Annotated in this window: 199 protein-coding genes (1 of these 199 cut by a window edge); 108 read left to right on the plus strand and 91 right to left on the minus strand. The window is 64.7% G+C overall.

Features of this window, described 5'->3' with window-relative positions; all coding sequences use genetic code 11:
• The first annotated feature begins 176 nt into the window (after positions 1–176).
• Positions 177–1,091 (plus strand): DMT family transporter, encoded by a 915-nt coding sequence (locus tag VJ673_RS06900; RefSeq protein ID WP_324125319.1) that lies wholly within the window; start codon positions 177–179, stop codon positions 1,089–1,091.
• Positions 1,092–1,161: 70 nt separating this feature from the next.
• Here the strand turns inward: VJ673_RS06900 and VJ673_RS06905 are convergent, their stop codons facing one another.
• The 15 genes from VJ673_RS06905 to paaG form a co-directional block, all read right to left on the minus strand.
• Complete coding sequence (locus VJ673_RS06905; RefSeq protein ID WP_414635637.1) at positions 1,162–1,971, minus strand: ABC transporter ATP-binding protein; 810 nt, start codon at positions 1,969–1,971, stop codon at positions 1,162–1,164.
• Positions 1,968–3,758 carry a branched-chain amino acid ABC transporter ATP-binding protein/permease gene (locus tag VJ673_RS06910; RefSeq protein ID WP_324125320.1) on the minus strand — a complete coding sequence of 597 codons (1,791 nt, stop codon included), beginning with the start codon at positions 3,756–3,758 and terminating at the stop codon, positions 1,968–1,970. The genes VJ673_RS06905 and VJ673_RS06910 overlap by 4 nt, the downstream gene beginning before the upstream one ends.
• Complete coding sequence (locus VJ673_RS06915; RefSeq protein WP_324125321.1) at positions 3,755–4,792, minus strand: branched-chain amino acid ABC transporter permease; 1,038 nt, start codon at positions 4,790–4,792, stop codon at positions 3,755–3,757. The genes VJ673_RS06910 and VJ673_RS06915 overlap by 4 nt, the downstream gene beginning before the upstream one ends.
• Positions 4,793–4,961: 169 nt before the next feature.
• Positions 4,962–6,110 (minus strand): ABC transporter substrate-binding protein, encoded by a 1,149-nt coding sequence (locus VJ673_RS06920; RefSeq protein ID WP_324125322.1) that lies wholly within the window; start codon positions 6,108–6,110, stop codon positions 4,962–4,964.
• Positions 6,111–6,223: 113 nt separating this feature from the next.
• The gene (gene pcaF / locus VJ673_RS06925) at positions 6,224–7,450 is read right to left on the minus strand and encodes a 3-oxoadipyl-CoA thiolase (RefSeq protein ID WP_324125323.1); all 1,227 of its coding nucleotides are present in this window, start codon (positions 7,448–7,450) and stop codon (positions 6,224–6,226) included.
• A gap of 60 nt (positions 7,451–7,510) precedes the next feature.
• Positions 7,511–8,182: a TetR/AcrR family transcriptional regulator gene (locus VJ673_RS06930; protein ID WP_324125324.1), complete on the minus strand. Its 672-nt coding sequence runs from the start codon at positions 8,180–8,182 to the stop codon at positions 7,511–7,513.
• A gap of 39 nt (positions 8,183–8,221) precedes the next feature.
• Complete coding sequence (gene paaE, locus VJ673_RS06935; protein WP_324125325.1) at positions 8,222–9,304, minus strand: 1,2-phenylacetyl-CoA epoxidase subunit PaaE; 1,083 nt, start codon at positions 9,302–9,304, stop codon at positions 8,222–8,224.
• A gap of 38 nt (positions 9,305–9,342) precedes the next feature.
• Entirely contained in the window at positions 9,343–9,834 is a 492-nt protein-coding gene (gene paaD, locus VJ673_RS06940) for a 1,2-phenylacetyl-CoA epoxidase subunit PaaD (RefSeq protein WP_324125326.1), read from the minus strand.
• Between the two features lie 8 nt (positions 9,835–9,842).
• Entirely contained in the window at positions 9,843–10,604 is a 762-nt protein-coding gene (paaC, locus tag VJ673_RS06945) for a 1,2-phenylacetyl-CoA epoxidase subunit PaaC (RefSeq protein WP_324125327.1), read from the minus strand.
• Positions 10,605–10,617: 13 nt separating this feature from the next.
• Complete coding sequence (gene paaB / locus VJ673_RS06950; RefSeq protein WP_324125328.1) at positions 10,618–10,905, minus strand: 1,2-phenylacetyl-CoA epoxidase subunit PaaB; 288 nt, start codon at positions 10,903–10,905, stop codon at positions 10,618–10,620.
• A 67-nt stretch (positions 10,906–10,972) separates the two neighbouring features.
• The gene (gene paaA / locus VJ673_RS06955) at positions 10,973–11,974 is read right to left on the minus strand and encodes a 1,2-phenylacetyl-CoA epoxidase subunit PaaA (RefSeq protein WP_324125329.1); all 1,002 of its coding nucleotides are present in this window, start codon (positions 11,972–11,974) and stop codon (positions 10,973–10,975) included.
• 22 nt (positions 11,975–11,996) lie between these two features.
• Complete coding sequence (gene paaK, locus VJ673_RS06960; RefSeq protein WP_324125330.1) at positions 11,997–13,316, minus strand: phenylacetate--CoA ligase PaaK; 1,320 nt, start codon at positions 13,314–13,316, stop codon at positions 11,997–11,999.
• 129 nt (positions 13,317–13,445) lie between these two features.
• Positions 13,446–13,910 (minus strand): hydroxyphenylacetyl-CoA thioesterase PaaI, encoded by a 465-nt coding sequence (paaI, locus tag VJ673_RS06965; RefSeq protein ID WP_324125331.1) that lies wholly within the window; start codon positions 13,908–13,910, stop codon positions 13,446–13,448.
• Positions 13,903–15,435 (minus strand): 3-hydroxyacyl-CoA dehydrogenase PaaH, encoded by a 1,533-nt coding sequence (paaH, locus tag VJ673_RS06970; RefSeq protein WP_324125332.1) that lies wholly within the window; start codon positions 15,433–15,435, stop codon positions 13,903–13,905. The genes paaI and paaH overlap by 8 nt, the downstream gene beginning before the upstream one ends.
• A 1-nt stretch (position 15,436) precedes the next feature.
• Complete coding sequence (paaG, locus tag VJ673_RS06975; RefSeq protein WP_324125333.1) at positions 15,437–16,270, minus strand: 2-(1,2-epoxy-1,2-dihydrophenyl)acetyl-CoA isomerase PaaG; 834 nt, start codon at positions 16,268–16,270, stop codon at positions 15,437–15,439.
• A 285-nt stretch (positions 16,271–16,555) separates the two neighbouring features.
• On the opposite strand from paaG, the gene paaN reads away from it, so the two are divergent.
• From paaN to paaY, 3 genes are all read left to right on the plus strand, one after another.
• Positions 16,556–18,244, plus strand: a complete 1,689-nt coding sequence (paaN, locus tag VJ673_RS06980) for a phenylacetic acid degradation protein PaaN (RefSeq protein ID WP_324125334.1) — start codon at positions 16,556–16,558, stop codon at positions 18,242–18,244.
• 75 nt (positions 18,245–18,319) lie between these two features.
• The gene (locus VJ673_RS06985; RefSeq protein WP_324125335.1) at positions 18,320–19,603 is read left to right on the plus strand and encodes a sensor domain-containing diguanylate cyclase; all 1,284 of its coding nucleotides are present in this window, start codon (positions 18,320–18,322) and stop codon (positions 19,601–19,603) included.
• A 40-nt stretch (positions 19,604–19,643) separates the two neighbouring features.
• Positions 19,644–20,252, plus strand: coding sequence for a phenylacetic acid degradation protein PaaY (paaY, locus tag VJ673_RS06990; RefSeq protein WP_324125336.1), 609 nt, complete (start codon positions 19,644–19,646; stop codon positions 20,250–20,252).
• A gap of 76 nt (positions 20,253–20,328) precedes the next feature.
• Here paaY and VJ673_RS06995 read toward each other — a convergent pair whose 3' ends face one another.
• On the minus strand, positions 20,329–20,769 hold the full coding sequence (locus tag VJ673_RS06995) for a hypothetical protein (RefSeq protein ID WP_324125337.1): 441 nt from the start codon (positions 20,767–20,769) through the stop codon (positions 20,329–20,331).
• A gap of 320 nt (positions 20,770–21,089) precedes the next feature.
• Between VJ673_RS06995 and VJ673_RS07000 the strand changes: the two genes are divergently transcribed.
• From VJ673_RS07000 to dmeF, 3 genes are read left to right on the plus strand one after another with little or no spacing between them, the layout of a single operon-like run.
• Positions 21,090–21,431 carry a cupin domain-containing protein gene (locus tag VJ673_RS07000; RefSeq protein WP_324125338.1) on the plus strand — a complete coding sequence of 114 codons (342 nt, stop codon included), beginning with the start codon at positions 21,090–21,092 and terminating at the stop codon, positions 21,429–21,431.
• Between the two features lie 10 nt (positions 21,432–21,441).
• On the plus strand, positions 21,442–21,711 hold the full coding sequence (locus tag VJ673_RS07005; protein WP_324125339.1) for a metal-sensing transcriptional repressor: 270 nt from the start codon (positions 21,442–21,444) through the stop codon (positions 21,709–21,711).
• A 20-nt stretch (positions 21,712–21,731) separates the two neighbouring features.
• Positions 21,732–22,697, plus strand: coding sequence for a CDF family Co(II)/Ni(II) efflux transporter DmeF (gene dmeF, locus VJ673_RS07010; RefSeq protein WP_324125340.1), 966 nt, complete (start codon positions 21,732–21,734; stop codon positions 22,695–22,697).
• 16 nt (positions 22,698–22,713) lie between these two features.
• Here the strand turns inward: dmeF and VJ673_RS07015 are convergent, their stop codons facing one another.
• From VJ673_RS07015 to VJ673_RS07025, 3 genes are all read right to left on the minus strand, one after another.
• Positions 22,714–23,130: a bacteriohemerythrin gene (locus tag VJ673_RS07015; protein ID WP_324125341.1), complete on the minus strand. Its 417-nt coding sequence runs from the start codon at positions 23,128–23,130 to the stop codon at positions 22,714–22,716.
• Between the two features lie 3 nt (positions 23,131–23,133).
• Complete coding sequence (locus VJ673_RS07020; protein WP_324125342.1) at positions 23,134–23,298, minus strand: hypothetical protein; 165 nt, start codon at positions 23,296–23,298, stop codon at positions 23,134–23,136.
• A 225-nt stretch (positions 23,299–23,523) separates the two neighbouring features.
• Positions 23,524–25,170 carry a sulfatase-like hydrolase/transferase gene (locus VJ673_RS07025; RefSeq protein WP_324125343.1) on the minus strand — a complete coding sequence of 549 codons (1,647 nt, stop codon included), beginning with the start codon at positions 25,168–25,170 and terminating at the stop codon, positions 23,524–23,526.
• A gap of 247 nt (positions 25,171–25,417) precedes the next feature.
• Between VJ673_RS07025 and VJ673_RS07030 the strand changes: the two genes are divergently transcribed.
• Positions 25,418–26,323: a flagellar brake protein gene (locus tag VJ673_RS07030; protein WP_324125344.1), complete on the plus strand. Its 906-nt coding sequence runs from the start codon at positions 25,418–25,420 to the stop codon at positions 26,321–26,323.
• A 30-nt stretch (positions 26,324–26,353) separates the two neighbouring features.
• Here the strand turns inward: VJ673_RS07030 and VJ673_RS07035 are convergent, their stop codons facing one another.
• Positions 26,354–27,529 carry a porin gene (locus tag VJ673_RS07035; RefSeq protein WP_324125345.1) on the minus strand — a complete coding sequence of 392 codons (1,176 nt, stop codon included), beginning with the start codon at positions 27,527–27,529 and terminating at the stop codon, positions 26,354–26,356.
• Positions 27,530–27,885: 356 nt separating this feature from the next.
• Here VJ673_RS07035 and VJ673_RS07040 point away from each other — a divergent pair, with 356 nt between their 5' ends.
• The gene (locus VJ673_RS07040) at positions 27,886–28,230 is read left to right on the plus strand and encodes an EF-hand domain-containing protein (protein ID WP_324125346.1); all 345 of its coding nucleotides are present in this window, start codon (positions 27,886–27,888) and stop codon (positions 28,228–28,230) included.
• 31 nt (positions 28,231–28,261) lie between these two features.
• On the opposite strand, the gene VJ673_RS07045 is transcribed toward VJ673_RS07040, so the two are convergent.
• Positions 28,262–28,726, minus strand: coding sequence for an Lrp/AsnC ligand binding domain-containing protein (locus VJ673_RS07045; protein WP_324125347.1), 465 nt, complete (start codon positions 28,724–28,726; stop codon positions 28,262–28,264).
• 132 nt (positions 28,727–28,858) lie between these two features.
• Between VJ673_RS07045 and VJ673_RS07050 the strand changes: the two genes are divergently transcribed.
• Positions 28,859–30,160 (plus strand): D-amino acid dehydrogenase, encoded by a 1,302-nt coding sequence (locus VJ673_RS07050; RefSeq protein ID WP_324125348.1) that lies wholly within the window; start codon positions 28,859–28,861, stop codon positions 30,158–30,160.
• Positions 30,157–31,218, plus strand: a complete 1,062-nt coding sequence (gene alr / locus VJ673_RS07055) for an alanine racemase (RefSeq protein WP_324125349.1) — start codon at positions 30,157–30,159, stop codon at positions 31,216–31,218. Before VJ673_RS07050 ends, alr begins: the two co-directional genes overlap by 4 nt.
• Here the strand turns inward: alr and VJ673_RS07060 are convergent.
• Entirely contained in the window at positions 31,187–34,828 is a 3,642-nt protein-coding gene (locus VJ673_RS07060; protein ID WP_324125350.1) for an EAL domain-containing protein, read from the minus strand. The genes alr and VJ673_RS07060 overlap by 32 nt on opposite strands.
• Positions 34,829–34,843: 15 nt before the next feature.
• Entirely contained in the window at positions 34,844–36,010 is a 1,167-nt protein-coding gene (locus VJ673_RS07065; protein WP_324125351.1) for an ABC transporter substrate-binding protein, read from the minus strand.
• A 246-nt stretch (positions 36,011–36,256) separates the two neighbouring features.
• Here VJ673_RS07065 and VJ673_RS07070 point away from each other — a divergent pair, with 246 nt between their 5' ends.
• Positions 36,257–36,637, plus strand: coding sequence for a DUF2249 domain-containing protein (locus tag VJ673_RS07070; RefSeq protein WP_324125352.1), 381 nt, complete (start codon positions 36,257–36,259; stop codon positions 36,635–36,637).
• Between the two features lie 43 nt (positions 36,638–36,680).
• On the opposite strand, the gene VJ673_RS07075 is transcribed toward VJ673_RS07070, so the two are convergent.
• The 3 genes from VJ673_RS07075 to VJ673_RS07085 are packed head-to-tail and all read right to left on the minus strand — an operon-like array spanning position 36,681 to position 40,581.
• Complete coding sequence (locus tag VJ673_RS07075) at positions 36,681–38,102, minus strand: B12-binding domain-containing radical SAM protein (protein ID WP_324125353.1); 1,422 nt, start codon at positions 38,100–38,102, stop codon at positions 36,681–36,683.
• Positions 38,099–39,304, minus strand: a complete 1,206-nt coding sequence (locus tag VJ673_RS07080) for a DegT/DnrJ/EryC1/StrS family aminotransferase (protein WP_324125354.1) — start codon at positions 39,302–39,304, stop codon at positions 38,099–38,101. The genes VJ673_RS07075 and VJ673_RS07080 overlap by 4 nt, the downstream gene beginning before the upstream one ends.
• The gene (locus tag VJ673_RS07085; protein ID WP_324125355.1) at positions 39,301–40,581 is read right to left on the minus strand and encodes a glycosyltransferase family 9 protein; all 1,281 of its coding nucleotides are present in this window, start codon (positions 40,579–40,581) and stop codon (positions 39,301–39,303) included. Before VJ673_RS07085 ends, VJ673_RS07080 begins: the two co-directional genes overlap by 4 nt.
• Before the next feature lie 285 nt (positions 40,582–40,866).
• On the opposite strand from VJ673_RS07085, the gene VJ673_RS07090 reads away from it, so the two are divergent.
• The 6 genes from VJ673_RS07090 to VJ673_RS07115 all read left to right on the plus strand — a co-directional run bounded on the left by VJ673_RS07090 (position 40,867) and on the right by VJ673_RS07115 (position 49,833).
• Complete coding sequence (locus VJ673_RS07090; RefSeq protein WP_324125356.1) at positions 40,867–42,300, plus strand: diguanylate cyclase; 1,434 nt, start codon at positions 40,867–40,869, stop codon at positions 42,298–42,300.
• Between the two features lie 221 nt (positions 42,301–42,521).
• Complete coding sequence (locus VJ673_RS07095) at positions 42,522–45,101, plus strand: cytochrome c3 family protein (protein WP_324125357.1); 2,580 nt, start codon at positions 42,522–42,524, stop codon at positions 45,099–45,101.
• Positions 45,102–45,169: 68 nt separating this feature from the next.
• A complete protein-coding gene (locus VJ673_RS07100; protein WP_324125358.1) occupies positions 45,170–46,468 on the plus strand; it encodes a glycosyltransferase family 87 protein in 1,299 nt (432 codons plus the stop codon).
• Positions 46,469–46,751: 283 nt separating this feature from the next.
• Complete coding sequence (locus VJ673_RS07105) at positions 46,752–47,900, plus strand: glycosyltransferase family 4 protein (RefSeq protein ID WP_324125359.1); 1,149 nt, start codon at positions 46,752–46,754, stop codon at positions 47,898–47,900.
• The gene (locus tag VJ673_RS07110) at positions 47,897–48,814 is read left to right on the plus strand and encodes an NAD-dependent epimerase/dehydratase family protein (protein ID WP_324125360.1); all 918 of its coding nucleotides are present in this window, start codon (positions 47,897–47,899) and stop codon (positions 48,812–48,814) included. Before VJ673_RS07105 ends, VJ673_RS07110 begins: the two co-directional genes overlap by 4 nt.
• Entirely contained in the window at positions 48,811–49,833 is a 1,023-nt protein-coding gene (locus tag VJ673_RS07115; RefSeq protein ID WP_324125361.1) for a glycosyltransferase family 2 protein, read from the plus strand. The genes VJ673_RS07110 and VJ673_RS07115 overlap by 4 nt, the downstream gene beginning before the upstream one ends.
• Before the next feature lie 65 nt (positions 49,834–49,898).
• Here VJ673_RS07115 and VJ673_RS07120 read toward each other — a convergent pair whose 3' ends face one another.
• The 6 genes from VJ673_RS07120 to VJ673_RS07145 all read right to left on the minus strand — a co-directional run bounded on the left by VJ673_RS07120 (position 49,899) and on the right by VJ673_RS07145 (position 56,253).
• Positions 49,899–50,819, minus strand: a complete 921-nt coding sequence (locus tag VJ673_RS07120) for a glycosyltransferase family 2 protein (RefSeq protein WP_324125362.1) — start codon at positions 50,817–50,819, stop codon at positions 49,899–49,901.
• The gene (locus VJ673_RS07125) at positions 50,816–52,027 is read right to left on the minus strand and encodes a hypothetical protein (RefSeq protein WP_324125363.1); all 1,212 of its coding nucleotides are present in this window, start codon (positions 52,025–52,027) and stop codon (positions 50,816–50,818) included. Before VJ673_RS07125 ends, VJ673_RS07120 begins: the two co-directional genes overlap by 4 nt.
• Entirely contained in the window at positions 52,020–53,510 is a 1,491-nt protein-coding gene (locus tag VJ673_RS07130) for a lipopolysaccharide biosynthesis protein (RefSeq protein WP_324125364.1), read from the minus strand. The genes VJ673_RS07125 and VJ673_RS07130 overlap by 8 nt, the downstream gene beginning before the upstream one ends.
• 88 nt (positions 53,511–53,598) lie before the next feature.
• Complete coding sequence (locus VJ673_RS07135; protein ID WP_324125365.1) at positions 53,599–54,267, minus strand: acetyltransferase; 669 nt, start codon at positions 54,265–54,267, stop codon at positions 53,599–53,601.
• A gap of 1 nt (position 54,268) precedes the next feature.
• Positions 54,269–55,381, minus strand: coding sequence for a DegT/DnrJ/EryC1/StrS family aminotransferase (locus tag VJ673_RS07140; RefSeq protein ID WP_324125366.1), 1,113 nt, complete (start codon positions 55,379–55,381; stop codon positions 54,269–54,271).
• Positions 55,378–56,253, minus strand: a complete 876-nt coding sequence (locus VJ673_RS07145; RefSeq protein WP_324125367.1) for a glycosyltransferase family 2 protein — start codon at positions 56,251–56,253, stop codon at positions 55,378–55,380. Before VJ673_RS07145 ends, VJ673_RS07140 begins: the two co-directional genes overlap by 4 nt.
• Before the next feature lie 227 nt (positions 56,254–56,480).
• On the opposite strand from VJ673_RS07145, the gene VJ673_RS07150 reads away from it, so the two are divergent.
• From VJ673_RS07150 to VJ673_RS07160, 3 genes are read left to right on the plus strand one after another with little or no spacing between them, the layout of a single operon-like run.
• A complete protein-coding gene (locus tag VJ673_RS07150; RefSeq protein ID WP_324125368.1) occupies positions 56,481–58,340 on the plus strand; it encodes a tetratricopeptide repeat protein in 1,860 nt (619 codons plus the stop codon).
• Positions 58,301–60,019 carry a tetratricopeptide repeat protein gene (locus VJ673_RS07155; protein WP_324125369.1) on the plus strand — a complete coding sequence of 573 codons (1,719 nt, stop codon included), beginning with the start codon at positions 58,301–58,303 and terminating at the stop codon, positions 60,017–60,019. Before VJ673_RS07150 ends, VJ673_RS07155 begins: the two co-directional genes overlap by 40 nt.
• 26 nt (positions 60,020–60,045) lie before the next feature.
• Positions 60,046–62,148 carry a tetratricopeptide repeat protein gene (locus VJ673_RS07160; protein WP_324125370.1) on the plus strand — a complete coding sequence of 701 codons (2,103 nt, stop codon included), beginning with the start codon at positions 60,046–60,048 and terminating at the stop codon, positions 62,146–62,148.
• A 45-nt stretch (positions 62,149–62,193) separates the two neighbouring features.
• Here VJ673_RS07160 and VJ673_RS07165 read toward each other — a convergent pair whose 3' ends face one another.
• Both VJ673_RS07165 and VJ673_RS07170 read right to left on the minus strand, forming a co-directional pair.
• Positions 62,194–63,186, minus strand: a complete 993-nt coding sequence (locus VJ673_RS07165; RefSeq protein ID WP_324125371.1) for a c-type cytochrome — start codon at positions 63,184–63,186, stop codon at positions 62,194–62,196.
• A 14-nt stretch (positions 63,187–63,200) separates the two neighbouring features.
• Positions 63,201–64,031 carry a c-type cytochrome gene (locus VJ673_RS07170; RefSeq protein ID WP_324125372.1) on the minus strand — a complete coding sequence of 277 codons (831 nt, stop codon included), beginning with the start codon at positions 64,029–64,031 and terminating at the stop codon, positions 63,201–63,203.
• Between the two features lie 175 nt (positions 64,032–64,206).
• On the opposite strand from VJ673_RS07170, the gene VJ673_RS07175 reads away from it, so the two are divergent.
• The 20 genes from VJ673_RS07175 to VJ673_RS07270 all read left to right on the plus strand — a co-directional run bounded on the left by VJ673_RS07175 (position 64,207) and on the right by VJ673_RS07270 (position 82,647).
• Positions 64,207–64,512 (plus strand): c-type cytochrome, encoded by a 306-nt coding sequence (locus VJ673_RS07175; RefSeq protein ID WP_324125373.1) that lies wholly within the window; start codon positions 64,207–64,209, stop codon positions 64,510–64,512.
• Positions 64,513–64,578: 66 nt separating this feature from the next.
• Positions 64,579–65,364: a cytochrome c3 family protein gene (locus VJ673_RS07180; protein WP_324125374.1), complete on the plus strand. Its 786-nt coding sequence runs from the start codon at positions 64,579–64,581 to the stop codon at positions 65,362–65,364.
• Positions 65,365–65,563: 199 nt separating this feature from the next.
• The gene (locus VJ673_RS07185) at positions 65,564–66,574 is read left to right on the plus strand and encodes a 6-bladed beta-propeller (RefSeq protein WP_324125375.1); all 1,011 of its coding nucleotides are present in this window, start codon (positions 65,564–65,566) and stop codon (positions 66,572–66,574) included.
• A 304-nt stretch (positions 66,575–66,878) separates the two neighbouring features.
• Positions 66,879–67,682: a cytochrome c3 family protein gene (locus VJ673_RS07190; protein WP_324125376.1), complete on the plus strand. Its 804-nt coding sequence runs from the start codon at positions 66,879–66,881 to the stop codon at positions 67,680–67,682.
• A gap of 187 nt (positions 67,683–67,869) precedes the next feature.
• On the plus strand, positions 67,870–68,928 hold the full coding sequence (locus VJ673_RS07195) for a peptidylprolyl isomerase (RefSeq protein WP_324125377.1): 1,059 nt from the start codon (positions 67,870–67,872) through the stop codon (positions 68,926–68,928).
• 167 nt (positions 68,929–69,095) lie between these two features.
• Positions 69,096–71,393 carry a TonB-dependent receptor gene (locus VJ673_RS07200; RefSeq protein ID WP_324125378.1) on the plus strand — a complete coding sequence of 766 codons (2,298 nt, stop codon included), beginning with the start codon at positions 69,096–69,098 and terminating at the stop codon, positions 71,391–71,393.
• Between the two features lie 118 nt (positions 71,394–71,511).
• Positions 71,512–72,177, plus strand: coding sequence for a c(7)-type cytochrome triheme domain-containing protein (locus tag VJ673_RS07205; RefSeq protein ID WP_324125379.1), 666 nt, complete (start codon positions 71,512–71,514; stop codon positions 72,175–72,177).
• Positions 72,174–72,572 (plus strand): c(7)-type cytochrome triheme domain-containing protein, encoded by a 399-nt coding sequence (locus tag VJ673_RS07210; RefSeq protein WP_324125381.1) that lies wholly within the window; start codon positions 72,174–72,176, stop codon positions 72,570–72,572. The genes VJ673_RS07205 and VJ673_RS07210 overlap by 4 nt, the downstream gene beginning before the upstream one ends.
• A gap of 262 nt (positions 72,573–72,834) precedes the next feature.
• Positions 72,835–73,521 (plus strand): NHL repeat-containing protein, encoded by a 687-nt coding sequence (locus VJ673_RS07215; protein ID WP_324125382.1) that lies wholly within the window; start codon positions 72,835–72,837, stop codon positions 73,519–73,521.
• Between the two features lie 170 nt (positions 73,522–73,691).
• Entirely contained in the window at positions 73,692–74,627 is a 936-nt protein-coding gene (locus VJ673_RS07220; RefSeq protein WP_324125383.1) for a 6-bladed beta-propeller, read from the plus strand.
• Positions 74,628–74,653: 26 nt separating this feature from the next.
• Positions 74,654–75,694, plus strand: coding sequence for a cytochrome c biogenesis ResB family protein (locus VJ673_RS07225; protein ID WP_324125384.1), 1,041 nt, complete (start codon positions 74,654–74,656; stop codon positions 75,692–75,694).
• Positions 75,695–75,699: 5 nt separating this feature from the next.
• Positions 75,700–76,512: a cytochrome c biogenesis protein CcsA gene (ccsA, locus tag VJ673_RS07230; protein WP_324125385.1), complete on the plus strand. Its 813-nt coding sequence runs from the start codon at positions 75,700–75,702 to the stop codon at positions 76,510–76,512.
• Positions 76,512–77,822: a hypothetical protein gene (locus tag VJ673_RS07235; RefSeq protein ID WP_324125386.1), complete on the plus strand. Its 1,311-nt coding sequence runs from the start codon at positions 76,512–76,514 to the stop codon at positions 77,820–77,822. The genes ccsA (VJ673_RS07230) and VJ673_RS07235 overlap by 1 nt, the downstream gene beginning before the upstream one ends.
• Entirely contained in the window at positions 77,819–78,391 is a 573-nt protein-coding gene (locus tag VJ673_RS07240; protein WP_324125387.1) for a tetratricopeptide repeat protein, read from the plus strand. The genes VJ673_RS07235 and VJ673_RS07240 overlap by 4 nt, the downstream gene beginning before the upstream one ends.
• Positions 78,392–78,771: 380 nt before the next feature.
• A complete protein-coding gene (locus VJ673_RS07245) occupies positions 78,772–79,194 on the plus strand; it encodes a c(7)-type cytochrome triheme domain-containing protein (protein ID WP_324125388.1) in 423 nt (140 codons plus the stop codon).
• The gene (locus tag VJ673_RS07250) at positions 79,191–79,859 is read left to right on the plus strand and encodes a c(7)-type cytochrome triheme domain-containing protein (protein WP_324125389.1); all 669 of its coding nucleotides are present in this window, start codon (positions 79,191–79,193) and stop codon (positions 79,857–79,859) included. The genes VJ673_RS07245 and VJ673_RS07250 overlap by 4 nt, the downstream gene beginning before the upstream one ends.
• A 36-nt stretch (positions 79,860–79,895) precedes the next feature.
• Positions 79,896–80,822, plus strand: a complete 927-nt coding sequence (locus VJ673_RS07255; RefSeq protein ID WP_324125390.1) for a hypothetical protein — start codon at positions 79,896–79,898, stop codon at positions 80,820–80,822.
• A gap of 280 nt (positions 80,823–81,102) precedes the next feature.
• Positions 81,103–81,882 (plus strand): cytochrome c biogenesis protein CcsA, encoded by a 780-nt coding sequence (gene ccsA, locus VJ673_RS07260; protein ID WP_324125391.1) that lies wholly within the window; start codon positions 81,103–81,105, stop codon positions 81,880–81,882.
• Positions 81,879–82,076, plus strand: a complete 198-nt coding sequence (gene ccmD / locus VJ673_RS07265; protein WP_324125392.1) for a heme exporter protein CcmD — start codon at positions 81,879–81,881, stop codon at positions 82,074–82,076. Before ccsA (VJ673_RS07260) ends, ccmD (VJ673_RS07265) begins: the two co-directional genes overlap by 4 nt.
• A 43-nt stretch (positions 82,077–82,119) precedes the next feature.
• Positions 82,120–82,647: a TlpA family protein disulfide reductase gene (locus VJ673_RS07270; protein WP_324125393.1), complete on the plus strand. Its 528-nt coding sequence runs from the start codon at positions 82,120–82,122 to the stop codon at positions 82,645–82,647.
• Positions 82,648–82,675: 28 nt separating this feature from the next.
• Here VJ673_RS07270 and VJ673_RS07275 read toward each other — a convergent pair whose 3' ends face one another.
• The 4 genes from VJ673_RS07275 to VJ673_RS07290 form a co-directional block, all read right to left on the minus strand.
• A complete protein-coding gene (locus tag VJ673_RS07275) occupies positions 82,676–84,094 on the minus strand; it encodes a multicopper oxidase family protein (protein WP_324125394.1) in 1,419 nt (472 codons plus the stop codon).
• A gap of 30 nt (positions 84,095–84,124) precedes the next feature.
• Complete coding sequence (locus tag VJ673_RS07280) at positions 84,125–84,901, minus strand: type IV pili methyl-accepting chemotaxis transducer N-terminal domain-containing protein (RefSeq protein WP_324125395.1); 777 nt, start codon at positions 84,899–84,901, stop codon at positions 84,125–84,127.
• Positions 84,902–84,915: 14 nt separating this feature from the next.
• Positions 84,916–85,791, minus strand: coding sequence for a hypothetical protein (locus tag VJ673_RS07285; RefSeq protein WP_324125396.1), 876 nt, complete (start codon positions 85,789–85,791; stop codon positions 84,916–84,918).
• 99 nt (positions 85,792–85,890) lie between these two features.
• Complete coding sequence (locus VJ673_RS07290) at positions 85,891–86,376, minus strand: tetratricopeptide repeat protein (RefSeq protein ID WP_324125397.1); 486 nt, start codon at positions 86,374–86,376, stop codon at positions 85,891–85,893.
• 277 nt (positions 86,377–86,653) lie between these two features.
• Between VJ673_RS07290 and VJ673_RS07295 the strand changes: the two genes are divergently transcribed.
• The 6 genes from VJ673_RS07295 (at position 86,654) to VJ673_RS07320 (ending at position 92,955) form a co-directional block, all read left to right on the plus strand.
• Positions 86,654–88,201, plus strand: coding sequence for a sensor histidine kinase (locus VJ673_RS07295; protein WP_324125398.1), 1,548 nt, complete (start codon positions 86,654–86,656; stop codon positions 88,199–88,201).
• A 31-nt stretch (positions 88,202–88,232) separates the two neighbouring features.
• Positions 88,233–89,678 (plus strand): sigma-54-dependent transcriptional regulator, encoded by a 1,446-nt coding sequence (locus VJ673_RS07300; protein WP_324125399.1) that lies wholly within the window; start codon positions 88,233–88,235, stop codon positions 89,676–89,678.
• A complete protein-coding gene (locus VJ673_RS07305) occupies positions 89,659–90,312 on the plus strand; it encodes a tetratricopeptide repeat protein (protein WP_324125401.1) in 654 nt (217 codons plus the stop codon). The genes VJ673_RS07300 and VJ673_RS07305 overlap by 20 nt, the downstream gene beginning before the upstream one ends.
• On the plus strand, positions 90,309–90,623 hold the full coding sequence (locus VJ673_RS07310) for a c-type cytochrome (protein WP_324125402.1): 315 nt from the start codon (positions 90,309–90,311) through the stop codon (positions 90,621–90,623). Before VJ673_RS07305 ends, VJ673_RS07310 begins: the two co-directional genes overlap by 4 nt.
• Positions 90,620–91,702 (plus strand): ligand-binding sensor domain-containing protein, encoded by a 1,083-nt coding sequence (locus VJ673_RS07315; RefSeq protein ID WP_324125403.1) that lies wholly within the window; start codon positions 90,620–90,622, stop codon positions 91,700–91,702. The genes VJ673_RS07310 and VJ673_RS07315 overlap by 4 nt, the downstream gene beginning before the upstream one ends.
• Before the next feature lie 68 nt (positions 91,703–91,770).
• Positions 91,771–92,955 carry a ligand-binding sensor domain-containing protein gene (locus VJ673_RS07320; RefSeq protein WP_324125404.1) on the plus strand — a complete coding sequence of 395 codons (1,185 nt, stop codon included), beginning with the start codon at positions 91,771–91,773 and terminating at the stop codon, positions 92,953–92,955.
• Positions 92,956–93,251: 296 nt separating this feature from the next.
• Here VJ673_RS07320 and ccmI read toward each other — a convergent pair whose 3' ends face one another.
• From ccmI to VJ673_RS07410, 18 genes are all read right to left on the minus strand, one after another.
• Complete coding sequence (gene ccmI, locus VJ673_RS07325) at positions 93,252–94,514, minus strand: c-type cytochrome biogenesis protein CcmI (RefSeq protein WP_324125405.1); 1,263 nt, start codon at positions 94,512–94,514, stop codon at positions 93,252–93,254.
• Positions 94,511–94,987, minus strand: a complete 477-nt coding sequence (locus VJ673_RS07330) for a cytochrome c-type biogenesis protein (RefSeq protein WP_414635639.1) — start codon at positions 94,985–94,987, stop codon at positions 94,511–94,513. Before VJ673_RS07330 ends, ccmI begins: the two co-directional genes overlap by 4 nt.
• 4 nt (positions 94,988–94,991) lie before the next feature.
• Entirely contained in the window at positions 94,992–95,588 is a 597-nt protein-coding gene (locus VJ673_RS07335) for a DsbE family thiol:disulfide interchange protein (RefSeq protein WP_324125407.1), read from the minus strand.
• Positions 95,589–95,596: 8 nt separating this feature from the next.
• Positions 95,597–97,570, minus strand: coding sequence for a heme lyase CcmF/NrfE family subunit (locus VJ673_RS07340; protein ID WP_324125408.1), 1,974 nt, complete (start codon positions 97,568–97,570; stop codon positions 95,597–95,599).
• Positions 97,567–98,013, minus strand: a complete 447-nt coding sequence (gene ccmE / locus VJ673_RS07345) for a cytochrome c maturation protein CcmE (protein WP_324125409.1) — start codon at positions 98,011–98,013, stop codon at positions 97,567–97,569. Before ccmE ends, VJ673_RS07340 begins: the two co-directional genes overlap by 4 nt.
• On the minus strand, positions 98,010–98,213 hold the full coding sequence (gene ccmD / locus VJ673_RS07350) for a heme exporter protein CcmD (RefSeq protein ID WP_324125410.1): 204 nt from the start codon (positions 98,211–98,213) through the stop codon (positions 98,010–98,012). Before ccmD (VJ673_RS07350) ends, ccmE begins: the two co-directional genes overlap by 4 nt.
• Entirely contained in the window at positions 98,213–98,977 is a 765-nt protein-coding gene (gene ccmC, locus VJ673_RS07355; protein WP_324125411.1) for a heme ABC transporter permease CcmC, read from the minus strand. Before ccmC ends, ccmD (VJ673_RS07350) begins: the two co-directional genes overlap by 1 nt.
• Positions 98,978–98,985: 8 nt before the next feature.
• Positions 98,986–99,663: a heme exporter protein CcmB gene (gene ccmB, locus VJ673_RS07360; protein WP_015433965.1), complete on the minus strand. Its 678-nt coding sequence runs from the start codon at positions 99,661–99,663 to the stop codon at positions 98,986–98,988.
• On the minus strand, positions 99,660–100,286 hold the full coding sequence (ccmA, locus tag VJ673_RS07365; RefSeq protein WP_324125412.1) for a cytochrome c biogenesis heme-transporting ATPase CcmA: 627 nt from the start codon (positions 100,284–100,286) through the stop codon (positions 99,660–99,662). The genes ccmB and ccmA overlap by 4 nt, the downstream gene beginning before the upstream one ends.
• 114 nt (positions 100,287–100,400) lie before the next feature.
• Positions 100,401–101,039: a NapC/NirT family cytochrome c gene (locus tag VJ673_RS07370; RefSeq protein ID WP_324125413.1), complete on the minus strand. Its 639-nt coding sequence runs from the start codon at positions 101,037–101,039 to the stop codon at positions 100,401–100,403.
• A gap of 31 nt (positions 101,040–101,070) precedes the next feature.
• Positions 101,071–101,523: a nitrate reductase cytochrome c-type subunit gene (locus VJ673_RS07375; protein ID WP_324125414.1), complete on the minus strand. Its 453-nt coding sequence runs from the start codon at positions 101,521–101,523 to the stop codon at positions 101,071–101,073.
• Positions 101,520–102,395, minus strand: a complete 876-nt coding sequence (gene napH / locus VJ673_RS07380) for a quinol dehydrogenase ferredoxin subunit NapH (RefSeq protein ID WP_324125415.1) — start codon at positions 102,393–102,395, stop codon at positions 101,520–101,522. The genes VJ673_RS07375 and napH overlap by 4 nt, the downstream gene beginning before the upstream one ends.
• Positions 102,392–103,255 (minus strand): ferredoxin-type protein NapG, encoded by an 864-nt coding sequence (gene napG, locus VJ673_RS07385; RefSeq protein ID WP_324125416.1) that lies wholly within the window; start codon positions 103,253–103,255, stop codon positions 102,392–102,394. Before napG ends, napH begins: the two co-directional genes overlap by 4 nt.
• A 54-nt stretch (positions 103,256–103,309) precedes the next feature.
• Positions 103,310–105,856, minus strand: a complete 2,547-nt coding sequence (gene napA / locus VJ673_RS07390) for a nitrate reductase catalytic subunit NapA (RefSeq protein WP_324125417.1) — start codon at positions 105,854–105,856, stop codon at positions 103,310–103,312.
• Between the two features lie 10 nt (positions 105,857–105,866).
• On the minus strand, positions 105,867–106,184 hold the full coding sequence (locus VJ673_RS07395; RefSeq protein ID WP_324125418.1) for a chaperone NapD: 318 nt from the start codon (positions 106,182–106,184) through the stop codon (positions 105,867–105,869).
• The gene (gene napF, locus VJ673_RS07400) at positions 106,181–106,690 is read right to left on the minus strand and encodes a ferredoxin-type protein NapF (RefSeq protein ID WP_324125419.1); all 510 of its coding nucleotides are present in this window, start codon (positions 106,688–106,690) and stop codon (positions 106,181–106,183) included. Before napF ends, VJ673_RS07395 begins: the two co-directional genes overlap by 4 nt.
• A gap of 129 nt (positions 106,691–106,819) precedes the next feature.
• Positions 106,820–107,473 (minus strand): two-component system response regulator NarL, encoded by a 654-nt coding sequence (gene narL, locus VJ673_RS07405; RefSeq protein ID WP_324125420.1) that lies wholly within the window; start codon positions 107,471–107,473, stop codon positions 106,820–106,822.
• Positions 107,470–109,416 carry a histidine kinase gene (locus tag VJ673_RS07410; protein WP_324125421.1) on the minus strand — a complete coding sequence of 649 codons (1,947 nt, stop codon included), beginning with the start codon at positions 109,414–109,416 and terminating at the stop codon, positions 107,470–107,472. The genes narL and VJ673_RS07410 overlap by 4 nt, the downstream gene beginning before the upstream one ends.
• A gap of 216 nt (positions 109,417–109,632) precedes the next feature.
• Between VJ673_RS07410 and VJ673_RS07415 the strand changes: the two genes are divergently transcribed.
• Complete coding sequence (locus VJ673_RS07415; RefSeq protein ID WP_324125422.1) at positions 109,633–110,316, plus strand: Crp/Fnr family transcriptional regulator; 684 nt, start codon at positions 109,633–109,635, stop codon at positions 110,314–110,316.
• Between the two features lie 3 nt (positions 110,317–110,319).
• Here VJ673_RS07415 and VJ673_RS07420 read toward each other — a convergent pair whose 3' ends face one another.
• The 3 genes from VJ673_RS07420 to VJ673_RS07430 form a co-directional block, all read right to left on the minus strand.
• Complete coding sequence (locus VJ673_RS07420) at positions 110,320–111,723, minus strand: exonuclease domain-containing protein (protein WP_324125423.1); 1,404 nt, start codon at positions 111,721–111,723, stop codon at positions 110,320–110,322.
• Between the two features lie 77 nt (positions 111,724–111,800).
• A complete protein-coding gene (locus VJ673_RS07425; protein WP_324125424.1) occupies positions 111,801–112,001 on the minus strand; it encodes a DUF3460 family protein in 201 nt (66 codons plus the stop codon).
• 81 nt (positions 112,002–112,082) lie between these two features.
• Entirely contained in the window at positions 112,083–112,682 is a 600-nt protein-coding gene (locus VJ673_RS07430; RefSeq protein ID WP_324125425.1) for a LysE family translocator, read from the minus strand.
• 147 nt (positions 112,683–112,829) lie between these two features.
• Between VJ673_RS07430 and VJ673_RS07435 the strand changes: the two genes are divergently transcribed.
• A complete protein-coding gene (locus VJ673_RS07435) occupies positions 112,830–114,263 on the plus strand; it encodes an aminotransferase-like domain-containing protein (RefSeq protein WP_324125426.1) in 1,434 nt (477 codons plus the stop codon).
• A 7-nt stretch (positions 114,264–114,270) separates the two neighbouring features.
• Here VJ673_RS07435 and VJ673_RS07440 read toward each other — a convergent pair whose 3' ends face one another.
• From VJ673_RS07440 to gmk, 4 genes are read right to left on the minus strand one after another with little or no spacing between them, the layout of a single operon-like run.
• Positions 114,271–115,374, minus strand: coding sequence for a CobW family GTP-binding protein (locus VJ673_RS07440; protein ID WP_324125427.1), 1,104 nt, complete (start codon positions 115,372–115,374; stop codon positions 114,271–114,273).
• A 4-nt stretch (positions 115,375–115,378) separates the two neighbouring features.
• Positions 115,379–117,580, minus strand: a complete 2,202-nt coding sequence (locus VJ673_RS07445) for a RelA/SpoT family protein (RefSeq protein WP_324125428.1) — start codon at positions 117,578–117,580, stop codon at positions 115,379–115,381.
• Between the two features lie 28 nt (positions 117,581–117,608).
• On the minus strand, positions 117,609–117,824 hold the full coding sequence (rpoZ, locus tag VJ673_RS07450; RefSeq protein ID WP_324125429.1) for a DNA-directed RNA polymerase subunit omega: 216 nt from the start codon (positions 117,822–117,824) through the stop codon (positions 117,609–117,611).
• Between the two features lie 3 nt (positions 117,825–117,827).
• Positions 117,828–118,442 (minus strand): guanylate kinase, encoded by a 615-nt coding sequence (gmk, locus tag VJ673_RS07455; protein WP_324125430.1) that lies wholly within the window; start codon positions 118,440–118,442, stop codon positions 117,828–117,830.
• A gap of 124 nt (positions 118,443–118,566) precedes the next feature.
• Here gmk and VJ673_RS07460 point away from each other — a divergent pair, with 124 nt between their 5' ends.
• The 7 genes from VJ673_RS07460 to VJ673_RS07490 all read left to right on the plus strand — a co-directional run bounded on the left by VJ673_RS07460 (position 118,567) and on the right by VJ673_RS07490 (position 126,525).
• Complete coding sequence (locus VJ673_RS07460; RefSeq protein ID WP_324125431.1) at positions 118,567–119,544, plus strand: DUF2157 domain-containing protein; 978 nt, start codon at positions 118,567–118,569, stop codon at positions 119,542–119,544.
• Positions 119,541–120,602, plus strand: a complete 1,062-nt coding sequence (locus tag VJ673_RS07465; protein WP_324125432.1) for a DUF4401 domain-containing protein — start codon at positions 119,541–119,543, stop codon at positions 120,600–120,602. The genes VJ673_RS07460 and VJ673_RS07465 overlap by 4 nt, the downstream gene beginning before the upstream one ends.
• Complete coding sequence (locus VJ673_RS07470) at positions 120,599–121,093, plus strand: GDYXXLXY domain-containing protein (RefSeq protein WP_324125433.1); 495 nt, start codon at positions 120,599–120,601, stop codon at positions 121,091–121,093. The genes VJ673_RS07465 and VJ673_RS07470 overlap by 4 nt, the downstream gene beginning before the upstream one ends.
• A gap of 62 nt (positions 121,094–121,155) precedes the next feature.
• Positions 121,156–122,214 carry an extracellular catalytic domain type 2 short-chain-length polyhydroxyalkanoate depolymerase gene (locus VJ673_RS07475; protein WP_324125434.1) on the plus strand — a complete coding sequence of 353 codons (1,059 nt, stop codon included), beginning with the start codon at positions 121,156–121,158 and terminating at the stop codon, positions 122,212–122,214.
• A 5-nt stretch (positions 122,215–122,219) separates the two neighbouring features.
• Positions 122,220–123,296 carry a DnaJ C-terminal domain-containing protein gene (locus VJ673_RS07480; protein ID WP_324125435.1) on the plus strand — a complete coding sequence of 359 codons (1,077 nt, stop codon included), beginning with the start codon at positions 122,220–122,222 and terminating at the stop codon, positions 123,294–123,296.
• 66 nt (positions 123,297–123,362) lie between these two features.
• Complete coding sequence (locus tag VJ673_RS07485; protein WP_324125436.1) at positions 123,363–124,022, plus strand: DsbA family oxidoreductase; 660 nt, start codon at positions 123,363–123,365, stop codon at positions 124,020–124,022.
• A 22-nt stretch (positions 124,023–124,044) separates the two neighbouring features.
• Positions 124,045–126,525, plus strand: a complete 2,481-nt coding sequence (locus VJ673_RS07490) for a putative bifunctional diguanylate cyclase/phosphodiesterase (protein ID WP_324125437.1) — start codon at positions 124,045–124,047, stop codon at positions 126,523–126,525.
• Between the two features lie 2 nt (positions 126,526–126,527).
• Here the strand turns inward: VJ673_RS07490 and ppk2 are convergent, their stop codons facing one another.
• Together ppk2 and VJ673_RS07500 are read right to left on the minus strand one after the other, a co-directional pair.
• Positions 126,528–127,724 (minus strand): polyphosphate kinase 2, encoded by a 1,197-nt coding sequence (gene ppk2 / locus VJ673_RS07495; protein ID WP_324125438.1) that lies wholly within the window; start codon positions 127,722–127,724, stop codon positions 126,528–126,530.
• A gap of 56 nt (positions 127,725–127,780) precedes the next feature.
• Positions 127,781–128,296: a c(7)-type cytochrome triheme domain-containing protein gene (locus VJ673_RS07500; protein ID WP_324125439.1), complete on the minus strand. Its 516-nt coding sequence runs from the start codon at positions 128,294–128,296 to the stop codon at positions 127,781–127,783.
• Positions 128,297–128,652: 356 nt separating this feature from the next.
• Between VJ673_RS07500 and VJ673_RS07505 the strand changes: the two genes are divergently transcribed.
• Positions 128,653–129,147: a CreA family protein gene (locus VJ673_RS07505; protein WP_324125440.1), complete on the plus strand. Its 495-nt coding sequence runs from the start codon at positions 128,653–128,655 to the stop codon at positions 129,145–129,147.
• A gap of 89 nt (positions 129,148–129,236) precedes the next feature.
• Here VJ673_RS07505 and VJ673_RS07510 read toward each other — a convergent pair whose 3' ends face one another.
• Complete coding sequence (locus tag VJ673_RS07510) at positions 129,237–129,965, minus strand: hypothetical protein (protein ID WP_324125441.1); 729 nt, start codon at positions 129,963–129,965, stop codon at positions 129,237–129,239.
• A 337-nt stretch (positions 129,966–130,302) separates the two neighbouring features.
• Here VJ673_RS07510 and VJ673_RS07515 point away from each other — a divergent pair, with 337 nt between their 5' ends.
• From VJ673_RS07515 to VJ673_RS07525, 3 genes are read left to right on the plus strand one after another with little or no spacing between them, the layout of a single operon-like run.
• Positions 130,303–130,851: a TlpA family protein disulfide reductase gene (locus VJ673_RS07515; protein ID WP_324125442.1), complete on the plus strand. Its 549-nt coding sequence runs from the start codon at positions 130,303–130,305 to the stop codon at positions 130,849–130,851.
• A 25-nt stretch (positions 130,852–130,876) separates the two neighbouring features.
• Positions 130,877–131,992 (plus strand): transglutaminase-like domain-containing protein, encoded by a 1,116-nt coding sequence (locus VJ673_RS07520; protein ID WP_324125443.1) that lies wholly within the window; start codon positions 130,877–130,879, stop codon positions 131,990–131,992.
• A 56-nt stretch (positions 131,993–132,048) separates the two neighbouring features.
• Entirely contained in the window at positions 132,049–132,927 is an 879-nt protein-coding gene (locus VJ673_RS07525; protein ID WP_324125444.1) for an alpha/beta fold hydrolase, read from the plus strand.
• A 27-nt stretch (positions 132,928–132,954) separates the two neighbouring features.
• Here VJ673_RS07525 and VJ673_RS07530 read toward each other — a convergent pair whose 3' ends face one another.
• From VJ673_RS07530 to VJ673_RS07540, 3 genes are all read right to left on the minus strand, one after another.
• Complete coding sequence (locus VJ673_RS07530) at positions 132,955–134,835, minus strand: MFS transporter (protein WP_324125445.1); 1,881 nt, start codon at positions 134,833–134,835, stop codon at positions 132,955–132,957.
• 61 nt (positions 134,836–134,896) lie between these two features.
• Positions 134,897–137,038 (minus strand): bifunctional acyl-ACP--phospholipid O-acyltransferase/long-chain-fatty-acid--ACP ligase, encoded by a 2,142-nt coding sequence (gene aas, locus VJ673_RS07535; RefSeq protein WP_324125446.1) that lies wholly within the window; start codon positions 137,036–137,038, stop codon positions 134,897–134,899.
• 35 nt (positions 137,039–137,073) lie between these two features.
• On the minus strand, positions 137,074–137,856 hold the full coding sequence (locus VJ673_RS07540; RefSeq protein ID WP_324125447.1) for a helix-turn-helix domain-containing protein: 783 nt from the start codon (positions 137,854–137,856) through the stop codon (positions 137,074–137,076).
• Between the two features lie 184 nt (positions 137,857–138,040).
• Between VJ673_RS07540 and VJ673_RS07545 the strand changes: the two genes are divergently transcribed.
• The 3 genes from VJ673_RS07545 to VJ673_RS07555 all read left to right on the plus strand — a co-directional run bounded on the left by VJ673_RS07545 (position 138,041) and on the right by VJ673_RS07555 (position 139,898).
• Positions 138,041–138,481: a YiaA/YiaB family inner membrane protein gene (locus VJ673_RS07545; RefSeq protein ID WP_324125448.1), complete on the plus strand. Its 441-nt coding sequence runs from the start codon at positions 138,041–138,043 to the stop codon at positions 138,479–138,481.
• Positions 138,482–138,642: 161 nt separating this feature from the next.
• Positions 138,643–139,080, plus strand: coding sequence for a hypothetical protein (locus tag VJ673_RS07550; protein ID WP_324125449.1), 438 nt, complete (start codon positions 138,643–138,645; stop codon positions 139,078–139,080).
• Complete coding sequence (locus VJ673_RS07555; protein WP_324125450.1) at positions 139,077–139,898, plus strand: DUF2145 domain-containing protein; 822 nt, start codon at positions 139,077–139,079, stop codon at positions 139,896–139,898. The genes VJ673_RS07550 and VJ673_RS07555 overlap by 4 nt, the downstream gene beginning before the upstream one ends.
• A 27-nt stretch (positions 139,899–139,925) precedes the next feature.
• Here VJ673_RS07555 and VJ673_RS07560 read toward each other — a convergent pair whose 3' ends face one another.
• The 3 genes from VJ673_RS07560 to VJ673_RS07570 all read right to left on the minus strand — a co-directional run bounded on the left by VJ673_RS07560 (position 139,926) and on the right by VJ673_RS07570 (position 142,422).
• Positions 139,926–140,918, minus strand: coding sequence for a PAS domain-containing protein (locus VJ673_RS07560; RefSeq protein WP_324125451.1), 993 nt, complete (start codon positions 140,916–140,918; stop codon positions 139,926–139,928).
• A gap of 188 nt (positions 140,919–141,106) precedes the next feature.
• On the minus strand, positions 141,107–141,970 hold the full coding sequence (locus VJ673_RS07565) for an SPFH domain-containing protein (RefSeq protein ID WP_324125452.1): 864 nt from the start codon (positions 141,968–141,970) through the stop codon (positions 141,107–141,109).
• An 8-nt stretch (positions 141,971–141,978) separates the two neighbouring features.
• Positions 141,979–142,422 carry an NfeD family protein gene (locus tag VJ673_RS07570; protein WP_324125453.1) on the minus strand — a complete coding sequence of 148 codons (444 nt, stop codon included), beginning with the start codon at positions 142,420–142,422 and terminating at the stop codon, positions 141,979–141,981.
• Between the two features lie 283 nt (positions 142,423–142,705).
• On the opposite strand from VJ673_RS07570, the gene VJ673_RS07575 reads away from it, so the two are divergent.
• A complete protein-coding gene (locus tag VJ673_RS07575) occupies positions 142,706–142,909 on the plus strand; it encodes a cold-shock protein (protein ID WP_015433923.1) in 204 nt (67 codons plus the stop codon).
• A 73-nt stretch (positions 142,910–142,982) separates the two neighbouring features.
• Here the strand turns inward: VJ673_RS07575 and VJ673_RS07580 are convergent, their stop codons facing one another.
• The 4 genes from VJ673_RS07580 to recC all read right to left on the minus strand — a co-directional run bounded on the left by VJ673_RS07580 (position 142,983) and on the right by recC (position 153,938).
• Positions 142,983–144,374 carry a sigma-54-dependent transcriptional regulator gene (locus VJ673_RS07580; RefSeq protein WP_324125454.1) on the minus strand — a complete coding sequence of 464 codons (1,392 nt, stop codon included), beginning with the start codon at positions 144,372–144,374 and terminating at the stop codon, positions 142,983–142,985.
• Positions 144,375–144,505: 131 nt separating this feature from the next.
• A complete protein-coding gene (gene recD / locus VJ673_RS07585) occupies positions 144,506–146,659 on the minus strand; it encodes an exodeoxyribonuclease V subunit alpha (RefSeq protein WP_324125455.1) in 2,154 nt (717 codons plus the stop codon).
• Entirely contained in the window at positions 146,656–150,387 is a 3,732-nt protein-coding gene (gene recB, locus VJ673_RS07590) for an exodeoxyribonuclease V subunit beta (protein WP_324125456.1), read from the minus strand. Before recB ends, recD begins: the two co-directional genes overlap by 4 nt.
• Complete coding sequence (recC, locus tag VJ673_RS07595) at positions 150,384–153,938, minus strand: exodeoxyribonuclease V subunit gamma (protein WP_324125583.1); 3,555 nt, start codon at positions 153,936–153,938, stop codon at positions 150,384–150,386. Before recC ends, recB begins: the two co-directional genes overlap by 4 nt.
• 198 nt (positions 153,939–154,136) lie before the next feature.
• Between recC and VJ673_RS07600 the strand changes: the two genes are divergently transcribed.
• From VJ673_RS07600 to VJ673_RS07615, 4 genes are all read left to right on the plus strand, one after another.
• Positions 154,137–155,066, plus strand: coding sequence for an SdiA-regulated domain-containing protein (locus tag VJ673_RS07600; RefSeq protein WP_324125457.1), 930 nt, complete (start codon positions 154,137–154,139; stop codon positions 155,064–155,066).
• 87 nt (positions 155,067–155,153) lie between these two features.
• Complete coding sequence (locus VJ673_RS07605) at positions 155,154–155,411, plus strand: hypothetical protein (protein ID WP_324125458.1); 258 nt, start codon at positions 155,154–155,156, stop codon at positions 155,409–155,411.
• Positions 155,390–156,628, plus strand: a complete 1,239-nt coding sequence (locus VJ673_RS07610; protein WP_324125459.1) for a calcium-binding protein — start codon at positions 155,390–155,392, stop codon at positions 156,626–156,628. Before VJ673_RS07605 ends, VJ673_RS07610 begins: the two co-directional genes overlap by 22 nt.
• Positions 156,629–156,801: 173 nt before the next feature.
• Positions 156,802–158,418 (plus strand): calcium-binding protein, encoded by a 1,617-nt coding sequence (locus tag VJ673_RS07615; protein WP_324125460.1) that lies wholly within the window; start codon positions 156,802–156,804, stop codon positions 158,416–158,418.
• A 6-nt stretch (positions 158,419–158,424) separates the two neighbouring features.
• Here VJ673_RS07615 and VJ673_RS07620 read toward each other — a convergent pair whose 3' ends face one another.
• From VJ673_RS07620 to VJ673_RS07640, 5 genes are read right to left on the minus strand one after another with little or no spacing between them, the layout of a single operon-like run.
• The gene (locus tag VJ673_RS07620; protein WP_324125461.1) at positions 158,425–160,398 is read right to left on the minus strand and encodes an ABC transporter ATP-binding protein; all 1,974 of its coding nucleotides are present in this window, start codon (positions 160,396–160,398) and stop codon (positions 158,425–158,427) included.
• Between the two features lie 12 nt (positions 160,399–160,410).
• A complete protein-coding gene (locus VJ673_RS07625) occupies positions 160,411–161,292 on the minus strand; it encodes an ABC transporter permease subunit (RefSeq protein ID WP_324125462.1) in 882 nt (293 codons plus the stop codon).
• Positions 161,289–162,221 (minus strand): ABC transporter permease, encoded by a 933-nt coding sequence (locus VJ673_RS07630; RefSeq protein ID WP_324125463.1) that lies wholly within the window; start codon positions 162,219–162,221, stop codon positions 161,289–161,291. Before VJ673_RS07630 ends, VJ673_RS07625 begins: the two co-directional genes overlap by 4 nt.
• Positions 162,218–163,321, minus strand: a complete 1,104-nt coding sequence (locus VJ673_RS07635) for an ABC transporter ATP-binding protein (RefSeq protein WP_324125464.1) — start codon at positions 163,319–163,321, stop codon at positions 162,218–162,220. The genes VJ673_RS07630 and VJ673_RS07635 overlap by 4 nt, the downstream gene beginning before the upstream one ends.
• 34 nt (positions 163,322–163,355) lie before the next feature.
• Positions 163,356–164,447, minus strand: a complete 1,092-nt coding sequence (locus tag VJ673_RS07640; RefSeq protein ID WP_324125465.1) for a polyamine ABC transporter substrate-binding protein — start codon at positions 164,445–164,447, stop codon at positions 163,356–163,358.
• Positions 164,448–164,724: 277 nt separating this feature from the next.
• Here VJ673_RS07640 and VJ673_RS07645 point away from each other — a divergent pair, with 277 nt between their 5' ends.
• The 28 genes from VJ673_RS07645 (at position 164,725) to VJ673_RS07780 (ending at position 204,803) form a co-directional block, all read left to right on the plus strand.
• A complete protein-coding gene (locus tag VJ673_RS07645) occupies positions 164,725–172,368 on the plus strand; it encodes an SDR family NAD(P)-dependent oxidoreductase (RefSeq protein ID WP_324125466.1) in 7,644 nt (2,547 codons plus the stop codon).
• A gap of 4 nt (positions 172,369–172,372) precedes the next feature.
• Positions 172,373–173,701: an aminotransferase class I/II-fold pyridoxal phosphate-dependent enzyme gene (locus tag VJ673_RS07650; protein ID WP_324125467.1), complete on the plus strand. Its 1,329-nt coding sequence runs from the start codon at positions 172,373–172,375 to the stop codon at positions 173,699–173,701.
• 24 nt (positions 173,702–173,725) lie between these two features.
• Positions 173,726–175,141, plus strand: a complete 1,416-nt coding sequence (locus VJ673_RS07655; RefSeq protein ID WP_324125468.1) for a mannose-1-phosphate guanylyltransferase/mannose-6-phosphate isomerase — start codon at positions 173,726–173,728, stop codon at positions 175,139–175,141.
• Positions 175,138–176,292: a KpsE/RkpR family capsule polysaccharide export protein gene (locus VJ673_RS07660; protein ID WP_324125469.1), complete on the plus strand. Its 1,155-nt coding sequence runs from the start codon at positions 175,138–175,140 to the stop codon at positions 176,290–176,292. The genes VJ673_RS07655 and VJ673_RS07660 overlap by 4 nt, the downstream gene beginning before the upstream one ends.
• A gap of 12 nt (positions 176,293–176,304) precedes the next feature.
• Positions 176,305–177,090, plus strand: coding sequence for an ABC transporter permease (locus VJ673_RS07665; protein ID WP_324125470.1), 786 nt, complete (start codon positions 176,305–176,307; stop codon positions 177,088–177,090).
• Positions 177,087–177,737: an ABC transporter ATP-binding protein gene (locus VJ673_RS07670; RefSeq protein WP_324125471.1), complete on the plus strand. Its 651-nt coding sequence runs from the start codon at positions 177,087–177,089 to the stop codon at positions 177,735–177,737. The genes VJ673_RS07665 and VJ673_RS07670 overlap by 4 nt, the downstream gene beginning before the upstream one ends.
• Before the next feature lie 16 nt (positions 177,738–177,753).
• Entirely contained in the window at positions 177,754–179,244 is a 1,491-nt protein-coding gene (locus VJ673_RS07675) for a glycosyltransferase family 4 protein (RefSeq protein WP_324125472.1), read from the plus strand.
• Positions 179,245–179,264: 20 nt separating this feature from the next.
• Positions 179,265–181,268: a hypothetical protein gene (locus VJ673_RS07680; RefSeq protein ID WP_324125473.1), complete on the plus strand. Its 2,004-nt coding sequence runs from the start codon at positions 179,265–179,267 to the stop codon at positions 181,266–181,268.
• Positions 181,269–181,293: 25 nt separating this feature from the next.
• Positions 181,294–183,123, plus strand: coding sequence for a coiled-coil domain-containing protein (locus tag VJ673_RS07685; RefSeq protein WP_324125475.1), 1,830 nt, complete (start codon positions 181,294–181,296; stop codon positions 183,121–183,123).
• Positions 183,124–183,129: 6 nt separating this feature from the next.
• Positions 183,130–184,077 carry a hypothetical protein gene (locus VJ673_RS07690; RefSeq protein WP_324125476.1) on the plus strand — a complete coding sequence of 316 codons (948 nt, stop codon included), beginning with the start codon at positions 183,130–183,132 and terminating at the stop codon, positions 184,075–184,077.
• Positions 184,078–184,187: 110 nt separating this feature from the next.
• The gene (locus VJ673_RS07695) at positions 184,188–184,859 is read left to right on the plus strand and encodes a 6-hydroxymethylpterin diphosphokinase MptE-like protein (protein WP_324125584.1); all 672 of its coding nucleotides are present in this window, start codon (positions 184,188–184,190) and stop codon (positions 184,857–184,859) included.
• The gene (locus VJ673_RS07700) at positions 184,840–185,616 is read left to right on the plus strand and encodes an MBL fold metallo-hydrolase (protein ID WP_324125477.1); all 777 of its coding nucleotides are present in this window, start codon (positions 184,840–184,842) and stop codon (positions 185,614–185,616) included. The genes VJ673_RS07695 and VJ673_RS07700 overlap by 20 nt, the downstream gene beginning before the upstream one ends.
• 8 nt (positions 185,617–185,624) lie before the next feature.
• Positions 185,625–186,572 (plus strand): glycosyltransferase family 2 protein, encoded by a 948-nt coding sequence (locus tag VJ673_RS07705; RefSeq protein WP_324125478.1) that lies wholly within the window; start codon positions 185,625–185,627, stop codon positions 186,570–186,572.
• Complete coding sequence (locus VJ673_RS07710; RefSeq protein ID WP_324125479.1) at positions 186,523–187,230, plus strand: acylneuraminate cytidylyltransferase family protein; 708 nt, start codon at positions 186,523–186,525, stop codon at positions 187,228–187,230. Before VJ673_RS07705 ends, VJ673_RS07710 begins: the two co-directional genes overlap by 50 nt.
• A complete protein-coding gene (locus VJ673_RS07715) occupies positions 187,227–188,165 on the plus strand; it encodes a phosphoglycerate dehydrogenase (protein WP_324125480.1) in 939 nt (312 codons plus the stop codon). The genes VJ673_RS07710 and VJ673_RS07715 overlap by 4 nt, the downstream gene beginning before the upstream one ends.
• Complete coding sequence (locus VJ673_RS07720) at positions 188,162–188,917, plus strand: SDR family NAD(P)-dependent oxidoreductase (RefSeq protein WP_324125481.1); 756 nt, start codon at positions 188,162–188,164, stop codon at positions 188,915–188,917. Before VJ673_RS07715 ends, VJ673_RS07720 begins: the two co-directional genes overlap by 4 nt.
• Positions 188,918–188,927: 10 nt before the next feature.
• The gene (locus VJ673_RS07725) at positions 188,928–190,673 is read left to right on the plus strand and encodes a hypothetical protein (protein WP_324125482.1); all 1,746 of its coding nucleotides are present in this window, start codon (positions 188,928–188,930) and stop codon (positions 190,671–190,673) included.
• Positions 190,674–190,711: 38 nt separating this feature from the next.
• On the plus strand, positions 190,712–191,377 hold the full coding sequence (locus VJ673_RS07730; protein WP_324125483.1) for a DUF1796 family putative cysteine peptidase: 666 nt from the start codon (positions 190,712–190,714) through the stop codon (positions 191,375–191,377).
• A 161-nt stretch (positions 191,378–191,538) separates the two neighbouring features.
• Positions 191,539–194,247, plus strand: a complete 2,709-nt coding sequence (locus tag VJ673_RS07735) for a glycosyltransferase (protein WP_324125484.1) — start codon at positions 191,539–191,541, stop codon at positions 194,245–194,247.
• A gap of 9 nt (positions 194,248–194,256) precedes the next feature.
• A complete protein-coding gene (gene gmd / locus VJ673_RS07740; RefSeq protein ID WP_324125485.1) occupies positions 194,257–195,375 on the plus strand; it encodes a GDP-mannose 4,6-dehydratase in 1,119 nt (372 codons plus the stop codon).
• A complete protein-coding gene (fcl, locus tag VJ673_RS07745; RefSeq protein WP_324125486.1) occupies positions 195,375–196,346 on the plus strand; it encodes a GDP-L-fucose synthase in 972 nt (323 codons plus the stop codon). Before gmd ends, fcl begins: the two co-directional genes overlap by 1 nt.
• Positions 196,310–197,692 (plus strand): glycosyltransferase family 2 protein, encoded by a 1,383-nt coding sequence (locus VJ673_RS07750; protein ID WP_324125487.1) that lies wholly within the window; start codon positions 196,310–196,312, stop codon positions 197,690–197,692. The genes fcl and VJ673_RS07750 overlap by 37 nt, the downstream gene beginning before the upstream one ends.
• A gap of 117 nt (positions 197,693–197,809) precedes the next feature.
• Entirely contained in the window at positions 197,810–199,006 is a 1,197-nt protein-coding gene (locus VJ673_RS07755) for a polysaccharide biosynthesis/export family protein (RefSeq protein ID WP_324125488.1), read from the plus strand.
• A 64-nt stretch (positions 199,007–199,070) separates the two neighbouring features.
• Positions 199,071–200,222, plus strand: a complete 1,152-nt coding sequence (locus VJ673_RS07760; RefSeq protein WP_324125489.1) for a glycosyltransferase family 4 protein — start codon at positions 199,071–199,073, stop codon at positions 200,220–200,222.
• The gene (locus VJ673_RS07765) at positions 200,206–201,261 is read left to right on the plus strand and encodes a capsular polysaccharide export protein, LipB/KpsS family (protein WP_324125490.1); all 1,056 of its coding nucleotides are present in this window, start codon (positions 200,206–200,208) and stop codon (positions 201,259–201,261) included. Before VJ673_RS07760 ends, VJ673_RS07765 begins: the two co-directional genes overlap by 17 nt.
• A gap of 3 nt (positions 201,262–201,264) precedes the next feature.
• Positions 201,265–202,488: a capsule polysaccharide biogenesis protein gene (locus tag VJ673_RS07770; RefSeq protein WP_324125491.1), complete on the plus strand. Its 1,224-nt coding sequence runs from the start codon at positions 201,265–201,267 to the stop codon at positions 202,486–202,488.
• Positions 202,485–203,252 (plus strand): SDR family NAD(P)-dependent oxidoreductase, encoded by a 768-nt coding sequence (locus tag VJ673_RS07775; protein ID WP_324125492.1) that lies wholly within the window; start codon positions 202,485–202,487, stop codon positions 203,250–203,252. The genes VJ673_RS07770 and VJ673_RS07775 overlap by 4 nt, the downstream gene beginning before the upstream one ends.
• A 6-nt stretch (positions 203,253–203,258) precedes the next feature.
• On the plus strand, positions 203,259–204,803 hold the full coding sequence (locus tag VJ673_RS07780) for an LTA synthase family protein (protein ID WP_324125493.1): 1,545 nt from the start codon (positions 203,259–203,261) through the stop codon (positions 204,801–204,803).
• Here VJ673_RS07780 and VJ673_RS07785 read toward each other — a convergent pair.
• Entirely contained in the window at positions 204,770–205,672 is a 903-nt protein-coding gene (locus VJ673_RS07785; protein WP_324125494.1) for a LysR family transcriptional regulator, read from the minus strand. The genes VJ673_RS07780 and VJ673_RS07785 overlap by 34 nt on opposite strands.
• A 132-nt stretch (positions 205,673–205,804) precedes the next feature.
• On the opposite strand from VJ673_RS07785, the gene VJ673_RS07790 reads away from it, so the two are divergent.
• Positions 205,805–206,692, plus strand: coding sequence for a Tim44 domain-containing protein (locus VJ673_RS07790; RefSeq protein ID WP_324125495.1), 888 nt, complete (start codon positions 205,805–205,807; stop codon positions 206,690–206,692).
• Between the two features lie 83 nt (positions 206,693–206,775).
• Here the strand turns inward: VJ673_RS07790 and VJ673_RS07795 are convergent, their stop codons facing one another.
• Positions 206,776–207,819 (minus strand): type I glyceraldehyde-3-phosphate dehydrogenase, encoded by a 1,044-nt coding sequence (locus tag VJ673_RS07795; RefSeq protein WP_324125496.1) that lies wholly within the window; start codon positions 207,817–207,819, stop codon positions 206,776–206,778.
• Between the two features lie 156 nt (positions 207,820–207,975).
• Between VJ673_RS07795 and VJ673_RS07800 the strand changes: the two genes are divergently transcribed.
• Positions 207,976–208,317 carry a hypothetical protein gene (locus VJ673_RS07800; protein ID WP_324125497.1) on the plus strand — a complete coding sequence of 114 codons (342 nt, stop codon included), beginning with the start codon at positions 207,976–207,978 and terminating at the stop codon, positions 208,315–208,317.
• 5 nt (positions 208,318–208,322) lie between these two features.
• Here VJ673_RS07800 and VJ673_RS07805 read toward each other — a convergent pair whose 3' ends face one another.
• Both VJ673_RS07805 and trmA read right to left on the minus strand, forming a co-directional pair.
• Positions 208,323–209,951 carry a methyl-accepting chemotaxis protein gene (locus VJ673_RS07805; RefSeq protein ID WP_324125498.1) on the minus strand — a complete coding sequence of 543 codons (1,629 nt, stop codon included), beginning with the start codon at positions 209,949–209,951 and terminating at the stop codon, positions 208,323–208,325.
• Between the two features lie 121 nt (positions 209,952–210,072).
• Positions 210,073–211,164 carry a tRNA (uridine(54)-C5)-methyltransferase TrmA gene (gene trmA / locus VJ673_RS07810; protein WP_324125499.1) on the minus strand — a complete coding sequence of 364 codons (1,092 nt, stop codon included), beginning with the start codon at positions 211,162–211,164 and terminating at the stop codon, positions 210,073–210,075.
• 175 nt (positions 211,165–211,339) lie between these two features.
• On the opposite strand from trmA, the gene VJ673_RS07815 reads away from it, so the two are divergent.
• The 3 genes from VJ673_RS07815 to VJ673_RS07825 all read left to right on the plus strand — a co-directional run bounded on the left by VJ673_RS07815 (position 211,340) and on the right by VJ673_RS07825 (position 214,498).
• Positions 211,340–211,756, plus strand: coding sequence for an oxidoreductase (locus VJ673_RS07815; protein WP_324125500.1), 417 nt, complete (start codon positions 211,340–211,342; stop codon positions 211,754–211,756).
• 121 nt (positions 211,757–211,877) lie between these two features.
• Complete coding sequence (locus VJ673_RS07820) at positions 211,878–213,347, plus strand: ATP-binding protein (RefSeq protein ID WP_324125501.1); 1,470 nt, start codon at positions 211,878–211,880, stop codon at positions 213,345–213,347.
• Complete coding sequence (locus VJ673_RS07825) at positions 213,344–214,498, plus strand: response regulator (protein ID WP_324125502.1); 1,155 nt, start codon at positions 213,344–213,346, stop codon at positions 214,496–214,498. The genes VJ673_RS07820 and VJ673_RS07825 overlap by 4 nt, the downstream gene beginning before the upstream one ends.
• A 20-nt stretch (positions 214,499–214,518) precedes the next feature.
• Here the strand turns inward: VJ673_RS07825 and VJ673_RS07830 are convergent, their stop codons facing one another.
• On the minus strand, positions 214,519–215,808 hold the full coding sequence (locus VJ673_RS07830; protein WP_324125503.1) for a cyclic di-GMP phosphodiesterase: 1,290 nt from the start codon (positions 215,806–215,808) through the stop codon (positions 214,519–214,521).
• Between the two features lie 416 nt (positions 215,809–216,224).
• Here VJ673_RS07830 and VJ673_RS07835 point away from each other — a divergent pair, with 416 nt between their 5' ends.
• The 5 genes from VJ673_RS07835 (at position 216,225) to VJ673_RS07855 (ending at position 221,606) form a co-directional block, all read left to right on the plus strand.
• On the plus strand, positions 216,225–217,865 hold the full coding sequence (locus VJ673_RS07835; RefSeq protein WP_324125504.1) for a hypothetical protein: 1,641 nt from the start codon (positions 216,225–216,227) through the stop codon (positions 217,863–217,865).
• An 81-nt stretch (positions 217,866–217,946) separates the two neighbouring features.
• Positions 217,947–219,608: a hypothetical protein gene (locus VJ673_RS07840; protein WP_324125505.1), complete on the plus strand. Its 1,662-nt coding sequence runs from the start codon at positions 217,947–217,949 to the stop codon at positions 219,606–219,608.
• Positions 219,609–219,673: 65 nt separating this feature from the next.
• Positions 219,674–220,066, plus strand: coding sequence for a hypothetical protein (locus VJ673_RS07845; RefSeq protein ID WP_324125506.1), 393 nt, complete (start codon positions 219,674–219,676; stop codon positions 220,064–220,066).
• Positions 220,067–220,076: 10 nt separating this feature from the next.
• The gene (locus tag VJ673_RS07850) at positions 220,077–220,781 is read left to right on the plus strand and encodes a C39 family peptidase (RefSeq protein ID WP_324125507.1); all 705 of its coding nucleotides are present in this window, start codon (positions 220,077–220,079) and stop codon (positions 220,779–220,781) included.
• Between the two features lie 12 nt (positions 220,782–220,793).
• The gene (locus VJ673_RS07855) at positions 220,794–221,606 is read left to right on the plus strand and encodes a hypothetical protein (RefSeq protein ID WP_324125508.1); all 813 of its coding nucleotides are present in this window, start codon (positions 220,794–220,796) and stop codon (positions 221,604–221,606) included.
• 13 nt (positions 221,607–221,619) lie between these two features.
• On the opposite strand, the gene VJ673_RS07860 is transcribed toward VJ673_RS07855, so the two are convergent.
• Positions 221,620–222,909, minus strand: coding sequence for an acetate kinase (locus VJ673_RS07860; RefSeq protein ID WP_324125509.1), 1,290 nt, complete (start codon positions 222,907–222,909; stop codon positions 221,620–221,622).
• Positions 222,906–224,249, minus strand: coding sequence for a sigma-54 dependent transcriptional regulator (locus tag VJ673_RS07865; protein ID WP_324125510.1), 1,344 nt, complete (start codon positions 224,247–224,249; stop codon positions 222,906–222,908). Before VJ673_RS07865 ends, VJ673_RS07860 begins: the two co-directional genes overlap by 4 nt.
• 618 nt (positions 224,250–224,867) lie before the next feature.
• On the opposite strand from VJ673_RS07865, the gene VJ673_RS07870 reads away from it, so the two are divergent.
• Both VJ673_RS07870 and VJ673_RS07875 read left to right on the plus strand, forming a co-directional pair.
• Positions 224,868–226,709, plus strand: a complete 1,842-nt coding sequence (locus tag VJ673_RS07870) for a sensor domain-containing diguanylate cyclase (RefSeq protein ID WP_324125511.1) — start codon at positions 224,868–224,870, stop codon at positions 226,707–226,709.
• Between the two features lie 139 nt (positions 226,710–226,848).
• A complete protein-coding gene (locus VJ673_RS07875) occupies positions 226,849–228,162 on the plus strand; it encodes a diguanylate cyclase domain-containing protein (RefSeq protein WP_324125512.1) in 1,314 nt (437 codons plus the stop codon).
• Positions 228,163–228,165: 3 nt separating this feature from the next.
• Here the strand turns inward: VJ673_RS07875 and VJ673_RS07880 are convergent, their stop codons facing one another.
• From VJ673_RS07880 to VJ673_RS07890, 3 genes are all read right to left on the minus strand, one after another.
• The gene (locus VJ673_RS07880; RefSeq protein ID WP_324125513.1) at positions 228,166–228,630 is read right to left on the minus strand and encodes a septal ring lytic transglycosylase RlpA family protein; all 465 of its coding nucleotides are present in this window, start codon (positions 228,628–228,630) and stop codon (positions 228,166–228,168) included.
• Positions 228,631–228,844: 214 nt separating this feature from the next.
• Positions 228,845–229,609 (minus strand): hypothetical protein, encoded by a 765-nt coding sequence (locus VJ673_RS07885; protein WP_324125514.1) that lies wholly within the window; start codon positions 229,607–229,609, stop codon positions 228,845–228,847.
• Positions 229,610–229,780: 171 nt separating this feature from the next.
• Positions 229,781–230,686 carry the 3' portion of an O-linked N-acetylglucosamine transferase, SPINDLY family protein gene (locus tag VJ673_RS07890; RefSeq protein ID WP_324125515.1) on the minus strand. 1,095 nt of this gene lie beyond the right edge of the window, so the window shows 906 of its 2,001 coding nt (coding positions 1,096–2,001); its start codon lies off the right edge, out of view; it ends in the stop codon at positions 229,781–229,783.

Genomic DNA, 230,686 nt, shown 5'->3' on the forward strand with positions numbered 1-230,686 from the left:
TGGAGCTTTTCCGCGGCGCGTGTGATGCCGCCTTCGCGGACGACGGTACGGAAGATCGTCAGGTCGTCGAGATCCATCATTCTCTCCAGAAGATGATTTCAATCTTAATTATTCATTTTACACGAACAAATTACCAGCCTATCGTGACAGCCTCCCCTCTCTTTCCGGAGCGAACCATGAGTTCGAGTCGTGACCAAACCATCGGCTACCTCGCCGCCGCGGGCACCGTGGCGATCTGGAGCGGCTTCATCCTGATCTCGCGCCTCGGCGGCAAGAGCGCACTGACGCCTTACGACGTGCTCGCGCTGCGCCTGGGCGTCGCCGCGGTCCTGCTGCTGCCCTTCGCCGGCAGCCTGCGCCAAGGCGCGTGGCGCAACGGTCGTCTGTGGGCGCTCGGTCTTATCGGCGGCCTCCTTTACGGGGTGCTGGTCTACGCGGGGTTCAAATTCGTGCCCGCCGCGCACGGCGCGATCCTGCTGCCGGGCATGCAGCCCTTCCTCGTCGCGGCCGTCGCCTGGCTGATCACGCGCCAGCGCATCCCGCGCGAACGGCTGATCGGCCTCCTCTTCATCGCGCTGGGCGTCGGCTTCGTCGCCCAGCCCTATATCCTCGGCGGCACGTGGACGGCGGCCATGCTCTTCGGCGATGCGCTGATCCTGGCCTCCGCCGCCGTCTGGGCGGTCTACAGCGTGCTCGCGAAGCGCTGGGGCTTCGACCCCTGGACGCTGACCCGCTTCGTCGCGATCAGCTCCGCGGCGCTCTACCTGCCGGTCTACGCACTGTGGCTGCCGAAGGCGCTCGACGCGGTGCCGATGTCGACGCTGGTCGTGCAAGGCCTCTACCAGGGCGTCGGCGCGACGATCATCGCGATGCTGCTCTTCCTGAAGGCGGTCAAGAACCTCGGCGCCGAACGGGTCGGCGCGCTGATCGCGCTGGTGCCGGTGATCGCCGGGGTCGCTGCGGCGCCGCTGCTCGGCGAGGCGCTGACGGGATGGCTGCTCGCGGGGCTCGCATGCGTGTCGCTGGGGGCGTTCGTGGCAGCAAGGCCGGCGCGGGTGACGGTCATGCAGGTGTGCGGCGCGGCGCGCTGAGCGCTGCTCCTGAAGACGCAAAGGGCCGACGGCAGTACGCCGCCGGCCCTTTCTCCGTCACGCGACGTAATCAGCGGGCGAGCTTGTCCTGGTGTTTGCCGCCGAGGCCGAGGTAGGCCTCGATCACGCGCGGGTCGTCGGCGAGCTGTTTCGCCGGGCCTTCCATCGCGATCTCGCCGGTCTCCAGCACGTAGGCGTAGTCCGCAACCTGCAGCGCGGCGCGCGCGTTCTGCTCGACGAGCAGGATCGACACGCCGCGCCGGCGCAGTTCGCTGATGATGCGGAAGATCTCGCGCACGATCAGCGGCGCGAGGCCGAGGCTGGGTTCGTCGAGCATCAGCAGCTTCGGCTTCGCCATCAGCGCGCGGCCGACCGCGAGCATCTGGCGCTCGCCACCCGAGAGCGTGCCCGCCATCTGCCCTTTCCGCTCCTGCAGGCGCGGGAAAAGCTGATAAACCTCCGCCATCGTCTGCGCGTGGTCGCGCTTGCCCATGCGGTAGCGCTGGAAGGCACCGAGCACGAGGTTGTCCTCGACGCTCATCTCGCTGAAGAGCTCGCGCTTTTCCGGCACGAGGTTCATGCCGCGCGCGACCATGCGCTCGACGCGCGGCACGAACTCGACTTCGCCGTCGAAAGTGACCTGGCCGCGCGACTCCAGCAGGCCCATGATCGCCGACAGCATCGTCGTCTTGCCTGCGCCGTTCGGCCCGATCACCGTGACGATCTGCCCCTCGCCGACGCGCAGGTTGGCGTTCGACAGCGCCTCGACCTTGCCGTAGGCGACGCACAGGTCGCGCACTTCGAGCACGGTCCGCACGGCGCCGGGGGCAGCCTCGACGACCGGCGCGATGGCCTGCATCTCTACGCTCATCCCGTTCATTCCACACCTCCGAGATACGCTTCCAGCACCGCCGGGTTCTGCTGCACTTCTTCGGGCAGGCCTTCGGCGATCTTCTGGCCGAACTCCATCACGACGATGCGATCGACGAGGCCCATCACGAAGTCCATGTCGTGTTCGACCAGCAAAATGCCCATTCCTTCGCCACGCAGCTTGCGCAGCAGTTCGCCGAGCGCCTGCTTCTCCTTGAAGCGTAGACCCGCCGCCGGTTCGTCGAGCAGCAAGAGACACGGGTCGGCCGCGAGGGCGCGGGCGATCTCGAGGATGCGCTGCTGGCCGAGCGCGAGGCTGCCGGCGGGCTCGAACATATGCTCGGCCAAGCCCACGCGCTCGATCTGGCGCGCGGCCTCGTTCAGCAGGCGCGCTTCCTCGGCGCGGTCCATGCGCCACGCGGCCGGGAACACGCCCTTGTCACCCCGCATGTGCGCGCCGATCGCGACGTTTTCGAGCACGGTCATCGCCGGCAGGAGCTTCACGTGCTGGAAGGTGCGGCTCATGCCCATGCGGGCGATCGCCCGCGAGCCGTGGCCCGCGACGGACTGACCAAGGAAGAGCACTTCGCCCGAGGTCGGGGTATCGACGCCCGAGATCTGGTTGAACATCGTGCTCTTGCCGGCGCCGTTGGGGCCGATCAGCGCGAGGATCTCCCCGGCCTTCACGGTGAGGCTCATGTTGTTGTTGGCGACGAGTCCGCCGAACTTGCGCGTGACCTCCTTCGCTTCGAGGATCACGTCGCCACGCGCGGGCTGGGCCTTGCGCGGCAGGGGCTCCGCGGCGGCATCGAGCTTGCGCCGCACCGCCCGCACCGGCACGAGGCGGGCGACGAGCGGCCACAGGCCTTCGCGCGCACGCTGCAGGATCACGACCATCATCAGGCCGAAGAAGATCACCTCGAAGTTGCCGCTCTGGCCGAGAAGCTTGGGTAGCCAGTCCTGCAGCCACTGCTTGGCGATCGTGATCACGCCCGCGCCGAGGAGCGCGCCCCACACTTGGCCCGCACCACCGACGACCGCCATGAAGAGGTACTCGATGCCGATGTGCAGCCCGAAGGGGGTCGGGTTCACGAAGCGCTGCATGTGCGCGTACAGCCAGCCGGACGCACAGGCGTGCAGCGCGGCGATGACGAAGATCACCATGCGCGAGCGCGAGGTGTTCACGCCCATCGCCTCGGCCATCACCATGCCACCCTTGAGCGCGCGGATCGCCCGGCCTTCGCGCGAGTCGAGCAGGTTCTGCGTGGTGAGCACCGCCGACAGCAGGAAGGCCCAGATCAGATAGAAAATCTGGCTGCCGTCGGTGAGCTCGTAGCCGAAGATCGAGATCGGCGGCACGCCGGTGAGGCCCGTGTGGCCGCCCAACGATTCGAGCGTGCCGAACAGGAAGTACAGGCTGATGCCCCACGCGATGGTGCCGAGCGGCAGGTAATGGCCCGACAGGCGCAGCGTCATCGAGCCGAGCACCAGCGCGACGGTCGCGGTGAACACGAGGCCCACGACGAGCGCGAGCCACGGCGAGCCGCCCGCCCAGGCGAGCCAGCCGGGGAGATCGGTCGCGGTCGTCAGCACGGCCGTGGTGTAAGCACCGAGGCCCACGAAGGCCGCCTGGCCAAAGCTCGTGAGCCCCCCGACGCCGGTGAGCAGCACGAGGCCGAGGGCGACCAGCGCGTAGAGGCCGATGTAGTTGAGCAGCGTGACGTAGAAAGGCGGCATCACGAGCGGCGCCGCCAGCAGCAGGACGAGGAAAATCGCCAGGATCGTGCGCGGTTTCATTCCTCTTCCTCCACGTGGTGACTGGTGAGCGAGCGCCACAAGAGCACCGGGATGATCAGCGTGAACACGATGACTTCCTTGTAGGCGCTGGCCCAGAAGGAGCTGAAGGCTTCGAGCAGGCCGACGAGCACGGCGCCGGCGGCAGCGATCGGGTAGCTCGCGAGCCCGCCGATAATCGCGGCGACGAAGCCCTTCAGGCCGATCAGGAAGCCGGTGTCGTAATAGACGGTCGTGATCGGTGCGATCAGCACGCCCGAGAGCGCGCCGATCAGCGCGGCGAGCAGGAAGGTGAGCCGCCCCGCGAGCGCCGGCGAGATGCCCATCAGGCGCGCGCCGTTACGGTTCATCGCGGTCGCGCGCAGCGCCTTGCCGTAGATCGTGCGGCCGAAGAACTGGTAGAGCGCGATGATCAGCACGATGGAGGCGACGATCACCCACAGCATCTGGCCGGTGATCATCATCGGGCCGACTTCGAAGCGCGCTTCCGAGAAGGCCGGCGTGCGCGAGCCTTCGGCGCCGAAGAAGAGCAACCCCAGGCCGACCATGCCGACGTGCACGGCCACCGATACGATCAGCAGGATCAGCACCGGCGCTGCGGCGATCGGCTGATAGATGAGGCGATACATCAGCGGCCCCATCGGCACGACCACCAGCAGCGCGAGCACCACCTGGGCCGCCATCGGCAGCGTTGCGAGCGGCAGCGCATACAGCAGCGCCGCGAGCACGCCGGGGTAACCGACGTTCCACGCGAGCACCGCTGCGACGCGCCCGCGCTGGCCGCTATGCAGCGCGTGACGCGCGTCGGCGATGGCCGCGAGCACACCGGCGCCGGCGAGCAGCCACAGCGTCGCCGGCACGGTGCCGGCCTGGATCATGACGAGGGTCAGCGCGCCATAGGCGACGAACTCCCCCTGCGGGATGAAGATCACCCGCGTGACGGCGAACACCAGCACCAGTGCGAGCGCGAGCAGCGCATAAATGGCACCGTTGGTGATCCCGTCCTGCGCGAGCAATAGCGCTATCTGGAAATCCATGGACGAACTCCGCTATCGCAACGGCCCGAAAGCCGCTGCGACATGACTGCATGCAATAGATGGAACCCCGCGCGGCGCGGGGCAAAGCCCCATGCCGTCGCGGTTCGGGCTCACGCCGGGCAACCCCGGCGGGCGGTGTGACGCGTCATCTGACCGCCCACTGAATGACTCATTTCACCAACTTCCAGGCGCCGTTCTGGATCTGCACCATCACGCGTGCGCGCTGGTCGAGGCCCAGGTGGTCCGTCGGCGTCATGCTGAAGATGCCATGCGCGCCCGGCACTTCCCTCAGGCCTTCGAGCGAGTCGCGCAGCGCGGCGCGGAATTCCTTCGTGCCCGGCTTGGCCTTCTTCAGCGCCGACGGGACGGCCGCCGCGAGCAGCACGCCGCTGTCCCAGCCGTGCGCACCGAAGGTCGACACGCTGCCCTTGCCGTGCGCCGCCTCGTACTTGTGGATGTACTCGAGGGCGCTCTTCTTGACCGGGTTGCTGTCCGGCAGTTGATCGGCGACGAGCACGGGGCCGGCCGGCAGGAAGGTGCCTTCACAGTCCTTGCCGCAGACGCGCAGGAAGTCGTTGTTCGCGACGCCGTGGGTCTGGTAGATCTTGCCGGTGAAACCGCGCTCCTTCAGCGCCTTCTCCGGCAGTGCGGCCGGCGTGCCCGAACCGGCGATCAGCACCGCGTCGGGCCTCGCCGCCATGACCTTGAGGACCTGGCCGGTGACCGAGGTGTCGGTGCGGGTGAAGCGCTCGTTGGCGACCACCTTGAGCTTGCGCGCCTCGGCGACCGACGAGAACTGCTCGTACCAGCCTTCGCCGTAGGCGTCGGAGAAGCCGATGAAGGCGACGTTCTTGACCCCGCTGTTGGTCATGTGCTCGACGATCGCGGTCGACATCTGCGCGTCGTTCTGCGGCGTCTTGAAGACCCAGCGCTTCTTGTCGTCGACGGGGTCGACGATGCGGGCGGAGGCGGCCATCGAGATCATCGGCGTCGCCGATTCGGCCGCGACGTCGATCATCGCCAGCGAGTTCGGCGTGATCGTCGAACCGAGGATGACGTCGACCTTGTCCTCGGAGATCAGCTTGCGGATGTTCTTCACCGCCGACGTGGTGTCGGAGGCGTCGTCGAGGACGATGTAGTTGATCTTCTCGCCGGCGATCGTCGTCGGCATCAGCGCGACAGTGTTCTTCTCCGGAATGCCCAACGAGGCAGCCGGCCCGGTCGCCGAGACGATCACGCCTACGTTGATCTCGGCGTGCGCTGCCGCGGCGCTGAAGGCGAGACCGATGGCGGCCATCAGGGAAGTGCGTAGCTTCATGTGTGTCTCCTCCTCTTTGTTTATATACGGCCGGACCCGAGGGAAGCCGCAGCCGCGCCTGCTGGATTATTGATTACGATACAAATAATTGCCAGTCCAACTGTTGATCTGTGTCATGTCTTCGTGAAGTTCGACACACGCTCGATCACCATCGCAATGCCTTGTCCGACGCCGATGCACATCGTGCACAGCGCGTAGCGCCCGCCGATCGCTTCGAGTTGACGCAGCGCAGTCAGCACGAGGCGTGCGCCGGAGGCCCCGAGCGGATGCCCGAGCGCGATCGCGCCGCCATTGGGGTTCACGTGGGCGGCGTCATCCGGCAAGCCGAGCATGCGCAGCACCGCCAGCGACTGCGCGGCGAAGGCTTCGTTGAGCTCGATCACGTCCATCTGGTCGAGCGTGAGGCCGAGCCGCGCGAGGAGCTTCTGCGACGCGGGCGCGGGGCCGATGCCCATGATGCGCGGCTCGACGCCTGCGGTGGCCATGCCGAGCACACGGCCGCGCGGCGTGAGGCCGTGGCGGGAGGCGGCGTCAGCCGAGGCAAGCAGCAGCGCAACGGCGCCGTCGTTGGTGCCGGACGCGTTGCCGGCAGTGACCGAGCCCTCGGCGCGCACAACGCCCTTCAGCTTTGCGAGCGCGTCGAGGGAGGTCGCACGCGGATGCTCGTCGGCGGTGACGCGCAGCGGCTCCCCTTTCTTCTGCGCGATCTCGACCGGCACGAGCTCGCCGGCGAAGAAGCCGCGTTCGGCCGCGGTCGCATAGCGCTGCTGGCTGCGGAGCGCGAAGGCGTCCTGGTCGGCGCGAGAGACTTCGAACTGCGCGGCGACGTTCTCGGCGGTCTCGGGCATCGAGTCGATGCCGTACTGCGCCTTCATCAGCGGATTGACGAAGCGCCAGCCGATCGTCGTGTCCTCGATCTTGGCGCTGCGCGAGAAGGCGGAATCGGCCTTGGCCAGCACGAAGGGTGCGCGGCTCATGCTCTCGACACCGCCCGCAATCATCAGCTCCGCCTCACCTGCGGCGATCGCGCGTGCCGCGGTGCCGACGGCATCCATGCCCGAACCACACAGGCGGTTGATCGTGCCCCCCGGCACGCCCACAGGCAGACCCGCAAGCAGGCTCGCCATGTGCGCGACGTTGCGGTTGTCTTCGCCCGCCTGGTTGGCGCAACCGTAATAGACGTCGTCGATCGCTTCCCAATCGACGCCGGCGTTCCTCGCCATCAGCGCCTTGATCGGCAAGGCCGCGAGATCGTCGGTCCGCACGGCCGACAGCGCGCCGGCATAGCGTCCGATGGGGGTGCGGATGCCGTCGCAGATGAACACTTCTCTTGAACTCACGCTACCTGTCTCCTCGTCTCTTTATCGGTGTAATTTCGGTCAGCGGAACCCAACGACGGGCTAGCCGGGCGGGCTCTCCGCGAGCGCCCTGCCCTGGCCCCCGCTCTTGCCCCCATCCTTCTCCTTCTCGGCGTCCGGACTCATCAGTCCGCGTACGCCGTTCAGGAAGATCTGCGTGACGATCGGCGCCATGTCGCGGAAGGTCAGCGGACCGTCTGCGCGCAGCCACGTGAAGGTCCAGTTGATCATGCCGAACAGGATCATCGTGACGGCCTTGTCGAGCTTCTGCCGCTTGAGGCCGGGTTCGAGGCGCACTAGCGCGTCGGCGAAGCCCGCCACGACGCGGCGCTGCTTGTCGTTGACATGGGCCGACTGCTCCTGCTGCAGGAACTTCACGTCCTGCACGAGCACCATGTGCTGGTCTTGCGAGTGCTCGTATTCGTCCATGAAGCGCGTCACCAGCGCCGAAAAATGCTCCGCCGGGTCCAGCCTGCGTGCCTCGACCTCCGCCACGATCGCCAGCAACTCGTCGATGTAGCTGTCGGCGATGTCGAACAGGATGTGCTCCTTGTCGCGGTAGTAGTGGTAGGCGAGCGGCTTCGAGATCCCGCACGCCTTCGCCAGCTCGGCCATCGACGCGTTATGGAAGCCCTTCTCCGCAAAGAGCTTCGCAGCGGCAGCCAGGATGGTCTCCCGCTGCTGTTCGAAATTCGCCGATTTCCCTCTGGCCATGCCTGCTTCCGTCGTATCCGTACTGGTCGGGCGCGCTGCTCAGCGTTCGTCGAAACTGATGACGACGCGGTCGGTGAGCGGGTGCGACTGACAGGTGAGAATGTAGCCCGCGTCGATGTCCGGCTGTTCGAGGGTGAAATTCTTGTCCATGCGGACCTTGCCCTCAAGCAGTTTCGCACGGCAGGTGCAGCACACGCCGCCCTTGCACGAATACGGCAGGTCCATGCCGGCGCGCAGCGCGACGTCGAGGATGGATGGATCCTCCGCACGGAACTCCATCTCGCGCTTGAGTCCGTCGGCGATCACGGTGACCTTCGCCTGCGTCGCGTCACCCGGCTCGATGTGATGCTCGGGCGCCGTCGCCGGCACGCCGAAGCGCTCCAGGTGGACATGTTCCGGTGCGAGACCGGCGCCGAGCAACGCCGCCTCAACCTCGTCGATCATGCCGCCGGGGCCGCAGATGAAGGCTTCGTCGATCGTGTCCGCGGGGATCAGCGTGTCGAGGAACATGCGCACGCGCTCGCCGTCCAGACGCCCGTTGAAGAGCGGCACTTCCTGCTCCTCGCGCGAGAACAGGTTGTACAGCGTGAAGCGCGACATGTACCGGTTCTTCAGGTCTTCGAGCGTCTCGGCGAACATCACGCTCGCCTGGCGGCGGTTGCTGTAGATCAGCGTGAAGCGGCTGTTGGGTTCGGCGCGTAGCGTCGTCTTCACCAGCGACAGGATCGGCGTGATGCCGCTGCCGGCGGCGAAGGCGACGTAGTGCTTGGTGTGAGCGGGGTCGAGCGGGGTGTGGAAGCGCCCTTCCGGCGTCATGATCTCCAGCACGTCGCCGGACTTGATGCCGCCGTCGTTGGCCCAGGTTGAGAACACGCCGCCGTTGATCTTCTTGATCGCGACGCATAGCTCGTTGTCGTCGACGCCGGAGCAGATCGAGTACGAGCGGCGCAGCTCCTCGCCGTTCACGCTGACCTTCAGGTTGAGGTGCTGACCCTGCTCGAAGCGATAGTCGTCGGCGAGTTCGGCCGGGATCTCGAAGCGCAGGCTCACGGCCTCGGGCGTCTCGCGCCGCACCTCGGCGACTTTGAGCGAATGGAATTTCGGCGTTCTATGCGTCGTCATCTCTGTGTCTCCTCGATCGCTTCTCGTGGCGATTCGATTTAAATGGGCTTGAAGTACTCAAACGGTTCCAGGCAGCTCTGGCAGCGGTACAGCGCCTTGCACGCGGTCGAGCCAAACTGCGACAGGCGTGTCGTGTCGGTCGAGCCGCAGCGCGGGCAGGCGAGTTTGCGCGGGACGAAGCGGATCGGCTGCGCACCCCCGAGCGATGCCTCCCCTGACGGGGGTGCAATGCCGTAGGCGCGGAGCTTCTCCTTCGCGGGCTCCGTGATCCAGTCCGTGGTCCAGGCGGGCGCGAGCCGCGTCTCGACCTCGACCTCCCCCGCGCCGGCGGCGACCAGCGCGTCACGGATGCTCTGCGAGATCACCTCGGTCGCCGGACAGCCGGAATAGGTCGGCGTGACGACGACGTGCAGGCCCCCTTCACGGGCAAGCACCTCGCGCACGATGCCGAGCTCCGTCACCGAGATCACGGGGATCTCGGGGTCCGGCACCGCGTTGAGGACTTCCCAGGCCTGGGTTTCGCTGAGCATCGCCGCACTCACCATTGCGCGCCAGGATAGGTACGCTGCATGTATTGCATCTCCGACAGCAGATGCCCCAGGTGCTCGCTGTGACGGCCGAACTTGCCGTAGGACTTGAAGGGCGTGCGCGCGGGCACGGTCAGCGTGGCTTCATTGAGCACCGGCACCACCGCAGCTTCCCACGCGGCCTCGAGCGCGCTCCACGCGGGGCCGATACCCGCCGCGGCGGCCGCTTCGTCGCTCGGGGTCGAAACGAAGAACTCGGCCGTATAGGGCCACAGGTAGTCGAGGGCGGCCTGCGTGCGTTCATGCGATTCGGCGGTGCCATCGCCCAGGCGCACGACCCAGTCGCCGGCGTGCTGCGCGTGGTAGCGCGCTTCCTTGATGCTCTTCGCCGCGATCGCGGCGAGCTCGGCATCGTTCGATTGCAGCAGGCGCTCCCACAGCAGGACCTGGAAGTTCGCGAAGAGGAAGTTCCTCACCATCGTGCGGCCGAAGTCGGCGTTCGGCAGCTCGCACAGCGTGAGGTTGCGGTAATTCATCTCGGTACGCAGGAAGGCGAGCTGGTCCTCGTCGCGGCCTTTGCCTTCGAGCTGGCCGGCGCGGGTCAGCAGCATGCGCGCCTGGCCAATCAGGTCGAGCGACATGTTGGCGAGCGCCATGTCCTCTTCGAGCACCGGCGCGTGACCGCACCATTCGGACATGCGCTGGCCGAGGATCAGCGCGTTGTCGCCGATGCGGGTGACGTATTCAATGTGGGCGGGGTTGGGGGTCGTCATCTTTGCAGCCCTCTCACATGTGGTTCACTTCGTCGGGCAGCTGGTAAAACGTCGGATGCCGGTAGATCTTGTCCTCGGCCGGGTCGAACAGCTCGGGCTTCGCGTCCGGATCCGAGGCGACGATGTTGCTGGCTTCGACGACCCAGATGCTCACGCCTTCCTGGCGGCGGGTGTAGACGTCGCGCGCGACCTGCAGCGCGAGCTTGGCGTCGGGCGCGTGCACGCTGCCGCAATGCTTGTGATCGAGCCCGTTACGGCTGCGCACGAAGACTTCCCACAGCGGCCATTCCTTGCGTTCCATGTCTCTTCTCCTCTCGTGAGGGCTGGCCGAAGCCGCCCTTTCTGTCGGTGTGTCGTGATTGTTCTCTTCAGGCCGCCTGATGCTCGCGCGCGGCGCGCTTGCGTTCGTGCTCCAGCGCGGCCTCGCGCACCCAGGCGCCGTCTTCCCACGCCTTCACACGCGCGGCGAGACGATCGACGTTGCCCTGGCCATGGCCATTCACCACGTTCCAGAACTCGTCCCAGTCGATCGCGCCGAAATCGTAGTGCCCGCGTTCCTCGTTCCACTTCAGCTCCGGGTCGGGCATCGTGACGCCCAGCACCTTCGCCTGCTCAACGGTCGCGTCGACGAACTTCTGGCGCAGGTCGTCGTTCGAGATGCGCTTGATGCCCCAACGCGCGCTCTGCCCCGAATGGACCGAATCCTTGTCGTGCGGGCCGAACATCATGATCGACGGCCACCACCAGCGATTCACGGCGTCCTGCACCATCTCGCGCTGCTCGGGAGTCCCCTTCATCATCGTCAGCAAGAGGTCGTAACCCTGGCGCTGGTGGAAGGATTCCTCCTTGCAGATGCGCACCATCGCCCGCGCGTAGGGGCCGTAGCTGCATTTGCAGAGCGGGATCTGGTTCATGATCGCCGCACCATCGACGAGCCAGCCGACCACGCCGATGTCCGCCCAGGTCAGCGTCGGGTAGTTGAAGATCGAGCTGTACTTGGCCTTGCCGGTGTGCAGCGCGTCGAGCAACTCGTCGCGCGATACGCCCAGCGTCTCGGCTGCGGCGTACAGGTACAGGCCGTGCCCGCCCTCGTCCTGCACCTTCGCGAGCAGGATCGCCTTCCTCTTCAAGGTCGGCGCACGCGTGATCCAGTTGCCTTCAGGCAGCATGCCGACGATCTCGGAGTGCGCATGCTGGCTGATCTGGCGCACGAGCGTCTTGCGATAGGCCTCGGGCATCCAATCCTTGGCCTCGATGTAGCCGCCGGCGTCGATCTTGGCGTCGAATTCGGCCTGGTAAGCAGGATTCTCGACCGCCTTCGGCCCCTTGTCGGCACTTTGCTGGGGGATGTCCAGTGCTTGTGTGTACATTGCGATGGCTCCTTGTGGCGCTCTATTTGGGACGATGGTCGATCACGCGCTTGGCCTTGCCGACGGTCACGCGCTCGATCGAGAACGGCTCGCCGACGATGACCTTCGCCGACACGCCGATGTGGGTCTTGATGCGGTGCGCGAGCTCCTTCGCGAGCGCCTCCTTCTGCTCGGGATGGCGGCCGACGTTGGCTTCCGGGTTCACCTCGACCTTCACCGTCAGCGTGTCCATGTGCCCGTCCTTGTCGACCTCCAGCAAGTACTGCGGGGCGAGTTTGGGCATGTGGCAGATCAGCTCCTCGACCTGGGTCGGGAAGAGATTCACGCCGCGGATGATCAGCATGTCGTCGCTGCGGCCGGTGATCTTCGCCATGCGGCGCATGCTGCGCGCGGTCGGCGGCAACAGACGCGTGAGGTCGCGCGTGCGGTAGCGGATCACCGGCATCGCTTCCTTGGAGAGCGACGTGAACACCAGTTCGCCTTCCGAGCCGTCCGGCAGCACTTCGCCGGTGCGCGGGTCGACGATCTCAGGGTAGAAATGGTCTTCCCAGATCACCGGGCCGTCCTTCGTCTCGACGCATTCGCTCGCGACCCCCGGCCCCATCACCTCCGACAGGCCGTAGATGTCGACCGCGTCGATCCCGGCGCGCCCTTCCACCGCCTCGCGCATGCCTTCCGTCCAGGGCTCGGCGCCGAAGATGCCGATCTTAAGCGAAGTCGCGTGCGGGTCGATCCCCATGCGCTCCATCTCGTCGAGCACGGTCAGCATGTAGCTCGGCGTCACCATGATGATGTCGGGCTTGAAGTCCTGGATCACCTGGATCTGCTTCTCGGTCTGCCCACCGGACATCGGCACCACCGTGCAGCCCAGCTTCTCCGCGCCGTAATGCGCTCCCAGGCCCCCCGTGAAGAGGCCATAGCCGTAGGACACGTGCACCATGTCGCCGGGCCGGCCGCCCGCCGCACGGATCGAGCGCGCAACCACGCCCGCCCAGGTGTCGATGTCCTTCAGCGTGTAGCCCACGACCGTCGGCTTGCCGGTCGTACCGGACGACGCATGCACGCGCGCGACCTTCTCGCGCGGCACCGCGAACATACCGAAGGGGTAGTTGTCGCGCAGGTCGCTCTTCGCGGTGAAGGGAAACTTCGCGAGGTCTTCGAGCGTCTTCAGGTCGTCCGGATGCACGCCCTTCGCGTCGAAGCTCGCGCGGTAGTGCGGCACGTTCTCGTAGGCGTGGCGTACGCTCCACTTCAGTCGTTCCAGCTGCAGCGCGCGCAGCTCGTCCTGGCTGGCCTTTTCGATCGGCTCCAGGTCGGCGGGCGACGGCGTTCTTACGGGCATTGCGATCTCCTCCAAGGTTTTGGGTCAGCGCGGATTTCGTTTATGAGTCCGGGATTATTGCGACGGCTTCGCCGTGCTCCGGATGATCCGCGTCAAACGCTTTTCACAAATTCCTGCTGCGGCTCCTTTCTACAGCTCGACGACCGGTCGGCCTTTGAGCCGGTAGGACTTGCCGCGCATCACCGCGATCAGCTCGCCCTTCTGGTTGCTGACGCTGATGTCGTACACCCCCGTCCGTCCGGCAGCGAAGACTTCGCGCGCTTCGGCGCACAAGAGGTCACCGGGCCGGCCCGGCGCCATGAAATCGAGACTGATACCGGAGGCGACGGTCTGCTCGTTGTAGCTGTTGCACGCATAAGCGAAGGCCGTGTCGGCGAGCACCGTGATGAAGCCGCCGTGGCAGATCGCGAAGCCATTCAGCATCTCCTCGCGCACCGTCATCGTCAGCTTCGCGTAGCCGGCGCCGACGGCCTCGAAGCGGATGCCGTTCGCGCGCAGCACGCGGTCGTTCTCCGACATGCCGTCACGCACGCGTTCGGCCAGCACCTGCGGCGACAGGCCGCTCGTAAGATCGCGGAAGGCCGCTTCAGTCATACAGCGCCTCCCCGTTGTAGGCCTTGCGGCGCAGCAGCGGCGACACGCGGTAGCGCTCCTCGCCGTAGTGCTCCTTCAGGTTCGCGAGCACGTCGACGACGAAGCCGGCGCCCAGCATGTCGGCCCACGCAAGCGGCCCGCCCTTCGGGTAGTTCGTGCCGTAGCGCATCGCGGTATCGACATCGCGCGCACTCGCCACGCCCTGCAGCACGGCGTCGGCAGCCTCGTTCGCGAGCATCGCGACGGTGCGCAGCGCGATCAGCCCGGCGACGTCGTCGATCACGCTCACCTTGAAGCCCGCGCGCTGGAAGGTCCCGACGACGGCGCGCATGGCACCGAGACCACACTGATCGGCACGCGTCAGTCCGATGCGCGTACTCACCGAGTAATCGAGACAGAGATCGAAGAGGACGAGGTTCGGACAATGCTCTTCGACCGCGCGGTAGGTGGCCGTGCGTCCGTCGGTCAGCGCGACACGCGCGGCGCCGATCTGCATCCAGCCGCGACGACCATGCATGCCGGACTCGCGCCGCACTTCGATGCCGGCCGCTTCGAGCCGCGCGAGCAGCGGCGCCGCAGCCCCGATGTCGCCGACGACCGTGATGCGCGATTCGCCTTCCTGCGGGGGTTCGTCCTGCGGCACCGGCTTCGCGGCGAGCTCGCCGTATTCGTAGATGCCGCGCCCGGTCTTGCGCCCGAGACGCCCAGCGGCGACGAGTTCCTGCTGGAACTGACTCGGCGCATAGCGGCGGTCGCAGAAGTAGGCTTCGAACACCGACTTCGTGACCGCGAAATTGATGTCGTGGCCGATCAGGTCGATCAGCTCGAAGGGGCCCATCGCAAAACCGCAGCCCTCGCGCAGGATCGCATCCAGCGTCGCAGGCTCCGCTTCATGCTCGGCGAGCACGCGCAGCGCCTCGGCGTAATAGGGGCGCGCGACGCGGTTGACGATGAAGCCCGGGGTGGACGCGGCATGCACCGGCATCTTGCCCCACTCGCGGGCGGTGTCGTACAGGCACTCGGCGACCTCGCGCTCGGTGTTGAGACCCGAGATGACTTCCACGAGCGCCATGCGCGGCGCCGGGTTGAAGAAGTGCAGGCCGGCGATCCGCCCGGGGCGCGCGAGCCCGGCCGCCATCGCGTTGATCGACAGCGACGAGGTGTTGCTGGCGAGGATCGCGTCCTCAGCGAGCAGGCCTTCGAGCTCACTGAAAAGCTTGCGCTTGACCTCCAGGTTCTCGACGATCGCCTCGATCGCGAGGCCCGCGTCTTCTGCGCCCGCCAGTATCGCCACCGGCACCACTCGTGCGAGTGTGGCCTCCGCTTCGGCCGCGTCGAGCTTGCCCTTGGCCACGAGGAACTTCAGGTCCTTTTCGATCGCAGCGCGGCCCGCCGCGATCGCTTCCGTGCGACCATCGTAGAGATACACGGTGTGACCCGCACGCGCCGCGATCTGGGCGATGCCGCTGCCCATCGCGCCGGCGCCGACGACCAATACCTTCACGTTCTTTTCGAGCGCGGCCATCTCAATCCCCCTTGAACTGAGCCGTGCGCTTTTCGATGAAGGCGGCGACACCCTCGCGGTAGTCGTTCGACTGGCCGCAGACGGTCATCAGATCGCGCTCAAGGTCCAGCTGAGTTTCGAAGTCGTTGGTCGAGCTCGCCCACAAGGCCTGCTTGGTCTTCGCGTAGCCGAAGGTCGGCCCTTTCGCGAGGCCCGCGGCGACCTGCTGCACCGTCGGCATCAGCGCCTCGTCGTCGATGCACTTCCAGATCAAGCCCCAGGTCTCGGCCTGCTCGGCCGACAGCTTCTCGCCGAGCAGCGCCATGCCCATCGCCCGTGCGGGACCGACCAGTCGCGGCAGGATCCAGCTGCCGCCCGTGTCCGGCACCACACCCAGCTTGCTGAAGGACTGGATGAAACTTGCCGAGCGCGCCGCGAACACCAGATCGCACGCCAGCGCCAGGCTCGCGCCGGCCCCGGCCGCGACGCCATTCACGGCGGCGATCACCGGCAATTCCAGCGACCGCAGCCCGAGCACCAGCGGCTTGTAGTTCTTCTCGACCGATTCGCCCAGATCCACCGGCGCCGCACCCGGCGCGACCGCCCGGTCGGCGAGATCCTGACCCGCGCAAAAGCCGCGCCCCGCGCCGGTCAACACCAGCACGCGCACGATGCCCGCCAAGCGCCCCTCCTTCACCTTCGCCAGCGCCGCACGGACTTCCTCGTGCATCTGCGTCGTGAAGGAATTCAGCCGATCCGGCCGATTCAGCGTCAGCGTCGCGACGCCTTCGACCACTTCCAGGCGAATCGTCTCGCCCTGCATGCCCCATTCGGTGCTGCCCCGCTCGCTGCTCATGCGTCTCCTCCTGTTGCGACCTCTGCACAGGCTGCCGCCTCTGCAGAAATCCCTTGGATTGTTCGGCCCGGAAGGCTTCTGGACCTTCTGTCGGCTGACCGGTCGCACCTCGTCTTTTATAGCGGTTTCGTTGTTTGACCGACCGGTCAATCAATAGTAAGCTTGATCCAGATCAAAAAACAACTACTTTTTGCTTGACAGTTTTCCGCGGCGCAGCATGGCCGTTTCAAGTCGAAACATTTCCACGGGTTCGCAGAAATCCGCCCGCCACCAGAGGAGATCTTCATGTCCACTTTCGCGTCCCAAACCTCGCCCGCCCAGCTGTTCGACAAGCACCAGGCCACGCTCGACGCTGCCGTCGCCGCCATCCAGAACCGCGGCTACTGGACGCCCTACCCCGAGATGCCGAGCCCCAAGGTCTATGGCGAAACCGCGCAGGAAGATGGCCGCCAAGCCGTCGAAGCCTGCTTCAACCACGAATTCGAACTCAATCAACCCGGTCAGATCGGTTGGATGGCAACCGAACGCTCGCCCTACGGCGTCGAACTCGGCGTGCGCTACCCGGTGTGCGACGCCGACGCACTGATCGCCGCCGCGCAAGCCGCGATGCCGGCCTGGCAGCGCATCGGCGCACAAGGCCGCGCCGGCGTGTGCCTCGAAATCCTCGACCGCCTCAACAAACGCAGCTTCGAGATCGCCCACGCCGTGATGCTGACGACCGGCCAGGGCTGGATGATGGCCTTCCAGGCCGGCGGCCCCCACGCGCAGGACCGCGGCCTCGAAGCCGTCGCCTACGCGTGGAATGAGATGAAGGCCGTGCCGGCCGAAACCGTGTGGGAAAAGCCGCAGGGCAAAAACCCGCCGCTCAAGATGAAGAAGCACTTCGAAGTCGTCGGGCGCGGCGTCGCGCTCGTGATCGGCTGCGGCACCTTCCCGACCTGGAACACCTATCCCGGCCTTTTCGCTGCGCTCGCGACCGGCAACCCGGTGATCGTCAAGCCGCACGGCAACGCGATCCTGCCCGCGGCGATCACCGTGCGCATCGCGCGCGAAGTCCTTGCCGAGGCGGGCCTCGACCCCAACCTCGTCACGCTCGCCGCTTTCGACAAGCGCGACGCCACCCAATCGCTCGCGACGAACCCGGCCGTCAAATCGATCGACTTCACCGGCGGCAACACCTTCGGCCAGTGGCTCATCGACAACGCCCGCCAATCGCAGGTCTACGCCGAGCTCGCAGGCGTGAACAACGTCGTCATCGAATCGACCGACCAGTACAAGGCGATGCTGCGCAACCTCGCCTTCACGCTGTGCCTCTACTCCGGCCAGATGTGCACGACGACGCAGGCGATCCTCGTCCCCGCGGGCGGCATCGACACCGACCAGGGGCCCAAGAGCTACGACGAGGTCTGCACGGACCTTGCTGCGGCGATCGACAAGTTCCTCGCCGACCCGGCGGTGGCGACCGCGGTGCTGGGCGCAATCCAGTCGCCCGACACCTTGCGCCGCATCGACGAATCCGTCGAATACGGCCGCGTCGTGCGCGCCTCGAGCAAGATCGCCCACGCCGACTTCCCGCAGGCCGAAGTGCGCAGCCCGCTGCTGCTCGCCTGCGACGCCGCCGACGAGAAGAGCTACATGGAAGAGCGCTTCGGCCCGATCAGCTTCGTCGTCAAGGTCGCCGACGGCGCCGCGGCCGTCGCGCTGTCCGAACGTATCGTGCGCGAACATGGCGCGCTCACCGTCGGCATCTATTCGAGCAAGCCGGACGTCATCGACGCGATGACCGAAGCCACGTGGCGCGCGGGTGTTGCGCTGTCGATCAACCTGACCGGGGGGGTCTTCGTTAACCAGTCAGCGGGCTTCTCCGACTATCATGGAGTCGGCATGAACCCGGCTGCCAACGCGAGCTACTCCGACAGCGCCTTCGTCGCGAACCGCTTCCGCGTCGTGCAGCGGCGTTACCACATCGACTGATCCGGTCGCGGTCCTGCGGCCCGCGGAGTACGCCACCCGCGGGCACCCGCCGCCCGGCCGAAACCGAGACCGCAGATGTTCATCACCGGCAACCACAAGACCCTTTTCGCCTCCCTCCAAACCATCGGCGCCGCCTTCGCGATCTTCGACCTGAAGGACAACGCGAAGGGCGCCGTGCTGGTCACGGCGAATTCGCTCTTCGAGCAGATCAGCCACCGTCCCATCGCGGCGTGCATCGACCGGCCGCTGACCGAATTCCTGCCGCGCTACCTGGAGAAGTCGCTGCGCACCTGCATCGTCCACTGCCAGGCGGTGCAGAGCCCGCAGGAGGCGGAACTCGTCGTCGAGCGCGGCGGGGAGAGCCACTGGTGGCGGATGGTCGCCTCGCCGGTAGTGGCCGAGGACGGCGCGGTCGTGCGCGTGATCGCGACGCTGATCGAGATCACCGAGCGCAAAGAGCTCGAACACCAGCTCGAGATCGTCCGCCAGCGCTTCGAGGCCGTCGTCGAGAGCGCCTACGACGGCGTGATCACCGTCGACGAGAAGCAGACCATCAAGCTGATGAACGAGGCGGCGCGCTACATCTTCGGCGTCACCGACGAGCAGGTCGTCGGCACGAGCCTCACCCGCTTCATGCCCATGCGCTTCCGCGAGCAGCACGGCGAGCACCTCACGAGCTTCCGCGACTCGCCGGTCACGGCCCGGCCGATGGAGTCCCGCGCGACGGTCCGCGGGCTGCGCGCCGACGGCACCGAGTTCCCGATCGAAGTCGCGATCTCGAAGATCCGTGTCGGCAACGAAATGGAGATGACGGCCGTCGTGCGCGACATCTCGGAGCGCGCACGCCTGATCGAGGAACTCTCGCGCGCCGCCACCTTCGACGCGCTGACCGGTATCCACAACCGCCGCTTCGCCGATACGACACTCAAGACCGAGATCGGCCGCTGCCTGCGCTTCGGGCACCCGATGTCGGTCGTGCTCTTCGATCTCGACGGCTTCAAGCCGATCAACGACACCTACGGCCACGCCTGCGGTGACCGCGTGCTGCAGGCCGTCGCCGACAAGGTCCGCAGCACCGTGCGCGAGATCGACGTCTTCTGCCGCTGGGGCGGCGAGGAGTTCCTCGTGATCCTGCCCAGCACCGACCTGCCGAGCGCTGCCGTGTGGGCCGAACGCGCCCGCGCGCTGATCGCCGCCGAGCCGGTGACGGGCTGCGCCGAGCCGATTGCCGTCACCGCGAGCTTCGGCGTCGCCCAGTTCGACCCGGACACCCCGTCGCCGGACGTGCTCGTCGAGCGCGCCGACGACGCCCTTTACCACGCCAAGCAGAACGGCCGGAACCTGGTGGTTCGGGCCTGAACTGCGCACCGATGCACTCCCAGCCCCCGCGAGAGACCCCATGCCCTGCTACGAAATCGACGGCCTGCGCCCGGTCGTCCACCCGAGCGCCTACGTCCACCCCGACGCCGTGCTGATCGGTGACGTCCACATCGGCCCGCGCTGCTACGTCGCGCCGCTCGCGAGCCTGCGCGGCGACTTCGGCCGCATCATCCTCGAAGCCGGCAGCAACGTGCAGGACTGCTGCGTGATGCACGGCTTCCCGAACGTGGACACCGTCGTCGGCGAGGACGGCCATATCGGCCACGGCGCCGTGCTGCACGGCTGCCGCGTCGGCCGCAACGCTCTGGTCGGCATGAACGCCGTCGTGATGGACAACGCCGTGATCGGCGAATCCTCGATCGTCGCCGCCAGCGCCTTCGTCAAGGCCGGCATGGAGATCCCGCCGCAAGTGCTCGTCGCCGGCATGCCGGCGAAAGTCGTGCGTCCGCTCACGGCACAGGAGATGAGCTGGAAAGTCGACGGCACCGCCTGCTACCACGACCTCGCCCGCCGCAGCCTTGCGACGCTCAAGCCCTGCGAGCCGCTCACCGAAGCCGAACCGAACCGCCCCCACATCGACATCCCCGGCATCGTGCCGCTCGTCGACCTGAAGAAGACCGCGGCCTGAGCCTCGCCCGCGGCGGCCCACCTGCGCCGCCGCATTCCGCGACTCGGTTGCCGACTCGGCGGGCAACTCGGCCGCCCTAGTCGCGTTCCGGACGCTCGACGCGCTCGGGACGCAGCATGCGCTCAGGCTTCTCCGGCCGCTCGAGCCGCTGCATGCGCGCGGGCTTTTCCGCGCGCTCCGGCTTCTGCAGACGTTCGGCCTTCTCGACCTTTTCGGCGCGCTCGGCCCGCTCGGCCCGCTCGGCCCGCTCGGCCCGCTCGCGACGCGCGTGGCGCTCCATCTTCACGCGACCGCCGTGCCGCGCGCCGTCGTCGATCGTGCCGTCACCGCGTAGCTTCACCCCTCCGGCGCCGCCGGCGCGCTGCGTATCGTCGATCGTCCCGTCGCCGCGCAGCTTCACGCCCGACGCGTTCAGGTCGTCACCTCCCCAGTCGGCCAGCGCATTGCCGGCCCCCACGCACGCCGCCAGCGCAACGGCGAAAAGTTCGAGGCGGATTTTGTTGGTCGTGGTCGTCATGATTTCTCTCCAGTCGGGTTGAGGACATGTCGCTGCAAGGGCGGAGCCGGCAGGCAACCATGTTTCGTGGGATTTATTCCCACTTGACTCAACCAATGCATCCCGCGTGCCAAGAGAGCTCGACGGCTCTTCCGCGCGACCAAACCGCCCGTTTCGCAAGGGATTCGTCAGTGCCGCCCCCGTCCGGCAGGATCCGACACACGCGACGGCCGTCGCGGCGAGCGAGCGATATGCCCCACCCAATCGGCGATTTCCCCCACCTCTCGCCGATCCGACCGCCGCCGTCTATCCTTGCACCGCCGCCACCGCCGGAAACCGCCATGCCCGACCACGGAAACCTCCTTCGCCCACTGCCCGCCCCCGGCGCCGAGGAAGCCTTCGACACCCTGGCCCGTCTCCCCGGCGCCCGCATCGAGCGCATCGTCTCGCACGTCCACGCGAGCCCCGAAGGCTTCTGGTACGACCAGCCGCAGGCCGAATGGGTGATGGTCGTGCAGGGCGAAGCAGTGCTCGCCTTCGACGACGGACGGCGACATGCCATGGGCGCCGGCGACTGGATTACGATCCCGGCCCATTGCCGCCACCGCGTCGAATCGACCGGCCCTGCGACCGTCTGGCTCGCCGTGCATGACGGGCTTGCAGCATCCCCTCCCCCAGGATAGGATACCGTTCATGAGCCAGCACGCCTCCCACCCGGACATCATCAAGCGCCTGAAGCGGGCCGAAGGCCACCTGCGCAGCATCATCACGATGCTCGAGGCGAGCCGCCCCTGCGTCGAGATCGCCCAGCAGCTGCAAGCGGTCGAAAGCGCGGTCGCGAGCGCCAAGAAGACGCTCGTGCACGACCACATCGACCACTGCCTCGACCACGCCGCAGCCGAAGGACGCAGCGACCCGCGCGATGCGATCCGCGAGCTGAAACAGATCACCCGCTACCTGTAGGCCCCGCAGTGAATACGACGATGAGCACGACCCCCAACAACTTGCTGCATCCGCACGTTTTCGACACCGGCAACGTCGCGGCGGAAAAAGGCACGCGCCTGGTGATGGCGATCACGGCCGTGACGATGGTCGTCGAGATCCTCGCCGGCTGGTGGTACAACTCCATGGCGCTGCTCGCCGACGGCTGGCACATGAGCTCGCACGCACTCGCGATCGGCCTGTCGGCGCTCGCCTACGCGGCCGCCCGGCGCTACGCGAGCGACCCGCGCTTCGCCTTTGGCACCTGGAAGATCGAGATCCTCGCCGGCTTCGCGAGCGCGATCTTCCTGATCGGCGTGGCGCTCGCGATGGTGATCGGCTCGATCGAACGGCTCCTCGCCCCGCAGCCGATCCGCTTCACCGAGGCCATCGCCGTCGCGGTCATCGGCCTCGTCGTGAACATCGTCTGCGCGCTGATCCTCGCCCGCGCCGGCGAGCACGGGCATCACCACGGCCACGCCCATCACGACCACGACCATCACGCGCATCATCATCACGGCCATCACGACCTGAACCTGCGCGCCGCCTACGTGCACGTCGTCGTCGACGCCGCCACCTCGGTGCTCGCGATCGTCGCGCTGCTGGGCGGCATGCTCTTCGGTTGGAACTGGCTCGACCCCGTGATGGGGCTCGTCGGCGCGGTGCTCGTTGCACGCTGGTCGCAGGGCCTGATCCGCGACACCGGCAAGGTGCTGCTCGACCACGAGATGGACCACCCGGTCGTCGGCGAGATCCGCATGACGCTCGCCGGGCATCCGGCCTGGCAGGCGCCGCCGCAGGTCATCGACCTGCACGTGTGGCGCGTCGGACGCAGCAGCTTCTCGGTGATCGTCGGCCTCGTCAGCGACGACCCGGCGATCACCCCGGCAACGGTGCGCGGCGCGCTCGCCGAGCATGCCGAACTCGTGCACGTCACCGTCGAAATCAACCGCTCGGCGGACCTATAGCCGGCCGGTGGCGCCCTCACTTCACGGGTTCGAGCGTCGCCTGCGCCTCGCGATGACGGCGAACGGCCAGCGCCAACAGCCGGTCCTCGCCAAGGATGTGTCGCAGTAGCCAGCGCTGCATGAACTTCGCCAACTCGGTCAGCCTGCGCTCGCGGGCGATCAGATCGTCGATCTGATGCCGGATCTCCTCGTACAAGGCCCGATGCTCGCACCGGTGCTTGTCCGCGAATTCGTAAGCGCACTCCGCCATCAAGCGTTCTTCCCGCTCGAAGTGATGCAGCGTGTAGCGTCCGAGCTCCTCCAGCACCGCCTGCGCGTCAACGTGCCCGTGCGCCTTCGTCATCCGGTTGAGCATCGCGAGCATGACGCGGTGGTCATCGTCGATCTCCGCAACGCCGACCTCCAGATCCCGCGTCCACTCGATCGTGAACATCGCTCAGGCTCCGACGCCGGCGGGCGCAAGCCGGAAGCGCTCGGTCATCTGCTTCAGCGCGCGCGCGAGTTGTTCCAGGCTCGCCGTCGCATCGACGATCTGCCCGGTCGCCGCGTTGGTCACCGCCTGGACGGCGTGGCCTGGGCTCTTCACGGACGAGAGAAACATTGTCTGCCTTGATGAGTATCGGGTTGTCCCGCGACACGCGCCCCACGCCCGCCGAAGGAGCCGTCAAGAAATGACGGCTCCTACTCAGAAAGGCGTATTTCCTTCGACGTACGCAGAAGCGGCCCGGAAGCCGAATTCTAGGACCTCTCGGATCTCATCAAAATGACAAATCAAAACGGATTTGACTTGGATCAAACGCAAGGCGACAAATGACATTGTCAAGCATCACTGCGGATGCGGCACGTCCGGACGGACGGCCACCGGCGCCGGCAGCACACGCGCCGGCGGCTGCGGCGGCACGCCTGCTGCCGGCGTTTCCGCCGGCGGCGCGCCGTCGGGAAGCGGCGGAGACTCCCACAGCGCACGGTAGGCCGCGCTGTAGTTCCCCAATTGCTGCGTCATCTTCGCGATACGGTCTGCCGGACGCGCGACCGTCACCGGACCGATCGCCGAATAGCCCAGACCGGCGCGGTCGCCCTGCACATTGAACCCGATCAGGTCGAGGATCGTCGGCAGCATGTCGAAGTGCGTCACGTCCTCGGTGTTCTTCGTCAGATGCTTGTCGCCGCCGACCAAGAGGTTGAACACGCGTCGGTTCGGATTCGTGATCAGCTTGTCGTACGAGGTGTTGCCCATCGCCAGATGGTCGCCCTGCACGACGATCGCGACCCGATCGAGCCAGCCACGGGACGCGACGTACTCGATGAAGTCCGCGACCTGTCCGGCCGTGCACTCCACGATGCCTTCGAAGTCGCTGTAGCCCTGCCGCTCGCACAGCTGCGACAGGTGGCCGTAGGGGTGGTGCGTATCGATCGTCAGCACCGTCAGATTGAAGGGCTTACGCGACTTCATCAAGGCGTCGAGCTCGCCCCGCGCGCGACGGAAGAGATCGTCGTCGTGCAGGCCCCAGCCGCTCATCAGCTCGGGACGTTCGCCGGCGCGGATCCACTCCTCCCGCCCCATCACCTTGCTGTAGTGATGGTCGTGGAAGAACTTGCCGACGCCGGCGAAGGCGAGGCTCGATCCGTTCAGGAAGATGTTCGTGTAGCCCTCGCCCGCAAGGATGTCACCGAGGCAGCGCGCCCGCGGCAGGAAGCTGTCGACCTGCTCGCCCTGCGCGTTGCCGCCGAAAAGCGCAACCGATTTCAGCGGCAGCCCGCACTGCGTGCCGACGATACCGGCGATCGTGAAGTGCGCGCCCTGCATCTGGTGATAGTTCTCGAAGGAGATCGCACGCCCCTTCGCCTTCAGAGCGGTCAGGCGGTGCAGCAGATCGTGCCCGAAGAGCGCGGGATCGGCATAGGTGTTCTCGAGGCTCTCGACGTAGATCAGGATCAGGCTCTTCGGCGGCTCCTTGCCCTTCACGATCGCCACGCGCCGCGGGTCGACGTAGGAGCCGGAGAAGTAGTCCTCACCGAAATAGGCGCGCACGTAGCTCGCGAGCGAGAAACTGTCGATGAAGTAGGCGACGCCCGCGCCGAGCACCACCAGAGGAATCGCCCGCGGCGCCCCGTGCGTGAAGACACGCATGCCCCAGCGCCCGACTCGCCGCAGCCCATTGCGCAGCGACGCGAGCGCCGCGCGCAGCCACGGCACCGGCCACTTTTCGGGATGCGCCCGCAGGTGATTGACCCACTCGTCCAGCCCCCACAGCACCAGCGCCAGCGCCAGCGGCAAGGCCAGCGCGCGCCACAGCGCGCGGCGCACGAGCTCGGGATCGGTCGTCAGAAGGCCTTCCGTTCCGAAACGCAGGTGGTAGAGCACCTGGTCGACCGTCACCGAACCGAATTCGTCCGTGAGCCAGTCCGGCACGGCATACAGCAGACAGCCGACGAGGATCGCCAGCGGCTTGAACAATCTTCTGACACGCATCACAACTCCGCAGGCACCCTTCCGGACATGCACCCGCATCCCCACGGAAGGTGCGCAATATTACCGGAATGTGAGTACGTAGACACGGCGCCAGCTGCGGAGTTTGGCGCCGTTCCAGACCTCTGGGAAAGCCGCCCGGAAAGCGATACTCCAGCAATCGGGCCATCCATCAATATGGCATTGTCCGGAACATGCGCACGCGTTACCATCGCCTCCCGTCGCGACTCCCCTGAAACGCCTGCCGCCGATGTATTTCGCGCCCGTCGACCCGCTGGACCTGTATGTCGAACAACCCGTGCCGTGGGCCGTCTACGACCGCGATGGCAAGATGCTGCTCGACAAAGGCGGGGAGTTCGAATCGGAACAACAGATCCGGGCGCTGCTCGCGCGCGGTCTCTACCGCGAAGCCGAGGCGCCTTCGGGCAAGGTGGCCCCTGCCGCGGCTCTGGCACCCGCTCCCGCGCCGGCGGCGAGCGAGCAGCGCACCGAACGCAGGCTGCTCGACGAAACCCGCCTCGCGGTCGGAGACTCGATCCAGCTGCAGGCGCAGTTCGACGGCGGCAACATGCGCCTCGCGGTCTCGCTGATCGGCTATCTGAAGGGGAAGAGCATCATCGTCACCGCACCGATGCGGGACGGCAAGTTCCTGATGATGCGTGAGGGACAAAGCTTCATCGCGCGGATGTTCTCGGGCAAGAACGCCTACGCCTTCCCGGCGACCATCATCAAGGTCACCAACGTGCCCTATCCCCACCTGCACCTGTCCTACCCGGCGGAAGTGGAGGCGGTGATGGTCCGGCGCGATGCGCGCGTCAAGGTCAGGGTGATCGCAGCGGTGCAGAGCCGCAATATGCCCTCGGCGGCGGCCATCGTATCGGACCTCAGCACCGGTGGCTGTTCGCTGCTGGCCGACAACCAGCTCGGCCAGAAGAGCGACGAAATCGTCCTGAAGTTCAAGGCGCCGATCAACGGCATCGAGCAACTGCTGACGCTGAAGGGCATCGTCCGCGGCATCCAGCTCGACCAGGCGCCGGTGGATGGCCGCTCGCGCTTCGCGCACGGCGTGCAGTTCGTCGATCACGCGCCGGCCGACCAGGTCGCCCTGACTGCCTTCGTCTATCAGAAACTGATCGAGGACGAGCTCAAACTCTGAGCCCGTCCTCGGGATGCTGCCGGGGCAGGATTAGAAGAAGATGATGCCGCCGAGGGAGATCGTGCGGGTCTTCAGGTCGCCCGGGAACACGTCGCTACCCGTACCCTTCTCGCGGTTGAACTCGCCGACCAGCGTGATGTACTTGTTGAGCGAGTGATACACGCCCACGGTCATCGACTTGAACTTGTTGGTGTCCGTCAGCAGGCCGTCAGAGTCGCGGTTCTCGCCGTAGTTGATGCCGACCTTGGTCTTGCCGAACTTGTAGGTGCCCTGGACAAAGTAGCCCTTGCCCTCAGTCTTTTCGAAGGGCGAGAAATACAGCGCGCCCACCGTCGACAGGCCCAGGCCCTTGCCGCGGAAGCCGTAGGCGACCGCCTCGAAGTTACCGATGCCCAGCTTCCCGCCAAGCTCATAGCCGTTGGCATCGAAGCTGCCGGTGCCGCTGGTCGTCTGATGGACCGCGCCCGCCCACACCGAGCCGCTCACGCTGCTACCCTTCCAGTCGTAGTTCAGCATGCCCTGGAAGGCCGGATCCTTGGTCTCGTCACCGGCGAAGCGGTTCGGATCGAAGATGCCGGCCGAGGCCGAGAAGCCGCTCATCGTCGGGGTCGTGTAGGTGATCTGCGGCTGGAAGCCGGTGTACATGTAGCCGTGGCCGATCATGCCGAAGGTGGTGTTGAACGGCGTCGCCGCATAGCTGTTGCCGCCCAGCCCCAGCAGGGTCATGTCGGACAGGATGATCTTCTGGCCGAAGAGGCCGATGTCGCGGCCGAGCTTGACCGTGCCCCAGTCGCTGGAACCGAACTGGAAGTACAGGTTACGCGTGTCGATCTGCGAGAACGGGCTGTCACAGCCGGTGGCGCCGCCGCAGCCCGGGTTGCTCGGCAGGCCGACGACGTCGGACTTGTCGTTGATGCCGGGCGCGAAGCCGACGTGTGCCTTGATGTCCAGGCCTTCGACCTTGGTCGTGAACACGAAGTTGATCCAGCCCGGCAGCAGGCCGTTGGTCAGCGCAGAGTTCGTCGTCTTCTCGCCGCCGGATTCGGCCGTGCGGTGCGAGTAAAAGCCGTTGATCGTCCCGTTGATGTCGATCGTCGAATCCCCTTGGGTGAAGCTCACCGCATGGGCTTGACCCAGGCCGAGCACACACAGCGCGCTGGCGAGTACCGTCCGCTGGAACACCCCAGTTTTCGCACGAGATTTCATCTTGTTTTGCCTCCTTGGCCTTTGGTTTTGGTGCCTAGTTCTGTCTCGATCGCCTGCGTCGCATGCCTCTGAAGGCGGCGATACGTGCGCGGAGCCACGCCTGCCGGCGGGGCTTGGGGCGGTCATTGCAAACTCCGGGCCAATCGGCGCAAAAGCTTTGTTTCACGGCATTTCCGCGCGTTTTGGGCGCTTTTGCCTTCAAGTTTCCCTGCCGCATTGATCCGCTTTGAAACACCTAGACACGCTTGTCGCGATACAGGCTGTTCCACAGTGGAGCATCTGGCGGCGCAGCATGAACAACCCCAGCCGGATCGACGTTTTCGGTTGCCTGCGCGCGCGAATTGACGGAACATTTCATGATGAAGATTCGACGCTCCAGCCTCACCGTTCCCTGTCGCCGCCTCGCGGCCGCAACCCTCTCCGCGCTACTCCTGGGCGTCGTCTGCAACGCCACGGCGCAGACGCTGATCCCTTCGCTCGAACGCCAGGATCACGTCGGCGATCTCGGGCGCGCCGCGCGGGAGAAAGCGGTCGCACGTTTCGACGGTGCGGACGCGGACAAGGACGGGCGGCTGTCGAAAGCCGAAGTGGAGGGGCGCCTGACCTATGTGGCGGAGAATTTCGACCGCCTCGATACCAACCACGACGGCTACCTGAGCTGGCAGGAATTCATCGGCCACGACCGCTGGAAGAAGGAATGACCTCGGGCGGATCTGAGGGTGCGCTGCGCACTCACTCGGCGGGAACGTAGAGCGTCTCCTTGATCTCTTCCATCACCACGTAGCTGCGCGACTCTGCCGCCGACGGCAGCTTCAGCAGGATGTTGCCGAGCAGGCGTCGGTATTCGCCCATCTCGGTGATGCGCGCCTTCACGAGATAATCGAAGTCGCCCGACACGAGGTGGCACTCCATCACCTCCGGCACGAAGAGCAGTTCCTTCTTCACGCGGTCGAAGACCTCGCCCGACTTCGCCGACAGCTTGATCTCGACGAAGACGAGCAGGTTCTTGCCCAGCGCCTGCGGGCTGACACGCGCGTGGTAGCCGGTGATCACGCCGTCGCGTTCGAGACGCTTCACGCGCTCGGTGCACGGTGTCGCCGACAGGCCGATCTTGTTCGCCAGCTCGGTCATCGAAAGGCGGCCGTTTTTCTGCAGCAGATCGAGAATCCGGCGGTCGATCCGGTCGAGTTCGCGCATTTCACTCCTCCTACGGGGATTTGCCCCGCACAATCATTTATTTCACTAATTTTAGATTTTATTTTAGTGAAAATCACTGCTTTTGAGTGCCTAAACTAGCGATATTCAACAGTTCGGATATCGGAGTCAGTCATGCGCGTTCTCGTCCTCGGCAGCGGCGTCGTCGGCACCACCACCGCCTGGTACCTCGCCCGCAAAGGCGCGAAGGTCACCGTCATCGACCGCCAGCCCGGCGCGGCGCTCGAAACCAGCTACGCCAACGCGGGCCAGGTATCGCCCGGCTACTCCACGCCGTGGGCCGCGCCCGGCATTCCGCTGAAGGCGATGAAGTGGCTCTTCCAGCGCCACTCGCCGCTGTCGATCCGCCCCGACGGCAGCCTCTTCCAGCTGCGCTGGATGGCGCAGATGCTGCGCAACTGCACCGCCGACCGCTACGCGGTGAACAAGGAACGCATGATGCGGCTCTCGGAGTACAGCCGCGACTGCCTGCGCGCGCTGCGCGCCGACACCGGCATTAGCTACGAAGAACGCACCCTCGGCACGCTGCAGCTCTTCCGCAGCCAGGCCCAGGTCGACGCCGCCGCGCGCGACATCCAGGTCCTAGAGGAATGCGGCGTGCCCTACGAGCTGCTCGACCGCGACCAACTCGCTCGCGTCGAACCGGCGCTCGCCCGCGTCAGCCACAAGCTGGCGGGCGGCTTGCGCCTGCCGAACGACGAAACCGGCGACTGCCACCTCTTCACGACGCGGCTCGCTGAGAAGGCACGCGAACTGGGCGTCGAGTTCCGCTACGGCCAGGACATCCGCGAAGTGATGGTCGGCGGCGGCGACGTGATCGGCGTGCAGGTCGGCAACGAAGTGCTCGCGGCCGACCGCTACGTCCTTGCCCTCGGCAGCTACTCGCGCCAGATGCTCGCGCCCCTCGGCCTCGACCTGCCGGTCTATCCGCTGAAGGGCTACTCGCTGACCGTGCCGCTGGTCGACGCCGCGGCCGCGCCGGTGTCCACCGTGCTCGACGAAACCTACAAGATCGCGATCACGCGCTTCGCCGACCGCATCCGCGTCGGCGGCATGGCCGAGCTCGGCGGCTTCGACCTCGGGCTCAACCCGCGCCGTCGTGAGACGCTGGAAATGGTCGTCAGCGATCTCTTCCCGGGCGGCGGCGACGTGCCGAAGGCGGAGTTCTGGACCGGTCTGCGCCCGATGACCCCGGACGGCACCCCCGTGGTCGGTGCCACCGCCTACCCCGACCTCTTCGTCAGCACCGGCCACGGTACGCTGGGCTGGACCATGGCCTGCGGCTCGGGCCAGCTGATGGCCGATCTCGTCACGGGACATCAGCCAGCGATTCGTCATCAAGACCTGGGGCTCGCGCGTTATGGCAAAGTAGCAGCTTCCCGCTCACAAGGCCTTAACCTCTCTCCCGCCGCATGAGACCCGCCCGCGCCCTGATCGACCTCGACGCCCTGCGTCACAACTACCTCCTCGCCCGCAGCCGCCACGGCGGCCGGGCCCTTGCCGTCGTCAAGGCGAACGCCTACGGCCACGGCGCGATTCCCTGCGCCCGGGCGCTCGCGCCCGACGCCGACGGCTTCGCGGTCGCCTTCCTCGAGGAGGCGCTCGAACTGCGCGCCGCCGGCATCGACCAGCCGATCCTGCTCCTCGAAGGCGTGTTCTCGGGCGACGAGCTCGACGAGGTCGTGCGACACGACCTGTGGATCGTCGTGCATCACGCCGAGCAGATCCGCATGATCGATCACGCCCGCCCGGCATTGCCGATCGAGGTGTGGCTGAAGATGAACAGCGGGATGAACCGCGCGGGCTTCCTGTCACACGAGATGCTTCCCGCCTGGCAGCGCCTGAAGGACTGCGGCAAGGTCGGCAACATCACGCTGATGACCCACTTCGCGCGCGCCGACGAGCCGGAGGTGATCTCGACCACCGAGCAGATCGTCGCCTTCGACGCCGCGACTCGCGAAATCCCGGGCCCCCGCAGCCTCGCCAACTCCGGCGCGATCCTCGGCTGGCCCGAGGCGCACCGCGATTGGGCACGCCCCGGCATCCTGCTCTACGGTGCCGACCCGATGCCCGGCGCCCCCAACCCGCTACGGCCGGTGATGACGCTGGAAAGCAGCATCATGGCTGTGCGCGAGATCCCACAAGGCGCCCCGCTCGGCTATGGCGGCCGCTTCTGCGCGGACCGTCCGACACGCGTCGGACTCGTCGCGATGGGTTACGCCGACGGCTATCCGCGCACCGTGCCGAACGGCACCCCCGTCGCCGTCGACGGCATCCGCACGCGCCTGATCGGCCGCGTGTCGATGGATATGCTCACCGTCGACCTCACCGACCTGCCGCAAGCGGGCATCGGCAGCCGCGTCGAACTGTGGGGCAACAACATCCCGGTCAACCGCATCGCCGAGGCCGCGGGCACGATCTCCTACGAACTGCTGTGTAACGTCAAGCGGGTTCGTTTCGAGTATCCGGGCTGAGCGCGCGCTTGGCCGCCTCGCGGTAACAGTCGATCAACGCGACGACGACGTTGCGCGAGGCCGTGCGGAACTTGAGGCCAGCGAGCAGCCTCCGCGCGCTGTCGTGATAGCCGAGGTCGTAGTCGGCGACGATCTGCCCCGCGAGGCGGTGGAAGTCGCGGTGCGCGACATCGAGCCGCCCGAGGCAGTCGCTGTTCTCCGCAATCTGCGCCGCGATCCATCGACCGAGTTCGCAGCATGAATGCGCGCCCGGTTCGTCGGCCTCGAGCAGATCGGCCGCCTGCCGCCCACTGACGTGGCGGTTGAGGCGCTTGCGCCAGTCGAGGTGAGCGCGCACGGCCTCCTCCAGATCCAGCCCGCGGAGCGCCCACCCCTTCTCGGCCTGATAGGCCGCGAGCTCGGGCGCGTGCTCGCCGAGCAGGCGGCGCAACCAGTGTTCGACATCGAGTTCGTCCTGACGCAGCGCCGCCAGCAGGCGGTTCTCGACGAGGCGCACCCCCTCGGCCGGCGCGAGCAGGACGTGGCGGTCGATCAGCTGCTTGAACTCGGCAGCCGGGACGGGTTTGCCGACCAGATAACCCTGTAGCTGGTCACAACCGAGTTCGCGCAGGAAGTTCATCTGCGCCTCGGTCTCGACGCCCTCGGCGACGACCTTCAGGCCCAAGCTGTGCGTCATGTTGATGATTGCCTCGACCAGGTGCGCGTCGTTGCGGTCGTCCGGGCAGCCGCTGACGAAGCTGCGGTCGATCTTGACCACGTCCACCGGAAAACGCTTGAGGTAGGACAGCGACGAGAAGCCGGTGCCGAAGTCATCGAGCGCATAGCCGATGCCCTGCGCCTTGATCTCCCGCATCCGCGCCTGCGCCTGGACGCTGCCGTCCATCAACACGGATTCGCAGATTTCGAGCACCAGCCCGCCGCGCACGATGCCGCACTCGCGAATGACTTCGGCGACCAACGGCGGCAGGCTCGCGTCGCGGAATTGCATGCCCGAGACATTGACCGCGAGGCGCAGGTCCGATGCGCCCGCGTCGTACCAGCTCCGCCATTGCCTCGCCGCCGCGCGCAGCGCCCATTCACCGATCGCGACGATCAGTCCGCACTCTTCGGCGACGGGAATGAACTCGGCGGGCGGGATCCGTCCGCGCTCCGGATGCTCCCAGCGGATCAGCGCCTCGGCGCCGGCGAGCTCGCCGCTGTCGGCATCGATGATCGGCTGGTATTCGAGCACGAAGGCTTCGGCGGCGATCGCCTTGCGCAGCTCGGCCTGCATCTCCAGATGCACGGCGACGTCGGCCTGCATCTGCGGCGCATAGAAGTGCAGCCGGTTCTTGCCCGCCTGCTTCGACTTGTACATCGCGATGTCCGCGTTGCGCAGCAGGGTCTGGACGTCCGTGCCGTCATCGGGGAACACCGTGATGCCGACGCTGCACGAGATGTGATGCGAGCCGCCGCCGAGGATGAAGGGCTCGCGCAGCACGTCGAGGATCTTTTCGCCGATCGCGCGCAGGACCTCGGCGTCGAGCAGACCGGTGACGACGATCGTGAATTCGTCGCCCCCTAGCCGCGCCACCGTGTCGTGTTCGCGCACGCAGCCCTTGAGGCGCTGCGCGACCTCGATCAGCAGCTCGTCGCCGACGTTGTGGCCGAGCGTGTCATTGACCCACTTGAAGCCGTCGAGATCGAGGAACAGCAGTCCCATCTTCTGACCGGCGCGCCGCTGCTGGAGCAGCGCGAGCTCCATCCGGTCGTGCAGCAGACTGCGGTTGGCAAGCCCGGTCAGCGCATCGAAGTTGGCCTGCCGCCAGATCACTTCCTCGTGCTCCTTGCGCTCGGAGATGTCGCTGAAGAGCGCCACGAATTCGACGAAGCGGCCGGCGACGTCGCGGACGGCCGAAATCGTCAGCCATTCGGGGTACACCTCGCCCGAGCGGCGCCGGTTCCAGACCTCGCCCTCCCACTGCCCCTCCTCCAGCAGGCTGGCCCACATCGCGCGGTAAAAGGCCTCGTCGTGGCGGCCGGAGCGCAGGACCGAGGGCGTGCGCCCGAGGACTTCCCCCACCGTGTAGCCGGTGATACGGCAAAAGGCCGGATTGACCGACACGATGACGCCGCGCGGGTCGGTGGTCATGATGCCCTGCGACGAGGCCTCGAACACCGCCAGCGCTTCGCGCATCCGCGCTTCCGTCTGGCGGCGCTGCGTCACATCCTGCAGCGTGCCCACGCTGCGCACGAGGCGGCCGCCGGCGTCGAACCTGGCTTCCGCCTGGGCATGCACCCAGCGTGTCTCGCCCCCGACGAGCAGGCGGTGCTCATGGTTGTACTGGCTGCCTTCCAGCCCCGCCCGCCACGCCTGGCCCATCAGCTCACGGTCTTCGGGATGGACCATCCGCAACAGGTCCTCAAAGCGCAGCATCTGGCCCTCGGACACGCCGCAGATGCGGCGGGCCTCCGCCGACAGCTCGAACTGGCCGAAGTCCGGATGGAACACCCAGCTGCCGACGCGGGCGATCGACTGCGCGTGGTTGAGGTCTGCTTCGCGTGCCGCGAGCTCGGCGGTGCGCCGCTCGACTAGCGCCGCGAGCTCGCCTTCGTGCGATTTCAACTCGCCCAGCAGCGTCACGAGGCTGTTCGCGAGATCGCCGATTTCGTCGTTGCCGAAGCGGCCCGCGGTCAACGCATGCCGCGCCTCGCCGTTCTGCGCGATGGCGCGCGCGTCGTCGGCCAGATCCTCGATGCGGTGGGCCTGGGCTCGCGCGACGACCGCACTCGCCGCGGCGACGAGCACGACCGCCAGCATCCCCCACCACAGGTGCTTGCCGAGCAAGGCTTCGAGCGGCTCCTCGAACGCCGCCTCGTCCATCGCCACCCGCACCGAGAGCGCAAGCTGCAGCGGCAGCTCGGTTGCGATCGGTGCCGACATCGCGACCTGCTCGGGCGACGCATTGCGGATCTGGCTCACGATCGGCACCTCGTCCATCAGCAATTCGATGCGGGCCAACCCTGTACCCAGTTCGGCGAAGGGCGAGCTCGGATCGTTGAGCCATTGCGTGAGGTTCGTCTCGAAGACGAGTGCGCCTTCGTGCGTGCCGGTCAAGCGGTAGAGGATGGGCGCTGCGATGCGCAACAGCGCGTCGCCATCGTGCTGCTCGATGCCCATGTAACTCTCGCCGCGCTCGACCGCCGCGACCAGCCAGGTCTCGTCCGCGTAGCTCGTCAGCGCGCGCCGCGAGACCAGCGGCTCGCCGCGGTAGTCGACGAGCACGAGGTTGTACTCCATCTTCACGGGCAACTCGTGGCGCGCGAGGAAGGGGCCCAGGTAGGTATTGCGCCCCTCCGAATCGAGCATCGCGTTCGCGAACAGCGGCTGATCGGCCAGCGTGGTGACTTCGCGGGCGCCGATCAGGATCGTGCGGCCGATATGGTCGGCAAGCTGTACCGCGGTCTGCTGCAACTGCTTCTCCGCCGCGGCGCGCACGATCTCGCGCGCGTTGAGATAGGAGAGCGCCGTCAGCGCCAGCACGACGAGCGTCGTCAGCGCGGCACTGTAGAGCGTATAGCGACCACGCAGGCCAATGCGCCAATGAAAGGACGGATGAGCGTCAGGCATGCGCCGGGCGTCCCGTCACTTCGCGGCGCGCACGATCGCTCCGTCCGGTGCATAGCGGGCGACGAAGACCTGCGACGGATCCAGCGCATCGTGGCGCGCCGGCGTGAACGGCCGGCGGTACCGGCGAATCAGCCCGGCGTACTCGGGAATTTGCTCGAGCGCCGCACGTACCGCGGCGCGATCGGTACTTCCGGCCTGTCGCACAGCCAGTGCCAGCAAATGCGTCAGGTCGTAAGCCTGGGCCACGCCCACCGGCGAATCGATGTCGCGCGCACTCGCAACACCCCAGCGCGCGCGCAACTGATCCACGATGCGCCGCACGCGTTCGCCCTTCGCATCGACGAAGCTGAAGGTCTGCACGACCGAAAAATCGACCTTCTTCAAGGCCTCGCCGGTGCGCTCGAAGAACTCCCCGCCGGTCACGCCCCAATGCGACAGCACCGGCAGGCGATCGGCCGGCAGGTGGCCGGAAATCTCATCCACCAGCGCGACGCCCTCGAGTTCGTTGCCGACGAGGATGAGGACCTCGGCGCCGTCGTTCAGCAAGGCCTCGTACTGCTCGTGCAGATACGGATGGCCCATGTTGTAGGACTGCCGCGACACCAGCGCCAGACGCTTCGAGCCGGCCAGCTGCTCCTCGATCGCTGCGAGGTTGCTGCGCCCCCAGCCGTTGTTCGGGATCAGCAGGCCGAGCCGGCGATAGCCTCGCGCCTCGGCGCGCTGGATCAGGGCAGCCATCGCCCAGCTATCCCTCAGAGACAGACGGAATACGAAATTCGGCTGATGGCGATTGTCGGTGATGTCGTCCGCGGCCGCCCACGGTACAAGATAAGGCATGCCCAGTTCGTGGATCAGCGGGATCAGCTGCTGCACGACGGGACTGTGCTTGCCCGACATTACCGCGACAACGTCCGGGTTCCCGGACAACTCGGTCAGGTTGTCGCGGGCACGCGCCGGCATCGAGTTATTGTTGCGGGCCACGATCTCCAGCGGACGTCCCGGGAGCACGCCGCCCGCGGCGTTGATTTCCGCCGAGGCCAGCTCGGCGCCGCGCTGGATCGCCTGCGCCGACGTCGCGGCCGGCACGCCGAATTCCGCATCGATCGCAAGGATCACGGGGCGCCTGTCGTCGGCCGCGGGAAGCCAGTGCGACGCCGCCAGCATGACGCCGCCCGCGATCATCCGGCATCCGAATTGTCTTCGCCCGCGTGAAACCATTCCCGCCCCGTTCCGCGCTCTTCCGCGCGCGTGCAAACGGTAACACAATGTAATGCGATCCGCACAACGTCATAGACCGGGCCACGGCGCACGGCGGGCCATCGACTTCCGAAAATTGTCCTGGCTCAAGGAATTGGCCCCCGCGCGCCCCTAGGATTCAACCGTCGCGACCCCCACCCCAATCATCCGAAAGACCCGACAGGAAATACCATGAGCTGCGATTCCCCCGTTCCCGGCCACACCGTCCATCCCTTCGACGCTCGCGGCGTCGCCAAGCGCTTCCGCCACGCGGCGATCTTCGGCGCGCTCGAGTCGCTCGAAGATGGCGAAACGATGCGTTTCGTCAATGATCACGACCCGCTGCCGCTGCTCGGCCAGATCCGTCAACGCTACGGCGCTCAGATCGGAATCAACTACGTCTCGCGGAGCGTCGAAGGCGTCGTCATCGACTTCACGGTCCAGCTGCAAGCGACCGAAGCAGCCGCAGCGACCGAAGCAGCCGCAGCGGCCGAAGCAGCCGCAGCGCCCGCACAGACCGGCGGTGGATGCGGCGGCGGTGGCGGCGGCTGCGGCTGCTCGGGCGGCGCGTAAGCTTAGCCGGCATCTTTCAGGGGCCGCCCCGGCGGCCCATCCCTTAGCCCCGCAGCAGATAGCCGACCGTCGCCGGAAGACGCGCGAGCGTCACCGGCGACAGGTAGTGGCGCCAGTACCTCGCGACGTGCCGGGCGACGAAGCCCGGGCGGAGATAGAACTCGCGGTAGAACCGGCGCTGCAGCGCGGCGAGTTCGCGGTCGGGAATCTCGCTGCAGTTGGTCGCCGAATCCAGGTAGTGGTATTCGTCGCTACGCGCACGCGCGCTCTCCGGCAGTTCGCCCCATAGCGGAACGTCCGGGTAGGCCTGGTAGCGCTGTACCTGCACGTAATCCGGCCGGATGCGACGCGCGAGCGCGAGGCTCGCGCGGGCATCCGCGACCGTCTCGCCCGGCATCCCGATCATCAGTAGCGCCACCGATCCAATGCCGGCTTCGTTGAGCCGGGCAAAGCCTTCTTCGGTCGCCCGCAACCACCCGTCCCCGTCGCCGGTCTTGCCCAGCCGCTCGACGAGCCGCGCCGACCCGCTATCCACGCCGACCTTGAGCAGCATCGCACTCGCCGCGGCGGCCGCCGCCACGCGCTCGGCATCGAGCTCGTCGGGCCGTGCGTTCGCCATCCACGGCACGCGAACGCCGCGGCGCACGAGTTCTTCCGCCAGTTGCAGGAAGCGCGCGCGATGCACGAGCAGCGAGTCGTCCTCGAAAGAAATCGCCTGCACGCCTTCGTCCTGCATCGCCAGCACTTCGTCGACCACTGCGCCGACGGTCCGCGCGCGCAGGTCTCGTCCGACGCTCTTGCGCACGATTGCCGTGCAATGGCGGCACGGGCGGGGACAGCCCCAGGCCGTCAACACGTAGCCCCAGCGCGATGCCGCGCCGCGACGCTGCACCGGAAAGGGGAAGGCGTAATCGCGCATCTCGTCCACTGCGACCCGCGGTAGCGGCAGCGCATCCGGTTCCTGCACGAGTACGACATCGCCGGGCGCCATCCGCTGCCGCCATCCGCTCCTCACCTGCCCCAAGTCCTCGCCCGCGAGCAAGCGGACGAGCAGGCGCGGCGTCTCCTCTTCGGCCTCCCCCGGAATCGCCAGGTCGTAGGCCTCCTCCCAGCCGGCAAAGCCGGCGCGCGCGAAATGCTGCACCTGCTGCCCGATCGCGATCGTCACGATGCCGGCCCCCCGCAGCCGGCTCGCCACGCGCACCGCCTCGCCGATGCACCAGGTCACGCCGCGAATCACCGCATAGCGCGGCCGCAGCGCGAGCACGCGCGCGACGAAGTCGTCGACCGCAAACCGCCCCAGCCAGCCGTCGAGCAGCGGCACCGGGGTGTGCAGCGCAGCCTCCAGCCCGGCCTGGATGTATTTGAGGTCGAGCGCCGGATGCAGATGCCGCGGATGGCCGGTGTGTCGCCCCGCCTCGCGGTCGACACGCAGCAGTACGACGGGGCTCGAGGACCCGCTCATTTGACCTCCTGCGCCAGCCGGCCCAGCGTCGCGACGACGCGCCGGAACCGCCGCTCGGAGAGCCCCGGATACAAAGGCAACAACACGGCCTGCCGGAATGCGCATGCCGCGCCCGGACAATCGCCAAAACCGAGCATCGCCGCCGTGTCGTCCATCACTTCGCTTCCGACCCCAAGATCGAGCCCACCGCGCAAAGCCGCCTGCCGCAACGCGCCGATATCGCCGTCGAAGCGCGCCACGAAGTTGTAGAAGGCGGCGCTGCCGTGATGATTGCGTTGCTGCCGCTCGAAACGGCCCGGCAACTGCGCCGCCAGGGCCTCCCAGCGCGTGTTCAGCACCTGCTGCCGGGCCGCGAGGCGCGCGAGCTTGCGCAAGCCCAGACGCGCCTGAAAAGCGCTGAACGCGGCAGGATTGCCACGCACCTTGTCGTGCGCGCCGCGGTAGAGCTTCTCGAACGCCCCCGCGGCCCGCTCCGAGAACATCAAGGGTGCGAGCAAGGCATAAGCCGGGCTGCGAATGACTGCCTCCTCCACCCACTTCAACAGCATCTTGCGCACGGGCGGCCACTCGCGCCTCGGTCGGTCTGCCACTCGCGCGCGGATGTGGGCGGCGAGCACGTCATCGGACGTCGTCAGCACGCCGCCGCCAAAAGTCGCCACCGCCTTCGTCGCCTCCAGACTGAACAGCGCGGCACGACCGAAGCTCCCCACCGCTCGCCCCTCGCATTGCGCGCCCAGCGCATGGGCGCAGTCCTCGATCACCGCCAGCCCGCGCCTCTCGGCGACCGCGCAGATCGCGCCGATGTCGCACGGCGCACCGAGCAGATGCACGACGAAGACGCCCCGGGTGCGCGCGCCGATTCGCGCGGCAACACTGTCGGCCGTCACATTGAAAGTGGCCGGATCGATGTCCGCCGGCACCGGCACGATACCGCGCGCCCGGATCAGCGGCACCAGTTCGCCGAGCGTGTAGGCAGGGATGACGAGCTCGTCACCGGGCACGAAGCCCAACCCGTCGAGAATCAAGCCGAGCGCATCGCGTCCGCTCGCCGTTGCGATCGCCTGCGGCACGCCGACCGCCGCTGCGAACGCCCCCTCGAACGCCCGCACCTGCTCCGCTGCAAGCGACGGCGACACCGTGAGCGCGCGCAAGGCATCACCAAGGTCGGCCCACTCGAACGCGATTCGACGGCGGGGAATCATGCCGCGACCGTCTCCGCGCATTCCCGCGCCCCATCGCCGTGCAGAGCCGAGTCGCCGAGCACGCGGCACAGCGCCGCGAACACCTCATCCACTGCAATGCGCCGCATGCACAGGTTGTTCGTGCAGCGTGTGCGACGCTGATTGTTCACGTTGACGCACGGCGAGCATGGGAGCCCCGCGCTCAGCACCGTCGCGTCGCCCAAAGGTCGAAACAGCGTCGGCGTTTCCGGACCGAACAGCACGACGACGGGCAAGTCCGTGACGGCGGCGAAGTGCGCGGGACCGGAGTCGTTGCTCACCATCGCCGCGGCCAGCCCAAAGAGCGCGGGAAGCTCGCCGAGCGTGAACTGCCCCGCAACGTCCACGCAGCGCGCATCCGAAACCTGCGCGGCGATCGCCGTCGTCGTCGCCCTATCCTCGCCGGCACCGATCAGCAGCACCTGCACATCCCCGAAACGCGCCAGCACCGCCCGGATCAAAGCGACGAAACGCGCCTCCGGCCAGCGCCGCTGCGGCAGCATCGCGCTTGCGTTGGCGTTCACCAGCACCAAGCGCGCTCCGCCCTCCACCGTTCTCGGCGCAAGCCGGCGCAGCTTGCGCTGCGCCGCCCGACGCTCTCCCTCTTCGACGACCCGCCGGCGCACCCGCGGCAGCAGCCGTTCGACCGGCATCTCGGGCACGGCGAGCGGCGACGGTCCGTCGCGCAACAGCGCATCGACGAGCATCATGTAGTTCTGCGCCATGTGCAGGCGTGGGTCGAAGGCAACCGGACGCGAAAAGAGATCGCCGCGATACAGGCCGATCCCTGCGAAACGCTGGAATCCGGCCCGCCGCTGCACCCCGGTCAGAAAGCACAGCGCCGCGCTGAGGCGTGAAAAGAGTTCGAGGTCGACGATCGCATCGATGCGCACCGTGCGCGCCCACCGCAAGAAGCGCCATACGTCGACGAGCAGCACCAGCACGCCGTCCGTGCGCACACCGAACACCCGCTCGTCCGGGATGCAGCCGGCAATCTCAAGACTGGCGCGATTGCGGGCGAAAGTCAGGCAATGCAATCGCGCATCGCTGCGGGCCGCCACGGACCGCATTGCCGGATCCGCCAGCACCATGCTGCCGGACTCGGCCAATTGGACGAACAGGATTCGCCGCACTTCGCCGCCGTCGCCCGCCCCATGCCCTGCGAACGCCCGTCCAAGCCGCCGCAGCCCGGTCAGGAAGGCGCACAGAGGAACACCGACGAGCCGATCGACATGCCGCATGGCTGCATGGCCGATCATCGCGCGTGAATTCCTCGCCGAAGAGAATACGGGCAAACTGGCAGGCGACGTTGCATGTCGGATGGATTTACAGGAATGGCACGGGCATCTTCGCATCTGCGTTGTGCAGGGCGCACAGCGGCGAAAGCTTCGGCACGACGCGATGGCGCGAATATACCGCGTCTGGCCGCTGCGGCGTGACCCGTCGCACGCTAAATACTGATTTCTCCCGCTAGAATTGCGGGTAATGTTGTCTCCCCAAAATCGGGGGCGGCAATCCAGCCTATCATGTACGGAGAAACGGGAATGAGCGGAATTGCAGATTCGTCGGCCGGCGAAGCCGAGGATCCCCGCGCATCCCTGCTGCACGCGCTTGTCGATCAATCCCCAGCGCTGATCGCCGTCCGCGGATGCGACGGCGAGTATTTGTACGCCAACAGCGCCTTTGCGGGTGCGCTCGGCGTGCCGCCCGAGTCCCTGCTCGGACGCCGCGAAGACGAGCTCTCCCGCGGACCGCTTTCGCCGCACCTACTCCGGGTCGGCGGCGCCGGGGACGACACCGATGTCACCCATTCCGAAGAAGAAGCGGAATTCGGCCTGCGCAGGCGGCGCTTCGTCGTCACGCGATTTCCGATTCGCGACGCAGCGGGGGATGCGGTTGGGCGCGGCATGATCGCGACCGAATTGGCGTCCTGCCTCCCGCAGACGCCCAACGCGCCCCCGCACGCCACAGCCGACGAACAGACCGAAATGGCCGCCGCGGAAGCGCGCCATGCCGAACTGCTGCGCGCGCTCGAACAGATGGAGCGCCTCGCCTACACCGATCGCCTCACCGGCGCGTGGAACCGGCGCCACCTCGAAGATGCGGCGCTGCTCGAAATGTCGCGCGCCGAACGGCACGGACATCCGGTGTCGCTGATGATCCTCGACGTCGATCATTTCAAGGACATCAACGATCATTTCGGCCACGCCATCGGCGACTACGTCCTGGTCGAACTCGTGCGCAGCATTCGCACCGACATCCGCCGCGCGGACACCATCACGCGATGGGGCGGCGAGGAATTCGTCGTCCTCGCACCGGACGCCTCGCTGCACGAAGCCGAACAACTCGCCGAGAAGCTTCGCGACCGCGTCGCCGACTCCCGACTGTCGAGCGCCGGCCACGTCACCGTCAGCATCGGCGTCGCCGAATACCAATGCGGCGAAAGCTTCGAGGACTGGTTCGCGCGCGCCGACCACGCGATGTACCGCGCGAAGTCCGACGGCCGCAACCGTGTCGAGTGCGACCCGCTCACGGCCTTCTCGCCCGACGGTACTCGCAAGAGCAAGTCGCCGATACAACTCGTGTGGCGCAACAGCTACTGCAGCGGCGACGCGAACATCGATCGCCAGCACCGCCAGCTCTTCGACCACGCCAACCACCTGCTGCAAGGGATCATCGCGCAAGCGCCGCGCGAACATATACTCGATATCGCACGCGTGCTGATGGTCGACATCTCCACGCATTTTGCCGAGGAGGAGCGCCTCCATGCCAGGATCGGTTTTCCCGAGCGCGTCGCCCACGCCGCGGAGCACGCTCACCTGCTCGACAAGGCGAACCGCCTCTTCCGCGAGGCCGGTGATGATCTTCCGGTCGCCGAAGTCTTTCACTTCCTCGCCTACGAAGTCGTGGCGCAGCACCTGGTCGGCGCGGATCGTCACTACTTCCCCTACCTCGAAGCAACCCGTCCTACCTCCTGACCCGACCTCGCCTCACTCGTCGTGCGATCGCCTTGCATTCCCATGACGGCGTCCGGGATAATTGACGCGATGGCGGCACAAACCCGATATTCGATCTGGAGACGCCCAATCGGACCTGGAAACAGAGTATGCAGTACGGATTACCCGTATTACCTCTCGACGCACGACCGAAGTCCCCACATAATCCGACGTCATGTACCCCCCCCCCGGAAGACCCTGACATGAGCGGCTTCGCCCTCAGCGCGTCATTGAAACGCCCCCTCCTAAGGTTCGCAGGCGCCGTCGCCGTCCTTCTTTGCGCCTGGGCGACCACCCCGTTCGCCACCGCTCAGCAGGCAAACATCGCCCTAACCAAGCATAACCTGTCAAAGTCAGGCCCCGGCACTGTCAAGGCCACCACCGAAACACAGATCTGCGTCTTCTGCCACACGCCGCATGCCGCGAATAGCGCTGCGCCGGCGCCGTTGTGGAACCGCACGCTATCCAGCGCGACTTACACGCCATACACCTCCAACTCACTCGACGCCCAGACGATCTTTGGCGCGCTCTCGCAACCGGGCGGGAGCTCCAAGCTGTGCCTGTCGTGCCATGATGGCACCATGGCCCTGGGCACCGTGGGCGTGCTGGGCGGCAAGGCAAACCAGACGATCGCGATGTCAGGGACAGGCACGGGCGGTGTAATGCCGGCCGGTCCACAAGGCGCGACCACGGGCTTTACCCGCAACCTTGGCGTCGACCTGCGCAACGACCACCCGATCTCCTTCACCTTCAACGACGCGCTCGCGACCGCGGATGGCGAATTGCGGCACATGGACTCCCAACAGCGCTATCCGTCCGGCACCGGCACCGTGATCGGCATTCGCAAGAGTGGTTACAAGCCCCTGCTGCCCCTGCAACCCACCGGTACTGCCGGCGCCGGTCAGGTTCAATGCACAACCTGCCATGATCCGCATCTCAACGCGTCGAAATTCCTGCGTCTGAACCGCCTCCAGGCCGTCACCCCGGCCGGCGGGGAATTCATTCCCGCCAACGACCAGATCTGCCTCGGCTGCCACAACAAACTCGGTACCGCTTGGTCCGACTCCTCGCACGCCTCAGAGACGATCGCCGACGAACCCTACACAACCAACGCCGCGACGCTGCGTGAGTTCCCGACTGGCACTAAGGTGTGGCAGGCGGGCTGCCTGAATTGCCACGATACGCACGCCGTACAGGGCACGCGACGCCTGTTGCGTGAGGGAGTCGGCGGCACCTCCGGAGGTACAAACGACAGCAGCTACAAGACCGGCTTCGCGTCCACCTCCGCGCCCAACTCAGTTTCGGCGATCGAGGAAACCTGCTACCAGTGCCACACCTCGTCGGCCACGAAGGTGATCAGCGCGGCCGCCGGTAGCACGGTGCCCGACATCAAGACGGAATTCGGCCTGACACGCCACATGCCGATTACGACGGCCGAACAGCTATCCGGCGTCGAAACGCACGACATCAAGAACGGCGACTTCGTCGAAGACCGCACGACGCTCGGTTCGGTGAATATGAACAACCGTCACGTCGAATGCCCCGACTGTCACGTTCCACACCGCGTCACGCGTAACAACCTGTTCAACAGGCTCGGCGACAGCGCCAAGCGCACTCACGTGCCCGGCGGCGCCGATGGAACACCATCGTCGACCGGCAACGGCAACATTGCCTCCGGCGCGCTACGCGGGGCTTTCGGCGTCGAACCGGTTTATGCAGGCCACGGTTTCTTCGACCTTCCCAACAGCTACACCGAAAAGAAAGGCGATGGCGGCACCGGCGCCAGCACCGCCGTGGGCAGCACGTGGGTGACGCGCGAATACCAGATCTGCCTCAAATGCCATTCAGACTACGCGTATCCGGATGACAACGTCTTTCCGAGCAGCACGAAGCGACCGCAGCTGGGGGGCGTCAACCTTACGCCGTCGAACCCGGACGGCGTGCGCACCAACTACACAAGCTACACGAACCAGGCACGGGAATTCCAACCTAATAATTCGGTAGGCGCCACGGGCGCCGGTAGCAGCTACCAAGGCGCCAATCACCGCTCGTGGCATCCGGTCATGGCAGTCACCGGCCGTACGACGTCACAGCGCAACGGCATGAGCTCCAACGCATGGTTGTCGCCATGGAATGCCAATGTTGGCGCGCAGACGATGTATTGCACCGACTGCCACGGCTCCAACGCCAGCGGAAGTACTGCACCGCTGATCACGCCGGACTCCGGCGTGTGGGGCCCTCACGGTTCGCAAAACAACTTCCTGCTGAAACGCCCCTACGACCAGAACACCGGCAATGGAAACACCGGCCTCTGCTTCCGTTGCCACGACTATAGCCGCTATGGCGCTCCATCCAGCGACAGCACCGGCCAAACCGGCTTCAGGACGTCGATCGACAAGGACGGGCACGCCATCCACTACAACAGGATCGGAAAGATGCGCTGCAACTGGTGCCACATCGCGGTACCCCACGGCTGGAAGAACAAGTCCTTCCTCGTCAACCTCAACGACATCGGCGCCGAGGCCGGTTACGCCCTCACCGATAGCAAGGAAGTGGCCATCAACGGCAGCAGCGATACCTACAGCAACGGACCGTACTACCGCAACGCCAAGGCCAAGATCCTCACTTTCAGGGAGAATTCCGCGTGGTCTGATTCCGACTGCGGAACCTCGCAGAAATCCGGTGCAAACCTGATCGCGAACAGCCAGGGCGGCACCACCAATAAAACAAGTCCATCCAACGGCAAGGACTGGATGACCAGTACCTGCTCCAGCCCGCCCTGATTTGTTCATGACTGCAAACGCCCGGTGCAGCCCCGATAATCGGCTGGCTGCGCCGGACTGATCCTGCAATGCGCTTCCCGCTCCTCGATGGTACCCATTGCGACCATTGCGACCATACGGCGATCATTCCCCCGTCTGAGGTCACGCCAGCGCGCATGGAGAAATCGCACCTTGCCGTGACGGCGTTGTGGATGGTCGCGGCCGCCTATGCCGTATTTATCGGCTGGACACTCGTCAGCGGCTATCGCGCCGCGACACGCGGCGAAATGCCGCTCTACACCGATTACACGCCCACCTACGCCGCGTCGATACTGGTGAGCGAAATTCCCGCGGAAAACCTCTATCGCCCCAAGTACATGGCCGAAGCCGGACGCCGCGCCGCCGTCGCCGCCTATCCAGGCATCACCCCTGAACAAGCGCGCGGCGTCGGTTTCGCCCCATGGATGTATCCACCGACCTTCATCTTGCTGGTCGCCCCGCTCGCGGCCATGCCTTACTTGCTGTCGTGGTTCGCATGGATCGGACTCACCGCCGTGCCCTACCTCGCCGCGATGCGCCGGATCCTGCCCTCGGCCCTTGCCTGGCCGTTCGCCCTGGCCGCCCCACCCGTATTCTTCAACGTCATGTACGGCCAGACCGGCTTTCTCACCGGAGGGTTAATCGGTCTGGGCCTGACGTTACTCGCGGCTCATCCCCTCGTCGCAGGCATCCTCATCGGCCTCGCGAGCGTCAAGCCGCACTTTGGCATCCTCGTCCCGATTGCCCTGGCGGCAGGGGGCCACTGGCGAACGTTTGCCGCGGCATCGATTACGGTCCTCTCCACCGTCGCCGCAAGCGCCATCGCCTTCGGTGACGACCCCTGGTTCGCGTTCATCGGCACCTCCCTGTTCCACCTGGAAGGTTTTGGCGCCGGCGCCTACAACTTCATCCCTATGACAACCGTGCTGGCGACCCTGAGGATGGCCGGCCTGCCGCTCCACGCGGCCTGGGACGCCCAGTACGCCTCGGCAACGCTGATGGTGGCAATTGTGGCCTGGGTGTGGTGGCGCGGACGTCGCCGCGCGGACACGCTCGGCCTACAATCGGCAATCCTATGCACTGCGACGCCGCTCGCGATCCCGATGACCTATCTCTACGACCTCGTTCTGCTGGTCCCGGCAGCCGGCTGGATCTGGGCCGACATGATGCAGCGCGGCGCTGGCCGCGACGAGAAGCTGATCCTCCTCATCGCCATGGCGGCGCTACTCGCCGTCAAGTATGTAGCCGCCACCTTCGGGCTGCAGACAGGAGCGCTGTTCACTGCAGCGCTGCTCTTCCTGGCCCTCAGGAGGTTCCGCGCCACGATCGACGCGAGACACCCAGAGTGAGTGGAATTGCATGCCCGGCTGATACGGTGGAACATCTCGTCGGCAGGCAAGCGACGTCCACCGAACTTGCCGACCTCGGCGGACGACGGGGGATCGTGATCAGCGCACAAACCCGAGCTACGTCACAATGACACTGCCGCACATTTTGCACGCCCCGGGCACCCTTCGCTGCCAGTAGCGTAGATGCCAAACACATGTGTTATTGCCAGCTACTCGCCCCTATACATACTTCCGGACCTGACACCTGTCCGTGCCAACCGGCGCGTGCTCGTCAGACAAAGTGATGCCAGCACCGATCGACCAAGCCGCTCCTCTCGATGTGCTGATGGTCAGCACATCGTATCCGTCGACGCTCACGGACTGGCGCGGCCTCTTCATCCGCCACCTGTCGGACGCGCTCGCTCGGCGTGACGATCTCGCACTGCAGCTATGGGCCCCGCCGGGCGAATCCCACCCCGCCGTAAGGCCCGCCGCGACATCCGCGGAATCGGCCTGGCTCGACGGTCTGATGCAGAAGGGCGGCATCGCCCACCTACTACGCAACAGCGCCCCGCAGGGCGTCGCCCACGCGCTGCGACTGCTGCAGTTCCTGCGCAGCACATACGTGCGCAGCCGCAAGGTGGATGTCTACCACATCAACTGGCTCCAGAACGCCCTGCCCTTGCCGTCAAATGGACGCCCTGCGTTGATTACGGTACTCGGCACCGACATGCAACTGCTGAAACTACCGATGATGACCACGCTCCTCAGGCGCGCGATGCGCGGCCGAGCAGGGGCAATCTGCCCGAATGCGGAATGGATGGTTCCAGAACTCACGGAAAAGTTCGGCGACCTTGCAACGATCCGCTTCCTCCCCTTCGGCATCGACCCCGGCTGGTTCGCCATCGAACGCAGCCTCGCCCCGACCGGCCCTGCGAAATGGCTCGCCGTCACGCGCCTCACGCGCGGCAAGCTGGGCCCTCTGTTCGAGTGGTGCGAACCGCATTTTCGCGACGGCACACGCGAGCTGCACCTCTTCGGCCCAATGCAGGAGGAGATCGAGCTCCCGGCCTGGGTGCACTACCACGGCCCGGCCTCGCCGGCCGAACTGATGCGCGACTGGTTCCCCGGCGCGCACGGCCTCATCACCCTCAGCCGGCACGCCGAAGGCCGCCCGCAGGTCATGCTCGAAGCGATGGCCGCAGGTCTCCCGATCATCGCCTCGCGCCTACCCGCACACGAGAACATCGTCTTCCACCACGAGACCGGCTGGCTCTGCGACACGCCGCAGGACGTCGCTGCGGCGCTCGAAACGCTGGAACAGTCCGAAGCAAACCAGCAGGCCGGCGAGACGGCACGACAGTGGGCCGCGCGCGAGATCGGCACCTGGGATGACTGTGCCACTCGTTACATCACGCTCTATCGAAGCTTGCTGCAGGACAGCCGGGCATGAAAGACACTATCCTGCTGCTCGGCGCCGGCGGCTTCGTCGGCAGCGCGTTGACCCGTGCACTCCGTGAAGCGAACGTCCCACTGATCGCCGTCGGACACCATTCCGTTGCCGCCGCAGGCAAGATCATCTCGATCGACGACACGTTCGACCGCCCGGAACAATTTGCGCGCTGGTTGCCCCAGTGCCGTGCCGTCGTCCATCTTGCGTCCGCGTCGACACCCGGCAGCAGTGCCGGCAACCCCCTCCAGGAACTCGACACCAACCTCCGCACGACGCTCGCACTGCTGCAGGCGCTGCAGGACCATCCAGCCTGCGAAATTCTGTACCTCTCCTCTGGTGGCACCCTATACGGCGACGCCGGCACCGAGCCCGCGACCGAGCATCACATCATTCGCCCCAAGTCCTATTACGGCGCGGGCAAGGCGGCCGCCGAGCACTTCATCTCCGCCTGGAGCGCCCAGTTTTCGTCTCGCGCCACGATCCTCCGCCCGTCGAATCTCTACGGACCGGGACAGACCATCCGTCAAGGCTTTGGCATCGTCCCCACAGCCTTCGACGCCATCTTGAAGGACACGCCCCTGCCGATCTGGGGCGACGGCGGCACCGTCCGCGACTATCTCTATATCGACGACTTCATCCGCCTCTGCCTGGATATCCTGTCCCGTCCGATGCCCTCGGGCACGCAGATCATGAACGCTGCCAGCGGCCACGGCGTGAGCCTGAACGAACTGCTCACGCACATCGAAACGGTGACCGGAAGACCCGTGAATCGGCAGTACCAGCCGGGTCGAAGCGTCGACGTCTCGCGCATCGTCCTGTCGGCCGAGCGCGCGCAGCACCACTACGGATGGTCCGCAACCACCTCCCTGCCGACCGGCCTCGAACGCACCTGGGCCTGGTTTTCGGCGCAATGACCGGCACGTCGGTCCCCCTCTGCTCGGTCTGCATCGCCAACTACAACGGCGAGAGCCTGCTCGCCGACTGTATCGACTCGGTCCTCGTCCAAGACTGCGACTTCTCCGTCGAAATCCTCGTTCATGACGACGCCTCCACGGACGGCTCGCTCGAACTCCTGCGTGCGCGCTATCCGCAGGTCGAGGTCATCACGAGCGCCGACAACGTCGGCTTCTGCGTCGCCAACAACCGCATGGCGCAGCGTGCCCGCGGCGAATACCTGCTGCTTCTGAACAACGACGCAGCCCTCGCCCCGGGCGCACTGCATGCCTTGTACAAGCATGCGCAGGCGCAGCACCCGCACGGCATCCTTACGCTGCCACAGTATGACTGGGAGACAGGCGAACTCGTCGACCGCGGCTGCCTCCTCGACCCCTTCTACAATCCGGTCCCCAACCTCGACCCGCAACGCAGCGACGTCGCGATGGTCATCGGGGCCTGCCTATGGATCCCGCACAGCCTGTGGCACGAACTCGGCGGGTTTCCGGAGTGGTTCGAATCGATCGCCGAGGATATGTATCTGTGCTGCCGTGCGCGTCTCGCCGGCCATCCGGTGCAGGTGACTGACGCGAGCGGCTACCGTCACCGCCAAGGCCAGAGCTTCGGCGGCAACCGTCCGGATGCGGGCCGCCTGTATAGCACCTACCGCAGAAGGCGCCTGAGCGAGCGAAACAAGACATTCGTGCTGTCAGTGTGCACCCCGTCGCCATGGATCTGGATTTTGCTGCCCGCCCATCTCGTCGCGCTCTGCCTCGAAGGACTTCTGCTGGCGACAATCAAGCGCGAACCACGCATATGGGCCGAGATCTATGGAGCGGCCTACTCGGCACTCGCCTCCGCTCGCGTTCGCCTTCGGGCCGAACGCCACCGCGCCCAACAGTCGCGCCACATTTCGGACAGATCGTACGGTGGGGCGTTTACGCCCATCCCGCGCAAGCTCCAGCTGCTACTCAGCCACGGTATTCCAGGGCTCCGATAATGGTGGTCCCTCGCCGCCAAATCCGATGCACCCGAGGTCCCCGCTGATCGCGCACGGCAAATACTTCAGGCGCGCGGCCCCATTCGCCCCCGCAGACCGTCCCACGAGCCGGATAGAAGTGCTCTGAAATTCCCTCGGCGGCGCTTCGCAAAAATGAGGTGCGCATAAACTGTGGCTCCCCAATAACGGCATGCACGCAGCTTCCATTGCCATGCTACGTAGGGCAAAACCAGCAGACGCATGAAATTCCTGGAACGGTAGTACAGCCGGTCGGGGCCGTATCCGTTCCAATTGCGCCATCCCAGACACCAGACGCGCAAGCGTTGGTCGCCCATGTGATGTTGCAGTCTCGCATAGGCGGTTCCAATCAACACCATGCCCTCGGCACGCGCCCGATGGCACCATTCCATGTCGACAAAATCGATAAAGAAGTCCTCTCGCATCGGACCGGCGCGTTCGATTGCCGCAAGGTCGATCAGACAGCCCGAGGTGATCAACGTCTGCACCTTCAGCACCGGACAGGCTGCGGTCGCATGCTGCAAAACATAGCCGAATCGCCCCCTTTTCTGCACCTGGAACGGGAATTCCGTTGCCGCAATCTCGTCGCAATACACCGGCCCGACTGCCGCCACCATTTTTCCGTCATTTCCCGCCTCGTCCGCGGCGCGGCGCAATCCATCGACCATCCCCGATTCCGGCAGGCTATCCTGGTCGCTCAGGAGTATGTGGGAACACCCCTCGGCAATCGCAACGTCAATGCCGACATTTATCGCATACCCAATACCCTTGTTCTTGCCGAGACGTACGATCCGCACGCGATCGGGCATGCGTCCTTCCAACACAATTGCCCGCCAGGCGCCCTCCTCCGCTGCCGGCGTGTTGTCGACTATGAGGACCTCGTCCACTTGACGCACAAGGCTGCCGAGCAGGGCTGAGAGCGTCGTGCTCTGGGGAAAGTAGGTAACGACGATCGCGAGTATTTTCATCCGCCCCCCGCCGCCGGCTCTCGCGAACGGGCGCTGTCCGGACAACGGCGCGGCAGATGCGCAGCGTAAAAGTCGCGAATCCGCCCCAAGTAAATATCTGCCGAATAGTCGCCGTCGACCCGATCGAATTGCCGGTCATGGACGGCCCGGTATCGATGTTCCTTCTCGATAGCGCGAATGTCATCCACGAACTTTTCCATCAACTCCTGCCACGACGTATAGACGAATGGGAGCCCCTTGTAATTCGGCGTGAAGAACCGCTCGTTGAAGACTGCGCACCCTATCCCGCCAAGGAAGATCGGCTCGACAAAATAGGAATCCAGGCCTTCACCGAAAGTAAGCGACACAAAAGCGCGCGAGGCCCCTTCCAGGTACTCCTCATAACGCATATTCCTCACTTCGACGAACCGATAATCAGGAAGAGCCTCCTTGAGCGTCCTCAGCACGAACTCCTTGTTTTCGCTTTCATCAGGGGAATAAAGGATCAGCCGCTCCTTTGCATCCCGTTTCCTTGACTGATACTTCTCAGCACACACACCGACGGACAGATGACTGACCTCACAATCAATAAGTGAGCCGGTATCGGCGTTTGCATAGGCGGTGTGCGCTGCCGTGCAACTCACCGATGCATACTTCTTGAGTCTTGCAACGTCGCTCCTGTTCGGGATGAGATCGATGTTCTGCAACAGCACGTTTACATGCAATGATCTGTCGTGCCAGAGATCCGGATGGAGAGCGAGCCAGTACGAAAAAAGGCGAACATAGATCTCTGGAACATGTATCAGAAGCGTTGCGTCGGCAGACGAGGCGCGAATGATTTTCAGGATGTCGTGCACGACTTCGTCATTGCCGAATTTGGAGTATCGTGCCAACGGCGGGTGCCACGGTACGCCGCAAACGCAGACAAATGCATCCGCCCCAGCGAGGCATCTCCTCGAGGCCCCCGCCAAATCCACGATGGACATGACCCCGCCGGTAATTACGTCCATGCCCGGACCAAGAAATATGACCACGTTGCAATGGCCGTCGCGCTTGAGCTTCGCCACCCACGGTCGCTGGATTTCGCGAATCGCCCGAACGCGGACGAGATTCCACAGGAACACATACCGCAGCAATCGCCAGAATTTCGTCAAGAATCGCATATGAATTGCAGTCAGGCTCACGCGCGCCGATAGAACGCCCTGTTGCCGCTTGGCCAAATCAGTCACGCCGCAGGACCCACCACCCTGGCGACGGTTCCGACCTAGCAGCTATCGAGACGGCGGCCAGAAAGGCGGCTAGCATGGCGGCCCCACACCAGGCCGCACTGACGAGCCGGCCCGCACCGACGGGCCCGAGCACACTCGCAATGAGGAGCACCGCCATCGCGACGGCAGCCGGCGGCGCGACCTGCGCCAATGGCCATCGAAAGACCATCTCCGGGAGCAGTCGGTGATGAACCAATGGAATCCACAGCACCAGATACAGCGCATTTGCCGAAAACGCAACGATCGCCGTGCCAAGCGCGCCATGGCTTGCCGCCGCAAGATACATTGCAGGAACGACGAAGATCGTCATGATCAGGCTTCCAGCAACATGTAGGCCCAGATTACCGTGTGCGAATTGCAGCAGGTACGGCATGGTCAAGACCCCGACAATCGCGTTCGCAAGGGAATAGAACGTCAACGTCGGCGCAATGCCTTCGGCCAGTATTCGGTCACCCGTCCAGACCCACATGATCGGCTCGGCAAAAACCGCGAGTCCACCGCCGACCGAAAAGAACAGCGCCGACGCCAGTCGCGACGCCGTGGAATACAAGCGTCTAAGCTCCGCATCCCGCTGACCGGCCGACAGGATGGTCATGCGCGGTTGCAGAATCTGCCCCATCGGTCCGGCAATGATGAGGATGCCGCCGGCCATCGCCGTAACGAGCGTGAAACGTCCGAAATCGGAAAGCGGAATAAAACGCGGCAGCAATACCTTGTCCAGCTGCGTGATGACGAGCGACAGAAATGAGACAGCAGCAACCGCACCAGCGGTCGGAAGCATGGAGCGGCATGCTGCCAGGTGGGGGAGTGGGCTCGCAGGGGCGGGCGGCATGACGCGATAGAAGGCACGGCCGAGCGCTACCAATTCAAGCGCACCGACAAGAGCCTGATATGCGAAGAACATTTGCGGGGACGAAGACACATAGGCAAGCACCGGGATAACGCCAAGAGCCTTCGCTGTCGCAAAAAGGGAGAGCACGGCATTCAGCCGGAGCTGCCGCTCCATCCCGGTTAACGCTGCCCGATACAATCCGCCGAATAGCCGGAGTGCTGCAGTCACCGCCATAAGGGCCACACACGAAGAAACTTCGTCGACCGTAAGCCGCTCGATTGAAAACCAGGTCGACGCAATCGCGCCGCGTCCGATAAGCAATGCCCCAGCGGCCATCACCGAAAGGGTACCGAAAATCCATTCGAGCGCCCTGATCTTGGCGCGAGCCAGCACGGCGTCGTATTGACCGGCTCGAAAGAGCGACAACTCGCGGGACAGCGCGGAAGACATGCCGAGATCGAGCAACTGCAACCACGCCTGAAGGGCCATCGAGAAGCCCACCAATCCGAATGCTTCAGGCCCTAGGTGATCCATATAGACCGGCAGCAGAAGAAACCCGATCAGCGCAATATACGCTTGCGCCGCATAGGCGACGATCAGCGCTTGCCGCATTTTCGGTGCTTGTGATTGAGGGGAACGGCAAATCCCACGGCGGCGGTGGAAACGTATGACGCGTCGTCGGGGAATCCCGATCGCGCGCTTACTGCCCCTGCCATCCGTGACTCCGCGTCTTGATCACCTTAGCCGGAGCTCCCACGACGGTAGCATCGGCAGGCACCTCCTTCGTCACGACCGCGCCCGCCCCGACAATCGCCCACTCACCGACGGACACCTTCGGCAACAGCACGCTGCCGGTTCCCACCTCGACCCCCTCGGCCAACTGCACATTGCCGGAAACATTGACCGAAGGGTTCAGCGTCACGAAATCCTTGAGCACCGCGTCGTGCCCTATCGTCGCCCCGATATTCACGTGGACGTGGCTCCCGATCGAAATGTCCGTCGTCACCAACGCGCCCGCGCAGATCACCGAGCCCTCGCCGACCCGTACGTCCTGCCCCAGCCAAGCATGCGGATGGAGCAGCGTCGCAAAGCGATTGCCGGCCTCTTGTACGACGCGCCGTACGATGTGACGACGCGCCGCTGGCGAGCCGATGGCGATGACAACCTCGACTTCTGGATGCTGCGCGAGCCAGTCGACGCTACCGACAACCGGCAGTCCTTGGACCAGGGACGTCGACGCGAAGGCCTGATCCACGGCGAAGCCGATCGGATCCCACGTTCTGGGCCGTGCATCATTGATGTCGCGCACGACCTGCAGGACCTCACGCCCGAACCCTCCTGCTCCGTAGATGACCAGCGGTCGCGACACGTTACTTCCCCGCCTCGCGAATCACGGACGCGATCAATTCGAGTTCGCCGGTGGCCAGTTGCGGAAAGATGGGCAGGCAGATCACCCTGCTGGACGTTAAGGCGGCGACCGGAACACTCGAGTGCGCCGCGCTCGGCAGGGCCCGGTACATCGGAAACTCGCTGATCAGCGGATAGAAATAGCGGCGCGCATACACATCGTGCTCTCGCAGCCGGTCGTAGAGCTGATCCCGGCTCAGCACAAACGCCGGCTCAACCATGATCGGGAAGTAGGAATGATTGTGTCGCGCAGAATCCGGCGCCGGAAGGCAGCGGATGCCGGGAATATCGGCAAGCAACTCGCGATAACGCCTGTCGATGGCCGCCCGTTCGCTCAAGGCCGCATCGATATGCTTGAGTTGAGCAAGTCCGATCGCGGCCTGCAACTCGTTCATCTTGCCGTTGATGCCCGGCGCGACAATCGTGACCTCGTCCGCAAAGCCGAAATTCTTCAGGTAGTCGATCCGCTTCTTAGTTTTCGCATCGGGACTGACGATCGCTCCGCCCTCGAAGGTCGTGAACACCTTGGTGGCGTGAAAGCTGAGGATCGACAGGTCACCATGTCGAAGAATGCTTCCATCCCGATCCTCGACTGCGAACGCGTGCGCCGCATCGTAGATGACCTTCAAGCCGTAGGTATCCGCGATCTTCTGGATACGCTCAGTCGCGCATGGACGACCATAGACATGAACGGGCAGAATCGCCGTCGTCTGGGGTGTAATCGCTGCCTCGATTTTCTCAGGATCGAGATTCAAGGACTCCGGATCGATATCTACGAACACCGGCTTGATCCCGTTCCACAACAGGGAATGCGCCGTCGCGACGAAGCTGTAGGGTGTCGTAATGACTTCCCCCGTCACGCGCAGCGCCTGCAAGGCCGTCACCAGTGCGAGCGTCCCGTTGGCGAAGAGCGAAATATGCTCGACACCGAGGTACTTGCACAGCGCCGCCTCGAGTTGCTGGTGAAACGGACCGCCGTTCGTCAGTTGCCGATTGGCCCAGATCTCCTCGAGATAGGGCTGCAACTCCTCCAGCGGCGGCAGAAAGGGACGCGTGACGTACAGCGGCTTGCTCATCGGGAAGCCTTTTCCTCGCCGGTACTTCGATACATCAACTGCGTGATCTGCTCCGACACCAAGCCGATCAAGAAGGTCGTCACGGCCGAGGTCAGCATGAAGATCGTCGCCAGCGACAGGCGACCGTGCTCAATGAACGTATAGGCGTAATAGGCCAAGCCAAGCAAGACCTGCACCGCAACCACCGGCGCGAAGAGCTTGAGCGGCGAATACAAGGTGCCGATCTTGAAAATGATCAGCAGAAAGCGCGTCCCATCCTTGAGAATCCGCACGTGGCTCTTGCCGACGCGCTTGCCGGCCCAGATCGGCACGTAGGCGACCGGATAGCCCGCACGGAAGAACGCCATCGTGCTCGTCGTCGGATAGGAAAAGCCGTTCGGCAACAGGTACAGGAATTCCCGGAACCGCTCGGCGCGCGCCGCGCGCAAGCCGGATGTCAGATCATCGATCCGGTGCCCGGTCATGTAGCTCGCCAGACGATTGTAGAACCGGTTGGCAAGGCCGCGCCCCACGCTCGCCTGCGAGCTGCCGTCGCGGGCCCCCACGACCATGTCGAAGCCCTCATTCAGGCGTTCCAACAGCCGCCGGATATCGGCCGAATCGTGCTGCCCGTCGGCGTCCATGAACACCAGAACGTCTCCAGTTGCCGCGCGCGCGCCGCTCTTGATCGCCGCCCCGTTGCCCATGCTATATGGATGATCGATGACGACCGCCCCCGCCCGCCGCGCCTCCTCGGCGGTATCGTCGGTCGAGCCGTCGTTGACCACCACGATCTCGGCGTCGGGCAAGTTCACCCGAATCTCCGCAAGCACCCGACCTATTACGAGCGCCTCGTTCTTGGCGGGCAGGACGACACTTATGTTTCTTTTCATCGGGCTTCGGGCTGGTGAATCAGAACCGTCTGTCGACCAAAGAGAAGCTCTGGCATCTCTTCGTCATCGAAACATGTAATCATATACTGCTTGCGCGCCGCCGACACGGCCGCCTCGGCGCATCGCCAGACCAAGATGCCGCTCGCGTCGTTGGAACGCGCCTTGCTTGCCAATTGCCACCATCGACGCACTTGTTCCGCTCCCTCGAGCAGGCTCCTCCTAGTCTTGTGATCACCCGACATTCTTACATCGATACCCGCCTGACCCGGATTCTCGTCGGCGCCGTGCTAGCGGCGCTGGTGCTGCTTGCCTATCGCGGAATTGAATCCAACGGCTTCCACTACGACGACTGGCCGAACATCCTGAATCATGCACCCGTACAGATGGAGCACTTCAGCCTTGAGGGTTTGCTGCACGCCGCCGGCAACGCCAACCTCGCACGCCGACCTGTCGCGTCACTGACGTTTGCGATCGACTGGTGGCGCGGCGAGGGCAGTCCCGCCGCTTTTCTCGTCACCAATCTCGCCCTCCACATTCTCATGGCTTGGGCGACGATGGCGTTGCTGCTCGCGGTCTTCCGCGCCACGGCCAAACAACCGGCGAGCCATGCGGCGATTGTCGCTGCGGGCATTGCGGCACTATGGTGGGCATCCCAACCGATCCACGTCCAGGCCGTCAGCTATGCGGTCCAGCGCATGACCGAACTGGCCGCGCTCTTTTCGGTTCTCTGTGTCTGGGCCTACCTGAAAGCCCGTCAGGACGGCCCGCATAGCGCTGCATGGATGCTGGCCTCGGCACTTTCCTTTGCGCTCGGCGCACTGTCGAAGGAAAACGCCTGGGTCACTCCGGCCCTCGTCTTGATGGCCGAGTTTCTGATCGTGCGCAACGATAGGCCGCTCACACGCTCGCCCTTTGAACGCCTCCTGCTCGCCACTCCCCTTCTCGCCATCGCAGCAGCGGTTCTCGACTTCGTGGTCGACGGTCCGCTCAGTCATTGGGCCCTGCGCGGATATGTCGACCGCGACTTCACGCTGACCGAACGCCTTCTCACCCAGCCCAAGGTGCTCCTCTTCCACGCCTCGCAAATCCTGTGGCCGCTGCCCGACCGTTTCTCTCTGGAACATGATGTCGCCCTCGTCCAAAGCCCGGCGTCGCAGGAATTCTGGCTGCCGATGTCGTTGATTCTCGCATGGTGCGCCGTCGGGACGCGGTTTGCGTGGAGATCGGGCAGCCGCGCAGTCGGCTTCTTCATGCTCTGGGTTCCGGTCACCCTCTTCATGGAAAGCAGCTTCGTCCCCCTGCAGCTCATCTTCGAGCACCGGATGTATCTGCCGACGGTCGGCGTCGCTGGTCTGGTCGGTTTCGGCCTGGCCCGCACCCGTGCGCTGCCCCGTCCCATCGCTGACATGCTTTGGATCGCGGTCGGTGCCGCCACGCTCTTCTCGGGCTGGTCTACTAGTCAGCGCCTCCCGCAATGGCGCAACGATATTTCGCTCTACGAACAAGCCGTCCGGTCGGCCCCGAAGTCGGTCGGCGCCTGGAATCAGCTCGCCCTGAGCTATCTTGAGGATCGTCAGCCCGAACAGGCACTGCGAGCCATCAATCGTGCAATCGAGATCGAACCCCGTTGGGGCGACGGATACCCCTTCGTCAATCGCGCCGTGATTCTCGAAGCGATGGGGCAACCCGACCGCGCGCGCGAAATCTACGACCAGGTGATCGAACTCTTCCCGCGCCAAGTGCTCGGCTACAACAATCGCGGCCTGCTCGACCTCCGGGCCAACAATCCCGAGCACGCCCTGCGCGACTTCGACCGCGCAATCGCCGTCGATCCCACGTACGCCGCAGCGTGGACCAATCGCGGCACCGCTCACCTATTTCTCGGAAACCGCCCGCAGGCCCAATCGGATTTCGAGCGCGCCACCTCGCTCTCGCCCCACGAACCTCTCGCGCTGCACTACCTTGGCCAACTCTACGCGGCACAGCGTCGTCTTCAGGATGCGGCCCACGCACGCAGTCAGGCGTGTCGGCTGGGCGTCGAAGCCGATTGCCGAGCCAACAACCAGCCATCGTCCAGTCCAAGATGACAGGAACCCCCGCGCCGTCGGCCACCCCTCCCTTCGCCAACTTCGATAGTGACAGACTCCAGACAACGGCGTTGTGGAGCGGAGCGGTCGCACTGCTTACTGTCGCAATCGTGCTCGCCTATCTCGGCATCAGCCAGAACGGTTTCCATTTCGACGACTGGCCGAACATCCTCGACAACGCGTCCATCCGGATGCAGGAATTCAGCTTCGCCGCCTTGCTGGACGCCGCTCGTAACGCCTACCTCGCCCATCGCCCGGTCGCATCGATCAGCTTCGCGATCGACTGGTGGCGGGGCAACGGCTCGCCCGTCTCCTTCCTCTCCGTCAATCTCCTGCTCCACATCATCACGGCCTGGACAGTCTTCGCACTCCTGAGCCGCACCATTGCGACCTCGTCAGCCAAGGATCGGCGCGTCGTCATACTCTCAGCCACAGGCGCAGCGCTGTGGTGGGCGGTACAACCCATCCACGTCCAGGCCGTCAGCTACGTCGTGCAGCGGATGGCCGAACTGGCCGCCCTGTTCTCCATGCTGAGCGTCCTCGCCTACCTGCAGGCGCGCAGGTCGCCGCGTGGCGCTGCCCTCTGGTTCGCGACCTGCTTCATCAGCTTCGCCCTCGCCGCGCTGTCCAAGGAAAATGCCTGGATCACACCGCTACTGTGGCTGATGGCCGAGTATCTGGTGATACGCAATGATCGCCCGCTCATCCGCGGCCACGTCGACCGAATACTCCTCGCGCTACCCGTAATTGCCTGCGTGACGCTTCTCGCCGACGTTGCCGCTCACGGCCCGATCAGCCGATGGGGACTGCACGGCTACGAAGGACGCTCCTTCACACTCTCCGAGCGCCTGCTGACCCAGCCGAAGGTCGTCCTCTTCCATGTCTCCCAGATCCTCTGGCCCCTTCCCGGACGCTTCTCGCTCGAACACGACATCGACATCGTCCACTCTGCGGCATCCCTCCACTTCTGGCTTCCAGCCGCCCTTATCGCCAGCTGGACAGCGTTCGCTTTGTGGCTCGCGGCCCGACGCGGTCAGCGCATTGCCGCTTTCTGGATGCTTTGGCTCCCCATCACGCTCGCGATCGAAAGTTCCTTCGTTCCCTTGGAAATGGTGTTCGAGCATCGCATGTACCTGCCCTCGGTCGGCTTTGCTGGCCTGATCGCCTTGGGCCTGTCCCGTCTTCCACTTCCGCCGCGCTCGACGGCCACCGTCGCCTGGTCCATCTTGGTCGTCGTAAGTATCTTCTCGCTCTGGTCCACGCACCAGCGAATTCCACAATGGCGCACGGAAACCACGCTCTACCAGCAGGCGGTGGCGGTGGCGCCTCACTCTGCACGGGCTTGGAATCACTTGGGCATCTCGCTCCTGAATCAGCGGCGCAACGAACCGCTCAGCCCGGAGCACTATGTACAGGCCATCCAGGCCTTTACTCGGGCGACCGAGCTGGATGCGAAATACGCCGCCCCATGGACAAACCGCGGCGTCGCACGTTGGATGCACGGCGATACACGCGCCGCACAAAGCGACCTCGAAACCGCAATCACGCTATCGGAAAAAGAAGCTGCGGCCTTCCACTACCTCTTTGAAATCTATCAGTCGACCGGACGCGAGGAAGATGCCCGAAGTGTTCGTCATCGAGCCTGTTTCCTCGGCGTACGCAACGACTGCTATCGATAGTCCCCGTCCACTTCCTCGCCTTGCCGATGCCCGACATCGCCTCTCCCCCTACCCCGACTAGGCACGAAAGTGCCACCTGGTCGTTTCGAAGCACACTCGCGCTCGCACTGATCGCGCTGGTCCTGGTCGCCTACCACGGCGCACGGTACAACGGCTTCCATCTCGACGACGCCAGCAACATCGTCTCGCACGGCCCGGTTCACATGACCGAGCTGAGCCTCGAATCCTTGCGACGCGCATGGACCGACGGACTCCTGCCGCAGCGCCCGCTTCCGAATCTCACGTTCGCGGTCGACTGGTGGCGAGGAGGAGGCAGCGCGGCCCCGTTCCAGATCACCAATATCGTCATTCATGCGGCAACCACGCTCGCCGTCCTCGCGCTGTTGCTGCACGTCCTCGCCCCCGGCCGGCCCGCAAATCGCCGCGAATGGTTAGCCGCGGCAGCAGCGACCGCGATCTGGGCCGTCCATCCGATACAGATCCAGGCCGTCACCTACATCGTCCAGCGCATGGCGTCTCTCGCTGCCCTGTTCATGCTGCTTTCCGTCACAGCCTTCATCCGCGCACGCTCTCCCTGCAGCAAGCGCACGTGGTACGTCGTTGCCGCAATCACAGGCCTTGCTGCCTGCCTTTCGAAGGAAAATGCCTTCGTCCTGCCCGCGCTATATCTGCTCGCCGAATACACCGTCTGTCGCGCGCCGGGCGAACAGCTCCGATCTGGCCTCGACAAACTCCTCCTGTCTTTGCCTGCATTCTTCGTGATCTATGCCGTCGTGGACCTTGCCATCGTTCACGGCCCGCTGTGGCACTACGTCTCACCCGGCTACGCATCCCGTGATTTCACCCTCGTCGAGCGGCTGCTGACTCAGCCCCGAGTAATCGCATTCCATCTCGGACAGATTCTGTGGCCACTGCCGGCTCGCTTCTCGATCGAACACGATTTCCCGCTATCGACCGGCTTGTTCAGCCCCTGGACCACGGCGCCGGCCATCATCGGCGTCCTAGCGTGGATAGGCGGGGGCGTTTGGCTGGCACTCCGGACACGACACCTCCGAGCGGGCTTCCTGATGCTTTGGATTCCCCTCACACTAGTGATCGAAAGCAGCATCATCAGCCTGGAAATGGTCTTCGAACACCGCATGTACCTGCCCTCGGTCGGCCTCGCCGGGCTGTTAGCCCTTGGACTGCAAGCCGTCGCCGTTGCACCGATGCGACGCATTCCTCTCGCTTCAGCGACTGCCGCGGTAACAATTGCACTCCTTGTCGGCACCGTGGTTCGCCTTCCGGTTTGGCGCACACCCGCGACGCTCTATGAACATGCGACCGAAGTTGCACCGAACTCGCCACGTACTTGGACCAATCTCGCTACCGCCTACGAGACTGAAAACCGCAGCGAGGACGCAATACGGGCCTATACCAAGGCGCTCGAACTCGACCCACGACGAGCCATTGCCTATCTCAATCGTGGGTCAAGCTTCCGTAAGATGGGCCGCATGGCCGAAGCGGAAACCGATTACCAACGTGTTATCGCTCTCGAACCCAATGATTTCCGAGGTCCGTATGCTCTCGGCGCCCTCTACAATGCGATAGGCAATGCCCAAGCCGCCGAGCAATGGCTACTTCGTGCCAATGCGCTCGATACGAATTCGCCGCTGCCACTTTACGAGCTTGCCGGTGTTCTACTCGACACGAACCGCCCGCAGGCAGCGCAGCGTGCATTGGACGAAGCCCTTTCACGCGACCCGGTCATCGCCAATGCCGACTTCTTCGACCTTCAGGGGATGATCAAAGCGCGCACTGGTCAGTACACCGATGCGATCGACGCCTTCACTCAGGAAGTGCGGTCCGATCCGGCGCGCCCCCTGGCGTTTATCAACCGCGGCTTCGCCTACCTCCGAAACGGCAATTTCACGAAAGCACTAGCTGACTTCGAGCTTGCCATCGAACTCGAGCCGCTCGACGCACGAGCCCACTACGGCCGATCCGAAACGCTCAAACAACTGGGCCAGATCGACCTCGCCATTCAAGCGGCGACTCGCACCTTGTCGTTGGCCCCCAATCACGAGCGCGCACGCCAGCTCCTCGATCAACTGAAGGCCACTCAAACACAGACTGAGGAGACTCGATGACGATTGCGCCGCGACCTGTTGGATGGAACCATCACCTGAGCAGAGTCAGGACCTCACCGGATGAAACACCCGGGAGATATAGGCGATGATCGCCTCGATCTCGTCGTCCTTGAGCACCGATTTCCATGCCGGCATCGACGTATTTGCGAGCCCCTCCCGGATCGTGTGCGCCAAGCGCTGGCGCGTCATGTTCTTCATGAACTTGGGATCGGTCAAATCGCGCGGATGGGGCTCCATGAAACTGCCGATCCAGTTTCGCCCGGTTCCCGTTGCAGCGTGACAGAAGGCACAATTCGACTGGTATAGCGTTTCACCACGCTTCTCCTTCGCAGTAAGACCAGCCACCTGTGGCACCACGTCGTGCAACTTGTAGGGACTTGCGCTCGCGATCGCATCAAGCTTCGTTGCCGGCGCCGGCTTCGTGTCGTCGCCCGGATCGAAGTGATTGCGCGGATAGGAAAGCGGCCGCCCTCCCCACGCCGGCCCGGGATCCTCGGTGCGGGCGTGATCATGACAGGTCACGCAGGTCGAAAGAAACAGCCGCTTGCCCTGCTGCTCCGCGGCACTCAGTTGATCCCACGGCCGATCCAGCGGAATCTGTCCGGTTGCGAATGGAAACGCCAGCTTGTTGCGCTCGTGATTCGTCCAGCCGTTCTCCGGCGTGTGATACCGCGTATTCGGAGCCTTCCGGCGGATGAATTCGTCTCGCACGAAGTCGACCACCTTCTCGACGTCGGCGTCGGAGATGATGCCCCGAAAGCCCTTCATCGCCGTACCTGGCTTGCCGTCGCGCACTGCCGCGAGCATTTGCTCGCGACTGATCGAGCGTTCATCATCCTCGGTGAAATCCCGCGGCCGCGGTTGCAGATAGGTGGCCGCCAGGGTCTTCGCATCCCCTGAATAGCCATGACAGAAGTAGCAACGGAAATTGTAGATCTTCCGCCCGGCCTCAAGCCGGGCTTCGTCCTTGCGGGCTTCGGCGGCGAATGCCGGAGCCGCAAGCTGGACCGCAGCCAACGCTGCGACCAGCCCGCCCATCCAGGCACGACGCATCATTTCGCCTTCGCAGCCTTCTCACCCGAGCGGATGAAGGTTTCGAACACGTATTCGGACACGTTCGCGATCTCCTGCTCGCTCAGCACCTTGCTCCAGGCCGGCATCTCGGTACCAGTCCGCCCGAAGAACACCGCAGCATAGATCGCAGGACGGTTCAGCGTGAGACGCGAGCGCTCCTGCAGGAAATTGCGCGGCACCGGACGAATGAAATAGGCGCGCGGCCCTTGGCCGTCGCCATTCACACCATGGCACTCAGCGCAGTTCTTGGTGTAGAACTCCTTGCCCTTTGCCGCCTCGCCCTTCAATCCGGACGGAAACGGAGCCTTCATGTCGGCGCGCTCATCCGGGCTCACGGGCTTGTCCGCGGGCAAGGGCGCGGCAATCGGAGGTACCGGCGCCGAGCTACCGACTTCAGCAGAAGACAGTTTGTGGGCGCCGCCCAGCGTGCCGGACGATCCCGAAGGCGCCGATACCGTGCCGGCCGCAATATCGGCCCCACGATGCACGATGTCGTTATGCACATAGTCGGCCAGCGCGCCCAGTTGCTCCGCGTTCAAACGCGTCTTGAATCCAACCATGGCGGTGCCCGGCTTGCCGTTCGAAATCACCTGCAGAATGTAATCGCGCGGCAACGACGACCCCGCCTTGCTGAGATCTCTAGGCGGCGGATTCAGGCTCTTCATCGCGCGCGAATTGCCGTCGCCCCGGTCGCCATGGCAAACCGAACAGTATTCGTGATACAGCACGTCCGCCTTGATCGTTTCCCCGTACGCCGCAACGCTCGACGCGACGCCCAAACCGATCGCACACAGACGCACGACCTGCATGAATTGCTTGTCCTGATTCACAAGTTACCTCTAGGTCGAAAAACTGCGCACTTGATGCAAGAACCGAACCGGCTCCGTCAAAGCTCTCCGGCGCGCATGGCATGCCGGTTGCTTGAGCTCTTTGACAACAACCATTGTCAAACCGTTTCCCGCCAGCGAATCCCCCGATGGAAGCATGATGAAGCTCGCTGCCATATTGATCACCATCCTGCTTCTCTGGACGATAGCCGACGCGACGGCTGGCGATGGCAGGCTGGTTTATACTCAAATTTGTCGCGCCTGTCATGATACCGGTGTGGCCGGCGCCCCCGTTCTCGGCGACAAGACTGCATGGTCTCCGCGAATTCAGGGCGGCGTCGATGCGCTGCTGCAATCGGCACTGCGTGGGAAGGGGGGCATGCCGCCGAAGGGAGGAAACGCAGGACTGACGGACGATCAGATACGTGATGCGGTGGAATACATGGTTGCACAGGTCAAATAGAAGACGTATCGTCGATTGAACGCGCCCCGCAGCCGATTCCCGAAGTCGGGAAACTCATTCCATCCATTGGAAACTCCGAGAACTGAAGATACCTTCAACCACCACGTGCCATCCGTAACCCGCAAGACTCTCCTGCTTACAGTCTGCACGCTGCTCGCGGGATGGTTTCTGCTCGTCCCCGGCCCTGCGAATGCTCAGCGCATCGACATGCGCAATACCAAACACAATCTAGCTCGGACAGAAGGCGGCGACAACACCGACCCCCGACAAATTTGCGTGTTCTGCCACACGCCAATGGACAATTCCGGCGAGGCCGCGCAACCAAAGTGGCAAAGTACGACGCCGCCAAACGGCACCTTTCTCATGTTTGATGATATCGGCCGTATGGGCAACGAAGGCAACCAAGCCGTCGGTTCACAATCGATCGCGTGCCTCTCGTGCCACGATTCGTCGCAAGCCTTCGGAATTGCCGGCGGCAGCCAGGATCATCCCTTTGCCATTCCCTACCGCGGCGCCCTTTCGGCTGAGCAACGCAAACAGATCCGAGAAACACTGAAACGCGCCGGAAAACTGATCAATCCGGGACAGTTCGTAAAATTTGACGACGGCTTTCGCAAAGCTTCGCGTGGCGTCGTCGACAATCGCCCCGTGTGGTGGGTTTCGAAGAGCATGCCCTCGGCACAGCGCGGTCGGCTCGATATCCCGCTGTTTGTCCGTGTCGATGAGGAAGACCAGACGGAGATTCCGTTCGTTGAATGCGCAAGTTGTCACGACCCGCATACCGTCCGCCCTCTCTTCCTGCGGACCGAAGCCAACGCCTCCGAATTGTGCCTGACGTGCCACATCAAGTAGCCACGCAGGAAAATCCAACCGACCACCTGCTAGCCCTTTGCCACCACTCGTGATGAAACCGCAAATTTCTACCGCCTCCCCACGCCAACAATTTGGCTCTTGCCGATCCAAACTACTCGGATTGGCGCTCGCCTGCGGACTCTCGCTCCTGAGCGGTTGCGCAGAACTCTCGGACGCCCCAATCAACAACCCGAAACCAATGGGGCCACTGCTGTACCCCGCGCCACCTGACGAACCGCGCTTCATCTTCGAGCGAACAATCACGAACTCGTCAGATATCGAACACGACACCAGCGATGACACTCTCCGCCGACTGGTCACCGGCGGACAAAAGGGCGGCTACTTCCTGACGAAACCGTACGCCGTTGCCGTCCACAAGGGCCGAATCTACGTTTCGGACAGCGCCGACCGGGCGATCAAGGTGTTCGACGTCCCCTCCGGCAAATACTTCACGATCGGCGACTCCGAGCCAGGAATGCTCGCCAAGCCCCTCGGCCTGGACGTCGACCGGGCGGGCCGGGTATACGTTGCCGACTCCACTCAGAAGATGATCTTCATCTACGACCGCGACGGGAAGTTCCTTCGCAAAATCGGAGGTAATGAGCTTTTCGATCGAATATCCAGCGTAACAGTAGATCCAGGCGGCCGTCGGATCTACGTCGTCGACATCGGCGGTGTCAAGTCTGAAAACCATCGCATCCGGGTTTTTGAAACCGCCACCGGACGTCACGTAATGGACATCGGCAAGCGCGGATCCGGCCCCGGAGAATTCAATCTTCCTCGCGACATGGCCATCGGAAAGGAGGGCCGGCTATACGTTGTGGACGGCGGAAACTTCCGCGTCCAGATCTTCAATGCGGATGGAACCTATCGTGATAGCTTTGGCTCCGTCGGGCGCCAACTGGGCAACTTCGCCCGCCCGAAGGAGATCGCAACCGATCCCGACGGCAACGTCTACGTAGCCGATGCCGCGTTTGGAAATTTCCAGGTCTTCAATCCTGACGGCGAGCTGCTGATGTTCGTCGGCAGTCGCTCGGAACGTGGCGGCCCGGGCGAATACATCCTCCCGTCAGGAATCGCGATCGACGACGACGGGCGCGTGTACTTCGTCGATCAGTGGTTCGCCAAAATCGACATCTTCCGCCCCTATCATCTGCCCGCAGACCAGGGTTACCTCGTCTATCGCCCCGGCAGGACGACCACCAAGTGATCCCATTACCGGAAATGCACGATTCCCGTCTTCAAGAATATGCAGAAACAATCGACTGACCGAGCTGCATGAGAACCCGCGTCGACACCTCGCCACCCCGCCAAGCAGCGCAATAACCACCTGTTTTTTAACATTTTTTTCATCGCCCTCACATGTTGGCCGCGCACCCCCCGCAAGTGGACCGAAAACTGCTTTTAACTCGGTGCAACACAAGCTTTAACTGAAATTTTTGCCACGGTTGGCGGCGGTCAAGCCGGCCCATAGCGTGGTTAGACTTTCAATTAACCATCCATCGGGGGTTACCATGAAAAAAATCCTGAAACACTCGCTTGCTCTGGCGTCGCTCGCGCTCGTCGCCGGCGCTGCTTCGGCGGGTATCGAAAACACGCCGCACAACCTGACCACGTCCGGCACCGGCCCGAACAAGCAGAGCACCACCGGCCAGATCTGCGTGTTCTGCCATACGCCGCACGCGTCGAACACCTCGGTTTCGGCTCCGTTGTGGAACAAGGGCCTGCCTTCCACCTCGTACACGACTTATTCGACGCAGAACTCGTCGACGATTGACGGCTCGGTTCTGTCGGTCGGTTCTGTCTCCGCGGCATGCCTGTCCTGTCACGACGGTACGCAGGCGATGGACAACCTGGTCAACGCTCCGGGTTCCGGCGGCTACAAGCTCGGCGGCTCTGACCGTAGTTACAACTGGACCACCGGTGCAAGCAAGATCACCGGCGTCGCGAACCTCGGCGCGGACCTGACCAACGACCACCCGATCGGTATTCAATACTGTGGTGGCGGCCTGACCGGCTCGTCCTCGACCGTTAGCGGTACGTGTAACGACGGCGACTTCCAGCGCACCAAGGTTCAGACCAAGAACGTCAACGGCAAGCAGGTGTTCTGGGTCGATACCACCGGCTCGGGCGTCCGCAGCAAGAACGACATCATTCTCTACACCCGTGACTTCTCGGGCGCGGCGGCCACGCCCTCCGTCGAATGTGCTTCGTGTCATGATCCGCACGTCGACAAGAGCGTGACCGGTCCGGACGTGAACTTCATGCGCGTCACGACCAATGGCAGCGCGATCTGCCTGGCCTGCCACACCAAGTAATTAAACAATGGCCGCGGGACGGTGCCGGATCTAGGTCGGCTCCGCCCCAATCGGCCAAAGAAGGGTCAGGCGAACCATTCGCCTGACCCTTTTTGTTGTTTCATTTGCCACAACCGCAAATAATTGACGTGCTTCGACTCCATCCTGTCAGGATCGGATATCCACCCGAAAAGGAACCGGGATTTCCATGAAGATTTTCCTTCGCTCGCTCACTTGCACCCTCACCTGCACGTTTCTTACTCTCGGCGCCCACGCCAGCGACGAAGCACGGTCTAGCAGTGCTGCGCCGTCACCGGCTGCAGCCGCTTCGGGAGCAAATTTGCACGCGTCCCCTCCTTTTGCGGCGATCGTGAATGGGAAGATCATCAGCGCAGGCGAGTTTGACACGGCGATCAACGAGGCTGCGCGCCAGAAGTTCTATCATGCCAAGCCACCGGAAGACGCTGTCGATCAACTGGTACGGGACGTGGCGGAAGGCATGATCGATCGGATGCTTCTGCTGGAGGAGATCAAGCGAAGGGGCGTCAAGCCTAATGCTCAAGTCATCGACGACAAGATCGCTGCTTATGAAAAGCGCTACGCGGCAAATCCACGCTGGCAACAAGAGCGCGAAAAGATACTCCCCCCTTTGCGTGAGCGGCTCGAAGATGACGACGCTCTCGCTGCCTTGGAGGCGAAAACCCGAAACATTCCTCCTCCGTCGGAAGAGAAGGTCGTCGGGTATTACAAGAAGCACCCCGAGAAGTTCACCGAACCCGAAAAACTGCGGTTGTCGATGATTCTTGTGACGGTCGATCCTTCGTCGCCGTCCTCGGCGTGGCAAGCGGCCGAAGCAGAGGTGGGTTCGCTGCGGATTCAGATCCTGGAAGGAGGCGCCGATTTTGCCGACTTGGCACGCAAACGTTCCAACCACGAGTCCGCGTCCATGGGGGGGGATTTGGGCTACCTCCATCGCGGGATGTTGCCGGAAGGGATCCAAGACAAAATCGACAGCATGAAGCCCGGGGACATGTCGCCGCCGACCCGCATCCTTCAAGGCATCGCCTTGTTCCGCTACGAGTCGCGGCAAGAACCCAAGCACCATGAATTCGCAACCGTGAAGGCGCGCGCCTCCGACTTGCTTACCCGCGATCTCGCCGAAGAGGCTTGGCGCAAACTCCGCGAACAGCTTCGCAAGAAGGCCAAAATCGAAATCAATACCCAACGCTATCCGGCTCTAGCCCAGCTCAGCTCGCCGGGTAAGTGACCCGACAGCGTCGAATGTCGCTCGCTGCGCACAATAACGCTTCCTCGCCGCTCGTAGCCTTCGGAGCCGCTCCGCTGTGCGCGGGGGGACGCCTTCCGCCTCTTTTCGCATTCATACTACTCGGGACGGCGTTACCTGCATTGGGAGCCCAAGCGGACGACGGGCCCTTGCCACGTCTGCGTCTGTCGTTGGCAATCGAGAATCTGGCGCCGGCCCCAGCATTCGAGTCGAGCGCCGAGCACTTCGCTTCTGTCCCGCCACAGGCCGCGCTGCGAATGACAAATGCATTGTCTGCACTTCTTGGCACCTCGGGCGACAGTGCTCGTAATCAACTGCCTCAGGTCTCTGCGGCGCCGAACGGCAAAGGATCGGGCCCAGAAGCGCCTTCGCAGCCACTACCGGAAACCCCTCGTCAAACACGTGACACGCCTCCCGTCCCCGTGCGCCGTCAGTCCGGCCCAGACGCCATAAAGCCTGCCCCAACCACCGACTCCATTACAGGCGGCAAGGGAACACCGCAGGTAGCAGCAGCTTCGTCAACGTCGGGCATTGCGGCCGGAGCAGTCGAGGGTGACGGCAGCAACGCAAAGGTCGTCGGTAATGACGAATTCCTGCCTGCTGACGACTTGGATTCCGACCTGACGCCAACTCCCATGTCTCCGTCGCGAGACACTCAACGCTCCACCACGGCGAACGAACCGGAGTCGACGACACCCAAACGACGGTGGGGTGTAGCGCCGATCCGCTGGGGCGGTACGATATCCGCCGGCCTGCGGCAAGCCCGATCAGAAGGATCAAGCGGCGCCGTGAGCGAGGTCTATGAAGCCAGATTGCGGGCTAACTCGTACATCTGGCAGCCCTATATTGCGTTGGTCTCCGGAGATTTCGGGCTGACGACAAACCGGTCCAGGGACACCGGTGGCGACGGCGGCGCAGCGTCGAACAATCTCACCGGAACCTCGATCAACGGGACTGGCTCGCTGAATGTCTTCCCGCAGAGCCGCTTTCCATTTACAGCGACTCTGTCGCTGTCGGACAGCCGGAGCCAGGGATCCTTTGCAGACTCCAATACGCAATACCGTCGTCTAGGCCTACTCCAAAACTATCGGCCTGCAAACGGGTCTTGGTCCGCGTCAGGGGGGTACGATCGGAGCGAAATCGCCGGCGACTTCGGGTCGGACGTCGTCGACCGGGTTCTCGGCAACTACTCCTCGTCCTTTGACAAGCACGCGATCAGTGCGAACGCTACGTTCTCGCGCAGTCGCACCAGCGACGCCTCGACGTCGGACTTCTTTACCAGCGCGTCACACAGCTACCAATATGATGAGGAGCTGTCTTTTAGCACTACGGGAAGCTACGTCGGGCAGAATTTCGACACGAGCATCAATGGCCATTCGGCAACAGGAAATGCCAAAAGCATGCAAATATTCAGCCTCGCGAACTGGACTCCTATGGATTCCAAATTCCGGGGAACGGCCAGTTTAAGGTACTTTCAGACTGAAGCGGCGACCAGCGGCGGTACCTCTGACAATCGCATCTTCAGTGGCACTGCCGGCCTGAACTATCAAGCGAGCCGCAATTTGAACCTCTTCGGGTCGGTCGGTGCAAATGCAACCAATCAGGGCGGCACGAGTTTATTCGAATCTGCGGGGATGACCTACAGCGGAGATCCCCTGCGCTTTGGCGAGTACGACTATGTCTGGAGCACTTCGCTATCCGCGTCGAATTCGTCGTCAGGTACGGTAAATTCTCGCACTGTCTCGGAGTCGGCCAACCATTCATTGATGCGAAACTGGCAGATCAGCGACTATAGTTCGTTGAATGCGAGCATTAACCAAGCCGTCTCCTTGAGCCAGGCAACGGGTCTGGGTACGACAGCCTCCACATCTCTGACGCATTCCGCAAGCCTCAGCTATTCGGCAAACGCCGGAGACAACCTCAACGGTTACCTCAGCGGCAGCCTCACCGATACTCGGACCCTCGGAGATAACGCCACGACCTTCCAAATGTTGAACGTCCAGCTCACCGGACAGTGGCGTATCGACGCTTATTCTGGGATGGAATCGAATCTGACTTGGCAGTTGTCACGGCAGCAGGCAGACAATTCGGAAACGATAATCATCACAGACGAATTCGGTCGACCGCGGGCGCTGAACACTTCCACTCACAATCAGAACGCTAGTATTTCAGGCAATCTCGGTTATCACCATGCCCGCTTTCTCGGTGTGCGCGCCTTGCGCTACCGACTTGATTTCCGCGCCAACACCGCGAAGGACTATTCGCGTCGGTTCGGCAACCCGGACGCCCCTAGGGAAGGCGACCGGGCCACACTCGATCTCGATCAACACCTGAATTACCGGATTGGTCGTCTGGATACGGAACTTCAGTATCGCATCGCAGAAATCGAAGGGGCACGGAATCAGTTGCTGTTTTTCCGAGTCAGCCGCGATTTCGGGGAATTCTGATACGCAACCATTGTCCACTTGACCCTGTTCGTCGCTCAGTCCACGATGCACGCTCCCGCGGCCGACGGGAAATCGGTTAAAGGCACAAACAATTTTGGTTGTGAGACGCGCAGTCGCGATGGATCTTCTCTCGGCAATTTGCAGATGGCGCTTGGTGCTCGGCCTCCTGTGCCTGGGTCTGTTCGCGACAGATCACGTGGCAGCTGGGGACGATCGGGAGTGGCAGCCCATCGCTAACGACGGGCTTCGAGACCCGAAAAGTCCAGCCGTACGAATTCTGCAGCAGCCGCGCGACGCTTTGTCCGGACTTGCGCCCGATAACGCAGGAAATCAGGTTCGTTGGGTCCAAGCGTTGAAGGAGGGGCAGATCAATCCTCGCAGCTTTCTTCGGACGGATCGCAAGTGGGAAACATACGACAAGGACGTGTTGCTCAACCTGAACGGGGGGATGCCGGTTGTGCGCTTCCCACACAGCGCTCATACACCATGGCTCGATTGCACTAATTGCCACGACCATCTGTTCAAGAAGAAGCGCGGCGCCACCGAGATCAGCATGTTCCTGATTCTCCAGGGAGAGCAGTGTGGGGTCTGCCATGGGGCCGTTGCCTTCCCCCTGACCGAATGCAGTCGATGTCACAGCGTCAAGCGGTCGGACGCGATGGCTGAACTTGAGCGTGAAGCCGCCGCCGCGAAGCCCGCTGGCGCTGCGGAGCCGACTTCACCGCCCTCGGCACCGACAACGCCCCCCACTTCGGGACCAGCGCAAAGAGACAAGAAAAAATGACGACGGCGCGTTTCTTCCTCCAGAAGCGTGCCGTTTTGCTGCTGATGGGGGCTCTGTTAACGTTCGTTGCAACGTCAGCCGTGGCAGAATATGCCGATGTAGTCATCAATCGATCGGCCGAGAAGGAAGGTATGAGGCCGGTGATCTTCCCACATTGGTTCCATCGCATCCGATTCAGGTGCAAAGTATGCCATGTGGAACTTGGCTTCAAGATGCGAGCCGGTGCAAACCAGATCAAGATGAACGACATCATCGACGGTCGCTTTTGCGGTGCATGCCATGATGGGGAAACTGCGTGGTCGGTGGAGAACTGCGACTTGTGCCACTCGGGCAAGGCGGGCCTCCCTCCTGGGATTTTCGGTGGACATGAGACCCTTGGTCCGGGTCGCTGGTAAGGTATGTCGCGCGCTCGCAGGCGTTGCATTTCTCTTATCGGGGTCGCTGTCGGAGGCCGTTGCACAATCATCCGACCCGAGCGCGCCATCCGGTGCAGCAGTTGAGCTCCTCACCCCGCAAACGGTGATCACAGGCGGATTTTCCGCCCCCCCCTCCCCGATGCCCACCCGCGAGCCTACGGGCGGATTCATCAAACTGCTATATCCGTCGGCAATCGCTGCCAACGGGCCGGACCTCTACGTGGCCGACGGCGGTCAGCGCATGCTTCTTCGCATCGACACCGTTAGCCGCTCTGCCACCCGCTTGCGGGAATTGTCGTCTTTGAGCGGGACACGCGTGAAGACCGGGCCGGACGGCAGCGTCTATGTCTTGACTCCTGGAAGACACGAGGTCGAACACATGGCACGCGACGGCCGGCGTATCGCGGTGTTCAGCGCTAAGTACGAGGTGTTGCAGCCCGCAGACATCGTGATTGAGCCAAATATGAACCGGGTCTGGATTTCTGATACCGGCGGGGCCGTCTTCGCCTTCCACCCCTCCGGCAGGCTGAGCGAGCCCCTCATCGGACGCTGGGACGGTTTTGCTGACGAGAATGCCAGTGCGACCCTGATGGCAGCCGGACGCGAACGCGTTGCAGGAATCGACCCGCGCTGTCGGTGTATCATCGAATTCGACCAGAACGGAAGCATCATCGGTCGCTTCGGCGAAAGACAATTGTCGTATCCGATCGACGTGGCGATCGATCTTTACGATCGCGTCTGGGTTCTCGATCACGGCGATCACCGATTGAAGGTCTTTGCGGGCGGCAATATGCTTGCCACGCTTACACCGGCCCAACTCGGTCTGACCGACATTACGGCAATCGCGATCGACACTCACCTTGCCTACATCGCAGACGGCCCCGGCGGCCGGATTGGTACCTTCACCATTCGTCAACTTACACGGTGAGCGATTTGCTACCCCATGCCTTTGCTGCGATCGTGCGCACACTGCTTCTCCTGCCGCTATCAGTGGCTCTGCTCTCGGGCTGCGCAACGCAAAGCACGCCCGCGAGACTGCACTATGGACTAGCCGACGCGCCCGAAGGCAAGCGCATTATGTGGCCAGCGGAACCTGACGTGCCTCGTTACCAGTTCGCCGGCCAATTGACCGGCGAGGAGAATTTCGTGCGGGAGAACGATACAAAAGGAATTGCATCGTTCCTTGCCTGGGTCGTAGGTCTCTTCGACGAGGCAAATCCCGACGTTCTGCAACGCCCCCAGGCAATCGTGTCCGACAAGGACGAACGAATCTTCGTCACCGACGTGAGTCGCGCTGCCGTATACGTCTTCGACAAGCCCGCTGGGGAGCTCAAAGTGTGGGGCTTTGCCGTGGGCCTGCGCCGTTTCATTGCCCCGATCGGGATTGCGCTTGCAGAAGGCGGCGGTGTCTGGGTGGCCGATGCAGAGCTGCGCATTGTCGCCCATCTCAGCGCGGACGGAACGCCCTTGGCATCCATTGGCGGTGGGATGCTACAGCGTCCCACCGGACTTGCACGCGACTCCTCGACCGGGCTTCTGTACGTCTCGGACACCTACGCTCACGACATAAAGGTTTTCACGCCGGAGGGCCGTCTTGAAAGAATCATTGGCGAGCGCGGTGACGCGCCGGGCGAATTCAATTTTCCGACCCACCTCGCCCTCGCCCGCGGAAAACTCTACGTGACCGACACGATGAACAGTCGAGTTCAGGTCATTCCACTCGGGGGCGGAGAGCCGCAAATCGTTGGCAAGCGCGGCCTCTACTATGGAAACCTTGTGAGGCCAAAGGGTGTTGCTGTCGACAGCGAGAACAACATCTATGTTGTCGAGTCCTATTACGACAACTTGCTCGTGTATAACGAAGCGGGAGAGTTCCTCATGCCGATCGGCGGTGTCGGCCAAACGACAGGCAAATTTTACCTGCCCTCGGGAGCGTGGGTCGACGCATTCGACAGGGTCTTTGTAGCCGACACCTTCAACGGACGAATCACTCTTTTCCAGTATCTAGGCGGAGCGAAGGGCGACAGCGAATGATGGGCCCCGGTTGTTAGGATGAGCAAGTGAATCGCAAGGATGTCGCCACTGGAGCCGCTTCCGGTGGCATAACAATCAACCTGGCCGACAAATACAGGGCTGTAGTCGGGCTGATGCGCCGCCTAGCATCGCTACGACTGACGCTGATACTGTTCGCACTGCTTGCCTGCGGGATTGTGATCGCGTACCAGCTAAGCGAGGCTAGAACGTGGCCGGTCGTGATTCCCCTGCTGCTGCTCGCGGCCAATTTGGTCGCGGCAGTCGCAACCAACGCAGTCTTCCGTCGCCAGACAGCATTGCTCGTTTTTCACCTCAGCCTCGTTGCACTGCTAATACTTGTTGCGGCGGGACGGCTGACCTACCTTACGGGTCATGTCGGCGTGACGGATGGGGCTATATTCGACGGGACGCTGATTGATGCTGCGCACGGGCCTTGGCATAACGGCAACCTTGCATCAGTTCGTTTCATCAGCAAGGGCTTTAGCATCGACTACGAACCCGGGCTGCACAGAGGGCCCACGCGCAACCAAGTCGCGTGGCTCGGAACGGACGGCCGGTGGCGGGACGCCGAAATCGGCGATCAGGAAGCCTTAATAATTGAAGGCTACCGTTTCTATACGACCCACAACAAAGGGTTTGCTCCAGTATTCACCTGGAAACCGGATGGTGGCCCAACGGTTCAGGGATCGGTGCAGCTTCCCCCGTTCCCAATGCTGCAATACAGCCAGGCGGCTGAATGGACGCCGCCCGGAGCCACAGTGTCAATCTGGATTATGCTCGACATCGATGAAGTCGTCCTTGACGCGGAAGACCATACTCGCTTCCGCCTTCCCAAGAACTACAAGTTGGTGGCGCGCATCGGCCAAGAACGCTACGAAATGCAGCCGGGCGGTTCTGTCCGTGTCGGCGACGGTGTTCTGGTTTTCGAAGGATTGCGCAGTTGGATGGGCTACAAGGTGTTCTACGACTGGACCTTGCCTTGGCTATTCTCCGCATGCGCTCTTGCGGTAGCCAGCCTCGCCTGCCACTTCTGGCAAAAATTCTCAGTAAGACGTTGGGACGAATAGATCGCATGGAAACGGAACTCCAAATCCTCTGGGCCGCAGTCGTCGCGTATGTCGTCGGCGGCACGTTGGCCGTAGTGACCCTCGTACTGGGAAAACGCCGCGAAAGAACCATACTCGGATTAATCGCCTGCGGCCTCGGCCTGCAAACGCTCTCCATCGCACTGCGTTGGGAGAGATTAGGCCACGGGCCATTCATAACGATGTTCGAGATCCTGTGCTCTAACGTGTGGAGCCTGATGCTCGCCTATCTGATCGCCTATTGGCGCATCCCTCGGATTCGCGGTTCGGCGGCGGTCGTCATGCCGCTGATGTTCATCATGCTCGGGTGGCTAATGCTGGCGCACCCAGGCGAAGGCCACTTCCCGCCGACCTACACTACGCCGTGGCTGTTCATCCACATCGGTCTCGGAAAAGTGTTTCTAGGCGCTGTCCTGGTCGCGGTTGGCCTGTCGTGCGTCATTCTGCTGCGCCGGGCGGGAATCGGCGTCTCACGCTTTCAGCAGTTGCCGCCGGACAGACAGCTTGACGAGCTCGCGTTCAGGTGTATGGCGATCGGACTGATCTTCCATACCCTGATGTTGATCGCAGGCGCGATCTGGGCACAGGATGCGTGGGGACGTTATTGGGCGTGGGATCCACTCGAAACGTGGGCCTTCATCACCTGGCTGACGGTGGCCTTCACACTGCACGCACGGGTCACCTTTAGAGTATCGCCACAGGCCCATGCAACGATGATCCTTATGGTCTTCGTCACGGCCTTCCTGACCTTCTTTGGCGTGCCCTTCATTTCCCAGGCCGCGCATCAGGGGGCCATTTGATGTCTTCCGGACTTCAATCGCCACCGAAGGTATCCCAGTACTGGCTTCTGCTTGCCATAAGTGCGCTCGGCCTTGCGGCTCTTGCAGCCATTTTTCTAGTTCTTGCCAGGACTCCCGTGCTTACCGCCTTGGTCGCCCCGAATGCTTTTCCGCGCGCCTTGGTCGTGCACGTAAATCTCGCGACTACAATATGGTATCTGGCGATGGCGAACGCGCTCTGGACGGAAACCTTACCGCAGTCCCGACACAGGGCCGCAACTGTGATCCTGACGGTCTCCTCGGCGGGTATGGCGGGCGTGGTTTGGCAAGGTTTTGCTACCGCAGGTGCTCCCGTGCTTGCGAACTACATTCCTTACGTCGATGCGACTGGCTTTCTTGTATGTCTTGCCGTATTCGCAGGAGGGGGCATCGCTTCGAGCCTGCTATCGCTGACGCGCCCCCGCGATGCCGCCGGATGGGGATTCGCAATCGCGCGGTGGCCGTTCCTGATGGCACTCATCTACTTGGTCGCCGGCTGGCTCCGCCACATATCCCTTCCAGACGCCCTGTGGGGCGCGGGACACATCCTGCAGTTCGGCTACATCACCTTGCTGATGGCAATCTGGCTGCGGCTTGCCGAGCAGCGGGAGCGCTCTCCTCTCCCACGCCGATTCGCGGTCGGCCTATTCTGCGCTGCCTCACTTCCCGCAACTGTCGCGCCTTTATTGCTGTTGTCCGGCCAACTTGACGCCGAATCTCTGCATAGCTTCCATACGCAGCTAATGCGGTATGCGAACTGGCCCGCGCCGCTGCTGCTGGCTGCCAGCCTCCTCCTGCATCCTGCAGCAAAGCGGCAGGTGGCACTGCTGGCGTCGATCGCGCTCTTCGTGGTCGGAATCATCGCGGGGCTTCTGATCACTAGCCAAACGACGATAATCCCCGCCCACTATCACGGTACGATCGGTGCGTTTACCTTGGCGCAGATGGCCGCCGCATTGATCCGCGTATCGCCCCGTTTGCCGGCACAGGGTGGTTTCGGCCGAGGCCTGCGCAGCATCCAGCTATACACAATCGGAATAGTCACGCTAATCTGCGGACTCGCATGGAGCGGTTGGCTCGGAGCTCCGCGCAAGGTCGGATTTGACTCTCACGGCGCCGACTTGTCGGCAACCCTCGCTGCTGCTACGGTTGGAACCGGAGGTGCTGTCGCGATTCTCGGGATCTGTTCTTTCGCACTTCTCACCCTGCCTCGCACTGTTAAATTATGTCTATCGCAATTCCGGCCGGAAACGGCTCCCCCCGCCGCCGCGACATTCGCCGCCGTGCGTTGATCATCACGGTCGTCGCAATTGTCGTACTGGGGTTCGCCCTGACCTTGCGCCCGTCGAGCCAGCCACAAACTCGCTCCGATTCGCTACGCTTCAACGATCTGGTGAGACTTCGGCCGCGCCCATCTATGGCAACAGCAGCGCAAGCTGCGGAAGTGCAGACGCGATTTGCTCAGGGTGTGACGATGCTTCAGATGGGCCAGTACGACTACGCGCTGACCGCTTTCCACCAGGTACTCAAGCTGGCCCCCCAACTGCCCGAAGCGCATGTCAACATGGGCTTCGCTCTCATCGGCCTCGAGCGCTGGCGTGACGCCGCGAGCTTCTTCGATACGGCGATCGAACTGCGACGAGACCAGATGAACGCCTACTACGGGTTGGCGGTCGCCCTCGAAGGCCAAGGCGACCTTCGCAGCGCGATGGGCGCGATGCAAACCTATGTGCACCGCGCCAAGGGGGATGATCCATTTCGGGATAGCGCCGAAGCGGCACTTGCAAAATGGCGAGACCGCCTTCGTCCCGAGATGAGCGTGAGCGTCGCGCCACCCGCCACCGCCGCTGAATCTCGTTGATATGCCCTCTGCGAAGTCCATTTTGCTGCGGTGAACCAACCGCCTGCGTCTCATTCCCGCTTTCGGGAATTTGCCTTTCCGATAATAGGGATTCCGCCGCGCCCCGGAAACATGCAGACGTAATTTGATTTATGTTTCAAAGTCTTTGCGTCAGGCTAAATTTCCTAATTACGGGCATGGATGTTGCTTACGAAAGCACTCCGACGCACTGCAGCAAAGAACGCGAAGCACAGTCTCAGGACAGCCAGCGCTGCAGCATGAACGCTCGCAACGTCTTCTCAGTCGCGGGCGAGACTGTGTGCATAGGCATGGTTGTCAACCATTGGAATCTCGGGCATTTTGGTTGGCAGGAAGGTTCACGTAATGAAGAGGGTTGAACTATGAAGCAGTTCCCGTGGGCAACAAGTGTCCGTCGCGGACTCGCCGCACTGTTTTTCGCAGTGATGGCCGTGGCGCTTTGGGCACCTATCGACAGCCGAGCCGAATACGGTGACGTGGTCATCAACAATTATGCCGACGCGGCAGGCATGCGTCCGGCCATCTTCCCGCACTGGTTCCACCGTATCCGTTTCCGCTGCAAGGTCTGCCATGCCGACCTTGGCTTCCAGTTCAAGGCGGGTGGCAATGAAATCACGATGCTGAAGATCATCGACGGTCAATTCTGCGGCGCCTGTCACAACGGGGAAATTGCCTGGTCGGTCGAAAACTGCGACCTGTGCCATTCGGGCAAGCCCAACACTCCCACGCAAGTGCACGAAAGCACGATCCAGAAACTGGCCATTCCTGTCGGGGGTAAGAAATGATCCGCCGTATCCCAACCCTGCTTCTGCCCTTCTTCGCAGCCGCGTTGCTCGGATCGACTCCCGCGATCGCCCAGGACGCAAAGACCAAGGCCGCGGCTGCAGCGCCTGCTCCCGCCGCGGCACCTGCTGCAGCACCCGCGCCGGCAGGCGACGTCAATCGCTTCAACCGTCTGCTGAAGCCGGCGAATCAGCGCAACCTGCCGCCGACGCAGGATGGCATCCACGATCCGACCGGCGAAGGTACCTCGGCGCTCATGCCGCCGCTCTCCGCGTTCGAATCGCTGCCGCGCAGCAATGCAGGCAACCGCGTTAACTGGGTCAAGGCCCTTGAGGACAAGGCCATCAATCCGCGCTGGGACCGTCTGGACCCGAATGCGGCACCGGTCGTCATGGACCTCAACATCGTGCGTGAAGTGAAGGGCTCGATGCCCGACGTCGTGTACCCGCACAAGCAGCACACGATGTGGCTTGACTGCTCCAACTGCCACCCGGCAATCTTCATCCCCCAGAAGGGCGCGAACCAGATCAGCATGGCCGCGATCCTGCTTGGGCAGAAGTGCGGCGTGTGCCACGGTAAGGTCGCCTTCCCGGTATCCGAATGCCGGATCTGCCACTCGAAGAAGAAGGACGGCCCGATCGCGCGGTCCGCATCCAGCCAGCAATAACGCACGGCTGTCACGACGCATGCCCAGGAGTCTGTAATGACGAAATACCCCTTTTGTACACGGCTCCTCGGGCATGCAGCGATTTTCACCGCACTGCTCGGGAGCGGCCTCACCGTGGCCCAGACCGAGACGCCCCCTGCATCAAACGCTTCCACGCGACTGCAGGCGATGGAGCCCGATCGTACGCAACTCGAACGACGCTTCGAGTCGGTCGGAACCCTGATCGAAAAATCGACTGCCGCGCGGCAGATCGAGTCGTCCGGCGAAACTGCCGCGATCGAGAAGCGCAACAGCGCGAAAGAAATCTACGGGCAAGCCAAGAGCGCCTATAGTGCCGGCGACTTGGCCAAAGCGTCCTCGCTTCTGTCGGCCGCGAGCAAGATGATGTTCGAAGCTGCCCGCTTGGCAGCGCCGGAATCGGTCACCGCTAAGAAGGTAGAAACCGATTACAAGAACAAACTCGAAAGCGTCAATGCGTTGCTGTCCGCGCAAAGGCGGATCGCGACCGAGAAGAACAACAAGGAATCTCAGGCAAGCAGCCATCAGGTCGAGGCCCTGATCGCCGATGCCGAGCGGAAGGCCTCCGCTGGGCAGTATGCGAATGCCCGCACGATCCTTGAACAGGCCTATCTCCTTGCTAAGGCGTCGATAAGTTCAATGCGTTCCGGTGACACTCTGGTCCGCTCGCTGAATTTCGCCAACAAGGAAGAAGAGTATCACTACGAAATCGACCGCAACGAAACTCACAAGATGCTGGTCAAGGTGTTGCTCGAGGACAAACTCGGCGGCGAAGCGGTGAGCCCGCGTGTCAGCGAATTCCTCACATCGGCCGGCTCGCTACGCGGCGAAGCCGAAGCTGCGGCCAAGCGCGGCGATTTCGAAGCGGGCATCAAGTTGCTGGAGCAGTCGACCGGCGAACTCGTTAAGGCCATTCGCAGCGCCGGCATTTATATCCCGGGCTGACACGCCCAGGAACGCAAGCGCCGTCGAAGAGACCCACTGCTGCGCCGGCTCGACGGCGACAGAATGGGTTCCTGATTCCGGGAATCCTGAAAGACAGCGGTCAAAGCGCAGAGATGAGCTTACATTCCGTAAGAATAGGTCGTTGATCCAGAGCATTGACCAGCATGCTCTTCCCTCCTCGCTGCAAAGGCACGATTTGCTGTTGGCATAGCGAAACGGGGCGGGCACAGGGATTGCTAACTTCCTGTTACAACCCCATACCGGAATAACGCACACCAAGATGCCCGCCCTCAGTCGGCCCCTTTCATCCTGCGATCCCCCGCATCATCACCGCGGCTGGCAGCTTACATCCGAGAGCGTATACCTCCTGTCGGGACGTCTTGCCCCGTGGTTTGCGGGCAGCGCGGCCGTGCTGTGCGCGATTGGTCTTTTTCTGGGCTTCTTAGTCGCCCCCTCGGATCCGCACCAAGGCGAACATTTTCGGATCGCGTTCCTGCACCAACCCTCGATGTGGATATCCGTCCTCATTTACATCCTGATGGCCGCGGCGTCCGCCTACGGACTTCTCAGAAAGCAACGCGTCGCGGCCATGCTCGCGTCTTCACTGGCCCCCACTGGAGCCCTGTTCGCGTTCCTCGCACTCTGGACGGGGTCGCTCTGGGGCAAACCCATCTGGGGTACCTGGTGGGTCTGGGAAGCGCGACTCGCGACAGAGATGCTGGTCCTCTTCCTCTTTCTCGGCTTTATCGCTTTGCATGAAACGATCGACGATTACCGGCGCGCCGATCGTGCGTGCGGTCTGTTAGCACTCGTGGGGCTCGTCGGACTCCCCTTGCTGTACTTTTCGGTGTACCGCTGGAGTCTCTATTACGGCACCTCGAACCGCAGCCTGTCTGCACCGACGGACGAGACCTCGATCATCGCAAGCGGTCTCTTCGTGATGACGTCAGGCCTATTTGCCTATACCGCAGCAGCAACTTTGACGCGCCTCAGAAACGAAATCTTGAAGCGCGAGCGCAGTAGTGACTGGGTCCTCGCGCACTTCAGGGGACAACGATGAACTGGGAAAGCTGGTCGGATTTCTGGGCAATGGGCGGCGATGGGCTTTATGTCTGGAGCGCCTATCTCATCTCCATCGTGTTGATCGGATTGGAAGTCGGTGTCCTGATTTTGACCCGGCTCACCATTCACGAGCACTTGGGACGCTTTTCAAGAATAGTCGGTTCCGCCAGTGAGACTCGCTCACGAAGCTGATCTCACTATTGGACGTGGCAGCCGGGCGATGTTGAAATAACGCATGCTCCTGCGTCTTCATCAAGCCGTCAAACTGGCGCTCGCGTCTCTGGTTCTGCTCGCGTCCTTCGGGTCGGGCCCGGCCACCGCTGCCGCCATTCTGCCGCCGCTCGCGGCCATCAATCTCGATGGCAGGCCATTCCGGTTTGACGCTCCGGGATTGAGGCCAGCCGTGATCAACGTCTGGGCAACCTGGTGCCCTCCGTGCCGTAACGAGATGGCGTCACTGCAGCGACTGGCCGCCAATCTCAAACCGGATGGGGTCGCGGTCGTGGCACTGTCGGTCGACACCGATCACAACCTGGTACGCGAGTTCGTCCTCAAGTACGGCATCAAGATTCCCACGCCGATCGCGACAACCCCTCGAGAGGCGATGTCCGCCCTCGACGTTTCGGCCTTGCCGGTGACCCTTTACGTCGATGCCGGCGGCCGGATCGTGGGGCGCAATATCGGGCAACGCGACTGGAGCGATGAGGCTTCCGCACAGGACGTCAGGCGGGCGCTCTCCGTCCCGCAGCGCGCTACCCGCTAACAGGTCCTCTAACGAAGGTCGGACACGATCACCCGACCTGGATCGTTCCCATCATGCCCCCAGCCGCGTGATCCAGGATATGACAATGGAACATCCACTCGCCGGGGTTGTCGGCAACGAAGGCGACATCGACGGTCTGCCGCGGCCCCATCAGCACCGTGTCGCGCCACGGCTGCAAGGGCAGCTGCTTGCCATCGACGGCAATCACGCGGAAGAAATGCCCGTGCAGATGCATGGGATGGATGAAATCCGTCTCATTGATCATCTTTAGAACGACGTGCTCGCCGACGCGCAGATTCAGGAAAGGCTCGTGCATCAGCGCGTGCTCGTGGCGCGCCGTGAAGTTCATCGTCCAGGCGAGCCCGTGCTCTTCCATCAGCTCATGCGTCTTCGCGGGCTTTCCGTCTACGATTCCGATGACCGGAGCTCCCCGCATGCCGCCCTGGAACATGATGTAGTGCTCTGTCGCGCTTGCGAGGTCGGGTTCGCGCAGCGCGTTGGGGGCGAGACGGATAGGTGCGGAAGAGGGTTTCTGGCGGACCGCGCGGACGTTGCGATAAGCGATCTCGGCGATCGGACCGGCACTGCGGCGATTGACGTCGTTTAGCAGGTGCCGCGAACCGGGCGCCTGCATGCAGTCGACGACCAGGTCGACCCGCATGCCGGGACCAAGCGTGAGGCTTTCAACGACGTGGGGCTCAACGGCCTGGCCATCGAAGGCAATGACCTTCATCTCGTGGCCCGACAACTCGAGCTGAAAAATCCGCGCTGCCGCGGCGTTAATCAGACGAAGGCGGATCCGTTCTCCGCTGCGCACTTCGAACGAGTGATCGGATCCGGCAGCCTTGCCATTGATCAGCACCTGATTGCCCAGCCGGCCATCATTCGCAAAATCGAGAATGCGTCCGAAGTCCTCCACCTGGCGTCCGTCGTCGCCGATGCGAACGTCGGACAAGACCCAGACCCATTCCCGATCGACCTCGATCGGATGGTCCTCCTCGACGATCAATGCGCCATACAGTCCGCGCGGGACCTGTTCGAAACTGGATTGATGGGGGTGATACCAGAAGGTGCCAGAATCGGGAACGGCAAACTCGTACGCAAATTGTTCGCCTGAACGTACGGGGTTCTGCGTGACAAACGGGACGCCGTCCATCGCATTGTGTACTCGAATGCCGTGCCAATGGACTGCGGTATCGACAGCAAGGGCATTGTGGAGCAGGAGCCGCGCCGTCTCACCCTTTCTGAAGCGCAGGACGGGACCCGGGACGCCGCCATTGAATCCCCAGAAATTGGTCAGACGGCCGCCTGGACGAAGCGCCTGCTCCACCGACGACGCGCGCAACAACTTCTGCCGCGGCGGCGCGGCGAGCGCATTTAGGGGCGACAGAAAGGCGACGGCAAGCGATGCCGCAGTCTGGATGAATCCGCGCCGGGAGATATTCATTGCGTCTTCCAATGCCATTGGCGGCCGTTATCAGCGACTACCGACTTGCTCATAGAGGAGGGTCAGGCGATCGGTAGCGGACAGGATCGAGTCCCCGGCTTCCGCAACCACGAGACGAAACGAACTGGCTCCTTCGGCAGACAATGCCGTTTGCAGCCACTCCCACTGGAGCGCGATTTCGTCCAGTTCCTGGCGCATCGCGGTCGAGTTGTCCGGTAGCGCGCCAAGCCTTGCCAGGCCCGCAGTGAATTCGCGTGCTGCATCCTCCAGCTCGGCCAAGCTCGCGCTGCGATCGACGCCCCAGGAGTACAGCATGTAGGCCTTCACCAAGCGCTGCGATAGCATGCGTTGGCGACCTGCGAGATTGACGCGATGTCCGGCTTGTCCGCCCGGAGCGGTCTCCAGCATCCCGACCAGTTCCTCTGCGCTGTCGAGGACGTCGAGGCTTCGTCGAGAGACCTGCAGCGCCGCGTCCTTGCTGACGGGCACGCTCGCGGCCTCGCGCAGTGAGGCCGCGCGCAGGACTAGTTGCTGCAATGGAAATTCGGTAGCGGGAATTTCGGCCGAAACGGCACGCAAACGAACGAGGTTGGCGTCGAGCCGGTTCATCGAATCGCGCAGTTGTTCGCGCGCCACGTCAGGAACGACATCGAGCCCCGCTTGGACATAGGCCTTCGCCAAACGCTGGGAGAGCATGCGCTGCTCACCCGCGACGCCGATTGCGCCGGCCAGCGATATCGGCTCGGCGGCGCTCGTGGTCACCGTCACGAGCAGCGAAGCGAAGAGAACGACCAGTTTCCGAAGCATTCCGCAATCCCTTGTCAGAACACCGGCAGGCCCATGGACTGGAGGGCCCGGACGAGCTGTGCCGACGCTTGCTCCATGACCTTGACCGCATCCGCGAACTTGCCGGCGTTTGCCTGTACTTCGGCTTGCGCTCCGAGGCGGCGCCCCTCTTCGAGAAACCCGTCCACCAGTTTTCGCTTGTCGCCCTCGGCACGGCCCTCGCCGATCATCATGTCCACCATGATTTCGTTGCTGGCAAAGCGCTTTCTCTCATATGCGTATTCGTCCGCAGGGGTGTCAAACTTGAGTGAGAGCACGACTTCCTGCCCTGCTCGCAAACGGGACATTTCCTCGACGGCGAGCTTGTATGCCTCCGCCATCTTCTTGCTCGCATCCCCCAGCCGGCCGCTGGAAGACAGTTGCCGCGAGTCGCCGGCTAGGGCATCGATCTTGGCCAACAAGGCACGAGCCGCTGCGCCCTTGTCGCGGTCGCCGGCCAGTTCGCTCAGCGACTTGCGATACATTTCCACTTGGTCGCCCAGATCCTGCAAGGTCTTGCGCTGCGCGCTCTCGGACAGCGATCCGTCAGCAGGCGCCATCTTGCGTGACGCGCTCGAGGCGAAGCGCAACGCCTCGTCGACCAATCGCGCCGCGTCGTCGTGGCGTCCCTCGCCCAAGGCCTGGCGGGCGTCGTCGATGGCTTGGCGTCCCTTTTCGATCAGTGCCGCCGACTCCGCCTCGCGCCCGTACGCAGCGTTCTTGCCCGCCGGCGAATTGATCAGCGTCTCGACAAGCCTGATCTTTTGCTCGATCAGCCGCTGTCGAGGATCCGAGGCGCCAGCGGTCCCTTGCGCGACACTCGCGCCTGCCAGCAGCCAGGCAACGACGCCTACTACCCACCGAAATCGCATCGCCCCTCCCAGTCGGCGCCAAGAATTCGAAACGGATTGCCTAACCGCCGATGCGCAAAACGGCAGCGCGGACGACAGATGCGTCGTGCGTGAGGTCGCTCATTTCCCAAGGAAAGAGCGCGCACCGGCGTGACCGTGATCAGCTGCCAAGCGGATCCAACGCATCGCTTCTTCCTGATCCTGAACGACTCCCTTCCCTGCCAGGAACAGCAAGCCAAGCCCATATTCGGCTTCCGGCACGCTGCGGCGTGCCGCTTCGAAATACCACTTCGCCGCCTCCTGATCCGGATCCGCGATCGACTTCGGCAACTTGTCTCCAAAGACATACATGTTGCCGATGAAGTACATTGCGTCGCCGTTACCCTGCTCCGCGCTGCGTCGCGCCCACTGCAGCGCACGCTCCTCGTCCTCCGGAACGCCTCGCCCGTAGAAATAAAGTACCGACAGTTTTTCCTGCGCGACCGGATTGCCGCCTTCGGCGAGCGTGATCAGTTGTTTTGCCGCAGCCTCGTACTGCCCGGTCTCGTAAAGGCGGACCGCGTCGTCGATCGGCGCCGCGTTGGCGATCCCGGTCAGCAACACCATGCACAAAGCTACTCGACGCCACATAAAAGACTCACTCCCCAAATAATCACAATTCGCATGAAGCGGTTAATGCGCTCGTGACATGCATCAACGAGCAACCTGCTTTTTGACGCAAAATCCGTACCCTTACAGCGTCGAACGTATTGCTGCTGCGGCGCTCTATATTCACAGCGTCTGACGGGATGCCACAACACTCCCATTTTGCGAAAATGGCCATACAAAGGCGTAGTGTATCTGACCGCATGGATTTACGCGGCAGAGACGGTCGAGAGAACAAATGGACACCACGGCAAGTTTGGAAGATCGCGACGCCACCGGCGCAACCGTCCGGCTGGAACCCGAACAAGGAGAGAAGGTTAGCAAGTCCCTTTCCCTGCGTTCGAAGGGAATCATCACCTTTATCCTGATGGTCGCGTATGCGCTACTGATCGGGGTGTCGACGGAATCTCAGCGCGTCAGCCTGCTTAAGCTAGTCGACGAGCTCGAGGCCGCGCATCGCTTCGAGGCGCAGCTGCTGGAAATCAACACGTCGATGGCGCGAACCCTTTTTGCGGTCAATATGAGTTTTTCCGAGGACACGCTCACACCGTCCACAATTCGGTCGATGATCGAAATCGAGGCCAGCCTTTCGCTGCTCGAAGCGATCCAGGCCCGCTATCCGGGGATCCTGATCCTGTCCGGAAAGCTCCATGCGCTGGTCCGCGATCTCGCCCAACAGCCCTCGCTGGGAACACTCAGCGTTACGCGTGCAACGCTGAACGAGCTCATCCTCGAACTCGACGGCATCACGAAGAATGCGCACGCGAGGCGCCTCAAGCTGCTCGATCAGTACCGCGAAAATTACGATCGCATTACACTGAGCAGTTTGGCGATGCTCGTGATCGGCTTGGTCCTTATCGGAGCAGCGACCGCCATCTTCTTCAGTCGGCTGACTTGGGACATCCGAAAACTTGAGAGTCATGCCAATGACATTGTTAAAGGCAACCGCGACACCCCGCTTCCCGTGACACGCAACGACGAACTCGGAACACTCATGCACGCAGTCAACCGGATGCAGCTCGATCTGCGCGAACGCGAACGGCACATCGAACGCACCCGACTCGAACAGTTCCACCGCGAAAAAATGGTTGCGGTCGGCTCGCTCGCCGCACAGCTCGCGCACGAGATCAACAACCCGATTGCAGCGATTACGGGGGTCGCGAGCGCGATCAGCCAGGTGCAGCGAACGCAGCAGTGTCCGAACCACGGCGCGACGTGCCAGCCCGGGCTCATCCTGGAGCAGGCCAAGCGGATTTCGGCCATTACGCGACAAATCGCCGACTTCACGCGACCGCAGGCGCAACAGCCCGAGCTGCTGAATCTCAACGAATTGGTGCGCAACACCTGCGCCTTCGTGAGCTACGACCGACGTTTCCGGCGCATCACCCTGTCCACCGAGCTGGACGGAGAAATGCCGGCCGTTCGGGCGATCGGCGATCACCTGACCCAGGTATTGATGAACCTTCTGATCAACGCAGCCGACGCACTCGAGGAAATGCCGGCGGACCATCCCGCGTTGATTATCGCCAAGACAGTCGCCACCGAAGAGGAGGCGATCATCGAAATCTCGGACAACGCCGGAGGGATCGATGCAGAAACACTCGCCAAAGTGTTCGACGAATATTTCACCACCAAGCCTGCAGGGAAGGGCACCGGCCTCGGGCTCGCACTGAGTCGCGAATTGATTCACGATCGCGGCGGTTCCCTGACCCTCGAATCGGTTCCCGGTATCGGAACAACCGCAAGAATCCGTCTGCCGCTAAGAGTTGCAGCCGCTGCCGCCTGACACTCGGGCACGATCAATATTAGGGACTTCGATGCATATACTGGTAATCGATGACGAACGCGCCGTCCGCGAAATCCTTGCCGAAGCATGCAGGCAAGCCGGATATTCGGTGGACGAGGCAAAGAACTGCACCGAGGCGGCGTCCAAGCTTGTGCGGGGGGACGTCGACCTTGCTCTGTGCGATATCAAGATGCCCGACGGCAACGGCGTCGACCTGATGCGTTCGGTCAAGGAATCCGGCGTCGAGACCAACTTCATCATGGTCACGGCCTTCGCGTCCATGGAATCCGCTGTCGAAGCCTTGCGGGCGGGGGCATCCGACTACATCATCAAACCCTTCAACACGGAGGAGGTCCTGCATCGCGTCCAGCAAATCGCCGCGCTGCGAGGTCTGCGCGAAGAAAACCGCGTGCTGCGGAAATTCGCCAAGGCGGATGCGGCCAAGTTCCGTTTCGTCTCGCCGGCAATGGCCGACGTCGAACGCCTCGCCGGAAAAGTCGCGCCGACGGACAGCACGGTGCTGATCACGGGGGAGTCCGGAACCGGCAAGGGCGTTCTCGCACGAACGATTCATGAGCTGAGCCGCCGGAGCGATCATCTCTTCCTACCGGTCAACTGCAGCGCGATCCCCGAGACCCTGATGGAAGCCGAATTCTTCGGGCATACGAAGGGTGCGTTCACAGGCGCCGACAAGGCCCGCAAGGGACTCTTCCTCCAGGCCGATCTCGGCACCCTGTTTCTCGATGAGGTCGGCGAACTCCCGATGCTGATGCAGACCAAGCTGCTGCACGCAATCGAGGAAAAGGAAATCCGTGCAGTGGGGAGCGAACAATCACGCCGCGTCGACTGCCGCATCATCGCCGCGACCAACCGCGACCTCAGCCAGATGGTCAAGGAAGGCACCTTCCGCGAAGACCTGTTCTTCCGCCTCAGCATGTTCCACATCCACATCCCGCCTCTGCGCGAGCGCAAGGACGACGTCCGTAGCCTCATCCGCTTTGTTCTCGAAGGCGCCCGAGAGCAGCACGGCGCTGCCAGCTGCATGACGCTCGCCGAGGACGTCGAACGGCTGCTCCTCGGCTACCCATGGCCGGGCAATGTGCGTCAGATGGAGAACGTGATCAATCGCGCCTGCATTCTCGCCGAGGACAATTGCATCACTGTCGACGACTTACCCCCGGAAATCGCGCGCAACAGCCCACGCGAAGAATTTCATGGCACACCCATTGCTAACGAGCGATGCCTGCGTGATTTGCTACGCGAATTCGAAGCGAGCGTGATCAATCGCACGCTCGATGAAACCAGCGGCGACCGTCGCGCCGCTGCACAGCGGCTGGGTATCGGCCTATCCAGCCTGTATCGCAAGCTTGAAGAGTTTGAAGCGTACGGAATGAGCAAGAATCTATCCTCTCATCAGAATCCCTCCCGCGACTCCAACTCTGAACAAGGAATCAAGCATGAAACTTCCCGGAACTGAGAAGCTCGTTCCCGTTTTTAGGCATATCTTGATGACATGCAGCCTCATCGCGTGCATGGCGAATGCGCATGCCGATGCGGACGCCGATTATCAGCGTGGACGTGACGCCTATCACACGGGCGATCTAGTGGGTTCCATGGAACCGCTGAAGAAGGCCGCCGATGCTGGGCATGCTCGCGCGCAGGCACTCTACGGCGCAATCCTCGATGACGCGGAACTCGACGACGAAGCCGTTAAATACCTGAAGATGTCGGCTGCCCAAAACGATCCGGACGGCCAATATGGGCTTGCCAAGATGTATTTCACAGGTGAAGCCAAGGCCCCTGACGACGCCGAAGCGGGACGCCTGATGCACGCCGCGGCCGCCCAGGACCACCGGTTCGCCGTCATCACACTCGCACTCGCCTACGTCCGCGGCGACACGCGTCTCGGCGCAGGCGACTCGAACTCGCCCACCGCCGGCCAGATGCTGATCAAGGCGGCGGAATACGGGGAAGTTCAGGCTGTAGAAGCGTTGTCCAGTGCCTACCGAAAAGGTCTGTACGGGCTCGCCGTCGATCCAGCGAAGGCCGACTACTGGGCCGGACGGCTCGCCGGGATCCTGGGCACACAGAAGAAAGGAGCACGTAAATGAGCCTCCGTCGAATCCCTTACATACAGCTCCTGATCCTTGCGCTGGCGGTGCCTCTCCCGGCGCTCGCTGCCAGCGTCATCGAAGGGCAGCAGATCTACAACCAGTACTGCATCGGCTGCCACGGGGTCGGCGGCAACAGCGCCATCCCCAACGCCCCCAATTTCTCCCGCGGAGAACGTCTGATGCAACCGGACATGATGCTCCTCATGTCGGTAAAAACCGGGAAGACGGTCATGCCGTCCTTTAACGGCATTCTCAGGGACCAACAGATTCTCGACGTAATTGCCTACCTGCGGACACTTCAACGATGACTTTCAAGCTTCAGCACGCTCGCACAACACTGGCCGCTATTGGCCTGGCATTCACCTGTCTCACCCCCTCCGCTCATGCACAATCCGGCGGATCGGAGTACAAAGTCTCCGAGACCTTCAATGTCGGCGACCTCGTTTACGTGCGCGCGCTGGCCGTCGAACGCAAGAGCAACTCCGTGTGGGTCGGTACCTCTGCCGGCGTGCATGAAATCGATCTCAAATCCCGCAAACCCCTTCACACCTTCACACGCAACGACGGGCTCGCGAACGAATACGTCTTCGCCGTCGGTATCGACACTGAGGGGTACAAGTGGTTCGGCACCAACGCCGGCGGCGTGTCGCGCTACAAGGACGGCAAGTGGAAAACCTTCTTCCCGATGCACGGACTGGCCGACTACTGGATCTATTCGTTCGCTAACGATAAGGCCGGCAACTTCTGGATCGGCACCTGGGCGGGCGTCAATCAATTCAATATCAAGACCGGGCAGTTCAAGAAGTACGTCAAGGAGTTGATCAACGAATGGGTGTACGGTCTCGACGTGGACGCCAAGGGTCGAGTCTGGTTCGCGACCGAGGGCGGTGTGTCGATGTTCGACGGCAAGCAATGGAAGTCCTGGACCCACAAGGACGGCCTAGGGGCGCCGAACGCGGATCAGCTTCCCGCCTCACCCAATACCGGTCTCGGAACACGGTCCCGTCATGACCTGTCGACCATGGCGCAGGGCTTGCCCACCTACAATCCGAATTACTCCTTCGCGATGCACATCGACCCTGCCGGTAACGCCTGGGTCGGCACCTGGGGCGGTGGCGTAGCCCGATTCGACGGAAACACGTGGCAGAACTACAACAGCAAGGACGGTCTCGTCGGCAACATCGTCTACTCGATGGTCCAGGACGACAAGGGCGTCTTCTGGTTTGGCACCGACAAGGGCGTCTCGCGCTTCGACGGCAAGAACTGGACTTCCTTCACGACTCAGGACGGACTGCTCGACTCGCACGTCTATGCCGTCGCCGCGACTCCCAACGGCGAAATCTGGGTGGGCACCCGCCGCGGTGTCGCAATCATCGCCAAGAAATAATTCTGCCGCTCCCGTTCCGAGACTTTGATCGGGGGCGGGCATCGTATTCTCAACTGGAGTTTTGCCGCATGAGTTACAAAGTTGCAGCCGTAGCCGCAATTGTCGGCGCAGTCGCGATTGCCGGAGCCTATACGCTTGGTCAGCAGCAGCGCACAGCCTCGGCCCCCGCAGTCGCCGGCGCCCCTGCCGGCGGCCAAGGAACCGTGCATCAAGGCAAGGTCGGTGTTGATCCGAGCGAGAAGTTCACACATTTCCGCGTCGGCAACCGGAACGTCAAGAAGATCTATGCGGAAAACGGCGTCGTCTGGGTCGCGACGTCCGGCGGCGTGATCCGCTATGACACGCGGAGCGACGAATACAAGCTCTACGACAACACGACTGGGCTGCTGTCCAACGGCATGTTCTACGTCGGCCGGATCCAGGGCAAGATCACCGTCGGAACCTACGGCGGCGGCATGTCGATGCTGGACGAAAAGACCAACACCTGGGAAACCTTCAACATCCCCGACGGTCTGGGCGACGCTTTCGTGTACGACGTGCTCGAAACGCGCAATGGCGACGTCTGGATCGCGACGTGGTCGGGCGTCAATCGCGTCCGTGGCGGCAAGCTCAAGGATCCGTCGGCCTGGGAATTGCATACCGTCGAAAACACGAACGGCGGCCTTCCGAACGATTGGGTCTACGGTCTTGCCGAGGGGAAGAACGGTGAGATCTGGCTCGCGACCGAAGGCGGCATGACCCGCTTCGCGGACGGCAAGTGGGAAAACTGGAATCACTCACGCGGCGTCGGCGCAGACTACGAGAAGGTCAAGAAGGACATCGAGTACAAGAGCGACCCCGCCAAGGAGTCGCTGCACCACGCGCAACAGAAGCGCGAAATGGGGCTCGAGGGCATCGACCAGGCCTACAATCCGAACTACATCATCTCGCTCGTTGTCGACGACGACGGCTCGCTGTGGTGCGGCACCTGGGGCGGCGGTCTAGCCCACTTCGATGGGAAGCAATGGACCAACTACACGACGGTCGAAGGCCTGCCCGGCAACCATATCTTCATGCTCCACCGCGACAACAAGAATCGCCTGTGGATCGGCACCAATGACGGTCTCGCGCTGAAGGAAGGTAATTCCTTCCGCGTGATGAAGGCCGAGGACGGACTGTTCAACAACACCGTCTTCTCGATGACGACCACCCCTGACGGCGATATGTGGATCGGGAGTTACGGCGGCGTCGCCCACCTGCGACCGGTCAACTAAGTCCTCGCTGTCCCGGGCAGTTTAGGACGAGCCACCTCCTACGGGAGGTGGCTTTTTCTTTGGCAGCTCGCTGCGCCGATCTCTCCTCCTCTCCGCAACAGGTGATTCGCGCGCGGGACCGTCGTCGCTTGTCGACATGCCGACGAGAGACACCACGAGCACATGAGCCCCGGCAGCGCTCGCGCGCCGCAGATCGTCCGCGTATCGATCATCAATGAGTTCGTCGCGGAGAAGGGCGCAAAAGAAAGGGGCTGCGGCGCAACGCGCCGCAGCCCCTTTCTCGCAACGGAAAAAGCTTACTTGCGCACTCGATCGATCACGACCGTGACACCAGAAGCATCCGGAGATACCAGCACCGGCGCGCTTTCGAGGTCCCCAGCAGTGGCCGTGGCGCTGCCCTGCTTGGATACGCGAGCGCCGATGCCGATTTGCGCCGGGAGCGGCCCCTGCGCCATCCGTTGAGCATTGGCAAAGTCGAATTCAGCCGGCAGATCACCCACGCGGAAGCGCATCGCTGCGAGCGGCATGCCCCCCTGCATCGGCCGCGCGAAGAGGAATACCGTCTCGTCCGCTCCCGCTTGGTCCGCCAGTTCCGGAGCAAGGCTCACACGGCCCCGTACCGTCAGCGCGGCCGCCTGTCCCTGCTGTCCCGCCGCGCCCGGCATCGCTGCAACCTGTGCGGCTCCCGGGGGGTTCAGCAAGGGCAATCCGCCTTTGGTCCGCGCCTCGTTGATGCTGCCCAGAATCGCGCCGTACACGCCCTCCGAAGGGTCCATTTTTTGCAGGATCCGTTCCCACAGCGTGGACGCCGACGCGTAGTCCCCGCGCTGGAACGCCGAAGTACCGGCCAGGGCCAGCGCCTTGAAGTGGTTCGGATCGAGCTTGAGTGCGCGGGCGATCAGCTGATCAGGATCGCCGTCGAACTTGCGTCCGGCACCGCTGGCGAGCAGGTCGGCCCAATCCGCGAGGACATCGGCCTCGTCCGGAATCTTCGAACCGATCTTGCTCCAGGTTTCGGCCGCACCGCGCAGATCCTGCATGACGGCATAGGAGCGGCCCAGCATCAGCCAGCCCTGCGGGTCGTTGGGCTCACGCACCAATCGTTCCGACAATTGCTTGACCATCGCAGCCATCTGCTCCGGAGTGACCTGGTGGCCGGCGGCCTGCTGGGGCTTCGCCAGCTCCGGATCGAGTCCGTTCGGAGAACCGAGAACGAGATAGATGGCCACCGCAACGGCTGGCACTACCACGATGATGGCAGCCGCCCAGCCCCTAGCCGGCCGGTTGTCTGCGCCGGCTTCGACAACCCCACCTTCGGCGAGCGCCCGCTCCTCGAGCTCTTCGCGCGAGCGCTGATACTCGGTGTCGGGAATGCGGCCGGCGACGCGTTCTGCTTCAAGCTCGGCCACTTGCTCACGCAGCACGATCAGCGCAGTGCGCGCTTGCTGCTGGCGCGCTGCGTGGGCACGCGCCCGCGCGCCTGCCCCAAACAACGGAGGCAGGACGAGCAGCAGGGCGCCGGCCACCAGAACGGTGGCCAGAATCAGGAAAGCGATCACGAACGGGACTCCTCGGAGGTATCGGACCCGCCCTCAAGCAAGGCCATGGCGCGGGCGTGTTCTTCTGCAGTCAGCTTGTGGGTGGGCTCGGAAGCACGCTTGCGCAACCGCCAGCCCAGCCACCCCGCGCCGGCAATCAGCAGCAAGCCGGGCCCGATCCACAGCAGCAGCGTCACGCCCTTGAACGGCGGCAGGTACAAGACGAAATCGCCGTAGCGCGCGACGAGGTAATCGACGACGGCCTGTTCGTCCTTACCCGCAAGGAATTGCTCGCGCACCTGGTTGCGCAGATCAATCGCCAGGGGCGCATTCGACTCCGCGATCGACTGGTTTTGGCAAACGAGACAGCGCAGGCTGTGCGACAGCTGCATCACGCGCTCCTCGAGGGCCTGATCATGAGCCAGCGGCTCCGCCTCGCCCGCCGAAGCGGCGAGCGGCATCAACAAAGCAAACACCAGCGCCAGACGGCGCATCAGATCAACCCGCACGCTGCAACTCCGCAATCTTCGGAAGCAGCACGTCACGCAACGCCTCCACGGTTAGAGGTCCGATGTGCTTGTAGCGAATGACGCCGGCCTTGTCGACGAGGAAGGTCTCGGGCACGCCGTAGACGCCGTAGTCGATGCCGACGCGCCCGTCGAGGTCCATCGCGGTGACGGCGTATGGATCTCCGCCGTGCTGCACGAGCCATTGGCGCGCGCGCTCGGTAGCGAGGCGCAGCTCGGCCGGGGCGTCCATCGACTTGCCTTCGAGCTCGTTGTCGCCGCGCACTTCCTTGTAATTGAGACCGACGATCGGCACCGGGCTGTTACGCGAGAGTTCGACCAGTAGTGGATGCTCCTGACGGCAGGACACGCACCACGACGCCCAGACGTTGAGGAGCCATACGCGGCCTTTCAGATCGTCAGGAGAGATGGTCTTGTCGGGCGACTGCAGTTGCGGCACCCGGAACGCGGGTGCCGGCTTGTCGATGAGCGGAGATGGAACCTCACGAGGGTTGAGCCTCAGGCCGTAGCCCAGAAAACCGACCAGCAGCAGAAAGAGCAGCAGTGGAACGAGAAACTTCGCTTTCATGTAATCCCTTAGGCAACCTGACGCGCGGCCGCCGCCGGGGCGGCGCGTTCAGCGAGGCGACGATAACGACGGTCGGCGGCGGCGAAGATGCCACCGATGGCCATGATGATGCAGCCGAACCAGACCCAGCTGATGAACGGACGATAGAAGAGGCCGACCACCCATGCACCGTCCTCGAGCTGTTCGCCGAGGTTCACGTAAACGTCGCGGAACAGGCCGATGTCGATCGAGGCTTCGGTCATCGGCATCTGCTGCGCGAGATAGACGCGCTTCTCGGGGGCGAGCGTCGCGACCTTGCGTCCGCCGCGCGTGACGTCGAGAGTGCCGCGCGCGGCCGCATAGTTCGGGCCCGGAGCATCGGCGATGCCGCGGAAGGTAAAGGTATAGCCGGCGAGTTGCGCGGTGTCGCCCGGGTGCATCTTGACCTGGATCTGGGTGTTCAAGCTTCCGACGAGGGTCACGCCGATGATGAACACGCCGATGCCGAGGTGGCCGAGCCACATGCCCCACCACGCGGATGGGATGCCACGCAGACGCGTGCCGGTCGCAGTCCCGGGGCGATCGGCGAAGCGCTGCAGCAGGGTCTGGACGCTTCCGATAAGCACCCAGGCAGCCAGCGACAACCCCAGGACCGTGCGCACGGAGACGTGGCCGGCAGCGAAGGACACGCCGGCGCCGATGGCAATGCTCGCGACCAGCGGGAGGACGACGTTGCGCAGGATCCTGCCGCCATCATCGCCCTTCCAGCGAATGATCGGCCCGATCATCATCAGGACGATCACCGGCGTCATCAGGGGCACGAAGACGGCCTCGAAGTACGGAGGACCGACGGAGATCTTGCCGAAGCCCAGGGCGTCGACGAAGAGCGGATACAGCGTGCCAAGCAATACCGAGCCCGCGGCCACGGACAGCAGGACGTTGTTGCCCAGCAGCGCCGATTCGCGCGAAATGAGGCGGAAGCTGCCGCCGCCGGCGAGCGTCGGGGCACGCCAGGCGAACAGCACCAGCGACACACCGATCACGAGCACGAGCAGCGCGAGGACGAACATGCCGCGTGCGGGGTCGGTCGCGAAGGCATGGACCGAGGTCAGGACGCCCGAACGCACGAGGAAAGTCCCCATCAGCGACAGCGAAAAGGCGGCGATCGCGAGCAGCACGGTCCAGCTGCGGAAGGCGCCCCGCTTTTCGGTCACGGCCAGCGAGTGCATCAGCGCGGTGCCAACCAGCCACGGCATGAACGAGGCGTTTTCGACGGGATCCCAGAACCACCAGCCACCCCAGCCGAGTTCGTAGTAGGCCCAGCCCGAACCGACGGTGATGCCGCAGGTGAGGAAGATCCACGCGACGGTCGTCCAGGGCCGCGACCAACGTGCCCAAGCCGCATCCATACGGCCGGACAGCAACGCAGCGATGGCGAAGGCGAAAGCCACCGAGAAGCCCACGTAGCCCATATAGAGCAGCGGCGGGTGGATGATCATTCCGGGATCCTGCAGCAGCGGGTTCAGGTCGCGGCCTTCGGCGGCTCCGGGAAGGATGCGGTCAAAGGGGTTGGAGGTGACCAGCAGGAAGGACAGGAAGCCCGCGCTGACACAGCCCAGCACGCCGACGACGCGCGCCATGAAGATCTCGGGCAGGTTGCGGCTGAAGATCGTGACGGCCACGGTCCACAGCGACAGAGCCAGCGCCCACAGCAGCAGCGAGCCTTCATGGTTACCCCACACACCGGTGATCTTGTAGATCATCGGGGTTTCGGAGTGCGAGTTGGTGGCCGCCAGTTGCAGCGAGAAATCACTGGTGACGAAGGACCAAGTCAGGCAGCCGAAGGAAAACAGAATGAAGAGGAACTGTCCCTGTGCGGCCGAGCGGCCGACGGACATCAGCGCGAGGCGATTGCGGCTCGCGCCGATGAGGGGCACGATCGCCTGCACCAGCGCGACGACAAAAGCCAGAATCAGGGAAAAATGACCAAGTTCAGGAATCATTGCTTCACCGTCTGAGCCGTCTTGTGCGCCTGATCGACCGCATGCTGCGCTTCGGGCGGCATGTAGTTCTCGTCGTGCTTGGCGAGCACTTCGGACGCAGTGAACTTGCCGTCAGCACTCATTACGCCCTGGACGACGGCACCCTTGCCTTCCTTGAACAGGTCGGGGAGCGCGCCCTTGTACGTCACCGGGATCACCTTGGCGGTGTCGGTGATCGCGAATTGAACGGTCACCCCGTCTTCGCTGCGCTTGAGCGAGCCCTGCTCGACCAGCCCGCCGATGCGGAAGGTCCGCCCGGTGGGAGCCTTGCCTTCGGCGACTTCGGTCGGCGTATGGAAGAACACCAGGTTCTGTTGGAAGGCGCTCAGCACGAGGGCGACGGCGCCGACCAGCAAAGCCACTGCACCGGCGACCAGCACCAATCGTTTGCTACGGGGTTTCATTCAACAATCTCCTCAAAAGCACGGCGCCCGCCCGCATTGGCGCGACGCAGACGCAGTAGGCGCCGTACGGTATCCCTACGACGGCGAACGACGAGGATCAGTTCCCCGACTACGAGCAGGGCCGTTAGGCCGTAGCTGCCCCACACGAAGGGCGCAAAGCCGCCCATGTCCCAGAAAGCACTCCAGGATTCCCACTGCATCAGATCTTGCCCTCCAGGGCATTCAGTTCCGCAGCCACCCACTCGGTGTGGCGCTCGCGTTCGAGAATGAGGGAGCGGACGCGCCACAGCGTGACCGCGATGGTGTAGGCCCACGCGCCGATCGCCATGACCAGCATGCCGAGCAGCATGGTGGAAGCCATCGACGGCGAGCGGTTCATGCTCACCGAGGCGCCCTGGTGCAGGGTGTTCCACCACTTGACCGAGAAATAGATGATCGGGACGTTGACTGCACCGACCAACGCGATGATAGCGCCCGCGCGGTCTGCCCGGCGCGGATCCTCGATCGCACGCGTAAGCGCGATGAAGCCCATGTAGAGGAAGAGGAGCAGCAGCTGTGAAGTCAGGCGCGCATCCCAGACCCAGTAGGCCCCCCAGGTCGGCTTGCCCCAGAGCGAGCCGGTGACGAGTGCGACGAAGCAGAACATCGCGCCGGTCGGCGCGAGCGCCTGCGACATCATGAACGAGAGCCGCGTGTTCATGACCAGGCCGACAGCCGACCAGAAGGCCATCACGAGGTAGACGAACATCGACATCCAGGCCGCGGCGACGTGGATGTAGATGACGCGATAGACCTCGCCCTGCTGGGCGTCGGTGGGAGCCACGAAGAAGCCGAGCCACATGCCGGCGGCGGTCAGGATCGCCGCGACAATGGCGAACCACGGTGCGAGCTTGCCGGCGAGGGGGTAGAACATTTGCGGGGCAGCAAAGCGGAAAAGGCTCGTGCTGCGTTCGGGCTTGTTCATGTCTTTCATCATTCAACCGCGATTCTGAGGGCGCCGGCGCAGGCGATCGGTGCCAGCGCCAGGGCCGCGAGGAGGCCACCACCGAGAAGCAGAAAATGTGCCTGCGCACCGCTTCCAGACAGATGGGCATCGACTGCGCCGGCACCGAAGATCAGTACCGGCACGAACAAGGGCAGGACCAGCAGCGCGAGCAACATGCCGCCCCCCCGCAGTCCGAGGGTCAGTGCGGCACCGACCGCCCCGAGGAGCGCGAGGATCGGAGTCCCCAGGAGCAACGATAGGATAAGCACTCCGAGGGCTCCTTGCTCCACGTCAAACAGCAACGCGAGCCCCGGCGCGACGACGACGACCGGCAGCCCGGTCGCGATCCAGTGCGCGCTGATCTTCGCGACGACCCACAGCACCGTCGGTTCGGGGGAGAGGAGCAGTTGCTCCAGCGAGCCGTCGGCGTGGTCCTGGGCGAACAGACGGTGCAGCGACAACAGCGTCGAGAGCAGCGCCGCGACCCACAAGACCCCTGGGGCGATGGCCCGCAGCTGGTTGGGCTCGGCGCCGACCCCGAAGGGGAACAGGCACACGACAACGACGAAGAAGGCCAGGGTGACCAGTACGTCGGCACGTCCGCGCCAGGCAAGCAGGAGATCGCGGCCCAGGACCGCAGAAAATGGACCCAACGCGCGACTCAACAAGCCACCTCGGATAGATCTAGCACCTCGGGCGGACGGACGAAGGGAGCATCCTGGTGGGTGGTAAGCACCACCATGCCGCCGGCGGCGCAATGGTCGGACAGGGTTGCTGCCAGATCGGCGACGGCGGCCACATCCAGAGCAGTGAAGGGTTCGTCGAGCACCCACAGCTTGCGCCGCGTGCCGATGAAGAGGCGTGCGAGACCGACGCGGCGGCGCTGCCCCTGCGACAGGACGCGGGCCGGCAGGTCGAGCTGTTCAGCAAGGCCGATGCGCACGAGGGCGTCCACACACGAGTCCTCGTCGCTGTGGTCTCCGGCGGCGGCGCAGGTGAAGCGCAGGTTTTCGAGCGGGGTCAGCAGGTCGTTCAAGGCCGGCGCGTGGCCGAGGTAGAGCAGCGCGCGGTGGAAGGTCTCACGGTCCTGACGTATCGAAACGTCATTCCAAGCAACCTCGCCATGTTCGGCATGCGCGAGGCCACAGAGGATGCGCAGGAGGCTAGTCTTGCCGAACCCGTTGGGGCCGGCGATCCGCAGCATGGCACCGGGCACCACCCGAAACGAGAGGCCACGAAACAGCGGGCGGTCACCCTTTACACAGGCGAGATCGTTGGCATAAAGCATGGGCGTGGATTTAACCACAGACCGGCCTGCTTCGGGAGACCTGAAAAAGGGTAACGCCGCGATTTCGCGAGCAAGAAAGCGAAATCGCGGCAAGGAAATATGACCGGCTCGGTCTTATTCCTGTTTCGGCGCACCCGGCGGATGAAAGACTTCCGGCGCGACGCCCTCATGGCCGGCGCCGATCGCCTGTTCGATCGGCGGCAGGGAGTGCGCGATGCCCTTGTGGCAGTCGATGCAGGTCTTGCCTTCGGCGAGCCCCGCCTGGTGGGCCTTGTTCGAGCGTCGCCCCTGGACGGAGTAGTCGAAATACTCGTAATTATGACAATTGCGACATTCCTGCGAGTTGTTCTTCTTCATCCGGCGCCACTCGTTCTGGGCAAGTTGGATGCGCTTGGCGGCGAACTTCTCCGGCGTGTTGATCGATCCGAGCAGGTGGTGCAGGACTTCGTTCGACGCCTGGATCTTGCGCAGGATCTTGGGTACCCATTCCTTCGGCACGTGGCAGTCCGGACAGGTGGCGCGCACGCCGGTGCGGTTCTGGTAGTGGATGGTGTTGCGGTACTCCTTGAAGACGTTGTCCTGCATTTCGTGGCAGCCAATGCAGAAGGCTTCGCGATTGGTGAGTTCGAGGACGGTGTTGAAGCCGCCCCAGAAGACGATGCCCGCGATGAAAGCGATGCCGCCGATGCCGAAGACGAGGCGGCGAAGCCGCTGCCACCGGGCTCCCTTGCCGTTGTTATTGTCTTGAGTCATGTTCGATTCCCCTTGTGCTTGCTCCGGCAGATCAACGCAGGCCGTCGGCGCGCTTGAAGGTATTTTCGACGAGGGGCTTGGCGTCCGACTGCGAGATGTGGCATTGCGTGCAGAAGTAGCGGCGCGGGGAGATGTTGGAGAGCTCGCCGCCTTCGCGGTCCTTGAAGTGCGTGAGGCTGACCTTGGTCGCGTTGAATTCCTGGTAGCGGCTCCAGGAGTGGCAGTCCATGCACTTGTTGAAGTTCTTCGAGATCTCGTAGCCGTCGATCTTGTGGGGGATCAGCGGCGGTTGCTGGACGTAGTCGCGCGGAATCGGGGGGCCATCGGCGCGATTGTGCGGCGCTTCCATTGCCGGGTCGGGGGCATCCACGGAGACGCCGCGCAGGCTGCGCACCGGGTCCGCGGCGACGGCGCCGCCGACCAGGGCGCCCAGACACAGCGCGGCAGCGAGGGTCATCGCGAGGTTTCGGGTCTGTCTTTTCATGACTCGCTCCTATCAATTCGGGTCGTAATTCGGAAAACGTCCTGGGCGCAAACGTCGACGCAGCGGCCGCAGGTGGTGCAGTTGCGGTCGAGGATGAGCGGATGGGCCTGCCCGACGGCTTTCAGCGCCGGGCGAATTACCTGGGGTTCGGGGCAGACGGCGAAGCAGTCCATGCAGTCATTGCAGGCGGCGCGTCGTTGCGCGGAGACGCGGATTCGTGCGAAGGAGCCGAGAAGGCTGTAGAAGGCGCCGACCGGGCAGACGTGGCCGCACCAGCCACGCGGCGCGATCAGCAGGTCGTAGGCAAAGACGGCAGCGACGATGCCCCAGGCGAGCCCCGCGCCAAAAATGAGGCCGCGTTGCAGCATCGAGACGGGATTGACCCACTCCCACGCGAGACTGCCGGTCGCGAAGGCGGCGACGAACGTGAAGGCGAGGAGCCAGTGGCGGGTATCGGCCGATGGCACGTTGCCCCCCTTCAATCCGAGGCGGCGGCGGAGCGAGGCGGCGGCGTCGGTGACGACGTTCATAGGACAGACCCACGCGCAATAGGTACGGCCGCCGACGAGGAGGTAGAAGGCGAGGACGATGGCGCCGCCGATCAACGCCTCGCGGTAGGGCAGCATACCGGCGGCGAGCGATTGCAGCAGCAGGTAGGGATCGGTGAGCGGCAGGACGCGGAGCGTGAGGCTCGAGGCAAGGTTGCCCTTGACGATCCATATGCCAGCGAGCGGACCGGCGAGAAAGAGTGCGACGATGGCGAGTTGGGTCGTGCGACGCAGCAGTAGCCACTTGTGGGCAGGCAGCCAGCCCTTGACGGCAACCGCGTCCGCACCCGGGCGTCGGGCCGATGCCCGAATTTTGGCGCTCATGGCTTCCACCCCGAATCGAGACCGTTGCGCGACGGTGCCGGGCGCTGTGCCGCCGGCCCTTCGCCGGGATTCACGCGCGTGTCGCCGTAGGGCTTGTCTTCGAGTCCGCGAACGGGCAGTTCGAGCTGGTCACCGATCAGCGAGCCGCCGGCGGCGTCCTTTTCTTCCCAGCCCTTGCGGTAGTGCTCGGCGCGCGAACCCTTTGCGAGCTTGACAGGCAGGACCTTGATCGCGGCTTCGCCAGGCAGGACGCAAGATTTTTCGCATTTGCCGCAGCCGGTGCAGTAGTCGGAATGTACTGTCGGCAGCAGCATCGCGTGGCGGTCGGAATGCGGGTTGTGCTGACGTTCGAGGGTGATGGCCTTGTCGATGACGGGGCAGACGCGGTAGCAGACGTCGCAGCGCAGCCCGAGGAAGTTGAGGCAGGTTTCGTGGTCGATCAGCACCGCGAGTCCCATGCGCGCCTTGCCGATGTCGGTGAGTCCGTGATCGAGCGCGCCGGTCGGGCAGGCGGCGACGCAGGGGAGGTCTTCGCACATCTCGCAGGGCACGCGGCGCGCGGTGAAGTAAGGCGTGCCGGGTACGACGCCGTCGCCGAGGGTGGCGAGGCCGAGCGTGTGATAGGGGCAATCGCGCACGCACAAGCCGCAGCGCACACAGGCGGCGAGGAAGTCGTCTTCGGGAAGCGCGCCGGGCGGACGCAGCGCGGTCGGAGGCAGCGCGCGCGCCTGCTCGGCGTACAGGCCGACGCCGAGCGACAGCAGGCACGCGCCGCCGGCCACGCTGGCCGCTTCACGCAGGAAGCGGCGGCGCGGGGCACTGGCGGCAGTCGCGGCCGGTTTGGGCTGTACGTCGGTCATGGTCGCTTGCGTGGGCCGGGCGAGCGCTTGTTCTCACCCGGCGCCGCGCTCTCCTCAGGCCTTGAGCACCTTGACGGCGCACTTCTTGAAGTCCGTCTGCTTCGAGATCGGGCAGGTCGCATCGAGCGTGAGCTTGTTGACGAGACGCCCTTCGTCGAAGAACGGGATGAAGATCAGGCCGACCGGCGGCTTGTTGCGGCCGCGCGTCTCGAGGCGCGCAGTGATGTCGCCACGGCGCGAGGCAACCTTGACCATCATGCCGCGCTGCAGCCCGCGCTTCGTGGCGTCGTCGGGGTGCATGAAGACGACCGCCTCCGGCACGGCACGGTGCAGTTCGGTCACGCGCCGCGTCATCGTGCCGGTGTGCCAGTGCTCGAGCACGCGCCCGGTGCACAGCCACATGTCGAACTCCTTGTCCGGCATTTCGGGCGGATCCTGATAGGGCAGCGCGAAGATCACGGCGCGGCCGTCCTTCTGACCGTAGAACTTGAGGCTCTCGCCGGTCTTGACGTAGGGGTCGTAGCCTTCGCGGTAGCGCCACAGCGTTTCCTTGCCCTCGACGACGGGCCAGCGCAGGCCGCGGGCCTTGTGGTAGTCGGCGAAGCTGGCGAGGTCGTGGCCGTGGCCGCGGCCGAAGGAGGCGTATTCCTCGAAGAGGCCCTTCTGCAGGTAGAAGCCGAGCTCCTTCGACTCGTCGTTGGCATACGCTGGAATCGCGTGGGCGTTGTCCTTCTGCATGTCCGACAGCGGGAACTTGTTGACGACGCCGTTCTTGTAGAGGACGTCGAACAGGGTCTTGCCCTTCACTTCCGGCTTCTTCGCGATGAGCTCGGCAGGCCACACGTCCTCGACCTTGAAGCGCTTGGAGAACTCGATGAGCTGCCACAAGTCGGACTTCGCCTGGCCCGGGGCCGAGACCTGCTGGCGCCAGAACTGGGTGCGGCGCTCGGCGTTGCCGAAGGCGCCTTCCTTCTCGGTCCACATCGCCGCGGGCAGGATCAGGTCAGCCGACAGCGCTGAGACGGTGGGATAGACGTCCGAGACGACGACGAAGGCTTCGGGGTTACGCCAGCCGGGGTAGATCTCGCCATTGACGTTCGGGCCCGCCTGCATGTTGTTGGTGACGGCGGTCCAGTAGCACTTGATCTTGCCGTCCTTCAGCGCGCGGCTTTGCGCGACCGCGTGCAGCCCCATCTTCTCGGGGATCGTGCCTTCGGGCACCTGCCAGATCTTTTCGGCGACAGCACGATGCATCGGGTTCGCGACGACCATGTCGGCGGGCAGGCGATGGGAGAAGGTGCCGACTTCGCGCGCGGTGCCGCAGGCCGAGGGCTGGCCGGTGAGCGAGAACGGGCCGTTGCCGGGCTCGGCGATCTTGCCGACCAGCAGGTGCACGTTGTAGATCATGTTGTTCGCCCAGGAGCCCCGGGTGTGCTGGTTGAAGCCCATCGTCCAGTAGGACACGACCTTCTTCTTCGGGTCGGCGTAGAGCTTCGCGAGGCGCTCGAGCTTTTCGGGCGGCACGCCGGAGAGCTTCGACGTCTTTTCCAGCGTGTATTCGGAGACGAACTTCGCGAATTCCTCAAAGCTGATGTCGGTCGCGGCCCCGGTGTTGCCCTTCGGTTTGCCGTCCGCGCCGGGATAGCCGTTGTTGGTGGCGTTGGTTTCGAGCGCGTGGTTCGGCCGCAGGCCGTAGCCGATGTCGGTTTCGCCCTTCTTGAAGTTGACGTGGGCCTTGACGAACTCGCTGTTAACTTTCTTGTTCTGGATGATGTAGTTGCAGATGTAGTTCAGGATCGCGAGATCGGTCTGCGGCACGAACACCATGCCGTTGTCGGCGAGTTCGAATGAGCGGTGCTCGTAGGTCGACAGCACGTGGACTTCGGTCCCTTCCTTCGACAGGCGCCGGTCGGTGATGCGCGACCACAGGACCGGGTGCATCTCCGCCATGTTCGAACCCCACAGCACGAAGGCGTCGGCGTTCTCGATGTCGTCGTAGCAGCCCATCGGCTCGTCCATGCCGAAGGTGCGCATGAAGCCGGCGACGGCGCTCGCCATGCAGTGGCGGGCGTTGGGATCGAGGTTGTTGGTGCGCAGCCCGGCCTTCATCAGCTTGGAGGCGGCATAGCCTTCCCAGATCGTCCATTGGCCGGAGCCGAACATCGCGACGGAGTCGGGGCCATGCTGCTTGATCGCGGCCTTCCACTTCTCGGCCATGATGTCGAAGGCCTGGTCCCAGGTGATCGGCGCGAAATCGCCGTTCTTGTCGTACTTGCCGTTCTTCATGCGCAGCATCGGCTTGGTGAGCCGGTCCTGGCCGTACATGATCTTCGAGAGGAAGTAGCCCTTGATGCAGTTGATGCCGCGATTGACGGGCGAATCCGGATCGCCCTGGGTCGCGACGACGCGCCCGTTCTGCACGCCGACGAGCACCGAGCAGCCGGTGCCGCAGAAGCGGCAGGCAGCCTTGTCCCAGCGCACCTTGGTGCCGTCCGCAGCCGACGGCTGCGCCTCGGCGACGACCGGGATCCCGATGCCAGCCGTGGCAGCCGCCGCGGCGATCGCATTGGTCTTGATGAATTCGCGTCTATCCATGGTCATTTCAAGCCTCCTAGTCCTGAGCGCCGCCGGCACCATCCGCCACCTTCGGCGGTAGGCCCGGGATCGGTTCGGGGGGTTCCAATTCGCCAGTCAAACCTTCATCCGTGTATTCGTATGCAAGCGTCACTGCCATGACATGCGGGGCGCCATTCACGGCGAGGATCGACTCCTCCATCCGGTAGCCCTCGCCGTCCTCGACGGTCACGATGACGCGCCCCTGCTCAACGTTCGCGCCGTGCACGCCGACGCCGGGAATGTCCCGCAGCGACGCGCTCAAAGCGTCGATGTGCTCGGGTTTCACGTGCACCACGAGACTTGCGATCTTCATTGCCGTGCCTCCACTTGCTTGGTCTGCTCGGTTAGCCGGACGGCCCCGACCGGGCAAGGCGCGTGACAGGCGCCGCAGCCCGTGCAGAGGGCGGAGTCGAGCTGCGGCTGTGCGATGCCGCCGATCGTGGGACGAAAGCGGATCGCGGCGACGGGACAGGCTTCGCCGCACACGCGGCACTCGACCGCCTGCCGGGCGACGCACGCGTCGCCGATCGCGGCTTTCAGGTTCCAGGGGGTTTGCGATTCACCGTCGCGCCGCAGGGCCCGGGCGCGGCAGGCCGTGACGCAGTCGCCACAGAAGATGCATTCGCCGCGGCCGAAGTCGACCATCGGAAACCCGCCGTCGCCCGCGATCAGGATCGCCGTCGGGCAGGCCTTCACGCAGTCGCCGCAGCGCGTGCAGCGATCAGGAAAGTCGTCCGGGCCGCCGCTCCAGGGGGGAAACTGCACCACCTGGAGCCGGTCCCGATGTCCGCGCAGGAATCCGCGACGCGAGATCGCCATGTGCTCCACCAATTACCCTAATCCCTTTACGGGTTTTCATTGGACACGCGAGCACGACGGCATACCTTGATACCGATCAAGGCGGGATTTCTTCCTATCTAATCGGAATAGCCGCGCAGAAGAAGCGCGTCAGCGCTCGGTTCGCAGGTGTTCGACTGCCCACACGGCGGCCTCGACGCGGGAGCGGAAGTTGAGCTTGCGCAGCAGATGTTTGACGTGGACCTTCACGGTCCCTTCCGCGATGTCGAGTTCGCGCGCGATCTGCTTGTTCGACAGCCCCCCCGCGATATGGGCGAGGATGCCCTGCTCGCGCTCGGTGAGACCCGCAGCGGCGGCGCTTTCGGGACGCTTTTCCTGGCGCAGTGCGACGGCGAGGAGGTGGGTCAGTGCGTCGGACACGACAATGCGGCCGGCTGCGGCCGAATTCAGGGCCTCGACCATCGCCTCGGGTTCCATGTCCTTCAGCAGGTAGCCGTCGGCACCGGCGCGCAGGGCGGCAACGAGGTCCTCCGCGGCGTCCGACACCGTGACCATCACGACGCGCGTGTCGAGATCCGCCTGCTTGACCAGACGCAGCACGTCCAGCCCGGACAAGCCCTTCATGTTGAGATCGAGCAGCAGCAGGTCGGGGCGCAGACGCAGCGTCTGCACGAGCCCGTCATGACCGTCGGCTGCCTCGGCGAGCAGACGGAAACCGGGGATGGTCCGCAGCAGCTGGATCAGGCCGCGGCGGAACAACGGGTGGTCGTCGATGATGATGACGCTGGGAGAGAATTCGGTCATGTGAGGTGCGGAACGACGGGTTCTGCGAACAGGGTTGGAATCGCGCCGGGTGAGAAGCGTACCACCAAGCGCGTGCCGCCCGCAGGACGCGACTGGATCTCGAACTGGCCGCCGAGGCCGCGCGCACGCTCGCTCATGATCGTCAGGCCGAAATGATGCGGCTCGCCGCCGCCGGGCGGCTTCATGCCGACGCCATCATCCTCGATTTCGAGACAGAGGTCCCCGCTTTCGAGACGCCGCAGCATCACGCGGATCCTGCTCGCCCGGGCGTGCCGCGTCGCGTTCGACAGCCCTTCGCGGATGATGTGGAGAACGTGGATTTCCTGGTTTGGTGTGAGGTGTGAATCGCCAACGCTGACTTCGAGATCGATCGGTATGCCGCTGCGCGCGGCGTATTCGGACACCGTGTTGGCGAGCAGGCGCGAGAAGTCGCCTTCGATCTGCAGGCGGAAGGTCGCCAGCAGCTCGCGCAGCTGGCGGTAGGCGGAGCTGATCCCTTCCTTGAGATCGGCGAGCACGGCCTGCGCCTCGTCCCCCGGCTGTTCGCCGTTCAGTGCAGACGACAGCAGGCTCGCCTGGATCTTCATGAACGACAGCGATTGTGCGAGCGAGTCATGGAGCTCCCGGGCGATGGTCGAGCGCTCCTCCTGCAGCGCCAGCAGGCGTTCGCGCTCGCTCTGGAAGGAGATGCCGAGCGCAATCCCCATGTGGCGCGTGACCGCTTCAAGGAGCGTGCGCTCCCAGTCCGCGAGGCGCCGCCCCTTCGGCATCGCCAGCCGCAGCATGCCGTAGAGCCGCTCCGCGTCGCGCAACGGCACCTGCAGCACGTCCACGTTGCCCTCGGGCCGATAAGTCCATGGCGATTCGCGTCCCGAACAGTTCTGGCATGCCGCCGAGTCGAGCTCGCGCTCGGCGCAGTCGCCGAAGCTCGTGGCGAGCACCGTCGCGACACCGCCGAACTTGGGCTCGACGCAGACGAAGCTGCCCGCCAAGCCCAACACGTTCTCGAGCTCACGCAGCGTCCCGGCATAGGTATCGGTGCTCGCCGGCGCGTAGTAGAGGCGCGAGATCACGTGGTAGAGCAGTTCGAGCGCGCGGTTGCTGCGCGTCAGGTCCGAGGTCTTGTCCTGCACCCGACGCTCGAGGTCGCGGTAGGCGCCGGACAGCTCCTCGGCCATCGCGTTGAAGGCCTCGCCGACCCGCCCCAGCTCGTCGGGGCCAGTGTGCTCGCTGCGCGCGGAAAAGTCGCCGCGGGCGATGCGCACCGCGCAGCGGCGCAATTCGGTCAGAGGCTGGAAGACGCGGCGCCGCAACAGGTAGAGCGCCGCGACGACGACCGCCAGCAGCGTCACGAGTGCCGCCGCGAGCATCGTACGTAGCTGCTCGATGCGCGATTCGGCATCGTGTTCGAGCACCGCGACCAGGGTGTTGATCTGGTCGGCGAAGGTGTCGACCTCGCCCAGCAAGGCCTCATAATGGGCTCCGAGATCGGGGTCGGCCTGCGACGGCAGCGGGACTTCCAGCAGCCGGGGGCGGATGTGGGCGCGCCACCCGACCTCCACGCCGCGGAAGATCGACGAGAACACTCCGCTGGGTTCGCGGGCGAGCAATTCGACAAGCGCCGGATGCGCGAGCGCGGTTTCAAACGCGGCCACCGCCTCTTCGACCTGGGTTTGGCCATTGCGGTCGTTCAGCCCGCGCGCGACCGCGAGCGTGCCGGCGCGCTGCGCGAGCCGCCGCAGGCTGCCCGCGGCATTGATCGCGCTTGCGCTACCACCGACCGACTCGATCACGAGCACAGACGAACCGATGCCGGCCACGCTGATCAACGTGACCGTCATGAAAGCCAGCACCAACAGCAACAGGATGGCGCGGCCCGCCAGCCTATCGCCCAGCCGCCGCGACCAAGTGCGGGTGCCTGTCCCTTCGGCAACCGTGTTCATGGGAATACCTCCATATCTCCGCGTGCCCCGCCTCCACTCCGACCCGAGCACGCACCTCCATTAAATCAGGTACTTGCGTGATACCACCTATACCTCATCGGAGGTATTCGGACTCAAACGGAGCCGCCACACCCCATGGTTTCGACCGCCGCTCCTGCCTACACTCCGTTACGGGTCGAGTCGCGGCCCGCCGCATGAGCCCGAGGAGCTGAGCCAATGACCGTCACCAGCCATCCGCAAATCCGTGAGACCTTGTCCCGCTTCACGCCGTTCGATCAACTGGACGAAGCGGCATCGGCCAAGCTCGCGCAAAGCGTTCGGGCGACGCGGATCGTGCGCGGCGAACTCGTGGTGCAACGTGGCAAAGCGCCAGGCGGCATGTATCTGGTGGCCGAAGGTGAGGTCAAATTGTTCCTCATCTCCAGCGCTGGTGCAGAAAAGATCGTCCGCCTCGCACGGGCCGGCGACACTTTCTGCGAAGAGACGCTGTTCGGCGCCGATGAGCCGGTCCTCGCGGCCCAGGCCACCCGCGAGAGCGTGCTGCTCTTTGTCCCCCGCGCCGCGATCACTGCCACGATGCCGACCCAGCCGGCCTTCGCGATGGCGCTGATGGCCCGCCTGTCGCGCCGGGTCGGCGAACTCGTCGAGGGGATGGAGCAGTGCATCCAGCGCAGCAGCACCCAGCGCGTCGCGCACTATCTCGTCCAGCACGCGGACCGCGACAGCATCGAAGTACGCCTGCCCTGCGACAAGCAGACAATCGCCTCGCAACTCAATCTGACGCCGGAAACCTTCTCGCGCGTCCTCAACCGGCTCACGCGCGACGGCGCGATCCTTCCGCGCGGCCGGCGCGCGATCATGCTCACCGATCGGCCGCAACTGGAGCGGATGGCCGCCTGACGCTCAGTCGGTCAGGATGCTGACGGCATCGCGCTTGCCCTCGGCAGCGAGCCAGCGCACGAGCAAGCGGTAGCAGTCGAGGTCGAAGCGGCGCGGCGGCGCGCTCTCGCGAAGGGCCAGCAGTGCCGCCTCGCTGTCGGCGCTGCCCAGATGACACCAGTGGTCGAAGAGATGCCAGGCCTCGCTGCCGCTGTGTTCGGAACGTTCGGCGATCGCGACGGCTCCGGTCCACGGCCAGGGTCGCAGCCGCACCGCCCCCAGCGCACCGAGCAGGCGCTCGTCGTGTTCTGAAATGCTCTCGCGCTGAGCACAAACGCCGGCGCAGCGTCCCGCCAGATGCGCACTGCACGGACCGTTGCCGCCTTCGAGACCGAGGCGGCGCGGGCACAGGCGGTAGGACTGCGCGAGTTCGTGCAACAGGCTGTCGGCTTCCTTGCGCGTGCGGAACACGCCATGCACGTCGCGCCAGTCGAGCGGATCGGTACCGGCGAGCGGCACGCGCTGCAGGATCGGCGGACGCTTGCGCCCCGGCAACAACTGCAGCCCGAAAGCGCCCTCGCCGCTCGTCGCCGCGCGGTTGTACATCGGCCGGCGCTGGCGCAGCAACTCGGCCTCGCGCAACTGCGCGGTGAGTTCGCCTGCGCACTCTTCCCAATCGACTCGACGCACGCGGCGAGCGAGTTCGGCCTCCTGGCCCTTCGCGCGCGGCGAAAAGTGCTCCATCACGCGTGCGCGCAGACTGGCGCTGCGGCCGATGTAGAGCGGCTGATCGTTGTCGCCGTAAAAGAAATAAACGCCAGGCGATTCCGGCAGTCCTTCCAGCACGCCTTCGGGCAACTGCGGGGGCCGTGGCGGAGCCTTCATCGCGCGTTCGACGGCGTGGGCAAGCACGTCCGCGGGAAAGGCCTCCGTGACGAGGCGCGAGAACTGCCACAGCACCTCGGTATCGCCCATCGCGCGATGGCGCGCCGAGCACACGAAGCGATGACGCTCGATCAGCGCGTCGAGGCCGTGGCGATGCTGTTCCGGATAGAGGGCGCGCGACAGCTTGACCGTGCACAGCACCGGCGCGTCGAAGGTCTGACCGATGCGGCCGAACTCGCTGCGCATGAAGCCGTAGTCGAAACGCGCGTTGTGGGCGACGAACACGGCGCCGTCGAGACGTCTGCGCAGTTCGTCGGCGACGTCGGCGAAGTCGGGCGCGGTGGCGACCATCTCGTCGGTGATGCCGATCAGGCGCTGGATCAGCGGCGGGATCGGGCAACCGGGATTGACGAGGCTTTCCCAGCGGTCAACCAGTTCCCCGCGCTCGATGCGCAGCACCGCGATCTCCGTGACGCGATCGCGCACCAGATTCGCGCCGGTGGTTTCGACGTCGACCAGGACCAGGGATTCAGGCAGCGACACGGGACTCGGGCGACGATCGGGGAGTCAACGGCCGTCTCCCGGCGCCGCAGCATGCGGCACGTCGGGAAAGGTGGCGATCAGTTGTAGCTCTTGTAGGTCGTATCGTAGTAATACGGCTTGGTCGGGACTTCGGCGTCTTCGAAGGCTTCGTTCGTCGCCAGATCTTGCGGCTTGTCCCACCACAGGGCGCGACCCTTCTTCTGCTCGACGACTTCCTTCGGGTTCTTCTCGAGGAACTCGCGGATGAATTTCGTGTGATCGGATTCGTAGATCGCCATCTCTCTCTCCCTATGCAAGGCGACGTATTGTAGACCTCGCATCGCGCTTGCGCCACTGGCCCTTCGGCCCGAACCTCTCCCCTACTTCGACAGCATCTCGCCTGCAAGAATCCATAGCGCCGTCGCTCCCAGCATCGCGGCCATGCTGTAGTTGAAAAGGCGGAGCATCCGCGGCTGCTGCATCCACGTGCGCAGGCGGTCACCGGCGACGGCCCACAGCGCGATACACGGCAGGTTGATCACCGCGCAGAACACCGCCAGCATCGCCGCCGTCTGCCAGCCGCTGCCGCGCGGCAGGAAGAGGATCGCGACGTTGAGCACCATCATCCAGGCCTTCGGATTGACCCACTGGAAGAGCGCTGCGCCGACGAACCCCAGCGGACGCGACTTTCCGCCCGCCCCCGGCTCACCCGCACGCGCCTGCCGGTACGCAAGCCACAGCAGATAGGCGCAACCAGTGGCGACCAGCGCCGGGCGCGCGGCTTCGATCCAGGCCAGCACCCACGCGAGGGCCGTCGCAACGATGGCGACTTGCACGGCGTGGCCGATGCTGACGCCGAGCAAGTGCGGCACGGTACGGCGGAAGCCGAAGTTGACGCCGCTCGCGGCGAGCATCAGGTTGTTCGGACCGGGCGTCACAGACATCGTGGCGACATAGGTGAGCAGCGGCAGATCGAACATGGCTTTTCCTCCGGGGTCTCTGTCACGGAACACAGAATACGGAGTTACGCACAAAGGTTACAGATCCAGACTTTCGCATTTATACTGGACACAGTCATTCATATTCCGAACTGTACCCATCTATCTGCCGGTTCACTGCACCCCGCCATGAACGACGTCGCCCCGCCCCGCTATCAGACCCTTGCCCACGAACTGCGCCAGGCCATGGGCGACGGGCGACTCCCGCCCGGCGAACGCCTGCCCTCGGTACGCGAAGCGGCGAAAAGCCGCGGCCTGAGCATCAACACGGTGCTCGCCGCCTATCGCCAGCTCGAATCGCATGGGTTGATCGAGGCGCGCCCGCAGTCCGGCTATTTCGTGCGCTCGCGGCTGGCGACGCCCCCAGCGCCGAATTTCGGCAGTGAACCGGCGCCGGCACAGGCAGCCGAGACGCAGGTGCTGAGCCGCATCGCGACGGTGATCGCGGCGCAGTCCAGCCCCGACAACATCGACCTGTCGCTCGCCTGCCCGAAAGGGGGGGACTTCTATCCGGGCGAGCGTCTGAGCCGGCTCGTGAGCGAACTCGCGCGCAAGCGCCCGGGACTGCTGACCGACTACTCGCTCCCGCCGGGCTCACTGCTGCTGCGGCGCGAGATCTGCCGTCACGCGCAGGAACTTGCGATGGCGCTCGCGCCCGACGACATCCTGCTGATCAACGGCTGCATGGAGGGGCTGCAGCTCGGACTGCGCGCAGTGACGCGACCCGGCGATACGATCGCGGTCGAGTCGCCGACCTACTTCAACCTGATCCCGCTCGCCGAACGGCTCGGGCTCAAGACGATCGAGGTGCCGACGCATCCGGATACGGGGATGTCGCTCGACGCGCTGGAAATGCTGCTGTCCGAGAAGCGCGTGCAGGCGATCGTCGCGATGCCGAACGTACACAACCCCCTCGGTACCAGCATGCCGGTCGAAGCGAAGCGGCGGCTCGCGAATCTCGCCCATGAATATCGCGTCCCGGTGATCGAGGACGCGCTCTACGCCGAGCTGCAATACGCGACGCCACTGCAACCGGCCGTGAAGGCCTTCGATCGCGACGGCTGGGTGATCGTCTGCGCGTCCTATACTAAGACGCTGGCGCCGGGGTTCCGCATCGGCTGGATGGAAGGGGGGCGCTTCAAGCGTGAGCTCGCCGAGCTCAAGTTCTGTTCGTCAGTGTCGCAGCCGGCGCTGCTGTGCGAAGCGCTCGGTGTCTTCCTCGAGAACGGCGGCTACGCGCAGCACCTGCGGCGTCTGCGTCGTGCCTACGCGGGACAGATCGACCGGCTGCGCGGCCTCATCGACACGGCCTTTCCCGCCGGCACCCACGCGACGCTGCCGACAGGCGGTTTCCTCGTGTGGGTACAGCTGCCGGAAGGCTGCGACACGAACCGGCTCTTCGACGACGCCCAGGCGCGCCGCATCAGCATCACGCCCGGCACGCTGTTCTCGCCCAGCGGGCGCTTCGGGCGCTATGTGCGGCTATCGGGCTGCTACCCGTTCTCGGAGCGCCACGTGCATGCGCTGATGACGCTGGGCGAGCTCGCCGCGCAGCAGTTATGAGGGTGAGCTAGGAGGGCGTCTGGCCGCAGAAGCTCGCCAGCATCATCGCGACGTCGTCGCGCCCGAGTCCGTTGACGATGAAAACGATCCGGCTGCGGCGATCGTCGTAGGGGGGCGTGACTGGCCAGGCCGGCAGGCTGGACGTCGGATAGGCCGAGTGCTGCACGCATTGCAGCACGCGCGGCTGCGGATCGCCTGCCACGTTGAGCAAGCCCTTGATGCGCAGGATCCGGGCGCCGTAAAGCTGCAGGATCATGCCGAGGCCATCCGCGAAGGACAGCCAGTCGAGCGGTTCGTCGAAGCGCAGCACGAAGCTCGTGACGCCGCTGTCGTGGCGCGCAGGCGCCTCGGCGCGAGGGGCGGACGCACCCGGACGGCGCCATGCGGTCGGCGCGGGCTGCGCGCGCTGACGTTCGGCGCCGAGCCATGCCGCGACGTCGGCCGGTTTGCTGCCCGGATCGTAGACGCCGCAGCCCGACACCGCCTCAGCCGACACCTCGCCGCGGAACACCTCGACGCAGGGCGCGCCCGGATTGAGCTCGGCAAGCCGTTCGGCCACCGCCGCGCGCTGCGCCTCGTCGGCGAGATCGCACTTCGTCAGCAGCAGGCGGTCGGCCATCGCGACCTGGCGCACGGCCTCGCGATGCGTGTCGAGCTGGGCGAGCGCGTGCGTCGCGTCGACCGCGGTGATCACGCCCTCGCAGCGGTAGCGCTCGGCGATGAAGGGCTCCTGCATCAGCGTGTAGATCACCGGCGCCGGATCCGCGAGGCCGGTCGTCTCGATCAGGACGCGGTCGAGGCCGGGGATCTCGCGGCGCAGCGCGCGCATGAAGAGATTCTTCAGCGCCTTCACGAGATCGCCCTGCACGCTGCAGCACACGCAGCCTGAGTCGAGCACGACGAGGGTCTCGTCGACCTTGTCGACGAGGTGGTGGTCGACAGCGACTTCGCCGAATTCGTTGATCAGCACCGCCGCGCGTGCCATCGCCGGGTCGTGCAGCAGATGGTTCAAGAGCGTCGTCTTGCCGGCGCCGAGGAAGCCGGTCAGCAGCGTGACGGGAACGCGGCGGTCGGCACTTTCCTCGGCCGCGCGGGAATCCGGGCTGCTCATCGGATCAGGGCCGCGAATCGCTCTTCAGGCGGCCGATGCGCACGACTTCCGGCTCGCGCCGCACCGCACGCATCACGCGTGCGAGGTGCATACGGTCGCGCACCTGCACCGTGAGGCTCATCGCGGTATAAAGGCCGCCCTGTTCGGTGTCCATCGTCACGTTCTGGATGTTGCAGTCCTCGTCCGCGATCGCGCTCGCAACGCGGGCGAGCACGCCGCGCACGTTCTTCGTCAGCACGCGGATCGTGACGTCGAAGAGCCGCTCCTCGCCCGATTCCCACTCGACGTCGACCCAGCGACCGCGGTCGCCGCGCAGCTTCGCGACGACCTGGCAGTCGTGCAGATGGACCTCGAGCCCCTGGCCCTTGCGGATCACGCCGATGATCGGGTCGCCGGGGATCGGCTGGCAGCAGCGTGCGAGCTGCACCGCGATGCCCTCGCTGCCGCGGATCAGGATTGCGCCCGCGGGCTTCGGCTTGACGACGTCCGGGCGGCCGGATTCCATGTCCTGCGCCTGCGCGAGCCGCCGCGCGACGATCACCGGCAGGCGGCGGCCGAGGCCGATGTCGGCGAGGATTTCGCGCTTCGCACGGACGCCGCGGTCGCGCATGAAACGGTCCCACGCGAAGGCGCTGATCTGGCCGAGCGTCAGGCCGTGTGGGCGCAGCGCCTGGTTCAGCAGCCGCTCGCCGAGCGATACCGATTCTTCCTGCTGCGCGCCCTTCAGGAAATGGCGGATCTGCGCGCGCGCCTTGCCGGTACGGACGTAAGCGAGCCAGGCCGGATTCGGGTTCGCGTGCGCCGCGGTAATGATCTCGACCTGATCGCCGTTCCGCAGCTCCGTGCGCAGCGGCATCAGGTCGCCGTTGATACGACAGGCGACGCAGCGGTTGCCGATGTCGGTATGGACCGCGTAGGCGAAATCGACGGCCGTCGAGCCCTTCAAGAGCGACAGGATGCGGCCCTTGGGCGTGAAGACGTAGACCTCGCCCGGGAAGAGATCGATCTTCACGTGCTCGAGGAATTCGGTCGCCTCGCCCGAAGTCGATTGCAGCTCGAGCAGCGATTGCAGCCACGAGTGCGTCTTCTGCTGCAGCTCGGTGAGCGTCTTCTCGTCTTCCTTGTACAGCCAGTGCGACGCGACTCCGCTCTCGGCGATGTGGTGCATCTCGGCGGTGCGGATCTGCACCTCGACCGGCGTGCCAAACGGGCCGATCAGCGTCGTGTGCAACGACTGATAGCCGTTCGCCTTCGGGATCGCGATGTAGTCCTTGAACTTGCCCGGCACCGGCTTGTACATCGAGTGCAGCGCGCCGATTGCGAGATAGCACGCCGGCACATCGGGCACGATCACGCGGAAGCCGTAGATGTCGAGCACCTGCGAGAACGAGAGGTGCTTCTCGGCCATCTTGCGGTAGATCGAGAAGAGGTGCTTCTCGCGGCCGCGCACCTCGGCGCGGATGCCCCACTGCGGCAGCCGCTCCTCGATCGCCACCAGCACCTTGCCGACGACCTCGCGCCGGTTGCCGCGCGCCGATTTCACCGCACGCGACAGCACGCGGTAGCGCATCGGAAACTTGTGTTCGAAGGCGAGTTCCTGCAGCTCGCGGAAGATGTTATTCAGCCCCAGCCGGTTCGCGATCGGGGCGTAGATCTCCAGCGTCTCCTGCGCGATGCGGCGACGCTTGGCGGGACGCACGCAATGCAGCGTGCGCATGTTGTGCAGGCGATCGGCGAGCTTGATCAGGATGACCCGCAGGTCGCTCGCCATCGCGAGCAGCATCTTGCGGAAGTTCTCCGCCTGCGCCTCTTCCTGCGAGCGGAATTCGATCTTGTCGAGCTTGGAGACGCCGTCGACGAGCTCGGCGGAAGTCTTGCCGAAGCGCTCGGCGATCTCTTGCTTGGAGATGTGGGTGTCCTCCATGACGTCATGGAGGAGCGCCGCGATCAGCGCCTGCGGGTCGAGGTGCCAGTCGGCGACGATGTCGGCGACGGCGACCGGGTGCGTGATGTAGGGATCACCGCTGATGCGGAACTGGCCCTCGTGGGCGTTCGCTGCAAAGTGGTACGCCGCCTCGATGCGGCCGACATCCTCGGCGCGCAGGTAGCCGCCCAGCTTGGTCTTGAGCTGGGCGAAGTCCAGCGCCAGCACGCACGAGGGCGGCGGGCGGAAAGGTTCGGGAGCGGGAATCGCGGCAGCTTCCATGGCACGACTTCCCTCTGCCCGAAGGGGATCAGGCCTGTCCGCGATTGAGGACTTCCAGGCCGACCTTGCCGGCGGCAATTTCACGCAGGGCGATGACGGTCGGCTTGTCCTTGTCGCTCTTGTCGATTTCGACCTGGGGAGTCGAGCCGATCGTGATCTGGCGAGCGCGATAGGTCGCGGCGAGCGTCAGCTGGAAGCGATTGGGAATCCGTTTGAGGCAATCCTCGATGGTGATGCGAGCCATGTGTCAGTCCTGTTCTAGAAAATCGAAAAACTGCTGGTGCCGAAGGCGCTGCCGCCCGTAGCGCAGCCGCGAGGCGCGCACCACCGCGACCAGATCGTCGATGGCGCTCTGCAATTCGTTGTTCAGTATAACGTAGTCGAATTCGCCGACATGCCGCATCTCGCCGCGTGCGCCCAGGAGGCGGCGGGCGATCACCTCGTCGCTGTCGGTGCCGCGGCCGCGCAGCCGCGACTCGAGCTCCTCGACCGACGGCGGCAAAACGAACACGCCGATGGCCTCCTGAAACACGCGCCGCACCTGCTGCGCCCCCTGCCAGTCGATTTCGAGCAGGATGTCGCGTCCGGAGGAGATCTGCTCTTTTAGCCAGACCTTCGAGGTGCCGTAATAGTTTCCGTGCACCTCCGCCCATTCCAGGAATTCGCCGCGATCGCGCAACGTGCGGAAGGTCGGGACGTCGACGAAGTGGTATTCGCGACCGTTCTGCTCGCCCGACCGCGGCGTCCGGGTCGTATAGGACACCGAAAGCTGGATTTGCGGATCGCGCTCGAGCAATCCCTTCACCAGGGTAGTCTTACCGGCTCCCGAGGGCGCGGTGACGATGATCAGAGTACCGGGCATGGATTTGATTCGACAGGCAGATCGTCCATTGTGCCAGCGAGCCCCGCCGTGCCGCAAACGGTGCGGGGCGCAAAGGCGCGCGGATTATGGTTAGAATGCATATTTCGCCCCGATGGATACGCGAATGTCGTTGCCAGACGCCGACCGGGAAAGCCTGCTCGCACTCGCCGAGAGCGGCGCCCTGTCGCGTGCCCAGCTCGACGCCGCAGCGCGGCTCCTACCCCTCGCGCCATCCGGCGAGAGCTGGCTGCGTGCCGCAGACCGCACGCTCGCGGTGGCCGGCGCCCTGCTCCTCGCGGCGGGACTGATCTTCTTCTTCGCGTACAACTGGGACACGCTGCATCGCTTCGCCAAGCTGGGGCTCGCAGGCACGGCGCTCTTCGCCTGCGTTGCGGTCGCCTTCGTGACGGCGCCTTTCGGTACTGCGTGGCGCGCCGCGCTGCTTGCCGCCTCGATCGCCACCGGCGCGCTGCTCGCGCTGATCGGCCAGATCTACCAGACGGGCGCCGATGTCTGGGAACTCTTCGCGGCATGGGCGGCGCTGATGATGCCTTTCGCGCTGCTCGCGCGCTCCTCGGCCTGCTGGGTGCTGTGGCTGACGATCGCGAACGCGGCGCTGCTGCGTGGGCTGTCGCAGTCGGCATGGCTTCACTTCTTCGGCGCGCTCGACCGGCCGGGCGCGCTGTTCGCCATTGCCGCGCTGAACGCGCTGGTGCTGATCGCCTTCGAAGTCGCCGGCGCGGCGCTCCTCGCACATCCGCATCGCCACGTCATGCGCTTGGCGGGCGTTGGCGTACTGGCGCCGCTCGCGATCGGCGCGTGCCTGGGCTGGTGGGAACGCGACTTCGTGCCGCTCATCCTGGCCTTCTTGGCGACCGCCGCCCTGTCGCTGCGCTGCTACCTCGGGGTCCGGCGCGACGTGCCACTGCTCGCGGCAACGGCGTTCAGCGGGATCGCCGTGGCGAGCGCGGCATTGACGCGGCTCCTCGAACACGGGTCGGACTTCCTGTCGATCAACCTGATCGCCGGCTTCGTCATCGCCAGCACGGCCTTCGCCGGCGTGTGGCTGAAGCGCCTGTACCAAGAGGGCAAGGCCGCATGAGCGCGATACCGAGTGCCCGTCTGCTCGACGCCCTGCAGGCCGAGGGGATTCTCGACGACGCCGCATGCGAGGCAATCGCCGGCGACGCTCCGATGCCCTGGTGGCTCGCCGTGGTCCAGGGCTTCGCGGCCTGGGTTGCGTCGCTGATCATCCTTTCGTCCTTCTTCGGTCCGCTGTTGATGGCCGGCAATGGTCCGGTCACGCGCGCGGTCGGCGGCGTCGTGTTGCTCGCCGCGGCCTTTCTGCTGTTCCGGCGCCGTCGCACCTTCACGGACCAGATGGCGCTCGCCTTCTCGTTCGCCGGCCAAGCGCTGCTCGTGTCGTCGGTCGCGGACCGCTTCCTCTACATGGTGCAGGGCACCGACACCCTCGCGCGGACGGCGCTCGTAGTCGCCGCGGCGATGGCGGCGATTCCTTCGACAACGCTGCATCGCACCGCCTGCGTGCTGACGGTGCTCGCCAGCATCGGCTATCTGATCGGGCCGGGCGACGGACTCGCCGTGTTCGGGCTTGCGCTCGCGGTGGTCGCGCTCGCGCTGTGGCTGTCGCGCGCTCGCTGGGCGCCCCATCCGCAGGCGCCGCTATTCAAGGCCGCGGGCCACGCGACCACGCTCGCAGCGCTGTGCGTGGCGGTCTATGGCAGCGATACGTCCGGAACGCCCTTGCTTGGCGAACTGCTCCGCGACCGCCATCTGAGCTTCGTGCTGCCGATCTACCGCGTCGGCGCGGCAGCCCTGTTCACGGGCACGGTTTTCTGGCTGAGTCGCGACGCAGGCCGCTTGCGAGTGCCGCTGGCAGTCGCGGGACTACTCTTCGCCGTCGTCGCACACCCCGCCCCCGGCCTGCTGGTGAGCGCTGCGGTACTGCTCGCTGCCTTCCACGCCAGCCACCGCGGCTGGACGGTGATGGCGCTTGCGTTTGCGGCCCTCTACCTCGGCGAGTATCACTACAGCCTGCACAGCACGCTGCTGATCAAATCAGCTGTCATCGCCGCGAGCGGCGTCGTCCTGCTCGCCGCGCGCGCCGCACTGCTTGCCCTGAGCCGGAGCCCCCGATGAGCCGCATCGCCTTGCGTGTCGCCCTGCTCGCTTCGCTGCTGCTGGTTGCCGCGGCGGCGTTCGTCGCCGTGACCGGCAACGAACGGATCCTCCGCGAAGGCCGTATCGTCCTCCTTCACCTCGCGCCGGTCGATCCCCGCTCGCTGATGCAGGGGGACTACATGGCGCTGCGCTACGCGATCGAGAGCGAGCTTCCGGCCCAGGATTCGGCGCACGGCTACGCCCATGTCGGGCTGGATGCGCAGGGCCGCGCGACCTTTGTCGCGGTCGCCGATGAGCTGCCCGCGGATCCTGCCCTCGTTGGGATGAAGCTGCGCTGGCGCGAGCACCGCTTGAGCGTTGGGCCGAACGGCTTCTTCTTCCAGGAAGGACGCGCCGCCGATTTCGCCGCGGCGAAATGGGGCGAATTCCGCGTCGACGAGCAGGGTAAGGCGCTGCTGACGCACCTGCGGGCCGAGGATCTGAGCAGGCTGGGCGAAAACCGGCGCTGAAGCCCCCTGTCGCAAATCGAGCAGGGACGGGCGGCAGGCGCTCCCCTACAATAGCGCCCAATATGTCCATTCGATCCTTCAGCGCCCTCCTGGTGGCGAGCCTCGCCTTTTCCGCAAGTGCCGCGGAGGCGCCCCTGCCCGCGCTCGGCGCGCAGCTCACCGGACTCACGGTCTCGGGCATCTCGTCGGGCGGCTACATGGCGGTGCAGTTCGAAGTCGCCTACTCCAGTCTCGTGACCGGCGCCGGCGTGCTGGCCGGAGGGCCTTACGAATGCGCCGAAGGCAGCCTGTGGCGCGCCTTGCGCAACTGCAGCGCACCCGGCGCCGGCAGCGCGGCCCCCGATGCCGCGCAGACCCTGTCCCACGTCGAATGGCAAGCCCAGGCCGGGCGCATCGATCCGCCCGCCGGGCTGCGCGACGACCGCGTGTGGGTGCTCGGCGGCACCGAGGACCACACCGTCGAACATCCCGTCGTCGATGCGCTGCTTGCCTTCTATCGCCAGCAGTTGCCGGAATCCGCGATCCGCTCGGTGACGCTACCGCAGGCGGGACACGCGATGATCTCGATCGCGGACCCCAAGCCCAACGCCTGCTCGACCTCGGAGCCGCCGTACATCAACCGCTGCGGCGACTTCGATGCCGCCGGCCAGCTCCTCGCCCACCTGATCGGCCCGCTCGCGCCGCGCAGCAGCACCTTGCACGGTGAAGTCATCGTCTTCGACCAGCGCCCCTACACCGGCGCCCCGCCCTTCGAACTCAGTCTCGCCGATCGCGGCTACGCCTATATCCCCGCCCAGTGCCATGCCGGCGGCTGCAAGGTGCACGTCGCCTTCCATGGCTGCCGGCAATCGGAGTCTCAGGTCGGCATGCGCTTCGTCAAGGGCGCCGGCTACAACGAATGGGCCGACGCCAACCGCTTGATCGTGCTCTACCCGCAGACAACCCCGCGCAGCGGCTGGGCCTGGGGGTCGTGGCGCTGGGTGTACAACCCGAAAGGGTGCTGGGATTGGTGGGGCTACACGGACGACGCGTACGCGACGCGCGATGGCGGTCAGATCCGAGCCGTGCGCGCGATGCTCGACCGGCTCGCCCAGCCGCCCGCCGCGACGCCGGTTCGATGATCGCGATGGATCCCCACGCTCTCCTGGGCCTGCAGGCCGGCGCAACCGCGCACGAGATCAAGAAGGCCTTCCGTCGCCTCGCGATGCGCTGGCACCCCGACCGCAATCCGGACCCCCACGCGGTCGAGCACTTCAAACAATTGCGCGCGGCCTATGAAACGCTGATCGACGCCGTCCTGCACCCGCTGCAGGATGAGGCCCCGACCGCAGCGGAGACGCCCTCGGAGACTGCCGAGGGAGCCAATGACGCCCGGACCGACGAGAGCGATGGGAGCGACGAGCGCACAGATGTCCCCACGGGAGCCGACCGGTACGAAGACCTGGAGCTCAGCTTCGAGGACGCCTGTTGCGGTGGCACCGTCGAGGTCACGGTCGAGGACGTGGAGACCTGCGAGGCCTGCGAAGGAAGCGGCCGCGAGACGCTGCGCCACACGCGCCTGTGCACGCACTGCCACGGTTCAGGCCGGCTGCGCGGCAAGCGCGGGCTCACGCCCTGCACGCACTGCAGCGGACGCGGCTACGTGACGACGCAAGCCTGCGGCGCCTGCGGCGGAAGCGGGCAGCGCCACCCCGCACGCCGGCTCGCCGTCCGGATCCCCGCGGGCGCGCTCGACGGCGACGAGATTCGCATTGCCCGCGCCGGCCATCCGCCGCCTGACGACGAGCCGAACGGCATCCCCGGCGACCTCGTCGTGCATGTCCACCTGGCAGAGCACGCCCTTTACCGGCTCGAGGGGCGCAACCTGCGGATGACGAGACCAGTCAGCGCGCTGCGCCTGCTGATCGGCGGCGAAATCGCCGTCCCGCTGCCCGGGGGCGAGCGTCAGGTCACGCTGCAGCCGGGCACGGCCGAAGCCCGCACCTTGCGCATCGCGGGCGCCGGATTTCCTGGACGCATGGGACGGCCCGACGGCGACCTTTTCATCGAGTTCGTTCCGGTCATGCCGCGCGACATCGACGACGAACTGCGCCCGCTGCTAGAGCAACTTGATACACTTCTCGTGCGCGGCCATTCCCGTTATCTGCCCGATGTGGCAGTGTGGGAAGACCGCTGGCTCGGCACTCCCCCGCCCGAAGCCTGACATTTCCCCAGCCGGACAGGACGGCACCCGTCGTGCCTGCCGCCCTGCCGTGACACACGCACAACAATGATTCTAAACATCGACCTGGTTTCCGATTTCGTCTGCCCTTGGTGCTTGCTCGGCAAGGCACGGCTCGCCCGTGCCATCGAACAGGTGCGCGCGACCCATCCCGAACTCGAGCTGACCATCAACTGGCTGCCCTACTTCCTGAATCCGGACCTGCCGGCTGCCGGTGCAGCATTCCGGCCGTGGCTCGATGCCAAGTTCGGCAGTGTCGGTGCCGTCGACGAGATGCACGCGCGTTTGAGCGAAGCCGGTGCGGCCGAAGGCGTGAACTTCGACTTCGAGCGCATCGCGCGGCTGCCGAATACGCTCAATGCCCACCGCCTGACCTATCGGGCACAGTCGCAAGGCCAGACGCAGGTCCACGTAAACCAGCTCGCGCAAGCGCTGTTCGCGGCCCACTTCCAGGAAGGACGCGACATTGGCGACATCGCAACGCTGGCCGACATTGCCGTCGACTGCGGAGAGGACCGAACCGAGATCGAGAGTTACCTCGCGGGCAACGAGGATGCCGCCACCGTCAGGCGCCTCGCAGCCGGCATGCGCAAGCAGGGAATCGAGGGCGTGCCTTTCTTCATCATGAACCGTTGCATCGGCGTGTCCGGTGCGCAACAACCGGCGGCGCTCGGCGCCGCGATCCTGCAGTCGCTGCGTCCCCACTGAACTCGGTCGGCGAACGCATCGCATGAAGCTCCGCACGCAAATTCTCTCGGGCTACGCGCTGCTCGCGTTGTTGGTGAGCGTCGTCAGCATCGCAGGCTATGTGGGGCTGAAAGCGGTTTCCGGTCGCTTCAACGTCGCGATCAACGAGGCGCAGCCCGTCCTGACCGCGCTGCATGACATTCGTCTGCAGGCGACGCACCTTGCCTTTACGCTGGCCGCCCGTACCGCCGACTCGCAGGAAAACACGCAGCCCGGACACGAGGCGAACGAAGAGAAGATCGCGCAGGACAGTGCTGCGCACGCTGAGGTGCCGGACGATCTCGATACCGCCAAGGGGGTGCGTAGCCGCCTGACCGCGGCGGTCTCCGCGTATCACAGTCTCGTCGAACACTATTTTCCCGACGAACTGCCGAAGGCCGATGAGATCGCCCGCCGGACCGAACACTTCCTTGCTGCGAACGACGCGCTCGACGTACGCGGTCAGCGCGACGCTTTCGAAGCGGGCATCGCGCGCGTCGCGGCATCGCTGGACGCGCTCCGAGACGTCGTGGACGAGGCTGCCGAGGAAGAGGAAGGCGAGTTCGCGGCGCAGCGGGACAGCATCGACACCGACCTCAGGCGTCATCTGTTGGCGATTCTCGGCACCTGCGTGCTGTCGCTGATCGCCGCGATCGCGGGGGGCGCGGTACTGGCGACGCACATCTCGCGGCCCATCCATGCGTTGCAGGAGGCGGCCGACCAGTTGGGCCGCGGTCACCTCGACACCCACGTCGACGTCACGACGGACAACGAACTCGGCACCCTGCAGTGCCGCTTCAACGCGATGGCCGAGGATCTCGCCCATTCCCTCGTCTCGCGCGACTATGTCGAAGCGATCATCGAATCGATGGCCGAAGGCGTGGTCGTGGTCGACGCGGAAGGGCGGATCGAGCGTAGCAACTCCGCAATGAAACGGCTCTACGACGAAGCCGCGCAGGGTCCGATGCTCGGCCGCCCGCTGCACGAAGTCTTCGTCGTCGATGACCAGGAAGAGCTCGGCAGCGACCCGGCGAGCCACCGCGGCTTCGAATGCCGGCTGCGCGGGGCGCAGGAACCGCCCACCATCGTGTCGGTTTCCGTCTCGCCGATCGCGCTCGGGACCGACAGCCGGGGGCGCGTGCTGGTCGTGCAGGACATCACCGAGCGCAAGCGCAACGAAGAACGCCTGAGCTATCTCGCGAGCTACGACGTGCTCACTGGCCTGCCGAACCGGCGCATGTTCCTCGATCACCTGCGCACGACGCTCGCCCGCTTGCCGTGGAACGGCCAGCACGTGGGCATCATGTTCTGCGACCTGGACCGCTTCAAGTTCGTCAACGATTCGCTCGGCCACAGCGTCGGCGACCTGCTGCTGCAACGCATCACCGAGCGCATCCGCGAGGTGCTGCGCCCGGGCGACGTCGTCGGACGTTGGGCCGGCGACGAATTCGTCGTGATGCTCGACGAGATCGCGCAGCCCGGCGACATCGACGGGGTCGCGGAAAAGCTCGTCGAACGGCTGCGCCAGCCGGTGCAGATCGGCCCGCACGAACTGCACGTCACGGTCTCGGTCGGTACCGCCTGTGCTCCGACCGACAGCCTCGACGCCGAAGAGCTCGTCAAGAGCGCCGACCTCGCGATGTACACGGCCAAGGCGGCCGGCAAGAACAACTTCATCCATTACGCGCCCGAGATGCGCACGCGCACCGAAATGCGCCTGATGCTGGAGCATGCGCTGCGCAGCGCACTCGACGCGGACGACCAGCTGCAGGCGTATTACCAGGCGCAGCAGACCTTCGACGGCACGGTGATCGGTTTCGAAGCCCTCGTGCGCTGGCAGCACCCGCAGATGGGCCTGATTTCGCCCGCGCAGTTCCTGCCGGCGGCCGAGGAAGCCGGCCTGATGGCCGCGCTCGACGAAAGCGTATTGCGCATGGCGTGTAAGGAGTTGCACGGCTGGCACGAGGCCGGCTGGCGGGACCTGCGCGTCGCGGTCAACCTCTCGAACCAGTCCTTCCGGCGCAGCGATCTCGTCGAGGTCGTCGCACGCACCATCGATGCGGCGGGCGTTCCGCGCAGCGCGGTGGAGCTCGAACTCACCGAAGACATCGTGATGGAGAACGTCGGCTCGGCGGTCGAGACGATGGAGCGGCTGTGTGCGCTCGGGGTGCATCTGTCGATCGACGACTTCGGCACCGGCTATTCGTCGCTCGGCCAGCTCAAGCGCTGTCCGATCCGGCTGCTGAAGATCGACCGCTCCTTCGTAATGGACGTGACGCACGACGAAAGCGACCGCGCGATCACCAACGCGATCATCGCGCTCGCCCACAAGCTGGGCATCAAGGTGCTCGCCGAAGGGGTCGAGACGCAGGAGCAGCTCGATGTGCTGCGCGTGTGGGGATGCGACGCGATGCAGGGCTACCTGCTGAGCAAGCCTCTGCCGGCCGAGGCCGCGCGCGCGTGGCTCGCGGCGCGGCAGGCCTGAGCTTACAGGATCGGCGAGCCTTCCTTCTCGCCGCGCTCATAGACGACGTTGGCGCGGCCGACCAGCAGCGGGTCGAGCGCCCGCGCGCGGTCGATGTCCTTGTTCGTATAGGGCAGCTTGTGCAGGATGTAGCGCATCGCGTTGAGGCGCGCGCGCTTCTTGCAGTCGGACTTCACGACCGTCCATGGCGCATCGGCGGTGTCGGTGTAGAAGAACATCGCCTCCTTGGCCTTCGTGTAGTCGTCCCATTTGTCGAGGGACGCGAGGTCGATCGGCGACAGCTTCCACTGCTTGAGCGGATGCTTCTCGCGCTCCTTGAAGCGGCGGCGCTGCTCTTCGCGGCTCACCGAGAACCAGAACTTGATGAGATGAATGCCGCTGCGCACGAGGTTACGCTCGAATTCGGGCACTTGGCGCATGAACTCGGCGTACTCGTCGGGCGAGCAGAAACCCATCACGCGCTCGACACCGGCACGGTTGTACCAGGAGCGGTCGAACATCACGATCTCGCCGCGCGTCGGCAGATGCTGGATGTAGCGCTGGAAGTACCACTGCCCGCGCTCGACGTCCGACGGCTTTTCCAGCGCGACGACGCGCGCACCGCGGGGATTCAGGTGCTCCATGAAGCGCTTGATGGTGCCGCCCTTGCCCGCCGCGTCGCGCCCCTCGAAGAGGACCACGACGCGCTGGCCGGTCTCCTTGACCCAGGCCTGCAGCTTCAGCAACTCGACCTGCAGCTGATACTTCTGCTTCTCGTAGTTCTTGCGCAGCATCAGGTTGCGGTAGGGATAACCGCCCAGACGCCAGCCGTCGGCGAGTTCGTCGTCGGGCGCGACCGGCAGGCGATCGGCCACCCGCTCGCCCTGCTGCAGCGCCTTCCGCAGCACGGCGGCGTCATCGGGCGACGCGCCGGCGAGGATCGATTCGAGCGTGCGCGCGACGGTTCCGATGTCGCCCGCCGCTGCAGCGTCCTTCATGATATCGGCGACGGCCATCGCTTGGGCGGTCTGCGCCGCATCGACGGCCTTGCCCACTTCGAATCCTTCAATCGCCTGCTCAGTGAGCTGGGGCGCGACGTCGCCCTGCGCGACCTTGCGGGCCTGCCCGTTCGCAGCCCTGGGCTTGCGCGCGCGGGGTGTGGCAGCATCCGCGGCCGACGCTATGGTTTCTGGACTGGAATCGTTGCGTTCGGTCGTCATTGGTCTCCTCCTCGCGAGCGACGCTATTGTTGTCTTGCTGGGCGAACCGGTCCGGATCAGTGAACCTGACTCGCCGGATGCACCGGCAGGACGGGCGGCGGCAGCGCCGGCGTGCCGTCCGGGTTCACGCTGTGGCAGCGGTAGCAGTTGCGATGCGTGATGAAAGCGACCCGATCATGGCACTTCCCGCAGAATTTGCCGCGAAAAATGTCCTCCATCTTGATCTGCGTGCTACCCGCCTTCGGCTCGAACGGATCCGGGTGACAGTTCGTGCAATCGAGCCATTCGGTGTGCGCCTTGTGCGGAAAGCGCACGTTGGGCATCTGCTTGGTGTTGCGCAGGATGATGTCGAGGTCGAGCGGCGGTTCGCGGTCTTTGCCGTCGAGCCGCTGGCGCGGCTTGATCAGGCCCTGGCGCAGCGCAGTCATCCAGTCGATCTTGCCGTCGCGGTCGCGCGGCAGTCCGTCGAGTGCTTCGCCCGCGCGCTGCAGGCGATCGAAGGCCGGACTGGTCGGGTCGTAGAACTCGTCGCTGGGGTTGTTGCGCTCGACGACGCGAGGGGGGGGATTCACGCGCACGGGCTCCGGCGCCGGCGCATCCGCGGGAATCTCCACGGCTTTCAGCGCCGCTTGGCTATCGGCGGCGGGCAAGCAGACGGCCGCCACGAGGGATGCCACAAAAAGCGGAAGCAACAGCGGTCTTGCGATCATCGATATACGCGTCGGAACGGACTGGAGGAACTGGAGCGGGAACGGAGATAGCGAGAGAGCAATGGCCATGCCCGAATCCGGGGAATTCTGCCCCGTTCGAGGCGACAAGGCCATAGAAAAACGTCGAAAAACATCAATTCCGTCCGCGCCGGGATCCCACTGTCACGGCGGTCTATACTGGGCGACTGAACATTTGCCCACGCCAAAGGGAGCCTGCGATGAATTCCGCCCGTCTGCCACGTCTTGCCGCTGCCTGTGCCGTGGGAGCGTGCTGCCTTGCCGCGGGCGTGGCGCTCGCCGAGCCGGTGGGTGAAGTATCGACGGTATGGAAGCTGATCGGTCCCAATCACAAGGTGGTCGTCGAGGCCTACGACGATCCGCGCGTCGATGGGATCAGCTGCTACGTGTCGCGCGCCAAGACCGGCGGCATCAAGGGCGCGGTGGGCATTGCGGAAGACCTCGCCGAGGCCTCGATCGCCTGTCGCCAGGTCGGGCCGATCCATGTGCGCGAAGCGCTGCCGCAGCAGGAGGAGGTCTTCTCGGAACGGCTGTCGGTGCTCTTCAAGCGGCTGCAGGTCGTGCGCATGGTCGACGCGAAGCGCAATGTGCTGGTGTATCTGACCTACTCGGACAAGCTGATCGAAGGTAGCCCGAAGAACAGCGTCACCGCCGTCGCGGTGGATCGCGGAACACCGATTCCCCTGCGCCGTTGACGTAAAAAGGGCCGCGATCGCTCGCGGCCCTTCCGCTGAACGGACGGCGCGGACCCCGCCGCGCTGTCCGTTGTCGCTTACTTGCCGACTTACTTGCCCACCTTCACCGCGCTGGCGAAGATGATCTGGTCGAACTTGCGGTTCAGCGAGGAGCTGGTGAAGTTGGTCATCACCATGCCGTCGCTCCAGCTCACGGTGTCGCCCACCTTGGCGTCGGTGATCGGCGCAGCCACCCAGACGGTCCCACCGTCCTTGGCGACTTCCAGGTAGGTGTAGCCGCCGCCGGTCGTGACGCTCTTCACCTGGCCGGAGCTGACGTTTTGCGCGGCCGCCGGGGCGGGTTCGCCACCGGCTTGCGGCATCGGGGGATGCGCGCCCATGCCCGCACCGCCCATCGCCTGGCCGCCCATCGGGGAGCCGTGCGGCGCGACACCGGTCGGGGTGGCGCCGGCCGGGCCCCAGGCGTTCACGAACAGGATGCGATCGAAGGTGCGGTTGAGCGACTTCGATGCGAAGTTGGTCATCGTGGCGGAATCGCCCCACTGGACCACGTCGCCCACCTTGACGTCGATCTGGCCGCCGGCGATCCACACCTTGTCGCCACCGGTCGTTTCCACTTCGGCATAGGTGTAGCCGCCGCCCTGCAACAGTTGCAGGACCTTGCCGGAATTCGGCGTGGCAGCGGACACGGCAGCCGGACCCGCTGCGGCGGGCGCCGCGGCCTGGGGTGCAGCAGCGGGCGCAGCGGCCTCTTCTTTCTTGGAACAGGCGGACAGGCCGACCGATGCGGCCACAGCGACCAACAACCAACGATTCACAGGAATTCTCCGCAAAAAGGGTGGGCCGAATGGCCCCAACCGAAGCCGTGAACTTTATCACAGGCCAAAACATTCCAACCGCGTATCGCGCGCGGCGCTGACGCAGGTCAACCCGGCAGCAGGCAGGGGAATTACCCGAATCGCGCACACGGTGGTGCTGGAGCAAGCCACAAGCTGCGATAATGTGTGTTGCGAAAATTTACGCCGATCTGTGCATCGGCATTTCGCAACGCGGTCTGCGTACCGCACAGGCAATCGAGCGGGGCCGCGAGGCTCCTCATTAAACTCCGGCGGCTTCCGCACCGGGGTGGCTGAAACCGAATCGGGAGATGTATTCATGTCCGACATGCGTCGCGCCATGCGAAGGCGCGTGCTTGCCTCCCTTGGAGGCCTGGCTGCGGCCACGCTCGCGCCGCCGGCCGTCTGCGCCACCGCCCGCCCCGGTAGTCCCGACGATCCCTTTGAAGCGATCGATCTGGCGACACCTCCGCCCCCCGCGCTGCGGCGTGCCCTCGACCCGCTGCGTGGCCGCGCGGTGCTGGTGAACTTCTGGGCGACCTGGTGCGAGCCCTGCCGCACCGAAATGCCGGCGCTCGTCAGCCTCGACGAGGCGGAGCCGGAAATCGCGCTCATCACCGTGGCGGTCGCCGACCGCATGGACGAGGTACGCCGCTTCTTCGCCGATCACCTCGTCGACCCGGTCGTCGTCGCCGACCCCGAACAGGTGATCTCCCGCGCCTGGAACGTCAGCTACCTGCCGACGACGCTGCTGCTCGACGCTGCGCACCAGCCGCGGCTGCGTGTGCGCGGCGAGATCGACTGGCACACCGACGCCGTACGCGCCCGCATCCGCGCCTTCACCGGCAAATCGCCGACTCACGCCTGACCCGCTTCTTTCCGGAACATCGAACATGAATCGCAGAAACTTCCTCAAGACCTCCACCCTTGCCGCCAGCCTTGCCTTGCCTGCCTGGGCCCGTGCGGCGGCTCCGCAGTCGTCGCTGCCCGAATTCGCGCCGACGGCGGCAAACGGCTGGCGCAGCTTCGAGCTGACGAGCCGCATCGAGGCCCCCGTCTCCGACGCGCCGACCCAGGTGTGGGTGCCGCTGCCGAGCGTCAACGAGGCGGACTGGAGCCGTGTCGTCGGCAACAGCTGGCAGGGCAACGCAAAGCAGGTCGAAATCGTCACCGATCCGAAGTACGGCGCCTCGATGCTGCACGCGCAGTGGGCAGCGGGCACCGAGGCGCCGGTGATCGAGGTGCTCAGCCGTGTCGTGACGCGCGACCGGGGCCTGGACCTCGCGAACCCGGGCCGCGCTCCGGTGCTGTCGACCGCCGACCGCGCACTGTACACGCACGCGACGAAGCTGCTGCCGACCGACGGCATCGTGCTCGACACAGCCCTCAAGATCACCCGAGGCGCAACGACCGATGTCGAGAAGGCGCGCGCCATCTACGACTGGATCGTCGACAACACCTTCCGCAACCCGAAGACGCGCGGCTGCGGGCTCGGCGACATCCGCACGATGCTCGAGACGGGCGACCTGTCGGGCAAGTGCGCCGATCTCAACGCGCTGTACGTCGGCCTCGCCCGTTCGCTCGGAATTCCCGCGCGTGACGTGTACGGCATTCGCGTGGCCGATTCGCGCTACGGCTACAAGAGCCTGGGCAAGAGCGGCGACGTGTCGAAGGCGCAGCACTGCCGTGCCGAAGTCTGGCTGTCGCAGCACGGCTGGGTGCCGATCGATCCGGCCGACGTGCGCAAGGTGGCGCTCGAAGAGCCGCCCGGCCAGCTGCCGATGTTCGACCCGAAGGTCGCAAACGCACGCAAGACGCTATTCGGCGCGTGGGAGATGAACTGGCTGGCCTACAACTTCGGCCATGACCTCGTACTGCCGGGCAGCGAAGGGCCGGAAGCGCCCTATCTGATGTACCCGCAAGGCGAGAACGACGAAGGGCGCTTCGACAGCCTCGACCCGGCGAGCTTCCGCTACACGCTGACCTCGAAGGAAACGACCACTTCGTAAACCTGCTGTGGGCGATTTGCCCCGAAGCGCGGCGCGCGGTTGCTATGATTCGGCTCATGAAACCGAATCTACCCTCGCGCTGCGAGCAGCTCCCGATCCGCGGGCTGCGCTACAACGTCCGCCACTGGGGCGCGCCCGACGCGCCGGTGGTGTTCTTCCTGCACGGCTGGATGGATGCCTCGGCGACCTTCCAGTTCGTCGTCGATGCGCTTGCGCAGGACTGGCACGTTATCGCACCGGACTGGCGCGGCTACGGCGACAGCGAATGGCTGGGGCGCGCGTACTGGTTTCCGGACTATTACGGCGATCTCGACGCGCTGCTCGCGCACTATTCGCCCGACCGGCCGGCGCGCATCGTCGGCCACAGTATGGGGGCCGCGATCTCGTCGATCTACGCCGGCGCGCGTCCCGAGCGCGTTTCGCAGCTCGTGATGATGGACTTCCTCGGCCTGACGACCACCCAGCCGGACGAAGCGCCCAGTCACATCACGCACTGGCTCGAAGAATTGCGCAGCGAGCAACCCGTACGCGCCTATCCCGATCACGACGCCTTCGCGCGCCGCCTCGGGCAGGTCAATCCCCGTCTCACCGAGGCGCGCGCCGCCTTCCTCGCCCGCAACGTTTCGCGGCAGCTGCCCGAGGGCAAGGTGTCGATGGCTGCCGATCCGTGGCACAGGGTCGCGTCACCTGTCCGCTACCAGTCCGAGGACGCGATGGCGTGCTGGCGCGCGATCCAGGCACCGGTGCTGATGATGCTCGCCGACCAGGGCTACGTCGTGAACCGCTTCAAGGACCAGCCCGACGAGATCGAGCGCCGGCTCGCGTGCTTCGCGACGATAGAGCGCGCGACGATCATGGACGCCGGCCACAACGTGCAGCACGACCAACCTGAACAGGTCGCCGCGGCGATCGAAGCCTTCCTGCGGCGCGACTGAGGCCGCGCCGCCCTCAACCCATCTCTCTCAGCGCATCTCCCCGCGCAGGCCGGCGACGGCCGCCTGCAGGCTTTCCGGCGTCGCGACGTCCGGCGCGACCGGCGCGCCGCCGACGAGCTCGACGCGACTGAAGAGGCCGCGGCGCAGCGGCCGGCTCATCGCCGGGCCGTCCTTGCGGCTGAAGCTGCTGCCCCAGAGCCCGCGCAACGCGACCGGCACGACGGGCACAGGCGTGCGTTCGACAATGCGTCGGATGCCGGGGCGGAAGGGCTGGATCTCGCCGTCGGCAGTGATCTTGCCTTCGGGGAAGAGGCCGACCAGCTCGCCGGCTTCGAGCGCGCGGGCGACTTCTTCAAAGGCGCGCTCCATCATCGCCGGGTCTTCCTTCGCGGACGCGATCGGGATCGCGCGCCCGGCGCGGAACACGAAGGACAGCAGCGGCCAGCGGAAGACCTGATGGTCCATCACGAAACGGATCGGCCGGCGCGACGCGGCGGTGATGATCAGCGCGTCAACGAAGCTCACGTGGTTGGCGACGATCAGGGCGGGGCCTTCCTCGGGCACGTGCTCGATGCCTTCGACGCGCAGGCGGTACACGGTGTGCACCAGCATCCACACGATGAAGCGCAGCAGGAATTCCGGCACCAGCGTGTAGATGTAGAGTGCGACGGCGGCGTTGAGCACCGCGGTGATCAGGATCAGCTGCGGAATCGTCACGCCGGCCGCGAGCAGTCCCGCGCCAAGGCCGGCCGCGACGACCATGAAGAGTGCGTTGATGATGTTGTTGCCGGCGATGATGCGCGAGCGGTGCGCCGGGTTCGAGCGCGATTGGACGAGCGCGTAGAGCGGGACGATGAAGAATCCGCCAAAGACCCCGATCATCACGAGATCGAAGAGCGCGCGCCAGGTTGCGGGAGTCGCCAGCACCGCGGCGAGCAGCAGCGGGTCACCGACGTGCGCGGCCGCGGGGCTCGCGAGCCACAGGTCGAACGCGAAGAGCGACAGGCCGATCGAGCCGAAGGGCACGAGCCCGATCTCGACGTTCTTGCCCGAGAGTTTTTCGCACAAGAGCGAACCGACACCGATGCCGACCGAGAACAGCGCGAGCAGCATCGTCACCGAATGCTCGTCGCCGCCCAGCACGTCTTTCGCGTAGCCGGGGAACTGCGACAGGAAGAGCGCGCCGTAGAACCAGAACCACGAGATGCCAAGGATGGACAGGAAGACCGTCCGGTTGCCGCGCGTAAAACCGATGTTGCGCCAGGTCTCGGTGAGCGGGTTCCAGTTGATCTTCAGGCCGGGATCGGCCGCCGGCGCTGGCGGGATCTGACGGCTCGTGACGTAGCCGAGCACTGCGACCGCGATCACCGCGGCCGACAGCCAGACGCTGCCGCCGGGCAGTGCGATCGTTACGCCGCCGGTGATCGTTCCGATCAGGATCGCGATGAAGGTGCCGGCCTCGACCAGCGCGTTGCCGCCGACGAGCTCTTCCTCGCGCAGATACACGGGCAACACCGCGTACTTCACGGGCCCGAAAATCGTCGAATGCACGCCCATCAGGAAGAGCGCACTGAACAGCAGCGCCAGCGAGTCGAGCGCGAAGGCGACCGCGGCGAGCACCATGATGCCGATCTCGAAGAGCTTCACGAATCGGATCAGGCGCGTCTTCTCGAACTTGTCGGCCAGCTGCCCGGAGGTGGCCGAGAACAGGAAGAAAGGCAGGATGAAGACGCCCGCGGCGAGGTTCACGAGCACCCCCGGCGCGAGCGTCGTGTAACGCGCGGCCTGGAAGGTGATCAGCACGACGAGCGCGTTCTTGTACAGGTTGTCGTTGAAGGCGCCGAAGAACTGGGTCAGGAAGAAGGGCAGGAAGCGCCGCTCGCCCATCAGCTTGAATTGGGAGCTCATGTCGGGGTCCGGTCGGAAATTGGTCGGGAGTGTAGTGCGGACAAGGCCGATGTGGAGCGGATCACGCCGCCTCCGCCCATTGCTTGAGCGTCACGTAGTCGATCTTGCCGGTGCCGAGGAGCGGCAACGCCTCGACCGGCACGATCTTGCGGGGCACCGCGAGCTCGGGCACGCCCATTTCGCGCGCCGAGGCGAGCAAGCGCTCGCGGGATAGCGCCCGGTCGCTCGTGAAGAGCACCAAGGCCTCGCCCTTCGCGGGGTCGGCCTGGGTCGACACCGCATGCTGTGCAGCTGGAACGCTTGCCGCGGCGAGCTTCTCGACCGCCTCCAGGCTCACCATCTCGCCCGCGATCTTCGCGAAGCGTTTGACACGCCCGACGATGCGCACGAAGCCGTCCTCGTCGACCGTGACGACGTCACCCGTCTCGTACCAGCCCTCGCCGGCGTCGGACGACGGCGGTTGCAGCACGCCCGGGCGGTCGACCTTGAGGTAGCCGCTCATCAGGTTCGGCCCGGACACGTGCAGCATGCCGCCCTCATGGATGCCTGGCACCGCGACGAGACGCGCCTGCAGGCCGGGCAGGAACTGGCCGACGGTGCCGCTGCGGTAGGCCATCCGGGTATTGACCGCCATCACCGGCGCGGTCTCGGTCGCGCCATAGCCTTCGAAGATGCGGATGCCGAAGCGCTCGAACCACAGCTGGCGCACCGGCTCGGCGAGCTTTTCGGCGCCGGCGATGACGTAGCGCAGACGGTAGAAGTCGTAGGGATTGGCGAAGCGCGCGTAGTTCGCGAGGAAGGTGCCGGTGCCGAGCAGCACGCTGCAGCCGCGGTCGTAGGCGAGTTCGGGGATCACGCGGTAGTGCAGCGGGCTCGGATAGAGGAATACGTTGGCGCCGGAGAGCACCGGCAGCAGCCCGCCGGCGGTCAGGCCGAAGGAGTGGAAGAGCGGCAGCGCGTTGAGGATCTTGTCGTCGACGGAGAAATCGACGACCGCGCGGATCTGCGCGATGTTGGCGAGGAGCGCCCGGTGCGACAGCACGACGCCCTTCGGCTTGCCTTCGGAGCCGGAGGTGAAGAGCACGACCGCCGTGTCTTCGGGTGAGCCGATCGAGGTCGCGGCGCGCGGGAAGCGGATCGCCCACAGCATCAGCCACAGCTTGTCGGCGAGGCCCATCTTTTCGCGCAAGTCTTCGAGATAGACGAAGCGCACATCGGTGAGCGCCGTGAGCTTGTCGCCGAGCTTCGCCTGTTCGACGAAGGCGCGCGACGTGAGGATCGTGCGGATCTGCGCCGCGGTGCACGCGGCCTGCATGCCATCGGGGCCCGCCGTGTAGTTCAGCATCGCGGGGATGCGGCGGAAGGCGGTGAGACCGAAGACCAAGCTGAGCGTCGGCGCGAGGTTCGGCAGCAGGATGCCGACGTGCTCGTTCGGTGCTGACTCCTTCGCGACGAGGCGGCCGAGCGCGAGCGCCATCTTGATCAGGTCGCCGTAGGAATACTCCTCCTGCTTCAGGTCCTCGACGAGACGGCGCGAGCGGCCGTGGATCGACGCGGCGTCGAGCAGGGCCTCGAACAGGGTCTGCTGCGGGCGGCTCGCGAAGATCATCTCCTGCATGACGCGGCGCATGGCCTCGCCCGCGCGGCGGCGACGTTCCCGCGCAGTCGGCGCGAAGGGCATGTCGATGCGCGTGACCGGGTGGATCGTCAACGACAACTGAGGGAAGAGCCGGCGCGGGAAGCGCCCGCCCATGCGCGAAAAATAGGTGCGTGCCGCGCCGTCGATCTTCACCGGCAGGATGGTCGCACCGGTGCGTGCGGCCACAAACGCCGGGCCGTCGTAGGTCTTCATCAGGCTGCCGGTCGTCGTGATGCGCCCCTCGGGGAAGATCACCACCGGACGGCCGGATTCAAGCAGGCGCACGACCTTCTTCATCGCCATCGGGCTCGTCGGATCGACCGCCAGGTAATCGACGAGCGACAGCAGCAGCCGGAACCAGGGGTTCTTCGCGACGCCGGTATGCACGACGAAGACCGGGTCGAGCGGCAGGAAGAGGCCCAGCAGCAGGCCGTCGAGGAAGGATTCGTGGTTCGCGATCACCAGCAGGCGGCCCGTTTCGGCGGGGGCATTACCTAGGATGCGGACGCGAAACAGCACGCGGGCGAGGCCTCGGAGCAGGATCTTGAGGAGCGGTCGGAGCATGGTCGGTCTCGTCGTTCGAAGGTCAGGAGTTGAAATCAGCGCGCAGGGGCATTCGGTGAGGACGCTTCAGGCCAGGACACATCCGGGCGCTTGAGGTCGCGGAAAGCCGCCATCAGCCACGAGCGCATGCCGATCACCAGCGTGTAGGGGCGGCGGTCGGTCGGTGCGAGTTTCTGATCGGCGATGTGCTGCTGCGCGAAATCCTGGCCGACGCGGGCGAGCCGTTCGCGGAAGGAATGCGCGAGCCCGCGGCCGATCTGGCCGTGCACCACCATCAGCATCTCGGATTCGCCGTCGAAGCCGCCGGCGAAGTAGTCGTCGATGACGTCGTTGCGAAAGTACTGCATGACCGGCCCGTGCGGACGCCAGCGAAAACCCTTCGCGACCTTCAGGTGGTAGCGGTTGCCGAGGCGTAGGTCGATCACGCCGAGGCGATCGAGGCGGGTCAGGTGCTTGACGACCTCGGCCTCGCCCATCTGGTAGGTCGCGACGATCTGCTCGGCCGTCCAGTGGCTCAGGCAGCAGATCGCGACGAGCAGCAGCTTGCGGTCGCCGACGACGGCCTTTTCCTGCGCGAGCGAGAGTTCGGCAAGCAGCGGCTCCTTCTCCGCGACGCTGCGCGCGAGGTCGGCGAAGTCGAGGTTCAGCGCGCGGCACACCGCGTCGATGCGCGACAGCGGCATGTCGCCGCTCGCCGAGAACATCCGCTTGACGCTCGATTCGGCCATGCCAAGGCGCTCCGCGAGCGCGGAGTAGGTCAGGCCGGCGGCTTTCAGCTCGGTTTTCAGCGCGGTGACGAGGTCGGCAGTGGTGCTCATGAGAGGTTTCCGTTCCGAATTGGCGCCAAGACTATCGGGAAGGCGTGCCCGGCGCGAGCCGTATGTCATTAAGTATCGTATTTCGATACTCGAAGCACAACCCATTCGAACTGCGCATGAAGGATTTGTACCTAGCATCGGATGCGCGAATGATCGGCTCACCTTCATCGCACAGGAGCCGCTCATGCAATCCCCCGTTCGCCGCGACACCCGAGCCTGGCGCATCCAGGTCTGGATCTCCTTCGGGCTCGCCGGCCTGCTGTGCGCAAGCGGCCTCGTGGCCCTGCCCGGGGCCGATCTCGACCGCGCCTTCATGGTGATGGGCTACGCCTTCTGCCTTACCAGCGCCTTCGCGCTCGCGAAATTCGTCCGCGATACCGAGGCCCGCACGGACGACTCGCCGCTCTGGCGCCTCGTCGTATGGGGCGGCTTCCTGCTGGCGATGGGCCTCACCGGCTGGGGCCTGTGGCGCATGGAGATCAACCCGACCTGGAAGGCCTACCTCGGCGTGAGCTGGCTGTACCTGATCTCGAGCGCCTTCACGCTCGCGAAGACGCTGCGCGACGCGTGGGAGTCCGACCGCGCCGAGCGCGAATGCGCTGCCCTCGATCCGGCCGCGGAATAGCACACCGGCTCAACCGCCACCCCGATCCCCTTCGTCCCGCGCTCGTCGAAGGCCCGCCATCGTCCCGGGCAAACCCGGGACGTATGGATGCCGCTCCCCGGATCGATCGCCGGGACACACCATCCACCCCCGCCGAATGCGGATCTTCACTGGAGTCCCACATGAATGCCATCCCCCGCCGCACTGCGCTCGCCCTGCTATGCGCCGCCCCCCTCGCTTTCGCCGCACGGGCCGCCCGCGCTCATGCCGGCCCCTCGGAGGCGAGCGCTGCCTCCGCCTTGTCGCTTGCGCTGCCGCTCGCTTCGATCGCCGCCGCGCCGGTGATGATCCTCTCGGCCGGCGCGGTGCTCACGGTCACCGCAATCGACGTCTCAGCACATGGCACCGTCTGGATCCTCGAACGCGCCTCCGACGGCGCCCGCGCGAGCGTCGAGCTCAGCGCGGCAGGCATCGAAGCCTCGGCCGTCGCGATCGGCACCGTCATCACCGTCACGGCGCTATCGGCAGGCTGGATCCTGTCGGCGGCCGGCGCGGCGCTGTGCTTCATCCCGAATGCGATCGGGCAGGCCCTGCTCTATGGCGAGAGGATCACGCCATGAACGCGCTCACCGTTGTCCGCCGGCTGCGCGCCGCGGCCCTCGTTGCCGTCGTGGTCTTCGTCGCCGCGCCGCCTCTCGCCTTTGCCGGCCGCCCCTGCAGCGAACGCACGCTGACGACGCAGGAGCTCACGCGCAGCCTCGAACTTGCCGCCCACACGCTGACCGCGCTCGAACGCAGCGGGGCGCAGGCCGCCGTCATCGCCCGCGCAGGACAGAACCTCACCGAATGGGGATTGCGGTTTTCCCACATCGGCATCGCCTACTACGACCGCGACGCACTGGAAGGCCGCGGCGCCTGGCGCGTCGTGCACAAGCTCAACCACTGCGGCAGCGACCGCGCGAGCCTCTTCCGCAACGGACTCGGCGACTTCTTCGGCGAAGACCTGTACGACTACGAGGCCGCGATCGTCACCTTCGCCCCGGCTCCCGGCGCCGTGCTGGCGACGCGCCTGAAGGACAACTTCACCGTCGCCCGCATGCACGAGGTGCGCTACAACATGCTCGCCTACCCCTGGGCGACGCGCTACCAGCAGAGCAACCAGTGGGCGATCGAGACGCTCGCCTTCGTGCTCGAACCGGGCGCGACCGACCGCAGCCGCGCGCAGGCCTGGCTGCGGCTGCGCGGCTACCAGCCGACGACGCTGCACATCGACGCGCTGCGACGGCTCGGCGCACGCGTCGGCTCCGCCAACATCGCCTTCGACGACCACCCGCCCGCGCGCCGCTTTACCGATCGCATCGACACCGTGACTGCCGACTCGGTGCTGGACTGGCTGATGACGAGCGGCCTTGGGCGCGAGCGCCTGATCGTGCGCTGAGACAAGGACGGCACGCCGACCCGTGGATCAGCGCGCCACCCGCACGAACATGTCCTCGAACTCCGCCGCGGGCACCGGATGGCAGAACATGAAGCCCTGCCCGACCTTGAAGCGGTCGAGATCGATGAAGAAGAGCCCGATCCGCTTATGGCTACGACCCGCCTTCTGCACCACCCAGTCCAGCCGGTCGCGGAACAGGCGGCGATTGGGCAGACCGCTCAGCGCGTCGAAGTTCGCATGCCGCCAGGTCTGCTCGTCCGCGCGCTTCTTCAAGGTGATGTCCGACACCACGCCGGTGAGCCGCATCGGTGCTCCCTCGCGGTCCCGCGCCACGACGACGCCGCGCGATAGCAGCCATTTCCACACCCCGTTGCGGGCGCTCATGCGGAATTCGACTTCCAGCGAAGACGTCTCCCCGTCGCGACAACCGTTCATGGCCACAATCACATTGGCCAGATCGGCGGGGTGAATGCGGTCGAGCCAGCCCGCAAGATGCTTCAGGCCCTCCAGCTCCTCGTCGCCGAGGATTTCGTTGATGCGCGGACTCACGACCACGCCGTCGGTTCGCACGTCCCAAATGAAAAGGCCGGTCACCTTTCCCGAGCGGCCGTGCAGCGGGGCATAACGAAAACAGCTGCCGGCGACTTCGCCTTCGTCTTCGCAATCGTCATCGTCATCCGAGGCCCTGCCCTGCAGCGCCTCGCCCTGAAAGGCGCGATCCTCCCGCAAGGGCCGCTCGATGCGCGGTCCCATTTCCGGCCACCTGTCCGCCCAAGCCTCGTGCGCGGGGATGCCGAGTGCAGCCGGATGCTCGCTGCCGAGGAGGTCGCGGAAGCGATCATTGTAGAACTGGAGGAGATCGGGGCCCCACCAGACGAGCGCCGGCGTCGGCGAATCGAGGCAGATCTCCAGCGCCGTATTCAAACCCTGCGGCCAGCGCCGCATCGGCCCCAGCCCGGACCCGCTCCAATCATGGTTTTCAATGCAGGCGCCCATTTCGCCCGGATGTCGCGAAAACATGATTTACCCATCCACGGAAGTTGCCTGGCCCGATGGGCCTGCGGCGGCCGGGCGGCGGCAAAGCATCGCTTCAGCGGATCGAACGACGCCTGGCAAGGACGAGACCGCGGGGCCGCGAGGGAACGTGGCTCGACCGACGATGGACTTCCATTGCCCGGCGGAGTTCCGGGGCGCTCGTGCGGAGGCGGTTAAGCGGTCATCTTCCCGCGCGCGAGCAGGCCGCGCACGGTTTCCTGCAGGTCGGCCGGCAGCACGACCACCTTGGCGCTGTCGGACGAGCCCATGCGTTCCATCGCGGCGATGTACTTCTCGCCGAGGAGATACATCATCGGCCCCGGCTGCTCGCCGACGGCGGCCGCGACGCGGCGGATCGCTTCGGCCGAGGCTTCGGCGAGCATCACCTGAGCGTTGGCGTCGCGCTTGGCGGATTCGAGACGCGCCTCGGCTTCGAGGATCGCGGCCTGCTTCGCGCCTTCGGCCTTCGTCACCGCGGCCTTCCGCTCCCGCTCCGCGGCGGCCTGCATCTCCATCGCGCGCTGCATCGACTCCGACGGCTTGATGTCCTGGATCTCGACGGACTTCACCGTGAGGCCCCAGTCGACCGCCTCGTCGGCAATGCTCTCGCGCAGCCGGGCCTTGATCTTGTCGCGCGACGAGAGCGCCTCGTCGAGTTCCATCTCGCCGACGATCGAGCGCAGCGTCGTCATGATCAGGTTGCGGATCGCCTCGGCGAAGTCGGTGACGCCATAGACGGCCTTCACCGGATCGGTAACCTTGATGAAGGCGATCGCGTTGGTGACGATCACCGCGTTGTCGCGCGTGATCACCTCCTGCTCCTGCACGTCGAGGATGATGTCCTTCGTGACGAGCTTGTAGGCGACGCGGTCGAGGTAAGGAATGATGATGTTGAGGCCCGGCTTCAAGGTGCCGTTGTACTTGCCGAGCCGCTCGACGATCCACTCCTCGCCCTGGGGCAGGATGCGAACGCCCTTCGCGAGCGTGACGACGACGAAAATCAGGACTGCTACGACGACGACGAATCCACCGCTCATGCTGGCTCCTAGGCTTTGACAACTTTCAGGAAACTGCCCTCGACCGCGACGACGCGCACCCGCTCGCCAGCCGCGATCGCATTCTCGGCGAGGCACACCCATTCCTCGGCGCCCAGAACCGGTCGCTGGAAACGGACCTTGCCGCGCTGGAACGGCGCCACGGCACCGACCAGCAGGCCGACCTCGCCGATCACCTCGCCGCCGGATGTGCCGATGCGCGTCTTGTGCGCGTTAGGCTTGAAGACGCGAAACCACAGCGCGACCATCGCGAGCGACAGCGCCGTCCACAGCGCGAGCTGAGCGGTCAGCGAGAGCGCCGGGAACAGCGCCAGCACGCCCGCCATCACCAGGCCGGCAATGCCGAACCAGATGACGAAGAAGGACGGGACCGCGAGCTCGGCGAGAATCAGCACGATACCGGCAACTGCCCACTGCCACCATTCGATATTCATATCGGCTCCTTCTCGCGATTGTAGCTGCATGTTACGACCATGTGCCTGCAGCAGCCGCAAACCCGCGCCCCGCCTGCGACAGACGTCACGGACGTGTTTTCGTAGGTCCTACATAACAGTTGACCGCCATCGCGTTTTTCACCAGACTGGCATTGCGCATCTGTAATCGCGTGGTTTTTCGTGCTTGACGGTCCTCTGGTTCCGCAGTTCGTTTTTCCCCGATCTCGATTGTCGCACCCCGGGCATATGCCCACGTTTTAATTCCGAATTTGGGAAATACAAAATGGCAACTGGTACTGTCAAGTGGTTCAACGACGCCAAGGGTTACGGCTTCATTACCCCCGACAACGGCGGTGAAGACCTGTTCGCGCACTTCTCCGCGATCCAGGGCAACGGCTTCCGTAGCCTGGCCGAAGGCCAAAAGGTCCAATACGACGAGACCTCCGGCCCGAAGGGCAAGCAAGCAGGCAACATCCGCCCGCTGTAATTCGGCACTCGCCGAATTACAATGAGAAAGCCCGGCATCGCCGGGCTTTTTTGCGTCTGGGAGCCGGAAAGCGTCAGCGTTCCGGACGCATCAGCCCCAGCTTCTCGATGCGGTAGCGCAGCTGGTCGCGCGTGAGACCCAGCAGGCGCGCCGACTTGGTGACGTTCCAGTCGGTCTTCTCGAGCATCTTCACGACCAGATCCTGCTCGACGTCGGCGACGTTGACGCCAGTCGACGGCACCGACATGCAGTAGGAATCGAGCGTCTGGAAGTCGCGCTCGCAACTGCCGGAGAGGCCCGGGCAAATCGCGAGCTGATTCGGCGTGATGATGTCACCGCGAGCAAGCAATACGGTCTGCTCCATCATGTCGGACAGTTCGCTGACGTTGCCCGGCCAGCGATAGCCGCGCAACACCGCCAGCGACGGCGCGGTGAATTTCATGCGCGGCCGCGCGTAGATACGGGCGAAATGCGCGAGGAAGTGGCGCGCGAGAATGGCGACGTCTTCCCCGCGATCCCGCAGCGGCGACACGGGAATCGCATTGACGCGCAGCAGGCGCAGCAGGTCGGGACGGAAACGGCCGTCGCGCACCAGGACGTCGAGACTCTGGCTCGTGCTGCAGATGATGCGCAGCGGCGCGACGGTCTCATGATCGGCGCCGTCACGCGACACGCGGCGGCCTTCGATCAGCGCGACGATGCGCGCCTGCAGCGCCTTGGTGCAGGCGCCGATTTCGGCCAGGAACAGCGTGCCGCCTTCGGCCGCGTCGACTAGGCCGCCAGGCCAGGCGCCGGACTCTTCGTCATCGGAACCGAACAGCTCGGTCTCGAGGCGATCGTCGGCTGCAGCACAATTGAGCATGACGAAGGGTCCGCCGGCTTGCGCACCCTCCATGTGCAGCGCACGCGCGACGCTCTCCTTGCCACTGCCGTTCTCGCCGCTGATGAGGATCGCCGGCAGGCGGCCGGACGCCGATTGCGTTTCCGCGTCGAGCAGGCGGCGCATCTGGATGCGCGTGGCTTGCATCGGCGCGGAGTCGCCCAGCAAAGCGGCGGCGCTGGTGGCGCGCGCTTCGCAGGTCTTCAAATAGGCGTGGCTGCGCTCCATGCAGCGGGCGTCGCAGGCACGCTCGAGCAGCGCTTCGAGGAGCTCGACTTCCGGCAGCACGGGCAGGTGATACCAGGCGCCCGCACGGATCGCCTGGCTTACCGCGGCGCCATCACCGCCGACGAGCACGACCTTCGCGTCGCAGGCGGCAAACCGTTCGATGGAAGCCGATCCAGGCTCTCCCCACGCGTCGAGGTCGGCCAGAACGACCTCCGGGCGGAACGCGGCGAGCCGGGTTCGCAGTTCGGCGGGCGCATTGGCGTGCTGGACGGCCCAGCCGCCGTTTTGAAGGTGGCTGACGATATCTTGGCCGGGAAACGAGTCGCCGGGGATGACCAGGATCGTGTGTCGAGGCATTTCCTTGGGAGTCCTTGCTACGTGTTACAGGTGCGTCCGGCGAGAAGCTGCCGGGCGTATCAGCATGATGCGTAAAAACCCCCAATTATGCGCGCAATCGGTGCGTTCCCGTGCACTCCGCGAGTTGCCGTTTACCCGCCCTGCACCGCGGCTTTCATCAGGCCGCTCGCACGCAGCACGCGGCGACTGACGGCTTCGTCGAGCACACGGGCAGAGCCGGCCGGGGCGAGCGTCAACCAGTGGCGCGCGCGCGTGATCCCAGTGTAGACAAGCTCGCGCGTGAGGATCGGGTTCAGGGTGTCCGGCAGCACGAGCGCTGCATGCGCGAACTCCGAACCCTGGGATTTGTGGACCGTCATCGCATAGACCGTCTCGACCGCCTGCAGCCGGCTCGGCAGCACCCAACGGATGCCGTCGCTGCCGTCGCCAGCAGGGAAGGCGACGCGCAGGCCCCATTGCGGCGAGCCGTCGGGGGCGAGACGCGGCAGTTCGAGCGTGATGCCGATGTCGCCGTTCATCAGGCCGAGGCCGTAGTCGTTGCGCGTGACGAGGACGGGGCGGCCGAGGTACCAACCCTGGCTCGCGGGGATCAGGCCGGCGCTGGAGAGCCGTTGGGCGATGCGCTGGTTGAGGCCTTCGACGCCCCAGGGGCCGCGACGCAGTGCGCAGAGCACCTGGAAGTGGCGGTGCGCGGCGATGACCTGCTGCGCCCATTGGTCGAAAGCGTCCTGCGCCGCGTCGAGCGGCGGGTGAGCGTCGCGTAGGGTTCGCAGGTAGTGACGGTAGCCGACCGGAGGTGCGAGCGTCTGATCGTTGGCAACGCGGCCTTCGCCACGGCCGGGGAAGTTGGCGGCGCCGCCGTCGGTAATCAGGTCGTCGAAGGCCGGATCTTGGACACCAGCGAGGTTGACGTGAGCGAGATCCGCGTAGGCCGCCGAGCGCAGCGCATGCATCGTCGCGAGTTCTCCCGCGTTGACGGCTTCGGCGAGGCGGCCGATGCCACTGTCGGCGGTGAAACGGTGGCTGACGCGCAGCATCGCGATCGCCTGGTCGAGCGGCTCGCCGGTGGCGTCGACGAGATCGAGGTCGATCTGCGCACCCGTCGCTTGTGCGAGCCAGTCGCGCGTCGCAGGCGTGTAGTGGCCTTTGCGCGCCCGGGCGCAGAGTTCGCCGAGCACGGCGCCGGCCTCGACCGAGGCGAGCTGGTCCTTGTCGCCGAGGAGCACGAGGCGCGTGGCGGGCGGCAAGGCGGCGAGGACGGCCGCCATCATTTCGAGGTCGACCATCGAGGCCTCGTCGACGACCAGCACGTCGAGCAGCAGCGGATTGCGCGCGTCGTGGCGGAAGTGGCGGGTGTCGGGGCGGCTGCCGAGGAGGCGGTGCAGCGTCGTCACTTCGGTCGGGATCGCTTCGCGCACGGCCTCGCCGTCGGGCAGCCCGTCGAGCGGCAGGCGGCGTACGGCACCGGCGATCGATTCGTTGAGGCGCGCTGCGGCCTTGCCGGTGGGCGCGGCGAGGCGGATGCGCAGCGGGCGGGCGGAGTCGCCGCTCAACGCTAGGCTTTGCAGCAGCGCGAGGAGCTTCACGACGGTGGTCGTCTTGCCGGTGCCAGGGCCGCCGGTGACGATGCTGAAGGCGCTGCGGGCGGCGAGCGCGCACGCGAGTTTCTGCCAATCGATGGTGCCGGCGGCGGGGAACAGCGCGTCGAGTGCGCTGCGGAAAGCGGCTGGATCCAGGCCGGCCTGAAGCGTAGCGCTTGCCGAGAGCCGGTCGGCGATGCCGGCGCGGACGTCGCATTCATACTGCCAGTAGCGGCGCAGGTAGAGACGGGTGTCGACGAGGACGAGCGGCGTGTTGCCGACGCCGCTTGCGACGAGCAGCGCATGGGCCAGCGCCGCCCGCCAGTCCGCGAGGGTCAGGCCGGCGAGCGCCTCGTCGGGCAGCGGCGGACGTTCGACCGTGTCGTCGCCTTCGGGCGGCAGGGAGAGCGCGAAACGCGGGTCGGCGAGCGTCGCCGCGAGGTCGAGGCAGACGTGGCCGCGGCCGAGCTGGTGGCTCGCGAGCGCGGCGGCGAGCAGTAGCAAGGGCGCTGCGTCGGGGACTTCGGCGCGCAGGAATTCGGCGAAGGCGCGGTCGAGCGGCCGCAGCCAGCCGTGATCGACCCAGCGCTGCAACAGACCGGGAATGTCGGCCAGGAGAGCGGTCGCGCGGGCGGCGGCCGGAGCCGGGTCGAAGAGGTCGCCCATCAGGTCGGCGCCGGGGCGGGTGCTGCGGACGCGCTTCATCGGCAGGCCTCCGCGGCAGTAGCGCGCTCGCCGAATTCGGCGTCGAGCGCCTCGATCAATTCGCGGGGCGGTCGTTCGCAATGCAGGCCGCGGGTCGGAGCGTGGCTGCCGCGCAGGAAGAGATAGACCGCGCCGCCGATGTGGCGGTCGTAGTCGTAGTCGGGCAGCCGGGATTTGAGCAGGCGGTGCAGCGCGAAGAGGTAGAGCACGTATTGCAGCTCGTAGCGCTTCGCGAGCACCGCCTCGCGCATCGCCTCCGCGGTGTAGGCCGCGTCGTCGGGGCCGAGCCAGTTCGATTTGTAGTCGGCCACGTAGTAGCGCCCGCGATATTCGAAGACGAGGTCGATGAAGCCCTTCAACATGCCGTTGAGCTGACCCGGGACGAGCGCCGGGCGCGGGGCTGCGGCGAGCGTGTGTTGGCGCACGAGGGCGTCGAGGCGGGCGAGGTTCGCATGGTGCGTCTCGAACCAGAATTCCATCTCGGGGCGGGAGCCGGCGAGGTCCGCGAACCGTGGCGCGCCGCCGTCGGGCAGCGGCAGCGGCGTCGTGATGAAGTGCAGCAGCCAGCCGGTGAGCGGTTCGGTCCAGTGGCTCCAGCCACGTACGGCGCAGCGGCGGGCGATCATGTCGCGTGCGCGCTCGGGGCGGGCGGCCACGCGGCCGAAACCTTCGCGGGCGGTCCATTCGAGGAGCTCGTGGAGGAAGGTGCCGGGGCCGGCGCCGCGGGCGAAGCGGTGCAGGCGCGTGTCGTCTTCGGGCGCGATCGCGGCCTCCGCAACGGGCGCTTCATCGAGGATTTCGGCGAAGGTTTCTTCGGCCGGCGTGTCCGCGGCCGGGGGCGTTGCGGCGGCGCGTGCGGGCGTCTCCGCCGCAGCGCCCTCCTCGGTGCGCAGGCCGGAGTAGCTCGCGATCCACCAGAATTCGCGCACAGCGCGGCGCGGCGCGCGGGCCGGGCCGATCTCGGCTCGCGCCGTACATGGGATGAAGCGCTCGCCGGACGGCGCGGGCGCGGCGGCGATCGCGATGTCCTCGCACTCGCCCTTGAATTCGGCGAGCGCCGTGGCCAAGGCGTCCGGCGCGATCGTCGCGCCTGCCTTGAGGAGGTAGCCTGGGGCACTGCGGTGCAGGCCGTCGACGGGTGCGAGGCCGAGCCAGGTCACATGGCGCGCGCGCGTGAGCGCGACGTAGAACTTGCGCAGGTCCTCGCCAAGTCGTTCGCGGTCGGCGAGCCCGGCGGCAGCCGCATCGGGCGCGAGTGTCAGATGCAGCCGCCCAGTCTCGTCGTGCCACTTCAGCGGCAGGTCTTCGGATTTCGTCTCGCGGAAGGCGCAGGCGAAGGGCAGGAAGACGAGCGGATATTCAAGGCCCTTGGATTTGTGGATCGTGACGACCTGGACGAGGTCGGCGTCGCTCTCCAGACGCAGCTTCTTCGCGTCGTCTCCGTTGCCCGCGTCCGCACGCTGTTCGGCGAGATGGCGGATCAGCGCGTGTTCGCCATCGAGGGCGACGCTCGCGTGCTGCAGCAGTTCGGCGAGATGCAGCAGGTCGGTCAATGCGCGCTCGCCGTCCCGCGAGGCAAGGAGGCGCCGCGGCACGGCGAAGTCGCCCAACAGGCGCCGCAGCATCGGCAGCACGCCCTGCTCGCGCCAGCACTGGCGGTATTCGCGGAACTGCAGCACGCGGTCTTCCCACTCGAGCTCGTCGAGGCGCAGGCGGTCGAGCGCGTCCCACGGCAGATCGAGGCTCGCGGTCGCGAGCGCGGCGCGCAGCAAGCTGTCGTCGTCCGGTTCGGCGCAGGCCGAGAGCCAGAGCTGGAGTTCGGCGGCCTGGGGACTCGCAAACACCGACTCCTGGTCTGAGAGGTAGACGCTGCGCACGCCAGCCCCCGCGAGGGCTTCGCGCACGGCGTTGGCTTCGTTGCGGTTGTTCACGAGGATCGCGATATCGGCGGGACGCAGGCCGGCGAGTCCGCCGTCGCGCGCAAAACCCGCGCGGCCACGCTGCCCGAGATTCAGCAGGCGGACGATCTCGGCGGCGCACGCGGCCGCCATGCCGGCGACGTAGGCACCCTTGGTCACGACCATGCCGGCCTCTGCCGGCTCCAGCGTCCAGCAGGTCAGCGCCGGCACGGCTTCGTCGCCGACGACGAGCCGCTCGCGCCGGCCGCTGGCGGCGACGGGAAGGAAGGGCACGCGATTGCCTTCCATCGTCCGAAAGAGGAAGGCGCCCTCGCCTTCCGAACGGCGCTCCGCCTGCTCGAAACAGCGGTTGACGGCGGCGACCATTGGCAGGGTCGAGCGGTAGTTGGTGCCGAGCGTGTAGAGCCGTCCGCCGGTCGCTTCACGCGCCGCGAGATAGGTAAAGATGTCCGCGCCGCGGAAGGCGTAGATCGCCTGCTTGGGGTCGCCGATCAGCACCAGGCCGGTGTCCGGCGCATTGGCGGCGATGCGGTAGACGGCGTCGAAGATGCGGTACTGGACCGGGTCCGTATCCTGGAACTCGTCGATCAGCGCAACGGGGAACTGCGCGCGGATGAGCTCGGCGAGCCGTTTGCCGTTCGGCTGGCGCAGCGCGGCGTCGAGGCGGGTCAGCAGGTCATCGAAGCCCATCTGCGCGCGGCGCTGCTGCTCGGCGGCGAAGCGCTCGGCGACCCAGCGCGCGGCAAAGCGCAGCAGCTCTGCGTGCGCATGAGGAAGATCGGCCAGCGCCGCTTTGAGGGCCGGCAGCGCTTCAAGGGCGGGATGCTCGGGCGGCGGGACGTCTTCCTTCCAGCATTCGGCGAGGCCCGCACTCGTCAAGCGCTCCCAACCGGTGTTGAGCGCGAGCGTCTCGGCCGCGGCGTCAGACGCCCAGGAGCGCAGGCAGTCGAGCCAGGGCTGGTAATAGCGCTTCTGCAACTTCCGACCATTGACCAGCTTTGCCGCGACGGCATCGTCGAGCAGGACCCGCAAGTCGTCCGTCCATTGCGCCCACGGCGCTTTGAGCGCCGCGAGCCGCTGCGCCTTCTCGTCACGCGCCGCATGAAGCGCTTCGGCGGGCAGCGGCGCTCGCGGCAGAGCCTCGGCGTGCTCCAACAGCTTCGCGAGCTGCGCCTGCAGATCGTCCGGCGTCCGCCACCAGTGCGCGATCTCGGCGACGTCTTCGGCGTCGAGAGGCGCGAAGAAGCTGCGCCAGAAGTCGCGCACGACCTCGGCGAGCAGTTCGCGCTGATCCGGTTCGAGGCGCTGCGTGAAGAGGCTGTCGCTGTCGAAGGCGTGCTCGCTCAGCATGCGCTGGCACCAGCTGTGGATCGTCGACACGGCGGCCTCGTCCATCCATTCGGCGGCGAGTTGGAGCTTGCGTGCGCAGCCCGCCCACTGCTCGACCGGATATTCGGCGCGCAGATCGTGCAGGAAATCCTTGCCGGGCTCTCGGGGCTCGACCGCGAGCGGATCGGCAAAGAAATACTCGGCCGCTTCGGCGAGCCGCGCGCGGACGCGGTCACGCAATTCCTTGGTCGCCGCGTCGGTGAAGGTCACGACGAGGATCTCGGGCGGAGTCAGCGGGCGCGCGAAGGCGGCGTCGCCGCCGTGGCCGAGCACGAGGCGCACGTAGAGCGCGGCGATCGTGAAGGTCTTACCGGTGCCGGCGCTGGCCTCGATCAGGCGGCTGCCATGCAGCGGAAAGGCGAGCGGTATCAGGGGCTGCGGTGCGAGGGGCTGGAGCGCGGTCAGGGTTTCGCGGTTCATGCGTGGGATTCCTGCGCGTCGGCTTTGGACTTGGTGGCTTTCGAGGTGCCGACGGCCTGGTACAAGGGGCGCAGCAGCGTGTCGGCCAGGCGGGCGAATTCGCCACCCGCCCACAGCGCATCGAAGTCCGGCCAGGCGCGGGCGAGATAGGGGCTGTCCTCGATTTCGCCGCGCCGCTTGAAGCCGTCGCCTTCGTAGGTGAGGCGCGCGGCGCGGCCGGCGTCGCTCGCGAGCGGCGTGTCGGGCGTGCCGCCTTTTCCGATCCACTCGAACGCCGTCCTCACCGCGAGCGGCAGCGGCCGCGTCAGGCCCTCGTGCCAGGCGTCGAGCACGCGGCGGAAGTAGTCGCGGGCGGAGTCCGGAGCGAGCGCGTTGATCGGCGCGTCGCCCGCCTTGCTGACGATTCGGCTCGTCATCGGCTCGCCGCGGAGGTGGCCAGCGACGTGGGCGATCCAGTGACCGAGGAGCTTGTCGCGGCGGTACTTGCCGTCCTTCACGGCACTGCCGCTGTCGAGCACGACGCGACAGCGCGCGCCGTCGTCGTTGCAGCGCAGCCCGGAGAGACGGTCGATGACCGTCAGCGTGCGGCCGGCGACGAGGTGTTCAAAGAGGATGTCCTCGTCGCACTGGACGGCGTTGGGCCAATCGGCGAGCGCCTTCGAATGACGTTCGAAGAGGTCGTCCATCGGCTCGGCGAGCGCCTGCTGCATTCGGGTCGCAAAGTGGCCGGGGGCGAGCTCGCCGCGCCGGGCGATGCGGACGAGCGCCGCTTCGAGCGCCTCTGCGCGCGATTCGCCGCGCGACAGGGCCTCGAGCTGGATACCGATCAGTTCGTTCTGCAGCTGCCAGTTCTGTAGTGCATCGAGCGCAAAGGGCTCCTGGTCCTCACTCGCCGGGTCGGGCATCTCGAAATAGACGCCGAGGCGTACGCGCAGGAAGGTCTTCGCCGGCTCCTTGAGAAAGTCGGCGAGCGCACGCAAGGTCAGCGCCTCCTCGACCTCGAAGGGCGGCAAGGGCACGCTGCCCGCCTCGTCCTCATCCGCCGCGAGGCTGTCGCGCCATTCGCGCGCGTAGGTGAAGAGCGGCGAACGGCTGCCTTCGAGGGCGAAATAGTCCTGGCTGAAGGGCTGCAGGCGGTGTTCGACGGTGATCGCGTCGAGGAGCGCCTGCCCGCTATGGTCGCCATCATGCCCGTCGAGCCGCCAGCCGGCCGCGAGATGGTCGCGTAGCTGGCCGACCAGCACTGAGGGCGGACGCTCGGTGTTGTCGTGGATGCTGCGCCCGACCCAGCTGAGGTGCAGGCGTTCGCGCGCCGAGAGCAGCGCTTCGAGAAAGAGGTAGCGGTCGTCCTCGCGGCGCGAGCGGTCCCCTGGCCGGTAGTCGCGCCCCATCAGGTCGAAGTCCATCGGCACGCGCGTGCGCGGGTAGTCGCCGTCGTTCATGCCGAGCAGGCACACATGGCGGAAGGGGATCGCGCGCATCGGCATCAGCGTCGCAAAGGTCACGGCGCCGGCGAAGAAGCGTTGCGAGAGGCCGGATTCGTCCATCTGCGCAAGCCAGTGTTCGCGCACCACCGACAAGGGCAGCGCCTCCGTGAGATCAGCGGCAGCGCAGGCGTCCTGCCAGGCCTGCAGCGCGGCTTCGAGGCGCTGCAGCGTGAAGGCACCACCGGGCTCGGCCGGGTCGAAGAAGTCGGAGAGCAGCGTGCGCAGGCGCTGGCACCAGTCGTCGACGGTCGCCGCGCTGCGCAGCGTCCGCCAGCTCGCGTCGAGCCGCTCCAGCAGCGCCGCGAGCGGCCCGACGAGCCCCGCGTCGAGGCCGCCGATTTCGTCGTAGGGCTCGATGCCCTGCCAGGCCTCGGTTGCCTCGCTCCCCGCACCCGTCGCGTAGCCAAGCAGCATGCGGCGCAGGCCGAAGAGCCAGGAATTCTGCTCGACGCCTTCGGGCAGACCGAGGCTCGCGCGCTGCTCGGCATGCAGGCCCCAGCGGATGTTCGCGCCGCGCACCCAGCGGTGCAGCAGCGGCAGATCGTCCTCGGTAAGGCCGAAGCGCGCACGCAGCGCCGGCACTTCGAGGAGATCGAGCACGTCGCTCACGGCGACGCGCGACTGCGGCAGGCCGAGCAGCTTCTCGACTGCGTTGAGCAGCGGATCGTGGTGACGCAATCCTTGGTCCGCGACCGTAAACGGGATGTAGCGCGGATCGTCCACGGCAAGCAGGCCGAACACCGCCTGGATATGCGGCGCGTAGGCGTTGATGTCGGGCACCATCACGATCACGTCGCGCGGACGCAGGCTGGCGTCCTCGTTGAAGGCGGCAAGCAGCTGGTCGTGCAGGATCTCGACCTCGCGCTGCGGGCCGTGCGCGATGTGGAAGCGGATCGAATGGTCCGCCGCCAGATCGACCGCCGGCCAGCGGACACGCGTCTCAGCGAGCGGGCGCAGGTCGCGGATGTCGTCCTGCAACTGGTGCAGCAAGCTGTCCTCGCCGTGCGATTCGAAGAGATCGATGCGCTGGGAGAGCTCCGCGAAGTGCAGCGCGTAGCGGGCGCGTGCGTCGCCGCCGTCGTGCTCGTCGAGCAGGCCGATGAAGTCGCGCCCCTGCTTGCCCCAGGCCGCGAGCAGCGGATGGGCGTGCAGGTGCAGCGCCTCTTCGCCCAGCACCTCCGGCATCCCGGCGCGGCGCGCCTGGCGCGACCGGCTCGCGCGCAAGAGATCCTTGTCCGCGATGATGTCCGCCCAGTAGTGCTCGCAGGGGTTATGCACGCACAGCAGCACCTGGCTCCACTGCGCGATCGCGGCGAGCACTTCGAGCGTCTGCGCGGGCAGCGACGAGATGCCGAAGACCATCACGCGGCGCGGCAGCGCAGGCGGACGCGGTGCATCCTGCATCCGCGCGACCGCCGCGAGAAAGCGCGTATGCACCGCGGCCCGGCCGCTGCCTGCGAGCGCCGGCCCCACGTCCTCGAGCAGCGCGCGCCACAGCGCCGGCTGCCAGCGTTGCGCCGCCGGCAAGGGTTCCCGGCCGCCACGCGCAGTCAACACGACGCCGTCGCCTTCGGCCCACGCCGCGAGCCAGTCGGCGCGGTACATCTGGTACTGGTCGAAGAGATCGGCGAGGCGCTCGGCGAGCTGGTGGCGCTTTCTCAGGTCCTCGTCGTCGGCCAGGAAGCGCGCGAGCGGGGCGAACTCGTCGTGGATCAGGAGTTGCGGCAGCAGGCGCATCAGGCGCCACACGAGCAGCGGCTTGTCGAAGGGCGAGACCTCGGGCACAGCCTCCATGCCGAGCACCGCGCGGTAGGCTTGCCACACGAAGCGCGACGGCAGGAAAGCCTCCAGCGCCGCGGCGATGCCGCAACCCCCCAGCGATTCGTCGGCCGCGAGCGCCATCTTCAGCCACTGCGCGATGCCGTTGCTCTGCACGAGGATCAGCTCGTTCTCGAGCGGCGCCAGCGGATGACGCTTCATCCACGCGACCAGCACGCCGCGCAGCGCCTCCGGATGGTTGCCGTGGATCACCATCAGCCCGCCGTTCAACCCGCCGTCCTCCACGATCAAATCCGCCTCCCGCTCACAGTCATATTCATCGCCGATTTCGCCCCCCACTCGGAACACTAGCGCCACGACGCGACAATCGGCGTCGCTGGCTCACTTATTGCGGTCGTCGCAACTTCCGTTGTCGACAAGCAATTGAAACATTGCACTGCGATAGTGGAGATTGCGCATGTCACGACGCACGAGGGCAGAACGATGACTCCAGCTTCCCGAATTCTCTCATTCCCCCGCCCCGGCTGGTGGGCGGGAATCCTGCTTGCCGTCGCGCTCGTGCTCGCTGCCCCCGGCTATGTGGGACGCATGGTCGATCGGGCATTCGCCTACGCCATCAGCGCGCTGCAGCCGAAAAGCACCGAGCGCGCCCAAGCCTCGCTGCCCGATTATCGCGTGCGTGTCGAAGCGCGACCGCTCGACGGCATCGCCGGCCGGCTCTCCGGCCTCGCCTGGGATGCTGGTCGCAGCCGCTTGTGGGCGGTCGCCGATGCCCCCGCGGAATTGCTCGCGCTGAGCGCCGACGGCGAAATCCTGTCGCGCCATCCGCTCGAGGGATTCGACGGCGTCTCCGGCATCGCCTCGCTCGGCGACGGCCGCCTGCTGCTCGTCGAAAAAGGCCGCCACACCCTGGTCGTGATGCCCGCGCCGCAGTCGCCCGACGAGGTCCTGAGCCGCCGCGGCCGCCAGGCGCTGCGACTCGAACTCCCGAACAGCGACCAGACCATTGAAGGCATCGGTTACGACCGCGCAGGCGACCGCCTGTTCGTCGTGCAGGGACATGCGCCGAGCCGCCTCCATGAAGTCCGCGGCCTGCGCGCCGGTCTCGAAGGCCGCGCCGCGGTGCAGCTCATCGACCGCGCCGCGTGGATCGGCGACAAGTTCGTCGCGCGCGACTTCGCTGCCGTGAAGTACGACGCACGCACGGGCCACATCCTGCTGCTCAGCGATGCTTCGCGCCTGATCCTCGAACTCGACGACCAGGGCCGCTTCGTCGCCTACCAGCCGCTCGCGGCAGGGTTCTCCGGGCTGCACGAGACCATCCCTCATGCCGTCGCGATGAGCATGGATGACGAACGCAATCTCTACGTCGCGAGCACCGCCAACCGCTTCCACGCCTTCGAGCCCGACTGAGACCGACCAAGCCCGCTGAGGGCAGCCTCCGGTAGCGCAACGCCGGCAAGCCCAGTAGCATGCGCCCCGAACACACCGGGAATGGGCATGGTCCGCGAAATCGAACTGAATCTCGTCAAGTACGCCCCCGACGTCGATGACGTCTGGGCCGACATCCTGCGCGTGAATTACCCGCGCCTGCACCTCACCGCCCGCCCCAGCTCGCCGTGGAAGGTGCATGAAGTCGTCGCCACGCGAGCGCGCATCCTCGACTCGGGCGAGCTCGAACTCTTCGCCAATACCGACTCCGGCGAAGCCGTCACGCTGCGCATTCCGGCGCGCGAATGGGGCTGGCGGGGACGCTGATCCTGCCCCTTATCAACATCCGCACCGCCGACCTCGACATCTCGAACCTGACCCTGCGCGAAGCCGACTATGGCAACGACCAGGCCGCACAGGTGCTGTTCGGCTCGACGACCATCAATGTCAGCACTGGCGCGCTGGGCGGCAAACTGACCTCGCTGGTCCTCGCGTGGCACAACGACAACCCCGCGACGCCGGGCGACGAGTGGCTGTGCGTCAAGCTCAACGGCAGCGTCGCCGTGACCGGGAGCGTCGATGACGGCTTGACCGGACTCACCGGCCAGGTCACCTCCTTCGAATGGGGCACGCTCACCGAGAGCAATCACAGCATCCAGAGCTACAGCCCGGCGCGCGTCATCAGCGGCGTCAAGATCGACGCCTCGCACCTCGTCGACAACCTCGAAAGCTCAGGCTTCGACACCTTGATGGCGGGCCTCTACTCCGGCAACGACAAGATCGACGGCACCGCGGGCATCGACTACCTCGACGCCTCGACCGGCAACGACAAGGTCTACGGCGAAGCAGGCGACGACACCATCATCGGCGGCGTCGGCAACGATCAGCTCTTCGGCGGGGCGGGCGACGATCACATCTTCGGCGGCGCCGGCAACGACAAGATCGTCGATGATTCCGGCAACAACGAAATCTGGGACACCGAAGGCAACGCCAGCATCGTCAGCGGCGTGGGCGACGACTTCATCACCACCGGCGCGGGCAACGACAAGGTCGTCGCGGGCGAAGGCTTCAACGACATCGACACCGGACTCGGCAACGACAACATCGTCACGGGCGGCGGCGACGACTTGATCTGGGCCGGAGCAGGCAACGACAAGATCGTCGCCGGCGCGGGTAACGACTGGATCGTCTCGGGCGACGGCGCAGACAAGATCGTTGCCGGCCTCGGTGACGATGTCTTCGTGTTCGACAACGTCGCGGTCGGCGGCATGGACAACATCGCCGACTTCAACGCCGCCGAAGACCTCCTCGCCTTCGACACCGACGTCTTCACCTCGCTTGCCGGCGGCTTCATCGCCGATAACCTCGTGCTCGGCAAGGTCGCGGCGGACGCCAACGACTTCCTGATCCTCGACGGCGGCAAGCTCTTCTACGATGCCGACGGCAACGGCGCGGGGGCGGCCGTGCAGATCGCGAACCTCAAGGGCGTGCTCACCGGTATCGGCGCCGCGAACTTCGCGGACATGGATTCGCTGCTCGTCTGATCGACGTCACGCACTGACAGTCAGGGCTGCCTGCGGGCAGCCCTTTTTAATTGCCCGTTGACTTTCATCAATCATAGGCGAATTGGGCATTAGCAAACGCTAACACGCGGTCTGCGCTTTCTATACTTTTAGTGACACAGATACGTTCTTTCATTATTCCTGGGGAGCGGATCATGACCACTTTCACCAATCTGAATACCACTGCCGCGACGCTCGATCCGGGCTTCAGCTACGCGGCGTACACGGCGCAGATCGACGCCGCCGAAACCTCGCTCTCGCATGCCGCTGACACGCTTATGTTCGTGCCGCCGATTTCGGAGACCGGCGACAGCACTTCGATGCATGCCCTCTGGGGCGACGGCACCACCCTGGATGCCGGCGTCTCGTCGGTCGGCAGCACTTCGGCAACGCTCAATGAAATCGAACTCACGGCCCCTGACGGCGCCGCCCTCGATGCAAAAGGCAGCCTCAAGATCTCGCTGACCTCGGCCGGTGATGTCCAGCTGTCGAATATTTCGCTGCGCGAGGTCGGCATCGACAACGACCAGGCGGCGCAAATCCTGTTCGGCTCAGGCAAGATCGACATCAACACCGGGGCACTCAGCGGAAAACTTTCGTCGCTGGTGCTCGGCTGGCACAACGACAACCCTGCCACACCGGGCGACGAATGGCTGTACGTCAAGCTCAACGGCCGCATCGCCGTGACCGGGAACCTCGATAACGAACTCGGCGCACTGAGCGGCAAGGTCACGTCCTTCGAATGGGGCACGCTGACCGCGAGCGACAGCGGCATCCAGAGCTACAGCCCGGTTCGCGCAGTCAGCGGCGTCAAGATCGACGCCTCGCACCTCATCGACAACCTCGAGACCTCGGGCTTCGACTCGCTGATGGCCGGTCTCTATGCCACCAGCGACAAGATCGACGGCACGGCGGGCGACGACTACCTCGACGCCTCGACCGGCAACGACAAGGTCTGGGGTGAAGAAGGCAACGACACGCTGATCGGCGGACTCGGCAATGACCAGCTCTTCGGCGGCGCGGGCGACGACGAGATCAGCGGCGGCGCCGGCAACGACAAGATCGTCGATGACGGCGGCAACAACCGGATCGACGACACCGAAGGCAACGCCAACATCGTGACGGGCGCGGGCGACGACCGGATCACGACGGGAGCCGGCAACGACAAGATCGTCGCGGGCGACGGCAACAACGACATCAACGCGGGTGAAGGCAACAACAAGGTCACGACCAGCACGGGCAACGACGACATCACGACCGGCGCGGGCAATGACAAGATCGTCGCGGGCGAAGGCAACAATGAGGTCGTCGCAGGCGTCGGCAACGACAACATCCTCACAGGTGGCGGCATCGACTCCATCTGGGCCGGCGGCGGCAACGACAAGATCGTCGCCGGGGCCGGCGATGACTGGATCGTCGGCGGCGACGGCGCCGACAAGATCACCGGCGGGCTGGGTCACGACACTTTCGTGTTCGACAACGTCGGGGTCGGCGGCATCGACAACGTCGCCGACTTCAACGCGGCCGACGACATCCTCGCATTCGACACGGACGTCTACACCTCGCTCGCGGGCGGCATTACCGCCGACAACCTCGTGCTCGGCAAAGTCGCGCTGGACGCCAACGACTTCCTGATCCTCGACGGCAGCAAGCTCTTCTACGACGCTGACGGCAACGGCGCCGGCGCGGCGGTGCAGATCGCGAACCTGAAGGGCGTGCTGACCGGCATCAGTGCCACGAACTTCGCCGACATGGATTCGCTGCTCATCTGATCCAGACTACGCGCGCTCATCGGGGGCAGCCTGCGGGCTGCCCTCTCTGTTGCGTCGCCGATCCGGCTGGTGACGCCGATCGCCCCCTTTCGCGCCCTCCTGCGCCGCCAGCATCTCGCGGAACAGCACGGACGATTGCGCGAGTTCCCATGCCGTGCCGACGGCGACGACCCGACCGGCCTGCATCAGGATCACGGCGTCGAAGCGGTCGAGCAGATGCAGGCGATGCACCGACGACACCAGCGTCGCACCGGCGAAATGCTCGAACAGCCCCCCGTAGACGCGTGCCTCGGTCTCGGGGTCCAGCGCACTGGTCGGCTCGTCGAACAAGACCAGCGAGCAATCGTCCGCCGCGAGCACGCCGCGCGCGAGCGCGAGCCGCTGACGCTGACCGCCCGACCAGTTCGCGCCGCCTTCCACCACGCGCGTTGCGAGCCCGCTGCGCAGGTCCTCGACCAGCTCGCCGGCGCAGGCCGCCTGCAGCGCGCCGGCAATGTGCTCCGCGGACACATCGGCGCCGAGCAGCAGGTTCTCCGCCAGCGTGCCGTCGAACATCTCGGCCTGCTGCGGGATCAGGGTCGCGATGCCGCGCAGCATCGCCGCCGGGTCCGGCTCGGGCCGGCCGTCGAAACTCACCTCTCCGGCCTGCGGACAATCCAACCCGGCGAGCAGGCGCAGCAGCGTGCTCTTCCCCGCACCGCTCGGCCCGACCAGCGCGTAGTGGCGACCGCGTTCGAGCTCCAGCCGCTCGATGTCGATCACCCCGCCAGGCCGCGCCCCGCACGCCTCGTGCGCCCCGGCATGCGAAAAGCGCAGATCGGCGAGCGCCAACCGCTGCCACGGATCGCGGTCGGCCAGATGCAGCATCGGCTCAGCAGCGACGGGCGCCGAAAACATCGGCTCGCCGGCCGCATAGTCCGCCCGCTGGCGCGCGAGCGACTGGAAGTGAGACGCGATCGCCGTGATCACGCCGCCCGCCTGCTGCGCGTACTCATACACCATGAAGACCTTGCCCAGGGCGATCCCGGTCGCGACGCCGGCCGCCGCCGCGCCGCCGATCGCCCCCGCGGCCTGCGCCGCATAGACGGTCACGAGCACGCACCACAGCAGGCTCGCGAGCAGATCGACCGAGCACCACTTCGCCTCGTTGAGGACGATGCTGCGCTTCAAGGGGCCCGCCATCTGTGCGAGGCGCGCGGCGATCAGCCTGGCGACGCCCTCCCCGCGGCGCAGCGCGAGCACCGACAACACGTTGCCGAGCACATCAACCAGCGTCGCCGTATAGGCCCGCTCGGCGCGGTTGGTGTCGACGGCGATGCGCATCATCACATGATCGAAGCGCGTGATCAGGAAGGCGATCAGCCCGTAGCCCACCACCGCGACGCTGCCGACGAGCGGCGAGATCAGCCACAGCGCGACCACCGGCCCGATCAGCTGCACCGAGTTCTGCAGGTAGATGAACTGGTTCTGCGCGAAGTCGTAGAGCGCGCCGGTGCTTTGCTGCACGCGATGCGTGACCTCACCCGAATGACGACGCTCGTGCCATGCGAGCGGCGCCTGCAGCAGGCGCCGCACGAGGAGTTCAGACAACTGCTCGCGCACCCGCATCGCGACGTTGCGTTCGAGGATGCGCCCGGGGCCATGCAACAACCAAGTCGCGACGATCGACGCGAAGAGCAGCATCAGCCAGCGACCCGCTTCCGGCAGTGCACCGAGCCCGCCACCCTGGATCGCGTTGATCGCGCTGCCGGCAAGCCAGGGCACGGCGAGCTTGAACAGCTGCGACGCGAGCAGCAGCGCGAAGGCCCCGAAGATCAGCGGCCGCGCGCCCTCGGCATGGAGCCACAGCGCGCGGTACAGGGCCGGCAGGCTCACCGGCTGCTCGGCCGGTTCCGGGGGCGCAGCCGGTGTTGCGGACGAAGCGTCCATCACGACGCCCCGCGGCGCACGGTTCGGTTCTTGCGCAACGGCTTCGGCCATGCGGGATCCTTGTTACGGGCGACGATGTGTAAGCGGAAGTGTAACGGGAGATGCATGCTCCCGTCCCGCCGCCGCGCGGGCCGTTGCTGCCGCGCGGCGCGCTCGCGCCGACAGCATCACGCGATTTCCCACGACAACCGCAACCGACACGATCGCGACGATCACCGTCGCCAGCGCATTGATCTCCGGCTTCAGCCCGTGGTGCAGGCGCGCGAAGATCAGCACCGGCAAGGTCGTGCTTCCGGGGTTGGACAGCATCGCCGCGAGCACGAAGTCATCCATCGACAGCGTGAAGGACAGCAACCAGCCCGACACCAGCGCCGGCGCGATCACCGGCACCGTGATCACGAAGAACACCTTGAACGGCGGACAACCGAGATCGAGCGCCGCCTCCTCGAGCGCGCGGTCCATCTCGCGCAGGCGCGACTGCACGAGCACCGCGACGTAGGCGACGCACAGCGTCGTATGCGCCGCCCAGATCGCCCCGACGCCGCGCCCCCCCAGGAAGGACCAGCCCGGATGCGTGAAGAGCAGCACCAGCGACAGCCCGACCACCACTTCCGGCATTACCATCGGCGCCGTGATCACGCCGGCGAGAAAGCGGCTGCCGAAGTAAGGGCCGAAGCGCGACAGCACGACCGCCGCGGCCGTGCCGACGATCACCGCCGCCGACGCCGCGAGCGATCCGACGCGCAGCGACAGCAGCACCGCCGTCTGCAACTCGTCGTCCGCGGCGAGCTCCGCGTACCAGCGCAGCGACAGCCCGTCGAGCTGCGTCGTGATCTCACCGCCGGTGAAGGAGAACACGACAAGGCAGAAGATCGGCAGGTAGAGGAAGGCGAACACCGTCAGCAGCCAGCCCTTCGCCCCCCAACGCCCCGACTCGCCGCTCACGACCCGTTCTCCCGGCCGTGGCGGTGGAAAAGCATGATCGGCGCGATCAGCAGCAGCACCATGATGACTGCGACCGCGGCTGCCATCGGCCAGTCCTGGTTCGGCCCGAAGTCATCCCAGATCTTGCGACCGATCATCAACACATCACCGCCGCCGAGCAGATCCGGAATCACGAACTCGCCGACCGCGGGGATGAACACCAACATCGCGCCGGCGATGATGCCGCGACGCGACAGCGGCAAGGTGACCGACACGAAGGTCGTCCACGGTCGCGCGCCGAGATCGCCGGCCGCCTCCAGCAGGCGCACGTCGAGCTTCACGAGGTTCGCGTAGAGCGGCAGCACCATGAAGGGCAGATAGCTGTAGATCATCCCGACCAGCACCGCGCCGCTGTTATAGAGGAGCTGCAGCGGCGCGTCGATCAGCCCGAGCGCGAGCAGCGCGTGGTTGATCAGGCCGAGCTCGCTGCTGTCGAGCAGCACCATCCAGGCATAGACGCGCAGCAGGAACGAGGTCCAGAACGGCAGCATCACGAGCATCAGCAGGGTGTTCCGCGTCGGCTCGCGCGAGCGCGCGATGTGGTAGGCGAAGGGATAGCCGATCAGCAGGCAGCACACCGTCGTCAGGCCCGCCAGCAGTAGCGAGTTGCCGTAGGCCTGCAGGTATTGCAGCTCGCCGCCCTCCTCGCCCAGCCCCCGGATCTCATCACCCAGGCGGCGGTAGCTCGCAAGATCCGGGCGAAATTGCGGCAGTGCGCTCCCCGGCTCGGCGTGCAGCGGCGAGACGTAGGGCGGCACAGCCAGCTCGGGCGTAGACAGGCTCACGTTCGCGATCAGCGCGAAGGGCAGCACGAAGAACGCCAGCATCCACACCCACGGCACGCAACCGATCCAGAAGCGGCCGCGCAGCAGGAAGAAGCGGCGTCTCATCGCAACAGCACCACTCCAGCCGCAGCCGGCCACGCAAGCCACAGGCTGTCGCCCCAGGTCGGCGCCGAGGCCTCACCCCACTGCAGCGAGGGCGCGCTCGCGAGCACGATCCGACCGCCCGGCAGCCGCAGGTGATACACCGAATGGCTGCCGAGATAGGCGATGTCGGCGACCTCGCCTTGCGCGCGATTCCAGCCCGCGCGCCCATCCGGCTGGCCGCGGCTCAGCACGACGCGTTCGGGACGTACCGACACCCAGGCCGTCTCGCCGACGCTGCCCTCTCCCGGCGCGAGCGCGAGCGGCTCGGGGAAGTCGTCGCACACGAGCCCCGATTCGGTCACGCGGCCACGAAAGAGATTCGTGTCGCCGACAAATTCGGCGGTGAAACGGCAATTCGGACGCTCGTAGATCTCGTCGGGCGTGCCGACCTGCAGCAGGCGGCCTTCGGACATCACGCCGATGCGCGTCGCCATCGTCATCGCCTCTTCCTGATCGTGCGTGACCAGGATGCAGGTCACGCCGACGCGCTCGATCAGGCTCACGAGTTCCAGCTGCGTCTGCTGGCGAATCTTCTTGTCGAGTGCGGCGAGCGGCTCGTCGAGCAGCAGCAGCTTGGGCTGCTTCGCCAGGCTGCGTGCGAGCGCCACGCGCTGCTGCTGCCCACCGGACAACTCGTGCGGCTTGCGCCGGGCATAGCGCTGCATCTGCACGAGATCGAGCATCTCGGCGACGCGGGCGGAAACGTCGGCCCGCGACCAGCGCGGCCGTTCCTGGCGCAGACCGAAGGCGACGTTGGCCTCCACCGTCATGTGGGGAAAAAGCGCGTAGGACTGGAACATCATGTTCGTCGGCCGCAGATGCACGGGCACGGCACCGAGGTCCTGCCCATCGAGCACGATGCGGCCCGCCCCGGGCGTCTCGAGTCCGGCGAGCATGCGCAGCAAGGTCGTCTTGCCGCAACCGGAACTACCGAGCAGCGCAAAGATCTCGCGCTTGCGGATGTCGAGGGACACGTCGTCGACCGCCTGCGTCTCGTCGAAACGCTTGCTCACGCAATCGATGCGCAGGTATGCCGAATCCCCGTCCCGTTCTTCCGCCATCCGGATGCGCGCTCCCCCGAGCTCCCGCGATGATCTATTTTGACGTCTTGAAGCGGTTCAAGGCCAGCGTCATCTCGCGCTGCACCTCCTTCGTCAGCACCGGCTTGGGATGCAGGTGCGCCTTGACGTCGTCGGGCACGTTGATCGCCGGATTCCCGGTGATCTCCTTGGACATCAGCGGCAGCGCCGCGCGGTTCGCGCTGATGTAGAAGGTTTCGTTGGAGATGTCGGCGATCACCCTGGGATCCATCATCGCGTTGATCCACGCATGGGCGTTGACTACGTGGGACGCGTCTTTTGGAATCGCCATCACATCGACCGACATCATCGCCCCCTGCTCGGGGATCAGGTAGCGCACGTTGGCGCCCGTGTGCGACTCGGCCGCGCGTCGGGCCGCGATCAGCGCGTCGCCCGAGAACATCATCGCCACGCACACGCTCCCCTTCGCCATGAGCTCGATCGGCGACGAGTTGAACACGCGGATGTCCTTGCGCACCGGCAGGACGCGCTGCACCGCCGCGCGGATGTCGGCCGTGTCCATGCGCTTCGTGTCCTTGCCGGCGTAAAGCATCGCCGCCGGCACGAGGTCGCTCGCTTCGTCCATCACGGAAATGCCGCAATCGCGCAGGCGGGACGTCAGCGCCGGGTTGAAGAGCAGATCCCACGCGTTGTCCGGCAGCTTGCCGCCGAGCGCCTTCATGACCTTGTCGACGTTGATCGCGACACCGGTCGTGTACCACATGTAGGGCACGACGAAGCGGTTGCCCGGATCGGCCGCCTCGACCGCCTTCAGCAGGATCGGATCGATGTTCTTCAGGTTCGGCAGCTTCGCCTTGTCCAGCGGCTGGAAGATGCCCGCCTGGATCTGCCGCCCCGCGTACTCGACGCTGGGATAGACGACGTCGTAGCCGCTCGACCCGGTCAGCAGCTTCGCCTGCAACGTCGCGTTGCTGTCGTACAGGTCGTAGCGCACTCGGATCCCGTTCGTCTTCTCGAAGTTCGGGATGGTGTCGTGGGCGATGTAGTCGTTCCAGTTGTAGACGTTGAGAGAACCGGCACCTGCCGCACCGGCGCTCAGTGTCGCAAATCCGCAAACTGCCGCCAGAATTCTCCACACTCGCATCATCAGCCCTCCCGACATCGCCCGCCGCCTCACGAATCCGCGCCGTGCACGCTGTCAATACCCCGAAATGCGCTGCATTTGCTTCGACCGAGCCATGCGTACTCCATTCCCGAAATCGCACGATAGATCTTTTTGGAATTATTCCAAAGAGATCTATAAGGCGTGTACTTCACGTACCATATTTCGTGTATTTGTGTGTAAAGGAAGTAGTACTATTGCCCAAACATAGGCAGGCATCGGATAATTAATATTACTTAACAATTCCGAGAGCTGTACCAAATTGAGCGGCAACCCCAACAATGACAAAGGCACGCTCAAAGCTGTCGCAATTATCGGATTTGCGTTCCGTTTCCCCGGCGATCTGCAGCGAGAAGACGAGTTCTGGTCCGCCCTGATCGAGGGGAAGGATCTCGTGGGACGTATCGGGCCGGAGCGGTGGGCGACCGAGGTCCTCGAACATCCAAAGCGCTCGGAAGGCGGACGCAGCATCACCTTCTCTGCCGGCGTGCTGTCCCGGATCGATGAATTCGATGCCGGGTTTTTCGGCATTTCCCCGCGCGAAGCGGCGTGGCTCGACCCGCAGCAGCGGCTGCTGCTCGAGCTCGCTTGGGAGTCGATGGAGAATGCCGGCATCCCGCCCTCCCGCCTCGCGGGCACGGATTGCGCCGTCTATGTCGGCATTTCGGGCCTCGACTACGGCGTCGGCGCGCTGGACGACCTCCCCAGCCTGACCGCGCACACGATGACCGGCAACACGCTCAGCGTCGCCGCGAACCGGCTGTCCTACGTGTTCGACCTGCATGGCCCCTCGCTCGCCGTCGACACCGCATGCTCCTCGTCGCTCGTAGCGCTGCACCACGCCTGCAACGCGCTTCATGGGGGCGAGGCCTCGACCGCGCTCGTCGGCGGCGTCAATCTGCTGCTCCACCCCTACCCCTTCGTCGGCTTCACGAAGGCCTCGATGCTGTCGGCGCGCGGGCGCTGCCACACCTTTGATGCGTCCGGCGACGGCTACGTCCGCTCCGAGGGCGGCGCCGTGGTCCTGCTCAAGCCGCTGGATCGGGCGCTCGCGGACGGCGACACGATCCACGGCGTGATCCGCGGCACCGGCGTCAATGCCGACGGCGGCCGCAAGACGGGCCTCACGATCCCCAGCCGCGACGGCCAGGTCGAACTCATGCGCGCGGTGCTCGCGCGCTCCGGCCTTGCCGCGCACGAGGTCGACTACCTCGAGGCGCACGGCACGGGCACCGCGGTCGGCGACCCCATTGAAACCGCCGCCATCGGCGAAGTCTATGGCCGCACCCGCCCTGCCGGCGAGCCGCTGCCGATCGGTTCGGTCAAGGCCAACCTCGGGCACCTCGAACCGGCGTCGGGCATGGCCGGGCTCGTCAAGGCGCTGATGGTTCTCAAGCACCGCGAGCTGCCGCCGTCGATCCACCTGACGACTCCGAATCCGAAGATCGATTTTTCGGGGCTCAACCTCGACGTCGTGACCGCGCCGCGGCCCTGCCGGGACGAAGACAGGTCACGGCCGCTCGTCGTCGGCGTCAATTCCTTCGGCTTCGGCGGCGCCAATGCGCACGTGCTGCTGCAGGAATACCATAGCGCCACGGCGCAGGCGGAATCGCCGCGCCCGGCGACGCCGCTGTCGCCCCCGCTCTTCCTGTCGACCCGAACCAGCCCCGCCCTGCGGGAACTCGCCGGCCGCTACGCGGACGTCCTCGCCGCCGGCCCCGTCGACGCGTACTACGACCTCGCCCATACGGCAGCCTACCGCCGCGACCGCCTCGACAAGCGCCTCGCGCTGCCGGTGCAGGACCTCGCCGCGGCGCAGATCGCGCTACGCGAATTCGCCGACGGCAAGACACCCGCCGGACTGGTTCAGGAAGAAGCGCTGCCGCACGAGGGCGGGATGGCCTTCGTCTACTCCGGCAACGGCTCGCAGTGGGCAGGCATGGGGCAGAAGCTGCTCGCCGAATCGCCGCGCTTCCGCGAGCTGATCGCCGAACTCGAAGCCCCGATCCGCGAACGGACGGGCTTTTCGCTGCTAGCCGAACTCGGTGCCGACACCGCCGCCGCGCGCCTCGACGACACTGCGGTCGCGCAGCCGCTCCTCTTCGCCGTCCAGGTCGCCGTCACGACGATGCTGCGCGAACAAGGCATCCGCCCGCTCGCCGTCACCGGCCACAGCGTCGGCGAAGTCGCTGCGGCCTGGGCGTGCGGCGCGCTCGACCTTGACCAGGCCATCCGCGTGATCTGCGCGCGCAGTGCTGCACAGGCGCTCACCCGCGGCACTGGCCGCATGGCGGCCGTGGCCCTGTCCGAAGCGGCGGTGCGCGATGCGCTCGCCGAGCTCGGCGAACCGGACATCGAGATCGCCGGCCTCAACAGCCCCGGCAACGTCACGCTGTCGGGCCCGCTCGCCAGCCTCGAGAAGCTCGGCGAGGCACTCGGCCGTCGCAACGTCTTCTTCCGCCTGCTCGACCTCGACTACGCCTTCCACAGCCGCTGCATGGACCCCATCGAGGACATGCTCGTCGCGTCGCTCGACGGACTGGCACCGACCGCCGCCGCGGACTGCGAATATGTCTCCACCGTCACCGGCGCGGTTCTCCACGGCAGCACGCTCGGCGCACGCTACTGGTGGGACAACGTCCGCCAGCCAGTGCGCTTCGGCGAAGGCATCGGCGCGCTGATCGACCGCGGCTGCCGCTACTTCGTCGAAATCGGCCCGCACGCAATCCTGCAACGCTACATCACCGAATGCCTCGCCGCGAAGGACGTCCAGGGACGCGTCCTGCCGTCCCTGCGGCGTGACGACGACGCACTCCAGCGGCTGGACGAACTCGCGCTCCGCCTGCACCTGACGGGCCGCACGGATTTGACGGCGCTCTTCCCGACCGCCGGCCGCCACATACAGGCCCCGAACTACCCGTGGCAGCGCGAGCGCCACTGGCGCCCGGACACCGCCGAAGGCTACCGGCTGATCCACCGCCATCGCACGCACCCGCTGCTCGGCTGGCGCCTCAAGGACGCCGCCGCCTCGTGGGAAAACGTGCTCGACCCGCGCACCCAACCCTGGCTCGCGGACCACAAGGTCGGCGGCGCCACGGTCCTGCCCGGCGCAGCCTTCGTCGAACTCGCCCTCGCCGCCGCCTCCGAGGTCTTCCCCGCCGTACAACTCGACCTCGAAGAGCTCGACATCATCGCGCCGATCGTGTTCGACGGCGACCACGGACGCAGCGTGCGCATCGAGCTGAACCCGCGCGACGGAGGCTTCCAGATCCGCAGCCGGCAGCGGCTCAGCGATGACGAATGGACCTTGAACGCCGCTGGCCGCTTGCGCGAAGCAACGGTCACCGGCGAGCTCACACCGCCTCCGGCCAACCGCGCGGCAGCGACGGACCGTCTCGACGGCGCGACCCATTACCGGCTCGCCGGCCTGCTCGGACTCGACTACGGCGGCGAATTCCGCACGCTGTCGCACGCCGAGGTGCTCGGCGACATCCTCGAAGGGACCCTGCAAGCGGCCGCGGACGACGACGAAGCCCAGGCCGGCTTCATCCTCCACCCCGGCGCACTCGACGTCTGCTTCCAGTCCCTGTTGGGCTTCTTCCGCGCCGACATCGAAGCCGGCCGCGGCCTGCCGCTCCTGCCGGTGCGGGTCGGGCGCCTGCGTCATTTCAGGCGCGCCGCCGTCGCCAGCTTCCGCGTACGCCTGCTGCGCCGCAGCCCGCGTTCCGTGCTCGCGGCCTTCGAGCTCTTCGCGCGCGACGGCGGCCTGGTCGCGACGCTGGAAGGCTGCCGTTTCCGCGCCGCGTCGGTACGCCAGCACCACGAAGCCGAACCGGCGCGCTGGGAAATCGTCCCCCGCCTGCTCGCCGCGCCCGGCCCCGCAGCCACTGTGCCGCTGCCCGCGACGCACGAGCTCGCGCGGCAATTGCGCGCCTGGTTCACCGCACAGGAAACGCAGCTCGACCGCCAATCGTATTTCCGCGAACTGCAGCCGCTGTGCGACGCGCTCGTCATCGCCTTCGCCTATGAAGCCTTCCGCGATCTGCTCGCGAACCGTGGAGAATGGCTGCAGCAGGCGCTGACGAACCCCGACGCGGTGGCGCCGGCCGGCCGCGCCTACTTCGCGTGGCTCAAGTCCAATCTTCAGGTCGAAGGCCTGCTGGTCGAAGACGGCGGCACCTGGCGACTCACAGACAGCGACCTCCCGCTTCCCGCGGACATCTGGCGCACCCTGCTGCGGGACTACCCGACCAGCCTGCCCGAACTCGTCCTCATCGGCCGCATCGGCCCGCAGCTCGGCGCGATCCTCACCGGCGAAGCCGACGCGGTTGCGCTGCTACAGGATCTCCGTAACAGTCATCAGGCTGAAACGCTATACGAAGACAATCCTGCCTACCTCGGCAGCCGGCTTGCGGTACGGCGCGTCGTCGAGCAGGCCGCGGCCGGCTGGCCCGCCACGAGACGACTGCGCATCCTCGAAATCGCCGCCGAGAGCAGCGACCTGCCTCTGCAACTCGCCCATGCGTTCCCGAGCGACCGTGTCGACTACGTGCTTGCCCACCATGACCCGCGCGTCTGCGATCACCTGCGCGCCGAATACCGCGATCACCCGTTCGTGAGCGTCGCCGAGCTCGATCCGGCAGAGACGGCCTTCGTCGACGAAAAGGGTCTTCCAGGGCAATTCGACATCGTCATCCGGCGTCACAGCCTGCACCGCGCGGTCAATCCTCAGGCCGCGCTCGGCTGGACGCAGCGCCTGCTAAACCCCGGCGGCCTGCTGCTCGTCGCCGAACGTCACAGCGACCTCTCCGCCGTCTTCTGGAACGGCATCGACACCGCCTTCTGGCGCGAAGGCGCCAACGACGCCCAGCCCTTCCCGCAACTGCTGCCCGCGGAAACCTGGGCCGGCGCGCTGTCGGCGCAAGGCTTTGCCGACATCGAAAGCTTCGTGGAGCCGGCGGCCGAAGGCCTCGCGAGCGGCGCCTACCTGGTCCTGGCGAAACGCGGGGACTCGGGGCTCTCCCAAACCGCCGCCCCCCCGGCCAACTGGTTGCTGCTCGCCGGCGCCAGCACCGAATCGCAAGCGCTCGCCGAGGGGCTCTCGGCGCAGCTCAACGCCCACAGCCAGCACGTGGTCGTGATGTCCGCGGCCGCGCCGAAATCGCGCGCAGCCGTCGAACACCTATTACGCCAGGCCGGCCGCCAGTTCGGCGACATCCACCACGTCGTCGATCTCGCCGGACTAAGCGGCGCCGACGCAGCAGCTTCGATCGACAACCTGCTCGAACGCACCCATTGCGCCGAGACCCTCGATCTGCTGCTCGCGATCGAAGCCGCCGGCATCGGCCAGTCCCGCCTGTGGATCCTGACCTCGGGCGGCATTCCGGTGGACGGCATCAACGACGCGTCCGGCCTCGACCCGACGCAATCCGCGTTGTGGGGCCTCGGGCGGGTGATCATGAACGAGCACCCCGCGCTCAACTGCACGCTCATTGACGTCTCCGGCGACCTTCCGGGCGCCGCGGCAACCGAGGCCCTCGTCAACGAACTTCTGCACCCCGACGGCGAGCGCGAAATCGCCCTCACGCCGCGCGGCCGCTTCGGCCTGCGCATGCAGCGCGCCGCCGCTTCCGAAGCGGCGCAGGAAGCGTCGGAAGAATCGCGCTTCCGCCTCGACTTCCACGTCCCAGGACAGCTGCGCAACCTCGTCTGGCTGCCCAATCCGGAACGCGCGCTGGGCGAAGGCGAGATTGAAGTGCGTCCGCTCGCGACCGGCCTCAACTTCCGTGACGTCATGTACCTGATGGGCCTGCTGCCCGACGAGGCCGTGGAGAACGGCTTTGCCGGCGCGAGCCTGGGCCTGGAGTTCTCCGGTGTCGTCACGCGCATCGGCCAGGGCGTGGGCGAGCTGAAAGTGGGCGACGCCGTCCTCGGTTCGGGCCCGGCCTGCTTCGCGAGCCACGTCATCACCAAGGCGAGCGCCGTCACCCTCAAGCCGGAAGAGTGGTCGCACGAAGCCGCCGCGACGGTCCCGACCGTGTTCCTGACCGTCTACTACGCGCTCAAGCAGCTCGCCGCCCTCGAACCGGGCGAGCGCGTGCTGATCCACGGCGCGGCCGGCGGTGTCGGCATCGCCGCCGTGCAGCTCGCCCGCCACCTCGGCGCCGAAGTCTTCGCCACCGCGGGCAGCAACGAGAAGCGCGAATTCGTACGCCTGCTGGGCGCTGACCACGTCTACGACTCGCGCAGCCTCGCGTTCGCGGACCAGATCCTCGAACAGACCAGCGGCGAAGGCGTCGATGTCGTCCTCAACTCTCTTGCTGGCGAAGCCATCCGCCGCAACCTGCAGGTCCTCAAGCCCTTCGGCCGCTTCCTCGAGATTGGCAAGCGCGACTTCTTCGAGAACACGCCGATCGGCCTGCGTCCCTTCAAGGACAACATCAGCTATTTCGGCATCGATGCCGACCAGCTGCAGATCGGCCGTCCCGAACTCGCGCGGCGCCTCTTCGCCGAAGTCATGGAGCTGTTCCGCGACGGCGCGCTGTCCCCGCTGCCCTTCCGCGCCTTCCCGGCCGAACGCGTCGTCGACGCCTTCCGCTACATGCAGCAGGCGCGGCAGATCGGCAAGGTGGTCGTGACGTTCGAAAACGCCCGCGTCGAAGTGGAAGGACCGCCGGTCAAGCGGCCGCACCTGTCCTTCGCGAAGAACGCCACCTACCTCGTCACCGGGGGCCTCACTGGCTTCGGTCTCGAAACGGCACGCTGGCTCGCCGAGCGCGGCGCCGGCAGCATCGTCCTGCTCGGCCGACGCGGGACCGACACCCCGGGCGCGCCGGAAATCGCCGCGGAGTTCGAGCGCCGCGGCACACGCGTCACGATCCTCGCCTGCGACGTCGCCGACCGCAGCTCGGTCCAGGCCGTGCTCGCGCGCATCCGCCCCGAACTGCCGCCGCTGCGTGGCGTGCTGCATGCCGCGATGGTCATCGACGACGCGCTGCTCGCGAACCTCGACGGCGAGCGCATGCGCACCGTCCTCGCGCCCAAGGTGCTCGGCGCGTGGAACCTGCACGAGCTCACGCGCGACACCCCGCTCGACCACTTCATCCTCTACTCGTCGGTGACAACCTTCATCGGCAATCCCGGCCAGGGCAACTACGTCGCCGCCAACACCTATCTCGAAGGCCTGACGGCGCTGCGTCGCGCGATGGGCCTGCCGGCCACTTGCATCGGCTGGGGGCCGATCGCGGACGCGGGCTACCTCACGCGCAACGAAACCGTGAAGGAAAGCCTCACCCACCGGCTCGGCGCCGAAGCGCTCACCACCACCAAGGCGCTCGCGATGCTCGAACGGGCACTGCAGACCGAAGCGGCGACGATCGCGGTCGCGGACTTCGACTGGAGCATGCTCGCCCGCCTCCTCCCGTCTGCCCAGACCGCCCGCTTCGCGCCGCTGCAGCGCGAATTCGCCGGCGAACAGAACCTCGGGGCGGACGGCGGCGACTTCCAGGCCCTGATCGCCGGGAAGTCCGCCGATGAAATCCACGAGCTCGTCCGCGCCCTCGTGCTGCAGGAAGTCGCGCAGATCCTGTCGATCAGCCCCGAACGCATCGACGGGGCACAGTCCTTGCGAGATCTCGGCATGGATTCGCTGATGGCCGTCGAGCTGGCCCTCGGGCTGGAAAAGCGCTTCGGCGTTCAGCTTCCCGCCATGCTGCTCAACGAGGGTCCCACGATCGATCGCGTCGCTTCGCGCATCGTCGAACGGGTGCTCGGAAACGGTGCGGATGCACCGGAAAGGGGCGACGCGCTCACCGATCTGGTGACCGGCATGGCGGCGCAACACGGCGAATCCATCTCCGCCGAACAGGTCGCGCAGACCATTGCCGACGTCAGAAAGGAGCTTTGATTCCATGAGCAAGCAGAATTTCGGCCTCGTCGGGCAGGCGCGCGACGAACTGGTGAAGCGCTTCCTGGGTCGCAAGAATACCCAGGCGCCGTCGCCCGAAGGCCTGCAGGCGGCCACCGCCGGCTATCCGGAAATCCCCGAAAGCTTCTATCGCTTCGACCGTTTCCCCGGCTACGAAAAGCTCCTCGTCCCACAGGCCGCCGCGCGGCGTTTCGGCATCGAAAACCCCTTCTTCAAGATGCACGAAGGGGCTGCCGGTGCGACCACGCAAATCGAGGGCCGGAGCTTCATCAACTTCTCGAGCTACAACTACCTCGGCCTCTCCAGCCATCCGCGCGTGAACAAGGCGGCCAAGGACGCCATCGAGCGCTACGGCACCTCGGCCTCGGCAAGCCGGCTCGTCGCGGGTGAACGGCCGGTGCAGCGCGAGCTCGAAGAAGCGCTCGCCGACTGCTACGGCGTCGAAGACTGCATCGTCTTCGTCAGCGGGCATGCCACCAACGTCACGACGATCGGCTACCTCTTCGGCAGCAAGGATCTGGTCATCCACGACAGCCTGATCCACAACAGCGTGATCGAAGGCATCCAGCTGTCCGGCGCCACCCGGCGCGCGTTCCCGCACAACGATACCACCGCGCTCGACGCGATCCTCAACGACATCCGCGGACAGTTCGAGCGCGTACTGATCGTCGTCGAAGGCCTGTACAGCATGGACGGGGACATCCCCGACCTGCCGCGCTTCGTCGACATCAAACAGCGCCACAAAGCCTTCCTGATGGTCGACGAAGCCCACTCCTTCGGCGTGCTGGGGGCCGGCGGCATGGGCATCCGCGAGCACTTCGGCCTTCCAGGCAAGGCCGTCGACATCTGGATGGGCACGCTCAGCAAGTCGCTCGCCGGCTGCGGCGGCTACATCGCCGGCGAACGCGCGCTGGTCGAGCACCTCAAGTACGCGGCGCCGGGCTTCGTCTACAGCGTCGGCATGTCCCCCCCGCTCGCCGCAGCGGCACTCGAGGCCCTCACCATCATCCGCCACGAGCCCGAGCGCACCCACCGATTGCGCGAACGCGCCGGCCGCTTCCTCGAGCTCGCCCGCGAGAAGGGCATCGACACCGGACTGTCGCAGGGCTACGCGGTGATCCCGGCCATCATCGGCAGCTCGCTGAAAGCCACACGCGCCGCACAGCAATTGTTCGCGCGCGGCATCAACGTCCAGCCGATCATTCATCCCGCGGTCGAAGAGCGGGCCGCCCGTCTCAGATTCTTTGTCAGCTGCATGCACAGCGAAGAGCAGATCAGCGCCGCTGTCGATGCCCTGGCAACAGTCCTATAACGCATTGGAACAATGGAACAACGCATGTCAGTGATTCCCGTCATTCTGTGCGGCGGTGCAGGTTCCCGGCTATGGCCGGTCTCGCGTGAGAGCCATCCGAAGCCCTTCATCCGCCTAGGCGACGGCCAGAGCCTGCTGCAGAAGGCCTTCCTGCGCGGCGCCAACCTCGCCGGCGTATCGCAGATCGTGACGGTCACCAACCGTGAGTTCTTCTTCAAGACCGAAGACGAATTCCGCGAGATCAACAAGAACAAGCTGCCGACCTCCTTCCTGCTCGAACCCTTCGGTCGCAACACCGCCGCCGCCGTCGCCGCCGCCGCGCTGCACCTTGCCGAGCGCAACCCCGACACGGCACTGCTGGTCCTCGCCGCCGACCACCTGATCACAGACCAGTCAGCCTTCGCCGCCGCCGTACAGCGCGCCGTCGGCCTCGCCCGCGAGGGCAAGCTCGTCACCTTCGGCATCCAGCCCGACGCGCCGGAAACCGGCTATGGCTACATCGAAGCCGAAGGCAACACCGTGCTGCGCTTCGTCGAGAAGCCCGACGCCGCCACCGCCCAGACCTATCTCGACTCCGGCCGCTTCTACTGGAACTCCGGCATGTTCTGCTTCACCGCCCGCACCATGCTGGAAGAAATGGAGCAGCACTGCCCCGCGATCCTCGCCGCCGTCCGCACATGCCTCGCCCGGTCGCGCACGTCAGAAGGCAAGGGTTTCAGCCAGTGCGGACTCGACCCGGACAGCTTCGGCAAGGTCCCCGAGGACTCGATCGACTACGCCGTGATGGAAAAATCCCGACGTGTCGCCGTCGTCCCGTGCGACATCGGCTGGAGCGACATCGGCTCCTGGTCGGCCCTCGGCGACCTGACCGCCGCCGACGATCAGGGCAACCGTGTCGAAGGCGAAGCCCTGCTGCACGACGTCAGCAACTGCTCCATCCGCAGCAACGAGCGACTCGTGGGCGCCGTCGGCGTCCACGACCTGATCATCGTCGACACCCCCGACGCACTGCTCGTCGCCGCCAAGGACCGCGCGCAGGACGTCAAGCATCTCTATGCCGAACTCAAAGCCACCGGGCACGAAGCTTACAAGCTGCATCGCACCGTGCATCGCCCATGGGGCACTTACACGGTCCTCGAAGAAGGCAGCCGCTACAAGATCAAGCGCATCGTGGTGAAGCCCGAGGCCAGCCTGTCGCTGCAAATGCACCACCATCGCAGTGAACACTGGATTGTGGTCAGCGGCATGGCGAAGGTCGTCAATGGCGAGCGCGAAATCCTCGTCGCCCCCAACGAATCGACCTACATTCCGGCCGGGCATCACCACCGTGTCAGCAACCCCGGCGTCCTCGATCTCGTGATGATCGAGGTGCAAAGCGGCGAATATCTGGGCGAAGACGACATCGTCCGTTTCGAAGACAATTACGGACGCGTCTCATGAACCTCAACGACCCCATGCTCGAAACTCTGCAAAGCCGGTCCAAACCGGCTGCCAGTCGCATCCCGAAGCTCTTCAGGAATCGACTGTTTCTCTTTACGACCCTCATTCCCACGCTGATCACCAGCCTCTACTTCGGGCTGATCGCGTCGGACGTCTACATTTCGGAATCACGTTTCGTCGTTCGCAGCCCCGAACGGCAGACTGCATCGCCGCTTGGGCTAATGTTCAAGAGCGCGGGCTTCACCCGTGCAGAGGACGACGCTTATGCCGTCCAGGACTTCATTCTGTCCCGTGACGCCCTCAAGGCGTTGGACAACGAGTTGAACATCAAAAATGCCTTTTCTTCCCCACGCATTGATCTGTTCAGCCGCTTTGGAGCCCTAGACTGGGATAAGAGCTTCGAAGCATTTCACCTTTACTATCAAAAGAAAGTAAATATTCAGTTCGACCCCGCTTCATCGATCGCAACCTTGACCACAAAGGCCTACAGCGCCGACCAAGCCTTCGCGATCAATCAACGGCTTGTCGAACTCGCCGAAGAACTTGTAAACAATATCAACGGACGTGGTCGTCAGGACATGATCAAGTTCGCGACCGAAGAGGTCGGTGACGCTCGAAAGAAAGCTCAAGCAGCCGCCCTCGCGTTGGCTCGATACCGTGATTCACAAGGTGTAATCGACCCTGAAAAGCAATCTGCCATCGGACTTCAACAAGCCGCAAAGCTCCAAAGCGACCTTATTGAAACACGCTCGCAACTTGCCCAGCTTGAGCGCCTAGCCTCCAACAATCCTCAAATTCCGGTGCTGCGACAGCGGGTGCAATTGATACAACGTGAGCTCGATTCGGAAAATGCCCGGGTTGCTGGCGGCCACCGCTCCTTGGCGGGAAAAGCCGCTGAATACCAGCGACTCACGCTGGAAAAGGAATTTGCAGACAAGCTTCTCGCCAGTTCCATGAACACGTTGGAATTGGCACGTACCGAAGCCCAGCGCAAGCAGCTCTATCTTGAACGAGTCGTTCAGCCCAGCAACCCCGATGAAGCGATGGAACCGCTGCGTCTCAGGAACGTATTTGCTGTATTCGTTTTAGGATTGACTACTTGGGGCATTCTGTCGATGCTGATTGCAGGAATCAAGGATCACCAAGACTGAGTCGCCGTGATCATGAACGCTTCACTCTATCGAGCACTGAGCATCCAACGGCGCGTCGTCGGCGCATTGCTCCTGCGGGAGGTCGTAACTAGATACGGCCGACACAATATAGGAGCACTGTGGATGGTTGCAGAGCCCATGCTATTTACCCTGGGCATTGCGACCCTCTGGTATCTCGCCGGCCTGCATACAATGTCCGCCATTCCCGTAGTTGCCTTTGCTATTACCGGGTATTCATCGGTACTCACTTGGCGAAATTCGGCGAATCGCTGCTCAAAAGCGATTGAGCCCAATTTGAGCCTGATGTATCACCGGAATGTACAAGTAATAGATATATTTCTGTCTCGCATCATACTTGAGACCGTCGGCGCATCGGCATCGTTTCTGATCTTGACCCTGCTATTTGCCTCCATCGGAGTAATGAAATGGCCGGCGGACCCGCTACTGGCCGCAATTGGCTGGCTCCTACTTTGTTGGTTCGCGCTCGCCCTTGGTTTGATGGCAGGCTCGCTTTCGGAGTTGTCGGAAACATTCGGCCGGATCTGGCATGTCATAACGTATTTGTTGTTTCCCCTATCAGGTGCCGTATTCATGGTTCATTGGTTACCGCCGGCCGCTCAGCAAGCGGTACTTTGGCTTCCAATGGTGCACGGCGTTGAAATGGTACGCCATGGTTATTTCGGCAATGTTGTGCCCACCCATGAATCGCCCTTCTATCTAGCGACCGCAAATCTGACTCTTACTCTGATCGGGCTTGCCTTGGCCCGAGAAACGGCAAAGAGAGTGCAACTCGAATGATCGAGCTTAATGAAATCAGCAAGACATATACGACTCAAAGTGGTCGCCATCATGTCCTCGATCACATCTCGCTGACGATTCAGCGAGGAGACAAGCTCGGAATTCTGGGCCGAAACGGCGCCGGCAAGTCCACGCTCATTCGGATACTTAGCGGCATCGAACCTCCGACGAGCGGACGAGTGACTCGTCGGATGACGATTTCATGGCCTCTCGCCTTTGCTGGCGGCTTTCAGGGAAGTCTCACCGGCATTGATAACTTCAAGTTCATCTCTCGCGTCTACGGAATCGATTACCGATCGAAACTAGATTTCGTCGACGATTTCTCGGAGCTCGGCAAATTCATGCGCGAGCCCGTAAAGAGATATTCCTCTGGCATGCGGGCAAGGCTTGCTTTTGCAATATCAATGGCCATTGAGTTCGACTGCTATCTTATTGACGAAGTCTCGGCGGTTGGGGACAGCCGCTTTCGGGAGAAATGTGAAAACGAACTGTTTCTGAAGCGAGGCGATCGGACGATGATCATCGTTTCGCATCAACCCGAGCAAATTCGACAACACTGCAACAGATTTTGCGTTCTCGAGAAAGGCAAGATCATTAACTTCGACAAAGCAGATTCAGCATATGACTACTATGCCCAATGGCAATAATAAAATTAAGGTCCTAATGGATCTCAAACCCACTCTGGATGGGTATGCCGGGGTTCCGCAGGAAACTCGACTCCTTTTTCTAGGATTGAGGTCCGCGGAAGAATATAGCGTCGAAGGCTTGATTCAACACGGTTCAAGAAATCTGAAATCGGCAATCCCCACCAATCGTAAAGCGCTCGCGACATCGAAGAGAATCAACCGCTTGTCCAAGGTGGTCGTATCGCTATACGAGAAGCCCTACAGCAGTCTTCTCGATAATGCCTCTGAGGCGGTCACACGGTACGTTGCGTCGCTTCTCTTGCATGCTAGAGCCCGCTTCGGGCGCGCTATTCCCACTCACGTCTTCGAACCGGATCTTTTCGACGATTTCATCTGGCGGACGTTTTTCAGCAAAACTCTCAAGCCGATCAACAAGGATCTCATCACCTCAACGCGTTACCGCGTGCTGAGGCAGCCGCGTTCCTTGCTGCACAAGAGCGGGCTCGCAGCACTCAAGTACACCTCGACCCCTCGCTATCCTTCCGTCGATACACGTGGCTTTGATTTTTTTGTCGCGCAGACGCCGTTTCCGGGACGAACCAGCCCCGGCACGCGCCTGGTTGTCCGTTATCACGATGCCGTGCCGGTCTTGATGCCCCACACGATCGGCAACAAAGCGTTTCATCAGGCCTCGCATTTCTACTCCCTACAGGACAACGTCCGTTCCGGCGCCTGGTTCTCGTGCATTTCAGAGGCGACGCGTAAGGATCTGCTCAAGATTTTCCCGGAAGCCGAGCCGCGCACAGCCGTGATTCACAACATGGTGTCCGGCGAATATTTCGACGAGGACTCGCCCAAGGGGCTCGTCTTCAACATCATCGCCAACCGGCTATGTGACACCAATGAATTCGGTACCGAGTTGTCTGGCATCTCATTGAACAAGGCCGGTCAGACACCGCAAGAATTCGACTACCTGCTGATGGTCTCGACGATCGAGCCGCGGAAGAACCACCTGCTGCTCATGGAAGCCTGGGAACGCCTCAAGTACACCTCAATGCCCAACCTGAAGCTCGTGATCGTCGGCAACTCGGGTTGGGACGAGAAGCCCATCCTGAAGGCATTCAAACCTTGGGCCGAACGCGGCGACCTGTTCCACCTTGCCAACGTGCCGGCTTTCGAGCTACGCATCCTCTACAAGCACGCACTCGCCACCATCTGCCCAAGCCTGGCAGAAGGCTTCGATTATTCGGGAATCGAGGCGATGCGCAGCGGCGGAATCGTCATTTCGTCAGATATCTCCGTCCACCGCGAGGTCTACGAGGACGCATCCGAGTATTTCAGCCCCTACTCCTCGGAAGACGCCGCCCAAGTCATTCAGAGCGCCATTCGGCAAGGCGGCGCTTCGCTACGGGCTCGCCTCGTGCAGAAAGGGAGGGAGATTTCGGGGCGCTACACGCCATCGCTCATCCTCCCCCAGTGGAACGAATTCTTTCGCGCGGCAAGCGCGAACGGGAAACACAGTCGTTAAAAGCATCGTGGAGAAGTAACGTGAAGATTGTCCTTACATGCGGCCACTACCGCTCGAGTTACCAGGCGGTACACGGATTCCTTGCGAAATCCGGGCTGGGCGATGCATCTCCCTCTCGACGCGAGGGCATGACGCCGACGACTCTCCAAACAGAGATATTGAAGTACTACGAACTAGATCCAGATGCATTGGACATCGTCAAATCCGTGCAACCTGGGAAGGTCTGGCACAACCTCGCCGTCGATCTCCTGATGGGCAACCTGGACAAGCAGAATTGGGGTTGGGCGGACTCACGCACGCTGTCACTGCTTGATTTCTGGCTGCAGCTCGACTCACAGATCCGTTTCCTCCTCGTCTACTCCGCGCCGGAGTATGCGGTCGCACAGATGCTCGCGGATAGCGAAGCCAGTCCCGAAAACATCGAGCGAGCCGCTCAGTCCTGGTGCGATGCGAACTCGCAGATGATGGCCTTCTTCCACCGCCATCCCGAGCGCTGCATTCTCGCCAACACGTCATCCGTCATGCAGTCGCCCTGCGATTTCGTGGCAAGAGTGAACACCGACTGGGAACTCCGTCTCGATTGCGGCTCGGCAGCTGCGATGGCTGAAGAGCTTGACGTCCGCAGTCTCGGCGCCCGACTGCTGAAGCCACTACTTGCCGATTTGGACGACGTAGCCACGCTTTACGACGAGTTGGAAAATTCAGCGCACTTTGCTGCAGCAAGCGCCGACGTCGAACGTGCCGAAATATACCGAGGCTGGAATCAATATCGCCGATCGACAATCGCGGCGCGCGAACTGCAAAGTGCGCATGATCGCGTCGTCGCGGCGCTCGACCTGCAATCGAAGGTCGCAGCCCAGGCTCAGAAGGCTCTCGAAGACAGCCACGCGAGCCTTTCCCAGGAGCACCACCTCACGCTGGCTCAACTACATCAAGCACAGGAGGAGTTGGAGAAGCATTCCCTGCAATACGCTGAGGAGCGTGAGGCACTGCGCAAGGCCCGCGACGAACAGGCCAAAATCTCAGCCGAGCAACAGCGCCAGATTGCGCAACTCAAGGATCAGTGCCGCGAACTCTCCCGAGTATGCGATCAGCACCTGAAGACCATCGAAGCGGCCCGCCAGGCAGCCAAGGCCGCGCCCTCGGAGGCGGAACTCAAATCGCTTCAGTCGAGACTCAGCGAGCTCGGCAAAGAGAATGATCAGCTTCTACTCCAACTCCATCAGGCGCAGGAGGAACTCGAACAGTATTCTCTGCGATGCGCGAACGAGCGTGAGGATCTGATCAAGAGCCGAGACGAGCAGGCCAAAGTCTCAGCCGAGCAACAACGCCAGATTGCTCAGTTCAAGAGTCAGTGTGATGAACTTACGAGAATACGCGATCAGCACCTCAAGACCATCGAAGAAGCCCGCCACGCGGCCAAGGCAGGCCCCTCTGACGCCGACCTCAATACGCTTGAGTCGAAACTCAAGGAAGCCAGCCAGGAGAACGAGCTGCTTCTGATCCAGCTCCATCAGGTTCAAGAAGAGCTTGAACACTACTTTGTCAAGAATGCGGAAATAGCGCAAACAACATCGAGCCCAGCGTTCTGGGGCGATCAACAGCCACGCACGATGTTGTGGGACATGCGCTCGGACGTGATCGGGGATAACTGGTACTACGCCGAAGAGGACGGGCGGTGGGCCGGCCCGGAACCTTACAGCACGCTCAAGCTTCCGCGCCTGCGCGACGGCCGCTACGAAATCGAGCTTGATATTGTCGATGCAATGGCACCGGAGATCCTCACCGGAATGGAACTGGCCATGAACGGCCACCCGGTGCCGCTCGAAACCTCCGGCCCCTCCTTGCCGGCAGTCGTCCGCACCAGTTTCTCTACGAGAGACATCGGCGATCAGCTCGGATGGACGCTCCAGTTTCGCTTTCCGAACATGATTTCACCCGCAGACCACGGATCGGACGATCAGCGCGTTCTGGGCATTCGTCTGCGCACGGTAAAGCTCACCCACGCAGAACTGTCTCAGTGACGTCCCACGTTAGAAGGCTTCTCGAATGACTGCCGAATCATCGATGCAATTCTGGATCGAGCATCTGCGCGTACTCGCCGCACCACTGGGCGTGGTTCACGTCGGGGCGGGATCATCCACAACGAGCCTACATTACGCTCAATGGTCGGTACCCAGGGTGCTTCTGGTCGAAGCCGATGAACGGCTGCATGAGAAGCTTGAGGTTGCCACTGCCGACCGCCCCGGATGGTCGTCGCACAACTCACTGGTCGACGAATGCGACGGGGAGTCGCTTTTTCACGTGGCCACAAACCCCAGGGAAAGCGGGCTGGTGCCCCCCGAAAACCTGAACGTCTTGTGGCGTAACCTGAAGACGACCGATCGACGCACCCTTCCGGCGCGATCGCTGGAAAGCCTACTATCAGAATCAGACATATCGACCGAGGAAGTCAATTGGGCCGTCGTTGACTGCCTCCCGGCACTTCCAATTTTGCGTGGAGCGGGAAGGTATCTAGGCAGCCTCGACGTCATCCGAGTACGGACCCTGATGGACCAAGAGGCGTGTTCGATCGTCGGCGCCTCGATATCCGAGATCAGTGAGTTTCTCGAAAGCCACGGTTTTCGTTGCGTCGCAACCGATGCCGAACGACAGCCCGCAATTGGAAGCGCTCTTTTTGCGAGGAACTGGAAACCCGTCGTCCGCCAATATCAGGTTGAGAATGCCCGGACAGCGACCGAATTGCTGAGCCATAAGGCAGCACTGCGTGCGGCGACAGAGCGCCTGGACCAGGAAGATGCTTCACGCGCGGTCCAGGAACAACTGCTAGTGGAACGCACCGAGCAGCTTGAGCGTCTGCGAGCAGAAAAGGACAGCGCCGAGGAATTATTGACAGAATTGCGGCGCCAAAACGCAGAACTCATTCAACAGCATCAAACTGCGTTGAAGGAAGCTGCAGAGCGCTCGCTAGAACTGGAGCAACTGCGCGTCAGCAAGGAAAGCATCGAGCAAGATTCGGCGCAATTGCGGCGCCAAAACGCAGAACTCATTCAACAGCATCAAACCGCATTGAAGGAGGCTGCAGAGCGCTCGCTAGAACTGGAGCAGCTGCGCGTCAGCAAGGAAAGCATAGAGCAAGATTCGGCGCAATTGCGGCGCCAAAACGCAGAACTCGTTCAACAACATGAATCCGCGTTGAACGAGGCTGCAAAGCGTTCGGCAGAGCTGGAACAGGCAATCAAGGCGCGCGACGGCGCTCTGCAGCGAGTTGCCGAGCTTCAGCGTGACTTCGCAGCGAAGCTACCTCGAATTGAAGAACTGGCCCAATTGCGAGAGGCAAATAGCAGTCTTGCGAACGAAGCCTCCACCCTGCGTAACGCGCAACAGGCTCTTGCGAGCGAAAAAGCCGAGCAGACAGCGGCCCTTGAACAACAAGCAAGGCATGCCGCTGAAAGTGCAGAGCAAATCAAGACGCTGAACCACGCCAAGACCGAGGCCGAACGACTCGTTACGGAAACGCAAAATAAACTGCGTGCTCTGTCCGCAACGCACGAAGAACTAAAGAAACAATTTGAAGAACAGCGCCGCGAAGCTACGGACGCGCGCCGCACCGCCGCTCTTAGCGTGAAGCTCCAATCGCTACGCGAATCGGCGCTTCAGGATCTCCAGACCCGCCATCGCGACCTGAGGATAAACTACGAAAGCCAGCAAGATCTTCTCGAAAAGCTTTCCGTAAGACTCGCTGCGGTTGCCGATTACCTGCATCAAATCCCGCAACCCCAGGAGCTCGTTCTTTCCACGCAAACGCCCCCGGCCGACACTGAATCACACCGTGAACAGCGTTCGTCGCGTGTGACGTCCTTGGGAAACAACGGGTAAGTTACCATGCCGCCCTCTACACCTCATCTGCCGGATGGAGTACAGGCCCTAACGGGGGCAATTGATGACGCATTGAGTCTTCTGAATGGATTCCGGAAGACCAATGCGGGCGCCCTGTTGCCCACCAGCAACCCTTCCGATCTCTTAAGTCAGTGCCTCGATCTCTGCGCACAATACCGGTCTGCGGCTTCGGAACCGATTCGCACCGTACATCATTTTGCCTGCACAGGCGGCACTCTTGTGACGAAGTGCATCGCGACAACACCCAACAGCCAGGTTCTCAGTGAGGTCGATCCTCTGAGCACACAGTTGGATCAGCAAAAGCCCCGGTTTGCACCTACCGACATCATTACGCAGATGCGTCAGAGTACCCAAGGGGCGTCACAGGAGCTTCTCATTGAGCTCTTTCTCAACAGCATCGAACTCGTAAAGCGAGATGCGGATTCTCGCGGCCTCCGTCTGGTCGTTCGCGACCACGCACACAGCCATTACTGCCGTGGCCCCGGGATCCCGGACCGTCCGAACCTTCGACAGATCCTCGAATCACGCTTTACCACACTCTCCGTCCTCACTGTGCGCCATCCCTTGGACAGCTTCCTCTCCTTGAAGGGCAATGGCTGGCTCAATTTTGCTCCGCAAACCATAGACGAATACAGCCAGCGTTACTTGACCTTCCTCGACGCCTACCAGGGGCTGCCGGTCGTCAGGTATGAAGATTTGGTGGACAGCCCATCAACAACGATGCAAAGAATCGCCTTGCATCTCGACTTGCCGTTCTTCGATCAATTTCTCGAACTATTTTCTGCCTTCCATCTTACGGGCGACAGCGGGCGCACCAGCGACATCCTTGAACAGAAACCCCGGCGACAGATTGATGATGACCTCTCCGACCAACTAAAGGCATCTGAAAGCTATCGGCGACTTCTGGATGCCCTGGAATATCCGACGCACTGACTAACCGACAAGAGCTCGTCATCGCAATGAACATTGCCGCTGCCCTTCCCTTTCTTTCCGCTTCATCCAGTAGCGGTCTGGACATCGAGTAAGACATGTCTCGACTTCGGATGCTCCATAACCGCCATGCAGGAGGCCGGTGCGTAATCGTTGCAAACGGCCCCTCGCTTAACAAGATGGAACTCGGTTTTCTCCGTTCAGAGACCGTTATCGGCATGAACAAGATATATCTGGGATTCCGCAAGTTCGGCTTTTACCCGCGATACTACGTCGCGATCAACGCCAAGGTCATCGAGCAGTCCCTCAATGAGATCGGAGCCATGAATTGCGTCAAATTCATCGGAAGCCAGGGGGCAATGGGAAGGATCAGCGAAGGGCCGATGACCTACCTGATCAATACTACAACGCCCCCAGCGCGATTCTGTCACGACATTTCTCGTGGAGTGCATGAAGGCTTCACGGTCACCCACGCCGCCCTGCAGATTGCCTACTACCTGGGATTCCAGGAAGTCGTGCTGATCGGGCTGGACCATCGTTACGAATTCTCGGGGAAACCGAACGAGGCGCGAACATTGGACGGCCCAGATCCCAATCATTTTAGCGAGAGCTACTTCGGCCACGGTCAGCGCTGGGACAATCCGGATCTGGCCCATTCCGAAGAATCCTACGCGCTGGCGCGCCTCGAATTCCAGCGAGCGGGACGAAGAATCATTGATGCCACTTTGGATGGCGCGTGTCCGACATTTGAAAAAGCCGATTATCGTGAACTCTTTTTCCGTTGATTTTCTCGGCCAAGCCGGTTTCAGAATTTCGTCAGCCGAAGGTACGGTATATATCGACCCGTATCTATCGGATTCGGTGCGGGCACTCGATTCAGCCGACCTGATACGCCAGGTTGCCATCCCCGTTTCGCCCGCAGACGTGCGCGACGCGACCTGGGTGCTCATTACGCACGACCACATCGATCACTGCGATCCGCACACGCTTCCGGTCCTGTCGGATGCCTCGCCCGACGCCCGGTTCGTGGCCCCGCCGCCGGCCGCGGAGAAACTCCTTGAATGGGGTATTGCTCCGCACAGAATCCAGACAGCATCCGAGACCTGGCATCCGCTTCTGCCTGGCCTCAGCATCAAAGCGGTGCCCGCCGCCCACCCCAGTGTCGAACGCGACCCCGAAGGCCGCCTAGCCTGCGTTGGCTACCTGTTTTCTGCCCAGAGCGGGCAACGAACCTATTTCGCGGGTGATACCGGTGTCACACAAGAACTGCTCGACGCACTTTCACGCGAAACCCCGATTCGAACCGCTTTTCTGCCGGTAAATGAGCAGAATTTCTTTCGGGCACGGCGCGGAATCATCGGAAACATGTCGGTTCGTGAGGCCTTTCTGCTAGCAGCGGAACTTGGTACGAAAAGGCTCTTCCCCTATCATTGGGACATGTTTGCTATCAATGATGCATATCCCGAAGAAATCTCCTTGATTCACCGGAAAACTCAGGCGCCCTTCGTATTGTTGTCATCACCATGCAATCTGTTTGAGTGAGTCGTTCAATGCTCGCAAGTATTGTCATCCGTACCCTGAATGAAGCTCGGCACTTGGACGACCTCCTGATCAGCGTCAAACAGCAGGAAACCGCTGGCCTGAAATGGGAGGTTGTGCTGGTCGACTCCGGTTCAACCGACGGCACGCTCGAGATTGCTGCGCGGCATGGTTGTCGCATACTGCATATCACCCGGGAGGAGTTCTCGTTCGGGCGCTCATTGAACATGGGCTGCGCCGCGAGTCGCGGGGATATTCTCGTCTTCATCAGCGGGCATTGCGTTCCGGCGCGTCCGGACTGGCTGCAGACCCTTTGCCAGCCTCTCATCGAAGGCAAGGTCGCTTACTCCTATGGTCGCCAGATCGGAGATGACGATAGTTACTTCAGCGAGCGCCGCATCTTCGCCAAATACTTCCCCGCCGTCTCGGCAATTCCCCAGAGCGGCTTCTATTGCAATAACGCCAATTCGGCACTTCGCCGTGCCGACTGGGAAGACACGCCATTCGACGAAGGACTGACGGGTCTTGAGGACATGGATGTCGCCAAACGGCTCGTCCAAAAGGGCAGGCCGATCGGCTACGTCGCCGAAGCATTCGTGTATCACCATCACCAGGAATCCTGGCGCAGCGTACGTCGACGCTTCGAACGCGAGGCGATCGCGCTCCAACAGATCATGCCGGAGGTGCACATATCGCCCCTCGACGTGCTCCGCTATTTCTTCAGCAGTGTCTCGATGGATTGGCGCAGCGCCCGGCGTCACGGACAGCTCGGGGGCCGTTGGCTTGAAATCCTGCAGTATCGCGCGATGCAGTTCTGGGGTGCCTACATGGGAAACCATGAACACCGCAAGCTCTCGCATCGCCAGAAAGAAATCTACTACTACCCTTCAACTGAAACGGACGAATCAAATGACTGGCTCTTCTCGCATCGTCGCCCTTCTCCCAATGAAGGCAAATAGCGAACGCGTCAAAGGCAAGAACTTCCGCGATTTCTGCGGCAAGCCGCTGTTCCGCTGGATCCTCGACACCTTGCTTGAAGTGAAGGAAATCGACCAGGTCATCATCAATACGGACGCCCGTCACATCCTGGCGCAAAACGGCCTCGTCGAGACCGACCGCATCGTCATTCGCGATCGCAAGCCGGAGATCTGTGGCGACGCCGTGTCGATGAATCTCGTGCTCGCGGACGACGTCGCGAATGTTCCGGCCGACATCTACCTGATGACCCACACGACCAATCCGCTCATGAGCGCCAACACCGTCCGCGAGGCGCTGGCCGCCTTCCGTGCCGCGAAAGCCGAAGGCAACGCGGACTCGCTGTTCACCGTCGACAAGGTCCAGACCCGTTTCTATCGCAAGGACTGCAGCCCGGTTAACCACGATCCGGACAACCTGATCCCGACGCAGAATCTCGAGCCCTGGTTCGAGGAGAACTCCAATCTCTACATCTTCACCGCAGACAGCTTCGCGAAGACGAAGGCCCGCATCGGCAAGCAGCCGATGATGTACGAAGGTCCCTATTTCGAATCCATCGACATCGACACGCCGCAGGACTGGGATTTTGCAGTAGTCGCGGCCCGTTTTCAGCAAGAGCAGCAGAAGGAAATGACCGCATGAAGATTCTTGTGACCTGCCCTCCGATGCTGGGCATGATCGACAGTTTTCGCCCTCTCTTCGCCAGGTACGGCGTTGAACTGACTGCTGCGAAAGTCGTGCAGACGCTTTCGGTCGCGGAATTGACTGAACTCGTGCCCCAACACGACGGCTGGATCATTGGCGACGACCCCGCGAACCGTGAAGTCTTCACCGCAGGCAAGGCCGGTCGATTGAAGGCCGCTGTGAAATGGGGCATCGGCGTGGATAACGTCGATTTCGCCGCCTGCAAGGACATGGGGATTCCAATCACCAATACCCCCAACATGTTCGGCGGGGAAGTTGCCGACGTCGCCGTCGGCTATGTCATCGCTCTCGCCCGGGAAACCTTCGAAATCGATCGCGGCGTGCGCGCCGGCCAATGGCCCAAGCCGCGAGGCATCTCCCTCGCCGGCAAAACGGTCGCGCTCGTCGGCTTCGGCGACATCGGCAAGAACACGGCCCGGCGTCTTCTCGCCGCCGACATGCGTGTCATCGCCTACGACCCGTTTGCACAGCCCGTGCCCGAACTCGCCGCCGTCGAAATGGCCACGTGGCCGCAACGTGTCGAGGAGGCGGATTTCATTGTCGTGAACTGTGCGCTGACGGCGAGCAGTCGCCACATGGTCAATGCGGACGTTCTGGCACGCGCCAAGCAAGGTGTTCGTATCGTGAACGTCGGCCGCGGCCCAGTGATCGACGAACCCGCCCTGGTGGCCGCCCTGCAAAGCGGCAAGGTCTATTCCGCGGCACTCGATGTCTTCGAGGAAGAGCCGCTGCCGATGGACTCCTACCTGCGCACCCACCCCCGCTGCGTCTTCGGCTCCCACAATGCGTCGAACACTGCCGACGCCGTCGCTCGCACCAGCGAGATCGCCATCACGAAGTTGATGGATTTCCTGGGTGTGCAACCGAAATGAGCCCGACGCCCGCCCGTTTTGCCCTCATCACCGGTGCCGCCGGCGGCATCGGGCGGGCCCTCGTCGACGAATTCCGAGGCGCAGGCTATTCGGTCATTGCTACCGACTATGTAGCAATGCCGGCAGATCTGCGCTGCGAACATTACCTTCGCGCGGACTTGGCTCAGACTGTAACCGACGCGGAATATCGAAACGATTTCTTTGGAACCGTAAAGGCAATCATCGGATCGAACGGGCTGCACGCACTTGTAAATAATGCGGCAGTTCAAGTACTCGGAGGAACCGACTCACTCACAGTCGACGACTGGCAACAAACAATAAACGTCAATCTTCTGGCGCCCTTCGTATGGACTCAGGCCCTCCTTTCTCATTTGGAAGAGGTTCACGGCTGCGTCGTCAATATCAGTAGCATTCACGCATCCCTAACCAAGCCCGGGTTTGTCGCTTACGCCACCAGCAAGGCCGCGCTAAGCGGCCTTACCCGCAGCATGGCGGTAGATCTGGGATCGCGGATTCGTATCAACGCCATTGAGCCTGCGGCGATCGAGACCGAAATGCTGAAAGCGGGTTTCGCTGGAAGACCGGACTTATACAGCCAGCTCGAAAAGGCCCATCCCTCCGCACGCATCGGCCTTCCGAAAGAAGTCGCCACGCTTGCGCGAATCGTCGCCGACGGCAGTGTGGGATTCCTCCAAGGTTCTTGTATTTCCTTGAGCGGCGGCATTGCCGCCAGACTACACGATCCAGATTGAGGAGACAGCCATGCCCCGCCTCTTACCCCTGCTGCTAACGGTCTTTCTAGCTTGGCCGCCAACACTGCGAGCTGCATGGGATCTCATCAGTACCACCGCAGTTCATCCTGAATACAAGGGCCCAGTACCAAGCAAATCGGATGTAATTTTTTCTACGCGCTTCAAACGTCCGGAGGCGCCTGAGGTCGCTAGATCGTTCGGGGCGACACGAATCGAGTGGGTATACTCCACCGAACCTGAGTTCATCCAATCCTTGCGTGCTAGCGCACCTTGGTTTGGAGGAGCCATCAGCTCCAACATTCCGTTACCGTCGGACGACGGCCTTGCTCGCGATTTCGAGGGCAATCCCGTTGTCGCTCCCTGGATGAAATCCTGGGGCGCCAAATGGGTTACTACAACCAGCCCGGTAACGCGGGACGCAATCACTCGCCTGGCTAAACGGTATCTGGAGCTTGGCGCAAAATCTATCCAGTTTGATGACCCGTTGCTCCAATTTACGGCCCGTCGCTGGGGAGGCGACTTTTCCCAGTCTTCCGTGGAAGGATTTCGTGAGTTCCTTAAGCAGCAAAGAGATCAGGATGAAATTCGCTCACTGGGACTAGATTCGCCGAATTTGGACTACAAAAAGCATCTTTCCGAACGCTACGGCATCAAAACAAACAGCGAATACGTAGAAAGGCAACGTGACATACCTGACTCCCGCTACTGGAATGCTTACCTCAAACAGTCAATTCTGAACCACTACTCAAAACTCAAGCAAGAACTACAGGCAGCCGCTCCGGGGAAAGTCGCGATTTCGATGAACCTTCCTCTTTTTGGGCCGGATGCAAAGCGGGATGAATTCGCTCTGGTTCCCTACGCCGATTACGCCATGGTCGAGACGAAGATCGACGACCTGGATCTCGTAAGTCTCCAAGCAGCGACCTATCGAGCGTTGGGGATGGGCTACACGCCTTCGATCACCCCTGGCTCCAAGGACCAGAATCGCACGGCTATTTCCTACTTGTATGCGCTTGGAGGACAACCGCTGATTCCCTGGGACGTCTATGTGAATCAGGGAGCGGATCGCCAACCCACGCGCTTCTTCGGAACACCGGAGGACTATGGCGACCTATATCGTTTCGTCAGAACCAACCAAGACGCTCTAGACAACTATGAAATCTTACCGGTCGTTGGAATCCTTGCTCCGACCACGAATTACCGTCTAAAGGAAACCTTGCAGCTCGTTCGTCGGCTGAACGACGCACACGTCCCCTTTGTCATCGTACCGACAGGAGAATCCGTTCCTTACGATCCGAAGCGGATTGCTCACCTCAAGCTGCTAATTTCCGTGAACAGCCCCAACGAGTTCGCCGAAGACACCATCACAAACCTTCGCGCCTCCGGGGTTACGCTTGTGACCGCGTCCAGCCTTGATAACGCTCAATTGCAGATGAGCTCGCCGGTCACATTCAACTCATCCGACCCTGGGGCGAAGATCGTCATTCGGGGTCACTCCCAATCGCATGAGCTCGCCTTACATATCATCCATCCTATCAAGAGTGCCGCTGCTCTGACGGACCGGTGTACCGACACGGTAAATATCCGAAAGGATGCGCTTTCCGGCCTGGGTCTTAACGACGCGACATCGAGGACCTTAAACGGCAAGATGGCAGTTCAGATAACGGACACCGGTGCAACATTAAAGACAACTGTAAGTTGCTCCCCATGGTCAATCATCGTCATGCGCCTTAAGCAAACATCTGGAGATCGCTAATGCATCCGGCTTCCCTCGAGTCATCCGGTAATCAACGAATGAGCACCACCGCAATTATCGGGTTCGGGGTGTCTTGTCAAACAGCATATCAAATCCGCCGACATACGCGCAATGAGCAGGCATTTTTCTTTGATTGGCTGATTACTGAAAATATTGATGCAATCGACCTCATCGTCAACGGATTTGACGCCAACCTCTTCCTTCCAGAGACATGTCGTGTGGTGGACAAAGGGCTTCGTGTGCTGGACCCTTGGTCTGGCTTGAAATTTCAACATGACTTTCCTACTGCGGAAGGAAGCATTGCCTCCGACTTTATTAGCGCCCGCCAATCCGTTAAGGACAAGTATCTTTTCTTGCGAGACCGGACGCTTAAGGCCATGAATTCCGAGTTTCCTGTCTTCATACGATACGAATGGCCGTCTTCTGCTCACAACACCGACCCGATCTCGGCGTGCGCTCGCTTTCGGGCAGCGATTTCGAGGAATTCGGATCAACGCGCTCTATACGTCCTCGCCAGTGAAAGCATTCCGGAATCCCGTGCATGTGAAAATATGCTCGTCTGCAAACTTCGACCGTTCCAAGGCCCCGAGTCGAATCGTTGGAAGGGCGACGACGCAAGCTGGGATGATCTTTTTTCCTTTGTACGTCACCAGATACCACTAGAGTTGTCTTCGACAAGTGCCCTGCTTAGTGAAGATCGCTAGGCGTTACGGCATTAGCTCCGATATAGATTTTGCTATCCTTCCACAAGTAAACGGGAAGACAGTGCCAGCCCAGTAGGTTTTGGCATTTTACGTCTCGTACCAACATGGACGTTACAACGACTCCACGAATAGTGGGGCACGAACATAGCAATCCGAACAAGATGAAACAGATCTCAATTCTTCTTTCTTGCTTCAATGGCTCCGAGCTAGTGGAGTCGTATATCGACAGCCTGCTCCACGATTCAATGGTTAATACCTGCACATTGATCGCCGTCGATTTTCCATTTTCTCATCGCGACCCAATCCACGTGCGGAAGCAGTTGGAGCGTTTCCCGGATTTGGTATATCTTCCACAGGAGACGAACTGCTCACTGTACGACGCATGGAATTTAGCTATTAAAGCAGCACAGACTCCATTTGTTGGTAATTTGAATTTGGATGACAGGGTCTCGGCAGACTACTACGCTCTAGCTGCAGAATTCCTCGAATCCCACAAGGCGGCCGTATTTTCCAGCACCGCGATTATGACTTCGAAGATTGGGGACGCGGAAGCGAACCCTCATCCTCAATCACACTTTCCGCCAGAAAGACTTAATGGCGTTGAAATTTTTGAATATTTCGGTGAAGACTTAGTCTTCCAAGATCGAAACGGTGCTACAAAGAAGAGAAACCCTCCGCACTGCGCTCCAGTTTGGAGAAAATCGCTTCACGCCTCGCTAGGATGGTTCGACAGCAAGAAGTATGATTTCTGCGCCGATTATGCATTTTGGCTCCGAGTTGGAGCAGCAGGGCACAAATTTATCTTACTAAATCGCCCCAAGACTATATTTTATGCTGCTGTCGGCACCGCATCAGATCGTCTAATGCATTCGGAGAGCGAAAGCATTCTTCAACAGTGGGAGAAGACCTTTCCGCCGATCAGCTATAAGGAGACGCACCTCGGGAGAAGGCACGACGTTCTGCACCATTGCATGAACTTCAATGCAATTCTCGATCGCCGTGAGTATTGGATCCACCTTCGTGACCTCGTAAGCATTGTAGTCACTGCGCATAACCAACCCGATGAATTATCCGAGTGCCTGGAATCAATCAGGACGCAATCCTATTCAGCGCTGGAGTGCATTGTCGTTATCGACGGTGATAGCACCGGCAGACTAAAGGGGGTTGTCGAAAATTTTTCCCGTACGGATTCGCGATTCCGCGCGGTGCATCTTGAACGAAATGTTGAGCGAAATTATGCGAGAAACGTCGGATTAACCCTTGCTGCCGGCGAATGGATATGCTTTGCTGACGGTGACGATTTGCTAACTGGTGACTCGCTGGAGCGCCGCGTCAATGCGTCAAGGACTCACCCTGACTCTATCGCCTTCGGCGGCCTAACAATTTTTTCAAATGAAGGCATATTGTCTCAGAATCCTGGTCCGAATGAATTTGACTCGCAGTCTCTCAGGCTTGGATGGCCACATCATTGCACGTTACTCATCCCGCGGAAATTTCTAACTGAGCTCGCATATCCAGCCTCTAAGCGGGATTTCATGGCAAAGGCGTCTGAAATTGCCGGCGAAGACGTCTGGTTCATGTCAAGGTTACTGAAGTCTTCTAACGGCGGCAAATTCGTGAATTGCGGCAGCCAAGTTTACAAATACAGAAGATATTTGAGTTCAAGTTACGCTGAACGTCACATTTCAATCTCCAGAGTGATCGGAATCGTTATTCGCGAATTTGGAGCCCCTCGTCAGGATGATGTTTCATATCAGAAGTCGATTTGTCAGCGAGCTTTGGGTTGGCTCCTTTGGCGCGCATGGAATACCTCAGACATTGGCTCTCCTTCAGAGCGGTCGCCGGAGATGCACGCAGCGATCTCAACACTTAAGGCCATAGACAAATCCCTGGTGGAAAGCGCTTTTCGCGGATTTCTACAAGATATTCGCATTTTGGACAGTGAATGGATTGAAAAGATCAACGCGATTCTACCGCGATGTCTTGAGTTATTGACCGAACGCCACGTGGCGCCGGAAATTTGTAACAAGCTTGAAAGATTATTAATCGACCGGATTTGCGCACTGCAAGCAACAGGCGAATTGGGCTCTATTCCAGAAGGCAAGATGAAAAATCAAAATCCGGCAGACGGGAAGATGACGCACGCAATTATTCCGCATAGTTCATACGAACGACTCCTTAGGTTTAAGAACAGGCACAAGGGAAAAGAGTGCGTCCTCATGTGCAACGGACCTAGCCTAAAGGAAGTCGACTTTAAGCGAGTCGACACTGGTCGTCTTGTTATTTTTGGATTGAACAAGATTTTTCTTGGCTTTGACCTCCTAGGTATTAAGCCAAACTACATCGTCGCAGTGAACAAGAAGGTCATTGAGCAATCTGCAGGAGATTACAGAAAATGTCTTATTCCAAAGTTTATCTCTAACCGTGTTGACTTTGACATTATCCCGGCGGATCCGATGACCTTTCATCTCAACACCGTCGACTTACCAAAACCTTGTGCCCGATTTAGTCGTGACATAGTTCAGTACGTAAATGAAGGCTGGACGGTTACTCATGCTGCACTGCAGATAATCTATTACATGGGATTTAGCAAGGTATATATTGTTGGAATGGATCACCGTTTTTCCCAGCATGTACTAGGCCAGGAAAACAAGGAGTCTGTAATTGCTGGCGACGACAAGGACCATTTCCACCCGGGATATTTTGGCCATGGACAAAAGTGGGATTTTCCGGATTTGAAAAACAGTGAAATTTCGTATCAAGCTGCCAGAAAGGAGTTCGCTTTAGATGGTCGAGAGATTTTGGATTGCACAATTGGTGGCGCGTGCGAAATATTCGATAAGGGCAACGTTGAACTGATCTACCGGTAGGATATTGCAATGAAAAAGGCTCTAATTACTGGCGTAACCGGTCAGGACGGCTCGTACCTTGCTGAATTTTTGCTTGCCAAAGGATACGAGGTGCACGGCATCAAGCGCCGTGCCTCGCTGTTCAACACAGCGCGTGTCGATCACATCTATGAAGATCCGCACGTCAAGAATCAGCACTTCATTCTGCATTACGGCGACCTGTCCGATACGTCGAACCTGACGCGAATCATTCAACAGATTCAGCCCGACGAGGTCTACAACCTCGGCGCTCAGTCGCACGTTGCCGTGAGTTTCGAGGCGCCTGAGTACACGGCGGACGTTGATGCGATCGGCACGCTGCGCCTGCTCGAAGCGATTCGCTTCCTGGGCCTGGAGAAGAAGACTCGTTTCTACCAGGCATCGACGTCCGAGTTGTATGGCCTGGTGCAGGAGACTCCGCAGAAGGAGACGACCCCCTTCTATCCTCGCAGCCCGTACGCCGTCGCGAAGATGTACGCGTATTGGATTACTGTTAATTATCGTGAAGCCTATGGGATGTACGCCTGCAACGGCATCCTGTTCAACCACGAGTCGCCGCGCCGTGGCGAAACATTTGTGACGCGAAAGATCACGCGCGGGCTGGCGAACATCGCTCAGGGGCTCGAGTCGTGCCTGTACATGGGCAATCTGGATGCATTGCGCGACTGGGGTCACGCACGCGATTACGTCAAGATGCAGTGGCTGATGTTGCAGCAGGAGCAGGCCGAGGATTTTGTGATTGCCACCGGCGTGCAATATTCGGTGCGCGAGTTCATCCGGATGGCGGCGGAAGAGTTGGGCATCGTACTGCGCTTTGAAGGCCAGGGAGTCAATGAGCGCGGCATCGTTGCGCAAGTCACCGGGGACAAGGCTCCCAAAGTGAAAGTGGGCGACGTCGTAGTTTCGGTGGACACGCGTTACTTCCGCCCGGCCGAGGTCGAAACGCTGCTAGGCGACCCGACCCGAGCACGGGAAAGGCTCGGCTGGGTACCGGAGACGCCGTTGTCGGAACTCGTCCGGGAAATGGTCGCTCACGATCTCGAAGCAGCGCGACGTCACGCCCTGCTCAAGCATCATGGATACGACGTTGCCGTGTCGAGAGAGAACTGATGAGCAAGCTGACGAATCGCATCTTTGTCGCCGGCCATCGCGGCATGGTGGGCGCGGCGATTGTGCGCCGACTGCAATCGCTCGGTTTCCGGGATATCGTGACTCGTACCCACGCCGAGCTGGATTTGACCAGCCAGGAGGCAGTCGGGGCCTTTTTCCGTGAGGAAGAAGTCAGCCAGGTTTATCTGGGCGCGGCGAAGGTCGGCGGAATCCACGCCAACAACACCTACCCGGCCGAGTTCATCTACGAGAACCTGATGATCGAGTGCAACGTGATTCACGCGGCACATCAGGCGGGCATTCAAAAGCTTCTGTTTCTCGGATCCTCGTGCATCTACCCGAAGCACGCGCCTCAACCGATGAAGGAAGAGGCCTTGCTCACCGGGACGCTCGAATCGACCAACGAACCCTACGCGATCGCGAAGATTGCGGGGATCAAGCTATGCGAAAGCTATAACCGGCAGTACGGACGGGATTACCGCAGCGTGATGCCGACGAACTTGTATGGCCCGCACGACAATTTCCACCCCGAAAACAGCCACGTTATTCCGGCCTTGTTGCGCCGTTTTCACGAGGCGGTTCAGCGCGACGACGAAGAGGTGGTTGTTTGGGGCTCGGGCTCTCCGATGCGCGAATTCCTGCATGTCGACGACATGGCTGCAGCCAGCGTTCATGTGATGGAACTGGAAATTGAAAACTACCGGGCGCATACGCAGCCGATGCTTTCGCATATCAACGTCGGCACGGGCGTCGATTGCACAATTCGCGAGCTTGCCGAGACGGTGGCGCGCGTAACCGGCTTTCGCGGACGGTTGGTCTTCGATGCAAGCAAACCGGATGGCACGCCGCGCAAATTGCTCGACGTGTCGCGTCTGGACGCCTTGGGCTGGCGGGCGAGCATTTCGCTCGAGGCGGGCCTTCGCAATGCATACGGATGGTTCGTCGAGAATCAGGATCGATTCCGCGGCTGATTGCGGGTCCGAGGCAACAACTCTCCTATTTTCCGGAACACTACTCCTTGATTGATCGTGAGCCGCGGGTTTCCGTCGTCATGCCGTCGATGAACCAGGCCCGCTTCATCGGGCAGGCCATCGACAGCGTTCTTCAGCAGACCTATCCGAACGTCGAGTTGATCGTCGTCGACGGCGGCTCCAATGACGGCACGCTGGGCGTTCTGGAATCGCGACTGGGCCGCTTCGGGCAGCGCCTGCGCTGGGTGTCCGAGCCGGACAGTGGCGCGGCGAACGCGATCAACAAGGCGCTCCGGTTGGCGGATGGCGACATTATCGGGTGGCTGAACTCCGACGACCTGTATGCGGCAGACGTCATCACGCATGCGGTGCAGCGCTTCGTCGCCGACTCGTCGCTCATGATGCTGTACGGCGAGGGTGAGCATGTCGATGCGCAGGGGGCGCCGCTGGGCCGGTATCCGACGCGACCGCCATCGGCATCGATCCAGGGGTTTCACGACGGCTGCTACATCTGCCAGCCGACTGTGTTCTTGCGACGCACCGTGCTCGACGCGGTCGGCCTGCTCGACGAGGGGCTGAGAACGGCGTTCGACTTCGAGTATTGGCTGCGGGTCTTCAAGCAGTTCCCGCAGGGCGTTGCGCACGTCGACCGCGTGCATGCCTACTCTCGGCTTCACGACGACTGCATCACGATGAAGATGCGGCGCACCGTCGCGCTCGAAGCCATGCGTCTGCTGGCGCGCCATGTCGGGGTACCCCGCCCGCACTGGCTCGAAAGCTATCTTTCGGAACTGTGTTCGGTGTATCCGTTCGACGAAAGGGTGCCGGATCTGGCTGCCGAATTCTTCGGCGTCGTAAAGGAAGCACGGGAGTTTCTGACGCCCGACGGCTACGAGCGCCTGATGGGATCGTACGAGCAGGACGCGCGGCTGCGCCTTGCCTTGCCCGGCGCCTATGCATCGGTATCGCCGGATGGCTGGGCGCCTCCGACACTCGCGCTGCGTATCCGTAAGACCCCATCCACGGCCAGCATTCTTCGACTGAGCTGCGTTAACGCCTCTCCGTTGAAACGGCCGCTCACGCTGCGGACATTGACGAGTTCGGGCAAGGAAGACGTCCGCAGGGTGGAGAGCCCGGGCCCGTTTCACCTGGATTTCGACCTACGGGAACTCACAGGTAGCCAGTCGACGATTCTGGTCACGACGGAACCAAGCTTCGTGCCCGCCCAGGTCGAGCCTGGCTCTCGCGATGCGCGCGCACTGGCCTTCCGGATCGAACGGACGAAGTTCGTGGAGGCCGATGCCGATGGGCAGTTGGGGTGGTTCGACGTATCTCGACATCGATAGAACCGGGTACGCAAGAGGACAGGCTTGACGCTCGCCTCATATAATCGCGGCTTTGTATCAAACACATCAATCACAAGAAATCGCTCGCCGATCGGCAGGCGTACAGGTAAAGACAATATGTCAGGTCTGCAAAGTCAGCGCGCGCTTCTCGGCGCAAGATTCGCCATTCTCGCGATGGTCTTCGCACTTTCCGGCGGCTGCTCGGTGATGTCGGGCCCGCTGCCCACCTCCGGGCCCTCGAAGGACCAGGTGGCGGATGCGGCTGGCGTGCCGACGGATTACCCGATCGCGCTCGTGGACATTTCAAACGAAGTCGCCCGTCGCCTGGTCGCATCCGAGAAGCGTCAGCTCTTCTCGGAAACGATGGCCGGGACCGATTTGCCGACCTACACCGTCGGCGCAGGGGACTTCGTCGAGATTTCCATCTGGGAAGCGCCTCCGGCCACGCTTTTCGGTTCCGTGCAGATGGAAACGGGCGCGTCCGTCACCAACCACGCGGCGACGCTGCCGGAGCAGATGGTGGCAGCGAACGGCACGATCAGCGTGCCCTTCGTCGGCGCGATTCCGGTGGTCGGGAAATCGCCGCAGCAGATCGAGGCCGAGATCACGAAGCGCCTGAAAGGCAAGGCCAATCAAGCGCAGGTGATGGTCCGCGTGGTGCGGAACAACACGTCGAATGTCACGGTGGTCGGCGAAGTCGCAAACAGCGTCCGCATGCCGCTGACGGCATCCGGCGAGCGGCTGCTCGACGCGTTGGCGGCGGCCGGCGGTGTGCGCCAGCCGGTGGGCAAGACCACCATCCAGCTTACCCGCGGCAATAGCGTGCAGGCGATGCCTCTGGATCGCGTCATCCAGGATCCGCGCCAGAACGTGATCCTGCGTCCGGGCGACGTCGTGACCGCCGTGCACCAGACGCACAGCTTTACCGTGCTGGGCGCAACCGGCAAGAACGAGGAAGTGCCTTTCGAAGCTCAAGGCATCACCCTCGCGCAGGCCTTGGGGCGTGCGGGCGGCTTGCAGGACGAGCGCGCCGATGCGAAAGGTGTGTTCATCTTCCGCTTCGAGGATCCGTCCGCGCTCGGTTCGGCAATCCAGACACCGGCCGCAACGCCGGACGGAAAAGTCCCCGTCGTGTATCGCGTCGACCTCAAGGATCCGCGCAGCTTCTTCGTCGCCCAAGGCTTCCCGGTCCGGGACCACGATGTGATGTATGTGTCGAACGCTCCGGCAGCGGAACTTCGCAAGTTCCTCAACATCCTGACGTCGACGATCTACTCGATCCGCTCGCTCGAAGTGATCGGCAATGTCCGTTGATTCGCATGAGCGCCCACGTGCCGATGCTCGCCGCGTGTCGGGCCTCGCGTGAGGGTGTCGCGCGATGCTGATTGACGTCACGCGTCTGGCCGACCGGATGCTGCAGGGGCGGCTTCCGACCGGTGTCGACCGCGTGAGCCTGGCCTACCTCCGGCACTTCCATCACCGTGCTCATGCACTGGTGCGATTCGCCGGCCGCTGGATCGAGCTGGGGGCGGGGGACTCGCGCTCCGTGTTCGACGCCTTGCTAAGCCCGATGCGGGACCGGAGCGCAAGGATCCGGCGCTGCGTCGGCCGCGGTTATGCGTTTTCGTGGCGGCGCCGGCATGGTTCGCTGATCCTGAATACCGGACACAGCGGCCTGGACAACGCCGGTTATCCGCACGAAATCCGTCGCCGCACACTGCGTCCGGTCTTCTTCCTGCACGACCTGATCCCGATCACCCACCCCGAGTACTGCCGGCCGGGCGAGGCGGACAAGCACCATCGCCGTCTCGAAGCGATGCTTTCGGTCGGCCATGGGCTGATTGTCAATTCGAAGGCGACGGCGGACGAGCTTGACGGCTATGCACACGACCGGGGGCTCCAGGTGCCGCCTTGCGTCGTCGCATCGTTGGCCCCCGGCGAGCTGCCGCGAACGGCTGCCCCTCGCCCCTTGCAGGAGCCCTATTTCGTCGTCCTCGGCACGATCGAGCCGCGCAAGAACCATCTGCTGTTGCTGCATCTGTGGCGGGAACTGGTCGACCTCCTGGGCGACAAGGCGCCTCGTCTCGTCGTGATCGGCCAGCGCGGCTGGGAATGCGAACAGATCGTCGACCTGCTCGATCGGTGCGAAGCCTTGCGCGGATTCGTGGTCGAACGGCCGGCCTGCACTGACGCCGAGCTCGCCGCGTGGCTGCAGCATGCACGGGCGCTGCTCTTCCCTTCGTTCGTGGAAGGCTTCGGCATGCCGCTGGTCGAGGCACTGATGCTGGGCGTGCCCGTGATCGCAAGCGATCTGGGGGTGTTCCGCGAGATCGCGGCGGACATTCCGGACTATCTCGATCCGATCGATGGCCTGGGCTGGAAGCGCCTGATCCTGGACTATGCGCAGCCCGACAGCGCCCCCCGCCTCGCACAATGCGAGCGCATGGAAGGTTTCGCCCCGCCGACGTGGGAGCAGCACTTCGAGGTCGTCGACGAGCTGATGAAGGAGCTCGATGCGCGACGCGCTTGAAATCGGCTCCGCGGCAGGATTGCCCTCGGTGATCCATGCCCTGGACTTCTCGAACTGGAAGCGCCCCTTCGTCCGTCATTGTTTTCCCGACAATACCGTGAAGTTCGTCTCCGACACGTCGATGGTCCCGGACGACGGGTGCCTCGTGCTGTGGGGACGCCGGGAACCCGGCCCCCTTGCGCAGCGCGTGCGCGTGGTGCGCATCGAGGATGGATTCCTGCGCTCGGTCGGGCTGGGCGCGGACCTCGTGCGTCCGCTGTCCTGGGTGGTGGATGGCCGCGGCATGCATTACGACGCGACCGCCGTGTCGGACCTCGAACATGTGCTGCAAACGAGCGTCTTCGACAATGCACTGCGGCGGCGCGCGCGCGCGCTGGGCGAGGCCATCGTGGACGAGCGCATCACCAAGTACAACCTCGCGGCGAAGCCGTGGCAGCGACCGAGCGGCGCGCGGCGCACGATCCTCGTGCCGGGACAGGTGGAGAGCGACGCGTCGCTCGCTTTCGGGGCACCGGGCATCCGGCGCAACATGGACCTGCTGCGTGAGGTCAGGGCCGCCCATCCCGAGGCTTACCTTGTCTACAAGCCCCATCCGGATGTCGTCGCACGCCTGCGTGCGGCCGGACAGAACGAGTCCGAGGCACTCGCGTGGTGCGACGAGCTTGCCGTCGACACTTCGATGGATTCGCTGCTGGAAGCGGTGGACGAATTGCACGTCATGACTTCGCTCGCCGGTTTCGAGGCCTTGTTGCGCGGCAAGGCCGTCACCTGTCACGGCATGCCCTTCTACGCGGGCTGGGGGCTGACGACAGACCGCATCGAATGCCCGCGCCGTACGCGACGGCTGAGTCTGGACGAGCTGGTGGCCGGGGTGCTGATCCGCTATCCCGTCTATTTCGACCGGCAAGGGGCCGGCCTCGTGTCGCCCGAAACGGCGCTCGATCAGCTGCGGAGCTGGCGCGGAAAGAGCGGAGGCCGCCAGCCGTGGTGGCGCCCGCTGATGCGCATGGTGTTGCGGCAAGTGGTCGGGATCCGCTGATCGATGCGACGCAATTTCCTCCTGCTGCAAGGGCCGGGAACGCCTTTCTTCGGCCGTCTCGCCGATCGGCTGGCGGTGGACGGCCACGGTGTCTTCCGCGTCAATTTCAACGGCGGCGACCTCGCCTACTGGCGCGGACGTCCGGCATGGAATTTTCGGGGCACCCCGGACGCACTGCGCGATTTCCTCGACGACAAGTATCGTCGTAATGGCATCACCGACCAGATCCTGTTCGGCGATCGACGTCCCGCACATCGGCCGGCGGTCGATCACGGCGACGCGTGCGGCGTGCGCACCCATGTGTTCGAGGAAGGCTATTTTCGGCCCCACTGGGTGACGCTCGAACGCGAAGGGGTGAACGGCCATTCGCTGCTGCCGCGGGATCCGGACTGGTTCCGCGAAGCGGTCCATCGTCTGCCAGCAAGCACCGCAACGATCACGTTCCGATCGCCGTTCTGGGTACGCGCCGCACACGACGTGACCTATCACGCTGCCGGATCACTCAATCCGGTCCTGTTTCCGCGCTATCGCACCCACTCGTCGATCACGGCGCCTGTCGAATACGCCGGATACCTCAAGCGTTTCGCGACGCTGCGCGTCATTCGCGGACGCGAATGGCGGCGCGTCGAGGCGCTCGCGAGCTCCGGCGTGCGCTATTACGTGCTGCCGCTGCAACTGAACACCGACGCGCAGATTCGCGATCATTCGCGCTTCGACGGCATGGAGGAGGTGATCACCTACGTGCTCGAGTCCTTTGCCCGGCACGCGCCCTCCGACACCCGGCTCGCGATCAAGAACCATCCGCTCGACATGGGCCTGGTGCCTTACCGCGCACTGATCCGGCGCCATGCGCGTGACTTCGGCGTCGCCGATCGAGTGGACTACTTCGAGGACGGCAATCTGGGCCCGCTGATCGAACATTCGCTTGGCGTCGTTACCGTCAACAGTACGGTTGGCATCGTCTCCCTGGAACTCGGTATTCCCACCGTCGCACTGAGCGATCCGATCTACAACCTGCCCGGGCTGACGTCGCAGGCGCCGCTCGACGATTTCTGGGCCTCCCGCGAACCGCCGGACCGGGATTTCGTCGGCAGTTTCCGGCGCGTCGTGATGCACGCGACGCAGGTCAATGGCGGTTTCTACTGCCGTCCGGGAATTGCGCTCGCGGTGGAGAACAGCGCCCGTGTCCTGACGGCCGAATGCTCGCCGCTGGAGCAGTTGCTGTGACCGCGCCGCGCAGCATCCTGATTACCGGTGCGACCGGTGCGATCGGCGGGGCGCTCGCGCGCGAATACGCTGCCCCCGGCGTAACCTTGCTGCTGCACGGCCGCAACGCGGGGCAGCTTGAGCAGATCGCAGCCGATTGCAGGGTGCGTGGGGCATCCGTGATTGCCTGCAGTGTCGATCTCGGGGACGTCATGCAGGCTCGGGAGTGGGCACTGGACATGGCCTCGCGCCATGCGGTTGACCTGCTCGTCGCCAACGCTGGCATGAACATCGACATCGGCCCGGACGGCGCCGGCGAACGCTGGGAGGACAGCGAGGCGCTGTTCGCGCTGAACCTGCGTTCGGTGGTCGCGCTGGTCGATGCCTTCGTGCCCGCGATGCGCCGCCGCAGTCACGGCCAGATCGTGCTGATCAGTTCGCTCGCAGGCTATTTCGGCCTGCCGGTGACGCCGAGCTATAGCGCCAGCAAGGCGGCTGTAAAGGCCTACGGCGAAGCGCTGCGCGGCTGGCTGGGCCCGGAGGGGCTGCGGGTGAATGTCGTGATGCCGGGCTACGTCGAATCGCCGATGTGCAATGCGATGCCCGGGCCGAAACCTTTCCTGTGGACGCCCGGGCGCGCGGCACGAACGATCCGTCGTGGACTCGAACGGGACCGCGCGCGCATCACCTTCCCCTTCCCGCTCAATCTCGGCACCTGGTTCCTGGCCGCGCTGCCGGCGGGCCTGTCGGTGCGGCTCGTCCGTTTGTTCGGCTACCACGGGTAGGCGCGGATGACGTCCATCGTGCTCGCCCCCGTCGTCGGGCTGGCCCTCTCGTTCGGCATCGAGGCGGCCATGCAGCCGCGGCCGGGCTCAGTGTGGCGCCGGCCGGTCGGCTGCTTGGCCTTGCATTGCGGGCTGTGGCTGCTGACCTTCGTGCCGCTGTGCCTCGTGCTCGGGCGGCCCTGGTTTGCCGCCGCGGCGACGTCTGCGCTGCTGTTGCTGATCGTGCTCGTGAATAACGCGAAGTACCACTCGCTCGAAGAGCCCTTCGTGTTCCAGGATTTCGAGTACTTCACGGACGCCATCCGCCACCCGCGGCTCTATATCCCCTTCCTCGGTTGGGGCAACGCGCTGGGCGCAGCGGCCGGTTTCGTCGCCGCGGTCGCAACGGGTTTGTGGCTCGAAACGGTGCCCGTCGACCGCTTTGCGTTGTCCGGCCAGTTCGGCGGGCTACTTGCCTGGGCTATCGCAGGAACGCTGTTGACGATGGTCGCGCGGCGCGGGCCGGCGGTGCGTTACGACGCCGACGCTGACCTGGACGCATTCGGGCTGCTCGCCTGCCTGTGGGCATACGGATGCGCCGAACGCCGCGTCCCGCCGCTACCCGATCGATTCGCCGACCTCCCGCCGCCCGCGCCCGGCGCGGAACACCCGCACATCATCGCGGTACAGAGCGAATCCTTCTTCGACCCGCGTCCGCTGTTCGACGGCATTCGCCCCGACGTGCTCGCCGCCTTCGATGCTTTGAAGCGCGACTCGGTCGCGCACGGCAAGCTCTCCGTGCCCGCCTGGGGCGCGAACACGGTGCGCAGCGAGTTCGCCTTCCTCAGCGGAATCGACGCGAAAACCCTGGGGGTGCATCGCTTCAATCCCTATCGCCAGGCGGCGCGGGCGGGCGTCGTGAGCCTCGTCAAAGTGCTCCGGCGACGCGGCTACCGCACGGTCTGCGTGCATCCTTACCCGGCCGGCTTCTACGCCCGCGACAGGGTGTATCCGCTGCTCGGTTTCGATGAATTCATCGACATCCGGGCCTTCCCCGAAGCGGCGCGCTGCGGCCCCTACATCGGTGACGAAGCGGTGGCGACGAAGGTGTCGGAGCTTCTCGCCACGGCGACCGGGCCCCTCTTCGTCTTCGTGATCACGATGGAGAACCACGGCCCGCTGCATCTCGAGAAGACAGGGCCGGAGGATGTCGTCGCGCACTACACGACGGCGCCTCCGCCCGGCTGTGAGGATCTGACGGTGTACCTGCGGCATCTGCGCAACGCCGACCGCATGGTCGCGCGATTGCGCGAAACGCTGGTGCGGCTCGCCCGCCCCGGCCTGCTGTGCTGGTACGGCGACCATGTGCCTATCATGCCGACCGTGTACCGTGAACTCGCGCGCCCGGCCGGCGAAACGGACTACGTGCTTTGGAGCACCCTGCCGCCAGCGACGCCGACGGCCCACGCCATCCCCGTCGAGGCTCTCGGACGGCGACTGCTCGCTGCCGCGGCCGAGCCCGTGAGCCGGATCATCGGCTATGCGACTGCATCCGAAAGATCCCCCGCCTGATCGAGCAGTTTCCGCACCGCCGGATGCTCGACTTTCCTCTGCGCCGAAATCGCATAAAAATGCTCGACGACATCCGGGCTGCGCCCGATCAATGTGAGCCCGCGCGCTCCGGTCAGTTCCTCCGACGACATTTCCGGCGCAGGAAAGGCGCCGAAGCCGCTTTCGCCGAAGGTGGCGAGCAGCGCGCTGTCTTCGAATTCGCCGACGATCTGCGGGCGGATGCCGTGGCGGGCGAGCCAGTCGTCGAGGCGGCCGCGCAGTGCCGAGTCGGCGGTGGGCAGCAGCAGCGGCAGGTCGGCGAGGCAGGCCGGGAAGGGGCGCTGGACGGCGGATGCGACGGCAGCGGGCGCATACCACGCGACGGAGGCGCGGCCGACGCGGTGGCTGAAGACGCGTAGGTTGGGGTTGGGCGGCGCGGGGCGGTCGGCGAGGACGACGTCGAGGCGATGCAGTGCGAGGTCGGCGAGGAGGTCGTCGAAGTCGCCTTCGTGGCACAGCAGGCGCAGGTCGGGGGTCTGTGTGGCGGGCTGCAGCAGGTGGCGCACCGCGAGTTTGGGCAGGGCGTCGGAGATGCCGACGGCGAGGCGCAGGCCTTGGGCTGTGGCGGCGTCCTGCACGGCGGCAGGCAGGGCTTCGCCGAGTTGGAAGATCTGCTCGGCGAAGCGCGCGGCTGTCGTACCCGCCTCGGTGAGTTCGACGCCGCGGCCGGCCGAACGGAATAATGCATACCCCAGCTCGCGTTCGAGCTCGCGCACCTGCGTGCTGACCGTCTGCACCGCCATGCCGAGCCGCTCGGCGGCGCGCGCGATGCCGCCTTCCTTCGCTGCAACCCAGAAGTAGTAGAGATGTCGATAGTTGAGCGGCTGCATCGCGTAATTTCCGTTTTTTCGTAGTATCGCTACTTAAAACTCAGCTTCATTCGAAGTCAACGGATAGTCTATCCTGCCGTACCGATCTGCTACGGCAGGTCCATTCGAAGAACCCAAGGAGTCACGAACATCATGAAACGCATTCTGTTGGCCCTGTTTGCGCTCGTTCTGAGCGTTGGCGCTGCGGCACCCGATGCCGAAGCGAAGCGCCTTGGCAGCAGCCAGTCCTTCGGCATGCAGCGCAGCACCCCTTCAACGGCACCGACCGCACCGCCGGCGCGCACGGCCACTACGCCGACGCAGTCCCCCGGCGCTGCAACGACCGCTCCACAGACGCCGCGTAGAAGCTGGCTCGGCCCGGTGGCCGGTCTCGCTGCGGGTCTGGGTCTCGCCGCGCTCGCGTCGCACTTCGGTTTCGGCGAGGAGATGGGCAGCATGCTGCTGATCGCGCTGCTGGTGATGGCTGTCGTCGTGGCGGTCCGGATGTTCGCGGCACGCAAGCGCGCCGCCGAGTCGCCGATGCAGTATGCGGGAATGGGCGCGGGTGGCGGCATGTCGCGGATGGCGCATGAGGAGCCGGTGATGTCCTCCTCGGCTCCGGCTGCGGCCACTGCGGCTGCAACGGGCGGTGCTGCGCAACGGGCCCTTCCCGCTGATTTCGACGCCGAAGGCTTCGTGCGCCAAGCCAAGCTGAACTTCATCCGCCTGCAGGCGGCGAACGACGCCGGCAACGTGGCCGACCTGCGCGAGTTCGTGTCGCCGGAAGTATTCGCCGAACTGCAGATGCAGATCGCCGAGCGCGGCAGCGCGAAGCAGCACACCGAAGTGCTGGATCTCCACGCCGAGATCATCGACTTTGAACAGGAAGCGCAGCGCTACATCGTCAGCGTGCGTTTCGGCGGCCTGATCCGCGAAGAGGTAAACGGCCCCGCCGAACGCTTCGACGAGATCTGGCACCTGACGAAGCCGACCGACGGCAATCGCGGCTGGGTCGTTGCCGGCGTGCAGCAGTTGAACTGATCACGCTCGCGGGGGTTCCCCTGCCCCCGCTCATCCCTTGGCCGGTCGCCAGCGCCCCCGCGCTGCACCGGCCCTTTTTGCGTCTACGCGCCGCCGACGCGCCGGCCGAGCCTTTGCGCCCAGAAGGCGGCGACTTCGACCATGCGGTTCGAGAAGCCCCATTCGTTGTCGAACCAGATCAGCAGGTTGGCGAGGCGGTCGCCGCTCACGCGGGTCTGGCTGCCGTCGAGGATCGCCGAGTGGCGGTCGTGGTTGAAGTCGATCGAGGCGTGCGGGGCATCGGAGTAGGCGAGCGTTGGCACGCTGCCGTCGGTGGCGGCGGCGCGCAGGCGGGCGTTGATATCCTCCGCGGTGACGGCGCGCTTCATCGTAACGACGAGGTCGATCGCCGAGACGTTCGGCACCGGCACGCGGATCGCCTTCGCTTCGATGCGCCCCGCGAGCGCCGGCAGCAGGCGGGCGATGCCGCGCGCGAGGCCGGTGTCGACGGGGATCATCGACTGCATCGCCGAGCGCGTCATGCGCAGGTCGGTGTGGTGGTAGCCGTCGATCAGCGGCTGGTCGTTCATCACCGAATGCAGCGTGGTGGTGAGTGCGTGGTCGATGCCGAAGGCCTCGTCGAGGATCGCGAGGATGGGGACGATGGCGTTGGTCGTACAGGAGCCTGCGGAGACGAGGCGCTCCTCGCCGGTGAGCGAGCTCTCGTTCATGCCGAACACGACGGTGCGGTCGACGTCCGCGGCGCTGTGGCCGGGGTGCGATAGCAGCAGGCGGCGGCAGCCGGCGTCGAGGAAGGCGTCGAGTTCGTGGCGGTAGCGGTAGCGGCCAGAGGCTTCGACGAGCACGTCGATGTCGAGCGCCTGCCAGTCGACGCCGTCGGGCGTGGTCGCATGCGAGACGACGATGGGCTTGTCGTCAATGTAGAGCACGTCGTCGCGCACCGCGACCGTGCCGGGGAAGCAGCCGTGGGTCGAGTCGAAGCGCGTGAGGTAGGCCATGCTGTCGATGTCCGCCGGCTCGTTGATCGCGACGATCTGGAGGTCGTTGCGCAGCGGCGACTCGTGCAGGGCGCGCAGGAAGCAACGGCCGATGCGGCCGTAGCCATTGATGGCAATACGGAAGGTCATGGGTCGAACACTAGCGGAAATGTCGCGCGGATGCACGAATCGATGTATCGATCGGCAAGGACGTGGAATCATCCGCTGACTGGAGCGTCGAAGCATCACGCCGGCAGGTCGCAGTCGAAGGACCGTCGGACACCCCCAACCCCGACAGGAGCCGCCATGAACTCCACTTCCCACGGCCGCAAGGCCGCCAATACGGCGTTCGAGCGCGCGCTGCTCCGCCGGCTCCCGCTGGTTTTCGTCGGCGGCTGCATGATCGCCAGCCTGCCCCCGCTGCTCGCCCGGGCGATGGCCGCGGCCGGACTGGGTGCCGACCCGACCGCCAGCATCACGACGGCCGACATCATTGGCATCAGCGTGGCGCTATTGACCTGGACCGCGGTCTGCACGCTCGCGATCGCCTGCGGCATCTTCCTGGTGATGAAAGGGCCAGCCTACTTTGCGGACTCCTATCCGCTCGAGGATGCCGATCGGCCCGATCCTCCGTCGAAAAAGGACTGAGGCGCTCAGACGCGGAAGCGGCTCACCATCGCCTGCATTTCGTCGGCAATACCGCTCAGCGTGCGGGCCGACGTCGCGGTGCTGGAGGTCGCGCTGCTCGACGCCTCGGCGTTGGCCGCGATCTGCTCGACGCGCTTGGCGACGTCGTTCGCCGCCGCCGTCTGCTCCTGCAAGCCTTCGGCCACGCTGGACACGACCGTCGCGACCTCCCTCGCCTTGCTCTGGATCGTCAGGATGGCATCCCCCGTTTCGCGGGCGTGATCGACGCTCGAATTCGCCGCGTGCACGCCCGACTGAATGCCGTCGACGACTTGATGGGTCGCGTTCTGGATTGACGCGACCATCGCGGTGATCTCGGTCGTCGAATTCGCGGTGCGTTCGGAGAGTTTGCGCACTTCGTCGGCGACGACGGCGAAGCCGCGCCCATGTTCGCCCGCCCGCGCCGCCTCGATCGCGGCGTTGAGCGCGAGGAGGTTGGTCTGGTCGGCGATTTCCTTGATGACGCCGACGAGCTGCGAGATGTGTTGCGACTGCTCGGCGAGTTCGGTGACCTGCGCGGCGGCGCGTTCGACCGTGAGCGCGACGTCCTGGATCTCGCCGACGAGCCGTTCGATCGTCGTGCGGCCGGTCTCGGCGAGGCGGTCCGAGTCGTCCGCGAGGCGGCTCGCGTCGGTCGTCGCTTCGGAAATGTGGTTGATCGACACCGTGAGCTGCTCGATGTTGGCGGCAATCGAGGTCGCGGCCTGCGCCTGCGCGTCCGCAGTGCGTTCGAGCTGCCCGACGTTGTCGGCAAGGTCGTGCGAGGTCTCGGTGATCCGGGCGGCGTTGTGGCGCGTCTCCGCCATCGCGGAGCGCAGCGACTCCTGCATGTCGCGCATCGACTCCACGAGCCGTCCGATTTCATCCTTGCCGCCGCCGGCGATCGCGCCCTGGAGGTCGCCGCCGGCGATCCGCCGCGCGGTGTCGGCCGCCGCCTGGACGCGGACGATGATGCGGCGCGAGATCAGGTAGGACACCAGCGCCGCGATCGCGAGCCCGATGGCCACCGCGATGACGGTACCGACGTAGGCATCGCGCTCATGGCGGGCGATGGCCTGGTTCGACGCTTCCGACCCGTCGCGGTTGAACTTCACGAGGGCGTCCGTCTTGTCGCGCAAGGCGTTGGCGCGCGTCACCCATTCGTCGCGGCGCAAGGCCTGAGCCTCGTCTTCCTTGCCCTCCTTGGTCAGCGCGACGCCCTTCCTGACCGCATCGCGATAGGCGCCCACCGTCTGCCGGATCTCGTCGAGGATCTGGCGCTCGCTCGGCGACACGATCATCGGTTCGTACTCGCTGATCGACTTCTCGACCGACTCCTCCAGCTCGCCGAGCGTTTTCTCGATCTTCGCCTTCTCGTCGGCGCTGCCGGGGAGCATGAATTCGAGGCTGCGCACGCGATAGCGCAGGCGCTCCTGACTGATGCGCCCGGCCTGCTGGATCGACGGCAGCCAGGTGCCGGCGATTTCCTGCGAGTTGCGGATGACCTTGTCGAGCTGGAAGAGGCAGAAGACGCTTGCGAGGATCAGCGCTCCACAGGAGACACCGAGCGTGATCAGCAGTTTGGCGCGCAGGCTGACGTTGTCGAACCATTCCATGGCGAGCCTCCCCTCAAGAAGGTTTGCGGATCACAGTCCGGCGCGCCGTCATCACCCTGCATGATGCCGGCCGGTTTTTCATCGTAGACCGGGGAATCGCATTTGCAATTCCCCGCTCTGCTTAAGTACGCCGGCTGAGAACCAGTCCGCACTCCAGGTGATGGGTATACGGGAACTGGTCGAACACCGCTGCGGCGGCGATTTCGTGGGTATCCGCGAGGGCGGCGACGTTGTCGCGCAGCGTCTGCGGATTGCACGAGACGTAGAGGATGCGGTCGAAGCCGCGCGCGACCTTCACCGTGGCCTCGTCGAGCCCGCTGCGCGGGGGGTCGACGAAGAGGGTCGTAAAGCGGTAGTCGGCGAGGCCGACGTCCTTCATGCGGCGGTACTCGCGCCCGCCGGCGAGCGCATCGCTGATCTCGTCGCTCGACATGCGCACCATCGTGATGTTGTCGATGCCGTTCGCTTCGAGGTTGTAGTGCGCGGCGCGCACCGAGGACTTGCTCACTTCGGTCGCGAGCACGCGGTCGAAGAGCGGCGCCAGCGCGATCGTGAAATTGCCATTGCCGCAGTAGAGCTCCAGCAGGTCGCCGCCCGCGCCTGCGGCCTGGCGGCGCGCCCAGCCGAGCATCTGGCGGTTCACGCCGCCGTTGGGCTGGGTGAAGCTGCCTTCGATCTGCTGGTAGCGCAGACGACGGCCGTCGAGCTCGAACTCCTCGAGCAGCCAGTCGCGGTCCAGCACGATCTTCTGCTTGCGGCTGCGCCCGATGAGCTGCACGCCCAGCTCGGCCGCGAGCACACATGCGGCGGTCTCCCAGGCCTCGTCGAGCGCGCGGTGGTAGACGAGGCTCACCATCAGCTCGCCGCTCAGCGTCGCGAGGAAGTCGACCTGGAAGAGCTTGCGCTTGAGGACCTCGTCGGCCTGCAGCCGCTCGCGCAGCCGCGGCATCACCGCGGCGATCGGTGCCGCGGCAGGCGGGAAATCGTCGAGCAGCACCGGCGTCTTCGGGTCCTCCGAATCGAACATCGCGTAATCGACGCGGCCGCCGTGGTGCCATAGGCGGAATTCGGCGCGCAGGCGGTAGTGCAGCGGTTCGGACTGGAAGACTTCCGGCGCCGGAACACCGAGGGGGGCGAAGTCGGCGGTGAAACGGGCGACCTTTTCGGCGAGCTGGGACGGATATTCGGCGGGATCGAAGCTGGGCAGGGGCATGGTGCGAGGGGTACGGAGGTCTGTGCGGTTCCGGGGGCTGCGTCGAGCGCGTCAGGTGCCCGGAGTCCGCGGCGGAGACCGGAATATACGCTCGTCAGCCGGCCACGTCAGGCCGGCTGCGCTATGATCCATCCTGAACCTCGTCCCGCTCGCACGTCTGACAGAGGAAATCACCGTGCCCCCGAGCCTGACCGACGAATCCCTGTATGCCGGACTCCGCGAAATTGCCGCCGGGGCATTTCCCAAACAGTGCCGGATGTGCGGCCGACGCTACGAGACCGTCCAGGACTACATCACCCAGACCCAGCGCGTCGGCGACGGCCGCAGCGGGCTGAAGCAAAGCCGGGACGACGACGGCAACGTGATCGTGGATCTCTTTCGCAATTGCGTCTGCGGCTCGACGCTGATGGACAGTTTCAACGACCGCCGCGACAACACCGAAGCCGGCCGCAAACGTCGGGCGCGCTTCGGGGAACTGGTCGAAGGGCTGGTGACCAAAGGTCTGGAGCGCGACGTCGCGCGAAGCGAACTGCTCAAGATCCTGCACGGAGAAAAGAGCCTGTTGTTGCGCGCCCGCCCGCGCGACGCTTGATGATATTCCTGCCACCGCCGACGCCCCTGCGTCGAAAAATATGTCATTCAGGAATACAACCCTTCCGGCGCGCGTATGGAATAATGATCAGCGGCGACAGCAATTTCGATGGAGATAGGGCATGGACACGGCCTTCCAATGGTCTCCGGTGTTCGAAACCGGCTTCACGCACATCGATGGACAGCACCGGGCGCTGATCGACCTGATCAACAATGCGGCGATGGTGGTCGCGTCGCCCGAGTCGGCTTCGATCAGACTGCTGGAAGGTCTGCAGGATGAGCTGATCGAGTACACACGGCTGCATTTTGCGGACGAAGAAGCCTTGATGGTCGAACGCCGGCTCGACAAGGCCTTCATCTCAAACCACATCCGCCAGCACCGCGACTTCGAGCGCGAAATCACCGCCGTGCGCGAGAATTCGACCGGCGAACGGCGCGAGGCGATTGCGCTGCTGCAGTTTCTGACGAGTTGGCTGAGCTTCCATATCCTCAGCGCCGACCGCCTGATGGCCGAGCAGATCCGTCTCGTGGAAGACGGCGTGGAGGCACGCGAGGCGCATCGCCAGGTCCTCAAGCAGCAGGACGCGGCCGCGCTGCAACCGCTGCTCGACGCGCTGACCAGCCTGTACTACATCATCACGAGCCGCAATCAGGCACTCACCGACATGAACCGCTCGCTCGAGAGCATGGTCACGGCGCGTACCGCCGAGCTGGGTCGGGACAAGGACGAGCTCGCGAGCCTCGTCAAGAAGATGGAACTCACGCAGAGCCAGCTCCTGCAGTCGGAAAAGATGGCCTCGATCGGGCAGCTCGCGGCCGGTGTCGCACATGAGATCAACAACCCGGTGGGCTTCGTCAATTCCAACCTGGGGACGCTCAAGGGCTATGTCGAAGACCTGCTCGAGGTAATCGACACCTATGCCGGCCTCGAATCGCTGCTGCCGCAGGATCCGGCGCTGCAGCAGCGTCTGGCCGACATGAAGAAGCGCACCGACCTCGCCTATCTGCGCGAAGACGTGCTCGAACTGCTGAAGGAATCGCAGGACGGACTCGGCCGCATCAAGCGCATCGTCGCCGACCTGAAGGACTTTTCCCATGCGGGCGAGGCCGACTGGCAGCACGCGGATCTCAATTCGGGGCTCGAAAGCACGCTCAATGTCGTCTGGAACGAGCTGAAGTACAAGACCGAGGTGATCCGCGACTTCTGCCCCCTGCCGCCGGTGCGCTGTGTCGCCGCGCAGCTCAACCAGGTGTTCATGAACCTGCTGGTCAATGCGGCCCATGCCATCGAGACCAAGGGCACGATCACGATCAGCACCCGTACCGACGGCGACGACGTCGTCGTGACGGTGGCGGACACCGGCAAGGGGATTCCCCCCGACATCCAGCAACGCATCTTCGAGCCCTTCTTCACGACCAAGCCGGTCGGCAAGGGCACGGGGCTCGGACTGTCGATCGCGTGGGACATCATCCGCAAGCACCACGGCACGCTCAGCGTCGCGAGCAAGGTCGGCGAAGGGACCGCGTTCTCGGTGCGCGTGCCGGTGGCGGGCCCGCCCGATGAAGTCGCGGTCAGTGAGACGGCGTCATGAGCGCCGATCTTCCGGCAGCGGCCCCGCAGCGCCACCTGCTGCTGGTCGACGACGAGGAGAGCATCCTCGCTGCGCTGCGCCGGATGCTTCGCCGTGACCGCTACGTCATCCACACTGCGCCGGGCGGTGCAGAGGGGCTGGAGATCCTCGCGCGCGAACCGATCGGGGTCGTCGTCACCGACCAGCGCATGCCCAACATGAGCGGCTCGGAGTTCCTGGGCAAGGTCAAGGAGCTGTACCCGGAGACGATCCGCATCGTGCTGTCGGGCTACACCGAGCTCAATTCGATCGCAACTGCCATCAATCAGGGGGCGATCTACAAGTTCCTCACCAAGCCGTGGGACGACGAACTGCTGCGCGGGCATATCGCGGAAGCCTTCAGCCATTACGAGATGAAGAGCGAGAACCTACGGCTCGCAGCGCTCAACAAGGCGATGATCGATGCGATTCCCGACGCCGTGATGCTGGTCGATTCGGCGACCCGGCGCGTCGTGAGCGCGAACGCCGCGGCGGGCGTCTTGCTCGACATCGCACCGGAGCAGCTCGTCGGGACATCGGTGGCCGATTTCGAACCGCTGCCGCAGGACCAGTACTACTGGGACGAGATCGCACAGTCAGGCTTCCGGCCGATGCAGGCGGTCGAGACCGAGTTCCTGACCCGCAGCGGCGAATGGGTGCCGGTGCGCAAGACGACGTCGAACGCGTCCGACGGCGCGAACGGACACGTACTCGTGCTGGCGTGCAGCCTGAAGCATGAGCGCGCGATCGAGTCCTCGCTCGAACGCGTCAATGCCGAAATGGCCTCGATCCTGGAGGCCACGTCCGAGGGGCTGCTGGTGCTCGACGGTGAGCAGCGGCTCACGCGCATGAACCACCGGCTCGAAGCGATGTGGCGCTTCCCGCGTGAGCTGCTGGTCGCCGGCGACGGCGTGAAGATGCTGGAATGGATCGCAGCGCAGTCACTCGCGCCGGAGCAGATCACGGAAGCCTTCCGTGCCCATCTTTCGGTGCCCGACAAGGGTTCGAGCGGCACCTTCGTGTTGCGAGACGACGGCAGCACGGTGCGCTGGTATGCGAATCCTCAGCTGCTCGGCGACGAAATCGTCGGCAACGTGTTCGGCTTCGTCGAATATCACCCGCCGCTGCCGTGACGCGCCGCGGCCGACGCGCCTCAGCTCGGCCGGCCCTTGTCGTCGAAGTAGTAGGTCATGCGCTTGCGCGGGCTCAGGTATTCGTAGACCTCGCGCGTCAGCGTGGCGGGCCGGATGGCCTTGCTGATGCTGATATCGGGCTGCTTCTCGAGCTCGAGGATGACCGCCTCTTCCTTCGGGATCGCGGGGTCGTGCACGAGGAGCATCGGCAACAGCGGACGCGCAGGGTTCATCGACACGACCATCGCGGTCGCGCCGGTGGAGAGCCGCACGATGCTGCCCGGGGGATAGACGCCCAGCACGTGGATCAGCTTGCCGAGCATCGCCGGGTCGTACCAGCCCTTGCGCTTGGCGAACATCATCGACAGCGCCTCGTGCGGCGTCAGGGCTTTGGCCGGATCGACCGGATTGCACAGGTTGTCGTAGGCGTTCACGACGCCGACAAGGCGTGAGACGGGCGTGATCGCGTCGCCCGCGAGCCCCGCAGGATAGCCGCTGCCGTCGATGTTTTCGTGATGCTGCAGGATCGCGCCGACGACGGCCTCGGGCAGGCCCGCCTGCGTCGCGAGGCGCGCGCCCATCGCGCAGTGCTGGCGCAGGAAATCCGTTTCGGCACGGGTCAGGGGTTCGGTCTTGCTGCGGACCCGATAGGGGATTTCCTCCTTGCCGATGTCGTGGAAGATCGCGGCGACGCCGGCCATGCGAAGCATCTCGGCGTCGAACTGGATCGCCTTGCCGAGCAGCAGCGCGAGCATCGTCACGTTGAGGCTGTGGTAGTAGACCTCTTCGCCCGCAGCATGATCGTTGAGCAGGTGGATCATGACCTCGCTGTTGCCAAGCAGCGCCGAAGTCACCTCGTCGACGAGGGCGCCGGCGCTCGTGACGACGCGCTGGGGTTCGGAGTAGATGCTCTTGGTGATGTCGCGCAGCACGGTCGCCGCCTTCGCGGCCTTGCGCTCCGCGGCGCCCATGCTGGCTCGCAGGATACGGTTCTGCTCGATGCGCCACGACTTGGCGGCCGCAATCGTGGCGCTCGTCTCGTCGCGTGCAGCGACGGGACCCGCCGCCGGGCCGGCCGGACTTGCGGCCTCGGGTTGCGCGGACGGCCTCGTCATCCCGCGGCGGGGGTCGATGCGCACCTTCGTCAGACCGAGCGAGCGGATCGTCGCCAGCTGCTCCTCGGTGCGCACGACGAAGCTATTGAACGTGAACGGGTGCTGCAGCCACGACAGTTCGAGAATCACGAACATGCCTATGGACAGCTCCTGTATGTCGACGTAGACCGCTTCTGCAGACCGTTCGTCACTCATCGCCCAGCCTCACCCTGTGAACTGTGCCGACGCCCCAGCCGGGGACGATACCCCGACGGGATTTCCGTCTGGTCATCATAGGTTATTTCGCGGCGCCGACGAACTATCCCGGTGCCTGTCCGCAGGAAGGTGTATCAGCCGCGAAACAGTCCGAAGCCCGCGGAAGAGCTGATTAATTCTTTGAATTTCATGGACATGAATCGACACCACGGTCCTCTCGGCCGTTTTCCGGGCGTCGGACTGTACAGCGACTGAACAATTCGCCGTATCCGCGCATCGGACGACAGGCGACTCGGCGCCAAGGCGCGTCCACATTCCATGCGTCACAGGCCTTTCCGGCCTGTGGCACAGCTCTTGCCCTTGTGACCCACCGGGCAGGGCACGGTGTCTTGCCTGGCCATCCGAAGGGGCATGTGATGAAAAGGACATTGATCTCCAGTGCACTCGCGCTCGCCTTCGGCCTTAGCGGACACGCATGGGCAGATTCCACCAACACCGGAAACGGTGCCGTCGGCGGCAGTAGTACGCAGAATGCGACTGCAAGCACGACGACGGGCGGCAGCGGCAGTCCGCAGGCCAACGGCAACTCGACGGCGGAACAGAACAACTTCTCCGACCAAAACAACGACAAGAGCACCGGCAACTTCCGCGACAGCAGCGGCGCAGCGCTCGCCGGCGACTCGGGAGGCTCGGCCGCCAACCTCGGCGCGACCGCCACCTCCAACTTCTCCAACGCATTCAACACGACCTCGGTCGTCGCCCAGTCCGAACTCTCGGGCACCGTGACGATGATCTCGGTCAGCGGCCTCGGCAATCGCGCCTGGAACCAGGGTGACGTGAGCGGCGGGGCCGGCGGGCGCACCTCCGGTGGCAACGGCGGCAGCGGCACGGGCGGGAACGCGACCGGTACCGGCAGCAACGGCGCCGCCGCGACCGGCGGCAACGGCGCGGCCGGTGGCGCGGGCGGTGGCGGCGTTGTCGGCAGCGCCTCCACGGGCAGCGCGGCAGGCGCGAACGGTGGTAACGGCGGCAGCGCCGGCGCGGCGAGCGGCGGAAGCGGCGGAACGGCTGGCGCCATCGGCGGCCACGGCGACGCGGGCGGCAGCTCCACGGGCGGCACTGCGACGGCGTCGGCGGGCGACTCCAAAAGCACGGGCGGCAACGCCGGTGCCGGGACCAGTGCTTCCGGAGGCGGTGCCAGCGGGATTGGCGGCAGCGGCCAGGCCACCCATACGGCCAGCTCAGGCGCAGGCAGCGGCAGCGCCCAGGCCGGGGGCAGCACGAGCAGTGGTAACGGCGCTGTGGGTGGCGCTGCTACTGGCCAAGCGAGTGCAACCGCTGGGACCTCCGGCACATCGACCGGCGGCGGCACCTCCAGCGCGACCGGTGGCAGCAACACTGACCGCACAACGGCAGGCGCAGGCGGCGCAGGAAACGGTGGCACGCTGACGGGCGGCAGCGGGATCGCCTCCGGCACCAGCGGCAGCAACGCTCAGCAGGCCAGCGCCAGCGGCGGGGTCGGTAGCGGCAACGGCGGGACCGCGACGACCGCCGCGACGAGTTCGACCGCGGGCGATGGGACGACGACGGGCGGCAGCGCGACGGCTAACGGCGGAGCCGGTTCGACCGGCTCCTCGTCCGGGAGCGGCGGCACGGCAAGCGCCAACGGCGGCGCGGGCAACATGGCCAGCAACACCTCCGGCAACGGCGGCAACGGCGGCTCGGCCACCAGCGGCAACGCCACCAACGGTAACGCATCCGGCGCGGCGGGCGGTGCAGGCGGCGCGGGCGGCGGCGGCAACAGCGGTGGAGCGGGCGGCAGCGGCGGCACGAACATGGCGGGCTCTGGCGCCGGTGGCAGCGGCAGCGGCGGGACCGGCGGCGGCGGCGGCCCGGGCGGCAACGTCACGATCAGTGCCGGCGACTTCAACCTTTCCAACTCGATCAGCGGCAGCTTCACCAACGGCGCGGGAATCATCATCAACGCCCAGAACACGGGCATCGGCGCCTTGGTCCAGCAGAGCGCGAACGTGCAGGCGAACCTGAGCGTCCGCTGAGCGGCGGCATCCGTAGCAGACCAGCGACAGAAACCTGCCGGGCTCGGAATGCCTTCCCTGCCCGGCTTCGAGGAAACGACGATGAAAAAGACAATGATCTCGAGTGCGATCGCACTTGCCTTCGGTATGGCCGGCTCGGCCTGGGCCGCCAGCGCGGCAAACAGCGTGGGCGACGTCACCAACGACAATACGCAGACGTCGAGCACCACATCGACCAGTTCGGGCAGCGGCAGCCCGCAGGCCAACGAAAACTCGTCATCGCAGCAGAACAACTCCTCCGACCAGAACAACGACAAGAGCGCCGGCGACTATCGCAACAACACCGGCGACGCCGCGGCGGGCTCGCTCGGCAGCACCGCCGCCAACAACGGCGGCACCGCCACGTCGAACTTCTCGAACGCGTTCAACAACACCTCGGTCGTCGCGCTGTCGCGGCTCAACGGGATGGTGACCAACGCCACCGTGACGGGGCTGGGCAATCAGGCCTGGAATGCGGGCAATACGACCGGCGGCAGGGGCGGTGCGACATCCGGCGGCGACGGCGGTAGCGGATCCGGCGGCCATGCCATGGGTAGCGGCGCTGCGGGCGGCAGTGCTCAAGGCGGCAACGGCAGCGCCGGCGGCCAGGGCGGCACCGCGGTGGTCGGCAATTCCACGAGCGGCACGGCCGCGGGCGCAAACGGCGGAGCGGGCGGCCAGGCCGGTCCGGCGACCGGCGGCGCGGGCGGCAGCACGACGGCTAGCGCGGGCAACGGCTCGGCGACCGGTTCGTCCACCGGCGGAGCTGCGAGCGGCACGGGCGCGGCAGCAACGGGCACCGGCGGCAACGCGGTCGGCGGCAATACGGCGACGGGCGGGCTTGCAACCGGCACCGGCGGCACCGCGACTGCGAATGGCCAGGGCACGACCGGCACGGCAAGCGCGAGCGCCTCGTCCGGCGGCAGCACCAGCAGCGGCGCCGGCGGCGCCGGCGGCAACGGTAGCGGCACGACCTCGGACGGCGGCACGACGGCGAGTTCCGGCACGCCGAGCTCGACGACGACGACCGGCACCGGTTCGACCGCGAGCGGCGGTACCAACAGCGCGACGGCGACCGGCGGCGCGGGCGGTAGCGGCAATGGCGGTACGCTCGCCGGTGGAACTTCGGGTCCGTCCAACGGGACGAGCGGCAACAACACGCAAGCCGCAACGGCTAGCGGAGGCGCGGGATCGGGTAACGGCGGCGCCGGCAGCTCGGGCGGCACGACGGCGAACGGCGGCGCCGGCAGCGGCACCGGCGGCGCAGGAACGGCGACGGCGGGCGCAGGCACGACCGGCGCCTCGAGCGGCACCGGCGGCGCCGCAAGCTCGACCGGCGGGGCGGGCGGCGCAGCCAGCAACGTGGCGGGCAACGGCGGCGCGGGCGGCACGGCCACCAGCGGCAGCGCGAGCAACGGCAACGCGACGGCCGGCAACGGCGGTGACGGCGGCGCAGGCGGCGGCGGCAACACCGGCGGCGCGGGCGGCGACGGCGGCACGAACACCGCCGGAGCGGGCGCAGGCGGTGCAGGCCAGGGCGGAGCCGGTGGCGCCGGTGGCGCAGGCGGAGCCGTGGCGGTCGATGCGGGCAGCTTCAACATGTCCAATTCGATCGGCGGCAGCTTCACCAATGGTGCCGGCATCATCATCAATGCCCAGAACAGCGGCATCGGCGCGCTGGTGCAACAGAGCGCAAACGTGCAGGCGAACCTGACGGTCAGGTAAGCGGCACGCGCCGGGCCGGGGAGCGGGATCTGTCCCCGGCCCGTCTGCAGCCGAGGAGTGAAGCAATGGAACAGCTCTATCCCTTGCTCGCCGTGGCGCTGGCCATGGCGATGTTCATACCGAGCGCTCACGCCGATCCGACATCGATCGGTGAAGCCGCGATCGCGGACGGAACGGAAACGATCGTGGCGGAAGCGCCTCAGCCTACGCTGCTGGGGACTGCGGCACTGGACGACGCGGCGCTCGACGGGCAGCGCGGTGGCGCCGATACGCACCGCAGCGACCTGAGCGCGGTCGGCTCGGTCAGCGAAGTGGCGGTGTCCGATGCCGTGACGGGCCAGAACCTGATCGCCGGCGGCGCGCTGAGCGGCGCCAGCGGCATTCCGATGTTCATCCAGAACAGCGGCAACGGCGTGCTGATCCAGAACGCCGTGATCCTGAATGTCGACGTGCGCTGATGGAACGACGATGACGATGCATGCGCCGTCCCGCATCGCGCTCTCGATCTTCGTCGTGACCTGCGCGGCCTTCGTGTCCGCCCTGGCGGCGGACAGGGCGCAGATTCTCGGTCCCTCCGGCAGCACCTACTCGGTGCCGGTCGTCACGATGAAGGGCGCGCGCTATGCATCGACGCTGCATCAGCAATACGACTTCAGCTGCGGCTCCGCAGCGGTCGCGACCTTGCTGACGCACCACTATGGGCACAAGGTCGACGAAGCCGAGGTCTTCAGATTCATGTTCGAGCGCGGCGACCAGGCCAAGATCCGGCGCGAAGGCTTCTCGATGCTGGACATGAAGTTCTATCTCGACGCGCTGGGCTTTCGCGCCGAAGGCGTGCAGGCGACGCTCGACCAGCTCGCGTCGGTCGGCATACCGGCAATCGCGCTGATCAAGGAAAACGGCTACATGCATTTCGTCGTGGTCAAAGGCGTGCGCGGCCGGCGCGTCGTGATCGGCGACCCCGCGCTCGGCACTCGCGTGCTCGATCGCGCCATGTTCGAAAGCTATTGGACGAACCACATCCTGCTCGTCATCAACAACGCCATGACCCAGGCGCGCTTCAATCGCGACGAGGACTGGCGGGTGCGGCCGGCGGCGCCGCTGGCGGATGCCGCGGCAGGCCTGCGCGACGCGGACGTGATGCTGCTGCGGCGCAATCCGGGCGATTTCTGAGCGGCAACGGCCATGAGCAGACGGCCCAAGAGATACCTCGCCGCGGCTTTCGCGGCCATCCTCGTCGAAGCGGGCGGTCTTCCCGACGGCGCACTGCGGTGGGTGCTGAACCCCGTGTATGGTGCGGGCGACGCCGGCTTTTCGCCGGGCCTCTGCGCGCAAGGACACCCGTCCGCGGAGCTGCTGGCGCTGGCCGACTGGCCGCTGGACCCGGCCGGCAGCGGCTGCTCGACGGCCGAAAGCGGCGGGATGGCCGAAACCGTGATGATGCCCGACACCGTCGTGACGGCGGTCGCGCCTGTAGCAGCCATCGAGTTCCAGCCGCTCGCTCCGGTCGACATCGAGGTCCCGGTGTCGCCCCCGCCCGCGCCGCCGTCTCGTCTCGATCCGGAACCGGTCCTGTTCTCCGGCGCGCTGGTCGAGGACGACGCGCTGGACAGCCTGCGCGGCGGTTTCGAGACGCCCGGCGGCCTGGTGATGTCCTTCGGCGTCGAGCGCCTCGTCTACATCAACGGCGCCCTGACCAGCATGACGCGGCTCAACGTCCTCGACCTCGGCCAGCTCCGCGGCGCCGGTATCGACCCCGCGCAGCTGCCGACGATCGGCAGCACGCTCGCGGTGATCCAGAACGGACCGAACAACAGCTTCGTCGCCGAAGGCCTCGCGAGCGGCGCCATCGCCACCGTGATCCAGAATTCGCTCGACAACCAGCGCATCCAGGCCGTCACGACGATCAACGCGACCGTCAACAGCCTCGAACTGATGCGCGCGAACCGCCTCGGCGAATCGCTGCGCAGCGCGGTCAGCGGCGCAATGATCCGCTGAGCGCGGGACACGCTCACAGCGTCATTGGCACGCGCAGCGTGATCTGCAGGTCCGGGGCGTCGCTCGTGAGCCCCGCCCCCAGCGACAGGTTGATCGTCTTGCCCGAATCGAGGCGGTAGGAATAGCCCAGCAGCAGCGTGCCCAACTCGCTGCGGATCGAATTCCGCGGCGTGCGTCCATTGACGCGCAGCTTGCCGACCGACAGGTGGTCGTAGCCGATGCTGAAGGACGAGCGCTCGTTCAGCGCGAGCCCCATGCCGAAGTTGAAGCCGAAGGCGCCGCCCGCCTGGACGTCGCCGAGCTCGATGTCGCCGTCGTTGGTCTTCTGCTTCACTTTGCTGCGCTCGAAGCTGTACTGGTAGCTGACGCCGCCGAAGAACACGACCGGATCGGACGGCACCAGCACGGTCAGCCCGGGCGTCAGCGAATAGAAGCCCGAGCCGGTCGCGACCTCGGTCTGCAGGCCGGTGCCGGTCGTGCCGCGGATCGTGCGGTCGACCTTGACCTCGAAGGGGTCGCGCCCGGTGCGCGTCTTCAGGCGCAGCCAGCCGACGTAGTAGGGGTTCTCGGCGCCGCCGTCGTTGAGCTGGTAGCGCCCGGTGAGCTCGATGTCGCCGAGGGCGTGGCCGCTGACGTCGAAGGCCTCGTCGGCGGCCGCACCCGCGCCGACCGGCCGGCTGACGCTGGTATCGCTGCGATAGACATACGGGATCTTGGTCTCGAGCTCGAAGCGGTTGGTGATGCCGCGCCGCACCGTCAGCGCGCCAATGAAGGAATCGCTCCGCACCTCGCGCACGTCGATCAGGCCGATCAGGATCGCCGGGATCACCGTGTAGCCGACGAGCGCGATGCGGTCGCTCGTCGAATGCGCGTATTGCAGCGAGGGCTCGACGACCCACTTGTCGCGCGGCGTCAGCACCCCCGGCTGCTCGAAGATCGGCGCGACCTGCGGCGGACGGCCGTCGGCGGGGCGGTCCGGCGCCTTGCCCACCGGCGCCGGCGCCTGTGCCACGGTCTGGACCGGCGTCGCCGCCGGCGGATTCGTCGCCGCGGCAGGAGCCGTCGTCGGACCTGCATCGCCGGCAACGCTGCCCCGCCCGCTTATCCTATCCAGGCCTATCGCCCGGCGCATGTCGTCGAGCATCGCCTTCTGGCGTGCGAGATCCCGCTTCAGCGTCTCGATCTGCTCGCTCTGCGCCTCGATCCGTTGCCGGAGCGCGTCGCCCGTGTCGAGCCCCCCGTCGTCGGCGGCGTGAAGAACGGTGCTGGAGGCTGCCAGCACGAGTCCGGCCCAGGTTTTCATGGCGTGATCCTCAGGCGGTCCATCATGCGATACAGGGTCACGCGCGAAATGCCGAGCTGGCGCGCAACCTGCGAGACGTTGTTGCGGTACTTCTGCATGCAGTTGACGATGATTTCCTTCTCGACCGAGGCGCGCACTTCGTCCAGCGTCGGGTCCGCCTCGATCCGACCGGGAACCGGGATGCCGAGATCGGCGGCGGTGATGCACTTGTTCTCGGTCATGATCATCGCGTACTGCACGCGGTTGATCAGTTCGCGCACATTCCCGGGCCACGTGTATTCGGCCATCGCGTGGATCGCCTCCGAGCTGAAGCCGCGGACCTGCGAGCTCTTCTGGTGCGAGTTCTGGCGGAAGATCGCGTTCGCCAGCAGGAAGACGTCGCTCGCGCGCTCGCGCAAGGGCGGCACTTCGAGGTGGAGGACGTTGAGCCGATAAAAGAGGTCCTCGCGGAAATGCCCCTCCTCGACCGCCCGCCCGAGGTCCACGTGCGTCGCCGCGACCACGCGCACGTTCACCCGCACGCGCTCGGTGGAGCCGACGCGCACGATCGTCTTCTCCTGCACGAAGCGCAGCAGGTTGGCCTGCAGGTCGAGCGGCAGGTCGCCGATCTCGTCGAGGAAGAGCACCCCGTCGTTGGCCGCCTCGATGCTGCCTAGCTTGCGCTGGTGCGCCCCGGTGAAGGCGCCGCGCTCGTGGCCGAAGAGTTCGGACTGGATCAGGTTGGGCGGGATCGCGCCGCAGTTCATCGTGATGAAGGGGAAGCGCGCGCGCGCCGAATGACGGTGGATCGCGCTCGCGACGAGTTCCTTGCCGGTGCCCGACTCGCCGCCGATCAGCACCGGCGCGTCGACGGCGACGATCTTCTCGATCTTGCGATACAGCTGGAGCATTTTCGGATGACGCCCGATCATGCCGAAGCGCCCTTCCATGCCATCGTTCGCGGCCGGCCGCCCGGCGAGGTTCCGGAACATCAAGGCCTTGCCGTAGGCATGGCCCAGCGTGACGTCCAGTCGCTGGCGGTCGAAGGGCAAGGTGTGGAAATCGTTGAAGCAGCGCAACGTCGCCAGGGCGTGCACCGGATGGTGGACGGCGTCTTGCCCGAGGATCGCGATCCACTCAGCGTCGTCGCTTGCAATGAGCGACATGATTTCCTGTGCGCCCCACGGCTGTCCGGCGTCGAACGCGACCAAGCCGACCAAGGGCGCACCGCGCACGAGTGCGCTACGCGCCGCCTCGATCGACGAGACATGCTCGAACTCCCAAGCGCTGAGGTCCAACGACTCCAAGGCCGCAGCGACGATTCCGACCTGATCCAGCAGTAATCCTTTGCGTTTCACCATGCGCACCCTTTGCCCTGCAGTCCCGCAATAGCGACAGGTCCAGCGGCAGATCCTGGACGAACACCGTAAGTAGCAAAAATGATGCGCTCGGGCCGCGGCGCGCGTCGTCCGCGACGTCGGGAATGTAAGCAAAGGCGAGCGACCTACCGTGATTCCCGCAAGGGGCCGCGTTTCATGACTTTGACATATTCATTATGAAAGCCCGATCCCGACGGCCTGCCGACAAGCGCGGCTCAGGGCGAGGAAATTCGCCTAAAAATAATACCGTCGTCATTTTTCGGCGCCTTTTACTCCCTTTCCGGTAGGCCGCAGCCCGCGAACTTGAGGAGGCAAGACGCCGCAAATGCAGGCCGATCGACCCGACCGGCGGGCACTGTAAGAAATGCCGACAGCAACTCGTTCCGCGGCGGGGGTGGAGAGGCCGAGCGTGCAGCATCTATGCAGGCAAGGACGGCGTCGGCGGCGCGCCGCAGGGTAGGGATGGCTGTCAGAAGCGTGTAAAAAACGCCGACAGCATTCGCGCCAACGACCGATACCCAGCGCGGGCAGCGCCGGTGCTGCGCCTGCGCGTCAGCGAACGTTACACTGGCGCTTGAGCCTGCAGGAGATATTGCCGCAATGCCGTCCTCCGGACGAATCCGCACGCTTCGCGGCTCCGACGGCCGTCCGTTCAAGGGCTTCGGCTGGTACGCCGCGTGGAGCGTGCTATTCGGAACCTTCCTGGTGGCGCTGTTCTGGGTCGTCGCCCTGCGCGAACTCGATCGGGACTGGCAGCACCAGGAGGAGTCGATCGAGGAAAATCTCGAGAGCTTCGCACGTGCGTTGGACGGGCACGTCGGCGCGGCCGTGCGCGCCATCGACGCCTCGCTTATCCTGCTGCGCCGTGAATACCGCCACCACCGGCACGACATCAACGAGCAGGCCGAGATCCTCGGCCGCGAGTTGCTAGAAGGCGGCATCACACAGATCGCGGTCATCGGACCCGACGGCTATCTCGCCTATACCAACCTGCCTGCACCGCCCGGCCGGACCTATCTCGGCGACCGCGAACATTTCAAGTTCCTGCAGGCGTCGGCCGAGGACACGCTCTTCATCAGCAAACCGGTTGTCGGCCGCGTATCCGGCAAGGCGACGCTGCAGTTCGCGCGCAAAATGACCGGCCCCGACGGCAGCTTTGCCGGTGTGATCCTGCTGTCCGTGGATCCGAGCTATTTCAGCCGCTTCTACGATTCGGTCAAGCTCGGCAAAGGCGGCGTCGTGGCGCTCGCCGGCACCGATGGCGTCCTGCGGGCGCGCTCCTCGTTCCAGCAACAGGCGCTCGGCAAGGACCTGCGCAATTTCCCGGCTTTCGCGCCCGGCGCGCCCGCCCAAGGCCACTTCCATGCGCCCAGCCCAATCGACAACGTCCCGCGTCTCTACACCTACCGCCAGCTCGAAAAACTCCCTCTCGTCGTGATGGTCGGGGTCGACGAAGCCGACGCCTTCGCGAACCTCGTCGAACAGCGCCGCGAGTACCTGACGGCGGCCTTCGGCGGCAGCGTCGTCGTCGCGCTGTCGATCATCCTGCTACTGCTCCAGATCCGCCGTCAGCAGGCGCTCCAGGCCCGCTACCGGCACGTGTTGCAGCACGCCTCGGACGGAATGATCCTGTGCGACGAGCAAGGCTTCATCCGTGACGTCAACAACGAAGCCTGCCGCACCCTCGGCTATGAGCCCGCCGCGCTTCTCGGCCGCCGCTACGCGCAGATCGATCCGGCGATCGACGTCCGGCTCCTGGCGCAGCTGGCCGCCTCCGGCACGCCGCTGCGCCTGGAAGGGGAACACCAGACGAAAGACGGCCGGGTCTACGCGGTGGAGACCACGCTCACGTCGATCGCAGGCGCCGATCGGCTCTTCCTCGGCATCTTTCGCGACATCACCCAGCGCAAGGAAGCCGAGCGGCATATGTGGCGTCAGGCGCATCTCGACGGGCTCACGGGCGTGGCCAATCGCGCGCTCTTCCGCGATCGCCTGGAGCAGGCCGTCGCCCGCGCGCGACGCCATTCCGAAGGGCTCGCCCTGCTCTTCGTCGATCTCGACCGCTTCAAGCAGGTCAACGACACGCTGGGCCACGCCGCAGGCGACGCCTTGCTGCAGAGCGTCGCGAAGCGACTGCAGGGATCGGTGCGGGCCGAGGATACGGTCGCGCGTCTCGGCGGCGACGAGTTCTGCCTGATCTTGCCCGATCTGCCGCACCGCGGCGACGCCACCATCGTCGCGCAGAAGATCCTCGACATACTCGACGCACCGCACGTGCTCGGGGGTCGCGCGCTGGCCATCGCCGCCAGCATCGGCATCGCGCGCTTCCCCGAAGACGGCGAGACCGCCGACGAACTGCTGCGCAACGCCGACGGCGCGATGTATCGCGCAAAGGAACAAGGCCGCGGAGGCTACGCGAGCAGCATACGGTCGCGCGATTGAGGGAACGCACGCGGTCTCGCTGGGCCTAACCTCCAAGCGTCCAGTCCCCACTTGCCCCTCCCGCAAGTACATGACCATCATGCCTGCGCCAGATCAAGCTACATCCGGCCCACTGATTCCAGCGCCCGATTACCGCCGGGTGTTCGATGCCCTTCCGACGCCCTGCCTGATCCTGGATCGACGGTTCAATATCGTCGGAGCCAACGACGCGTATTTGCTGCAGACGCTGACCCGTCTGCCCGAGATCCTCGGCCGCCCGATCTTCGACCTCTTTCCCGCGCCACCGGTCGCCGCCGGCGCGGCGGACGGCGCGAGCCTGCGCGCCTCGCTCGAACGCGCGCTCGTGAGTCGCCAGCCCGACCCGATGCCCATGCAGCGCTACACCCTGCGTCGCCCGCCGGAGCAGGGCGGCGGATTCGAAGAGCGCTACTGGAGTCCGCTCAACGTGCCGATGCTCGACGAGTGGGGAGAAGTCGCGTACCTGCTGCATCGCGTCGAGAACGTCACCGAGATCGTGCTGCAGCTGCGCAACAGCGAGCAGACCTTGCGCCTTGCGCAGCAGATCGGACGGATCGGGACCTTCAAGTGGGACATCGTCCGCAACGAAGTCCATTGGTCGCCGGAGATCGCCGCGCTCTACGGCTTGCCCGTCGAGCCCTTCAAGGATGCGCTGAGCAAATGGTGCGACCTGATTCACCCGGACGAGCGCCCGGCCATCGAAGCCCTGGTCGGCGAAGCCTTGCAGAGCGGAATATTCGAAGCGGAGTGGCGGGTGATCTGGCCGGACGGCAGCGTGCATTGGATTGCCGGGCGGGCCGAAGTCCACCGTGACGACGCGGGCCGGCCACACACGATGCTGGGCGTCAATATCGACATCACCGACCGCAAGACCGCTGAGGAAATGACCCGCCAGGTCGCGCTGCACGACCCCCTCACCGGCCTGCCCAATCGCGCCCTGCTCGGCGAATTCGCCGAACACCTGCTCGCCACACTGCGCCGCCGGCGCCGCAAGGCCGCCCTCCTCTTCATCGATCTCGACCGCTTCAAACCGATCAACGACACCTACGGACACGATGCGGGCGACGCCGTCCTGAAGGATTTCGCGAAGCGCCTGACCCATCGCCTACGCGGCGAAGATCTCGTCGGCCGCATCGGCGGCGACGAGTTCGTGACCATCCTCGCGCATGTCCACGGCGAGCATGACGTCGGCGCCATCGCGAGCCACCTCCTCGACGATCTGGGCCGCCCCTATCTCGCCTGCGGCGTCGAAGTGGCGCTCGCGACCAGCATCGGCATCAGTCTCTTCCCCCGCGACGGCAACGACGTGGACACACTGATCCGCCGAGCCGACATGGCGATGTACGAGGCCAAGCGCCTGCAGTGCAACGCCTACCGCTTCTTCCGGCCCGAGCTCGACCTGGACCGCCCGCCGCCGCCCCCGCCCGCAAACTGAGCCTCACTTGCGCGCGCCGTGGCCCCACGCGAGCACCTCGACCTTCACCGGCGCCAGTCCTTCCTTGACGATGCCGAGCTTGGACGCCGCGGCCGGCGAGAGATCGATGATGACGCCCTTCTTCCAGCTCTTGCGCGCGGGGCCGCGGTCGTTGATGCGCACCAGGGCCGCGCGTCCGCTCTCGCGCGCGGTGATCCGCACGCGCGTGCCGAGCGGATAGTAGGGATGGGCGGCGACCATCTCATGGCGGTCGAACGGCTCCCCGCTCGCCGTCTCGCGCCCCTGCAGCCGGCGCGCGTAATGCGACGCGAGCCCCACGCGCGTCTCGAGCACGTGCGTCCTCGTCCGCGCGTGCGCATGCGCATGCGCCGCAGCGTCCGCCGCCCAGGGCTGCAACACCGCTGCCAGCACCAGCGCCCACACAGCCGCCTTGCGCCTTGCGCGCGCCTTCGAGCCCTCTTCCATCATGTCGATCTCCTTTTCGTCCGGGATCGCAGAAAACGCATGCAAGCGGCGACCCCGACGGATGCGGGAAGCACCGCCGCAAGGACGCGAAAAAAATCCCTGCAACCGGCAGCGAATGCCGGAGGCAGGGACAACGCTCACGGGGAGAGGGAGGGGCCCCGAGGGGCCTGAGTCCAGTGAGCGTGGAGCACGAAGCGGGCGTAAGGGGCCTAAGGGGCTAGGCCGGCTGCGCCTCGATCGACGCATCCCGGGCACCGACAGCGTCGGCCCAGAAGGTGATCGCGCGCCCGCTGCGCAGCGCGAGGCCGGTCAGCAGGGCTTTGACGACGGCGTCGTCCGGCGGCAGGAAGACGGCCGCATCGCCGTTACGGCTCATGCAGCTCCCCTCCTTCGCCGTCCAGCGCCAGAAGCCGCTTTCGACGAGCAGATGGACGCGCACGAGTTGCACCGGGCCGGCATCGTCGATCGCGAGGTCGACGTCGATCGCCGCAGCGCCGGAAAACCGGCCCAGCGTCTCGACGAGCGCCATCAGATTCGACGAGGGCAAGATCTCGAACTCGCCGCGAGCCAAGGCCCCCAGGAGTGCCAGGTCGACGGAATCCTCGGTGATCAGGCTGTCCGCGGCGTTCTGGATCTCGGCCTCCACCGCATGCCGCTCCTCGGCGGCGTCGGGCGCCTCGCCTGCGCGCCACGGCTGGTCGCCGACCGCGAGCAGCAGGCCTTCCAGCACCTTCTTGAGCTCGTCCGCAGGCATGCGGCGGCCGCGTTGCTGACCGCGCAGCGCCGACCTGAGGGCACGGCGGGCGACAAGCAGTCCGCCTTCGGCCAACTCGTCGCTCGCGACGTCGCGGCAGAAGCCCAGGCAGGCAACGATGCGGGTCAGGCGGGCCAGCGTATCGGCGTCCGGCTGGCGCGTGGCAGGCGCAAACAGGTGCGCCATCGCCGGACTGCTGAAATGGTCGAGGTCATCGAGCGTCAACATCAAAGCCTCCAATCGTCAGGGTGAGCGTCCGGCTCCACGCCGGTGCGTCGCATCCACGGACAACCGCTCCTTCCCGCCCGACAGGATGCCGGAAACCACCATAACGCCATTTATTTTGCACTGCAACATACAAAATGCATCAAAGCGAAACGGCGTTTGCGAGCTTCTGCCTCAGCCTGCCCGCAGATGGTCATCCGTGGACTCACCCGCATAGGCGGCCCACATCGTGTGGCAGGCATCCTGAAAAGCCCGCGCCAAGGCCGCGTGCTCCATCAGCGCCGACGATCGCATGCGCTCACGCCCTTCGGCCCTGACGCGATCCATCAGCGCGTCGTCCGCGAGCAGGCGTCGCACCTGCTCTGAGAAGCCCGCGGCGTCCCGCGCGACAAACTCGGGCAGTCCGGCGTTCTCCATCACCATCGTCGTGAAGCGGCCGGCATGATGCGCCTGCTCGAAGGTCACCGTGGGGACGCCCATCCACAGTCCGTGCAGGGTCGTCGTGTGGCCGGACCACGGCGTGGTATCGAGCATGAGGTCGATGTCCGAATGCAGCTCCAGGTACGCCCGCATCGGCAGCGAGCCTCGCAGCTCGACCCTTTCCGGCGCGACGCCGCGCTGCGTCAGCCGTTCGAGCAAGGCCGCCTGGATCCCCGCGTGGTGCAGGCCCTGCGCGAGGATCAGCAGGCGCGCATCGGGAACACTGCGCAGCGCAGAGCACCACAGATCGAGCGCGCCGTCGCTGATCTTGTTGAGCCGCGCGACCGAAGCGAGGACGGGGTAGCCCTTGCGCTTCATCGGCCGCTCCGCGGGCAGCGGCGCTCCCGCCGGCGGCGTATAAGTCGCGAAGCAGTTGCCGAGGCGGACGAGCTTCTCGCTGTAGTGCGCTTCGGTGAGTCCGGGTGGATCGAGGAGGGCGTCGCTCAATACGTAGTCGATCGTCGGCAGGCCGGTCGTCGACGCATAGCCGAGATAGGACACCTGCACCGGCGCGATCCTGCGTCCGAACACTTCGACCCGAGGCGAGGTCATCCCCGCCAGATCGAAGAGGACGTCGACCTGATCGGCGCGAATTCGCTC

It is taken from the genome of Aromatoleum sp., from assembly GCF_035254505.1.
Lineage (GTDB): Bacteria > Pseudomonadota > Gammaproteobacteria > Burkholderiales > Rhodocyclaceae > Aromatoleum.

What these genes read in the sequence shown, in the direction of transcription:
- VJ673_RS07555 (WP_324125450.1), top strand. Translation starts at nt 139,077, where the DNA reads ATGAACGCGCTCACCGTTGTCCGCCGGCTGCGCGCCGCGGCCCTCGTT.
- VJ673_RS07270 (WP_324125393.1), top strand. Translation starts at nt 82,120, where the DNA reads ATGCTCCTGCGTCTTCATCAAGCCGTCAAACTGGCGCTCGCGTCTCTG.
- VJ673_RS07430 (WP_324125425.1), bottom strand. Translation starts at nt 112,682, where the DNA reads ATGTTCGATCTGCCGCTGCTCACCTATGTCGCCACGATGTCTGTGACG.
- VJ673_RS07375 (WP_324125414.1), bottom strand. Translation starts at nt 101,523, where the DNA reads ATGAAAAGACAGACCCGAAACCTCGCGATGACCCTCGCTGCCGCGCTG.
- ccmA (WP_324125412.1), bottom strand. Translation starts at nt 100,286, where the DNA reads ATGCTTTATGCCAACGATCTCGCCTGTGTAAAGGGTGACCGCCCGCTG.
- VJ673_RS07290 (WP_324125397.1), bottom strand. Translation starts at nt 86,376, where the DNA reads ATGGTGTTGCTGACCGGGATCGCCAACGCGGCGCCGATCGACGACGCG.
- VJ673_RS07570 (WP_324125453.1), bottom strand. Translation starts at nt 142,422, where the DNA reads ATGAATATCGAATGGTGGCAGTGGGCAGTTGCCGGTATCGTGCTGATT.
- VJ673_RS07860 (WP_324125509.1), bottom strand. Translation starts at nt 222,909, where the DNA reads ATGAAAACCTGGGCCGGACTCGTGCTGGCAGCCTCCAGCACCGTTCTT.
- VJ673_RS07525 (WP_324125444.1), top strand. Translation starts at nt 132,049, where the DNA reads ATGAAACCGAATCTACCCTCGCGCTGCGAGCAGCTCCCGATCCGCGGG.
- VJ673_RS07780 (WP_324125493.1), top strand. Translation starts at nt 203,259, where the DNA reads ATGACGTCCATCGTGCTCGCCCCCGTCGTCGGGCTGGCCCTCTCGTTC.
- recB (WP_324125456.1), bottom strand. Translation starts at nt 150,387, where the DNA reads ATGAACCGCGAAACCCTGACCGCGCTCCAGCCCCTCGCACCGCAGCCC.
- VJ673_RS07235 (WP_324125386.1), top strand. Translation starts at nt 76,512, where the DNA reads ATGTCTTCCGGACTTCAATCGCCACCGAAGGTATCCCAGTACTGGCTT.
- VJ673_RS07615 (WP_324125460.1), top strand. Translation starts at nt 156,802, where the DNA reads ATGACCACTTTCACCAATCTGAATACCACTGCCGCGACGCTCGATCCG.
- VJ673_RS07470 (WP_324125433.1), top strand. Translation starts at nt 120,599, where the DNA reads ATGAGCCGCATCGCCTTGCGTGTCGCCCTGCTCGCTTCGCTGCTGCTG.
- VJ673_RS07490 (WP_324125437.1), top strand. Translation starts at nt 124,045, where the DNA reads ATGAAGCTCCGCACGCAAATTCTCTCGGGCTACGCGCTGCTCGCGTTG.
- VJ673_RS07540 (WP_324125447.1), bottom strand. Translation starts at nt 137,856, where the DNA reads ATGAGCACCACTGCCGACCTCGTCACCGCGCTGAAAACCGAGCTGAAA.
- paaK (WP_324125330.1), bottom strand. Translation starts at nt 13,316, where the DNA reads ATGCCCGTAAGAACGCCGTCGCCCGCCGACCTGGAGCCGATCGAAAAG.
- VJ673_RS07605 (WP_324125458.1), top strand. Translation starts at nt 155,154, where the DNA reads ATGGTCCGCGAAATCGAACTGAATCTCGTCAAGTACGCCCCCGACGTC.
- VJ673_RS07465 (WP_324125432.1), top strand. Translation starts at nt 119,541, where the DNA reads ATGAGCGCGATACCGAGTGCCCGTCTGCTCGACGCCCTGCAGGCCGAG.
- VJ673_RS07075 (WP_324125353.1), bottom strand. Translation starts at nt 38,102, where the DNA reads ATGAGCGGGTCCTCGAGCCCCGTCGTACTGCTGCGTGTCGACCGCGAG.
- VJ673_RS07305 (WP_324125401.1), top strand. Translation starts at nt 89,659, where the DNA reads ATGAAACTTCCCGGAACTGAGAAGCTCGTTCCCGTTTTTAGGCATATC.
- ccsA (WP_324125391.1), top strand. Translation starts at nt 81,103, where the DNA reads ATGCCCGCCCTCAGTCGGCCCCTTTCATCCTGCGATCCCCCGCATCAT.
- VJ673_RS07460 (WP_324125431.1), top strand. Translation starts at nt 118,567, where the DNA reads ATGTCGTTGCCAGACGCCGACCGGGAAAGCCTGCTCGCACTCGCCGAG.
- VJ673_RS07255 (WP_324125390.1), top strand. Translation starts at nt 79,896, where the DNA reads ATGACGAAATACCCCTTTTGTACACGGCTCCTCGGGCATGCAGCGATT.
- VJ673_RS07520 (WP_324125443.1), top strand. Translation starts at nt 130,877, where the DNA reads ATGAATCGCAGAAACTTCCTCAAGACCTCCACCCTTGCCGCCAGCCTT.
- VJ673_RS07295 (WP_324125398.1), top strand. Translation starts at nt 86,654, where the DNA reads ATGGACACCACGGCAAGTTTGGAAGATCGCGACGCCACCGGCGCAACC.
- VJ673_RS07020 (WP_324125342.1), bottom strand. Translation starts at nt 23,298, where the DNA reads ATGTTTCTCTCGTCCGTGAAGAGCCCAGGCCACGCCGTCCAGGCGGTG.
- VJ673_RS07165 (WP_324125371.1), bottom strand. Translation starts at nt 63,186, where the DNA reads ATGGGCGGGCTGGTCGCAGCGTTGGCTGCGGTCCAGCTTGCGGCTCCG.
- VJ673_RS07635 (WP_324125464.1), bottom strand. Translation starts at nt 163,321, where the DNA reads ATGGCGGAAGAACGGGACGGGGATTCGGCATACCTGCGCATCGATTGC.
- VJ673_RS07685 (WP_324125475.1), top strand. Translation starts at nt 181,294, where the DNA reads ATGACTGCCGAATCATCGATGCAATTCTGGATCGAGCATCTGCGCGTA.
- VJ673_RS07005 (WP_324125339.1), top strand. Translation starts at nt 21,442, where the DNA reads ATGAGCCAGCACGCCTCCCACCCGGACATCATCAAGCGCCTGAAGCGG.
- aas (WP_324125446.1), bottom strand. Translation starts at nt 137,038, where the DNA reads ATGCTCCGACCGCTCCTCAAGATCCTGCTCCGAGGCCTCGCCCGCGTG.
- paaY (WP_324125336.1), top strand. Translation starts at nt 19,644, where the DNA reads ATGCCCTGCTACGAAATCGACGGCCTGCGCCCGGTCGTCCACCCGAGC.
- VJ673_RS07720 (WP_324125481.1), top strand. Translation starts at nt 188,162, where the DNA reads ATGAGCCCGACGCCCGCCCGTTTTGCCCTCATCACCGGTGCCGCCGGC.
- VJ673_RS07090 (WP_324125356.1), top strand. Translation starts at nt 40,867, where the DNA reads ATGAGCGGAATTGCAGATTCGTCGGCCGGCGAAGCCGAGGATCCCCGC.
- VJ673_RS07790 (WP_324125495.1), top strand. Translation starts at nt 205,805, where the DNA reads ATGAAACGCATTCTGTTGGCCCTGTTTGCGCTCGTTCTGAGCGTTGGC.
- paaH (WP_324125332.1), bottom strand. Translation starts at nt 15,435, where the DNA reads ATGGCCGCGCTCGAAAAGAACGTGAAGGTATTGGTCGTCGGCGCCGGC.
- VJ673_RS07140 (WP_324125366.1), bottom strand. Translation starts at nt 55,381, where the DNA reads ATGAGCAAGCCGCTGTACGTCACGCGTCCCTTTCTGCCGCCGCTGGAG.
- VJ673_RS07085 (WP_324125355.1), bottom strand. Translation starts at nt 40,581, where the DNA reads ATGATCGGCCATGCAGCCATGCGGCATGTCGATCGGCTCGTCGGTGTT.
- VJ673_RS07100 (WP_324125358.1), top strand. Translation starts at nt 45,170, where the DNA reads ATGCGCTTCCCGCTCCTCGATGGTACCCATTGCGACCATTGCGACCAT.
- VJ673_RS07410 (WP_324125421.1), bottom strand. Translation starts at nt 109,416, where the DNA reads ATGAACACGGTTGCCGAAGGGACAGGCACCCGCACTTGGTCGCGGCGG.
- VJ673_RS07000 (WP_324125338.1), top strand. Translation starts at nt 21,090, where the DNA reads ATGCCCGACCACGGAAACCTCCTTCGCCCACTGCCCGCCCCCGGCGCC.
- VJ673_RS07340 (WP_324125408.1), bottom strand. Translation starts at nt 97,570, where the DNA reads ATGATTCCTGAACTTGGTCATTTTTCCCTGATTCTGGCTTTTGTCGTC.
- recD (WP_324125455.1), bottom strand. Translation starts at nt 146,659, where the DNA reads ATGAAGCGCGTCCGCAGCACCCGCCCCGGCGCCGACCTGATGGGCGAC.
- VJ673_RS07665 (WP_324125470.1), top strand. Translation starts at nt 176,305, where the DNA reads ATGAACGCTTCACTCTATCGAGCACTGAGCATCCAACGGCGCGTCGTC.
- VJ673_RS07835 (WP_324125504.1), top strand. Translation starts at nt 216,225, where the DNA reads ATGAAAAGGACATTGATCTCCAGTGCACTCGCGCTCGCCTTCGGCCTT.
- VJ673_RS07840 (WP_324125505.1), top strand. Translation starts at nt 217,947, where the DNA reads ATGAAAAAGACAATGATCTCGAGTGCGATCGCACTTGCCTTCGGTATG.
- VJ673_RS07045 (WP_324125347.1), bottom strand. Translation starts at nt 28,726, where the DNA reads ATGCGCGAACTCGACCGGATCGACCGCCGGATTCTCGATCTGCTGCAG.
- VJ673_RS07475 (WP_324125434.1), top strand. Translation starts at nt 121,156, where the DNA reads ATGTCCATTCGATCCTTCAGCGCCCTCCTGGTGGCGAGCCTCGCCTTT.
- paaI (WP_324125331.1), bottom strand. Translation starts at nt 13,910, where the DNA reads ATGACTGAAGCGGCCTTCCGCGATCTTACGAGCGGCCTGTCGCCGCAG.
- VJ673_RS06900 (WP_324125319.1), top strand. Translation starts at nt 177, where the DNA reads ATGAGTTCGAGTCGTGACCAAACCATCGGCTACCTCGCCGCCGCGGGC.
- paaG (WP_324125333.1), bottom strand. Translation starts at nt 16,270, where the DNA reads ATGAGCAGCGAGCGGGGCAGCACCGAATGGGGCATGCAGGGCGAGACG.
- napH (WP_324125415.1), bottom strand. Translation starts at nt 102,395, where the DNA reads ATGAGCGCCAAAATTCGGGCATCGGCCCGACGCCCGGGTGCGGACGCG.
- VJ673_RS07185 (WP_324125375.1), top strand. Translation starts at nt 65,564, where the DNA reads ATGGGGCCACTGCTGTACCCCGCGCCACCTGACGAACCGCGCTTCATC.
- VJ673_RS07425 (WP_324125424.1), bottom strand. Translation starts at nt 112,001, where the DNA reads ATGGCGATCTACGAATCCGATCACACGAAATTCATCCGCGAGTTCCTC.
- VJ673_RS07530 (WP_324125445.1), bottom strand. Translation starts at nt 134,835, where the DNA reads ATGAGCTCCCAATTCAAGCTGATGGGCGAGCGGCGCTTCCTGCCCTTC.
- VJ673_RS07560 (WP_324125451.1), bottom strand. Translation starts at nt 140,918, where the DNA reads ATGTTTTCGCGACATCCGGGCGAAATGGGCGCCTGCATTGAAAACCAT.
- VJ673_RS07440 (WP_324125427.1), bottom strand. Translation starts at nt 115,374, where the DNA reads ATGAGCAGCCCGGATTCCCGCGCGGCCGAGGAAAGTGCCGACCGCCGC.
- ccmD (WP_324125392.1), top strand. Translation starts at nt 81,879, where the DNA reads ATGAACTGGGAAAGCTGGTCGGATTTCTGGGCAATGGGCGGCGATGGG.
- VJ673_RS07755 (WP_324125488.1), top strand. Translation starts at nt 197,810, where the DNA reads ATGTCAGGTCTGCAAAGTCAGCGCGCGCTTCTCGGCGCAAGATTCGCC.
- alr (WP_324125349.1), top strand. Translation starts at nt 30,157, where the DNA reads ATGAGACCCGCCCGCGCCCTGATCGACCTCGACGCCCTGCGTCACAAC.
- VJ673_RS07435 (WP_324125426.1), top strand. Translation starts at nt 112,830, where the DNA reads ATGAACGACGTCGCCCCGCCCCGCTATCAGACCCTTGCCCACGAACTG.
- VJ673_RS07610 (WP_324125459.1), top strand. Translation starts at nt 155,390, where the DNA reads ATGGGGCTGGCGGGGACGCTGATCCTGCCCCTTATCAACATCCGCACC.
- VJ673_RS07320 (WP_324125404.1), top strand. Translation starts at nt 91,771, where the DNA reads ATGAGTTACAAAGTTGCAGCCGTAGCCGCAATTGTCGGCGCAGTCGCG.
- VJ673_RS06905 (WP_414635637.1), bottom strand. Translation starts at nt 1,971, where the DNA reads ATGAACGGGATGAGCGTAGAGATGCAGGCCATCGCGCCGGTCGTCGAG.
- VJ673_RS07580 (WP_324125454.1), bottom strand. Translation starts at nt 144,374, where the DNA reads ATGCCTCGACACACGATCCTGGTCATCCCCGGCGACTCGTTTCCCGGC.
- VJ673_RS07245 (WP_324125388.1), top strand. Translation starts at nt 78,772, where the DNA reads ATGAAGCAGTTCCCGTGGGCAACAAGTGTCCGTCGCGGACTCGCCGCA.
- VJ673_RS06985 (WP_324125335.1), top strand. Translation starts at nt 18,320, where the DNA reads ATGTTCATCACCGGCAACCACAAGACCCTTTTCGCCTCCCTCCAAACC.
- ccmD (WP_324125410.1), bottom strand. Translation starts at nt 98,213, where the DNA reads ATGCAGTGGGAATCCTGGAGTGCTTTCTGGGACATGGGCGGCTTTGCG.
- VJ673_RS07415 (WP_324125422.1), top strand. Translation starts at nt 109,633, where the DNA reads ATGACCGTCACCAGCCATCCGCAAATCCGTGAGACCTTGTCCCGCTTC.
- VJ673_RS07335 (WP_324125407.1), bottom strand. Translation starts at nt 95,588, where the DNA reads ATGAAAGCGAAGTTTCTCGTTCCACTGCTGCTCTTTCTGCTGCTGGTC.
- VJ673_RS07050 (WP_324125348.1), top strand. Translation starts at nt 28,859, where the DNA reads ATGCGCGTTCTCGTCCTCGGCAGCGGCGTCGTCGGCACCACCACCGCC.
- VJ673_RS07210 (WP_324125381.1), top strand. Translation starts at nt 72,174, where the DNA reads ATGACGACGGCGCGTTTCTTCCTCCAGAAGCGTGCCGTTTTGCTGCTG.
- ccmC (WP_324125411.1), bottom strand. Translation starts at nt 98,977, where the DNA reads ATGAACAAGCCCGAACGCAGCACGAGCCTTTTCCGCTTTGCTGCCCCG.
- VJ673_RS07670 (WP_324125471.1), top strand. Translation starts at nt 177,087, where the DNA reads ATGATCGAGCTTAATGAAATCAGCAAGACATATACGACTCAAAGTGGT.
- napG (WP_324125416.1), bottom strand. Translation starts at nt 103,255, where the DNA reads ATGACCGACGTACAGCCCAAACCGGCCGCGACTGCCGCCAGTGCCCCG.
- VJ673_RS07175 (WP_324125373.1), top strand. Translation starts at nt 64,207, where the DNA reads ATGATGAAGCTCGCTGCCATATTGATCACCATCCTGCTTCTCTGGACG.
- VJ673_RS07505 (WP_324125440.1), top strand. Translation starts at nt 128,653, where the DNA reads ATGAATTCCGCCCGTCTGCCACGTCTTGCCGCTGCCTGTGCCGTGGGA.
- VJ673_RS07130 (WP_324125364.1), bottom strand. Translation starts at nt 53,510, where the DNA reads ATGCGGCAAGCGCTGATCGTCGCCTATGCGGCGCAAGCGTATATTGCG.
- VJ673_RS07765 (WP_324125490.1), top strand. Translation starts at nt 200,206, where the DNA reads ATGCGCGACGCGCTTGAAATCGGCTCCGCGGCAGGATTGCCCTCGGTG.
- VJ673_RS07040 (WP_324125346.1), top strand. Translation starts at nt 27,886, where the DNA reads ATGATGAAGATTCGACGCTCCAGCCTCACCGTTCCCTGTCGCCGCCTC.
- VJ673_RS07695 (WP_324125584.1), top strand. Translation starts at nt 184,188, where the DNA reads ATGCTCCATAACCGCCATGCAGGAGGCCGGTGCGTAATCGTTGCAAAC.
- VJ673_RS07855 (WP_324125508.1), top strand. Translation starts at nt 220,794, where the DNA reads ATGAGCAGACGGCCCAAGAGATACCTCGCCGCGGCTTTCGCGGCCATC.
- VJ673_RS07885 (WP_324125514.1), bottom strand. Translation starts at nt 229,609, where the DNA reads ATGTTGACGCTCGATGACCTCGACCATTTCAGCAGTCCGGCGATGGCG.
- VJ673_RS07865 (WP_324125510.1), bottom strand. Translation starts at nt 224,249, where the DNA reads ATGGTGAAACGCAAAGGATTACTGCTGGATCAGGTCGGAATCGTCGCT.
- VJ673_RS07330 (WP_414635639.1), bottom strand. Translation starts at nt 94,987, where the DNA reads ATGCGCCGTCTGGCGCTGGTGTTTGCTTTGTTGATGCCGCTCGCCGCT.
- VJ673_RS07770 (WP_324125491.1), top strand. Translation starts at nt 201,265, where the DNA reads ATGCGACGCAATTTCCTCCTGCTGCAAGGGCCGGGAACGCCTTTCTTC.
- VJ673_RS07080 (WP_324125354.1), bottom strand. Translation starts at nt 39,304, where the DNA reads ATGATTCCCCGCCGTCGAATCGCGTTCGAGTGGGCCGACCTTGGTGAT.
- VJ673_RS07870 (WP_324125511.1), top strand. Translation starts at nt 224,868, where the DNA reads ATGCCGTCCTCCGGACGAATCCGCACGCTTCGCGGCTCCGACGGCCGT.
- VJ673_RS07195 (WP_324125377.1), top strand. Translation starts at nt 67,870, where the DNA reads ATGAAGATTTTCCTTCGCTCGCTCACTTGCACCCTCACCTGCACGTTT.
- VJ673_RS06995 (WP_324125337.1), bottom strand. Translation starts at nt 20,769, where the DNA reads ATGACGACCACGACCAACAAAATCCGCCTCGAACTTTTCGCCGTTGCG.
- VJ673_RS07030 (WP_324125344.1), top strand. Translation starts at nt 25,418, where the DNA reads ATGTATTTCGCGCCCGTCGACCCGCTGGACCTGTATGTCGAACAACCC.
- VJ673_RS07190 (WP_324125376.1), top strand. Translation starts at nt 66,879, where the DNA reads ATGAAAAAAATCCTGAAACACTCGCTTGCTCTGGCGTCGCTCGCGCTC.
- VJ673_RS07600 (WP_324125457.1), top strand. Translation starts at nt 154,137, where the DNA reads ATGACTCCAGCTTCCCGAATTCTCTCATTCCCCCGCCCCGGCTGGTGG.
- VJ673_RS07715 (WP_324125480.1), top strand. Translation starts at nt 187,227, where the DNA reads ATGAAGATTCTTGTGACCTGCCCTCCGATGCTGGGCATGATCGACAGT.
- VJ673_RS07650 (WP_324125467.1), top strand. Translation starts at nt 172,373, where the DNA reads ATGAGCAAGCAGAATTTCGGCCTCGTCGGGCAGGCGCGCGACGAACTG.
- VJ673_RS07205 (WP_324125379.1), top strand. Translation starts at nt 71,512, where the DNA reads ATGGATCTTCTCTCGGCAATTTGCAGATGGCGCTTGGTGCTCGGCCTC.
- gmk (WP_324125430.1), bottom strand. Translation starts at nt 118,442, where the DNA reads ATGCCCGGTACTCTGATCATCGTCACCGCGCCCTCGGGAGCCGGTAAG.
- paaD (WP_324125326.1), bottom strand. Translation starts at nt 9,834, where the DNA reads ATGCTCAGCGAAACCCAGGCCTGGGAAGTCCTCAACGCGGTGCCGGAC.
- trmA (WP_324125499.1), bottom strand. Translation starts at nt 211,164, where the DNA reads ATGCCCCTGCCCAGCTTCGATCCCGCCGAATATCCGTCCCAGCTCGCC.
- paaB (WP_324125328.1), bottom strand. Translation starts at nt 10,905, where the DNA reads ATGGAACGCAAGGAATGGCCGCTGTGGGAAGTCTTCGTGCGCAGCCGT.
- VJ673_RS07760 (WP_324125489.1), top strand. Translation starts at nt 199,071, where the DNA reads ATGCTGATTGACGTCACGCGTCTGGCCGACCGGATGCTGCAGGGGCGG.
- VJ673_RS07830 (WP_324125503.1), bottom strand. Translation starts at nt 215,808, where the DNA reads ATGAGTGACGAACGGTCTGCAGAAGCGGTCTACGTCGACATACAGGAG.
- VJ673_RS07315 (WP_324125403.1), top strand. Translation starts at nt 90,620, where the DNA reads ATGACTTTCAAGCTTCAGCACGCTCGCACAACACTGGCCGCTATTGGC.
- VJ673_RS07655 (WP_324125468.1), top strand. Translation starts at nt 173,726, where the DNA reads ATGTCAGTGATTCCCGTCATTCTGTGCGGCGGTGCAGGTTCCCGGCTA.
- narL (WP_324125420.1), bottom strand. Translation starts at nt 107,473, where the DNA reads ATGACCGAATTCTCTCCCAGCGTCATCATCATCGACGACCACCCGTTG.
- VJ673_RS07060 (WP_324125350.1), bottom strand. Translation starts at nt 34,828, where the DNA reads ATGCCTGACGCTCATCCGTCCTTTCATTGGCGCATTGGCCTGCGTGGT.
- VJ673_RS07805 (WP_324125498.1), bottom strand. Translation starts at nt 209,951, where the DNA reads ATGGAATGGTTCGACAACGTCAGCCTGCGCGCCAAACTGCTGATCACG.
- rpoZ (WP_324125429.1), bottom strand. Translation starts at nt 117,824, where the DNA reads ATGGCTCGCATCACCATCGAGGATTGCCTCAAACGGATTCCCAATCGC.
- VJ673_RS07750 (WP_324125487.1), top strand. Translation starts at nt 196,310, where the DNA reads ATGGTTCGTCGAGAATCAGGATCGATTCCGCGGCTGATTGCGGGTCCG.
- VJ673_RS07395 (WP_324125418.1), bottom strand. Translation starts at nt 106,184, where the DNA reads ATGAAGATCGCAAGTCTCGTGGTGCACGTGAAACCCGAGCACATCGAC.
- VJ673_RS07785 (WP_324125494.1), bottom strand. Translation starts at nt 205,672, where the DNA reads ATGCAGCCGCTCAACTATCGACATCTCTACTACTTCTGGGTTGCAGCG.
- VJ673_RS07445 (WP_324125428.1), bottom strand. Translation starts at nt 117,580, where the DNA reads ATGGAAGCTGCCGCGATTCCCGCTCCCGAACCTTTCCGCCCGCCGCCC.
- VJ673_RS07015 (WP_324125341.1), bottom strand. Translation starts at nt 23,130, where the DNA reads ATGTTCACGATCGAGTGGACGCGGGATCTGGAGGTCGGCGTTGCGGAG.
- VJ673_RS07820 (WP_324125501.1), top strand. Translation starts at nt 211,878, where the DNA reads ATGGACACGGCCTTCCAATGGTCTCCGGTGTTCGAAACCGGCTTCACG.
- VJ673_RS07145 (WP_324125367.1), bottom strand. Translation starts at nt 56,253, where the DNA reads ATGAAAAGAAACATAAGTGTCGTCCTGCCCGCCAAGAACGAGGCGCTC.
- VJ673_RS07845 (WP_324125506.1), top strand. Translation starts at nt 219,674, where the DNA reads ATGGAACAGCTCTATCCCTTGCTCGCCGTGGCGCTGGCCATGGCGATG.
- gmd (WP_324125485.1), top strand. Translation starts at nt 194,257, where the DNA reads ATGAAAAAGGCTCTAATTACTGGCGTAACCGGTCAGGACGGCTCGTAC.
- VJ673_RS07070 (WP_324125352.1), top strand. Translation starts at nt 36,257, where the DNA reads ATGAGCTGCGATTCCCCCGTTCCCGGCCACACCGTCCATCCCTTCGAC.
- paaE (WP_324125325.1), bottom strand. Translation starts at nt 9,304, where the DNA reads ATGACGACGCATAGAACGCCGAAATTCCATTCGCTCAAAGTCGCCGAG.
- fcl (WP_324125486.1), top strand. Translation starts at nt 195,375, where the DNA reads ATGAGCAAGCTGACGAATCGCATCTTTGTCGCCGGCCATCGCGGCATG.
- VJ673_RS07640 (WP_324125465.1), bottom strand. Translation starts at nt 164,447, where the DNA reads ATGATGCGAGTGTGGAGAATTCTGGCGGCAGTTTGCGGATTTGCGACA.
- VJ673_RS07160 (WP_324125370.1), top strand. Translation starts at nt 60,046, where the DNA reads ATGCCCGACATCGCCTCTCCCCCTACCCCGACTAGGCACGAAAGTGCC.
- VJ673_RS07630 (WP_324125463.1), bottom strand. Translation starts at nt 162,221, where the DNA reads ATGAGACGCCGCTTCTTCCTGCTGCGCGGCCGCTTCTGGATCGGTTGC.
- VJ673_RS07515 (WP_324125442.1), top strand. Translation starts at nt 130,303, where the DNA reads ATGTCCGACATGCGTCGCGCCATGCGAAGGCGCGTGCTTGCCTCCCTT.
- VJ673_RS07280 (WP_324125395.1), bottom strand. Translation starts at nt 84,901, where the DNA reads ATGCTTCGGAAACTGGTCGTTCTCTTCGCTTCGCTGCTCGTGACGGTG.
- VJ673_RS07545 (WP_324125448.1), top strand. Translation starts at nt 138,041, where the DNA reads ATGCAATCCCCCGTTCGCCGCGACACCCGAGCCTGGCGCATCCAGGTC.
- paaN (WP_324125334.1), top strand. Translation starts at nt 16,556, where the DNA reads ATGTCCACTTTCGCGTCCCAAACCTCGCCCGCCCAGCTGTTCGACAAG.
- VJ673_RS07735 (WP_324125484.1), top strand. Translation starts at nt 191,539, where the DNA reads ATGAAACAGATCTCAATTCTTCTTTCTTGCTTCAATGGCTCCGAGCTA.
- VJ673_RS07115 (WP_324125361.1), top strand. Translation starts at nt 48,811, where the DNA reads ATGACCGGCACGTCGGTCCCCCTCTGCTCGGTCTGCATCGCCAACTAC.
- napA (WP_324125417.1), bottom strand. Translation starts at nt 105,856, where the DNA reads ATGACCATGGATAGACGCGAATTCATCAAGACCAATGCGATCGCCGCG.
- VJ673_RS07660 (WP_324125469.1), top strand. Translation starts at nt 175,138, where the DNA reads ATGAACCTCAACGACCCCATGCTCGAAACTCTGCAAAGCCGGTCCAAA.
- VJ673_RS07105 (WP_324125359.1), top strand. Translation starts at nt 46,752, where the DNA reads ATGCCAGCACCGATCGACCAAGCCGCTCCTCTCGATGTGCTGATGGTC.
- VJ673_RS07565 (WP_324125452.1), bottom strand. Translation starts at nt 141,970, where the DNA reads ATGAGCGGTGGATTCGTCGTCGTCGTAGCAGTCCTGATTTTCGTCGTC.
- VJ673_RS07730 (WP_324125483.1), top strand. Translation starts at nt 190,712, where the DNA reads ATGAGCACCACCGCAATTATCGGGTTCGGGGTGTCTTGTCAAACAGCA.
- paaA (WP_324125329.1), bottom strand. Translation starts at nt 11,974, where the DNA reads ATGTACACACAAGCACTGGACATCCCCCAGCAAAGTGCCGACAAGGGG.
- VJ673_RS07285 (WP_324125396.1), bottom strand. Translation starts at nt 85,791, where the DNA reads ATGCGATTTCGGTGGGTAGTAGGCGTCGTTGCCTGGCTGCTGGCAGGC.
- VJ673_RS07880 (WP_324125513.1), bottom strand. Translation starts at nt 228,630, where the DNA reads ATGATGGAAGAGGGCTCGAAGGCGCGCGCAAGGCGCAAGGCGGCTGTG.
- VJ673_RS07480 (WP_324125435.1), top strand. Translation starts at nt 122,220, where the DNA reads ATGGATCCCCACGCTCTCCTGGGCCTGCAGGCCGGCGCAACCGCGCAC.
- VJ673_RS07370 (WP_324125413.1), bottom strand. Translation starts at nt 101,039, where the DNA reads ATGACTCAAGACAATAACAACGGCAAGGGAGCCCGGTGGCAGCGGCTT.
- VJ673_RS07800 (WP_324125497.1), top strand. Translation starts at nt 207,976, where the DNA reads ATGAACTCCACTTCCCACGGCCGCAAGGCCGCCAATACGGCGTTCGAG.
- VJ673_RS06915 (WP_324125321.1), bottom strand. Translation starts at nt 4,792, where the DNA reads ATGGATTTCCAGATAGCGCTATTGCTCGCGCAGGACGGGATCACCAAC.
- VJ673_RS07170 (WP_324125372.1), bottom strand. Translation starts at nt 64,031, where the DNA reads ATGCAGGTCGTGCGTCTGTGTGCGATCGGTTTGGGCGTCGCGTCGAGC.
- VJ673_RS07120 (WP_324125362.1), bottom strand. Translation starts at nt 50,819, where the DNA reads ATGAAAATACTCGCGATCGTCGTTACCTACTTTCCCCAGAGCACGACG.
- VJ673_RS07575 (WP_015433923.1), top strand. Translation starts at nt 142,706, where the DNA reads ATGGCAACTGGTACTGTCAAGTGGTTCAACGACGCCAAGGGTTACGGC.
- VJ673_RS07690 (WP_324125476.1), top strand. Translation starts at nt 183,130, where the DNA reads ATGCCGCCCTCTACACCTCATCTGCCGGATGGAGTACAGGCCCTAACG.
- VJ673_RS07215 (WP_324125382.1), top strand. Translation starts at nt 72,835, where the DNA reads ATGCTTCTTCGCATCGACACCGTTAGCCGCTCTGCCACCCGCTTGCGG.
- VJ673_RS06910 (WP_324125320.1), bottom strand. Translation starts at nt 3,758, where the DNA reads ATGAAACCGCGCACGATCCTGGCGATTTTCCTCGTCCTGCTGCTGGCG.
- ccsA (WP_324125385.1), top strand. Translation starts at nt 75,700, where the DNA reads ATGGAAACGGAACTCCAAATCCTCTGGGCCGCAGTCGTCGCGTATGTC.
- VJ673_RS07705 (WP_324125478.1), top strand. Translation starts at nt 185,625, where the DNA reads ATGCTCGCAAGTATTGTCATCCGTACCCTGAATGAAGCTCGGCACTTG.
- VJ673_RS07065 (WP_324125351.1), bottom strand. Translation starts at nt 36,010, where the DNA reads ATGATCGCGGGCGGCGTCATGCTGGCGGCGTCGCACTGGCTTCCCGCG.
- VJ673_RS07310 (WP_324125402.1), top strand. Translation starts at nt 90,309, where the DNA reads ATGAGCCTCCGTCGAATCCCTTACATACAGCTCCTGATCCTTGCGCTG.
- VJ673_RS07250 (WP_324125389.1), top strand. Translation starts at nt 79,191, where the DNA reads ATGATCCGCCGTATCCCAACCCTGCTTCTGCCCTTCTTCGCAGCCGCG.
- VJ673_RS07110 (WP_324125360.1), top strand. Translation starts at nt 47,897, where the DNA reads ATGAAAGACACTATCCTGCTGCTCGGCGCCGGCGGCTTCGTCGGCAGC.
- VJ673_RS07275 (WP_324125394.1), bottom strand. Translation starts at nt 84,094, where the DNA reads ATGAATATCTCCCGGCGCGGATTCATCCAGACTGCGGCATCGCTTGCC.
- ppk2 (WP_324125438.1), bottom strand. Translation starts at nt 127,724, where the DNA reads ATGACGACCGAACGCAACGATTCCAGTCCAGAAACCATAGCGTCGGCC.
- napF (WP_324125419.1), bottom strand. Translation starts at nt 106,690, where the DNA reads ATGGCGATCTCGCGTCGCGGATTCCTGCGCGGACATCGGGACCGGCTC.
- VJ673_RS07725 (WP_324125482.1), top strand. Translation starts at nt 188,928, where the DNA reads ATGCCCCGCCTCTTACCCCTGCTGCTAACGGTCTTTCTAGCTTGGCCG.
- VJ673_RS07620 (WP_324125461.1), bottom strand. Translation starts at nt 160,398, where the DNA reads ATGGCCGAAGCCGTTGCGCAAGAACCGAACCGTGCGCCGCGGGGCGTC.
- VJ673_RS07485 (WP_324125436.1), top strand. Translation starts at nt 123,363, where the DNA reads ATGATTCTAAACATCGACCTGGTTTCCGATTTCGTCTGCCCTTGGTGC.
- VJ673_RS07550 (WP_324125449.1), top strand. Translation starts at nt 138,643, where the DNA reads ATGAATGCCATCCCCCGCCGCACTGCGCTCGCCCTGCTATGCGCCGCC.
- VJ673_RS07300 (WP_324125399.1), top strand. Translation starts at nt 88,233, where the DNA reads ATGCATATACTGGTAATCGATGACGAACGCGCCGTCCGCGAAATCCTT.
- VJ673_RS07095 (WP_324125357.1), top strand. Translation starts at nt 42,522, where the DNA reads ATGAGCGGCTTCGCCCTCAGCGCGTCATTGAAACGCCCCCTCCTAAGG.
- VJ673_RS07795 (WP_324125496.1), bottom strand. Translation starts at nt 207,819, where the DNA reads ATGACCTTCCGTATTGCCATCAATGGCTACGGCCGCATCGGCCGTTGC.
- VJ673_RS07675 (WP_324125472.1), top strand. Translation starts at nt 177,754, where the DNA reads ATGGATCTCAAACCCACTCTGGATGGGTATGCCGGGGTTCCGCAGGAA.
- paaC (WP_324125327.1), bottom strand. Translation starts at nt 10,604, where the DNA reads ATGACGACCCCCAACCCCGCCCACATTGAATACGTCACCCGCATCGGC.
- dmeF (WP_324125340.1), top strand. Translation starts at nt 21,732, where the DNA reads ATGAGCACGACCCCCAACAACTTGCTGCATCCGCACGTTTTCGACACC.
- VJ673_RS07850 (WP_324125507.1), top strand. Translation starts at nt 220,077, where the DNA reads ATGACGATGCATGCGCCGTCCCGCATCGCGCTCTCGATCTTCGTCGTG.
- VJ673_RS07035 (WP_324125345.1), bottom strand. Translation starts at nt 27,529, where the DNA reads ATGAAATCTCGTGCGAAAACTGGGGTGTTCCAGCGGACGGTACTCGCC.
- VJ673_RS07825 (WP_324125502.1), top strand. Translation starts at nt 213,344, where the DNA reads ATGAGCGCCGATCTTCCGGCAGCGGCCCCGCAGCGCCACCTGCTGCTG.
- VJ673_RS07025 (WP_324125343.1), bottom strand. Translation starts at nt 25,170, where the DNA reads ATGCGTGTCAGAAGATTGTTCAAGCCGCTGGCGATCCTCGTCGGCTGT.
- VJ673_RS06930 (WP_324125324.1), bottom strand. Translation starts at nt 8,182, where the DNA reads ATGGCCAGAGGGAAATCGGCGAATTTCGAACAGCAGCGGGAGACCATC.
- ccmE (WP_324125409.1), bottom strand. Translation starts at nt 98,013, where the DNA reads ATGAAACCCCGTAGCAAACGATTGGTGCTGGTCGCCGGTGCAGTGGCT.
- VJ673_RS07710 (WP_324125479.1), top strand. Translation starts at nt 186,523, where the DNA reads ATGACTGGCTCTTCTCGCATCGTCGCCCTTCTCCCAATGAAGGCAAAT.
- VJ673_RS06920 (WP_324125322.1), bottom strand. Translation starts at nt 6,110, where the DNA reads ATGAAGCTACGCACTTCCCTGATGGCCGCCATCGGTCTCGCCTTCAGC.